Origin of the sequence: Peribacillus sp. RS7, assembly GCF_041956845.1 — a bacterium.
In the GTDB taxonomy this organism is placed as follows: Bacteria; Bacillota; Bacilli; order Bacillales; family DSM-1321; genus Peribacillus.
Window position 1 is genome coordinate 5,073,764 of sequence record NZ_CP168135.1, and the last position, 230,686, is coordinate 5,304,449.

General features: G+C 37.9%; 208 protein-coding genes, 13 pseudogenes and 4 riboswitches (2 of these 225 cut by a window edge). Of the genes and pseudogenes, 54 read left to right on the forward strand and 167 right to left on the reverse strand.

Going from position 1 to position 230,686, the window contains the following annotated elements:
- Positions 1-504: the 3' portion of a DMT family transporter gene (locus ACDZ29_RS25135; RefSeq protein WP_375089036.1), read on the forward strand. It extends 414 nt beyond the left edge of the window; the window shows 504 of its 918 coding nt (coding positions 415-918); the start codon falls outside the window, past its left edge; it ends in the stop codon at positions 502-504.
- 87 nt (positions 505-591) lie between these two features.
- Here ACDZ29_RS25135 and ACDZ29_RS25140 read toward each other — a convergent pair whose 3' ends face one another.
- From ACDZ29_RS25140 to ACDZ29_RS25240, 21 genes and pseudogenes are all read right to left on the reverse strand, one after another.
- Positions 592-717 (reverse strand): hypothetical protein, encoded by a 126-nt coding sequence (locus ACDZ29_RS25140; RefSeq protein ID WP_375089038.1) that lies wholly within the window; start codon positions 715-717, stop codon positions 592-594.
- Between the two features lie 143 nt (positions 718-860).
- Entirely contained in the window at positions 861-1,499 is a 639-nt protein-coding gene (locus ACDZ29_RS25145; protein WP_370015272.1) for an urease accessory protein UreH, read from the reverse strand.
- Positions 1,496-1,971: pseudogene (gene larC, locus ACDZ29_RS25150) on the reverse strand (nickel insertion protein). The gene ACDZ29_RS25145 and the pseudogene larC overlap by 4 nt, the downstream one beginning before the upstream one ends.
- Complete coding sequence (locus ACDZ29_RS25155) at positions 1,968-2,840, reverse strand: LarC family nickel insertion protein (protein ID WP_375089039.1); 873 nt, start codon at positions 2,838-2,840, stop codon at positions 1,968-1,970. Before ACDZ29_RS25155 ends, larC begins: the two are co-directional and overlap by 4 nt.
- Positions 2,821-3,591, reverse strand: a complete 771-nt coding sequence (gene larB, locus ACDZ29_RS25160) for a nickel pincer cofactor biosynthesis protein LarB (protein ID WP_375089040.1) — start codon at positions 3,589-3,591, stop codon at positions 2,821-2,823. Before larB ends, ACDZ29_RS25155 begins: the two co-directional genes overlap by 20 nt.
- Positions 3,588-4,403, reverse strand: a complete 816-nt coding sequence (larE, locus tag ACDZ29_RS25165; protein ID WP_370015276.1) for an ATP-dependent sacrificial sulfur transferase LarE — start codon at positions 4,401-4,403, stop codon at positions 3,588-3,590. Before larE ends, larB begins: the two co-directional genes overlap by 4 nt.
- A gap of 430 nt (positions 4,404-4,833) precedes the next feature.
- Complete coding sequence (locus ACDZ29_RS25170; RefSeq protein ID WP_370015277.1) at positions 4,834-5,697, reverse strand: fumarylacetoacetate hydrolase family protein; 864 nt, start codon at positions 5,695-5,697, stop codon at positions 4,834-4,836.
- Positions 5,698-5,711: 14 nt separating this feature from the next.
- Complete coding sequence (locus ACDZ29_RS25175) at positions 5,712-6,671, reverse strand: C-terminal binding protein (protein ID WP_289325279.1); 960 nt, start codon at positions 6,669-6,671, stop codon at positions 5,712-5,714.
- A 74-nt stretch (positions 6,672-6,745) separates the two neighbouring features.
- On the reverse strand, positions 6,746-7,693 hold the full coding sequence (locus tag ACDZ29_RS25180; protein WP_375089043.1) for a U32 family peptidase: 948 nt from the start codon (positions 7,691-7,693) through the stop codon (positions 6,746-6,748).
- Positions 7,693-8,601, reverse strand: a complete 909-nt coding sequence (locus tag ACDZ29_RS25185; protein WP_375089044.1) for a dihydrodipicolinate synthase family protein — start codon at positions 8,599-8,601, stop codon at positions 7,693-7,695. Before ACDZ29_RS25185 ends, ACDZ29_RS25180 begins: the two co-directional genes overlap by 1 nt.
- 261 nt (positions 8,602-8,862) lie before the next feature.
- Positions 8,863-10,329: an alpha-ketoglutaric semialdehyde dehydrogenase GucD gene (gucD, locus tag ACDZ29_RS25190; RefSeq protein ID WP_375091218.1), complete on the reverse strand. Its 1,467-nt coding sequence runs from the start codon at positions 10,327-10,329 to the stop codon at positions 8,863-8,865.
- Positions 10,330-10,354: 25 nt separating this feature from the next.
- Positions 10,355-11,512, reverse strand: coding sequence for a UxaA family hydrolase (locus tag ACDZ29_RS25195; RefSeq protein WP_289327326.1), 1,158 nt, complete (start codon positions 11,510-11,512; stop codon positions 10,355-10,357).
- Between the two features lie 4 nt (positions 11,513-11,516).
- Entirely contained in the window at positions 11,517-11,816 is a 300-nt protein-coding gene (locus ACDZ29_RS25200; protein WP_375089046.1) for a UxaA family hydrolase, read from the reverse strand.
- Positions 11,817-11,827: 11 nt separating this feature from the next.
- The gene (locus tag ACDZ29_RS25205; protein ID WP_375089047.1) at positions 11,828-12,715 is read right to left on the reverse strand and encodes a fumarylacetoacetate hydrolase family protein; all 888 of its coding nucleotides are present in this window, start codon (positions 12,713-12,715) and stop codon (positions 11,828-11,830) included.
- Between the two features lie 32 nt (positions 12,716-12,747).
- Positions 12,748-13,515: an IclR family transcriptional regulator gene (locus ACDZ29_RS25210; RefSeq protein WP_370015284.1), complete on the reverse strand. Its 768-nt coding sequence runs from the start codon at positions 13,513-13,515 to the stop codon at positions 12,748-12,750.
- A gap of 60 nt (positions 13,516-13,575) precedes the next feature.
- The gene (locus tag ACDZ29_RS25215; RefSeq protein ID WP_375089049.1) at positions 13,576-15,780 is read right to left on the reverse strand and encodes a dihydroxy-acid dehydratase; all 2,205 of its coding nucleotides are present in this window, start codon (positions 15,778-15,780) and stop codon (positions 13,576-13,578) included.
- Between the two features lie 64 nt (positions 15,781-15,844).
- Positions 15,845-17,095 (reverse strand): lactate racemase domain-containing protein, encoded by a 1,251-nt coding sequence (locus ACDZ29_RS25220; protein WP_289325287.1) that lies wholly within the window; start codon positions 17,093-17,095, stop codon positions 15,845-15,847.
- Positions 17,096-17,119: 24 nt separating this feature from the next.
- Positions 17,120-18,160: a TRAP transporter substrate-binding protein gene (locus ACDZ29_RS25225; protein ID WP_375089051.1), complete on the reverse strand. Its 1,041-nt coding sequence runs from the start codon at positions 18,158-18,160 to the stop codon at positions 17,120-17,122.
- A gap of 66 nt (positions 18,161-18,226) precedes the next feature.
- On the reverse strand, positions 18,227-19,504 hold the full coding sequence (locus tag ACDZ29_RS25230; protein WP_289316189.1) for a TRAP transporter large permease: 1,278 nt from the start codon (positions 19,502-19,504) through the stop codon (positions 18,227-18,229).
- Positions 19,501-20,073 carry a TRAP transporter small permease gene (locus ACDZ29_RS25235; RefSeq protein ID WP_289316188.1) on the reverse strand — a complete coding sequence of 191 codons (573 nt, stop codon included), beginning with the start codon at positions 20,071-20,073 and terminating at the stop codon, positions 19,501-19,503. The genes ACDZ29_RS25230 and ACDZ29_RS25235 overlap by 4 nt, the downstream gene beginning before the upstream one ends.
- Before the next feature lie 36 nt (positions 20,074-20,109).
- Positions 20,110-21,138 (reverse strand): TRAP transporter substrate-binding protein, encoded by a 1,029-nt coding sequence (locus tag ACDZ29_RS25240; RefSeq protein ID WP_370015287.1) that lies wholly within the window; start codon positions 21,136-21,138, stop codon positions 20,110-20,112.
- Between the two features lie 1,046 nt (positions 21,139-22,184).
- On the opposite strand from ACDZ29_RS25240, the gene ACDZ29_RS25245 reads away from it, so the two are divergent.
- Positions 22,185-23,921, forward strand: coding sequence for a methyl-accepting chemotaxis protein (locus ACDZ29_RS25245; protein WP_375089053.1), 1,737 nt, complete (start codon positions 22,185-22,187; stop codon positions 23,919-23,921).
- A 75-nt stretch (positions 23,922-23,996) separates the two neighbouring features.
- On the opposite strand, the gene ACDZ29_RS25250 is transcribed toward ACDZ29_RS25245, so the two are convergent.
- The 10 genes and pseudogenes from ACDZ29_RS25250 to ACDZ29_RS25295 all read right to left on the reverse strand — a co-directional run bounded on the left by ACDZ29_RS25250 (position 23,997) and on the right by ACDZ29_RS25295 (position 35,756).
- Positions 23,997-24,956, reverse strand: a complete 960-nt coding sequence (locus ACDZ29_RS25250; RefSeq protein ID WP_375089055.1) for a DUF4822 domain-containing protein — start codon at positions 24,954-24,956, stop codon at positions 23,997-23,999.
- Between the two features lie 82 nt (positions 24,957-25,038).
- Positions 25,039-25,737, reverse strand: coding sequence for an ankyrin repeat domain-containing protein (locus ACDZ29_RS25255; protein WP_375091219.1), 699 nt, complete (start codon positions 25,735-25,737; stop codon positions 25,039-25,041).
- A gap of 548 nt (positions 25,738-26,285) precedes the next feature.
- Positions 26,286-26,972, reverse strand: a complete 687-nt coding sequence (locus tag ACDZ29_RS25260; protein ID WP_289325295.1) for a response regulator transcription factor — start codon at positions 26,970-26,972, stop codon at positions 26,286-26,288.
- The gene (locus ACDZ29_RS25265; RefSeq protein WP_375089057.1) at positions 26,969-28,417 is read right to left on the reverse strand and encodes an ATP-binding protein; all 1,449 of its coding nucleotides are present in this window, start codon (positions 28,415-28,417) and stop codon (positions 26,969-26,971) included. The genes ACDZ29_RS25260 and ACDZ29_RS25265 overlap by 4 nt, the downstream gene beginning before the upstream one ends.
- 778 nt (positions 28,418-29,195) lie before the next feature.
- Positions 29,196-30,332: a D-alanyl-D-alanine carboxypeptidase family protein gene (locus tag ACDZ29_RS25270; RefSeq protein WP_375089058.1), complete on the reverse strand. Its 1,137-nt coding sequence runs from the start codon at positions 30,330-30,332 to the stop codon at positions 29,196-29,198.
- Between the two features lie 202 nt (positions 30,333-30,534).
- Positions 30,535-31,044 carry a hypothetical protein gene (locus ACDZ29_RS25275; RefSeq protein WP_375089059.1) on the reverse strand — a complete coding sequence of 170 codons (510 nt, stop codon included), beginning with the start codon at positions 31,042-31,044 and terminating at the stop codon, positions 30,535-30,537.
- Between the two features lie 210 nt (positions 31,045-31,254).
- Complete coding sequence (locus tag ACDZ29_RS25280) at positions 31,255-31,779, reverse strand: GNAT family N-acetyltransferase (RefSeq protein ID WP_375089060.1); 525 nt, start codon at positions 31,777-31,779, stop codon at positions 31,255-31,257.
- A gap of 304 nt (positions 31,780-32,083) precedes the next feature.
- Positions 32,084-33,070 (reverse strand): NAD(P)-dependent alcohol dehydrogenase, encoded by a 987-nt coding sequence (locus ACDZ29_RS25285; RefSeq protein ID WP_370015294.1) that lies wholly within the window; start codon positions 33,068-33,070, stop codon positions 32,084-32,086.
- A 643-nt stretch (positions 33,071-33,713) separates the two neighbouring features.
- Positions 33,714-33,843, reverse strand: a pseudogene (sat, locus tag ACDZ29_RS25290) (sulfate adenylyltransferase); the annotation flags it as partial.
- A 197-nt stretch (positions 33,844-34,040) separates the two neighbouring features.
- Entirely contained in the window at positions 34,041-35,756 is a 1,716-nt protein-coding gene (locus ACDZ29_RS25295) for an ABC transporter ATP-binding protein (RefSeq protein WP_375089061.1), read from the reverse strand.
- 221 nt (positions 35,757-35,977) lie between these two features.
- On the opposite strand from ACDZ29_RS25295, the gene ACDZ29_RS25300 reads away from it, so the two are divergent.
- Positions 35,978-37,216, forward strand: a complete 1,239-nt coding sequence (locus ACDZ29_RS25300; protein ID WP_375089062.1) for an MFS transporter — start codon at positions 35,978-35,980, stop codon at positions 37,214-37,216.
- Between the two features lie 207 nt (positions 37,217-37,423).
- On the opposite strand, the gene ACDZ29_RS25305 is transcribed toward ACDZ29_RS25300, so the two are convergent.
- The 6 genes from ACDZ29_RS25305 to ACDZ29_RS25330 all read right to left on the reverse strand — a co-directional run bounded on the left by ACDZ29_RS25305 (position 37,424) and on the right by ACDZ29_RS25330 (position 43,364).
- Positions 37,424-38,686: a LysM peptidoglycan-binding domain-containing protein gene (locus tag ACDZ29_RS25305; RefSeq protein WP_375089063.1), complete on the reverse strand. Its 1,263-nt coding sequence runs from the start codon at positions 38,684-38,686 to the stop codon at positions 37,424-37,426.
- Between the two features lie 239 nt (positions 38,687-38,925).
- Positions 38,926-39,675 (reverse strand): (S)-benzoin forming benzil reductase, encoded by a 750-nt coding sequence (locus ACDZ29_RS25310; protein ID WP_375089065.1) that lies wholly within the window; start codon positions 39,673-39,675, stop codon positions 38,926-38,928.
- 373 nt (positions 39,676-40,048) lie between these two features.
- Positions 40,049-41,509: a cardiolipin synthase gene (cls, locus tag ACDZ29_RS25315; protein ID WP_289325305.1), complete on the reverse strand. Its 1,461-nt coding sequence runs from the start codon at positions 41,507-41,509 to the stop codon at positions 40,049-40,051.
- A 233-nt stretch (positions 41,510-41,742) separates the two neighbouring features.
- Positions 41,743-42,006: a metal-sensitive transcriptional regulator gene (locus tag ACDZ29_RS25320; RefSeq protein WP_289325306.1), complete on the reverse strand. Its 264-nt coding sequence runs from the start codon at positions 42,004-42,006 to the stop codon at positions 41,743-41,745.
- 166 nt (positions 42,007-42,172) lie between these two features.
- Positions 42,173-42,616, reverse strand: a complete 444-nt coding sequence (locus tag ACDZ29_RS25325; protein ID WP_289325307.1) for a CoxG family protein — start codon at positions 42,614-42,616, stop codon at positions 42,173-42,175.
- Positions 42,617-42,836: 220 nt separating this feature from the next.
- Positions 42,837-43,364 (reverse strand): DUF4309 domain-containing protein, encoded by a 528-nt coding sequence (locus ACDZ29_RS25330; protein WP_375091220.1) that lies wholly within the window; start codon positions 43,362-43,364, stop codon positions 42,837-42,839.
- A gap of 974 nt (positions 43,365-44,338) precedes the next feature.
- Between ACDZ29_RS25330 and glpT the strand changes: the two genes are divergently transcribed.
- Positions 44,339-45,700, forward strand: coding sequence for a glycerol-3-phosphate transporter (gene glpT, locus ACDZ29_RS25335; protein ID WP_289325308.1), 1,362 nt, complete (start codon positions 44,339-44,341; stop codon positions 45,698-45,700).
- Between the two features lie 283 nt (positions 45,701-45,983).
- Here the strand turns inward: glpT and aspA are convergent, their stop codons facing one another.
- On the reverse strand, positions 45,984-47,414 hold the full coding sequence (gene aspA, locus ACDZ29_RS25340; protein ID WP_370017055.1) for an aspartate ammonia-lyase: 1,431 nt from the start codon (positions 47,412-47,414) through the stop codon (positions 45,984-45,986).
- A gap of 23 nt (positions 47,415-47,437) precedes the next feature.
- A complete protein-coding gene (locus tag ACDZ29_RS25345) occupies positions 47,438-48,424 on the reverse strand; it encodes an asparaginase (RefSeq protein WP_375091221.1) in 987 nt (328 codons plus the stop codon).
- A gap of 230 nt (positions 48,425-48,654) precedes the next feature.
- Between ACDZ29_RS25345 and ACDZ29_RS25350 the strand changes: the two genes are divergently transcribed.
- Positions 48,655-49,053 (forward strand): helix-turn-helix domain-containing protein, encoded by a 399-nt coding sequence (locus tag ACDZ29_RS25350; RefSeq protein WP_289316167.1) that lies wholly within the window; start codon positions 48,655-48,657, stop codon positions 49,051-49,053.
- An 849-nt stretch (positions 49,054-49,902) separates the two neighbouring features.
- On the opposite strand, the gene ACDZ29_RS25355 is transcribed toward ACDZ29_RS25350, so the two are convergent.
- The 7 genes from ACDZ29_RS25355 to ACDZ29_RS25385 all read right to left on the reverse strand — a co-directional run bounded on the left by ACDZ29_RS25355 (position 49,903) and on the right by ACDZ29_RS25385 (position 56,613).
- Positions 49,903-50,070 (reverse strand): hypothetical protein, encoded by a 168-nt coding sequence (locus ACDZ29_RS25355; RefSeq protein WP_162878727.1) that lies wholly within the window; start codon positions 50,068-50,070, stop codon positions 49,903-49,905.
- A gap of 595 nt (positions 50,071-50,665) precedes the next feature.
- Positions 50,666-51,628, reverse strand: a complete 963-nt coding sequence (gene mmuM / locus ACDZ29_RS25360; RefSeq protein WP_375089068.1) for a homocysteine S-methyltransferase — start codon at positions 51,626-51,628, stop codon at positions 50,666-50,668.
- Entirely contained in the window at positions 51,625-53,013 is a 1,389-nt protein-coding gene (mmuP, locus tag ACDZ29_RS25365; protein WP_370015305.1) for an S-methylmethionine permease, read from the reverse strand. The genes mmuM and mmuP overlap by 4 nt, the downstream gene beginning before the upstream one ends.
- A gap of 82 nt (positions 53,014-53,095) precedes the next feature.
- Positions 53,096-53,198: riboswitch (SAM riboswitch) on the reverse strand.
- Positions 53,199-53,426: 228 nt separating this feature from the next.
- A complete protein-coding gene (locus ACDZ29_RS25370) occupies positions 53,427-54,035 on the reverse strand; it encodes a flavin reductase family protein (protein ID WP_375089070.1) in 609 nt (202 codons plus the stop codon).
- Positions 54,036-54,055: 20 nt separating this feature from the next.
- The gene (locus ACDZ29_RS25375; RefSeq protein WP_289325313.1) at positions 54,056-54,664 is read right to left on the reverse strand and encodes an alpha/beta hydrolase; all 609 of its coding nucleotides are present in this window, start codon (positions 54,662-54,664) and stop codon (positions 54,056-54,058) included.
- Entirely contained in the window at positions 54,664-55,611 is a 948-nt protein-coding gene (locus tag ACDZ29_RS25380; protein ID WP_375089071.1) for a ring-cleaving dioxygenase, read from the reverse strand. Before ACDZ29_RS25380 ends, ACDZ29_RS25375 begins: the two co-directional genes overlap by 1 nt.
- A 24-nt stretch (positions 55,612-55,635) precedes the next feature.
- Complete coding sequence (locus tag ACDZ29_RS25385; RefSeq protein ID WP_375089073.1) at positions 55,636-56,613, reverse strand: ring-cleaving dioxygenase; 978 nt, start codon at positions 56,611-56,613, stop codon at positions 55,636-55,638.
- A 243-nt stretch (positions 56,614-56,856) separates the two neighbouring features.
- Here ACDZ29_RS25385 and ACDZ29_RS25390 point away from each other — a divergent pair, with 243 nt between their 5' ends.
- Entirely contained in the window at positions 56,857-57,456 is a 600-nt protein-coding gene (locus ACDZ29_RS25390) for a nitroreductase family protein (RefSeq protein WP_375089074.1), read from the forward strand.
- 180 nt (positions 57,457-57,636) lie between these two features.
- Here the strand turns inward: ACDZ29_RS25390 and ACDZ29_RS25395 are convergent, their stop codons facing one another.
- From ACDZ29_RS25395 to ACDZ29_RS25405, 3 genes are read right to left on the reverse strand one after another with little or no spacing between them, the layout of a single operon-like run.
- The gene (locus ACDZ29_RS25395; protein WP_375089075.1) at positions 57,637-58,689 is read right to left on the reverse strand and encodes an alpha/beta fold hydrolase; all 1,053 of its coding nucleotides are present in this window, start codon (positions 58,687-58,689) and stop codon (positions 57,637-57,639) included.
- On the reverse strand, positions 58,682-59,185 hold the full coding sequence (locus ACDZ29_RS25400) for a hypothetical protein (RefSeq protein ID WP_375089077.1): 504 nt from the start codon (positions 59,183-59,185) through the stop codon (positions 58,682-58,684). Before ACDZ29_RS25400 ends, ACDZ29_RS25395 begins: the two co-directional genes overlap by 8 nt.
- Positions 59,186-59,211: 26 nt before the next feature.
- Positions 59,212-59,973 (reverse strand): SDR family oxidoreductase, encoded by a 762-nt coding sequence (locus ACDZ29_RS25405; RefSeq protein ID WP_370015312.1) that lies wholly within the window; start codon positions 59,971-59,973, stop codon positions 59,212-59,214.
- A gap of 349 nt (positions 59,974-60,322) precedes the next feature.
- Between ACDZ29_RS25405 and ACDZ29_RS25410 the strand changes: the two genes are divergently transcribed.
- Entirely contained in the window at positions 60,323-60,778 is a 456-nt protein-coding gene (locus ACDZ29_RS25410; protein ID WP_289325319.1) for an OsmC family protein, read from the forward strand.
- 45 nt (positions 60,779-60,823) lie between these two features.
- On the opposite strand, the gene ACDZ29_RS25415 is transcribed toward ACDZ29_RS25410, so the two are convergent.
- A complete protein-coding gene (locus ACDZ29_RS25415; protein WP_289325320.1) occupies positions 60,824-61,075 on the reverse strand; it encodes a YkuS family protein in 252 nt (83 codons plus the stop codon).
- Between the two features lie 98 nt (positions 61,076-61,173).
- On the opposite strand from ACDZ29_RS25415, the gene ACDZ29_RS25420 reads away from it, so the two are divergent.
- Entirely contained in the window at positions 61,174-61,308 is a 135-nt protein-coding gene (locus ACDZ29_RS25420; RefSeq protein ID WP_089363323.1) for a YuzL family protein, read from the forward strand.
- Between the two features lie 135 nt (positions 61,309-61,443).
- Here the strand turns inward: ACDZ29_RS25420 and ACDZ29_RS25425 are convergent, their stop codons facing one another.
- Positions 61,444-61,605 carry a hypothetical protein gene (locus ACDZ29_RS25425; protein WP_289316155.1) on the reverse strand — a complete coding sequence of 54 codons (162 nt, stop codon included), beginning with the start codon at positions 61,603-61,605 and terminating at the stop codon, positions 61,444-61,446.
- A 98-nt stretch (positions 61,606-61,703) separates the two neighbouring features.
- On the opposite strand from ACDZ29_RS25425, the gene ACDZ29_RS25430 reads away from it, so the two are divergent.
- Complete coding sequence (locus tag ACDZ29_RS25430) at positions 61,704-61,895, forward strand: hypothetical protein (RefSeq protein WP_289316154.1); 192 nt, start codon at positions 61,704-61,706, stop codon at positions 61,893-61,895.
- Between the two features lie 30 nt (positions 61,896-61,925).
- Here ACDZ29_RS25430 and ACDZ29_RS25435 read toward each other — a convergent pair whose 3' ends face one another.
- The 3 genes from ACDZ29_RS25435 to ACDZ29_RS25445 all read right to left on the reverse strand — a co-directional run bounded on the left by ACDZ29_RS25435 (position 61,926) and on the right by ACDZ29_RS25445 (position 64,585).
- Complete coding sequence (locus tag ACDZ29_RS25435; protein ID WP_289316153.1) at positions 61,926-62,864, reverse strand: magnesium transporter CorA family protein; 939 nt, start codon at positions 62,862-62,864, stop codon at positions 61,926-61,928.
- A 308-nt stretch (positions 62,865-63,172) separates the two neighbouring features.
- Complete coding sequence (locus ACDZ29_RS25440) at positions 63,173-63,445, reverse strand: hypothetical protein (protein WP_375089079.1); 273 nt, start codon at positions 63,443-63,445, stop codon at positions 63,173-63,175.
- 60 nt (positions 63,446-63,505) lie between these two features.
- Entirely contained in the window at positions 63,506-64,585 is a 1,080-nt protein-coding gene (locus ACDZ29_RS25445; RefSeq protein ID WP_375089080.1) for a nitric oxide synthase oxygenase, read from the reverse strand.
- Positions 64,586-64,849: 264 nt separating this feature from the next.
- Here ACDZ29_RS25445 and ACDZ29_RS25450 point away from each other — a divergent pair, with 264 nt between their 5' ends.
- Both ACDZ29_RS25450 and ACDZ29_RS25455 read left to right on the forward strand, forming a co-directional pair.
- Positions 64,850-65,173 (forward strand): helix-turn-helix domain-containing protein, encoded by a 324-nt coding sequence (locus ACDZ29_RS25450; protein ID WP_252281196.1) that lies wholly within the window; start codon positions 64,850-64,852, stop codon positions 65,171-65,173.
- Positions 65,174-65,326: 153 nt separating this feature from the next.
- Positions 65,327-66,244: an NAD(P)/FAD-dependent oxidoreductase gene (locus ACDZ29_RS25455; RefSeq protein WP_375089082.1), complete on the forward strand. Its 918-nt coding sequence runs from the start codon at positions 65,327-65,329 to the stop codon at positions 66,242-66,244.
- A gap of 94 nt (positions 66,245-66,338) precedes the next feature.
- On the opposite strand, the gene ACDZ29_RS25460 is transcribed toward ACDZ29_RS25455, so the two are convergent.
- Positions 66,339-66,485 (reverse strand): lmo0937 family membrane protein, encoded by a 147-nt coding sequence (locus ACDZ29_RS25460; RefSeq protein ID WP_289316149.1) that lies wholly within the window; start codon positions 66,483-66,485, stop codon positions 66,339-66,341.
- A gap of 255 nt (positions 66,486-66,740) precedes the next feature.
- On the opposite strand from ACDZ29_RS25460, the gene ACDZ29_RS25465 reads away from it, so the two are divergent.
- Together ACDZ29_RS25465 and ACDZ29_RS25470 are read left to right on the forward strand one after the other, a co-directional pair.
- The gene (locus ACDZ29_RS25465; protein WP_375089084.1) at positions 66,741-67,061 is read left to right on the forward strand and encodes a YckD family protein; all 321 of its coding nucleotides are present in this window, start codon (positions 66,741-66,743) and stop codon (positions 67,059-67,061) included.
- 171 nt (positions 67,062-67,232) lie between these two features.
- Positions 67,233-69,206: a prolyl oligopeptidase family serine peptidase gene (locus ACDZ29_RS25470; RefSeq protein WP_375089085.1), complete on the forward strand. Its 1,974-nt coding sequence runs from the start codon at positions 67,233-67,235 to the stop codon at positions 69,204-69,206.
- A 42-nt stretch (positions 69,207-69,248) separates the two neighbouring features.
- On the opposite strand, the gene ACDZ29_RS25475 is transcribed toward ACDZ29_RS25470, so the two are convergent.
- The 7 genes and pseudogenes from ACDZ29_RS25475 to ACDZ29_RS25505 all read right to left on the reverse strand — a co-directional run bounded on the left by ACDZ29_RS25475 (position 69,249) and on the right by ACDZ29_RS25505 (position 75,405).
- The gene (locus tag ACDZ29_RS25475; protein ID WP_289316146.1) at positions 69,249-69,680 is read right to left on the reverse strand and encodes a CBS domain-containing protein; all 432 of its coding nucleotides are present in this window, start codon (positions 69,678-69,680) and stop codon (positions 69,249-69,251) included.
- Between the two features lie 80 nt (positions 69,681-69,760).
- Entirely contained in the window at positions 69,761-70,597 is an 837-nt protein-coding gene (locus ACDZ29_RS25480) for an MBL fold metallo-hydrolase (protein WP_375089087.1), read from the reverse strand.
- Positions 70,598-70,930: 333 nt separating this feature from the next.
- The gene (locus tag ACDZ29_RS25485) at positions 70,931-71,911 is read right to left on the reverse strand and encodes an ABC transporter permease (RefSeq protein WP_375089088.1); all 981 of its coding nucleotides are present in this window, start codon (positions 71,909-71,911) and stop codon (positions 70,931-70,933) included.
- Complete coding sequence (locus ACDZ29_RS25490; RefSeq protein ID WP_375089089.1) at positions 71,904-72,818, reverse strand: ABC transporter ATP-binding protein; 915 nt, start codon at positions 72,816-72,818, stop codon at positions 71,904-71,906. The genes ACDZ29_RS25485 and ACDZ29_RS25490 overlap by 8 nt, the downstream gene beginning before the upstream one ends.
- Positions 72,815-73,606 carry an SGNH/GDSL hydrolase family protein gene (locus ACDZ29_RS25495; protein ID WP_289316142.1) on the reverse strand — a complete coding sequence of 264 codons (792 nt, stop codon included), beginning with the start codon at positions 73,604-73,606 and terminating at the stop codon, positions 72,815-72,817. The genes ACDZ29_RS25490 and ACDZ29_RS25495 overlap by 4 nt, the downstream gene beginning before the upstream one ends.
- 242 nt (positions 73,607-73,848) lie before the next feature.
- A pseudogene (locus ACDZ29_RS25500) lies at positions 73,849-74,007 on the reverse strand (bile acid:sodium symporter family protein); the annotation flags it as partial.
- Positions 74,008-74,208: 201 nt separating this feature from the next.
- Complete coding sequence (locus tag ACDZ29_RS25505; protein ID WP_375089091.1) at positions 74,209-75,405, reverse strand: MFS transporter; 1,197 nt, start codon at positions 75,403-75,405, stop codon at positions 74,209-74,211.
- Between the two features lie 1,090 nt (positions 75,406-76,495).
- Here ACDZ29_RS25505 and ACDZ29_RS25510 point away from each other — a divergent pair.
- Positions 76,496-77,410 carry a YitT family protein gene (locus ACDZ29_RS25510; RefSeq protein WP_289325334.1) on the forward strand — a complete coding sequence of 305 codons (915 nt, stop codon included), beginning with the start codon at positions 76,496-76,498 and terminating at the stop codon, positions 77,408-77,410.
- A gap of 85 nt (positions 77,411-77,495) precedes the next feature.
- Here the strand turns inward: ACDZ29_RS25510 and ACDZ29_RS25515 are convergent, their stop codons facing one another.
- The 4 genes from ACDZ29_RS25515 to ACDZ29_RS25530 form a co-directional block, all read right to left on the reverse strand.
- Positions 77,496-77,690, reverse strand: a complete 195-nt coding sequence (locus ACDZ29_RS25515; protein ID WP_034307294.1) for a cold-shock protein — start codon at positions 77,688-77,690, stop codon at positions 77,496-77,498.
- A gap of 857 nt (positions 77,691-78,547) precedes the next feature.
- A complete protein-coding gene (locus ACDZ29_RS25520) occupies positions 78,548-78,754 on the reverse strand; it encodes a cold-inducible protein YdjO-related protein (RefSeq protein WP_061463486.1) in 207 nt (68 codons plus the stop codon).
- 132 nt (positions 78,755-78,886) lie between these two features.
- Complete coding sequence (gene recQ, locus ACDZ29_RS25525; RefSeq protein WP_375089094.1) at positions 78,887-81,010, reverse strand: DNA helicase RecQ; 2,124 nt, start codon at positions 81,008-81,010, stop codon at positions 78,887-78,889.
- Between the two features lie 156 nt (positions 81,011-81,166).
- The gene (locus tag ACDZ29_RS25530) at positions 81,167-82,000 is read right to left on the reverse strand and encodes a LysM peptidoglycan-binding domain-containing protein (protein ID WP_375089096.1); all 834 of its coding nucleotides are present in this window, start codon (positions 81,998-82,000) and stop codon (positions 81,167-81,169) included.
- Between the two features lie 255 nt (positions 82,001-82,255).
- Between ACDZ29_RS25530 and ACDZ29_RS25535 the strand changes: the two genes are divergently transcribed.
- The 3 genes from ACDZ29_RS25535 to cotJC are packed head-to-tail and all read left to right on the forward strand — an operon-like array spanning position 82,256 to position 83,338.
- A complete protein-coding gene (locus ACDZ29_RS25535) occupies positions 82,256-82,489 on the forward strand; it encodes a spore coat associated protein CotJA (protein WP_063234475.1) in 234 nt (77 codons plus the stop codon).
- Positions 82,490-82,756, forward strand: coding sequence for a spore coat protein CotJB (locus ACDZ29_RS25540; RefSeq protein WP_370015325.1), 267 nt, complete (start codon positions 82,490-82,492; stop codon positions 82,754-82,756).
- Positions 82,757-82,768: 12 nt separating this feature from the next.
- Positions 82,769-83,338: a spore coat protein CotJC gene (cotJC, locus tag ACDZ29_RS25545; protein ID WP_375089098.1), complete on the forward strand. Its 570-nt coding sequence runs from the start codon at positions 82,769-82,771 to the stop codon at positions 83,336-83,338.
- A 45-nt stretch (positions 83,339-83,383) separates the two neighbouring features.
- On the opposite strand, the gene ACDZ29_RS25550 is transcribed toward cotJC, so the two are convergent.
- A complete protein-coding gene (locus tag ACDZ29_RS25550; protein WP_289316135.1) occupies positions 83,384-84,256 on the reverse strand; it encodes a S1 RNA-binding domain-containing protein in 873 nt (290 codons plus the stop codon).
- A 379-nt stretch (positions 84,257-84,635) separates the two neighbouring features.
- Here ACDZ29_RS25550 and ACDZ29_RS25555 point away from each other — a divergent pair, with 379 nt between their 5' ends.
- Positions 84,636-85,826 carry an alanine--tRNA ligase-related protein gene (locus ACDZ29_RS25555; RefSeq protein ID WP_375089100.1) on the forward strand — a complete coding sequence of 397 codons (1,191 nt, stop codon included), beginning with the start codon at positions 84,636-84,638 and terminating at the stop codon, positions 85,824-85,826.
- 84 nt (positions 85,827-85,910) lie between these two features.
- Here the strand turns inward: ACDZ29_RS25555 and ACDZ29_RS25560 are convergent, their stop codons facing one another.
- Positions 85,911-86,324, reverse strand: coding sequence for a hypothetical protein (locus ACDZ29_RS25560; protein WP_375089102.1), 414 nt, complete (start codon positions 86,322-86,324; stop codon positions 85,911-85,913).
- 80 nt (positions 86,325-86,404) lie between these two features.
- Complete coding sequence (locus ACDZ29_RS25565) at positions 86,405-86,596, reverse strand: hypothetical protein (RefSeq protein ID WP_289325343.1); 192 nt, start codon at positions 86,594-86,596, stop codon at positions 86,405-86,407.
- Positions 86,597-86,737: 141 nt separating this feature from the next.
- Here ACDZ29_RS25565 and ACDZ29_RS25570 point away from each other — a divergent pair, with 141 nt between their 5' ends.
- The gene (locus tag ACDZ29_RS25570) at positions 86,738-87,259 is read left to right on the forward strand and encodes a GNAT family N-acetyltransferase (RefSeq protein ID WP_375089104.1); all 522 of its coding nucleotides are present in this window, start codon (positions 86,738-86,740) and stop codon (positions 87,257-87,259) included.
- Between the two features lie 36 nt (positions 87,260-87,295).
- Here the strand turns inward: ACDZ29_RS25570 and ACDZ29_RS25575 are convergent, their stop codons facing one another.
- Complete coding sequence (locus tag ACDZ29_RS25575; RefSeq protein WP_375089106.1) at positions 87,296-89,545, reverse strand: HelD family protein; 2,250 nt, start codon at positions 89,543-89,545, stop codon at positions 87,296-87,298.
- 691 nt (positions 89,546-90,236) lie between these two features.
- Here ACDZ29_RS25575 and ACDZ29_RS25580 point away from each other — a divergent pair.
- The 3 genes and pseudogenes from ACDZ29_RS25580 to ACDZ29_RS25590 all read left to right on the forward strand — a co-directional run bounded on the left by ACDZ29_RS25580 (position 90,237) and on the right by ACDZ29_RS25590 (position 92,067).
- Positions 90,237-90,476 carry a hypothetical protein gene (locus tag ACDZ29_RS25580; protein ID WP_289325346.1) on the forward strand — a complete coding sequence of 80 codons (240 nt, stop codon included), beginning with the start codon at positions 90,237-90,239 and terminating at the stop codon, positions 90,474-90,476.
- Positions 90,477-91,214: 738 nt separating this feature from the next.
- Positions 91,215-91,553: pseudogene (locus ACDZ29_RS25585) on the forward strand (toxin C-terminal domain-containing protein); the annotation flags it as partial.
- Positions 91,554-91,560: 7 nt separating this feature from the next.
- Complete coding sequence (locus ACDZ29_RS25590) at positions 91,561-92,067, forward strand: hypothetical protein (RefSeq protein WP_289325347.1); 507 nt, start codon at positions 91,561-91,563, stop codon at positions 92,065-92,067.
- A 415-nt stretch (positions 92,068-92,482) separates the two neighbouring features.
- Here ACDZ29_RS25590 and ACDZ29_RS25595 read toward each other — a convergent pair whose 3' ends face one another.
- Positions 92,483-92,689 carry a hypothetical protein gene (locus tag ACDZ29_RS25595; protein ID WP_375089108.1) on the reverse strand — a complete coding sequence of 69 codons (207 nt, stop codon included), beginning with the start codon at positions 92,687-92,689 and terminating at the stop codon, positions 92,483-92,485.
- A 508-nt stretch (positions 92,690-93,197) separates the two neighbouring features.
- On the opposite strand from ACDZ29_RS25595, the gene ACDZ29_RS25600 reads away from it, so the two are divergent.
- A complete protein-coding gene (locus ACDZ29_RS25600; RefSeq protein ID WP_289316127.1) occupies positions 93,198-94,817 on the forward strand; it encodes an ABC-F family ATP-binding cassette domain-containing protein in 1,620 nt (539 codons plus the stop codon).
- 1,053 nt (positions 94,818-95,870) lie between these two features.
- On the opposite strand, the gene ACDZ29_RS25605 is transcribed toward ACDZ29_RS25600, so the two are convergent.
- On the reverse strand, positions 95,871-96,554 hold the full coding sequence (locus ACDZ29_RS25605; RefSeq protein ID WP_289325349.1) for a C40 family peptidase: 684 nt from the start codon (positions 96,552-96,554) through the stop codon (positions 95,871-95,873).
- Positions 96,555-96,992: 438 nt separating this feature from the next.
- Positions 96,993-98,183 carry a YhgE/Pip domain-containing protein gene (locus ACDZ29_RS25610; RefSeq protein ID WP_375089110.1) on the reverse strand — a complete coding sequence of 397 codons (1,191 nt, stop codon included), beginning with the start codon at positions 98,181-98,183 and terminating at the stop codon, positions 96,993-96,995.
- A gap of 172 nt (positions 98,184-98,355) precedes the next feature.
- Here ACDZ29_RS25610 and ACDZ29_RS25615 point away from each other — a divergent pair, with 172 nt between their 5' ends.
- Both ACDZ29_RS25615 and ACDZ29_RS25620 read left to right on the forward strand, forming a co-directional pair.
- Positions 98,356-98,973: a TetR/AcrR family transcriptional regulator gene (locus ACDZ29_RS25615; protein WP_375089112.1), complete on the forward strand. Its 618-nt coding sequence runs from the start codon at positions 98,356-98,358 to the stop codon at positions 98,971-98,973.
- 194 nt (positions 98,974-99,167) lie between these two features.
- Positions 99,168-99,365 carry a hypothetical protein gene (locus tag ACDZ29_RS25620; RefSeq protein ID WP_289325352.1) on the forward strand — a complete coding sequence of 66 codons (198 nt, stop codon included), beginning with the start codon at positions 99,168-99,170 and terminating at the stop codon, positions 99,363-99,365.
- A 233-nt stretch (positions 99,366-99,598) separates the two neighbouring features.
- On the opposite strand, the gene ACDZ29_RS25625 is transcribed toward ACDZ29_RS25620, so the two are convergent.
- The 6 genes from ACDZ29_RS25625 to ACDZ29_RS25650 all read right to left on the reverse strand — a co-directional run bounded on the left by ACDZ29_RS25625 (position 99,599) and on the right by ACDZ29_RS25650 (position 105,361).
- Positions 99,599-100,153, reverse strand: coding sequence for a GNAT family N-acetyltransferase (locus ACDZ29_RS25625; RefSeq protein WP_375089113.1), 555 nt, complete (start codon positions 100,151-100,153; stop codon positions 99,599-99,601).
- Positions 100,154-100,468: 315 nt separating this feature from the next.
- Complete coding sequence (locus ACDZ29_RS25630) at positions 100,469-101,287, reverse strand: GNAT family N-acetyltransferase (protein ID WP_375089114.1); 819 nt, start codon at positions 101,285-101,287, stop codon at positions 100,469-100,471.
- Positions 101,288-102,235: 948 nt separating this feature from the next.
- On the reverse strand, positions 102,236-102,943 hold the full coding sequence (locus tag ACDZ29_RS25635; protein ID WP_375089115.1) for an SDR family oxidoreductase: 708 nt from the start codon (positions 102,941-102,943) through the stop codon (positions 102,236-102,238).
- Between the two features lie 24 nt (positions 102,944-102,967).
- A complete protein-coding gene (locus ACDZ29_RS25640; protein ID WP_375089116.1) occupies positions 102,968-104,158 on the reverse strand; it encodes an MFS transporter in 1,191 nt (396 codons plus the stop codon).
- A gap of 185 nt (positions 104,159-104,343) precedes the next feature.
- Positions 104,344-104,601 carry a hypothetical protein gene (locus ACDZ29_RS25645; protein WP_375089117.1) on the reverse strand — a complete coding sequence of 86 codons (258 nt, stop codon included), beginning with the start codon at positions 104,599-104,601 and terminating at the stop codon, positions 104,344-104,346.
- Between the two features lie 13 nt (positions 104,602-104,614).
- On the reverse strand, positions 104,615-105,361 hold the full coding sequence (locus tag ACDZ29_RS25650; protein ID WP_370015347.1) for an SDR family oxidoreductase: 747 nt from the start codon (positions 105,359-105,361) through the stop codon (positions 104,615-104,617).
- A 188-nt stretch (positions 105,362-105,549) separates the two neighbouring features.
- Between ACDZ29_RS25650 and ACDZ29_RS25655 the strand changes: the two genes are divergently transcribed.
- Together ACDZ29_RS25655 and ACDZ29_RS25660 are read left to right on the forward strand one after the other, a co-directional pair.
- Positions 105,550-106,095 (forward strand): TetR/AcrR family transcriptional regulator, encoded by a 546-nt coding sequence (locus tag ACDZ29_RS25655; protein ID WP_289325358.1) that lies wholly within the window; start codon positions 105,550-105,552, stop codon positions 106,093-106,095.
- 224 nt (positions 106,096-106,319) lie between these two features.
- Positions 106,320-106,613, forward strand: a pseudogene (locus tag ACDZ29_RS25660) (IS3 family transposase); the annotation flags it as partial.
- A 126-nt stretch (positions 106,614-106,739) separates the two neighbouring features.
- Here ACDZ29_RS25660 and ACDZ29_RS25665 read toward each other — a convergent pair.
- From ACDZ29_RS25665 to ACDZ29_RS25720, 12 genes and pseudogenes are all read right to left on the reverse strand, one after another.
- Positions 106,740-107,855 (reverse strand): annotated as a pseudogene (locus ACDZ29_RS25665) (SPFH domain-containing protein); the annotation flags it as partial.
- Positions 107,856-108,599: 744 nt separating this feature from the next.
- Positions 108,600-108,794: a hypothetical protein gene (locus ACDZ29_RS25670; RefSeq protein WP_375089118.1), complete on the reverse strand. Its 195-nt coding sequence runs from the start codon at positions 108,792-108,794 to the stop codon at positions 108,600-108,602.
- Between the two features lie 456 nt (positions 108,795-109,250).
- On the reverse strand, positions 109,251-109,958 hold the full coding sequence (locus ACDZ29_RS25675; RefSeq protein ID WP_375089119.1) for a hypothetical protein: 708 nt from the start codon (positions 109,956-109,958) through the stop codon (positions 109,251-109,253).
- A 393-nt stretch (positions 109,959-110,351) separates the two neighbouring features.
- Positions 110,352-110,582 carry a hypothetical protein gene (locus ACDZ29_RS25680; RefSeq protein ID WP_375089120.1) on the reverse strand — a complete coding sequence of 77 codons (231 nt, stop codon included), beginning with the start codon at positions 110,580-110,582 and terminating at the stop codon, positions 110,352-110,354.
- Positions 110,583-111,012: 430 nt separating this feature from the next.
- The gene (locus tag ACDZ29_RS25685) at positions 111,013-112,194 is read right to left on the reverse strand and encodes a zinc-ribbon domain-containing protein (protein WP_375089121.1); all 1,182 of its coding nucleotides are present in this window, start codon (positions 112,192-112,194) and stop codon (positions 111,013-111,015) included.
- Between the two features lie 74 nt (positions 112,195-112,268).
- Positions 112,269-112,583: a hypothetical protein gene (locus tag ACDZ29_RS25690; protein WP_375089122.1), complete on the reverse strand. Its 315-nt coding sequence runs from the start codon at positions 112,581-112,583 to the stop codon at positions 112,269-112,271.
- Positions 112,584-112,745: 162 nt separating this feature from the next.
- Positions 112,746-114,701, reverse strand: coding sequence for a hypothetical protein (locus ACDZ29_RS25695; RefSeq protein WP_375089124.1), 1,956 nt, complete (start codon positions 114,699-114,701; stop codon positions 112,746-112,748).
- 2 nt (positions 114,702-114,703) lie between these two features.
- Complete coding sequence (locus ACDZ29_RS25700; protein ID WP_375089125.1) at positions 114,704-115,276, reverse strand: hypothetical protein; 573 nt, start codon at positions 115,274-115,276, stop codon at positions 114,704-114,706.
- Between the two features lie 629 nt (positions 115,277-115,905).
- Complete coding sequence (locus ACDZ29_RS25705) at positions 115,906-116,145, reverse strand: hypothetical protein (protein WP_375089127.1); 240 nt, start codon at positions 116,143-116,145, stop codon at positions 115,906-115,908.
- Positions 116,146-116,454: 309 nt separating this feature from the next.
- Entirely contained in the window at positions 116,455-116,709 is a 255-nt protein-coding gene (locus tag ACDZ29_RS25710) for a hypothetical protein (RefSeq protein ID WP_375089129.1), read from the reverse strand.
- 123 nt (positions 116,710-116,832) lie between these two features.
- Positions 116,833-120,501 carry a Helicase associated domain protein gene (locus ACDZ29_RS25715; RefSeq protein ID WP_375089130.1) on the reverse strand — a complete coding sequence of 1,223 codons (3,669 nt, stop codon included), beginning with the start codon at positions 120,499-120,501 and terminating at the stop codon, positions 116,833-116,835.
- Between the two features lie 554 nt (positions 120,502-121,055).
- Entirely contained in the window at positions 121,056-121,574 is a 519-nt protein-coding gene (locus tag ACDZ29_RS25720; RefSeq protein ID WP_375089131.1) for a hypothetical protein, read from the reverse strand.
- A gap of 361 nt (positions 121,575-121,935) precedes the next feature.
- Here ACDZ29_RS25720 and ACDZ29_RS25725 point away from each other — a divergent pair, with 361 nt between their 5' ends.
- Positions 121,936-122,457: an excalibur calcium-binding domain-containing protein gene (locus ACDZ29_RS25725; protein WP_375089132.1), complete on the forward strand. Its 522-nt coding sequence runs from the start codon at positions 121,936-121,938 to the stop codon at positions 122,455-122,457.
- Positions 122,458-122,512: 55 nt separating this feature from the next.
- A complete protein-coding gene (locus ACDZ29_RS25730) occupies positions 122,513-123,160 on the forward strand; it encodes a class D sortase (protein WP_375089133.1) in 648 nt (215 codons plus the stop codon).
- Positions 123,161-123,241: 81 nt separating this feature from the next.
- On the opposite strand, the gene ACDZ29_RS25735 is transcribed toward ACDZ29_RS25730, so the two are convergent.
- Positions 123,242-123,544: a hypothetical protein gene (locus ACDZ29_RS25735; protein WP_375089135.1), complete on the reverse strand. Its 303-nt coding sequence runs from the start codon at positions 123,542-123,544 to the stop codon at positions 123,242-123,244.
- Positions 123,541-124,659, reverse strand: coding sequence for a hypothetical protein (locus tag ACDZ29_RS25740; RefSeq protein WP_375089137.1), 1,119 nt, complete (start codon positions 124,657-124,659; stop codon positions 123,541-123,543). The genes ACDZ29_RS25735 and ACDZ29_RS25740 overlap by 4 nt, the downstream gene beginning before the upstream one ends.
- Before the next feature lie 146 nt (positions 124,660-124,805).
- Here ACDZ29_RS25740 and ACDZ29_RS25745 point away from each other — a divergent pair, with 146 nt between their 5' ends.
- On the forward strand, positions 124,806-125,036 hold the full coding sequence (locus ACDZ29_RS25745; protein WP_375089139.1) for a hypothetical protein: 231 nt from the start codon (positions 124,806-124,808) through the stop codon (positions 125,034-125,036).
- 581 nt (positions 125,037-125,617) lie between these two features.
- Here ACDZ29_RS25745 and ACDZ29_RS25750 read toward each other — a convergent pair.
- On the reverse strand, positions 125,618-125,977 hold the full coding sequence (locus ACDZ29_RS25750; protein ID WP_375089141.1) for a GIY-YIG nuclease family protein: 360 nt from the start codon (positions 125,975-125,977) through the stop codon (positions 125,618-125,620).
- 269 nt (positions 125,978-126,246) lie between these two features.
- On the opposite strand from ACDZ29_RS25750, the gene ACDZ29_RS25755 reads away from it, so the two are divergent.
- Positions 126,247-126,633, forward strand: a complete 387-nt coding sequence (locus ACDZ29_RS25755; protein ID WP_375089143.1) for a hypothetical protein — start codon at positions 126,247-126,249, stop codon at positions 126,631-126,633.
- 625 nt (positions 126,634-127,258) lie between these two features.
- On the opposite strand, the gene ACDZ29_RS25760 is transcribed toward ACDZ29_RS25755, so the two are convergent.
- Complete coding sequence (locus ACDZ29_RS25760) at positions 127,259-127,414, reverse strand: HNH endonuclease (protein WP_375091222.1); 156 nt, start codon at positions 127,412-127,414, stop codon at positions 127,259-127,261.
- Between the two features lie 486 nt (positions 127,415-127,900).
- Between ACDZ29_RS25760 and ACDZ29_RS25765 the strand changes: the two genes are divergently transcribed.
- Positions 127,901-128,443, forward strand: a complete 543-nt coding sequence (locus tag ACDZ29_RS25765) for an SMI1/KNR4 family protein (RefSeq protein ID WP_375089145.1) — start codon at positions 127,901-127,903, stop codon at positions 128,441-128,443.
- A 158-nt stretch (positions 128,444-128,601) separates the two neighbouring features.
- On the opposite strand, the pseudogene ACDZ29_RS25770 reads toward ACDZ29_RS25765, so the two are convergent.
- Positions 128,602-128,710: pseudogene (locus ACDZ29_RS25770) on the reverse strand (IS1595 family transposase); the annotation flags it as partial.
- Between the two features lie 25 nt (positions 128,711-128,735).
- Here ACDZ29_RS25770 and ACDZ29_RS25775 point away from each other — a divergent pair.
- The gene (locus tag ACDZ29_RS25775) at positions 128,736-129,227 is read left to right on the forward strand and encodes a hypothetical protein (protein WP_375089146.1); all 492 of its coding nucleotides are present in this window, start codon (positions 128,736-128,738) and stop codon (positions 129,225-129,227) included.
- 98 nt (positions 129,228-129,325) lie between these two features.
- Positions 129,326-129,988, forward strand: a complete 663-nt coding sequence (locus tag ACDZ29_RS25780) for a hypothetical protein (RefSeq protein WP_375089148.1) — start codon at positions 129,326-129,328, stop codon at positions 129,986-129,988.
- A gap of 26 nt (positions 129,989-130,014) precedes the next feature.
- On the opposite strand, the pseudogene ACDZ29_RS25785 reads toward ACDZ29_RS25780, so the two are convergent.
- A pseudogene (locus ACDZ29_RS25785) lies at positions 130,015-130,723 on the reverse strand (class II fructose-bisphosphate aldolase); the annotation flags it as partial.
- Between ACDZ29_RS25785 and ACDZ29_RS25790 the strand changes: the two are divergent.
- A pseudogene (locus ACDZ29_RS25790) lies at positions 130,724-130,939 on the forward strand (IS1595 family transposase); the annotation flags it as partial.
- Positions 130,940-131,363: 424 nt separating this feature from the next.
- On the opposite strand, the gene ACDZ29_RS25795 reads toward ACDZ29_RS25790, so the two are convergent.
- The 3 genes from ACDZ29_RS25795 to ACDZ29_RS25805 are packed head-to-tail and all read right to left on the reverse strand — an operon-like array spanning position 131,364 to position 137,289.
- The gene (locus tag ACDZ29_RS25795; RefSeq protein WP_375089150.1) at positions 131,364-133,499 is read right to left on the reverse strand and encodes a DEAD/DEAH box helicase; all 2,136 of its coding nucleotides are present in this window, start codon (positions 133,497-133,499) and stop codon (positions 131,364-131,366) included.
- Between the two features lie 9 nt (positions 133,500-133,508).
- Entirely contained in the window at positions 133,509-134,822 is a 1,314-nt protein-coding gene (locus ACDZ29_RS25800; RefSeq protein ID WP_375089152.1) for an ATP-binding protein, read from the reverse strand.
- Positions 134,812-137,289 carry a TerB N-terminal domain-containing protein gene (locus ACDZ29_RS25805; RefSeq protein ID WP_375089153.1) on the reverse strand — a complete coding sequence of 826 codons (2,478 nt, stop codon included), beginning with the start codon at positions 137,287-137,289 and terminating at the stop codon, positions 134,812-134,814. The genes ACDZ29_RS25800 and ACDZ29_RS25805 overlap by 11 nt, the downstream gene beginning before the upstream one ends.
- A 389-nt stretch (positions 137,290-137,678) precedes the next feature.
- On the opposite strand from ACDZ29_RS25805, the gene ACDZ29_RS25810 reads away from it, so the two are divergent.
- Positions 137,679-138,920, forward strand: a complete 1,242-nt coding sequence (locus ACDZ29_RS25810) for a PIN domain-containing protein (RefSeq protein WP_375089155.1) — start codon at positions 137,679-137,681, stop codon at positions 138,918-138,920.
- A 415-nt stretch (positions 138,921-139,335) separates the two neighbouring features.
- On the opposite strand, the gene ACDZ29_RS25815 is transcribed toward ACDZ29_RS25810, so the two are convergent.
- The 5 genes from ACDZ29_RS25815 to ACDZ29_RS25835 all read right to left on the reverse strand — a co-directional run bounded on the left by ACDZ29_RS25815 (position 139,336) and on the right by ACDZ29_RS25835 (position 147,344).
- Positions 139,336-140,406, reverse strand: coding sequence for a hypothetical protein (locus tag ACDZ29_RS25815; RefSeq protein ID WP_375089156.1), 1,071 nt, complete (start codon positions 140,404-140,406; stop codon positions 139,336-139,338).
- A 414-nt stretch (positions 140,407-140,820) separates the two neighbouring features.
- Complete coding sequence (locus ACDZ29_RS25820; RefSeq protein ID WP_375089157.1) at positions 140,821-141,555, reverse strand: hypothetical protein; 735 nt, start codon at positions 141,553-141,555, stop codon at positions 140,821-140,823.
- Positions 141,556-143,400, reverse strand: a complete 1,845-nt coding sequence (locus ACDZ29_RS25825; RefSeq protein WP_375089159.1) for a hypothetical protein — start codon at positions 143,398-143,400, stop codon at positions 141,556-141,558.
- Positions 143,393-145,975, reverse strand: a complete 2,583-nt coding sequence (locus ACDZ29_RS25830; RefSeq protein ID WP_375089161.1) for a hypothetical protein — start codon at positions 145,973-145,975, stop codon at positions 143,393-143,395. The genes ACDZ29_RS25825 and ACDZ29_RS25830 overlap by 8 nt, the downstream gene beginning before the upstream one ends.
- Complete coding sequence (locus ACDZ29_RS25835) at positions 145,965-147,344, reverse strand: hypothetical protein (RefSeq protein ID WP_375089162.1); 1,380 nt, start codon at positions 147,342-147,344, stop codon at positions 145,965-145,967. Before ACDZ29_RS25835 ends, ACDZ29_RS25830 begins: the two co-directional genes overlap by 11 nt.
- Positions 147,345-147,521: 177 nt before the next feature.
- Between ACDZ29_RS25835 and ACDZ29_RS25840 the strand changes: the two genes are divergently transcribed.
- Positions 147,522-148,112 (forward strand): helix-turn-helix domain-containing protein, encoded by a 591-nt coding sequence (locus ACDZ29_RS25840; protein ID WP_375089163.1) that lies wholly within the window; start codon positions 147,522-147,524, stop codon positions 148,110-148,112.
- A 1,224-nt stretch (positions 148,113-149,336) separates the two neighbouring features.
- Here ACDZ29_RS25840 and ACDZ29_RS25845 read toward each other — a convergent pair.
- Entirely contained in the window at positions 149,337-152,846 is a 3,510-nt protein-coding gene (locus ACDZ29_RS25845; protein WP_375089165.1) for a hypothetical protein, read from the reverse strand.
- Positions 152,847-153,041 (reverse strand): hypothetical protein, encoded by a 195-nt coding sequence (locus tag ACDZ29_RS25850; protein ID WP_375089167.1) that lies wholly within the window; start codon positions 153,039-153,041, stop codon positions 152,847-152,849.
- 427 nt (positions 153,042-153,468) lie between these two features.
- Here ACDZ29_RS25850 and ACDZ29_RS25855 point away from each other — a divergent pair, with 427 nt between their 5' ends.
- A complete protein-coding gene (locus tag ACDZ29_RS25855) occupies positions 153,469-154,296 on the forward strand; it encodes a hypothetical protein (protein WP_375089168.1) in 828 nt (275 codons plus the stop codon).
- Positions 154,297-155,285: 989 nt separating this feature from the next.
- Here ACDZ29_RS25855 and ACDZ29_RS25860 read toward each other — a convergent pair.
- Together ACDZ29_RS25860 and ACDZ29_RS25865 are read right to left on the reverse strand one after the other, a co-directional pair.
- Positions 155,286-155,708, reverse strand: a pseudogene (locus ACDZ29_RS25860) (SPFH domain-containing protein); the annotation flags it as partial.
- Between the two features lie 20 nt (positions 155,709-155,728).
- Positions 155,729-156,247, reverse strand: coding sequence for a hypothetical protein (locus ACDZ29_RS25865; RefSeq protein WP_289316106.1), 519 nt, complete (start codon positions 156,245-156,247; stop codon positions 155,729-155,731).
- Between the two features lie 331 nt (positions 156,248-156,578).
- Here ACDZ29_RS25865 and ACDZ29_RS25870 point away from each other — a divergent pair, with 331 nt between their 5' ends.
- Complete coding sequence (locus tag ACDZ29_RS25870; protein ID WP_289325360.1) at positions 156,579-157,151, forward strand: biotin transporter BioY; 573 nt, start codon at positions 156,579-156,581, stop codon at positions 157,149-157,151.
- Between the two features lie 306 nt (positions 157,152-157,457).
- Here the strand turns inward: ACDZ29_RS25870 and ACDZ29_RS25875 are convergent, their stop codons facing one another.
- Positions 157,458-157,943, reverse strand: coding sequence for a YusW family protein (locus tag ACDZ29_RS25875; protein ID WP_370015353.1), 486 nt, complete (start codon positions 157,941-157,943; stop codon positions 157,458-157,460).
- Between the two features lie 119 nt (positions 157,944-158,062).
- Positions 158,063-158,707 (reverse strand): hemolysin III family protein, encoded by a 645-nt coding sequence (locus tag ACDZ29_RS25880; protein WP_289325362.1) that lies wholly within the window; start codon positions 158,705-158,707, stop codon positions 158,063-158,065.
- 153 nt (positions 158,708-158,860) lie between these two features.
- Between ACDZ29_RS25880 and ACDZ29_RS25885 the strand changes: the two genes are divergently transcribed.
- A complete protein-coding gene (locus ACDZ29_RS25885) occupies positions 158,861-159,448 on the forward strand; it encodes a metalloregulator ArsR/SmtB family transcription factor (RefSeq protein WP_289325363.1) in 588 nt (195 codons plus the stop codon).
- A 63-nt stretch (positions 159,449-159,511) separates the two neighbouring features.
- Here the strand turns inward: ACDZ29_RS25885 and ACDZ29_RS25890 are convergent, their stop codons facing one another.
- The 5 genes and pseudogenes from ACDZ29_RS25890 to ACDZ29_RS25910 form a co-directional block, all read right to left on the reverse strand.
- A complete protein-coding gene (locus ACDZ29_RS25890) occupies positions 159,512-160,111 on the reverse strand; it encodes a cell wall hydrolase (RefSeq protein WP_289325364.1) in 600 nt (199 codons plus the stop codon).
- A gap of 105 nt (positions 160,112-160,216) precedes the next feature.
- The gene (locus ACDZ29_RS25895; protein WP_289327330.1) at positions 160,217-160,792 is read right to left on the reverse strand and encodes a GNAT family N-acetyltransferase; all 576 of its coding nucleotides are present in this window, start codon (positions 160,790-160,792) and stop codon (positions 160,217-160,219) included.
- Positions 160,793-160,832: 40 nt separating this feature from the next.
- Positions 160,833-161,237 carry a secondary thiamine-phosphate synthase enzyme YjbQ gene (locus tag ACDZ29_RS25900; protein WP_289316099.1) on the reverse strand — a complete coding sequence of 135 codons (405 nt, stop codon included), beginning with the start codon at positions 161,235-161,237 and terminating at the stop codon, positions 160,833-160,835.
- A gap of 843 nt (positions 161,238-162,080) precedes the next feature.
- Complete coding sequence (locus ACDZ29_RS25905) at positions 162,081-162,317, reverse strand: hypothetical protein (RefSeq protein ID WP_375089169.1); 237 nt, start codon at positions 162,315-162,317, stop codon at positions 162,081-162,083.
- Positions 162,318-162,367: 50 nt separating this feature from the next.
- A pseudogene (locus ACDZ29_RS25910) lies at positions 162,368-162,799 on the reverse strand (IS1595 family transposase); the annotation flags it as partial.
- Between ACDZ29_RS25910 and ACDZ29_RS25915 the strand changes: the two are divergent.
- Positions 162,780-163,221, forward strand: a pseudogene (locus ACDZ29_RS25915) (IS5/IS1182 family transposase); the annotation flags it as partial. The pseudogenes ACDZ29_RS25910 and ACDZ29_RS25915 overlap by 20 nt on opposite strands.
- A gap of 119 nt (positions 163,222-163,340) precedes the next feature.
- On the opposite strand, the gene ACDZ29_RS25920 reads toward ACDZ29_RS25915, so the two are convergent.
- The 11 genes from ACDZ29_RS25920 to ACDZ29_RS25970 form a co-directional block, all read right to left on the reverse strand.
- Positions 163,341-165,233 carry a fructose-specific PTS transporter subunit EIIC gene (locus tag ACDZ29_RS25920; RefSeq protein WP_375089170.1) on the reverse strand — a complete coding sequence of 631 codons (1,893 nt, stop codon included), beginning with the start codon at positions 165,231-165,233 and terminating at the stop codon, positions 163,341-163,343.
- 4 nt (positions 165,234-165,237) lie between these two features.
- Positions 165,238-166,158, reverse strand: coding sequence for a 1-phosphofructokinase (gene pfkB / locus ACDZ29_RS25925; RefSeq protein ID WP_375089171.1), 921 nt, complete (start codon positions 166,156-166,158; stop codon positions 165,238-165,240).
- Positions 166,158-166,910, reverse strand: a complete 753-nt coding sequence (locus ACDZ29_RS25930) for a DeoR/GlpR family DNA-binding transcription regulator (protein WP_375089173.1) — start codon at positions 166,908-166,910, stop codon at positions 166,158-166,160. The genes pfkB and ACDZ29_RS25930 overlap by 1 nt, the downstream gene beginning before the upstream one ends.
- 232 nt (positions 166,911-167,142) lie before the next feature.
- Positions 167,143-168,426 carry a 2-oxoglutarate dehydrogenase complex dihydrolipoyllysine-residue succinyltransferase gene (gene odhB / locus ACDZ29_RS25935; RefSeq protein ID WP_375089174.1) on the reverse strand — a complete coding sequence of 428 codons (1,284 nt, stop codon included), beginning with the start codon at positions 168,424-168,426 and terminating at the stop codon, positions 167,143-167,145.
- A 1-nt stretch (position 168,427) separates the two neighbouring features.
- Positions 168,428-171,277, reverse strand: coding sequence for a 2-oxoglutarate dehydrogenase E1 component (locus ACDZ29_RS25940; protein ID WP_375089176.1), 2,850 nt, complete (start codon positions 171,275-171,277; stop codon positions 168,428-168,430).
- A gap of 376 nt (positions 171,278-171,653) precedes the next feature.
- Complete coding sequence (locus ACDZ29_RS25945; RefSeq protein ID WP_375089177.1) at positions 171,654-172,424, reverse strand: dioxygenase; 771 nt, start codon at positions 172,422-172,424, stop codon at positions 171,654-171,656.
- Between the two features lie 75 nt (positions 172,425-172,499).
- A complete protein-coding gene (locus ACDZ29_RS25950; RefSeq protein ID WP_375089179.1) occupies positions 172,500-173,267 on the reverse strand; it encodes a polysaccharide deacetylase family protein in 768 nt (255 codons plus the stop codon).
- 102 nt (positions 173,268-173,369) lie between these two features.
- On the reverse strand, positions 173,370-176,819 hold the full coding sequence (gene metH / locus ACDZ29_RS25955) for a methionine synthase (protein ID WP_375089181.1): 3,450 nt from the start codon (positions 176,817-176,819) through the stop codon (positions 173,370-173,372).
- A complete protein-coding gene (locus ACDZ29_RS25960; protein WP_370015366.1) occupies positions 176,812-178,659 on the reverse strand; it encodes a bifunctional homocysteine S-methyltransferase/methylenetetrahydrofolate reductase in 1,848 nt (615 codons plus the stop codon). The genes metH and ACDZ29_RS25960 overlap by 8 nt, the downstream gene beginning before the upstream one ends.
- A gap of 103 nt (positions 178,660-178,762) precedes the next feature.
- Positions 178,763-178,861, reverse strand: a riboswitch (SAM riboswitch).
- 111 nt (positions 178,862-178,972) lie between these two features.
- Entirely contained in the window at positions 178,973-179,623 is a 651-nt protein-coding gene (locus tag ACDZ29_RS25965) for an MOSC domain-containing protein (protein WP_375089182.1), read from the reverse strand.
- A 505-nt stretch (positions 179,624-180,128) separates the two neighbouring features.
- Positions 180,129-180,971 (reverse strand): Ku protein, encoded by an 843-nt coding sequence (locus ACDZ29_RS25970; protein ID WP_289316087.1) that lies wholly within the window; start codon positions 180,969-180,971, stop codon positions 180,129-180,131.
- Between the two features lie 149 nt (positions 180,972-181,120).
- Between ACDZ29_RS25970 and ligD the strand changes: the two genes are divergently transcribed.
- The gene (ligD, locus tag ACDZ29_RS25975) at positions 181,121-182,968 is read left to right on the forward strand and encodes a DNA ligase D (protein WP_375089184.1); all 1,848 of its coding nucleotides are present in this window, start codon (positions 181,121-181,123) and stop codon (positions 182,966-182,968) included.
- Positions 182,969-183,294: 326 nt separating this feature from the next.
- On the opposite strand, the gene dapF is transcribed toward ligD, so the two are convergent.
- The 5 genes from dapF to ACDZ29_RS26000 all read right to left on the reverse strand — a co-directional run bounded on the left by dapF (position 183,295) and on the right by ACDZ29_RS26000 (position 187,922).
- Positions 183,295-184,281 carry a diaminopimelate epimerase gene (gene dapF / locus ACDZ29_RS25980; protein WP_289325376.1) on the reverse strand — a complete coding sequence of 329 codons (987 nt, stop codon included), beginning with the start codon at positions 184,279-184,281 and terminating at the stop codon, positions 183,295-183,297.
- Positions 184,282-184,463: 182 nt separating this feature from the next.
- Positions 184,464-185,765: an NCS2 family permease gene (locus ACDZ29_RS25985; protein WP_289325377.1), complete on the reverse strand. Its 1,302-nt coding sequence runs from the start codon at positions 185,763-185,765 to the stop codon at positions 184,464-184,466.
- Between the two features lie 157 nt (positions 185,766-185,922).
- Positions 185,923-186,495: a carbonic anhydrase gene (locus ACDZ29_RS25990; RefSeq protein ID WP_289316083.1), complete on the reverse strand. Its 573-nt coding sequence runs from the start codon at positions 186,493-186,495 to the stop codon at positions 185,923-185,925.
- A gap of 88 nt (positions 186,496-186,583) precedes the next feature.
- Complete coding sequence (locus tag ACDZ29_RS25995; protein WP_375089187.1) at positions 186,584-187,378, reverse strand: hypothetical protein; 795 nt, start codon at positions 187,376-187,378, stop codon at positions 186,584-186,586.
- Between the two features lie 223 nt (positions 187,379-187,601).
- Complete coding sequence (locus ACDZ29_RS26000) at positions 187,602-187,922, reverse strand: DUF4870 domain-containing protein (RefSeq protein ID WP_101225220.1); 321 nt, start codon at positions 187,920-187,922, stop codon at positions 187,602-187,604.
- Positions 187,923-188,138: 216 nt separating this feature from the next.
- Here ACDZ29_RS26000 and ACDZ29_RS26005 point away from each other — a divergent pair, with 216 nt between their 5' ends.
- From ACDZ29_RS26005 to ACDZ29_RS26020, 4 genes are all read left to right on the forward strand, one after another.
- Positions 188,139-188,918, forward strand: coding sequence for an undecaprenyl-diphosphate phosphatase (locus tag ACDZ29_RS26005; protein ID WP_289318357.1), 780 nt, complete (start codon positions 188,139-188,141; stop codon positions 188,916-188,918).
- A gap of 353 nt (positions 188,919-189,271) precedes the next feature.
- Entirely contained in the window at positions 189,272-189,826 is a 555-nt protein-coding gene (locus ACDZ29_RS26010; protein ID WP_375089189.1) for a GNAT family N-acetyltransferase, read from the forward strand.
- Between the two features lie 221 nt (positions 189,827-190,047).
- Complete coding sequence (locus ACDZ29_RS26015; RefSeq protein WP_375089191.1) at positions 190,048-190,440, forward strand: CidA/LrgA family protein; 393 nt, start codon at positions 190,048-190,050, stop codon at positions 190,438-190,440.
- Entirely contained in the window at positions 190,415-191,098 is a 684-nt protein-coding gene (locus tag ACDZ29_RS26020; protein WP_289325381.1) for an LrgB family protein, read from the forward strand. The genes ACDZ29_RS26015 and ACDZ29_RS26020 overlap by 26 nt, the downstream gene beginning before the upstream one ends.
- Positions 191,099-191,133: 35 nt before the next feature.
- Here the strand turns inward: ACDZ29_RS26020 and ACDZ29_RS26025 are convergent, their stop codons facing one another.
- Together ACDZ29_RS26025 and ACDZ29_RS26030 are read right to left on the reverse strand one after the other, a co-directional pair.
- Positions 191,134-191,283: a DUF2639 domain-containing protein gene (locus tag ACDZ29_RS26025; RefSeq protein ID WP_289316078.1), complete on the reverse strand. Its 150-nt coding sequence runs from the start codon at positions 191,281-191,283 to the stop codon at positions 191,134-191,136.
- A gap of 52 nt (positions 191,284-191,335) precedes the next feature.
- A complete protein-coding gene (locus ACDZ29_RS26030) occupies positions 191,336-192,424 on the reverse strand; it encodes an undecaprenyldiphospho-muramoylpentapeptide beta-N-acetylglucosaminyltransferase (RefSeq protein ID WP_370015374.1) in 1,089 nt (362 codons plus the stop codon).
- Between the two features lie 192 nt (positions 192,425-192,616).
- On the opposite strand from ACDZ29_RS26030, the gene ACDZ29_RS26035 reads away from it, so the two are divergent.
- Positions 192,617-193,729 (forward strand): mechanosensitive ion channel family protein, encoded by a 1,113-nt coding sequence (locus tag ACDZ29_RS26035; protein ID WP_370015376.1) that lies wholly within the window; start codon positions 192,617-192,619, stop codon positions 193,727-193,729.
- Positions 193,730-193,854: 125 nt separating this feature from the next.
- The gene (locus tag ACDZ29_RS26040; RefSeq protein WP_375089194.1) at positions 193,855-195,210 is read left to right on the forward strand and encodes an MATE family efflux transporter; all 1,356 of its coding nucleotides are present in this window, start codon (positions 193,855-193,857) and stop codon (positions 195,208-195,210) included.
- A gap of 65 nt (positions 195,211-195,275) precedes the next feature.
- Here the strand turns inward: ACDZ29_RS26040 and ACDZ29_RS26045 are convergent, their stop codons facing one another.
- Positions 195,276-196,049 carry an SDR family oxidoreductase gene (locus ACDZ29_RS26045; RefSeq protein WP_375089195.1) on the reverse strand — a complete coding sequence of 258 codons (774 nt, stop codon included), beginning with the start codon at positions 196,047-196,049 and terminating at the stop codon, positions 195,276-195,278.
- A gap of 216 nt (positions 196,050-196,265) precedes the next feature.
- Here ACDZ29_RS26045 and ACDZ29_RS26050 point away from each other — a divergent pair, with 216 nt between their 5' ends.
- Positions 196,266-196,676: an Hsp20/alpha crystallin family protein gene (locus ACDZ29_RS26050; RefSeq protein ID WP_375089197.1), complete on the forward strand. Its 411-nt coding sequence runs from the start codon at positions 196,266-196,268 to the stop codon at positions 196,674-196,676.
- 169 nt (positions 196,677-196,845) lie between these two features.
- Here ACDZ29_RS26050 and ACDZ29_RS26055 read toward each other — a convergent pair whose 3' ends face one another.
- The 6 genes from ACDZ29_RS26055 to ACDZ29_RS26080 all read right to left on the reverse strand — a co-directional run bounded on the left by ACDZ29_RS26055 (position 196,846) and on the right by ACDZ29_RS26080 (position 201,979).
- Complete coding sequence (locus tag ACDZ29_RS26055) at positions 196,846-197,577, reverse strand: CAP domain-containing protein (protein ID WP_375089199.1); 732 nt, start codon at positions 197,575-197,577, stop codon at positions 196,846-196,848.
- Between the two features lie 460 nt (positions 197,578-198,037).
- Positions 198,038-198,475, reverse strand: coding sequence for a FixH family protein (locus ACDZ29_RS26060; RefSeq protein WP_289325388.1), 438 nt, complete (start codon positions 198,473-198,475; stop codon positions 198,038-198,040).
- Between the two features lie 19 nt (positions 198,476-198,494).
- Positions 198,495-199,910: a sensor histidine kinase gene (locus ACDZ29_RS26065; RefSeq protein WP_375089201.1), complete on the reverse strand. Its 1,416-nt coding sequence runs from the start codon at positions 199,908-199,910 to the stop codon at positions 198,495-198,497.
- Positions 199,907-200,593, reverse strand: a complete 687-nt coding sequence (locus ACDZ29_RS26070; RefSeq protein ID WP_375089203.1) for a response regulator transcription factor — start codon at positions 200,591-200,593, stop codon at positions 199,907-199,909. The genes ACDZ29_RS26065 and ACDZ29_RS26070 overlap by 4 nt, the downstream gene beginning before the upstream one ends.
- 5 nt (positions 200,594-200,598) lie before the next feature.
- Positions 200,599-201,561, reverse strand: a complete 963-nt coding sequence (locus ACDZ29_RS26075; protein WP_375089205.1) for a YncE family protein — start codon at positions 201,559-201,561, stop codon at positions 200,599-200,601.
- A gap of 118 nt (positions 201,562-201,679) precedes the next feature.
- Positions 201,680-201,979, reverse strand: a complete 300-nt coding sequence (locus tag ACDZ29_RS26080) for a hypothetical protein (RefSeq protein ID WP_289325392.1) — start codon at positions 201,977-201,979, stop codon at positions 201,680-201,682.
- A 75-nt stretch (positions 201,980-202,054) separates the two neighbouring features.
- On the opposite strand from ACDZ29_RS26080, the gene ACDZ29_RS26085 reads away from it, so the two are divergent.
- On the forward strand, positions 202,055-202,297 hold the full coding sequence (locus tag ACDZ29_RS26085) for a DNA alkylation repair protein (RefSeq protein WP_251428523.1): 243 nt from the start codon (positions 202,055-202,057) through the stop codon (positions 202,295-202,297).
- 58 nt (positions 202,298-202,355) lie between these two features.
- On the opposite strand, the pseudogene ACDZ29_RS26090 reads toward ACDZ29_RS26085, so the two are convergent.
- From ACDZ29_RS26090 to ACDZ29_RS26120, 7 genes and pseudogenes are all read right to left on the reverse strand, one after another.
- Positions 202,356-202,502: pseudogene (locus ACDZ29_RS26090) on the reverse strand (hypothetical protein); the annotation flags it as partial.
- 65 nt (positions 202,503-202,567) lie between these two features.
- Entirely contained in the window at positions 202,568-203,494 is a 927-nt protein-coding gene (locus ACDZ29_RS26095) for a CobW family GTP-binding protein (protein WP_375089207.1), read from the reverse strand.
- Positions 203,495-203,617: 123 nt separating this feature from the next.
- Positions 203,618-204,151, reverse strand: a complete 534-nt coding sequence (locus tag ACDZ29_RS26100; RefSeq protein WP_375089208.1) for a cupin domain-containing protein — start codon at positions 204,149-204,151, stop codon at positions 203,618-203,620.
- A gap of 24 nt (positions 204,152-204,175) precedes the next feature.
- Positions 204,176-204,805, reverse strand: coding sequence for a methylthioribulose 1-phosphate dehydratase (locus ACDZ29_RS26105; RefSeq protein ID WP_375089210.1), 630 nt, complete (start codon positions 204,803-204,805; stop codon positions 204,176-204,178).
- The gene (locus tag ACDZ29_RS26110; RefSeq protein WP_375089212.1) at positions 204,802-205,461 is read right to left on the reverse strand and encodes a 2-hydroxy-3-keto-5-methylthiopentenyl-1-phosphate phosphatase; all 660 of its coding nucleotides are present in this window, start codon (positions 205,459-205,461) and stop codon (positions 204,802-204,804) included. The genes ACDZ29_RS26105 and ACDZ29_RS26110 overlap by 4 nt, the downstream gene beginning before the upstream one ends.
- A gap of 6 nt (positions 205,462-205,467) precedes the next feature.
- Complete coding sequence (gene mtnW, locus ACDZ29_RS26115) at positions 205,468-206,700, reverse strand: 2,3-diketo-5-methylthiopentyl-1-phosphate enolase (RefSeq protein WP_289325397.1); 1,233 nt, start codon at positions 206,698-206,700, stop codon at positions 205,468-205,470.
- A gap of 106 nt (positions 206,701-206,806) precedes the next feature.
- Positions 206,807-206,959: riboswitch (SAM riboswitch) on the reverse strand.
- Between the two features lie 124 nt (positions 206,960-207,083).
- Positions 207,084-208,256, reverse strand: coding sequence for a pyridoxal phosphate-dependent aminotransferase (locus ACDZ29_RS26120; RefSeq protein ID WP_370015389.1), 1,173 nt, complete (start codon positions 208,254-208,256; stop codon positions 207,084-207,086).
- A 98-nt stretch (positions 208,257-208,354) separates the two neighbouring features.
- Here ACDZ29_RS26120 and ACDZ29_RS26125 point away from each other — a divergent pair, with 98 nt between their 5' ends.
- Positions 208,355-208,753 carry a nitrilase-related carbon-nitrogen hydrolase gene (locus ACDZ29_RS26125; protein ID WP_375089214.1) on the forward strand — a complete coding sequence of 133 codons (399 nt, stop codon included), beginning with the start codon at positions 208,355-208,357 and terminating at the stop codon, positions 208,751-208,753.
- Here ACDZ29_RS26125 and ACDZ29_RS26130 read toward each other — a convergent pair.
- Positions 208,706-208,948, reverse strand: coding sequence for a hypothetical protein (locus ACDZ29_RS26130; protein ID WP_375089215.1), 243 nt, complete (start codon positions 208,946-208,948; stop codon positions 208,706-208,708). The genes ACDZ29_RS26125 and ACDZ29_RS26130 overlap by 48 nt on opposite strands.
- 231 nt (positions 208,949-209,179) lie before the next feature.
- Positions 209,180-209,333: riboswitch (SAM riboswitch) on the forward strand.
- A gap of 78 nt (positions 209,334-209,411) precedes the next feature.
- On the opposite strand from ACDZ29_RS26130, the gene mtnK reads away from it, so the two are divergent.
- Both mtnK and mtnA read left to right on the forward strand, forming a co-directional pair.
- Positions 209,412-210,614: an S-methyl-5-thioribose kinase gene (gene mtnK / locus ACDZ29_RS26135; RefSeq protein WP_375089216.1), complete on the forward strand. Its 1,203-nt coding sequence runs from the start codon at positions 209,412-209,414 to the stop codon at positions 210,612-210,614.
- Between the two features lie 14 nt (positions 210,615-210,628).
- Positions 210,629-211,675: an S-methyl-5-thioribose-1-phosphate isomerase gene (gene mtnA / locus ACDZ29_RS26140; RefSeq protein ID WP_375089217.1), complete on the forward strand. Its 1,047-nt coding sequence runs from the start codon at positions 210,629-210,631 to the stop codon at positions 211,673-211,675.
- Between the two features lie 174 nt (positions 211,676-211,849).
- Here mtnA and ACDZ29_RS26145 read toward each other — a convergent pair whose 3' ends face one another.
- The 18 genes from ACDZ29_RS26145 to ACDZ29_RS26230 form a co-directional block, all read right to left on the reverse strand.
- Positions 211,850-212,737, reverse strand: a complete 888-nt coding sequence (locus tag ACDZ29_RS26145; protein ID WP_289325402.1) for an LCP family protein — start codon at positions 212,735-212,737, stop codon at positions 211,850-211,852.
- A gap of 117 nt (positions 212,738-212,854) precedes the next feature.
- A complete protein-coding gene (locus ACDZ29_RS26150; protein ID WP_370015395.1) occupies positions 212,855-214,339 on the reverse strand; it encodes a S41 family peptidase in 1,485 nt (494 codons plus the stop codon).
- A gap of 248 nt (positions 214,340-214,587) precedes the next feature.
- Positions 214,588-215,292: a purine-nucleoside phosphorylase gene (deoD, locus tag ACDZ29_RS26155; protein WP_207440173.1), complete on the reverse strand. Its 705-nt coding sequence runs from the start codon at positions 215,290-215,292 to the stop codon at positions 214,588-214,590.
- Positions 215,293-215,533: 241 nt separating this feature from the next.
- Entirely contained in the window at positions 215,534-215,704 is a 171-nt protein-coding gene (locus ACDZ29_RS26160; protein ID WP_064505166.1) for a YozD family protein, read from the reverse strand.
- A gap of 179 nt (positions 215,705-215,883) precedes the next feature.
- Positions 215,884-216,591, reverse strand: coding sequence for a hypothetical protein (locus tag ACDZ29_RS26165; RefSeq protein WP_289325404.1), 708 nt, complete (start codon positions 216,589-216,591; stop codon positions 215,884-215,886).
- A gap of 175 nt (positions 216,592-216,766) precedes the next feature.
- Positions 216,767-218,533, reverse strand: a complete 1,767-nt coding sequence (locus tag ACDZ29_RS26170) for an ATP-binding protein (protein WP_375089220.1) — start codon at positions 218,531-218,533, stop codon at positions 216,767-216,769.
- A 13-nt stretch (positions 218,534-218,546) separates the two neighbouring features.
- Positions 218,547-218,789, reverse strand: a complete 243-nt coding sequence (locus tag ACDZ29_RS26175) for a YozE family protein (RefSeq protein WP_289316053.1) — start codon at positions 218,787-218,789, stop codon at positions 218,547-218,549.
- 525 nt (positions 218,790-219,314) lie between these two features.
- Complete coding sequence (locus ACDZ29_RS26180; protein ID WP_375089222.1) at positions 219,315-219,590, reverse strand: YokU family protein; 276 nt, start codon at positions 219,588-219,590, stop codon at positions 219,315-219,317.
- A gap of 1 nt (position 219,591) precedes the next feature.
- Complete coding sequence (gene ablA, locus ACDZ29_RS26185; RefSeq protein ID WP_375089224.1) at positions 219,592-220,995, reverse strand: lysine 2,3-aminomutase; 1,404 nt, start codon at positions 220,993-220,995, stop codon at positions 219,592-219,594.
- Between the two features lie 120 nt (positions 220,996-221,115).
- The gene (locus ACDZ29_RS26190) at positions 221,116-222,501 is read right to left on the reverse strand and encodes a sigma-54 interaction domain-containing protein (RefSeq protein ID WP_370015422.1); all 1,386 of its coding nucleotides are present in this window, start codon (positions 222,499-222,501) and stop codon (positions 221,116-221,118) included.
- A gap of 82 nt (positions 222,502-222,583) precedes the next feature.
- On the reverse strand, positions 222,584-223,456 hold the full coding sequence (ablB, locus tag ACDZ29_RS26195) for a putative beta-lysine N-acetyltransferase (RefSeq protein WP_375089225.1): 873 nt from the start codon (positions 223,454-223,456) through the stop codon (positions 222,584-222,586).
- 56 nt (positions 223,457-223,512) lie between these two features.
- Complete coding sequence (locus ACDZ29_RS26200) at positions 223,513-224,784, reverse strand: peptidase (RefSeq protein ID WP_370015426.1); 1,272 nt, start codon at positions 224,782-224,784, stop codon at positions 223,513-223,515.
- Positions 224,785-224,793: 9 nt separating this feature from the next.
- A complete protein-coding gene (locus tag ACDZ29_RS26205; RefSeq protein ID WP_289325411.1) occupies positions 224,794-225,459 on the reverse strand; it encodes a 3-oxoacid CoA-transferase subunit B in 666 nt (221 codons plus the stop codon).
- Positions 225,426-226,115, reverse strand: coding sequence for a CoA transferase subunit A (locus ACDZ29_RS26210; protein ID WP_370017058.1), 690 nt, complete (start codon positions 226,113-226,115; stop codon positions 225,426-225,428). Before ACDZ29_RS26210 ends, ACDZ29_RS26205 begins: the two co-directional genes overlap by 34 nt.
- Positions 226,116-226,138: 23 nt before the next feature.
- The gene (locus ACDZ29_RS26215) at positions 226,139-227,503 is read right to left on the reverse strand and encodes an aspartate aminotransferase family protein (protein WP_289325412.1); all 1,365 of its coding nucleotides are present in this window, start codon (positions 227,501-227,503) and stop codon (positions 226,139-226,141) included.
- A 181-nt stretch (positions 227,504-227,684) separates the two neighbouring features.
- Positions 227,685-228,014 carry a hypothetical protein gene (locus ACDZ29_RS26220; RefSeq protein ID WP_289325413.1) on the reverse strand — a complete coding sequence of 110 codons (330 nt, stop codon included), beginning with the start codon at positions 228,012-228,014 and terminating at the stop codon, positions 227,685-227,687.
- A gap of 222 nt (positions 228,015-228,236) precedes the next feature.
- Positions 228,237-229,211 (reverse strand): S66 peptidase family protein, encoded by a 975-nt coding sequence (locus ACDZ29_RS26225; protein ID WP_375089227.1) that lies wholly within the window; start codon positions 229,209-229,211, stop codon positions 228,237-228,239.
- Between the two features lie 363 nt (positions 229,212-229,574).
- Complete coding sequence (locus tag ACDZ29_RS26230) at positions 229,575-229,736, reverse strand: YjcZ family sporulation protein (RefSeq protein ID WP_370015431.1); 162 nt, start codon at positions 229,734-229,736, stop codon at positions 229,575-229,577.
- A gap of 309 nt (positions 229,737-230,045) precedes the next feature.
- Here ACDZ29_RS26230 and ACDZ29_RS26235 point away from each other — a divergent pair, with 309 nt between their 5' ends.
- On the forward strand, positions 230,046-230,686 hold the 5' portion of the coding sequence (locus ACDZ29_RS26235) for a GDSL-type esterase/lipase family protein (RefSeq protein WP_375089229.1). Its footprint extends 448 nt past the window's final position; only the first 641 of its 1,089 coding nucleotides appear in the window; the start codon lies at positions 230,046-230,048; the stop codon falls past the right edge of the window.

Here is a 230,686-nt window from a genome sequence, read left to right on the forward strand (position 1 = left end):
ATGGCAGGAAGTGGAGGAATACATTCTATTAATCTGGGGGACATTGATATTTTGCTTTCAATTCTGTCACAGGCGTTAAGTTTCATTCTTATTAATAAAGCATCCAAAACGATGGATCCACGATTATTAACCGGCTACATGATGCTGATCGGGTCTTTTATCCTTTTTGCCATCAGCTTATGGAAAGAGCCTGATGGCTTATCTTTACTGGCAACTGCACCGCATTCCATCTGGGGAGCTTTCTTTTTCTCCGCTATTTTTGCCACTGCCCTTGGGCACATGGGCTATAATTATGCAATTGGTCAGGTAGGCGCAGCCGAATCATCCATTTTTCTTAACTTAAACACTTTATTCTCTCTGTTAGGGGCAGCATTTTTCCTTAATGAAGCCATAGTGCCTGCACACTTCATTGGACTGATTTTCATTGTTTCAGGTGTATTGCTGGGCTCCGGGGCAATGGAAATTTGGATTCTTCAAAGGAAAAATAAAGGGATATCTGCCTAGCGGCAACCGCATTACCTTGTTTCCGAATCTTTTCCTATGACACTACTATCCTTATTTAAAAAAGGAATTGTAGTGTCATAGTTTTTTTTATACATGTACAATAGCGTATTTACGTATGATACCGGCCAAACAACCAATGTATGAACAAGTCCATTGTAGTGTCCCCATTTGCACAAGCCTTTTGTTAGCTGTGCCATCCAACTTTTGTTGCATCAAATTCTCCTTGAACGGAAACCAACGAGACCATTTCCCCCTTATTTCAACCAAGAGAAACCCCTCGGAAACATATTGTAAACTTAATAAAAAAAGAGACTGTCTATGCGTTACAGACAGCCTGAGATTCCCTTTATGATATATTAATTCGCCCAAAGCGCAAACAATCCTTCTGTCACACCCAATTTGTATATATAATAAAGACCGAATCCAAAACTTATAGCTCCCGCCAGTTTGATGAAGGTTCGGTTTAAACCGATATTCTTTCCATTCAAAGCAAACGGTATGCCCAGTATAGTTGTAAAACACAGCATCCCAATAATCGTCCCTGCGCCAAATATAATTATATAGATGGATCCTTCACCTATACCGGTAACGGTCGACATCGTTAGGATGACCATTGCGGCACTGCCGGCGAGACCATGGACGAACCCAATTAATGCAGAAACCAAAAAAGGACGTAATCCATCATGGTCGTTCGTGATATTAAGGCGGTCCTTAAATAAACTTTTTGCCCCAAGTATAACTAGCATAACACCAACACCGAATTCCAACGTCATGCTTAACGACTCCGGAATTTCCCCTTTCATCCAAATATACAGCATCCCTGTAAGAAACAGGGTACATGTATGGCCTATTCCCCAATACACCCCCGTTAGAGTGGAACGTGATATTTTTTTCGTATTTCCTGCTGTGGTTGCAACTGCAATAACGTGATCCGGCTCTAACGAATGTTTTATCCCCAATAGGAAGCCTAATGTGAGAATCGAAACGAAACTCATTTTTCCACAACCTCCCCGAGACACTTCCATACTTCTTCATACACCCGTTTAAGCGGTATTTTGTTTTGCATGGCAATTTTACGGCAATCTTCATACTCGGGTGCCTGCTGCATGGGCAAACCCTCATGGACCCCTCTCTTTATCGTCACTTTCCCCCATTGTGTATGCACAATGAAAGAAGTCGTTCGAGCCGGTGCACGGTAAGCGGATAGTAGCGTATACCAAGCGTCGTCGTTTCAGCAAATAATATTTTCTTCATTTTCGAAATCATCTGCTGTGAACAGAGAAGTTGCAATAACACCCCTGGTCGATTTTTTTTCATGAAAATTGGCGTATAATATACATCATTTGCTCCTGATTCAAACAGCAAATCCATTACATGTCCAAGCCATTCACCGGAAATATCATCCAGGTTAACTTCCATTTTTACCATTTGTTCATCAAGATGCTCATGATCAGGTGGGCGGTTCATTGAATCTCCCCGATGATAATGCGAAGGACGTTCGGATGATTTTCAAATGTTTTTGTTCCCGCTCCATAGCCAATCGATTCGACAGTCATGGCTGGAAGCGAGCCAAATGTTTCAGCCAAAACCGCAGAGATGGCAGCACCGGTCGGCGTTGTTAATTCAGAACGAATATCGTTTGCGGCAATTGGTACCCCTTTTAATATTTCAAGAGTGGCAGGTGCAGGAACCGGATATATGCCGTGATCAATATGTATATGTCCAGACCCCGTGGGAATGGCTGATGACTGAACTGATTCGATACCTAGCTGATTGATTAAAATTGCTGCGCCGATTATATCTATTATGGAATCTACCGCTCCTACCTCGTGAAAGTGAACTTTTTCGAGAGGAAGCCCGTGTATGTGCCCTTCCGCTTCACCAATCTTCCTAAAAATGGCGAGTGACATGTTCGATACCGATTCATTAAAGTTAGCCTCATTTATTGCCTCCACAATTTGTTTGTACGTACGGCTGCCATGATGATTGTGAAGCACATGGCTATGATTGTGTTCGTGTTCATGGGTATGGGTATGGTTATGTTCATGGCTATGACTGTGTTCATGTCCATTACTTTGGCTGTTTTCATGACTATGTTCGTGACTGTGTTCGTGTTCATGTGGTTGCTCTGATCCACTGGTGAGAATGACATCAAATTTAGTACTCCTAATGCCATTTTTGACGACCTTCCCCCACGACAGAGTATATTCTTCATCTATGTTCAGCTTTTTTAACTCTTCTTCCATTTGTAAAGGATCTGCACCTGCATCAATCAACGCACCAATTACCATATCTCCGCTTATGCCAGAAAAGCAGTCAAAATATAATGTCCTCATCATCATTGATCTCCTTTTTATGTACAAGTTTGTAAATAAGCGCTGCATTGTAGGCCGCACCAAATCCATTATCGATGTTTACCACACTTACACCTGATGCGCATGAATTGAGCATCGATAAAAGGGCCGATAAACCGTTAAAATTCGCACCGTACCCGACACTTGTCGGCACAGCAATAATTGGATTCATGACAAGGCCTCCTAACACACTTGGTAGTGCCCCTTCCATACCCGCGACACAAACTGAAACGGTAGCACTTCGTATCTCGTCAATATGATCAAGGAGGCGGTGCAGCCCAGCAACACCAACATCGTAAATACGCCTGACTGGAATACCTAGAGTTTCGGCCGTCACGGCTGCTTCTTCAGCAACCGGCATATCTGAAGTCCCGGCGCATATTATTGCGATATATGTACCGTCGGATTTCGGCTTTTCTTTAACCCATGCAAGTGTCCGTGCAATCTCGTTATACTCAAAATCACTACATTCTTTTTGTACAAATACCGCTTTTTCCCGAGAAATACGCGTCACAAGCACGGAATCATTCCTTATCCGCAGCGATTGGACAATCGTTAAAATTTGTTCAGCTGTTTTCCCTTCTCCAAATACAATTTCGGGAAATCCTTGTCTCTTTTTACGATGGTGATCGATTTTTACAAATCCTAAATTTTCATAGGATGCAAGTTTTCCCTTTGCTTCCGCTGCAGTCAATGTACCATTTTGAACCTGCTCTAAAATGTCGTCAATCATAACATCTCTTCCTTTTCAAGCGTTATATTCATACTCCCGCTCTTATAGCCAGTGAGATCCAACGATACATACTTATAACCGAATTCCTTCAGCCGTTTCGTAATCGCGACATGATATTGTAGCACTCGCGGCATATCAGCGGGTTCGACTTCAATTCGGGCCGTCTCCCCATGCGTCCGGACTCGTACCTGGTGAATATCCAATGATTTTAAGTAAGCCTCTGACTTATCCACTTTCGTCAATTTTTCCTTTGTAATGATATCGCCATAGGCTATACGTGAGGATAGGCAAGCAAATGACGGTTTATTCCAGGTTGGCAAACCTGCTTCCTTGGACAATACTCTTATTTCTTCTTTGAACAAGTCGGCTTCCTGAAGCGGGCCCCTGATTCCTTTTTCTTTAGCAGCTTTCATACCTGGACGAAATTCGTTAGCATCATCAGCAATAACACCATAAATAATATTATTAAATTCATATTCTTCAAGAATAGGACGCAAGTGTTCAAATAAACTACTTTTACAAAAGTAACAGCGATTTTGGTTATTTGCTGTATATCCAGGAATGGCTAACTCCGAAGTTTGAATGACACGATGGTTGGCGCCAATCCATTTTGATAGCATAAGTGCTTCATTCAACTCGCTCGAAGGATAGGTTTCCGAATCTGCTGTAATGGCTAACACATTATCATAACCCAATGTATCAATAGCGACTTTAAGCAAAAACGTGCTGTCCACGCCTCCTGAAAAAGCGACCACAACCGTCTCCATTTTTTGGAGAATAGCCTGCAGGTTTCTGTACTTTTCTAGTAACATAGCACTTTTCTCCTTTCTGGTTTGAGGATTTCTGAATTTATTTTATGTTCCACCAGAAATAACACCCTGCTGGACCACTAAAAGATTGCCGAGATACTTTTGCAAATTTGCCGGAAAGGATGAAATACACAGCTATTTTTCATTCCCAGCGCTATTAAAGTGACACCCATATAAACGACGGCAAGCTATAGTTTTTTTTACGTTTGCCGAGAATTTTTTTGCAGTTTCTGACAGCCTGGAGTAGTCATCACCTGAAATCAAATTCGCAGGATTGATCAATGAACCACCAAGTCCCTCCGCGTTGGCAGCAGTCTAAAAAAAAGTGAGGTTGTCAAGGTTGACACCGCCAGCTCGCATAAGCGTGATGTGAGGAAGCGGCCCTTTAAGATTTTTTTGTTACAACGTCCATGTCACCATCTTCTTTCTCTTGTCAGGCTATTACGTGATTGGAAAGCGTGCCGATCTTTTCAATACTGACGTTCAACCGATCACCGTTTTTTAACCAGATTTTCGGATTGCGTCCCATTCCAACGCCAGGTGGTGTACCAGTTGCAATCAAATCACCTGGTTTAAGTGTCATGGATTGTGATAAAAATGATATGATTTTCGGAACCGTAAAAATTAGGTTGCTGGTATTTGAATCCTGCATAATTTCACCGTTTAATTCAAGCGAAATCGCTAGATTATGGGGATCGCCCACTTCATCATGTGTAACGACAACAGGCCCAAATGGAGCAAATGTGTCCGCCGTTTTGCCTCTTGACCACTGGCCGTCCTGAAATTGCAAATCTCGGGCGCTAATATCATTCATAATTGTATAGCCAAAAACATAGTCATTCGCCTCTTCTTCTGACACATGTTTCGCTTCTCTTCCAATGACAACCGCAAGCTCTGCTTCAAAGTCGACCTCGGTTGAATTAATTGGGATTTCAATCGCATCGTTATGGCCGGCAATCGCATTCGCATATTTTGAAAAAATGACCGGCGAAGCAGGTCGCTCCATCCCGGTTTCCTTGCAATGATCAATATAGTTAAGCCCGACGCAAATGATTTTTTCCGGCTGTGCAATTGGCGGCAGGACATTTACTTCTGACAGTCTGAATATCGCATCGTCATTTACCCGTTGCTCGATTAACTGTTCAGCACGTGTACGCAACTCGCTGCCTCGTTCTATGAATTTTTTCATACAAGCAGGAAATTCATCTGAACCTAGAGCCGTTAAACTAATAATTCGATCATCTTGAACTAGGCCAATGTGCTGTTCGTCTTGTACGGAAAAAGTGGCTATTTTCATAATTTCCCCCTTTCTTACGTCAAAGCGTATGGTGTTTTTTCCCCTTTTAAGACCTGAACGATATTTCTTGCTGCTTTTTGACGAAGTTCAACCATCGCTTCCTCAGAATACCAGGCGCTGTGCGGTGTAATAATGACATTGTCCATAGTGAGTAGTGGGCTATCGATGCGGACTGGCTCATTTTCTGTCACATCAAGTGCTGCACCTGCAATTACCCCTCTTTCAAGTGCATCAGAAAGTGCTGTTTCATCGATTATCGGTCCACGTGCGGTGTTAATGATGACCGCATTTCTCTTCATTTGTTTAAGGCGCTCCTCGTTAATCAGATGGAACGTATCATCGATTAAGGGTACATGGACCGACAAATAATCGGCTTCACGAATAATTTCATCGAGATCCATTTTTTGAACGCCGACAGCAGCCATCTCTGCCGACGATACAAATGGATCATAAGCAGCAGTTTTAAAGCCCAGCGGTTTCACCTTTTCAATGAAACGGCGCGGAATGCGGCCAAAACCGAGAACTCCAACCGTTTGTTCGTTAAAACGATGAATCGGTACAGCCACTTTAAAGTCCCAGTTACCTCTTTTCACCTCATTGTTTAACAGCGTCACTTTGCGTGACCATGAAAGCAATAGTGCCAATGCATGATTCGAAACTTCTTCCATGCCATAATCCGGAACATTGGCAACCGTAATCCCCTTTTCTTTTGCCGCATCGAGATCAATTGTATTGACCCCGACACCGTAGCGGGATATGATTTTCGCGTTTTCAAGTGATGCAATTACGCGACGAGAAACAGGGGCATATTGATTTAGAATTGCGTCCGCATCCTTTGCCAGCTCAATAACTTCTTCTTCTGTTTTGCATTGTGCTTTAATAAAATCAAAGTCTAATCCGCTTTCTCGAAACACGTCTTCTTCATATTTCAAATGTTCAAATTCATAATCCGTTAATAATATTTTAAAGGCCATTAGACTCCACTCCTATAGATGGTAATAACCCCCTTAAAGGCAGGGGGATTCCTCCCGTTTCAGATGAAAATCAATTATTTCACTGCTGCTTTTTCGACTTTCGCAATACCAAGTCCTTCAGCGCCAAGTTTCGATGTTTTAGCTTCTGGATAATATCGTTCAATCATTTGAATTCCAATTGCGGCACGGCGTACACGTTCCTGGGCGAGTGAGATGTTCGTACTTTCCCATTGTTTCCCTGATGGGTATACGTCAGGGTGATTCCGAAGGCCAAACTTGATGTATACAGGCGCCAATGTACGGATGATTTCCGGTATTTCATAATAGCGAAGAAAGCCGCCGAAGGTATCCGGCACTTCTACGTATAAATCAATTGGAATGTCTATTGATTGTCGGATCGCTGCAAGTTTAGACAGCGTTAATGCAGGTGGCACGTTGTAGGTATCCGCACCGATGTCTTCCATTAATTTAACGGATACTGGATTGGCTGGTCCCATTTGAACCGATACTTTAACAACAAAATCTTCCGGGAGCTGTCCGTGTTTTTTCATCTCCTTCGTTATAAGAAGAAGTCCTTCATCCGCAACTAACGCACCGCGAAGACCAAGCTCCGCTCCTCTTTTCAGGTCTTCCATTGCATAAACAAGCTGGTCGGAGCCTTCATGGCGGATTCCCTGTGATTTTCCTCCCGGCGTAAGCGGTCCCGCACTTACATCCCATGAACCCCTGGGGCCGACAAACAAACTCAGCTCCATACCGCGCTCTGCTGTCAATTCACACATTTCTTTAATTTCATCATCCGTTTGAAGCATGATGCCGCTTCCTTGTGATATTCGGTGAATGGTCAACCCGAGTCGGTCAATTTCTTTCAGTGTTTCTTTTAGAGCAGCTGGTCCTTCTACACTTGGGAGTTCAATGCGGTATTGAGCGCCATCTGGAAATGTTTTCGTTGAGGTCGGAAGTTCTTTAAGATCAGTTGATGGGTAGCCTAATTGTTCGAGCAATTCGCGTGATTCTTTCATTATTGGACGCCTTCCTTCATGTCTAAAATTTTTAAAAGAGCAGCTACTTTATCACTCAAATCAGCAGGGTATACATCACATGGAGAACGGTGTCCAGCCGGCACGTCAAACCAGCGCTGATGAACGGCTTCCTTCATGGCAGTAAAAAATGTTGGACCGTAATTGTACAAATCCATCAGTTTTGAAATCACTTGATGATATTTCTGTGCTTCAGCAAGATCACCTTTTTGATACGATTCATATAAATCAACGGATATTTCCGGCATAAAAACAGCGCTTCCATTGATGCTCCCCGCTGCACCAATCATTTGAGCCGGAAGCAAATGCTCGTCAAACGCAGAGAAGACGCGGAAATCACTGCGAACATTCTTCACTTCCTCCAGCACTTGACGAAGGTGGCCGAAATCACTGACCGTCTCTTTAATCCCAGTAATGTTTGAATGATCTTCGGCTAATTTTTTAATCAATTCGATTGATAAATTTTGTCCTGTTAAGAGCGGAATGTTATAAATGAAAACTTGCAGATTCGTATGATTCGCGACACTGGAAAAATGTCGGTATAGTTGCTCGTCAGATAGCTTCCAGTAATATGGGTTGACTACGAGAACGCCGTTCGCTCCATGTTCTTCAGCATAAGAAGTTAATTCAAGTACCTCTTTTAATGAGGTATGTCCGACGCCAACCATCACAGGCACCCGTCCGTTAATGTGATTTATCATTTCACGTACGTATAATTTTCTTTCTTCCGTTGTAAGTGATGAGAACTCACCTGAACTTCCCATCAACAAAATACCGTCAATATTCTTTGAAATTAATAAGTCGATATAACTTCTGTTCAGTGGTATATCTAAGTTCCCCGTTTCATCAAATAGGGTGACTACCGGTGGAATGATGCCATGAAAGTTCATTGTTTTGCCTCCTTTTATTACTATTCAGCGATGCTCCAGACTTCATGACGCCAAATTTGGTTTGTCCAATCATGTCCGGTTTCTGCTGACTGCTTCAATTTTCCCTCATCAATCTCCAAGACCCGGTTTATCCGGAATTTTCACATAACCAATTCTGTAGTCTGATAATTCCGAATTATTTACGAGGATGTCCGTGCTTTCGTTGTACTATATTGCCCTGGCTTTGTTCTGGAATAATGAAATTCTATGTCGTTATACTTGTTAAGAACCTTTAATGAAAACAGTTTTTATTGCTGTATAAAATTCCTTCGCCGCTTCACCTTGCTCTCGTGAACCCGTGCTCGATGCTTTCATCCCTCCAAATGGTGCTTGTAACTCTACGCCCGCGCTTTCTGCGTTGATACGGACAAGCCCTGCTTCAATTTCATCGATGAATTCCAGAATTGAGCTAATATTTGATGTGAAGATTGAGGCACTCAATCCGTATTTCGTATTATTTGCCAAGTCAATGGCTTCGACAAGATCGGTTGCTTTTATAATCGCGATAACTGGCCCAAAAATTTCTGCTTGTGCAATCTCCATATCGGACGTCACGTCTTCAAAAATCGCTGGTGTTATGAAAAAGCCTCTATCGTAGTCTCCGCCAGTTAATATCTCCCCGCCATGTATGAGTTTCGCGCCCTCCTGCTTGCCTTTTTCAATGTACTCTATCACCGTATTGAACTGGCTTTCACTTGCACATGGGCCCATCCAAATACCCTCTTGAAGACCGTTGCCGACTGTAATTTTCGCTGCTGCATCTACCAGTTTTTGTTTAAATTCATCATAGACGGACGATTCAACAACAACACGACTTGAAGCTGTACATTTTTGGCCTGAAGAACGAAATCCGCCGCTGATGACTGCCTCGACTGCTTGGTCGATGTTCGCATCTTTCGTGACGATAACTGGATTCTTGCCACCCATTTCAAGCTGATATTTTATCCCGCGAGCGGAAGCTGATTTTGCGACACTCTGCCCAACACTTTCAGAACCGGTAAATGTAATCGCATTTAAAAGCGGATGATCGATGAGTCCTTGACCGATGATCGATCCCTTACCGGTAATGAAGTTCACAACGCCCTCAGGGAAGCCGGCTTTTGTAAAGCATTCCATCACTTTCGCTGCTGTAACGGCTCCCTCCGTAGCAGGTTTCCATACGATTGAGTTGCCATATACAAGAGCAGGAGCCATTTTCCAGATAGGAATTGCAACCGGGAAGTTCCATGGCGTGATTATCCCGACAACACCAAGTGGGGTGCGTTTCGTAAACATTAGGGCATCTTTATCGGATGATGGAATAACATCGCCGTCTTTCCGCATCCCTTCCCCAGCATAGTAACGCAGGATGGCAACACCTCGTGCCGTTTCCCCTTTTGCTTCCGGTAACGTTTTACCCATTTCGCGAGTCATTGTTTCGGCAATTTCATCTAGATTTCCTTCCAATATATTGGCCGCTTTGAAAAGGATTTGTCCACGTGCAGACTGCCCTAGCCTCCGCCAATCCCTCTTCGCCTTATGCGCAGAAGCTACAGCTTTGTTCAAGTCATCTTCCGTTGAGCTTTGAACGTAGCCTACCGGTTCTTTGTCCGCTGGATTAATGCTTTCGATTGTATTTTCAGAAGATGCATTCACCCACTCATTATTAATGAAATTTTTATATGTTTTCGTTGCAAATGTAGTTGATATCATAATCCTTAGCTCCTTTTTCGTTTTAGAATGTCGGTCCAATTCTCCAAATACCAAAGTCATGCTGCTTTAATATCTCCGCTTTTGTTAGTTTTCCGTTTGAAACATGTTGAATTTCTTCCATTATGCGCTTGCCCACTTCATCAACGGTTTCTAAACCATCTACAATCGTACCAGCATTTAAATCCATATTTTCATTCATCCTGTCAAACATTGGTGTATTAGTTGAGATTTTTATGACGGGTGAAATAGGAGAACCCGTTGGCGTGCCTCTTCCACTTGTAAAGAGAACAATTTGGGCACCGCCTGCGACCATTCCCGTCAATTGCTCAATGTCGTGGCCAGGCGTATCCATCCATACCAGCCCTTTTTTTGTGGGCACCTGGGCATAATCAATTACTTCTTCCAGTCTGGTTGTGCCTGATTTTGTAGCCGCCCCCAATGATTTTTCTTCGAGTGAGCTAAGACCTCCCTCAATGTTTCCCGGACTCGGATTTCCGGTGCGGATGTCTACGCCCATTTGAATCGAGCGGTCTTCCATCATTTTAATAACGGCATAAGCTTTTTTGGCTACCTGGTCGTTTGCCGCCCGGTTAGCGATCAAATGCTCTGCACCGATGAGTTCAGTCGTTTCCGCTAATATTGCGGTTCCCCCCTGCTGAACGACCAAATCGCTTGTACGCCCAACTGCCGGATTCGCCGATAAGCCGGAGCATGCATCCGACCCACCGCATTCTGTGCCGACAATCAGCTCGCTAAAATCACATAATTCCCGTTGCACCATCGAGGCATCCTGGACCATTTTGACCGCAATTTTAGCTACTTCGGCAATGGTTTGAAGAGTGCCGCCATGATCCTGAATCGATACAGTTTCCACTGGTTTACCGCATTTGGCGATTTCATCTCCAATACGGTGCGCCTGATGTGTTTCACAGCCAAGTCCGAGTACTATGACACCATATACATTGGGATTCATGCCCATCCCCGCATAGGTTCTGGCCGTTTGATCATAATCAGTGCCCACTTGCGCACAGCCATGCTGATGAATGAATGTTACTGTTCCGCTCACCAATTCTGTGACGCGCTGAGCTGTTTGAGTTGCGCATGTTATCGTTGGCAAAATCAGTACATGATTCCGTATACCGACGCGGCCATCCGGACGGCGGTAGCCCCAAAACTGCATTTTATCATTTAGCAATTTTGTCACCCCTTCCTCTTTTACCTTCTAAATTGTGGACATGAACATGTGCACCAGCGGGAATAAAAGCTGAGGCTGCACCAATGACTTCCCCATATTTAATTATGTCTGCTCCTTGTTCGATGGCTTTGACTGCGAACTTATGTCCAAAACGAATCGTTTCAAGAATGGGTACGACAAGTTCTTCAAGGTCTGCCTTCACAACTACTGATGTGTTTGCGGGGATTTCTGATAAAGCGACAGCTACACTATCTTTCGTACTTAAGTAAAGTGTTTTATACTCGCTCATTTTGTCACCCCTTAAATTGTTTGAACGGCTTTACTTTGGATAACCGGGTTGTTTAACACTCCAATCCCTGGTATTTCAATTTCGATTCGGTCATCGCCTTTCAATGTAAATTCATTTGGCGGAACCACGCATGTACCTGTTAGTAAAACGGATCCGTCAAAAACAGTGTTATCTAAGACTAAATAGTCGACAAGCTCTTCCAATTTTCGTTTCAGTTGGTTTACTTTCGCTTCACCTTCAAATACTTTTTCTTCATTTCGATAAATACGGCACATGATTTTAAGCTCATATGGATCCGGAACAGCCTCTTTTAACAAGATGGCAGGTCCAATGGAACAAGAGTTTTTCCATACCTTTGCCTGTGGAAGATAAAGCGGATTTTCACCTTCAATGTCACGGCAGCTCATGTCGTTCCCTGCGATATACCCGAGTACCGTTCCCTCTTTATCGATGACAAGACCAAGCTCCGGCTCCGGAATTTGCCAATTGGAATCAGAACGCAAGTAAACTGGATCATTCGGGCCCACAGTTCTTGCTGCAGTCGATTTAAAGAAAATCTCAGGACGCACTGCATCATAAACTTTGTCATAGAACGTTTGGCGGTCAAGTTTTCCTTGCGTCGCTTCGTAGTTACGTGCTTCCTTGCTTTTTTTATACGTAACGCCGGATGCCCATACTTCCGGTGCGTCGATGGGAGTTGTTAATTGAAGACCTTCCAATGGCTGTGTTTCTCCTTTGTCGGCAATTTGTTTTACAATATCAAACGCTGTTCTGTTTTCGTGGCGTGCCGTTGTAATCAACGACATAAAATCTGTAAATGGAAGGTCCACCACATTGTTTTCATTTGTAACTGCAGCAAGTTGTTTCTTGTTTTCTTTTACATAGCGAATAATTCTCATTTGCTAGTTCCTCCTAAATGGCAGACCTCTATTTAAATTTTTTGATATTCATAACCGAGTTCCTGCGAAATTTTACTGCTGCATTCCTTTAAGAGACGTACGTAATACTCATGTGTTTCTTCGTTTACTTTAGATGCAGGCATCGATACACTCATTGCAGCAATAACCTTTCCTGAATAATCTTTTATCGGTACAGCCAGACAGTAAATTCCCGGTTCGTTTTCTTCATTATCCATTGAATAGCCATCAATTCGCGCTTTTTCAATTTCCGTTAAAAACTGCTCCTTGGTTCTAATTGATCTTTCTGTCGGTCCCGTGTAATCATAACCGTCCAAGAGCAAATCCAGTTCACTATCCGTTTTGGTTGCCACAAGAGATTTGCCAACTGCACTCGTATGGATTGGAACACGCCGGCCAATACGGGAATATAAAACAGTTACTCCAGTGCCCTCCACTTTATCGATATAAACACCTTCCTGCCCGTCTAATATGACAAGGTGAAGTGTTAAATTCGTTGTTGCTGAAAGCCATTCAAGATGTTTTCTAGCTACGTTTCGCAAATCGAGATGGGTCACAACAACGCTTCCCCTCTCCAATAACTTTAATCCGAGCGAGTATTTCCCATTTTCTTCGCCTTGTGAAATATAGTGATGCACCTGTAAGGTTTTTAATAGTGAATGAACCGTACTTTTATGCAGATTCATTCGTTTACTTATCTCTGTGATAGTTAGTTCCCGCTCACGCTCATCAAATAAATCCAATATTTTCAAGGCACGCTCCACCGATTGGATGATAGGCATCGTTCCTCACTCCTTCTATTCTGTCTACCTTTATCTTATCGGATTTATGACGAGCATTCCTCACTTTATTACTACTTTTTTTTCCTGGAGTAAAATATCCTGTTCATAATCCAGTACCGCATCTTCAATGACAGCGATCGGGACCACACCATTAGCTGCATCTGTATGTCCAAACATCCTGTTGCTGGCCGCAACCATTTTTTGTCGAACTTTCATCCGCAGCTTGCGTTCCGCTACCAATGATTGTCTTTCTTCTTTTAAAAGTTCCGCAAATTCATGAACAACCTTCCCCGAACTAAGTTGAGTAGAATCGACAAAATCGATGCGTCGGTCACGAAGCTGAAGGTGAATTACATCACCTGATTTAAGTAAACCAATGCCGCCACCTTCATACGATTCTGGTGTCATATGTCCTATGGCAGCACCATACGTGACACCTGAATAGCGGCCGTCGCTAATGATCGTTGCGATTTTTTTCATAATACGGTTTGCATTGATATGCTGCATTGGTGTAAACATTTCCGGCATGCCAAATGCTACTGGCCCCTGCCCTGAAATAATGATTGCAATTTTCAAAGTGCCCTCTTCAACCATCCTGTCAAATAGCTCCTCATAGGTAGCAGATTTAAAAATAGACCATTCCGACTCCTTGTTGTATTTAAGAGATTCGAGCAATAGATTATGTTCGAAAAGCTTTTGCTCCTTTATTTTTGAAAGCAGATTTGAATCGAGTAGGCTTTTATTTGCATCATCTTCATTTTCGTAATAAAGGACAAATGCCAGCTTATCATCGAATTGGTCAAGCTGTGGTGTCGGCATTCCGCTGATTTTTACAACCGCGCTTTCAAAGAAGTTTCCTTTTAATACATCAACACCGCTGAATCCACGGCGTGGACTGGACAAAATGACCTGATCTTTCTTTACGTTAACCGCTTTTAGGCTACTTGTAATCGAAAGACGTTCTTTCCAAGTTTTTGCTGCGACAGTCGGCGCATCCTGGTCCATTGGTACGCCATTCTCAATAAGTTCATAAAAAAGTGTTTCCATACCCCTGCTTTTCCCGCTGCAACACTGCATGGCAAGTGAATAAATGTCCCTTCCTTCTGTCAAACTGTAGTCAAATAAATCTGGAATTGGATGTAAATGCTGGATGCGATCAATGTCCCATAAACTGAATTTGTATCCTGCATAAAGCATGCCTGCGACAATATGCATCATTAAGTTTGTAGAACCACCCGAAGCGCTGTGAATACGTATTGCATTTTTTATGTTCGTAGCGACAATGTTGGCCACGCCGTAGCGCTCGTCATTTATCATGCCGGCAAAGCTATCAAGTACCGAGGTAATTTGGCGTTGTGTTGGTGGATCGGTTAATAGCTCAACGGCTGGATGAACGAGACCCATGCCTGCCACTAAATGACGTGAACTATTGCCCGTTCCATTAAAGGCACATACACCTCCCTGCCCGTCACATGTTGCGACAGCAAGTCTCATTTCAAAATACTTATGCTGTTCCTTCGTCAATATTCCTCGTTCATATGCCCGTTCAAACACGCCCTGGAATGCAGTATTCGAAGAACATTGCAATATATATGCCATCGTATCTCGTAAATCAACGGCTACATCGGCTGCGCCTTTACTTTCCGCTTTTTTTGCAAGTGTTTCCAGTTCTTCTATCACGTCAGCTGGAATCGAACCTCCTTCTAATACGTGAGCAGGTGCAAATGTTGCGAAAAAGGGTGCTTCACCACGGTTGCGGCGCACACGATCAACATGTGCTAGTGCACTTACCACTCCAAGAGGCTGCTTATCACACCCTTGAATGACGAATGCACCATGATAACTGTGTGCCTCCAGCTGGTTGACAACCATTTGTGCAACCGCATTCCGGCTCTGAAGAGAGTAACTCATTCCTTGATTGTTTTGCGCAGTTCCATCACACATTACCGGTGTCGAGAAATGAAACGGCACGCCGCCGTTTTGCCAGATGCGGATTGCCGCCCGTGCCGACGTTTGATAATCCATTATATGGGCCGGGTGATCGGACGAACCACCGATAATTGCAATACGCGGTGCATTCCTCTCTAGCCGCATATAAATTTCTTCAAGCGTCCAATCAGGCTTGCCCCCTTCATATGTGGTGCCAAGCGTCAGCTTCGAACGGTCCAACAGACCCGCAACCGTAATGGGTTCATTTGCTTTTCCTTGTACATTATCGCGGTAAGGGTTTATTTCGTTATCAATTAGTGGATATAGGTGTGTCATTTCAGCACTCCTTTTCAGATTTCAAATTAATTCTTCCATTCTCTAAAAATATTAAAAAAGGTTTTTAGTCTAGTGCCAATTCTTCTGGTTCTGACAGGATCTCTATATTTTTGTTTTTTAAAGCTTCTTCCAACATGCTTTCAGAAATCCAAATTTCACCGATATCAAGCGTGTTTTTTATTCTTACGACTCTTACCTTATTCAAATCGAAGGCATTGCACGTTTTGATAGCGGCTTTAACAGCCAATTCGTTCGTATCTAAAAACATCGGGAGCTTTACTACATCTGTCACTGTGCTGGTGAGTGCATTGGCATACCCTTTTTCCCATTCGATTTCATTCATGACCGCCTTCGTCGTCATATCAGCCATGCCGATGCCGTTTGCATTACCGTGAGTTTTTTCAGTAAGTCCAAGAACAACGGTCCGTCTAACATCTGGCCCCCCGGTAGCATATGGAGTGGCGAAATTACCCGTTATGTTCGGATCCATTCCATCCCCCGAGATGTCCTTTCCGAGTTCATTTACAATTAGTACGTCCATCGAATCGAAATGTATTTTCGGCATCAATGATTTGGCTTCAAGCAAAAGTCCCGGCTCCGTTTCTTCCAGATCCTCTGCTGGGACTGCGACGATTTTCGCTGGTTTATCATAGGCATTTTCAATAGTCGCTAGCCCAAATATGATAGGGGCTTTTCTCAAGGAAACCTTAGCCATCTCAGGGACATGTTCCGCCATATACTTAAAGCTGTACGCATGTGCAGCTTCGGCCCCCTTTTGCTTGCCCAAACCGATTGTAATCATTTTCATAAGTCCGCTTTCAACCGGTCCACGAAATGCCGTGTGCGGTTTTATCCGATTAATGACTATGATTTTATCCGATTCATATGCTAGTTTATCTATATATACAGGGAGCCCATTTGGCAATTCATCCAATTTAACAACTTCCATCGATGACATGATTGGCGCTCCAACCGCTTCTTCTGTAACACCCAGCTGAAGCAACACATCTATTTGCCCTTCCGCTGTAGCACCCCCATGACTTCCCATTGCTGGTACGATAAAAGGATTTCCGCCAGCATCCAAAACAGCCGCTACCGTTTCCCTTACTAGTATAGGAAGGTCCGCCACCCCTCTGCTTCCTACTGCAATTGCCACCCTGTCATCTTCAGTTATTCTTGATAAGACACCTGCTTCTTTTAATGCCTTCTTCACCTCACCAGCTACATCAGCGATTTGAGGTGTACAAAATTTCTGCCTCACTTTGACCATTTTCGGTAATGGGATTTCACGTAAAAGGTCAGTGATAATATTCATTTTCCATCCTCCAAACAGTCTGGATTATTTACCGCGTACTTTTTCAACTTCGCTCATCATTTCTTTTACTAGATCCTGACCAAATTTCTGAGCATATTCGTCCGTCACTGGTTGGATGACTTTCTTCATTTTTTCCATTTCTTCCGGCTCTACTTCATTGATTTTCATTCCTTCTTCTTTTAGATACTTAAGTGCTTTTTCATTTTCTTTTTGGTTAACTTCCCGTTGATACTTTCCAGCCTCTTGTGCGGCCTCACTCATGATTTTTTGCTCTTGTTCTGATAGGTCATCCCAAAACTTTTTACTTACAAGGAATACAAATGGTGTATAAACATGATTTGTTAAACTTAAGTAGTCTTGCACTTCATTATATTTTTGCGTTTGAATTGTTGCGAGCGGATTTTCTTGACCATCCACAGTGCCTGTTTCCAACGCAGTAAATACTTCAGAGAAAGCCATCGGCGATGGATTAACACCCAACTTGGAAAATGCATCTAAATGCACTTCATTTTGCATCGTACGAAGTTTAAGGCCTTTGAAATCTTCAGCCGTTTTAACAGGGTGTTTGCTGTTGGTTACGTTTCGGAAACCATTTTCCCAATATCCCAGACCTACTAAATCATGTTCCGGAAGTTTATCCAAAAGCTTTTTGCCTACTGCACCATCAAGTACTGTATAAGCCTCTTCTTCATTATTAAAGACAAATGGGAAGTCATATATTCCAAATTCCTTAATCATCCCCACAAGCGGAGAGGTTGAAGGAACTGTTACTTCCTGTAAACCGCCTTGAAGTGCTTCTGTCATTTTCTGATCATCCCCGAGAGTGGCATCAAAAAAGTTTTGGACTTTCATCTTCCCTCCGCTTTTTTCTTCAACCAGTTCTTTGAATTTCTCCATTCCCTGCCCTTGTGGGTGCATTTTACTATTGCCAATTCCTGCTTTGATTGTTCTTTCCTGTATACCGTCAGCTGTAGCGCTTTCATTTTGTCCGCTTCCGCAAGCACTTAATAGTAGTACTGAAGGCAGTAAAACTCCAACCGCCAAACGTTTGAACAAAATATTCATTTTCTTTTTCCTCCTATAAAATAAGATGAATATCAGCATACAGACCCAATTACTTGTTTAATTCCGTTAGGAAGTAAACCATTCTAGAGGAACCATTACTAAGGAAGGAAACAAAATCAACAAGATCAATACAATTACTTCCACGAGCAAGAAAGGCCAAATTCCCTTCATGATATCTTCCATACTGATTTTACTTATGCCACACATGACATTTAATACGGTTCCGACCGGTGGTGTAAGTAAACCAATGGCATTATTCAGGATAAACAGGACACCAAAGTAAACTGGGTCGATTCCTGCAGCGACCACCAATGGCATCAAGACAGGTGTAAGAATAAGGATTGTCGGCGTCATATCCATTGCAGTTCCAACTACGATAACCAGTAAGTTAATCATTATTAATAGAAGGAATGGATGATCCATGAATGGTTCCAGCAATCCAATTACCTGGCCAGGTAAATCGGCTACAGTTATCAGCCAGGATGACACTAGTGCTGCGGCGACCAGAAACATGACCACACTTGTCATTTTTCCTGCATGAACAAAGACATCGTACAAATCTTTCACTTTCATTTCACGATAGATTACAAGACCGACAAATATTGCGTAAACTGCAGCCACCACTGCAGCCTCAGTCGGGGTAAATAGTCCGAATTTCAACCCCCCAATGATAATGACTGGCAGGAATAGAGCCCATATGCCTTGTCGGAGTGAGATAAGTATTTCTTTTGCTGATGCTCGAGGATTAACCGCGACTTTATCTTTTCGTGCAACAATGGCCCAGGTAACCGTAAGTCCAACCGCAAGTAAAATACCTGGTACGATTCCTGCCATAAACAGCTTTGTAATGGACACACCACTCGCGACACCAAAAATGATAAAGCCAATACTTGGTGGAATGATCGGAGCAATGATACCACCTGATGCAATTAACCCACTTGACCGGTTCACATCATAACCAGATTTCACCATCATTGGAATCAATATAGCTCCAAGCGCTGCTGTATCTGCAACAGCAGATCCGGATAAACTTGCAAACAACACACTTGCAATGATCGCTACATAGCCAAGACCTCCTTTGATATGGCCAACCATCTTCATTGCCATCTCAACGATACGCCGTGATAATCCGCCCCGATTCATCGCTTCTCCAGCCAGCATAAAAAACGGTATGGCCATTAGAGGAAAGTTATCCGCACCACTGATAAGGTTTTGCGCGATAATTTGACTATCAAAAATACCAAGGAAGTACATTAGCACTACGCTACTCACAAGTAAGGCAAAGGCAATAGGTATTCCAAGTCCCATGGCTCCCAGTAAAGATCCGACAAATACACCTATCATCCCTGTTTCTCCTCCTTAGCTATCCTAATATCTGAAGCAAATTCATCAGCATGGAGAGAAATTAACTCTTCTGACTCACTTATCATCACTAATTCTTCGTCTTTAATTTTATTGAAGAAAATCCGATACAAGTTGAAAATGATCATACTGCCCATTGAAACACTCACAAGAATACCTGTCCCATATACAAATGCCAGTGGCATGCCAGTGGCTGGTGCTGTACTGTCAATGTTTATCAACGTCATTTTCCAGCTGCCATCCAGGATCAGGAGAAGAACGAAAAGCATCAACAAATCACTAATAACGAGTACCACTTTTTTCATCTTAATTGGGAGCCGTTTGATGACCATGTCGACACCCAAGTGTTCTTTGTTTTTGAAAGCTCCGATGGCGCCTAGGAACGTCAACCAAATAAAGAGATATCTTGACATTTCTTCTGACCAAGTAATCCCTGAATTAAAGAAATAACGAAGAACTACATTACCAAACACGAGTACGACCATTATTGCTAACGCAGCAGCCATAATAATGTTCAACGAATTTTCTAAGATTCTGGAAATTTTATTCACCTATACATCTCCCCCTTCCTATCTAGAGCGCCTGCATTATTCTGCTTTTATTTTTCCAACAAGCTCTTCTGCCCAGTCATTTTCCTCAAAGACTTCATCATAAACAGGTTGAGATGCTTTTAACATTTTTTGTGAAAAATCTTCGTCAGGCTTAGTGAACTTGATACCATTATCCTTAAGAAATGCTTTGTCATCTTCGTAACTTTTTTCCATCAAATCAAACTCATATGCTGCCGACTCTTTTGCTGCTTTTTGAATGATTTTTTGTTGTTCCTTTGTAAGACCGTTAAAGAATTTGCTATTAATAATGTAAATATTGGGGCTGAACATATGCTTGGATTCTAGAACATCACTTTGAACTTCATTCCACCCCGAGGATCTCAGCGTGGCAATGGGATTATCTTGAGCATCCACCACCTTTTGTTCAAGTGCGGTAAAAACTTCTGAAATAGGTAATGGGCTTACGTTTGCCCCTAATGATTCACCTAATTTTATGTAATTAGGGATGTTCGGCATTCTAAGTCGAAGTCCATCAAAATCTTTCATACTCTTGATTGGACGATTGCTCGAAAACATCCTAAATCCATTTGCACTCCATGAAAGAGGTGTCACTCCATGTTTTGGATCAAGCTCTTCCGTCAATTCCTCTCCAATAGGTCCATTCAATACCTTCTTTACATGGTCGTAATCCCTAAATAGGAATGGCCATTCCGGAACACCCATTTTCGGAATGTCCGACTGCATGATTAGCCCGGGAACACCCATTTCGATTGTTCCGTTTCTGACACCGTCATAGAATTCTTTCTCTGCACCTAATGTACTGTTTGCATAAATCTGAACCTTAAGTTCACCATTACTCTCTTTTTCAACCATTTTTTTAAATTTTTCTTTTAAGGCAATGTTCTGAGGATGATTTTCGGCAAAATAATGTGCCACTTTAATCGTTTTCTTTTCAATTCCAGATCCGCTGGTTTTTTCTCCTTCACCACCACCACATCCTGATAAAAGCAATGCCACTGCAAGAGTAAAGCCTGTGGAGAATACAAAAAGCTTTCTTTTTTTCAAGTAAAACCCTCCCCAAAGTTTTTGTAAGCGTTATCATAACGGGCTGAAATTAATTACTTCTCCATACTCTTGTATAAGCCAAAGGCGAAATCGTTTTATAATGTAAAACCCCGTTTTTGTTTTACTCGGAGTAAGGAAAACACTTTACCGCTTATGACGTTTTACATATGCATTTATTACTTTTCTATAAGGCGAAGAATTTGTTCTATAATGCAAAACCCTGTTTTCAAATTCAGGATCTTACGTTGATTATAAGCTTCCATTTTTACTAAAGTCAAACCATTTTTTGAATTTTATAACAATTAAAAAAATACTCCTTTTGTCACATATCAATATGTCAATCATTAAAACTTTTTAACCAACGCCCTTTCCAGTCAGGCAATTGCAGAATCAAAACAGGCAAGATGAAGTTGATTTTTTCTATACTAAGATATTTCTAAGATAGGGAACCAAACAAAACCAAAGGTTCTATTTAAAGTACATTCTTCTACTCCTTTTTACAGAGATTTGAGTCGGAATTTCGTTTTGCCAGCTGAATAATCAGCCTTCCCTTTAAGAATTACTTTACTTTCCATTTGGTTAAGGCGACATTATTTAAACAATCATTACCACGGCTAAAGTTTATTTTTTTAATCCACTCTATCCTATTAGAAAAAGTTAGACCCTTTAAATGAAAATAAGATAAATTTTTTACTTGTTAAAATTTTTTCGGGATATCAAATGATATGATGCTTTCGGCCAATATTTGATTTTCATATTTGATCTTCCGCTTCATTAGAGTGGTATTCGCTTGTTTAATTTCCCCCTTGTTATTAAGTATATTGACCCGCCCTTTTCCTTCAAAAGTTCATTTTAATAGATACATCTTTTTCATCCTTGCCATTGATAAATTTTTTTTTATTGAGACCATTCATTATGAACCTCTCTTACATCCGGTTAAAAAACTCTACCCCAGGCTTTTAACAGGGACTCATTAAAGATATCTATTTATTACCGATATATAGAACATGCTGGTTAATATATAACACGGGAAGGAAAAGACAAAGATGAATAGACTTAGTACGAAAATAGGTTTTGTTCTTTTAGTAGGCATGATCGTTGCATTAATCGGAAGTTTACTTTTAATGTATAAGAGTACAAATGATACGGTAGAGAAAACAATAGCCACGAGCAGCTTAGACTTAGCAAGCAACATTGCTCAAGGCATTAATCCAACGTCTTATGCTGATTTTTTAAGTAATCAATCTGAAACCCCAACCTATTGGGAAATACGCGAACAGTTAAACGATTTTAAACAAAAAACTGGAGCACTATATGTATATACATTGGGGATTAATGAAAAAAGCGAAAAAGTTCATATTCTTATAGATGGAATGAGTAAGGGAGATAAAAAAGCATCGCCAATTTTAACCCCTACAACCGTAACTGCATATCAGGATGTTGAAAGCGTTATGAAGGGAAAGGTTTCTACCACTTCCATTGTTCATGACCCTGATTATGGTGACTATTTATCCGTTTTTGTTCCAATAATGAAAGGCGAAGAGGTCATTGGAATATTAGGGGTAGATATTGATGCCAGCAAAGTCGATGCTACTGCCAGCAAGGTTCTTAATGGGATCCTTCCCCTAACAATAATAATCAATGTAATCTTAATGGCAATCATAGTGGGTGCTCTAATATGGTTCTTGACTAGAAAGTTAAGCCCCCTTCACAAGGTCAGCATGGCTGCAAAGGAAATCTCCAATGGAAATTTATTAACAGCCAATGAGCTGATTGGCCAAACGAGGGTAAACGGAAACGACGAAATCAAGGTTTTAGTGAAATCCTTTGAAGAAATGATTACCAACACAATGATGATCGTCAACTCCATGAAACAATCATCCTTACTGCTTTTGGATTCATCAAGTGATATCGAACACAAAATCAAAGAAATGGATATCTCCACGCAATATATCGTTAAAGGCATTCAACAAGTTGCAGGAGCTACAGAAGTGCAATTGTACAGAAGTGAAGAATCATCTAGGGTCATCGAGGAAATGACCATAGGGATACAAAGAATTGCCGAAGCTTCGTCAGAAGTCAGTGAACAAACAAATCATGTTTCAACTAGAATGTCCATTGGAAATAAAGATATTAATGAACTCTCAAATCAAATTTTACAAGTAAAAGATGTTATGCTGCAAACAAGTTCAGAAATAAAAAAATTGGACGAACAAGCAAATGAGATTGTGAATATTGTACATTTAATTACAGGAATTGCAGAGCAAACAAACCTGCTATCATTAAATGCTGCTATTGAAGCTGCTAGAGCCGGTGAACAGGGTAAAGGTTTTGCGGTGGTATCTAACGAGGTACGGAAATTGGCAGTGGGCACCAAGGAATCTGCTATCAATATACAAGAGTCCCTGCTTAATTTTAAATCCATCATAAATAAATCAGTGAAAATGATGGAAGCTGGAACGAAAGAGGTAGAGGAAGGGACAAAATTTGTCCTGAATACAAAAAAAACTTTTAAACAGACCATAAAATCTTTTGAGCATGTTAGTGAGCAAATTCAAGAAATATCCGCCATTACCGAGCAAATGGCCGCAAGTTCACAGGAAATCAATGCTTCGATAGAAGAATTTGCTGGGTTAACGAAGGAAACAGCCATGGCTTCAAAGCACGTGGCACATTCAACCGATCAACAAGCAAAATCCATGGAGGACATCTCTTCCTCGACCTCATCAATGGTAAAACTCGCTAATGACCTAGAAACATCTGTTGAACAGTTTAACGTGTAAAAAACTTGAACCACTATTCTATTACTATCTAAAAAAAGGGATTTTGCTATTAATGCAAAATCCCTTTTTTATATTTTACCTATTTGATTTTAGTTTCAAATCACCTTCATAAGGGATATGTTCAACTGTTATCGTTATTTCTTTTCCATCTTTATCTTTACCGATTCTTTTATAAGTGAATTTATTTTCATTAAGTTCTGTAAGTTCAAGAACTGCGCCATACTTATTTTTCCCTTGTGAAACATGGGCTCTTATCTTATTTCCATGTACAACATCGTAATAGCCGTAATCACCTCGGCTTTCACCGGTTTTAGCATCAAAAAATTCATACTTATTTGTTTTATCCTCAAATTTTGCTAGACCTAAATAATTCGAATTATAGCTAGATACATCATTTCCCTTTTCATCCAAGGCCACTGTTCCTTGCCATGGGGTGCTAGATAAAATTTTGTCTCCATCAACGTCTGTATCTACTTCCCCTGTGTAAGTTTCCAAAGTTTTATCTGGATCAGTAAATGTAAGTTCTGTTTCATTATAAGGAATATGATCAACAAACACCTCTACGTCGTTACCATTAGCATCTTTACCCATTCTTTTATAGGTAAACATATCCTTATTCAGTTCTGTTATTTCAACAACAGCTTGGTAACCCATTGATTCTGAAATTAACACTCGCATCTTCCCGTTGGTGATAAAGAATGTTCCTTTATCACCACGACTTTTTTTGGTATTTTTATCAAAAAATTCATATCTGGATGCTTCATCGTCATATTTCGCAAGACCAATAAAGTTAGCATTCTCCATTGTTAAGTCATTATTATTCTTATCATAAACTTTTGTACCTTGCCAATTCGTGCTACTAAGGATTTTAGTCAATTCCTGTCCTTCGGTTAACTTATTTTCTTGTTTACTCTCTTTAGCAGTTTGTTCATGTTTCTGTGCACTTGGATTGTCTTGTGCGTTTGTGTTACATCCCGTTATGGTCAATGTTAACCCCAGTAGTATAGAAGATGAAATTTTTGCTTTTTTATTCATTTTTTTGTCTCCTCATTGTATATTGTTGTATTTATTATTTAGTAGTGCAAATATTGACTTTATAGATTCATCTATGATCTGGTTATTTTGCTCCTGCTTTTAGTAAAATTTGTTCAATCTCTTTAAATCCTTTTTTGCGTGCATGTTGTAAAGGGGGCACATTATTTTTATCAGGAATGTTGACATCAGCCCCATGATCAATCAACAATTGCACTGTTTGTTGCTGTCTCCCATCACCATTATTCAAAATGATGGCTTCTAGCAAAGCTGTCCAACCGAGATCATTTACATGATTGATATCCATATCAGTAGTAACAAGTTCTTTAATAATATCCACGTATCCATGTTCCGAAGCTGGGATTAAAGCCGTTCCACCATACCTGTTAGTAATTGTCGGGTCGGCACCTGCTTCAATCGTAAGTTTTAGAATATCTTTAAAACCTTCTGCACCGGCATACAAGAAAGGGTTATTTTCCATGTTATCCTGGATGTTGACGTCGGCACCCGCTTCAATTAGTATTTTTGCAGTCTCTACATCATTGATATAAGTCGCAATCATAGTGGCAGTTCGCCCTTCTGTGTCCTGTGTATTAATATCTGCACCTTGCTCGATCAACCTTCTTACCGTTTCCGTGTCTTTACGTTCTGCAGCTTGGATCAGTTCTTCATTCATACCTTTGCCTGTCTCCTTTTCTTGTTTATTTAGCTCTCTTTCATTATCTAAGACACATCCTTGAAGGATGAAAAAGCATCCAATGAAAATTGATAGCCGTCTCCACATGAAGCACACCATCCTGTAATTATTTGTTACTATTTTTGCGCTTGAACCATAAATCAAAAGGCTTTGATCGCCTTTTGCTATGACATGCGATTTGGGATTAAGCAGCTTTTCTTTTTGGGAAGCAGCAAACTGCGGGCGGCCATCGTATGGCCCTTGCCACATAGGACAAGGTTCGCCCCTGGATTAAAGTCTAACTGTCTCAGAGAAATGGCTTCCCATTTTACGGTACACTTCTTGAATTACTGTCATTCCACGTGTTTTTTCGGGTCATTTGGTTCCATTAATCAATAGAATCGGTAGCAATGAATTAGCCGCTTCCTCCTTTTTCAGTTATACTGATGTGCCAATAAAATGGTTTGTTCTATCCATGAGGATTTTTTCTCCCTTTTAATTTTTAGTCGCTTTGTTATTCCGTCTACATTATGATAGTGCTTATTCTTAAACTCCCTCTAAACAATTTCTTAAAAAAAGATTAACTTATTAATAAAATTTCTTAATGTTTATAAAAAAATCCCGCCACCTTCGTGACGGGTCATAAAACATACTATTTAAACATTAAAGCGATATCCTGCTCCCCAAACAGTTTCCAAAAATTTAGGATGTGCAGGATCTCTTTCAATTTTTTCACGTAGTTTCCTGATATGGACGGTGACAGTCGAAACATCTGCAGCCGATTCCAATCCCCAAATATTTTCATAAAGCTGCTCTTTGCTTAATACTTGATTCGGATGCATGACAAAAAATACTAACGTATCGAATTCCTTTGTTGTAAACGGGATCACCTCTCCGTTTATATGAACTCTGCGTGCTGACTTATCTATAGAAATTCCATGAACATAGATGGAATTGGATTTGGGGTGACTTCCTGATAAACGTTCATAACGCGCTAAATGCGCCTTTACTCTTGCAACTAGTTCACTTGGACTAAAGGGCTTTGTAATATAATCATCTGCCCCTAGACCAAGCCCCCGAATTTTATCGATATCTTCCTTTTTGGCGGAAACAAGCAATATCGGGATATTTTTGACAGCACGTATTTGTTTGCATATCTCAAATCCATTCAACCCTGGAAGCATGATGTCCAAAATGATTAAATGATAATTTCCCTGAAGGGCCTGTTGGAGACCTGCATCACCTGTATATTGAATATCGACACTGAAATCATTAATTTCCAAGTAATCCCTTTGCAATTCTGCAATACTGACTTCGTCTTCAATAAGTAATATCTTTTTCACATTTCCTCACCTTTCTTTATGGAAAAGAAGACACTTGTACCCTTTCCTATTTCACTAGTAGCCCAAATATCTCCTCCATGCTCGCCGATAATTTTTTTTGCGATCGCAAGTCCTAAACCACTTCCACCTGTCCGAGAATTTCTAGATTGCTCAGCACGATAAAAGCGGTTAAAAATATAAGGCAAAGCAGAAGATTCTATTCCATAGCCATTATCTGTTACTTGTACAACTACATCATATAGACCTTCATGCAGAGAAATGGAAATGTGTTTTTCATCTTTATTCATATACTTTATACAATTGCTGATTAGGTTGGCCAATACGCGTTTTAATTTCTCTCTATCCGCTGTCACATATATCGGTTTATTCATCACATGAAGTTCAATATGAATTCCTTGTTGAAGTAAATCCAGTTGAAGTTCTTCTACGTAGTCTTTCAAATATTTATCTAGTCTGACCGTTTCAAAAGTGAATGGTTCTTTTTTTAAATCCAGCTTGGAAAATAAAAACAATTCATCTATCAATGTATCCATATCTCTTGCTTTAAGGTATACAGTTGATAAATACTTGTCCATTTTCTGCGGGGTGTTTGCTACCCCGTCTTTTATCCCCTCAACATATCCCATAATCGAAGTGATCGGTGTCTTCAAATCATGAGAAATATTGGAAAGGAGTTCTTTGCGATTTTCCTCATACTGAAGCTGAAGGTTTACGGACTCTTTTAACTTTTTTCTCATTTCCTCAAACGCTCTATTCAATTGTCCGATTTCATCATTCGAAGACGCTTTTATTTCAAAGTTTAAATCTCCTGATTTTATCCGCTCTGCACCTTCTTTAAGTATTGAGATGGGTTTGATGATGCTTTGTGAAACTAAATAATTTAAAAGTCCTATAATCATTACAAACAATAATAGCAATAGAGCGAATAAAATGGGAAACAATTCCCGAGTCAACTCGGCATAGGAACTTGCCTTTCTCAATACAAAAATACTTCCTTCACTTTTATCCGAAAAATAAAAATCAAACTTCACATATGTGAAAAAAGAGTCTTTCATTTTGATTGTGTCCCGCGTATTGATGTTCGTTTCTTCGAACTTGGGAAGTGATGGAACCAATCCTAGCTTATCTAGTGTTGGGGAAGCATACTCAATGTTTTTATCTTTTCTAACGACAATCTTAATATCCTTATGTTCAATCTTCTTCAGCTGATTTTCGTTTAGAAGCTGCTCAGGGTTATTTTTTGCCAAAAGCTTTAAATCGAGAAACACACTTTCCTCTACTGCAGTCAAAGGTTTTTGGAGATAAGATTTTTTGTATAAATGCTCTATCGATTTCACATCACCTGTTATTGCAAAAATAAGTAAAAATCCGGCTGCTAAAAATAAAGTGATGGAAATAAGGATTACTCCAACGTAGGACAACAGAAACCTCATTTTAATTGACAAATATATTCACCCCGTATCGATCTCACGTTTACTCTTTTTAGATTGTTCATCGTTTATCTAATGTTCTTGTCGGCAATATGCTGTTTCCCACGATAATTTTCCAGAACTAAAAGAACCATATCACACAAATCTTAAAACTTTCTAAAATACATAGAAAAAACCCTTAAGATTTTTACCCTAATCGATTCAAACAGAATGCCCTTAGAATAAAGAAGATCTGTGGTATCCAGCAAAATTTATTTGGTAAAAATTATTTTTTTATACTTCCTATTATAATCATCGTATAGTTCATAAATTATCCAATAGTTCTTAATAACTATAACTCTCCTATAGTTCCGTAAGAAAAGGTTACCGTTCAAGTAAACAAAAAATGCCGGTTTTCAAAGTACATCATGGAATGTATCAAATGGTATCGAAAGTAAAATAAAATTCCAAGAGCAGTTCCTTGGTTCAAAATTCAGAACGTAAGGAAACAAAATATGTACATGCAAAATATCTAACGAACGTCCGATAGCTTATCAAAATTTCAGAGGATTGAAAAAGACCATGTTTAAAATTCTGGTCTTTTTCTGAGATATTAATCAAAATGGATTCTTTTCTTGTGATTTACATATAGAAATAGTTTGATTTTTAAGTGTATAAACTCTATCTCTTTTACATAATTCTTGGTAGTTTACCTAATAATAAATAGCCTCATCAAGTTTTTGATGAGGCTGGCCATTACGTATAGGCATTAAAGTTTTAGCACTAAAATCGATATATCTTCAGGGTAATTCCTTTAGTTTTGAACGGCTCTAGTATTATAATATTCTTCAAGAGTAATTCCGTGGCTCATAATGGTTTGAGCTGTAGATTTGCCTACATATCGAAGGTGCCATGGTTCATATTTATAACCAGTAACTGATTCTTTTCCTTTAGGGTATCGGATAATAAAGCCATAATCATCTGCATGTGCCTGTAGCCATTTTGCTTCTTTAGTACCTCCAAAGCAATCCTGTGCCGCGCATTTACCATTTCCCCCTGTCACATCAATAGCGAGGCCTGTTTCATGTTCACTTGTTCCAGGTATCGCACTGTATGTGGTAGCTTTTGCATAACCATCCCTTTTTACATAATAATCAAATAGAGCAACTTGTGTAGCATGTGATCTGTACGCAGATACACCGAGGAGACTTACTCCCTGCTTCTTGGATTCCGCAAATAATTTGTTAATGGCAGCAGCTGCTTCACTTCGCATTTTTCTCTTTTCTGTCTTTTCTTTAAAAGTAAACGGTATCGACGTATATACTAAGTCTTTTGGTACATAATTTTCTGGTAGCTTATTTTTTTTATTGACTAGAACTGGAATACTTTCAGGCTTTGCAACAACCTGTATGGCGCCAGAAGACGGAGGGGATACCTTTACATATTGGCTACTAACATATCCTGTTTGACCGTTTATGCTAACCTTTAGCCAACCATTCGCATTTTTTCCAGTTACCATTAGCTTTGTGCCCGGTTTAACGGTTGTTATAATTTTATTAGTTGTAGAAGGACCTGTACGGACATTCAGGTTAGCAGTTGCTGTATAGATTACAGTAACTGTACTAGAGCCAGAGTTTGATATTTTTACATATTTACTACTAACATAACCTGTTTGACCGTTTATGCTAACCTTTAGCCAACCATTCATGTCTTTTCCAGATACCGTTAGCTTTGTGCCCGATTTAACGGTTGCTATAATTTTATTGGCTGTAGAAGGACCTGTACGGACATTCAGGTTAGCAGTTGCTGTATAGGTTACAGTTGCTGCATTAGCTACAGTTGGTTCTAACCCCTTAATAATTGCATGGTTAAAACCGATTAAACCTGAACATAAAATAATGAAGGCAAAACCGGTAGCTAGCAATCTCGTTATTTTATTTAGTTTTGTCATTTAGAACACCTCAGCTTTAAGATATATCGTTAAGCAATTAATGTCACTGGGTCATTCTTCCTATTTCCAATTTGAAAGATTATAGGTTAGGTAATATAAATAATTGAAAACAAAAAGAACCTCTATTTAGACATAACTAATATATGCCTTTCTATAATTACAGAACAAACGCAAAGCTCTAAAACCCCTAAATCAAATTGTATTAAAGTCCACCATCTAAACCGTCAATCTTCACTCCTCTACTCCAATCACGATCGATTTTTAATTTATTTTTTGTGGTGGAAAGGGTTAGTTCTCCTTCTTTCTCATAAATTTTAGATGAGTTCTCGTCATAAACTTTAAATTTCATAATATATAAGTAATCTATTGTGCCATCATCATTTTTGCTTTGTTCTTCAAGTTTTACATCTTGCACTTCAATACTTTTTTTAATTTGTTTGGATACCAATTCTGGTATTTGAAATTTACGGTTTGCGATTTCTGCATCATATTGTTCTTCTGTTAAATATACTTTAATACTTTCTGCGATTTCATCAAAAGTTGGGGGATTGGATGGATCTTTAATGGTATAAAGTTCTGTACTATAATCTATAAATAATTTTTCTGCGTCTTTTACATTGACCACATTTTCCACTTTATCTGGTTTCTCTTCTTTTTCCTTACCATTTTCATTGACCACATCTATGTTGCAAGCAACTAAACCAAGAAACAATACAAACAAAAACAATAAAATAAGAATTTTCCTTATGATAGTCGACGTCACCTCATTTCCAGCAAATGTGCCTTCACTCTACCTTCTATACAAATCGTGAATTATCCTTGTTAAACTAATCAGCCCAGATCGATGCATAAAGAAAAAGCTGCCTTATAGACAGCTCCGATCTACAACTAAGGATGCGTTAGTTTAATAGCATTAGGATTTTTACTTTAATAAAGAATATAGATTAGTATCAAATGAAACATCATTTTGGTACATATAATTTTTCAATATCCCTTCTTTAATGAAACCTAAATTTGTCAACAACTTATCGGATGCTTTATTTTCAATAAAAACAATTGCTCCAATACGCGTTAAGTCAAGCTCTTCAAAACCATAAGAAATCACCTTGCTGACAGCTTCTGTTGCATAACCGTTACCCCAATAATTTGGGAAAAGTGCATAGCTCAGTTCTGCTCTCTTATGTTCATGAGACCATTCTTGAAATCCTATTGTTCCAATGATGCCATCCTTCCCTTTCAATTCAATTCCCCATTTAATACCACGTTTTTCATCGAAATTCTTAGAAAAATTTCTAATTATTTGCTTCACTTGATCTGTATTTGTCAACGGAGTTTGCCCATAATATCGTAATACATCTGGATTGGAAAAACATTTTAATATATCTAATGCATCACCTTCGACCAATTCTCTTAAGACCAACCTGTTTGTTTCTAGTATAGGAAACATTTTTCCACTCCCTTTGCTTAAAACTAGATTCCTCTAAAAAATTCATGGCCTATTTCGATCAGAGGCACTCCTCAATAACACCCGTACATACTACCCTGGCTACTGATGTATTAGATTTCCAATTTTAAGAAAGGACAACCAGTATGAACCGGCTAACCTTTTAATAAGAACGCACCTTTAGCTTTTTGAGAGCTCGATTGTAAACTCACTTTTGTTTTTCCGTGGTTTCCAACCTATAAACACATTTCATGATGTATGGATTCCAAATTACTTGCCCTGATGTGATTGGATAGAGCTTCATTTATTAGGATTTGCTGTTAGGTTCCATACTTATTACGACATTTCCCTTCTTGTGTCCTTTCTCGACATATCTATGGGCTTGAACTATTTCTTCAAACGAATAATATCTGTCAATAACCACTTTTAACTTCCCCGCTTCAACAAGTTCTTTGAGGAAGTTCAGAGCTTCGGGGGTTTCAGGTGAATTTTGACTCAATATCAGCTTCTTGCTGGTTGTCAATTTAGTCCATAGCATTCGAACACCAGGTAACGGTACGGTGACATTTAGATAGGTTCCGTCCTTCTTTAGCGATTTCATACAAGCTGAAAACGGACTCTTGTTTACAGCTTCAAAGATAGCATCATAGGTCTCACCATCTCTGGAAAAATCCTCTGATGTGTAATCGATGACCTTATCGGCTCCAAGAGATTTTACCAATTCTAAATTCGTAGTACTGCAAACCCCGGTAACTTTTGCTCCGAAATACTTGGCAATTTGTACTGCATAACTTCCTACACTTCCTGAAGCACCATAGACAAGAACCTTTTGACCACTCTGAATGTTAGCTTTTCTAAGATAAAACAATGCTGTACGTGCCCCAATTGGTATGGCTGCGGCTTCCTCAACAGATAAATTATTGGGTTTAATCGAAACTGGTCCGTCTTCAGGCAGGCACTTATACTCGGCATAAGCACCATACCCCACTTGGGAAGCTGCAAAAACCTGGTCACCTGCTTTAAACAACTTGACATCTTTACCTACTGACTCAACTTCCCCAGATAACTCCAAGCCCAAAATGGATTTCTTGGGACGTCTTAATCCCATTATTATTCGAGCAGGCAGCCAAACAGAGAGGGGAACTGTAAAGCTCCGTGACCGAATATCCCCCATTGTTACCGTTGTCGCTTTCACTTTCACCAGTATTTCATTTTCCTTAGGAGTAGGCTTTTCTACCTCTTTCAGTTGAAGAACGTCAGGGGGACCGTACCTTGTGTACACAATTGCTTTCATTAATCCTCCTCCAATTCGTTAAATTCACTTAATATCTACGAATCTTCAATAACTGTTCTTAAACTATCTTGCTCCGTTAGCATTCCTGTAGAGGATTATATATCGGCTTTGAAAAAAATAGAGCCCCTCAGTATGATGAGAGTACACAAACCAAAACTCATCTTAAGGAGGAAGCTCACGAACAGCATATAAATATGAAGCGTTGAGACATGGGTGAGTAAGATCTCCGAGGGTGTCGTCAGAAAGTAAGCAGAAAATGGAATATTAAGGAGTTTAGGTTAATACCTTTGTTTCCCTCTGCCTTCATACTGCTCAAACGGTCAAACCCCTTTTTTATTCACTCTTTCTTACGATACCCAATGGAATGAAATCCAGCGAATAAGCGAGCATTCGTAAGAAATACTTAATTAACTTAGGGAGTTTTATATTGAAAGAACTAAACACTACATTCTGGCATCAAAACAAGGATTGATGTGAACTGGAATTATTAAATTTAAGTATTGCACTCTTTGTATTAATCCGCATCCCCTCCAATAAGCGATTTTGAATAATCTCTTTAAACGCGTTTACAATAGCTTACTCGGATCCTTGTATCTTCATGCCTCTTATAAGTACTTCAGCCACCTCAAGACGCGTTAACTCAAGTTTTCCTTCGAACATCAGCGGGTATATCATCTTTTTCGTTCACCGACAAGAGATGCAATAATAGTCCATCAACGGATTCCAATGCAGTTTTGCTAGTATTCATGTGCTCGGTATACAGGATTCCTCGTTCAATTTCTCTTTTTTACCGAATCTAAATAAAAGCAAATGTTTATCCCATTCTCAAATACTTCATTAAAAGTTTATTTGTTAGATTCCTTTTGAAACGTCATTTTGAAATTGTCGTTTATCTGGTCATTATTGATTGAACTCCATTCAAATTCTATTAAAAAAGCTATATATCCTCGTGAGGACATATAGCTTTTTATCATTTTTGGAATTGTAATTGATGCAGATTGGCAAAAATGCCCCCCTGCTTAAGTAAATCATCGTGACCGCCCTCTTCAGCAATCCCTTCTTCCGTAACTACAACGATTTTGTCAGCGTTTCGGATAGTTGCCAATCGGTGCGCGATGATTAACGTTGTTCTGTTTTCAGCTAGTTCAGTAAGGGCCTGCTGAATTATTCTTTCCGTTTCAGTATCAAGTGCAGAGGTTGCCTCATCGAGAATTAATATTGGCGGATTTTTCAAAAACATCCTTGCTATTGCAATTCGTTGTTTCTGTCCTCCCGATAATTTCAAACCACGTTCTCCTATTTGTGTCTCATAACTTTCTGGTAGTCCTTCAATGAAAGTCTCTAAATGGGCTTTCCTTGCGGCTTCCAGAATTTGTTCATCCGTTGCATCAAGCATTCCGTACGCAATGTTCTCTTTTACAGTTCCTGTAAAAAGAAACACATCTTGCTGGACAATGCCAATTTGTGACCTCAATGACTTTTTCGTCATCTCTCGAATATCGATCCCATCAATTGAAATTGAACCGGCATTAACATCATAAAATCGTGGGATCAATGAACATATGGTCGTTTTCCCTGCACCTGATGGCCCGACAAAAGCGATGGTTTCACCTGCTTTCATAGTAAGATCAATACCCTTTAACACGGATTTTTTGTCTTCATAATTAAAAGAAACGTCCTTAAAGGAAATATCCCCTAATAGGGTAGATACCGCGATTGCATCCTTTTTATCCTCGACATCAGGCGCTACATCCAGAAGTTCCGTAAAACGCTTAAAGCCGGCCATCCCTTTTGGATAGAGTTCCATCAACGCACTGATTTTGTCGATAGGCTTAAATAGTACGTTAACATACAAGACGAATGCAACCAGTTCACCATATGAGAGCTGCCCATGAAAAGTTAGCCAGGCTCCCATCACCAACACGGCAAGGGTCATAAACCTCGTCATCATGTAAATGCCTGATAAGCTAAAGGACATTACTTTATATCCTAGAAGTTTAGCTTTACGGAATCTGCGATTATTAGTAGAAAATCGTTTCATTTCATATGTTTCATTCGTAAAGGATTGTACAACTCTCACACCAGAGACGCTATCTTCCACACGGGCATTTACATCCGCAACTTCTGTATACATTTCCTTCCAGGCTTTATTCATCTTTAAATTACTTATGACAATTAATAAAACGAGGAATGGTAAAATACAAACCGATATGAGTGCCAGTTTCACATTGATTGTCAACATAATCCAAAATGCGCCTATAAAAGTCATGAATGCAATGAATAAATCTTCGGGACCATGGTGAGCAAGTTCACCAATATCGAACAGATCATTGGTTATGCGGCTCATGATATGACCGGTTTTCGTGTTATCAAAAAAACGAAAAGATTGTTTTTGCACATGTTCAAATAATTCCTCACGCATATCAGTCTCAATATTTATACCCAATTTGTGACCCCAATACCCTACGATGAACTGTAAGAAGGTACTAATGATATAAAGAAGGAACAAACCGGCACTTACCGTAACAATTGCCGACCAATCGTCCCCAGGCAGCAGTGTATCTATAAACCACTGAACGGCTAGCGGAAATGCGAGTTCAAGTACAGCAACGACCACTGCACTGAAGAAGTCAATAATGAATAACCGCTTATGCGGCAGGTAATATGAAGCAAAACGTCGAATCATCAAATTTTTCTCCTTTTATACATATATTAAGGAGTATAATTCCATATTCAATAATCAGCAAGCATTTCAGAACCGTCATGTTCATATTATGGTAAAATCATCTATATAAACCAGCCCAACCCGGCTCAAGCATTCTATTAAATGAAGGAGTGAATCCAGTGTAAATAAAAAAATCCATTCTAAATATCAATGGACTTTATTCTCGCAAAAGGATGGTATTCATGAAAAACACATCTTTTCGGTCCCTGTGGATAGGTCAGGCGTTTGCAAATCTAGGGGATATATTTTATGTAGTCGGGTTGATTTCACTATTATATACCTTAACGGGATCGGCTTTTTATTTGAGTTTGCTCCCTTTCACTACAACGATTTTTCGATTTATCAGCAGTCTGCTTGCCCCCGTTGTCATCGACAGGTTTCCTTTAAAAAGAATCCTTGTACAATCTCAATGGTGGAAAACTATTTTACTCGTTGTCCTAGGAATCTATATAACAAATACCAATCATGGTATTGCTGTTCCGGTTATATTCTTCATTGCCTTGATTTCATTATTGGATGGAGTCGCTGCCCCGGTTAGCGCAGCTTTGGTTCCACAATTAGTTCCAATGGAAGAACGGATGAAAGCGAATGGTTTCTTGAATGTGGTCACCCAGATCATCTTTGTAGCAGGATGGCCACTCGGTTCCGTTTTATTAATAAGTACCAACAGCAGTATCATTATTTGGCTAACGGTCATACTATTTGCCGGTTCAACGTTCTATACAGTAAAAATTGAAGTCTCAGGACAAACAACGGACACTGTTCATCCGTCAAACTGGGATTCGATTAAATCCGGATGGGTTGCGATTCGCCAAATTCCAACTATCCGTACACTAATTTCCATTGATTTTATCACAACTCTAGCTTCAAGCGTGTGGGTAGCTGCCGTTATATATGTGTATGTTGAACATAACCTGCAACTTGGTGAGGAGTGGTGGGGATACATTAACACAAGCTACTTTATCGGCATGATTTTCAGTGGATTGATCGTCATCCGTTTTGCCAAGTTACTAGAAAAATATATAGGATTCTTCATCACTTTCGGCCTATTTCTCAGTTCACTGTTGATCCTGCTTTTTGGAACTACCAATATTCCTGCTTTGGCTTTGCTGCTGGCATGCCTGTACGGTCTTCCGGAACAAATCCGGGAAGTGATTTACACAAAGCTATTCCAAGACCATGCTTCGGAAAAGACTCTTGCGAAAATTTATTCAGTTTGGGGAGCGGTCATCAATCTTACATTTGCCAGTTCTGTCTTACTGCTGGGTTATATAACGGAAACATACAGTGTCAAAACAACGTTCCAATTTTCTTCCATCCTGATATTCCTTGCCTTTCTTTATGCAATTTTTAAAAGGAAGGACTTACATGGGAAGGAGTTGCACTCAATCACTGTCAAGTCATCTAATATGCCTAGCTGATCCTGCATTCCTTTCGATTCACCGTTAAAGAAAAGGAGCCTTTGTTTTACATGGCTCCTTTCTTTTTATTGGTTTTAAGACCAGTAGAACACGATTGGCGCTCTTAAATCTTGCTTGGTGTGATTGGCTTGGCACTGAAAAAAGTCACACAACCAAACAAGCAAAAATATCCTCAACTTCTCTTATCTCCGCATGCACCCAATAATTCTATTTGATAATCAAGATATTCTGTTCGATAAACGCCCAATTCTGTGGGAATTCCAAACCTATCTGCCAATAAGTTGCACCTATCAGTTCATATGCATCAATCACTTCATATTTTGTACTTATCGAACGAATATCTTCAAACCACACAACATGATTCGAATTCTCTCTTCGATAAGTAAAGGTAGGTGAAGCCGCTGAAGTGTCAAAAGTGATTTCCGCCGCAGTTGCAATGGCAAGATTTTGGGCATTTTGAGCTGATAAAGCCTTTGTCTCATGGCTTGGGACTATCCAATCGTATCCATACATAGGAAATGCCGACTGCAATTTATACTCAGGTATTATCGACAATGCATAACGGAGAACCTCGCCCATCCACCAAAGTGGGGAAATTGGTTCAGGTGGGCCAGTCGGATACCCATAATCAATGGTCATCACGGCAACAAGGTCGGCTGCCTCTCCAATCCCCCGATAATCATGACCGCCTACAATTCGATTATCAGGATTATCCGCTGTTTTTGCATGTACATTCACATGCAGGATCAGTTCGTTCAACTCTTCCTTTAATTCTTTTAAAAAAAGCACATAATCAGAACGTCTGGCAGGCGGGATGAATTCGATGTCCATACTGACACCACCATAGCCTTTCTCCCTAACTAAATTCAGCATACTATTGATTAAATTCGCTCTGTATACTGGACTATTAAGGACACCACCCGCCAAGTCAGCATCAAAATCACCATCTTTAAAGTTCCGGATCATCAATAGCGGCGTCACCCCGGTCTGCTCGCATTTCGCGATAAGGGGGAGATCATCACCATCAGCGAATGCATAGCCTTCATTGGTAAAGGTATAAGCTACAATGGCTAAATAGGATAATTTATCACCATTCTCCTCAAGTGTTTCAAATACTACTCCGCCTGAAGCCGGGAAGGCAAACCCCAGCGTAATCAATTGATTTTTGTAAGGAGACGGTATCAAAATTTCCGTGCCGACCTTTAGCGCGTTCCCCACAATTCCTGGATTGGCCTTCGTGATTGCCGCTGCACTCGTTCCAAAACGAATGCCGATTCCAGAGAGGGTATCCCGACTTTTAATTAAATACCTCCGATTCACCACATTTTCATCTGGTATATACAGTGCCAGGCCAGGAACCAAAGCTGTTGATTCCAATCCATTGACTTCAATTATCTTCGATGGGTCAACTTTATTTTTCGTAGCAATTTGCCAAAGACTGTCTCCTTTTTTCACAATAATGATCGTCATTCAAAACCCTCCAAACCCCCTCCAAAAAGTTTATGTTATCCAGGTAATTAGATAGAACGAATTATCATATTTCCTAATGATGATGTCTTGGATTTTTAGTCTTCAGGTGGAAATTTTATAAATGGGGAGGTTTAAGTGAATTGGAATAAAGGATTACTAAAAAAGAGGCTGTCCAAAAAGGACACCCCCCATGCTACAGGACATCCACCGATTTCCTGTTTCAGCCATTCTTCCAAACATCAAAGCAAATTCTTAATATCGTAGAACTTCCCATTCTCCAAATCTTCCACTGCCAGAAGCTTCAAAAGTTTTTCTGCTACAAATTCAGGGCTCCTTAACATGCCCTTCTCTTTATAATCATGAAATTTGTCTCGATCGGAAAAATCCCGTTCGTCTGCTGACCGGATTGTCCCTTGCATCTCCGTGTCCATTACACCTGGTGAAAAAGATATAAGAGACGTAGGGAACGACACTTTACCCTGTTCCAACCCTGCAACCCGGGTGAACATTTCTAGCCCCGCCTTGGTACTGCAGTATGCTGCCCAACCATGATAAGGATTTTTTGCTGCACCTGAAGATATGTTCACCATTACCTTCTTTCGGTTCCAGTCCTTAGTCTGTTTAACGAATTCATCCGCCAATACGATGGGTGCCATGAAATTCACCCGCATGCTGGTTTCCAAATTTACTTTACCAAGGTTTCCTACCGGCTTTATCGGTTCAATGACACCTGCATTATTAATGAAGAAAATGTCACTTGTTTCATCGACAGCAGCAAGGATCTCATTGACCAAGGAAGGTAACTTTTCAGTTTCATTCAAGTCCATCGATATAAAAGTAAGTTTCGTCCCGGATTGGTCAGCCATCTCCTCCATTTCAGGATGAGCTGTACGGGAAACTAAAATGCAATGATCACTTGTCCGCAAACATCCCTTGGCAATCTCTGCACCTAAACCTTTTGAAGCACCTGTGATTATAAAAGTTTTCACGGCATTCCCCCCTTTTTTGAATCATTATCTATTGTACCAAAAGAAGCGGCCCATATAGTAAAGGGCCGCTTCTTTTGGTCGACAAAACGAGGTTTGGAATGGTCTCATTCCCTTTCACGATTTAATCGAGGGAATGAATACCACGCCTTAAAATAAGATTGGTTATACTTCAAGATTTTATGCGACACTCCTGCCGAAAAACTTGCTAGCCGAGACACCAGAGGAGACTTTGGCAGACAGTCAGCTGACAGGGAACGGATTTCTAAAACAGCTGGAATGTTTTTTAAATAAAAAAATGCAGGCAAACCCGCTTTTCTCGAGTTTGTCTACAGTCTGAAGCGGCCCTTATAGTAATGGCCGCTTATTTATTAAGCTATAAAATCGGTGATACCAGCCTAGCAATGGACTCTTTAAAGCGGATCCATTTTGATCGCTTTTCGAACTCTTCAATTGTAAGGTGCCTGCAGACTTCGACATCCTTATAAAAAATCCTTGTCAGTGTTTCGGCTATTCCTTCATCATATATGAAGGCATTGACTTCAAAATTCAATTTAAAACTTCGGACATCAATGTTAGCTGTCCCCACCGAAGAGACCTCTTCGTCCACCACGATCATCTTAGCATGTATAAAGCCGTTATCATAGATGTATATCTTAGCTCCTGCTCTTAATAACTGCCCTGCATTGAACGTTGTTGCCCAATAAACGAAAAGGTGATCAGGTTTATTCGGAATCATGATCTTTACATCTAATCCCGATAAGCTGGCAATTTTGAGTGCATCCAATAAACTTGCATCAGGTATGAAGTAAGGTGTTTGAATGAGAATCGATTTCTTTGCTGAAGAAATTAATTTAATATAGCCATTTTTAATTTGTTCCCATTCAGAATCCGGCCCACTTGTCACAATTTGCAAATCTATATTGCCTTGAGGCTTTAAAGTTGTAGGGAAATAATGAGGCTGATAAGTTATATCATGGTGCTTTGAAGCCTGATTCCAGTCCAGGATAAAACGTGTTTGAATGGCTTTGACAGCCGAACCCTTTATTCGAAGGTGTGTATCACGCCAATAACCGAATTTTGGATTAAGTCCTAAATATTCATCCCCAACATTAAAGCCTCCAACATACCCTACCTTTCCATCTATAATGACTAGCTTTCGATGGTTACGGAAATTCAACCTTAAATTAATAAATTTTAACTTGGATGGAAAAAATGCCTCCACTCGTCCTCCAGCCTGCCTAAATTCCCTGAAGAAACTTTTAGTCATTCCTCTTGAACCCAGCTCGTCATAAAGAAGGCGAACTTTGACACCTTCATTAGCCTTTCTAGTCAAAGCTTCAATGAATCGCTTACCTAGGCCGTCCCTTTGGATGATGTAATATTGTATATGAATATGGTTTTCGGCCTCTTCAATATCTTTAAAAAGCTGGTCAAACTTCCTTTTTCCTTCCGTAAAAATATCGACTTGATTATCTTCCGTAAGAACGGCATCATTGTTCCGGAGGTGCATATAAATCAAATCACGATAATTACTCGAAGAAGCATTTCGAAAGGGAAAATGATCCATAGAAAGATCTTCCATCTGTTTATCAAGGATTTCTTCAATTCCAATCTTCTTCTTGTCCTCCCATTGGAATAAGTGGGCGTGCCTTAAACTCGTTCCAAAAAGGAGGTATAAAATAAAACCGGCTACAGGCAGAAAAAATAACACCAATAACCAAGCCCAGGTCGTGCTCGCTTCCCTTCTTTCAAAAAATATGACAATCGTGGCAAATAATATATTAAGAATGATAACGAGGCCGAGCAAAACCGATGTAACATGCGTAAATTCCATAGCATACCCTCACTCAATTTTTATCCCTTTAAGGATAACATGCAAATTCTTTATATCAAAGGATTTGCTTATTAGAAAAGGAAAACAGAGAATTCACAAAAATAGGCCTCTTTCTGTAGAGGCCCATTTAAAGTAATCCATCCACCCGCACACTAAATTTTCCCAGTATGTCAGGTAGTCTTATAACCATTCTCTTAAAATCCCCAACTCACATTTATAAAAAATGCGAGTTTTTACCGACTTTTCACTAATAAATTCACAGCTTCTTTGACTAGCTCTTCGGGATTCTTTTCTCCGGTTTCATTAGCCTCACGAACGCATTCTACGAGATTGGAACTTACAATAACCCCAATTGTCCTATCGATAGCGGATCTAGTGGCAGATAACTGCGTTACTACATCTCTACAATCTTTGTTTTCCTCCATCATTTTCAATATCCCACGAAGCTGACCTTCAATTCGCTTCACTCTATTTTTCATCTGCTTATCATATTCCATGTGAGGTCGGCCTCCTACCCTGCCTATTACTTATGAATCCTATCCAGACATCCATCACAAAACCCATTCAGTATTAAATGAAGCTTGATAAAAATCTTACAATTTATAATACATACCACTTACGTATTTTTGTCAAGTGCCAATATCCTAGCTCCATATGTAATTTCTATTTTTCTACAAGAAGACTCTGTGCAACAGCCTCAGAAAACTCGATCGTCATTTGGGGAACATAGGTTTTTAACAAAGCATTTACTATAGGGGCTTTAGCTCCTTTTGCCGAGATAGCCAGGCAACCAGTCATTTTAGTCTGTCCATTTCCGCACTGTTCTGCAAGAAAATAACCATGCCCATCAAATTTTTCATTTAATCCCTTAAGTTTAAATGTTACCTTATCGGGTTCGTTCCATTCCAATATATTCACTTCAAGTTTAATTTTCTTTTTCATTAATCCCAAATCGCTTTTAAACTCCCATATAAGTGTCCCATCATTTATCATCACATGATTGATATATCCTGGGACAAGAGGTGCCCAACGATCTATGACACTGACAAATCCCCATACTGTTTTTATTGGAACAGGTAATATGATACTATGCACACCTTCTGACAAAGCAGTTCCCCCTTAAACATTTTACTTACATCTTTTTAATGTATGGCTGAACAATATTGAATAGAACGGTTAGATACGGAAACAAATTTTCACGATATTACCTCTTGGATTTGTTTTATATACGAGTTAAAAGATTTGGATCATTAAAAACCTTCAACCATTCAATTCAAAGAATCGCCCCTCTGAAATAACGGGACGATCCTTTTATGCCTTTTACTCGTTAATCGGACGCAAATTCTACCGTATACATATTCAATTTTGGATCAGGGTTAATCCAGGCGCTCTCAAACACGAAGACCACTTTATAATTTACGTAATCTGTATAAGTGACATAATACATTCCTTCTTGCTCCTCTTCACTTACAGGTTCACCAATCAATCCCTTCACCTTAGATAAATGAATCGTTTGCAATTGCGGATCAAAATCCTCAATTGCGATAATCGTTTTTCTACCTGTTGAGCCGTCATAGAGAAATCGGACATTACGGCTCCAATAATTAGCTGCAACAGTACTTAAATCTTCCGGTGTACCCCATTCTTTTTCCACTTTCTTCAACGAATCACCTACAGAAAATGGTTTACTGTTAATGGATTGTTGGGATTCATAGGCTAATCCCATGATCTGCCTAATCAAGAGATCTGGCGTGGACTGTGATGATATTGAAGCTGAAGAAGCAAAAACAGCCTGCCCACTAAACATGAAAAATGCCAGCATTAGAAATGTAAAGCTTCGGATAAAACGATTCACTTGTTTCAAAGCTATCCTCCCTTTTCTCGTGATAATGACTACTTATACTATTTTAACCGCTTTTCATTAGGGATCCCGAAAATTCAAGGTAATCCAGCAGTTCTATATATGCTCAATAATTGAGAATAATACCATCTTCAATCCTCTTAAACGTGTCATTCTTCACTCATAATAAGGACGTTATATCTTCAACAAAATGAAAGTTTTTTGGAACAAAAATTATTTGCCGTTTGGAAACTGGGCTAAATAATACTGTGCAAATGATTTAGACTGTTACTGAATGAATTGCCTATATCATTCCATTTGGTTTTACCTTTACTATTAATATTCGTTGGGATTTTGGACACATGCCATTCGTACTGAAAAAAATCTTTTCAAAGTGATGAGCATTTCAAAAGATTAAGAGTTGCTGTTTTGTTTCAGGAACGAAACCGGAATGATGGGAATGAAGTAGCCATTATTTGCAGAGGCTACTGAATCTACCGTAAAAACGAGTATAAATGCCTTTCTTCAAGCTATGAATTCCATTTACAATCAGGGGACATTGCATTTCATACAGTTGTGACGTCTTGTCTTAATTTAGTTTTTCCCATAAAACATAACACATCGTTACGATTTAGCTCTATCTCGATTTAATGACCCTTTCAATCGAAAGATTAATACCGATCATGCCATTTCAAGTGGACCACATTTCATTCTAATTGTCCTGATTTTAAAACTACGACTAAAACAATTTTATTTGGTTAACTTGATGCAAATGACGCCAGATACTGTCCAAACCCGCACAAAAAAAACGGTTGACAGCGTTTTCTTATAAAGATAGTATATTTATTACAAGTTAACGATGATGGAGATTTGGAGACTCATGCTTTAATAGACCTTTTAAACAAAAAGGGTGCTATTTAGGTGTGGGTTTTTTTATGTTTCAACATCGATACTTAACTTGGTTCAAAATTATAATAAGGAGGAATTGGATGCTCAAATTATTTAAGCCTGCCCTACCAGTGGAAAGATTACCTGAAGATAAAATAGATTCTGAATATAAGAAACTCAGATTACAAGTTTTCATCGGAATCTTCATTGGTTATGCAGCGTACTATTTAATTCGCAAAAACTTTACCATGGCAATGCCATATTTAAAGGAGGAAGGGTTTACAACTGGAGAGCTGGGTCTTGCATTATCAGCCATTTCGATTTCATATGGGATAAGTAAGTTTGTAATGGGAACTGTGTCAGACCGAAGTAATGCACGGTACTTCTTGCCAGTAGGATTGATTCTTGCTGGAATTGTTAGCTTACTTATGGGCGTCGTTCCATTTTTCACATCATCTGTTGCAATTATGTTTATCATGTTATTCATTAATGGATGGTTTCAAGGAATGGGTTGGCCTCCATCAGGCCGAGTACTTGTTCACTGGTTTAGTGTTAGTGAAAGAGGGGGAAAAACAGCGGTATGGAATGTTGCCCATAACGTGGGTGGTGGCTTAATGGCACCATTGGCGATTGCAGGTGTCTCCATCTTTGCAACATTTATGGGTTCTTCTTATTCAGGTTATGAAGGGATTTTTATACTACCTGCTATAGTTGCTATTATAATCGCAATCATTTCTTTTATCTTAATACGCGATACACCACAATCAGTTGGATTACCTCCAATTGAAGAGTATCGTAATGATTTTCCAAATAAAATGAAAAAAACGTTTGAAACAGAATTGACAACAAAAGAGATATTATTTAAATATGTTTTAAATAACAAATGGGTTTGGGCGATTGCGATTGCAAACATCTTTGTTTATTTCGTCCGTTATGGGGTACTTGATTGGGCTCCGACCTATTTAAGCGAAGAAAAAGGCTTCAACATGGACGAATCCAGTACGGCTTATTTCTTATATGAATGGGCAGGCATTCCGGGAACTTTATTATGCGGTTATATCTCGGATAAAGTTTTTAAAGGGCGTCGTGGACCGGCTGGGGTTGTCTTTATGCTAGGAGTATTAATCGCAGTCCTTGTTTACTGGTTTAACCCTGCAGGTAACCCAATGATTGATATTATTTCACTAATTGCGATTGGATTCTTAATTTATGGGCCTGTAATGTTAATTGGTCTACAAGCACTTGATTTAGTTCCTAAAAAAGCTGCCGGTACTGCAGCAGGACTGACTGGCTTATTTGGATATTTAGGTGGATCAGTAGCGGCTAATGCCATTATGGGATATGTAGTGGACTTTGCAGGTTGGAATGCAGGCTTTACTTTGATAACAATTTCTTGTGTTCTAGCAGTAGTGGTTTTTGCATTTACATGGAATGTTCGTGGACAGGAAGTAGTAAAAGGCTAATAAAGGAAACATTTAGCTCAAGCTTCCCCTTTAGATGTATTTCTAAGGGGGATTAATTTTTTAGGACAATAGCCAAAAATACCACAAAATAAACTTACAAGCCTCATTTATAATCTGAATATTCGGTTTTTTATCTTCGCACGCAGGTGTGCGTATGAATGAGCAAAATTTCATATTAAAATATTATTATACAATAAAAAACTATGCCTATAAACCAATGGTCCAATAGGCATAGTCATACCAACAAAATTATATAGTTTAATGTCTTCTACAAATTTACTGGTTATTCCCGATCGAAAAGAGATGCACCTGCTATACCAGGCTTTGTCATCTCATAAGGATTTAAAATTAAATCCAATTCTTCTTCAGTTAACACATCATACTGTAAACAAAGCTCGCGAACTGATTTTCCTTTTAAAATCGCTTCACGCGCAATACGTGAAACCACTTCGTAACCAAGGTGCGGGTTGACCGCTGTAATCACTCCAACACTTTGTTCGACATAATCTTTTAAATGTTGCTCATTCGCTTCAATGCCTTCTAAACAATAATCTGTAAAGACATTGAAAGCATTGTTCATAATGCTGATAGATTGCAATAAATTGAATACAAGCACTGGCTCCATTACATTCAACTCTAGTTGCCCCGCTTCTGATGCTAAGCATATCGTATTATCGTTCCCGATCACTTGGAAAGCGACTTGATTAATTAATTCTGGCATTACTGGATTTACTTTTCCTGGCATGATGGATGAACCTGGTTGACGAGCTGGAAGAGTGATTTCTCCTAATCCTGCTCTTGGTCCTGAAGCCATCAAACGTAAATCATTAGCAATTTTAGACATATTCATCATACATACTTTCAATGAAGCTGAAACTTCAGTATATGCATCCGTATTTTGGGTTGCATCTACTAAATGTTCTGCTCCGACAAGTGGCAATTCACTGATTTCAGCTAAATACTTAACAACATTTTCAATGTAACGCGGATCTGCATTTAATCCCGTTCCAACTGCAGTTGCTCCCATATTCACTTCATATAAATGTTGACGTGATTGACTGATTCTTTTTATATCCCGCTCTAATACGCGACTATATGCTTCAAATTCTTGCCCGAGACGAATTGGCACTGCATCCTGAAGATGTGTGCGACCCATTTTGATAACATGATCAAATTGTTTTGCTTTATTCTTTAGGACCGTACTCATCTTTGTCATTGTTTGTATTAACTGCTCTAATAGTCGTAGTGTTGATAAATGAATGGCAGTTGGAAATACGTCATTCGTCGATTGTGACATGTTAACGTGGCTGTTTGGACTAACATGAACATACTCACCTTTATTGTGTCCCATAAGTTCTAACGCTCGGTTGGCAACGATTTCATTAATGTTCATATTCATCGAAGTGCCCGCGCCGCCTTGAATTGGGTCAACGATGAAATATTCATGCCACTTTCCATCGATCACTTCATCTGAAGCTTTAACGATAGCGTTTCCAATACCTTCATACAAGCGTTTGGTATCCATATTTGCTAAAGCGGCTGCTTTTTTTATCATAGCAAGTGCACGGATCATTTCTTCATTGACTTTATAACCGGTAATCGGAAAATTTTCTACAGCGCGTAAAGTTTGTATTCCATAATAAACATCTGCTGGAATTTCCTTTTCCCCAAGAAAGTCTTTTTCAATTCGGTATGTTCTCTCATCTATCAACATTTCCTCTTGCCCCTTTGTTTGTTCTAGAATGTAATGTCCTCTGCAATCGGTGTTTCCATCAATTCCTTCACCTTTTTGGGATCCTGTGTCTTTGCTAATATCCACATCAACTTAGGAACGATGGCTTCTGTATTCATATTTCTGGAACGAATGATGACATTCTTATTTACTTTTCGTCCCACTTCGTATATATCCATATCCTCCCCTTCCTCTAAACATTGGGTAGTAATGACAATGGATATTCCACACTCGACCAACTCATTCAACTTCTCTAAAATATTTCTTCCTTGAAACGGAATACCTCCGCTCCCATAACTTTCAATTACAATTCCCCGGTATTGATTTTTCAGAAAATCAAAGAATTCGGGCTTAATCCCCGGATATAGCTTAACCAAAGCAACATCAGTACAAATGGAAGCATCTAACTTGGCTTCCTTATTCTTTGTTGATTGAACTGGCTTAAGATACTCAATTTTATCTTTTGATATGGAAGCAATATAAGGATAATTAATACTTTCAAACGAATCATAGCTTTTCGTTCTCAATTTAATGGCCCTTGTACCCTGGATAACTCTACCATCAAAAACTACATATACGCCTCCAATATCTTCACAAGCAAACCGAATCGCATCAGAGATATTTCTTTTGGCATCCGTCTTTTTAAAGGCAATTGGGATTTGAGAACCTGTAATAATAATTGGTTTCTCTAAATCTTGTAACATATATGAGAGCGCAGCTGAAGTGTAAGCCATCGTATCTGTCCCATGGGTGATCACAAAGCCATCGTAATCATGGTAGTGCTCATGGATGGATTGTGCCATTTCTGTCCAATCTTCCGGCTGCATATTTGTACTATCGATATTCATCAAAGGCTTACTATCAATCTGACATATATCTAATCCCGGAAGGTGACCTAAAATTTCGTCAGCTTTCATCCCTGGAACCAGTCCATTTTCCCCTTCTAACGATGCAATTGTACCACCGGTAGTAATTAACATCAACTTCTTAATTTTTGACTTCAATTTCTCCAATTTACTACCCCCTATAAAGCCTCCCTGTATCCCAATCATTCTAAGCATCTCAGAAAGGATGTATTCATTGTAAATGTTCATGTTACGCGTACATCACATGTAATTATAGTTCTGTTCAAGTGTGAAATCAAGCTAAAGTTATTCATTACGCGTACACTTTATTGTCATATGATGGTATAATGGATTTATATAAAAGGAGAGTAATAAAAATGATATTAAATAGATTAACTACATTAAGGAAGTGCAAAAGGTGGTCTTTGCAATATACGGCTGACAGGCTCGGAATCGCCAAGAGTACCTATGCAGGTTACGAATCGGGCCACCGCCGCCCTTCATTAGAAACGATTAATTTATTAGCCGGCTTATATGATACATCCACCGATTATCTTCTAGGTAGAGTAGATTATCCAGCTTCTCTGCCTAAAGAGGTTTCCACAGAATCACTTCAGGTCTTGGAATTAACCGATTTATCAAATATGAAGCTTTCTGTCGATGGAATTTCTCTTTCTGAAGAAGAAACGATTCAATTTATTGCTTTTATTAGAGCTAAGCGAGAAGTGGAAGTAAATCGAGATAAACTTAATAAAACAAAAGAGCCATTGGGCTAAGTTCTGGTAAGTGGAATCTGATATAACCTTTCATTTAGCAACAAATATACGAAATCAAATTGCTATTTTCCTGAAACATTTATGAGGGACAGAACCGTATGACATAAAGCAGGGTCTTATAGTTATAAAGTGGACTTATTGCACTATCTCCTGATAGTTGGGATTTAACTTACTTGGAAAATTAGGATATGGTAGGCTTGATAGATTCTTTAAGAACATGAACTCCCTTAACTTTTGTTAGGATAAGTTGTCCTCGTTATTGAAGTTCGCACTTTCATGACTAAAATGATCGCTATTTTTTTATGACAAGATAATATGTGTACAAATAGATTATACTACTAACTGGTCTGGGCTCTGCAATAAACCAATGTCCCGAGAAAGTAAGTTGGAGGTTTTTTATCATTTAATAGAAGAAAGTCGTCTTATCATAGATCCTCCATTATTTTTATCCTGATTTCCACTCTTCTTACAAAAAAAATTTAACAGATTTTTTTGTAATTCTTCCGTTTTCCCTCCATTTTTTCGCTTATTTACATTTAATCACTCCGACTTTCCCTCTTTATTATTTGCAATGACAGAAAAAACCATAGCAAAGCTCATGGTTTTTTCCCAATCTCATATATGGAAATTAATGAAATCTTTAAAAGAAAATACGAAGCTGAATGTTGGAATCATCATGAAGTGGAACATACGTTATTATTCATGTGCTGTTTTTCGGAAAGCGAAATTTTATAAGCCTTAAAAGAATAGGAAATTGCTTAAGCAAACAATAAAATTGCAATACCTTGCTAGTACTATCTTATGAGCATATTTAAAAAATGACTAAACTATATACTGCTTCCCAATAAATTAAGGCATCTCGTCTTCTTTTTCCCGATTTTTAAAAGCTTCATGTGTGACAATATCCTCTATCTGTTCATATTGTCGACTGTGTTCTTTCTCTTCGCTTATTCTATTATTAGGTAAATTCCCTGGATGTCCTTTTTCTTTGTGATTAAAATTTTTACCACGACTCATATTCATTCTCTCCTTTCTATTCTTGTTTGTTTAGTTTTCCCAAGCGTAAAAAAAATATGATTTAATTTCCCTTTTTACTGATCGTGAATCATTTTGTTAATAAGGAACTTTCATTCAAGGTTGACTCACATCTCATTGTTTCTTGCTTTAATGAAGGCTGTTTTACATTGTTGCCTTAAGCAGTTTGGCTAAAAAAGTAAAGGTGAATCTAAACCTGCTGCAAACCGGATACATTACTCTCTAAATCCCGAGAGATAGCACCTAATATTTCCAAATCCCTCCTTTCTCGTTCAATATTCGTCTAATTGTACATCATGATCCAAGCAATCAAGCGGCAAGATCTGCAACCACCGTTAAGTAGGCGCAATTCGGTCAAGTGCATACATGAAACGAATCACTTATTTCAGAGGCCCCTAGAAACAATAAGCAATCCTCCCTTTCCTTTCAATAACTCAAATCTGAATGAATAGACAAAAAGAACAGGAACCGCCTGATTAAGACGATTCCTGTTCTTTTTATTTTTTACAAGACGAGAGGGGGGGTTTTCCCACTTCTTACACAGCTTATAAAAACAGTTTGAAATCCAGAAAAAAGGCTATGAGGATACCACCTCAGATGGTCGCCACTTTCTTGAAATCTCTTCAATATGATGAGGTGCCGTTCTGCAGCAACCTCCAATCAAACGTGCCCCTGCATGGTGCCATTCTTCGGATTTCAGGTCGAACTTGTTACAAGATTCTTGACCATGCCATGTTTTGGTATCCGGATTATAAGTTTCACCAGAATTCGGATAAACAATAATTGGTTTTTTCGTGTTTGCACTCAACACATTGATAGCTTCCGTGACAACTGATACTGGTGCACAGTTAATGCCAATCGCTGCAATTTGCTCATTTTCCTCAAACAACCTCGTACACTCCTCCAGCAATGTACCGTCACTTATCGCTTTCTCATCTTTCAAGGAAAAGGATAGCCAAGCATACACTTCTGGATAATCTTTCAATAATGAATCCAATACTTTTGCTTCTTGAAGGGATGGAATCGTTTCAAATGCTAAGAGGTCAGCACCTGCTTCAATCAAAGCTGATATTCTTGGGCGATGAAATTCTGCTAAGGTTTCATCTGAAACACCATAGTTTCCTACATATTCTGAACCATCTGCAAGGTAAGCCCCATAAGGTCCAACTGATGCAGCAACCAATGGCTTAGGTCTATTTGTTTGCGTTTCATCCTTCCAATAATCATCCCTTGCTTTCCTTGCGAGTAACACCGTTTTCCGAATTAACTCCATGGCCTCTTTTTCTTGTATCCCACGCAGGGAGAAACCTTCAACGGTGGCTTGGTAGCTTGCAGTTATCGCACAGTCCGCTCCAGCACGAAAATAAGCAGAGTGAACCTTATAAATCACTTCTGGATTTTCAAGTAATACTCGTGCAGACCACAGGGGATCGTCCAAATCACATCCATACCGCTCAAGCTCTGTAGCTAGAGCTCCGTCCAGAATCATGACTGAATGATCTCGTAAAATAGCGTCAATTGGGTTTATTTTATTCTTCATGATTTTACTCCTCTTTTCTTTGAAGATTGTGTAATATAATAAGTTCCATAGCAAAACAAAATAAATGGAATACCACAATAAAGTGCTATCCGTTGTGTAGGGTCAAAGGCAATTCCTATACAAGAAGCAAGACAAAGCATGAAAGAAACGATTGGTACGAACGGATATAATGGTGTACGATAAGCCAAATCATTTACTGAATTTCCTTCTTTTATAAAACGTCTTCGGAATAGGAACTGTGAAGCGCTAATACTCATCCAAACTACAACCACGGCTAGACCCGAAATGGATACAAGGACGATATACACCGTATCCGGTGCAATAATACTCGAAAACAAGGCTAAGCCACCACCCAACATACTGAAAATGACTGCATTTATCGGAACACCTCTTTTTGTTAATTTTGCAAATATAGGTGATATCGTTTTCTTATCTGCAAGGGACCAAAGCATTCTGGAAGAGGCATATAGACCTGAGTTTGCAGCAGACAAAATGGCAGTTAAAATAACAAAGTTCATGATATCCGCTGCATATGGCACTCCAATTCGTTCAAGAACTGCAACAAAGGGGCTCTCTAATACGCTTGCATCCGAAACAGGCAATAATGCGGATAATACAACGATGGTTCCTACAAAAAAGATGATCAATCTCCATAATGTCATGCGGATTGCCTTTGGTATCGTTTTTTCTGGATTCACAGTTTCTCCAGCTGCAATTCCGATTAATTCAGTTCCAGAAAATGCGAAATTCACCGCAAGCATCGTCATTATAATGGCAAAAGCACCATTCGGAAATAAACCTGCACTTGTAAAATTGGAAAATAGCGGTGCTGATTGTGAGTTAGTCATTGGAATAAAACCTACCATTGTCGCTGCTCCCAAAATAATAAATATCACAATCGCAATTACCTTTATAGACGCAAACCAAAATTCGGATTCAGCGAAAAACTTAACGGTCCAAGCATTTAATGCCAAAACCAATATGGCAAATAGAGCACTCCATATCCAGACATTGATTGATGGAAACCATCGCTGCATCAACAATCCTGCAGCCGTGAATTCCGAACCTAGTGCAACAGTCCAGGTTAGCCAATATAACCAGGCTACTGTAAACCCTGTCCCTGGTCCGATGTATTTGGCTGCGTAGCTATGAAACGCACCTGTCTCGGGCATATGTACTGCCAGTTCACCTAGACATAGCATGACTAGATAAACCACTAATGCTCCAATCAGATACGAAAGGATGGTGCCAAACGGGCCAGCCTGCTGAATCGTATAACCCGAACTTAAGAACAAACCTGTTCCAATCACCCCGCCAAGCGATAGCATGATTAAATGCCGTGTTTTCATTTCCCTTTGAAATTCCTGTTTCCTTTTGTTCTCCATTCATACTCTCCTTTATCCTGCATCCAGAAAAAACGAAAACGCACTCTAAAAAGAGTGCGCTACTGACAAATAAAAACGTACGGTCTTATCTATCAAGGTTTCACCCCCTGGAATTAGCACAGTGTCTTAGCAGACCTGTTGCTGAGGTTTCATAGGGCCAGTCCCTCCACCTCTCTGGATAAGAAATTAATTTTTTATAACTTTATCAATCTATGAAAAAATTGTCAAGTTTTGTTTTGGAATATATAGAATTCCCTTTACATTCAGACGATTTTGTCACCTCCGGCATGATTGCTTGTTTTGGTACAGTCGCTCACCGTATTAGAATTGCAGATAATTCTAACCGGGAATAATTTTGGTATAAAAAAATGACGACATCTTAAAAGATGACGCCATTTTTTCTTTCTTATCACTTAAGGTCGTTCCATTTCAAATAATTCCCCTAGTTTTGTATAAGTATGACCCGCTAATCTTGCTACAGGTTTAAGCCCATTCTGGTCAATTCGGCCATTATGGTAAATATCTTGCTCTATATGATAGCAGACTATTTTCCCTATCAATAAATCACAACCAGGTTTATCTAGGGAACCTCCCAATGGAATCGCATGCTCTAATGTACATTCAAAGCGTACCTTCGCTTCTTGCAATCCTGGTACGGATACCTTATCACTAACAGCCGTCGTGAAATTGGTCAGGCCCAATTCACTTTCATCCGATGGGAGTTCCTTGGCCGTTCGATTTGCATCAGCAACATTGTTTTCATCAGTGATATGAACAACGAATTCCCCTGATTGAATTGCATTTCGGGCAGTGTCCTTTGAAACTCCTTCTTTCCGTTGAACAGAAATGGAAATCATCGGAGGATTTGAACTGACTATGTTAAAAAAGCTGAACGGCGCTATATTGATGGTACCGGTTTCGGATTGTGTCGTAACCAGAGCTATGGGTCTCGGTATAATGCTTCCAGTCAAAAACTTATAATTTTCCCGTTCAGTCAGACTTTCAGGATTTACTGAAATCATCTTCATTCCCTCTTTCATTCTTATATAAAGTTCTTATGAAACCATGAACCTGCTGCCTCGACCTCTGAACGTGTTAACTGATGACCGTAATTTTCCCAGTGAACTTCCACCGAAGCACCAGCTTGCAATAAAAGTTGATTAAGTTCATCCGTTTCTTCTGCCGGGCAAATCGGATCGTTTTTACCTGCAGCAATAAATACAGGTATTTCTGAGAGTGACGGCATAGCAATCCCGCGTCTAGGCACCATTGGATGATGAAGAATCGCTCCTTGTAGTGCCCCTTCGAAATGGAACATCAAACTTGCCGCTATATTTGCACCATTAGAATAACCTAATGCTACCACTCTGTCACGGTCGAAGTCATATTGTCCGGACGCTAGTTCCAAGAAGTCATTAAGCTCATTCGTACGGAAAATCAAATCTTCTTCATCAAAAACCCCTTCAGCTAACCGGCGGAAAAAACGAGGCATTCCATTTTCAAGTACATTTCCCCGTACGCTCAATACGGATGAACCCGGTGAAACCATTTCCGATAATGGCAAGAGATCTGTTTCCGTTCCTCCAGTACCATGTAAAAGCAAAAGTAACGGAGCTTCTGGATTACTTCCTTTTTGAAAAATATGCTTCATCATTTATCCTCCTCTAGTACTCTCGGCACTGCCGGCAGTAACGTTTTCTCCATGATTCCCCTTTTTTCTTCCAGCCATGGCGGCAGCATCAATTTACTACCCATCGTTTCCTTCGTCTCATCATGAGCAAAGCCAGGTGGATCTGTGGCAACTTCAAAGAGTATGCCTCCATCTTCCCGGAAATAAATGGCATCGAAGTATTGACGGTCTGTAAATGGGGTCACGCCATAGCCATTGTTACCGATATGTTCTCTCCATTCTTTATGATCTTCATTATCGCTTGCACGCCATGCCAGATGATGAACAGTTCCTACTCCGATTTTCCCATTTGGCAAAACGGTTTTTTTAACATCTATTAAATTTCCGATGTCCGATGTGGATTTGAAGCGGATGAAATCGTCCTCTTCCCCGATCTTTTGCAGGCCCATCACTTCCTCTAATAGTTCCATCGTTTTGATCGGTTTTGACGTAAATAATACAGCACCGCCGAATCCCTTGACCGCCTTATCAGCTGGTACACCGCCGAATGACCACTCGCTATTTTTACCTTCTTTACGCTCAACCAGTTCAAGTTGTAAACCATGTGGGTCTTGGAATTTCAGATATTCCTCACCGAAACGTGATGACTTTTCAAAGTCTATATTAAATTTACCCAAACGCATTTCCCAGAAGCCCATTGAACCTTCCGGAATGGCATATGTCGTAATCCCCACTTGTCCAGAGCCAATTGTCCCTCGGTATGCCCCAGGCCAAGGAAAGAAAGTGATGATAGTACCCGGTGAACCTGATTCATCTCCGAAATATAAGTGATAGGTGCCTGGATCATCAAAATTAACGGTTTTCTTCACCATACGCATTCCTAATACTCCAGCATAAAAATCCACATTCTCTTGAGGATTGCCTACAATTGCGGTTATATGATGTATTCCTGCATTTTGCTTTCGCATGCCGATTACTTCCTTTCCCTTTGATTAATTTGTTGATTTAGTATTCAGGGGTTTTAAATTCGATTCAATATCTTTTCTTTTCGATTCTAAAAATGGTGGCAGTGCGAGGTTCTCACCTAGGTGCTCCTCTGCTTCATCCACTGCAAAACCAGGTCCATCAGTCGCTAGTTCAAATAATATGCCATTCGGCTCCCTAAAATAGAGTGAACGAAAATAAAAGCGGTCCACATATCCCGAGTTCACGAATTTCGATTCACTAATTTTTTCTATCCATTTTCTCAGTTCTACTTCATTATCCACCCGGAAGGCAACATGGTGTACTCCGCCTCTCCCCAATCGTTCTCGGGGAATGTCATTCCTTTCTTCGACATGGACTTCCGCTCCTGTTCCTCCCTCACCTGTCTCGTAAACGACAATCGGATTTTGCCCCCTAATTGAGGATGGGTATGTGCCTGATTTCCTGAACCCCAATACTTCGGTAAGAACGCTTTGCGTTTGTTCAATATTGGGTACAGTAAGTTTAACTGGTCCTAATCCTAGTATGGAAAACTCTTGCGGAACCGGGCTTCCATCCCATGGTAACCCTCCTTGAACGCCTTTATTATCCTGATCGGAAACAAGAAGAAGCCTTTGCCCTTCAGGATCTTTAAAAGAAAGAACCTTCCTTTGAAAACGGGTTGATATTTCATCATGATCAACCTTGGATTCCACAAACCGTTTTTTCCAATAATCGAGTGCTTCATCATCCCTCACCCGTAAAGAAATTTCTGAAATACTATTGTTTCCTTCATGAGTGCGGGCAGCATTGGGAATTTCAAAAAACGTCAGTTCCGTTCCCGGTGAACCAATTTGGTCTCCATAAAATAAGTGATACACACGAATATCATCTTGATTCACAGTTTTTTTGATTAATCGCATCCCTAATACTTTCGTGTAGAATTCAAAGTTGTTTCCCGCTCTAGCTGTAATCGCCGAAACATGATGTAATCCTTTTAATTCCATCCGTACCACTCCTATCTTTATAAATCTCCCCTTAAGGAGATGAATTATCCGCCAATAATATCTCGAATTCGAGGTATCTAATCTGTTATACACAACACTTTTAATAAAAATATCTTGAATTAAAGATAAACGACATTTATAAATTTGTCAACCATTCCTGATTCAAATATTTCAAACCATTCACTTAATAAAATAATAATATCAGGTCAAAATAAGTCGGTATAATTAATGGAGGTGTGATATATGGCTAAAGATTTTTCAAGTGCAATTGAAGATAGGCGCTCATATTATTCCCTTAGCAAGGAAAGTGTCGTCCCTAATAAAAGGATTAAGGAAGTTATCGATCATGCCGTTCAATATTCCCCTTCCGCTTTCAACTCACAAAGTGCAAGAGTGATTGTTTTAACCGGGAAAAGCCACGACCAATTATGGGATATCACAAAAGAAACATTAAGAAAAGCAGTCGGTGACAAAGATTTTGAAAAAACGGAAGAAAAAATGAAGTCATTAAAAAATGGTTATGGTACGGTTTTATTCTTTGAAGATCAGGCCATTATAGAAAGGCTTCAAGAACAATTCAAAACGTATGCCGAAAACTTCCCGATTTGGTCTAACCAATCATCTGCCATTTTACAATTTGTCGTATGGACTTCCTTGGAAATTGAGGGGTTTGGTGCAAGTCTTCAGCATTATAATCCTTTAATCGATGACGAGGTGAGAAAGACATGGGATATATCACGCGATTGGAAACTCATCGCACAAATGCCTTTTGGAAAACCCACTGCAGAGCCTGGCGATAAAGACGTCTCACCACTTGAAGAACGAGTGAAATATTATCAATAATACATTAGGGCCGGCTCTACATACTGAGCCAGCCCTTACTTTTATTTCACTTTAATAATCTGGGAATGTCGCAAAGAATTTTGAAAATATCAATGACGCAAAGACCATAAATTCTACAACCGGCATGATGTTATTATACTCATTGTCGTTCAAAACGTACATTTCGCACCCCCTAGTAACCTATTGAATTGGGGAAGAACGCCCTGGTAGCCATTCCTTCAAATAAGATGGGAGTTGACCCGAATATTGTTTTGCAGCATGTCCACTTTTCAGTAGACTGAATGTCTTATCCTTGCATGTTAAATGCTCCATTACCGGATAAATCATTTCCTGTGGGACCAATCGATCATACTTACTAGCTATGACCAAAACACTAGCATCAATTTTTGATAGCTTCGCTTTTTTTCCCCTTACCTTGAAACCACCATTAACTAAGCTATTTTTTATCAAAAGTTCTTTGGTTATTTGTTTTGCGGCTGCTCCGGATAATGGTACATGCCCATTAGCCCAAGCATTGAAGCGGCGCCAATTTTGGACGTATTCCTCATCATCCGCTTGATTCAATAAAGATAAATAGGGTGATAAATAGATTGGAGATGTAATTAACCGGATTCCATATTTGACTGCACTGGCTGGGATCGTTTGATAAATGTCGATCGTCTCGTCAAAATTCGCGGTACCTTCCTTTAACGCTTCCTGCCATTTATCAAAAAATTCTGAGGCACTGAAATCTACCGGTGTAACGGAGAGGATCAAATTCTTGATTGGCTCGTCTGCAATAGCAGCATATATTGCGGCTATTGTACCGCCGAGGCAAAATCCCATAACTGTAATTTCTGATGCTCCAGAGTGGCGTAATGCACGCTGCACCCCTTTTTGAATATAATCGATGATATAATCTTCGATCGATATTTCACCATCTTCAAAGCCCGGGCTTCCAAAATCAAGCAAATACACATCAAAACCTTCATTTACAAAAGATTCTATTAAACTATTCCCTGGGGACAAATCAAGAATCAAAGGAGTATTGATTAGTGAATATATAAGAAAAACCGGTACATCATATTTTTTTTGTGCTGACGGATAATACCAAAGCGTTGATTTATTTTTTTTCCACACCGCTATTTTCGGCGTCAGTCCCACTTCAGGCATTGGCTGATTGGGAATATCCATTAAATGTTTCCATTTAGTTATGGATTCGGATTGAATTTTCGGCACTTTCCGCTTAGCCATTTGAATTCCCCTGTCCAATTGAATCGAACTCAGGCAACTGTGCACTTAACAATAAAGAGTTATTTATAAAATCCGATATCCTTTTTTTACTCCCTTCCATTTCATTGGATTCCAATCTTGATTTCTTTTTCATACTGCGCGATGAATTGGCATTCCGTTTATTGCGTAATGAAGAATTACCTTTGACAGTCCCTTCTCTATCCTCAACTAGTGTATAGACCAGCTCTTCTAACCTATCAATCTTTTCTTCGAGCTGGATGATTAATTTCGCTACACTCGCCACATCTTTTTTTGTTGGATAATTCATGATGATGGACATTCTTTCTGATTCTTCCTGCATCCTATTTATTCTTGGAATCTGCATTTGTGCATTATCGCTTATTCTTTCTATTAACTCACGATTATTTAGCAAATCCTTAATTTTATCATTCAGCTGCTGCTCTTTTTGTGTGCCTATCAGTTTAAGTCCTTTTAAAAAATTTGATTTTTCCGCCATATATATCTTCCTTCCTTCTCCTCCGTTTATACTACTGCCGATATTCCCCCGTCAATGATCAAAACATGACCAACCATATAGTCAGAAGCCTTTGAGGCTAAAAATACGGCAGCTCCCTTTAAATCATCATCATTGCCAAACCGGCCTGCCGGAGTTTTACCTAATATGTCATAGTTGGACTTTTCAAGAATATTCTTTGTGATCCTAGTCGGGAAAAATCCAGGTGCTATCGCATTGACTTGGATACCGTACCTAGCGAGCTTTACCCCTAAATCCTTAGTCAATGTAATGACGGCACCCTTACTGGTGTTATAAGCTATGGTATCCAATAGCTCTGGAAACGTCCCGCCAAGACCCGACACAGATGCAATATTTATGATTTTTCCGGAATTTTGCTGCTTCATGATCTTCGCTACAGCCTGCGAAAACAGGAAAGTACCTGTAACATTTACATTCAATACTTTTTCCCACTTATCCTTGGGAAGATCAAATAGCGGCCCTGACCAGGACGTGCCGCTATTATTGACAAGAATATCAATCGTACCGAATTGGGCAACCGTTTCCTGTACCACATGATCAATATCACTCTCTTTCGTGATATCACATTCAAAGGCAACTGCCTTAATCCCCATTGATTGCAAGTGTTCGCATACCTCTTTACATAAAGGAAGATTTCGTGAGGCAATGGCTATATTAGCTCCTGCCTCCCCCAACGCCATGGCGATCTGTTTGCCCAGTCCCCTACCGCCACCGGTAATGATTGCCGTTTTATTAGTCAAATCGAACATTTTACTTAAAGTAGTCAACTTTTCAGCCCTTCCGTAATGAATTATTATTTATATAACTAATCTATATTATTATAGAAAAGCCTATCCAATATGGTGCTTAAAATAGCCTAATGCCTCTGCCTTTTGTTTGACCAATCTTAACTCGACACACTGTAATTTTTTTCGTCGTTTGTGAGAAATTCGACCGATCGGGCACATTATTCGGCATTTTCGGAGATTATTCGAACAGATCGACACCTTTTTCGGCCATTTGGAATCTTAATTCGACGATTCAACACTTTCGAGCAAAATCGAATACATAACCTGTTTAATCGTTTACACTATTAGATATAGTAAGGAGGTTAAAAATATGACGTTACATCACTTTCATTTAACCGCGGAATGGCCTGGCGGCAGAAATGATATCGGCACGATTCAATCAGGAAATCTGCAAACACAGATAAGTATCCCTACGGAAATGGAGGGACCAGGGATTGGCACTAATCCCGATGAAATGCTGCTTGGAGCGGCCTCGACCTGCTATATCATTACCTTTGCTGCCATGTTAGAGCGAGCCCATATAGAAAAGGACAGCTTGACCATGCAATCGGAAGCCTTAGTGGATGTTACAAATGGTGTATTCACCTACAAGAAGATCATACATCGCCCTACACTAGTATTAGCACGGGATACATCAGAAAAAGTGGCTGAAAAAGCGAGGATACTTGCTGAAAAAGCTGAAACTTCTTGTATGATTTCAAGAGCGATCAAAGGTAATGTAGCGGTGGAATTGAACGTGACAATTTCCATATCACAACAACCTTGAACAGAAAAAGTGCCTAACCCTATATTGGGTTAGGCACTTTTTGAACTATTGAATTGCGTTCACTTTATTTTCAACCTGGCGGCACACTTCATCAGCCGTTAAACCATTTGCCTCTATGATAGACGCTTTTAATGAAGTATCGCTTATTCCCATCACATTACTTTCCATTCCTGTTACCACACAACAATCCACGTTTTTTGCGTCAGCTTCTTGTTTAATCTCCACAACATCAAAACCTTTTTCACGAAGTGCTTCCTGAATATTCGTTAATGATTCTTCAACACCGATTTTTGACATCAACACACACCTCCTCTACTTTCTAACCTGTCCTTTTTACCTTCAATATATGTATAGGATGCAAAGGAAATAGGGAAAGTAATATCGAGGTGATAAACATGAATGGTAAACACAAGAAAGATGCTTCACAAACTCGTTTAGGTTCTTCTCAGGTAGAGGGACAAGGTACCACTACGAAAGAAACCGGGTCCTTCACTCAACCATCTTCACTTAAAAAGCAAAAGCGTTCATGATAACCTAAACTATCATGGACTTCCGTGTACATGTTACACAAAAAACGCTTGGTTTAACAGCCAAGCGTTTTCCTCTGATTAATCCAATGTAAATGTAACATACCCAGTTTCCTTACTTTCGACCAGGCTCTTTTCTTATAGATTTTGCTTTCTGATTTCCTGCTGGATCTTAAGATCATTCAGGTGATCCCCATCTTTGGCTTTTGAACTCATTTTTGATCTCCCGGCTTCATCCTGGTTTAAATCACTTGCCTTTAAATTATTATCGGGAGCTGCTTGCTCATTCCATTTTGTCATCATGAACTCCTCCTCAGTCCTTTATCCTTCCCAAACCTAAGAATATTCATGAATATACCCCATCGTTTATTGCAAAGATACTAATGGAGGTGGTTTTATTGGAACCAAACAAACCCGGCAATAAGGATGTACCGGATTTTAAAGAGTTGAACGACCGTATCATCAGGGAACCTTCACAGAGTCCCCGTTTAGTAATTAAAACGAATTTGGATGCAAAGAATGTAAATGATGAGAATCCCTATACCGATCGGATCAACAGTGAGGGATTTGCTGATTTTTTTGAGGAATAAAACAAAACCGGCTTAATAAGCCGGTTAATCTTAAAAATATTTTTTCTTCCAAAAAATGAATGCTGTCGTCCCCGCTAAAGTGATGGCAATTAATAATGTAAAGATGAAAGCATACGGATTATGTTCAAATGGCAGTTCCACATTCATTCCGTAAAAACTTGCCACCATCGTCGGGAGCGTCAATATAATTGTCACTGAGGTTAGAAACTTCATCGCATTATTGACATTATTGGAAATAATCGAAGCGAATGCATCCATCATCCCGCTAAGAATCGAGAGATACACTTCTGCCATTTCAATTGCCTGAGCATTTTCGATGATTACGTCCTCAAGTAATTCTTTATCTTCTTCATACATTTTCAAATAATTAAAACGGAGGATCTTATCAAGTACTACCCGATTGGATTTCAATGATGTCGTAAAATAAACGAGGCTTTTTTCCAAAGCCAAGAAAGTATACAGTTCTTTATTTTTCATGGACTGATGCAATTCACGTTCCGCTTCATTCGTCATTTTGTTAATCTGTTTCAGATAACGTAAATAATAAGATGAAATTTCAAATAATAATTGTAAAGCAAACCTTGTTTTCTTATTGGTGAAAAACCCTTTGATCTTATTGTTTTTGAAATTCGCCAATATGGGTGTTTCTTTCAAAGATACCGTAATAAAACAGTCTTTGGTAAAGATCATCCCTATGGGAATCGTTTCAAAGATGGGTAAGTCGGCTTCGTCCCGGGTCAAATATGGAAAATCAACAATTATTAAAACATTATCATCTTCTTTTTCTATCCGAGGCCTTTCCTCATCGTCCAGCGGGTCTTTCATGAAATTGATCGGTAACTTCAAAGTCGTGCATATATAACTTATTTCAGCTTCAGTGGGCGCGACGATATTCACCCAGGAACCTTTTGTCATTTCCTCGATATTATTTAGGTGACGGTTTTCATCCGTCTTGTAGATTTCAATCATTAGTTGACCTCCTCTTCTATAGAGAAAGCCTTATTTACCTTCTTCGAGCAGATACTCAGGGAGAATAACAGTCTCGACTTCTAGCATCATATCGGCTTCCTCTTGCTTTCTGGGTTCAGGATCATAAGAACTGCTGCTCACTCGTATCCACTTCCTTTCGATTCTTTAATCTTAATCCTTATTCTTTTAAAGCACAATAACGAATTTACCACCTTGAATACCTGGTTTAAAATTCGCAATTATCTGTTTTTTTACCGATAAAATAAAGGGATAAAAAAATCGCTTGGGAATCCCCAAGCGATTTTTGATTATCCATGCTTTGCATTATTATAATAGTGAACACCATACATGGCGCCTTCATCCACCATTTTATTATCTTCATGATCATATGGATCAGGGTGACCTGCCTTTTCAATTACAGGGTCTAGCTCTGAAGCCTTCCTATTCCAAAAGCTTAATGTCTTATCTTTTGCATTGGACCATATGCCCTTCACTTTTACTCTGTTCGTTTTATTTGATAAAAATGAGACTCCGGCAACTCCGACTCCTAGTAATAATGCGTTTCTTCCTAATACCATCATTACCTTCCCCCTTTTTATTGGATTGATATATATATACCCAATGCCAGTTAATGTAAACCTTTATTTATATGGAGGCTTTTGATAAAAGAAATTAGGTTTCATTATTTCATTGTCATACGGCTTATGAAAAACGTGCGTCGTAGCTGGAGACACCGGTGGAATTAACCATGTCCAGTCCCCTGTTACTTTCCGGTCACACGAAGTTTCTTTTTCTTCGAATTTCTTGAACTGTTTAGCAGCAGTATGATGATCAACAATGCTGACTCCATGTTTTTTAAACGAATGTAGGACGGCATCATTCAGTTCGATCAAGGCTCGATCTTTCCATAAAGTCGAATCACGCTTAATATCCAAGCCCATCCTCTCCCCGATTGCTGGAAGCATATTGTAGCGTTCTTCATCAGCAAGGTTTCTGGCACCAATCTCCGTTCCCATGTACCACCCATTAAATGGTGCAGCTGAATAGGTAATACCGCCAATTTCTAGCCTCATACCAGAAATGATTGGAACTGCATACCATTTGATTTGAAGATCTTTGAACCATTTAAGCTCCGGGTGTGTGATTGGCACTTCTTTAACGAGACTTTCAGGAATTTCATGAAAATTAGGTGCTTTCCCTTCCAATTGGACTACAATGGGTAATATATCGAAAGGTCCAAATTTCCCTTCCCATCCCAATGCCATACATTTCTTAGTGAATTCTATTGAACTTGAATCGCCAATTACACCATTTTCCGTCTCATATCCAGCATAACGAATAAGCTGATGATTCCAAATATCCAATTTTCCATCATGATCTTTCTGTTTGAAAATTGTAATCACTGGCCTGATGTTTCCATTATTCGTAGCAAAGTCGATATGCTCAAACAGAGCCGATACAATTTCTTGTTCGCTTTGAATCATCCTTTTATCAATCACCCTCAGAGACTCCCAAAAAAAGCGACCGATGCAGCGATTACTATTACGCCAAGCTAATTTAGCACCATATACTAATTCTTCATATGTATGTTCATATCTGTCTGTTTCATTAATTTCCCTTTTGATTTGTTCAACCCTGTCATTTATTTCCTCTTCCGTTTTCAACAATTCCGGATAGCTTGTCCTGATAAAGGATACGGCCTCTTGCAGTAAATCACTCATCTTTCCCACGGATCCTTCCATTTGCATAACTTTGACTTCCATAATAAAGTAACATATTTTTCATAGTATCTCTAAATGAACACATTTTTTAAAGAGCATATCTTTTTAAAATGTGGCAATTCCGAGGCGGATTTTTTTTGTTGATACTTAAAGTAAGCTTATAAATTTCTTATACCATAACATCTCTAGTAACTAAATAATATTCGGTAAAGTTGTTACCTAAGAGGTAAATGCATTATAATATAATAATAATGGGGTGATATGATGAATAATACGACACTTTGTCCACGCTTTGAAAAAGGAATGCAAATCTTAAGTAAACGCTGGACTGGATTGATTGTCAATCAATTGCTTAATGGCCCTCAACGGTTTTGTAATATTGAATCTGCCTTCCCGATCAGCGGCAGGATTCTTTCTGAACGTTTAAAGGACTTGGAAATTGAAGGAATTGTAAAAAGGGACGTATATCCAGAGACACCGGTCAGGATTGAATATTCTTTAACTGAAAAAGGCAAGGCTCTTGCACCGGTAATGAACGAAATCCAAAAATGGGCACAAGAATGGCTCGAACCAATACAGAATCAATGAAATAGGCATTTGAAGAAAAGGGGGAAAGGTCGCCAGCTGGCGGACTTTCCCTTTTTTATATCTTGCATTTGTTTAAGCGCCTGCGACAAGTGGTATATTTTTTACAGATAGAATAACACTAGGGTTATTCCAAATTGAATGGGCGGTGAATTCATGAAGCAAGCAGATTGCATTATTATTGGTGGCGGTATAGCCGGTATTCAGGCAGCCATCCAGCTCGGAAGATATAAACATGATATTATCGTCATTGATTCTGCTCAAGGCCGCTCTTCCATAGCAAAGGCTTACCATAACATTCTTGGGTGGCCAGACGGGGTAAGCGGCAAACAATTAAGGACTCTGGGCAGACAGCACGCAGAAAAATTCGGTGTCGAATTCTTCGATGATACTGTGACATCACTTGAAAAAAAGCAGGACAAGTTTTTTATCCAAACAAAGAATGACATGGAATATCAAGCAAAAATGATTTTTCTCGGTACTGGCATCACTGATAACATCCCTCCAATCAAAAACATCTATCCAACTCTTGGGACATCCACTTATATATGCCCTGACTGTGATGGGTATGAGATCATGGATAAGCAAACCGTGGTCCTAGGAGGCGGAAATACAGGTGCAGGTATGGCCCTTACTCTACTATATTGGTCAAAAGATATCATTTACGTAAATCACTTGAAATCAAAAATTGATGATAAGTATCGGGAAAAGTTAAAGGAGAACCAGATTCCCGTATTTGAAGAGGAAGTCGTAGAGGTTCATGTAGATGCCAAACAGCAGTTAACCGCAATACAATTAGTTTCTGGTAAAATAATTGAAGCTGAAAAGGCATTCACTGCATTTAAAGGGAACAAACTCAATAATGGCCTCGCCCTACAATTAGGTGTGCAAGTAAACGAAAACAATCATGTCGTGATTCATCCCCGCACTAAAGAAACGAATATTAAAGGAGTCTGGGCTGGCGGCGACCTTGTTGCCCATTCCGAACAAGTCACCATATCGATGGGGGACGGGACCCAAGCAGCTATTTGGATTCATAAGAGACTGATGGGACAGCCACTTCCTTATGATTAACAACCTTTGGAATATTCAAAGGGCGACCTGTTTACCAGGCCGCCTTTTTCATTCATATTAATAAACTTTTTTGTCTAAGCCTTCTTTTATTAATCTACATTCGTTTCCTACCTTTAAAAACATTGACCAGAATGAGAATGACCGCGATGATAAGCAAGATATGTATAAAGCCTGCAGCCACTTTAAAGACTAAACCAAGAACCCATAACAATATTATTGCACCAATAATTGTCCAAAGCATAATAATCTCCTTTCCTTCCCTTCTCATATTCGATCTTTCATAATGAGAAGTTCCTTCAAAATTTTCAGCTTATATTTAAATTACCCATATCTTTCTGTAACAAACCCTTAGTGGGTGAACCCAAAAATATTACATAAAACTGTAAATGCTGTAAATGATAATAAATAATTAAGGAATCTTCCAATTGATAACCCCTTAAGGAAGAACTACAGATCTTTGAAGTTAGGCAAAAAATAAAGAAGGAGTCGTTCATTCATGAAAAAGTTTTTACTCATCTGTTTAACAGCCTGTTCCCTATTCTTAGTTAACCTGGATCACCCGTCTGCACAGGAAAATAAAACAAAACCGGAAAGTGTACAATTCACTGATGCTCAAAAATCGGAAATCGCCAAGATCCAAAAGCAGATACTCGCGGACAAAAAGAAATTGATTGAAAAATATGTGGAGTATGGCGCGCTTTCGAAAGAAGAAGCCGATAAAATGGTTTCACATTTTGAAAAACATTATAAAATGATGGAAGAACATAATTTTCAAATTCCTCCGCACCGTCCACATACACGACACATGCATAAGTGATTCTATGTTCTTTACCTATATAGCATGATAATCCGTCCAATAAAATGGCCGGATTTTTTTTTCATTTCTTTCGTCCTTGATAAATAAACCTTACGCGTTTACCATTTACTAAAGGATTTATATTTCCCTATAGCGAAATACATAACTATGAGAAATGAAAGGGTGAAAAGGATGAACAAAATAGGTATTACAGCAAGAGACTTATTTCACTTGAAATCAGTGACCGACCCAAAGCTATCACCGGATGGCAGCATGGCGGTTTTTGTCCAAACTAGAATTGATGAAAAAACGGAAAAATACATTTCCAATCTATTTATGTTCAGCCTGATTACGAATGAAACAAAGCAATGGACGTTTGGGGATAATCGTGATACATCACCTGCCTGGTCACCGGACGGCAAACATATCGCCTTTATATCAGACAGATCTGGAAAAAAGCAAGTCCATATCATTGGGAGCATTGGTGGGGAAGCTCGCCAGCTGACCCATTTCGTTAACGGAGTAACCAAACCTATTTGGTCTCCTTGTTCCACCAAGCTTTTGCTTTCTACCGGGCTAAAAGAGGGCGAAAACCTTAATACGTTTAAGGAAAATGATTTGTCCAATGAAGTTCATAGGTATGACCGGATTAAGTACAAATGGGATGGTAGAGGTTATTTCGATCAATTATATCAGCAGCTCGTAATAGTGGATGTTTTTAATGACGAATCCATATTGCTAACGGAAAACAATATCGATCACCACCCGAACGCATGGTCCCCTGACGGTCAGCATATTGCATTCATAAGCGGGGATGCAGAAAAAAGTGATGTTGAACTATTTTCTGATATTTTCATCATGGCCCTTGAAACGAACTCTCTTCAGAAGATAACGGATAGTACAGGTTTCTTTAGAGATCCGAAGTGGTCTCCAAATGGCGAATACCTTTCCTTCATTGGCCATAATAAAGATTTTGCCGGTGCCACCTTTTCAAATATTTGGTTGTACTCCATATTGGATCAATCGATTCAGTGTTTAACCGATGGTTGGGATGTTCAAATTGGAGATTCCGCAATTGGGGATTTCCAAATCGGAGCAGTCGACCCAGGCATTTTATGGACAAACGATAGCCAAGGCTTTTACTTTTTAATAAGCGATTACGGAAATACTGGAGTATATTATGGTTCCATTGAAGGAGCTATGTATCCATCCATACTTGATCCGCAGCATATATACGGACTGACTATAGATCCCGAAAGCCATCGTGCCGTCGTGGCGATTAGTACACCTGTTCATCCAGGTGACCTCTTTGCCTATAACCTTACTAATGGGGAAAAAGAACAAATCAGTTTTGTTAATGAGGATTTTTTAAAGGAAAAACATTTGTCCATGGCTGAACCCATTACTTTTCCATCTGTTGATGGACTTACCATCCATGGCTGGATCATGAGACCGACCGATTTTAATGAAAATCAAAAATATCCACTCATTTTAGAAATCCACGGCGGTCCGCATGCGATGTATGCCAATACCTATGTTCACGAATTCCAAACCTTGGCTAATGAAGGGTACACTGTGTTGTTCACTAATCCGCGTGGGAGTGTGGGATATGGTCAAGATTTCGTAAATGCATGCCGAGGCGATTATGGAGGCATGGACTATAAGGACTTAATGGCTGGAGTTGACCATGTTTTAGCAACGTATGATTTTATTGAGCATGAAGATTTGGGGGTATGCGGTGGCAGTTATGGAGGGTTCATGACAAATTGGATTATCGGTCATACCAACCGTTTCAAGGCTGCTGTGACTCAGCGTTGCATTAGTAACTGGCTAAGTTTTTATGGTGTCAGCGACATTGGCTATTATTTTACCGAGTGGGAAATAGGCGGCGATATCGTTAACTCTGCTGAAAAATTGTGGCAGCACTCACCTTTAAAATATGTTGCCAATGTGAATACCCCTTTACTTTTACTTCACGGTGAAAAGGATTTCCGTTGTCCCATTGAACAGAGTGAGCAATTTTTTGTCGCTTTAAAACGGCAAAATAAAGAAGCGGTACTTGTTTCCTTCCCGGATGAAACTCATGAAGTATCCCGAAGCGGATCCCCAAAAATGCGCTTGCAACATGTAGAAGAAATAAAAGGATGGTTCAATAAATATTTTTAAAAGAACGAAACTCCGTTAGCTTTGGCTAACAGAGTTTCGTTTTTAGTGTTGGATTTGATCTCTGTCCTCGGAAATTGAGCTTAGTGCATTTCCCGCCATTGAATTTGTCTGATTGTGTACAGCTAGGTCACCTAATGCCACGACTCCGACCAGCTTGTCATTTTCAATTATAGGGAGCCTTCTGATTTGTTCAGTACTCATTAACTCCTCAGCTTGCTCCACTGACATATCAGGGGTGCCTGTTACAAGATCCGTCGAAATAACATCAGTAATTCTAGTCGAATTCGGCTTTTTTTCGGCAACACAGCGGATAACGATATCCCTGTCTGTTATGACACCAACTAAATGGTTATTCTCCAATACAGGAATGACACCAACATCATCATCCTTCATTTTGACTGCTGCTTCATATATATTATCTTCCACAGTGCAACAGTCCACGTCTGTTGTCATAATATCTCTTAATGTAGTCAAGGATATCCCTCCATTTTTCATAAGTTGCTTGTTTATTTTTGACTTCTCAAGCGAAATTATTCATCAAACACAAACACGATTCATTCCACATATTTCCCGTGATCCGGTTTAGCCAATGAATCGAATTCATTAGCAAGCCTTGATAAACCCATTTCCAGTTCTTCCCCTTCAACAGGATACCCGTGACCCGTTACAGCGACAGCCGGTTTAAGACTATCCAACAACCTTACCGATTCCTTGGCAGCCTCCCAATCTGTTGTCAAATACCGTGGCGGTCCTGCTATTTCTTTCTCCTGTGTAATGACCTTATATAGTGAATCTTGCCTGACATTCACAAAAGCATCTCCAGCAATCAGACTTCGGTCACTTTCCCGGAAAAGTGAAATATGTCCTTTAGAATGGCCCGGGGTGTGAACCCATTTCCAACCGGAAAGCTCGGGAACACTATGATCCTCAGGCAATGGCTGAACTTTTTCATCCAGGTTGATTCCCTCATTCGGAAATATCCAAGAAATCTTGGCAACCATCCCCCCTTCAACAGTGGAATCTGGTTCAGGATAATTTTCCTGTCCCGTTAAATAAGGCATTTCTTTAATGTGGGCATAAACAGGAGCGTTCCAGTACTCCATTAACTCAATCAATGCACCAACATGATCGAAATGTCCATGTGTCAAAATAATGGAAGCAGGTGGATGATCTGGCCCGTAGATATCTTCAGCAGCTTTCTTTATTACCTCTGCTGAACGGGGCATCCCTGCATCTATCAATACCCATTTTTCATCTTTAGGTGAGCCTACAAAAATTACATTAACGATTTGGACGGGCAGACAATATATATCCTCTTTTACAATCTGGACATCTCCACTGGAAACTGAAGTCATTGGCAGGAATTTTTCATTCAAATGATTATCATCCATTTATGACCCTCCTAATTTGAACATACTGTTTTTTAAAGGATACCCTGTAAAAGAAAATAAAAAACAACCTATAATTTATATAGGCTGTTTCAGACTGTAGACAAATTCGAAGAAAAACCGAGTTTGTCTGCAGTTTTTTAAAAAAAGTTGCAGACAGAAATCCGCTCCCTTTCCACCGACTATCTGCCAAGCCTCCTCGGCGAAAGCATCTAGCGGAGTCTCGGCTTGCGATAAAACCGAGTCTTCTTTTAAATACATGGTTCGGGGTGCGACACTTCTGAACCCCCTTTTGTCAACAAACTGAGACAACCTATATATTATATAGGCTGCCTATTAGTATACATCCCTCCGGGTAAATACTGAAAAAGATACAATTAATGCAACCACCCACCAAACGAGCAAAGTAATGACGGAGGATAATAAGGTCATCCCTTCTATCGGTGGAGCCGTTCCGCTAATATAAGCGGTCAATTTCAAATTCACCATGAAGAAATATTTAGCTGATTCCCATGATGACACCATATTGTTCAATATTGCCCCGGAAATCAATGCAGCCAGCATGATGCCCATACCTGCAGGGGTGCTTCGCACTAAAACCGAAAGCATGAAAGAAAGGGTCCCTACAACTACCGCCACCAGCCAGACAAGCCCCAAATCCATCAATAGGAATTTCCATTGTTCAACTAACCTTACTTGACTGACATCCACATCAGCACCCTTCAATTCGAATCCGGTTATTACGGGTGCACCCCATCCTTGATACCCAAAAACGATACCTGATAAAAAATACGACAATATGGCTGTCATCGCCACGATAATTGAAACCGACAATAATAATGTTACATATTTGCTCAATAAGATTTTCCAGCGCTCCACTGGCCGTGTCAGCAGAAGTTTGATCGTACCTTGACTATTTTCGGAAGAAACCAAATCACTTGCCACGATCATGATCAACAGCGGAATAAATAAATCAATTGCATTTTCCAAAAACATGCGTGTAAAAGTAGCTGCACCTGGTTCTGAGGGGTTGATGTCATGATCCAGGTAATATTGCTGCTGTTTCAGACTTACTTCCAGCTGTTCCCGCCACTCATCCAGCATCCTATTTGAGCCCAACCGATTTTGGGTATCGATGATTTGCTGCTGAAGGGAGGCACGCCAATCATCAGTTCCCAACTTCTCCCGCTGCTCTTGCACTTGCTTGTATTGGGCATATGTAAACATCAACACTAAAATTCCGACGATGATACCTATTATGATTAACCGTTTCTTTGCCAGCAACTTCATCATTTCATTTTGAATCAGGTTATTCAATACCTGCACCTCCGACACCGGTAACTTGTAAAAATAACTCTTCCAATCCCGGGAGCTTCCGATTCATTTCATGCACCCTCACCCCTGCTTGGTTAAGTGCAGCATTCCATTCGGGTGTTTTGATTTCGTCATATGCTGTAATGATATACTCCTGATCTAAGGTAATATCGGTGAAACCGCTAAGGATTTCCGCTCCCTTTTGTATAGGCTCCAGCCTCCAAATCATCCGCTCTTGCGTGGATAATAGGCTTTCCACTGTATCCGTTTTAATAATTTCCCCACTTTTAATAATTGCGACCCGGTCACAAAGTTGCTGTATTTCACCTAATAAGTGTGAAGAAACCAGAACACTCATACCTTCTTCTTCAGCCAACTTTCTGATGAATTGTCGCATTTCACGGATTCCAGCAGGATCTAGACCGTTGGTCGGTTCATCCAAAATCAACAATTTAGGGCTATTCAGCATTGCCTGCGCAATTCCTAGTCGCTGCCTCATTCCTAAGGAATAGGTCTTCACTTTATCATGAATTCTCGCTTGCAGACCGACGAGTTCTATTACCTCGATCATTCTTGTTTCATCAACTTCAGGTAACATCCTTGCAAAGTGGAGCAAATTATCCCACCCGCTCAAAAATGGGTATAACTCTGGATTTTCAACGATGCAGCCCATTTGCTTCATTGCCTTCGTAAATTCCTGACGAACATCATACCCGCATATATGGATGGAACCGGAGGATGGCCTAATCAAACCAACCAACATGCGGATCGTCGTCGTCTTACCGGCTCCATTCGGTCCTAAAAAACCGAAAACCTCACCTTCAATCAGCTCAAAATCTATTCCTTTTATAATTTCCCTTTTGCCAATCTTTTTTTTCAAGCCCTTAACGGATAATGTCACTTGTTTCATCGTTCCTCATCCTCCCATTTTATTAAAGGAGCAACCCTATCAGCAATTAACCGATATCCCTTCTTATTTGGGTGAAATTTATCTGAATACAAATACTCATTTACCGACAATTGAAATAAATCAAACGTTGGAACGAAAATAGCATTTTTATAAAGAGCCACGACTTCTGCCGTTTCATTATTCCAGTCCCGCACGATCCGGTTCGTATCAAAGTCCTCATCCAAATCTATAAATGGATTATACAGGCCAAGCAATAAAATGGTAGCTGTATCATTGACATTATTGATATCTTTAAAAATTTCATGTAAATTTACCAAGTAATTCTTTTGTGATTCAGATATAGCTCCACTATCATAATCAAGCAGGGTCTGGCCTTTTTGAAATAAATCGTTGCCTCCGATTGTAACTAAAATAACATCAGCTGCCTGTATTTGGCGCTTCACTTCCGGTTGTTTCACTTGCTGTACCAATTCTTTAGACACTTGTCCATTAATTCCGAGGTTATGAATGAGCGGTTTTTTATCGTATTCACTCTTCAAATCTTCCACAACAAGTCCAACGTAGCCTTTACCTGTTTCATCACCTGTGCCACGTGTCAATGAATCACCTAATGCCACTACGGTAAAATCATCAGGCAGATCTTTTTTAACGGGGGGTTCTTCAATTGCTTCCATATCAGAAGTCCTTTTTCCATAATGGTCAATAATCGCCCATCCAAGGCAAAATAAAAAAAACAATCCGATAAGAGTTGATACAATGGTAGCGGCCAACACTTTTGGTTTGCTCAATAACACTCATCCTTCCATCCATTCTCTATCTTCCATTAAATCATATTATTTCCAAAAACAAAAAACTGATTGCTCTTGATACTAAAAATAGTACTCCCCATCATCCTAATCACCAATCTGCTGCTCCTATTAATAAAAAAGGCAGAAAGGGAGCTAAACCCATTCTGCCTTTTATTGAATTACTGTTTAATCGTTTCCTGTCCCACCATGGAATTCCTTTTGATTTTGTCTGCTCTTTTAGACTAGGAAGTCGCTAGCAATGGCCCGGAAATATTATGCCAAACACTGAAGATGGCACTCGTGACGGCCGCTAGTGGAGAAAAATGAGCTGTCGCTAATGCGGCACCTAAACCGTAGTTTTGCATGCCCACTTCAATTGAAATCGCTTTTTGATCTTCGTATGGATTTGGGCTGCTTCAAAACAGCTTTAAAATCACTAAACGAGAGAGTGAGACCCATCCCAAACATTATTATTCCAGGCAAAATGGATATGTAAGGAGCAATCCATCTAAATGGACGATTAAAAAAGACCCCTACGCCATGGAAGGTGAAGAGGTCTCTTGCTTTCATAAGAAAAATTTTTTAATAGTTATATTTTCAAATCATTTTTCTAATATACCAGGGGTTTTCCCCATTACTTTTATGTTTTTATCTAACCTCATCAGCCATACTGTGAGCAACATCCCGATCAGTGTGAGTGAACCGTAAAATAAATACACCGCATATATCCCTGATTTATCCAAGATTATCCCGCCACTGAAAGTACTGAACCAGTTTCCCAATCCATTTCCAATGGCGGAATAAAGCGTTACTGCCGTAACTGTTATACGGGCCGGGACGACTTCCCGGATATATTGTAAAGCTGCCGGAATGAATAAGCCAAGTGAAAACCCTTGAATGATCGAAGTCACATATACGGTAGTCAAACTTGGTTCGGTATAGTACAAACCCCAGCGGATTAATGAAGCCGTTCCAGCCAATAAGGTAATTGGCAGCAGGCCTATTTTATGAATCCAGGTACCTGCCATTCTCATAAATGGAATTTCTGATAGTACTGCTAAAAGGAACGCAATGCCAATTCCTGTATATGTCCCGCCTCTAGCCTCTACAAACAAACCATAGTATACATTATTTGCAAGATTAGGACCAAAAATCAAGAACGTTATAGCAAGAAAGATAAGGAAACGTTTCATTGTGATCAATTCTTTCATTCCACCGAAAAGTTTTGCCTTTTCTCGAGGAGGCTCTTCGGGCAAACGGAGAGCTAGAAGAGCCGCGATCACTAGACCGAAGAAAAAGGCATAAAATATAACGGAAGGACCAATGAAGGATTCCGATAATTTCCCCATTACAAAAACGGCTACACCGTAACCAAGTGAACCGAATAAACGGATTTTTCCATAATTCGCTTTGATTCTTGTTGTATATTGAAGGGTGATGCTATCTGATACTGGTATTATGGCACTTTGAAAGATAGCCAAAGCTATTGCCACGGATACTATAAGTAAATAGTGATCAAACAGCAAGTAACTTAATCCGAATACACCAGCAAGCAACGATGTCATTGCAAGTATTTTTGCTGGTCTTCCACTCCAATCACAGACAATTCCCCAAAAAGGTTGAAAAACGATCATCACTATCGGTCCAACAGACATGATCGTACCTATTTCAATACCGGACAAACCTGCCTCATTGGCTAAATAAACGCTTAATAGCGGTGTTAAACTTCCCACTGCAAAAAATGAAAATAAGTAAAATACCTTCAAGCTTATAATATTTGCATCCTTTTGTTTTTCCAAATCCTGTTCCCCCATGCAGTCATCTTCTACCTCAAGTTTTCTTATATCTCAACGAACTCCGGATTTTTTTCATGCTTCCCAATTGAAAAGGCATATTTCATAGGTAGCACGTATTAAAGACAGTACCTTTATTAAACCTGCTCTCGACAAAGACATTTCCAAGGTGGCTTTCTATAATTTTAAAGCTGATCACGAGACCTGATACATTACCAGATTTTTTCGTTGTAAAAAATGTTCTCCCAGTCTCTTAAGCTGCTCTGGCGGCATCCCAATTCCTATTTCGGTTAAGGATACTTGCACTTTCCCCCTCTAAGTACAGTAAACTAAAGATATTGAAAAGCGTACTGACTTACCAACAATGGGCTCAATTTCAAACTGTGTTTAATGATAATATATCCATCGAAAACATGAAACCGCAAAAAGACATTTGCAGTACATGTGTTGTTTTATTCGATATGGAAAAAAAACAAACCCTGCAAGAGCAATCGCTAATGCTAACTAAAAATTATTGTAGAAAAGTTTTATGCCGTCAATATTGAATTATCGAGAGTGAATATGTCTACAAAATCAAGTGTCCAAGTAGCCAATCCCATAGAGCGGCAGCTCCCTATATTATAGGCGTTAATACTTCTCGATCGTATAAATAACGTTGTTAGTAAATCCAACGCCGTATACCACGCCATTATCGTCAAAAGTACTGTAATCATGAAGTGGACAGGTATTTGAAGTCGCAATTGAATGTTCCATTTTCCCTTGACCACCTCTACCGTTCCATTCTCCTTTATTGTAATGGAAATTCATAGTACCTAAAAGGTTTTTTATTCCCACCCCCATTCAGCCCCATATCTCAAGTAAATGTAGGTTTCTTTCATAAAATCACTAAAATGAGAAATACTATTCTTTTGTATAGAGTAGAATAGAAATACATGATATTGACAAGCATTCACACCTGCTTCATCTTGCAGGTCATTATCAAAAACAAAAATAATTATTCAAGAATATATTAATTAAGAATGTTAATTTCTTTATTTAATTATACCTATAGGTTTATAATTAAATAGAACTTTTATAGAGAGAAGGAGTGGGGGGCATGATTATGTCAGACCTGGCAGGTGCAAGTACAACAGAAATTATGCAAAAGAAGACCCAGCATAAAAAATTAACACTAAGACAAATATTACAGAGAGGTCTTTTAATTACAATAGGTGCAGTTTTAATGGCTGTCGGCCTCGAGATTTTTTTAGTACCGAATAACGTAATCGACGGAGGCATAACGGGAATATCGATTATGTTATCTTACATCACTGGATGGAAACTCGGTATCTTTCTTTTCGTATTGAATCTTCCTTTCTTTTTTATCGGTTATAAACAAATTGGAAAAACCTTCGCATTATCTACTCTGTATGGGATTTTAGTCCTTTCCATTACCACTACATTGCTTCATCACGTACCAGCTTTCACTCAAGATATCCTCCTAGCGTCCGCTTTCGGCGGAATGATTCTTGGCATTGGTGTTGGAATGGTCATTCGATATGGCGGCTCATTGGATGGTACAGAAATACTTGCTATACTCGCTAGCAAAAAGCTCCCTTTTTCCGTTGGGGAGATCGTCATGTTTTTTAATTTATTCATCCTTGGCAGTGCGGGCTTCGTTTTCTCGTGGGATCGCGCCATGTATTCGATCATAGCTTACTTCGTGGCTTATAAAACGATGGATATCGTCATCGCTGGTTTGGACGAATCCAAATTTGTTTGGATTATCAGTGATGAATTTGATGATATCGGCGACGCCATAATGAATCGCCTTGGTCGCGGCGTAACCTATTTAGCGGGCGAAGGTGCTTATTCCGGTGATGATAAAAAAGTCATCTTTTGTGTAATAAACAGGCTTGAGGAAGCTAAACTTAAAGATATAGTCAAAAGCTTTGATCCTTCTGCATTTCTTGCCGTAGGGGATATCGCGGAAGTTCGAGGCGGTCGCTTCAAGAAAAAAGATATTCACTAATCATCACCTGCTTTTTGCTAAATCAAATTGACAAAAAGATAAAAAAAGCTGAAGGGAGATTCCCTTCAGCTTTTTTTATACAGACTTAATAGTTTCTTGGATTGTTGATTGCTTGAAGCATTCTGGTGCCGGGTTTCATCTCGCTGCTACATAATGGACAAACGTGTTCATCATTACTTGTAAAGTTATCGCGAATCCAACCTTTGCAATCTTCTGATGTACATTCCCACACCTTTGTTTCTTCAGGAATGATTTCTTCCGTATTATTTCTTCTATACATATATCTCACTCCTTAGAATTGAATTGACTCCGTACTGCATAACAGATCACAAGCCATAAAGATAAAAAAAGAATAGATGGCTAATCTAAATTGTGAGTAAATACTCATTCGCAAATCTAAGATTTAATTCTTGTTCTTACACGCAAAATTTTTTTAGTGGTAGGAACTTGAGATTACGACATGAATTTTTAATATCTCATTAACCATTATATCATATATATGCTTTATATATTTGAGTAAAGATTCTAAAGATGTCGGTTTTCCTAATCAAAAAATGAAACACAGTCTCTGACTTACCCTTCAAGATAATCGAGACTGCGCCGTTTAAGAATCCATTCCATATGGTTCTTCTTACTCGTTCGGATGAAAAATTCAAAGCGAATCGAGCATGAGAGTAATTTTAGTGCCAAAACCTAAAACAATGAAAGCCCTGCCTCTCTCCCATCCATACGGTTCCTAGACCGTGCCTGCGAGAATCAGATAAAAGCTTGTAAGTACATGTTTATTAATTAAAACCGTCCGTAATTCCAATTGGGAAAAAGTAAATTCCAAAAGATAAATGGTACATAGAAGTAAGTTAATGAAGAACAGAAATGGATCGAGGAAAATACTTGGTGATTACATGTATTTCTTTTTTCTAGATGTGTTTAACTTGTTTCTACTCCATCATGAAAAATGATGGAAAATTATTTCATTAATAAAAATGTTACTTTAAATTACCCTCCAGTGCCTTCTTTTAATAACACTGAAATTTAATCTTACCACATTTATTTATATATGTAAAGCATTAATCTAAAATGAAATCACTCCGTTATACTTCCCTTCATAAAAAATAAAGAGGCTATGATTCACCTCTTTTATTTAAACGCATTATATTCATTTTCAATTTTTGGAAGTTCCCTGACTTCCTCGACCAATTGACTTCCACACATTGGGCAATCATAGTTTTCCGAGGCAAAATCTTTTCTCATCCAACCATTACAATCTGCTGATCCGCACGCATATACTATCGTATCTTCCATAACGATTTCTGGTTCCTCTGAATTCTTTTTACCAAAATACATGAGCAACCTCCTCTTTTTTATATAAAGACTCTGATTAAAGGTGCGAAATTTCACCTTTTTATCATTCCTAGTATACGCATTAAACCAAATTCTTATTTATTCATTGATGAAATTATCCAAAAACCTTAACACCTACGTGTTTCCCAAACCTGCTTTAACCAAGATCGCTTTAATCATATAGTAGGAAATATTCTCAGGCAGGGCTTCTTTTAGTGGTTTCAGTTTTTCAGAATCCAATTGTTTCGCAGTATCCAAAACAAGGTCAAACTCTTCATCCGTGAAAATCTCTTCCCATTTGATATCCATGTGTTCTTCAGCACACTTTAATAAATGATTTTCAATTGAAATGGAAGACAGCCCTCTGGATGTCGCGATTTCCTTGATTGATTTACCTTCCTGATATAAGCGATAGCTTTCTAAATGTGATGGTTTAGTACTTCTTTTTACCGTTTCCTTAGTAACCAGTGTATTCTTTTCCAGTTCAGGATGTGCCTGTACATAACGGGAAATACCTTTTAGGAACACGGCACCGAAGCGTTCGAATTTCTGGGACCCTACCCCTTTAACTTCTAGGAATTCCTCTTCCGTCCTCGGCAGTTTCACTGCCATATCTTTCAATGATGCATCCGAAAAAATAATGAAAGGAGGTACATTCTCCTTACTAGCCAATTCTTTTCTTAATTGTCTCAACTCTTCGAACAACCCATGATCCACACTGATGCTGTTTACTTTTTTTATTTCTTTACGGAGGACTTTTTTCTGCCCCAACAGCACTTCCCTGCCAGCATTGGTTACTTTAAGGACTGGAAATTGGCCGCCCGTCATTTCGATATACTGTTTTGCTGTCAGGAAATCAATGAAATCACCTACATCCTTTGCAGATTGATTATTGATGATTCCATAGGTAGAAAGCTTTTGAAAACCGAACTCTTCAATTTTCTTATTGCGTGAACCCGTGAGGACTTGGGAAATCATCGTTTTACCGAATCGCTCACCCATTCGCAACATGCATGAAAGGACCATCTGAGCCTGTGTAGTTACATCTACGGAATCCCGTTTATCTGTACAATTTTCGCAATGACCGCAATCTTCAGGGTTTTCATCTCCAAAGTATCGAAGAATGAAGGCTTGCAAACACCCCTCGGTAAAACAATAATCTTTCATTCTGTTCAACTTTTTCAATTCCTGGGATTGCCACTCCTGCGAAGGGTTTGATTGATCAATCAAGAAACGCTGTATCTGCATATCCTGGGGGGAATACAAAAGGATACATTCACTATCCAAACCATCCCTCCCTGCACGGCCGGCTTCCTGATAATAACTCTCCATGTTCTTAGGAGTTTGGTAATGGATGACGTATCTAACATTCGACTTATCGATTCCCATCCCAAAGGCAGATGTCGCTACCATCAAGGGAATGTCATCCCTGATGAATTGGTCCTGCTGTTCCGAACGGTCTTGTTCATTCATCCCGGCATGGTAACGGCCTGTCTTGAATCCGGCTTTATTAAGCTTGGCATACAAAGAATCGACTTCTTTCCTAGTAGCTGCATATATGATACCCGATTCATTTTTGTTTTTCTCTAAATAGCGCATTAAAAACCGTCCGCGATTTTCTTCTTTTACAACGGAAAAGAACAAGTTATCTCTGGAAAATCCCGTTGATACTGTATGCTCCCCTGATATTCCGAGTGACTGACAAATATCATCGGTCACATTTGGAGTGGCTGTTGCCGTTAATGCCAGTACAGTCGGAGATGATGGCATGTTTTTCAATAAGGTTTTGATTTTTAAATAGCTTGGTCTGAAGTCATGACCCCATTGAGATATGCAGTGGGCTTCATCAATGGCTACCATTGAAATGTCCACATTAAATAAATCCTGTTGAAATGCAGGGTTTTCCAAGCGTTCCGGTGCCACATAAACCAATTTATATCTTCCTTGCTTAATATCGTTCATTCTATTGGATGATTCTAACCCAGAAATGGAGCTATTAAGAAATGTGGCATCAATCCCGTTTTGTTCGAGGGCATCTACTTGGTCCTTCATCAAGGAAATAAGTGGGGATATCACGAGTGTTATACCAGGTAACAACAGGGCTGGAATTTGGTAACATATCGATTTACCTCCGCCAGTAGGCATAATTCCCGCGGTGTTTATTCCTCCCAACACCTGTTCGATAATCTGTTCCTGACCTTTTCTGAATGACTCATAACCAAAATATTCTTGTAAATACTCACGTGCTTTTTCCATCAATTCACTACTCCTCCTATTTACCTTGTAAGGATTTATAAGGATCTATTACTTTCATTGTACCTGCTTTTCCCGTGAACCAAAAGGACAAAAAAAGTAGACACATTAAATCTCTGTGTCTACTTTTTTCAATATATAAACATGTTTTGCATGGTTAAATTAATTCAGGATTTGCACTTTAACGTTTTTAACGCCCCAATTCACGGCATCCTGTTCGTTTGGAACAAATATGTCCACTCTATTTCCTTTGATGGCACTGCCTGTATCGGCTGCCGTTGCGTAGCCATAACCTTCAACATAAACCTTTGATCCTAGTGGAATGACTGAAGGGTCCACGGCAATCACTTTTGCATCAGGATTAGCTTTCAAGTCCACTCCTGTGGCTGTTGTTCCGCTGCAGCCTTGACAATCAGCCGTATAGGCGGTTGCACTAACAGTAATCTCTTTTCCAGATTCTGCTTGATCTTGGGATTCATTGTTTGTGTCTGCTGGTTCCGATTGTTCAACTGGTTCTGATTGTTCAACTGGTTTTGATTGTTCAACTGGTTTTGATTGTTCAACTGGTGCCGCTTGTTCAACTGGTGCCGCTTGTTCAGATTTCTGCGCAGGCTCTACACTCGCCGCTTCGACTTTGTTAGCCGCTGGTTTAATGATTAGTTCCTGTTTCGGATGGATAGTATCTGAATTTAAACCGTTCCAAGATTTAATATCATTTACAGCTACATCATATTTGTCTGCAATGTCCGATAATGTGTCACCTGACTTGACTTTATAATGCTTTTCTTGAGAAATATGTATTGTTTCCCCTACATAAATCGCGTCTGAAGACAAATCATTCCAAGACTTAATATCTTCTATTGATACTTTATATGTTTGAGATATCCCCCATAATGTGTCTCCATCTTTCACTTTGACATCTTCTGCTTGTACCGGAATTGTGAATGCACCGGATATTGCAGCCGCTGCCGCTAACGATAAGATTGATTTTTTCATATGTTGTTACCTCCTTGTGAGCTGCTTTATAAGCTACGAGTTCAATCTTAACATAACTTTTTTCTATACAAAGAACAAACAGATAAAGAATAGATGACAAACATCACAGGAAGATAACGGCACTATAACAAGTTATTTTAATATTCTGAAAATATATTATTTCTCGTCTCTTTCCTTTCCCTACCAGTTGAGTCATATTATGTATTGCCTAATCATAATAATTAGAGGCTATATCTTTACAAAGGAGGTATTTTTTTGACGCGCGAAAAGACTTTTACCTTAGTTAAGTCATATAAACCTTTCCATAGTAAATTCGATCCTTGCCCGCCGATTGGGAGGAAGTACTACAGGACACCTCCTAATTTGTATATTAATTTTCAACCGCCGAATTTGGAGCAGTTCACACCTGAGGAAGCTTTGAAATACGGTACACTTTGGAAATTCTTTTATGATTTTTATGATAATCCATATCGGGAAAGGGAGACATAAATGAATAAGAAACTGGATGATGAATATTATCAGTTGCTTGAACAAATACAGGCTGCGGATTTCGTACTTGTCGAGTTGACTCTTTATTTGGATACACATCCTAACGATCAGCAAGCATTACAGCAATTCAATCAATTTCATGAATACTCCAAACAATTGAAATCGGTTTTTGAGCCTAAATATGGTCCGTTATTGGGTTTTGGAAACAGTCCAGACGGTGAAAATAAATGGGAATGGGGCCAAGGCCCTTGGCCATGGCAGGTATAAGGAGAGATATCTATGTGGGTTTATGAAAAGAAGCTGCAATATCCAGTTAAAGTAAGAGACTGTAATCCTCGTTTGGCAAGGTATTTAATAGAACAATATGGGGGTGCTGATGGTGAGTTGGCTGCAGCACTCCGTTACTTAAATCAACGATATACAATTCCAGATAAAGTGATTGGCCTGCTGACGGATATCGGGACGGAAGAATTTGCCCATCTGGAAATGATCGCCACGATGATTTATAAGCTTACAAAAGACGCAACCCCTCAGCAGATGGTTGCAGCCGGGCTAGGTGACCATTATGCCAATCATGATAGTGCCCTTTTTTATCATGACGCGGCAGGAAATCCATTTACTGCCACATATATCCAAGCCAAAGGAGATCCCATTGCAGATTTATATGAAGATATCGCCGCTGAAGAGAAGGCCAGAGCAACCTATCAGTGGTTGATCGACATCTCGGATGATCCTGATATCAATGATTCACTCAGGTTTTTGCGTGAGAGGGAAATTATCCATTCGATGAGGTTCAGGGAAGCTGTGGAGATTTTAAAAGAAGAAAAAGGTAAAAAGAAGTTTTTTTAATGAAACCACATGAAAAAAGCAGCGGATAAAAATCCGCTGCTTTTTTCATTTACGGTCTGAGGAATATGTCCATCCATCTTCCTGGTAAACCTTTTCTTCTTTCATCAGTTTGCCCAGAGCACGTTTGAACGCTCCCTTGCTTAAACCGAAGTTAAACTGGATATCATCAGGTGGCGTTTTGTCGCCATACGGCATGGCACCGCCACGATTCATTAAATATGTGAAGATGACATCAGCATCTTCCCCCATTAAATCTTGTTTAAAGGGAATTAAAGAAACGTTAAGCGTTCCATCTTCTTTACTATCAATGACGCGCCCTTCAACTAATTCACCAAGTCGGGGCTCCTCCTTACGTTCACTTTCGTGAATGAAACAACGATATCCTTCTTGGGAAACAAAGAAAGACCCAACCATAAGCAAACGATAGACATTTCCCTTAACAGTGGTGTTACGGACTCCTTTTAAAGGAGCCTTTACTGCTATCTCCTGGATTACATCTTCCGTTGCAAGTTTACCAAACAGACGGTCATTTCGATCTGTCTTTAGGGATACATATAGACGGTCGCCAACCTCAGGCCATAAACGATCAATATTCGGAAGGTCGTCCAGTGATACAAGAATATCTTTGGAAAGGCCGATGTTCACAAAAACACCAAGTTTCCTTTTCACATTGACAACTTCCGCCCAGCCATACTGATCAATCTGAATTTCGGGGATCTTCATTGTCGCTGTTAGCCTTGCTTGTTTATCATGGTAGATGAATACAGTTACTTCATCTCCAAGTTCAAGTTCCGTTCCTTCATTCATTTCATTATGATGAAGTAAGACATCTTCTGAACCGTCAGTTAAAAACCATCCGAAATCAGCCTTACGTTCCACTTCTAACTCTACAGCCAAACCGGCCTGAATTTTTTGCATGTATTTAAATCCTCCTGTGACTTACCTTTACCTACAATTGTACCCAATTATTTATTTTTCCATCATATTTGAATTTATCATTTTTTTCTTGTTCTGTATACCTATTACGGTTTTTTTTTCACCCTTGCCGTCTTCATCTAAAGCCTGAGGGACCAGAATCTGTCCTTGTTTACCATTACTATGCATGATCCTTTGGATAATTGGCTCGGTTTATATGGTTTAATTAAATAATCTTAGCTCCCAAGGAGATTCCCTTTTCCCTTTCATCAAGTGCGGTCGATACTTATCTACCTGACCGATCTTCTGATCCTGCAATTTCAATCTTAGTTATTTCGATGATATAATTTAGCGATCAACTGAAAGGAAAAAGAAAACATTCATGACAAAAAAATTGTATTATACGTCCACCAAGACTTCCCGATGGGAAACCCAAATCCGGGAGACCTTTGAAGAAAATGGCTTTTACTACATCACTCTTGAAGAAACCGCCTTTTATCCCGAAGGGGGCGGCCAGCCTGCAGATACTGGAAAAATAGAAGGAATCACCGTTCTTGACGTTATAAATAGCAATGATGGAAGGATTCTTCATAAGACTGAAACACGGCCAGGTTCAGAGATGGTTCACTGTGAAATTGATTGGTCCCGCCGTTTCGATCATATGCAACAGCATAGCGGCCAGCATTTACTCTCTGCAGTCTGTCGGGAATTGTTTGACGCTAATACGGTCAGCTTTCATCTTGGAAAGGAATATTTAACGATCGATATTACATCCGGATCTAAATGGACTGAAGTACATACGGCTGCAGTTGAAAAGCAAGTTAATCAATATATCATTGAGAATCGAGAAATACTGATATATTACGTGACAAAAGAGCAATTACAGACACTTCCTGTCGTCAAAATGCCTAAAGTGTCTGAGAATATCCGTATTGTTGAAATAGAAGGAATTGAGTATAACCCTTGCGGTGGAACCCATGTAGAAAGAACCGGGGAGATTGGCTTAATAAAAATTTTCAAAACGGAGAAGCAGAAAGAACATACCCGCCTCTATTTTAAGTGTGGCTTCAGGGCATTGGACGATTTTTCCGAGAGCCTTGGAATTCTTTCAGCCTTATCGACTAAATTCAATACCGGACGTACAGAGATACTTAATAGGGTGGAGAAACTGGAAAATGACTACAAGCAGCTGCTATCGGAAAATGAAAACTTAAAACTTGAAAATGCCAAGTATCTTGCTGTCACCCTGCTTGCTGAAAATGTAGGGGGATTCATCTCTCATATTTTCGAAGATAGCTCAATGAAAGAGCTGCTTTACCTTTCAGGTACGATTGTAAAAATGGAAGAGGTCATCGTATTATTAGCATCACGTAAGGAGCAAAAGGTTATTCTTTCGCACAGTGGGTCCTTCCCCTTACATTGCGGACAATACTTTAAAGCTGAACTCAGTTCTTATAATGGGAAAGGCGGAGGGAACGAACAGACTGCACAAGCAGGTTTTGCATCACAAAATGACCTAATGGCATTTTACCAATACACAGTTGAAAAATTAGGCCAAAATCCTGGTGAATAAAACTTCTGCGAAATAGTCTATGCCAACTCGTGATTTATTTTACAGAAATAAGAAGATAGAGGACAGTTAAAGTCCTCTATCTCCTTATTCTTCTATTTTCAATTTCCGTAACCCTTCTTTTTCAATATGAAGATGATATTTTTCTTCAAGCTCCATGATACGTATAAATGCTTTCTCCTGATTATATTCATGGTTTTCCGATTCCTCGGCAAATTCTTTTCTTGCCATATGATAGGCCAGCTTATCCCTGAACACGCCTTCTTCATACTCATCTATGACTTCATGAAGTTGATCCTCCAGTTCCCTGCTTAAATCATATATTTCATATTCCTTCACATACTGTACTCCTTCCATGCCGAAATCTTTGGCAAAGGAATTAAGATACTGTTCCATCTCACTGAATTCTTTATTATTTTCAGTATCGGAAGCAACCCAATATCCGTACTGAACCATTTTGAATAATGTTTCATATTGTTTCTTGGTAAAATTGATCTTCATTGTCCATTAACTCCTTTTCCGGTTTCCTTACATCAAAAAGAATAAACCGCAATGGAACAAAAGTCCAATGCGGTTCATTCTCAATCCATTATTTCCGTTACAGAAAAATAAGCTGCTTTTTCCGTATCTACAACATAATGGCAATCGCCTTTAACCAAATTATAATAACGGTGCTTTTGAATATTTGAAATCATTTGAGTGGAGTCATCGCCCTCTACCTCATGCTCTAATTCTTTGCCGCCTGGAAAATAAAAACCAACTTTCAATTTCATCTTTCTCATCCTTCCCTTCATCTGGTTGAATCTCTCTTTTATTTCTTATCCTTTCTAATGCAGTTATAAACATAAATAAAATGCTTATTCACTTTTCCCATGATATTCTAGGGAAAACTACAAAAAAAGAAGGTGTTTTTGATGAAAATCAGGAAAGCGAGAGAAGAAGATGTAAATGGAATAGCAAATGTACATATAAACAGCTGGCAAACGACATATAAAGGGATCCTCCCGGATCAATACTTGTCTTCCTTGAATCTGGAAGCCAGAAAGAAAAATTGGCAAAGAAATTTAAAGATGCTGCATAATGCCACCTTTGTTGCGGAAAATGCCAATGGGGAAATCATCGGTTTCGCTGCCGCAGGGCCTGAACAAACGAATGATCCGCATATTCAAGGGGAAGTATATGCTGTCTATTTTTTAAAAGAATATCAACGACAGGGATTTGGCCGAAAAATGATAAAAGCGGTCATACATGAGCTCATTAAAATGGAACATAAGAATTTAATAATCTGGGCATTGAAGGATAATCCTTCATGCGGTTTTTACAAGGCGCTCGGCGGTCAAGTCATTGCTGAAAAAACCGTTAGAATGGCTGGCATCGAGCTCACCGAAGTCGGTTTTGGGTGGAAAGATATTCAGGATATCCTTTTTCATTTGTAAACATAACCTGGAGGATGGTTACATTCCACCCTCCTCTCATGTCTCGATAAGGAAAGCATTTTTCTCATTACCTAAAAAATAAAGCCGGTGCAATGGCCTTGTCATTGTTACATATAGCAGTTTGATATCAAGCTCATTTTCACGGCAATATGCTTCTTCCAGGGATATTGCAAATACGACATCGAATTCCAGACCTTTGGCTTGATATGAAGGAACAATTAACGTCTTATCCTTGGGGATGTTTCCCGCCTCATTTATTAAATGAAAGCCTTGATGGAATCCACTAAGTTTCTCGTTTGCCAGTTTACAATCTTTCATCGTTTTTGCAATGACGGCAAACGTTTTGAAACCTTCCCCTTTAAGCCCTTCAATAAGTTCGATCAGCTTTTCTTCCCAGCCTTCCTTTTCTATGGAAATGAATTTCGGATTCCGGCCATGACGGACTACAGGTTCTACTTCCGGGAAATCGTATGTTAACAACTGTAGAATCCGGTTAGCTTGTTTCATTATTTCAACAGTGGTTCTATAACTTTTTTGTAATTCAGTATACGTCGCCCGCGGGAAAATACGATGGTGAACTTCCTCCCATGTCTGAAGTCCGCGGTATGAATGGATGCCTTGTGCAAGGTCACCTACGAGTGTGAACATGTCAGTATCCACTGCGGTTTTGAGTGCCTGTAACTGCATGAAACTATAATCCTGAGCCTCATCAATGACGACATTTTTTGCTTTGTTTTCTTTGTCGACACCAAAAAGCCGCTCCTGAAGGTATAATAATGCACCTAAGTCCTCCATTTCGTAACATTTATCAGAAAAATGTTTTTGATTATACTCACATAAAGCATTAGCATCTTCAACAGTAAGTTTACCGTTACTGTACGAGGCGAGCCGCTCCGGATCTTGATATAATTCCTGATAGTATTGGAGAAGATCCTTCTTTTTGAATTGCTTAAAATAGCCTTTTACGGAAGAACGGATCGCCTTTTTGATCTGCCCGATCCTTTCTTCTTTTTTATCGAGGCATTTTGTAACAAATTCCTTACGTACGACTGGATCGATATTCTTATAGAGAGCCTTCTCGATTTTGGCCTCATAAAAATCAACAGCACGTTCAAGCATTATTTTCTTTTTCAATTTCACTTCATTTTGTAAAATGGCCTTCAGTTTGTCCAGCCTGCTGTATAACGGTAAATACCAATAATCCTCTTCCAATAACCTTATGAACTTCTTAGCGGAATAGAGGCGATATTTATCACAATAAAAATCTGTATCCGGATGAAACCCCTGGAAAATATCCTTTACATATTCGTCCAAAATATATTTAAATGCAGGGGAGCCCTTTAGACCTGATATCCAGACAGCGGTCTTTATTTCTTCATCATCCTTTTCCAGCAATCGAGTTAATTTATCATCCGCTACAAGCTTCACTTGCTTACCTATCGCTGCCTGAACATATTCGGAAAATGTGTATTGTTTTACTTTTTCAACACCCAATTCTGGTAATGCTTCAGATATGTAATCAATGAACACCCTGCTCGGTGCAAGAATCATTAATTGTCTCGGATCGAACAAGTCTTTATAATGGTAAATGAAATATGAGATTCTATGTAAAGCAATTGTTGTTTTACCACTGCCCGCTGCGCCCTGGACTATGATTGGCTTGTTCAAATCTGCACGAATGATTTTATTTTGTTCTTCCTGGATCGTGGTAATGATATCTGTCAATCGATTACTGGAACTTTTAGAAAGGGATTCCTGCAACAATTCATCCGTTGTTGTTAAATCAATATCCCTTACCTCTTCCAAGACACCTTCTTCTATCATTAGTTGCCTCTTTAAAGTGATGTTCCCGCAAAATGTTTCCCCTTCCGCTTCATATTCAATTTCACCAATCCGCCCCTCATAATAAAGGTTTGCAATTGGTGATCGCCAATCGACGATGATCTGTTCCTGGCTTTCCCTCTGATAAAGGGATGTTTTTCCGAAATAAAGCACTTCGCCACTTTCACCATCATTCCTTTCAAAATCCACTCTTGCAAAGTAAGGCTTTTTACTGGCTTTGCGTAAACTTTCAAGTTCAGATTTGGACATTTCAAAAAAGTTGGCTGTAGTCAGCAACTGAGAATATAAGGCGGATTCAGACCAATCGGCATCACCAAAAGCTTCTTGCATATTCCGCTGAAATTGATCTTTGCTTGTTTCTGATGTTTTGATGACTACATCGATATAACGTTTGGTAAAATCCAGCCTTTGTCGTTCATGTTCGAAATCAGGGTGACTTCCCAAAAAAACCACTCTCCCTTCCTTATTTATTTATCAAACTAAAAAAATGCCGATGCTAAGTCGAAATGGACATTTATACTATCAGAAAACCCAATGGTTGACAAATCTGGATACATAGAATTATATACTTGAAATTAACTTTTCCGATATTTCACATAATTTGAAGAATGCACTATATATTCTAGATTGGACGTTGCTATAAAATGTTGACTTATGAAAGAGCATCCAAAATGCTTTCAGGAGGAAATCTTTAATACATTTCAGAAATCAAAAGAGGAATATTTTATAATTACTTATTTGAAATTACCATTCTGGGAGTAGGAAGTTTATTTTTTTATTTTATCCTGTGGATCAGTTTATCCAAAAGAATGATGTTAATGGACATTATACTATTCTTAATGATATGCAGGGAATTTATTGTATATCAAGAAAATGTCAAACCCATCAAGCATGCTTTGGAACAATTTCTTTTATGGGCGATGCGAAATCATTTTTCTCTCGGAATGATCTTTAACATGAGAATAATCAACACAAAAAAGCACTTCTATTAGGGTAAAGTGCTCGGTTAAACCATTCTGCTCCTACAATTGTCATCAACTCTTAACATAAATAACGCTAATTTAATATTTTATTGGAAACTCACATTATATACTTAAATTAATTACATAACTTTTTTAAGAAAGTGGGAACTGTCATGGAAATAAATGAAAGACCACCAATGCTATCCCCTAAATTAATCCATGAACTTGAAATTTTATCATCCAAAACAAATATGCCTGTTTCTGAATTACTGGAAATATCTGTAGTATCACTGCTAGAAAAAGTGAATAATACCAAAGAACTCAATGTTGGTCTTAATAATAAGGAAATGATTTTAAGAAATAAAATCATCATTAATCAAAATAAAGAAGTTTTGAATAAACAAAGCACTTGACCATAATAGGTTAAGTGCTTTTTGCTTCCTAACTGCCACTGTATTAATGGAATAGATATTCTATCGTGGTTTCCAATGTAATATTTATACCTTAAGATTTCATTGATGCGCCAATAAAGTAGTCGCTAAATTCCCTTCATATTAAAAAAATCATATCGGTTTGAATGTGTAATTTCGCATAAAAACATCGACAAATTTTCAAGTCCCCCTAACGTTGTCCAACCCAGGCCATGCTTTTCGTTTGCATCTGCGGATCAAGTAGATCTCTGTGAATAGAATAATGGTTAGAAAGCATCCTTATCACCAAGTTTAATACTTCTATTTTAAAACAAAAAAACATGTAGGCAAAAGGAGTTCTATCTACATTTTAAACAAATTTGATTGGAACGGGTGTGCGCGACTCCTGCGGGAAAAGCGCGTCCAAGCGAGACCTCACATGCGCAAAGGCGCTGATTAGGCTCCCGGACCGCCCGCGGAAAGCGAGTGCCCTACTTTCCAATCAACGTTCGATTTTTTACAAACCCTCAAAAAAACTGTAGACAAATTTGATTTTCATCAAGTTTGTCTACAGTCTGAAGCAACTATTAAACCGCTTATCAATTGTCATGTATGTACCTTCTATGAAATCATGTATCCCTCTATGATCTTTTATTATGCCAACCATGAATGCACTAATTTGGCAAAAGAGTTTATTGATTTAAATGATCGATGTACAAACAGAATAAAAGCGAAGTTAAGATTTGGCCAGTGGTTGGAGTACTTGTGGCGTTTATTGCAAAACAAGGTATAAAAAAAGCAATAAAAAAATGGGGACCTTCAATAGTTAAGTCAATGCTTAAAAGTTCTGAAGCAGTTGCAAAAGTAGTTGCGAAAGAATTGGGATATTCTAAAACCAATTATCTCTCTAAGAAAGCAGTTGTATATTACAATAAGAAAGGGAAGCCAAAATATATAGTTAGAGACATAGATAGTCATAATGGCGGTTCTTGGAAAGGTGCATCAACAGTAAAAGATCTAGGAAGTAAGAAAACTAGATCTGGAACTTACGATATAGATTTAAATAGAATAGGGGATTAAATAATTTATGGAAAGAATTCAACAATTCAATGTTAATTTTAAGGACGAAGAAACCCCATTTTTTCAGGTAGATACAAATCATAGAATAAGATTTGGAATGGATGAAATAAGCGGGAGTCTTCTTACAACTATCCTTAAAGACATATTCAACACTAATGAAAAGATTGATACGTCTTTTATTATAGGAAATATAACAAATAATAAAAGGCATCATGAAAAAAATGGGATAGGTAAATCAATCAAAATAAACAATTGGGAAGAAGTCATAGTTAAAGATGAAGAAATGGATGCTGAGATAATTTATGCTACAGTTAAGGGTCTAAATAATTCAGATGTGTATAATTATTGTAAGAAAGTCCACCAAGGGCATAGAGAAGCTTATATCGTTTTTTATAATGATAGGTTCCTCATTTATGTGAATAATGATGTTCTCGATATTATTTCTAATGATAGTAATTTGATTCGAGAATTGAAAGTTAAATACGAAAAACATCTTAATGAGTATTACGCGTAACAGGTACATTATAATAATGTGTGATTTTAACCATAGTGAGTCCTCTGTGTATAAGGGGTTCATTATGGTCTTTTTGTGAGGGTAATTATACTTAGTGTACCTCACCTTTTTCCCCTAATCATTATCACCCAATAAAAGTCATCTTTCATTGCACAAAGTCTTGAAAAACGGAGCATATGAGAGTATTCAGGAGTAAATCAAAGGACTCTTGATATCTAAACCTACAGTCCTTCAGTATTCCTCAGTCCTTGTCATTTTTATTTATAATTTTCATCAACATTGAAGCATAAGGGGTAACTAATTTCCTTTAATATCCAAATAGTTACTGACTTTATTCTGATTGTAATTATCGTATGTAAAGTTCTCATTGATCATCTTCATTTCTAGTAACAACCTATTGATTGTCATTAATAATTCACTCTTCTTGCTTGCTTAGGATATAAGTCAACATTTCATCCATCTTATCTGCATGTGCTAATTTGTTATTTCCACCACGATGCTCAACTTGTACAATAGGGTCATCTAATATTTTCTTAATGATAAACTTATTTTTATCCTTCAAATAAGTGAAATAACCTTCCCACTCTTTGAGCTGCGCTTGTTTGGAATATCCTGTTTTCACTTTTTCATTTAATGCTTCACATAGTGCTTTGTTGTTTTTGAAAATTTCTCCTTCACTAAGGTTTCATGTGTTGATAATATTACTCATTTTAATATTCCGTTACTCCTTTCATCCTTTAAATAATATAGTTTGATTACTGACTCCTATTTTTTCTGCAACCTCATTTGTATTGGATATCTAAAACCTTACAAATAAACTCTAAGCCTCTCATTACTCTCACTCCAAATCTGATTGAATCAACTTTCCCTACACTAATAAATAATCTGATTAAATCAGATTGTAAATAATATACATGTAAATATTTAGTATTAACGTTAGAAATTCTACCTTATTACCTTGTTTTTAATAATCCACCTTTAACTTTTTACAAAAATAAGATACAATTTAAATGATGCACAGTTTAAAACATACAAGATCGTAAACTGCTTTTTGTATGAATCAGCGTAAAACTAATGAAACAAAGTGTTGGACACGTTGAAACAAAAGTATTTTGGAGGAATGTAAATAAATGATTACAGTAAATAATGTTGGTTTACGTTATGGCGATCGTAAACTGTTTGAAGATGTTAATATAAAATTCACGCCTGGTAACTGCTACGGTCTGATAGGTGCTAATGGTGCGGGTAAATCCACGTTCCTAAAAATCCTTTCCGGTGAAATTGAAGCACAATCCGGTGATGTCCATATGGGGCCTGGCGAACGCCTTGCCGTTCTAAAACAAGATCACTTCGCTTTTGAAGAAGAAGAGGTCCTTAAAGTTGTCATTATGGGACACGAAAGATTATATGAAGTCATGCAAGAAAAAGATGCCATCTATATGAAGGAAAACTTCACGGACGAAGACGGAATGAAAGCGGCCGAACTTGAAGGTGAATTTGCCGAATTAAATGGTTGGGAAGCTGAACCTGAAGCTTCCATTCTCTTAAAAGGCCTTGGTATTGCAGAAGACCTGCATACAAAGAAAATGGCAGAATTGAACGGTGGCGACAAAGTTAAAGTATTGCTTGCCCAGGCACTATTCGGTAAGCCGGATGTTCTATTACTGGATGAGCCTACCAACCACTTGGACTTAAAAGCGATCAAATGGCTGGAAGAGTTCTTGATCAACTTTGAAAACACAGTTATCGTAGTTTCCCATGACCGTTACTTCCTTAACAAAGTTTGTACACATATTGCGGATCTAGATTTCGGTAAAATCAAAGTTTATATCGGTAACTATGACTTCTGGTATGAATCAAGCCAGCTTGCCCTTAAATTGACTCAAGATGCCAACAAGAAAAAAGAAGAAAAAATCAAAGAGCTTCAAAATTTCATCGCTCGATTCAGTGCCAATGCATCCAAATCAAGCCAGGCGACATCCCGTAAGAAATTATTGGACAAAATCAGCTTGGATGACATACAGCCTTCTTCTCGCCGCTATCCATATGTCGGCTTTTCACCTGAGCGTGAAATCGGGAATGACCTGCTTCGTGTAGATGGAATCTCGAAAACGATCGATGGCATAAAAATATTGGATAATGTCAGCTTCACAATGAATAAGGGTGACAAAATCGCTTTTGTCGGTAAAGATGAGATTGCCAAAACAACAATGTTCAAAATCTTGGCAGGTGAAATTGAACCGGATAGTGGCTCATTCAAATGGGGCGTTACGACCTCTCAGGCATACTTCCCTAAAGATAATGCCGAGTTCTTTGAAGGTGTCGATTTAACTCTTGTCGATTGGCTCCGTCAATATTCTCCTAATGACCAGAGCGAAAGCTTCCTGCGCGGTTTCTTGGGCAGAATGTTATTCTCTGGCGATGAAGTCACGAAAAAGGCAAGTGTTCTTTCAGGGGGCGAAAAAGTCCGCTGTATGCTTTCTAAAATGATGTTAAGCGGTTCGAACGTGCTAATGCTTGATGAACCTACTAACCATCTAGACTTAGAGTCAATTACGGCATTGAATAACGGTTTGATCAGCTTTAAAGGATCGATGATCTTCTCTTCTCATGATCATCAGTTCATCCAAACTATAGCGAACCGAATCATTGAACTTACACCAAAAGGTACAGTTGATAAGCAAATTAGCTATGATGAATACCTTGAAAATAGCCAATTACAAAAACAAGTGGCTGAAATGTACAAATAAGATTTATGAAAGCACATCCTTATTGGATGTGCTTTTTTTTGGTTCCTGATTCTCCCTACCTGCATTTGTTTCATTCCTTCAATGCATTGAAGGTATAAAAAACACTCTGCAATAAATATAATAATATTCCTTGAAAGATGGGCACTGAATAATTTCATGGTTAAAAAGGTATATTGGTAAGGAAGGAGTGAGTTGAATTGGATGGTCATACAGTGAAAAATATTTTTGAGGATACAGGATACCTTTTTTTATATGATAAATTCAGTTATCAATTTTATGTATCCGGATTGTTCGACTTAGTGGATCAAGAAAAAATAATTTCGGATTTTTTAAATACTTATGGCTTCGAGGATAAAAATCCACTCTTTTTTGACGACTTTTCCTTTTACTTTAATTGTTTTCATTATTCCCACCAAAAGCAAAATTTGTTAAATTTCTTGAAAGCCGAGTATGATGATGAACATATTTGTTAAATACAAAAGGCCAGGTAAACTGATCCGGCCTTTTCTTAAAACATACACGATTCAAAAAAGGTAAGAGCATATCAGTGCTCTTACCTTAGACTGTAGACAAACTCGATGAAAATCGATTTTGTCTACAGTTTTTTTATGGGTGTACAATTTAGACGTTGATTTCCGCTCCAGGCACTCGCTTTCCGCGGGCGGTCCGGGAGCCTCCTCGGTGCCTTTGCGCCTGCGGGGTCTCCCCCTGGACGCGCTTTTCCCGCAGGAGTCTCGCACACTCGCTCCAATCAACTTTGTTTTAACTTTTAGATAGAACCCTTTTGCCTAGAATTATTAAATCTTGAGGTGATGAGGATGCTTTCTAAACATGATTCTATTCAGCGAGATCAACTTGAAATGATTACTTTAGATCAACTGGTGCCAGCGAACCAGTTGGTTCGTAAAATTGAGGAGAAGAATGGAAAAAAATAAGAGACTGTCCATTCTAGAAGAGATACTACCATCCATAGGACTTCTTTGTATCGTAACCTATTGGTAGAACTATAAAAGCCAGTCTCTTAATAAAAAGAAGAACTGGCAACTTTCTCTATTACATCCTTTTTGCTCCTAAATATCTTTTCTTCCAATAACTATTATCCATAGAGGAAATGCTAACACCATTTGATGAGGAGCTGTGTATGAATTGATTACCACCTATATAAATACCAGCATGTGAGGCACCAGGTTTATAGGTTTCATAAAAGACCAAATCTCCAACTTGTGGTTTGGACACTTTTGTCCCCTTTTTATAGATTTCCGATACCGTTCTTGGTAAAGTGACATCTGCACCTTTATCGAAAGCGTATTTTAGGAATCCGCTGCAATCAAAACCTTTTGGTGTAGTTCCACCCCATACATACCGTACATTCAAATGTTTTTTTGCTTCATTCACAATCGCAGTAGATTTATTGCTTGTTTTATTAATATTAGCTACGTTGGATGTCTGCTTTTTTACCCCCAAAGCTTTATATGTATTCGGACCTACAATACCATCAGCTTTTAAGCCTTTACTTTTTTGGAACTTTACGACTGCACTTTTAGTAACGGTACCAAAATATGTAGTTGTATTATTACTCTTAAAGTATGCTTTTTTCTTTAGAACCTCTTGTAATTGTTTTACTTCTGTATGAGTCATTCCACTTTTTAATGTACGATCGCCCAATGCAGCATTACTAACCAACGGATTTGATAGTAACAATCCAGAGACTACAAAAGATGCTATAATTTTTTTCATTTTCTCCCCCGATAAAATTTCTTTTTTTATAATTTTATCATCTTTAAGTGACACACATACTTACCTAATTTTACATTATCATTACAAATTTGTGCATAAAGTGTGCATAAAATACAAAATAACTAAAATATCCCTAACGTTCCCGAAAGGTGTTAAGACTATGGACTATGGATCATCCTAAAATAGTTTCTTTTTTTCGAACCACATATACTCTACTTCTTATAGTCCCTAATAGATTTTTCTGGAATTAGGGTGAAAAAATAAACAATAGGTAGTAGATATTATTGTTTAATACTTAAGAGTAAATGAAAAAGGCTGCCTTAAATACAGTTTAAGTACATTTTTTCACATACTCAATAAAAAGAGTCGTTTTCCCTATAAGAGAAACGACTCTTTTGGTAAACATGGCAATAAATTGACCAACGTTGTATCCATGTTTTATATATTTCGAGAATCCGATACTACTTCCTTCACTCCATTGCGTTTTAAAGCAGTACTCAGTATCACAATCGTGCTTACTAATCCAATCCAAACAAGAACAGAAACAGGTGTATTCCAGGTTAAGCCTTCCCCAAAGAAGAAAAATCCTCGAAGCCCTTCTACCATAAATCTCATTGGCAACCAAGAATAAACCCAATCGTGATAAAATGGAGACATCATTTCTGGAGCCATTGCAAGCAATGGTGCACCAAAGAAAAGCATTAAGATAAAAATAGGCATACCTTTAAGCCCCAATAGTGAAAGTACAGCTAATATCATTAGAAAAAAGCTAAAGAATGTAATTGATAAAAATAAAGCCGTATCCATGAAATTCGGGATATTTAAACCAACCATACCATCTGCTATCCAGGTTAAGCCAAATCCAATTACCAGAGCTACAACCGCACCCATTAAAATTTGCCCGACCTTTCTGACAAGGTTTTCTTTTCTAGTGCGGATCGGCATTTTGCTAATGGAAATAAAGATAATCGCAGCACTTGCCAAACTAGCCATCCATAATGGCTGGAATAAAGAAACAGGAGCATTTCCATTCGCACTATTCGTGCCAATTTCATTGACATTTGTGACTTTCTTAGCGATTGGAACTGCAAGGCTTGCTGCCTGTTTTGCAGTCAATGTTGCTCCTTGTTTTTCAAAACCATCAAGTAGTTGTTTTCGGACAGTGTTGTTCATGTTGTCAACTACTCCATTCAAGACCTGTCCTGCCATCGTTGAAGCAGCCGTATTCATTCCCTGATTAATAAATATTTGTACTTCAGGTGCAGAAGGTGCTGGTGTCCGTAATGATGCTTGCTTTGGACTAAAATCTTTGGGAATAACTAAAGCCGCGTAATAATTTTGATTATCTAAACCTTTTTGGACTGCCTCAATACTGTCTACTTCTGCCCATTTTACAGTAGGGTCTCTATCCTTGGTTGATGCTGAAGACTTTTGTATCATTTCAACAATCGTTTGCCCCATGTTCATCTTTGGTTGATTAGGAATTTCCACTCCTTCATCCTCATTTACGATTGCAATCGGCAGATTTTTCGGTTGTGATTGAACCGATGGAAATAATGTCAGTGAAAAAATAAAAATAACTGCAAATGCGATGATAGGTGAAATCAATACCAGTTTGTTTTTAAACATATTTTTCCCCTCCTTGGTTTGGGTTTATAATAAAGAACAACCTGTTGTTTTATTTACTACATTCAAATTATAATTTTGGGACTAGTTCTGTTTCAATAATCAAAAATGTCACATGTGTTGGTTACGGAACACCTTTTATAAATGTGTTGGATAAAATCAAGGAGGAATTAACTTGCTAGATAGTAATACGGATTTACGGATCATCCGGACAAAAGAGTCCATCCGAAATGCACTAGTAGAATTAATCGATGAAAAAGGATTCAAAGCAATTACGGTTAAAGACATAACAACCAGAGCAAAAATTAATAGAGGCACATTTTATGCACACTTTCAAGACAAATTTGATTTAATGACTAAATACGAAGAAGAAATCATGCTTGAAATGTCCAGAATTGCAAAACAGAACATTCCAGGTGTTATTGCCACACTTGGAACCGACTCTCCGACTTTAGCACCGTTTAACCTCTCAGTTTCAATATTTGAGTATATTAATGAAAATAGTGGATTTATGAAAGCTGTGTTAGGTCCAAAAGGAGATTTATCATTTCAAACAAGACTGAAAGAATTTATGTGGAATACACTGTTTGGAAATAATCCAAACGCACTTATTAAGGAGGAAAATTTACTTGTTCCAGGACAATATTTTGCTTCTTACGTTGCATCTGCACATATAGGAGTAATTCAACAATGGTTGGATAGTGGCAGGAAAGAATCCCCTCAAGAAATGGCTCGTATCCTATCAACCATTACAGTTAATGGTCCCTTCTTTGCAGCAGGTTTGAAAAAATAAATCACACAGGGATAAAGGGACAATACCATGAAAAATAGGTACTGTCCCTTTATTATAAATATGCTTATACTCTAACCTGCCCCTTTAGTTCCATAAAAAAAGGCTGTCTAAACAACAGCCTGACTATTTCACCCTAAGTTAGTCTTCTTGTATCTATTTATGGTCCATAAAAAATCATAAATAGCATTAGAAATATGTTTAATACTAACAAAATCTTACCAAAGAGATTTTTTATAGCTAAAACAGAAAATACAATAGAAATTATGAATGAAAAAATCGCTAGTTTTGGTGGAAAATACACAACGTCTAAAATGCTTGACATAGAAAAATACAAAAGAAAAATGCTAATAAATATAAATAACATTGAAAAAATTAATGCTATCGTGATATAAATAAAAGTCCTGAGTTTTTTCAGATGTTGTTTCTCATAACTATAATCAACCATTTTCCCCTCCTGATATTAAGTTTGTTTACTCCTTAAAAATCAACCTTTACCGAATACTATTCTCTTTCTGAACAATAAATACCTTCATCAACTATTCTGCCCCTTTAGTTCATTAAGCAAAAATTCCACCTTATGGTAGCCCCAGATCTAAACTACCGAACCTCGTAGTTGAAGAATTTTCTATTTGGAATTTATGTAATAAACCAGATTATCAGTCCATTCACCAAATTCAAAAATAAATCCTTTTCTTATGCATTCAAACTCCATGCCTACATTCTCTGCTAACTTATAAGAAGGTGTGTTATCAACGTTTATATGAGCTTCAATTCGGTGGAAATTTAAGTCTTTAAAGGCGATATTAAGGGCTTCTTTTACTGCCTCTTTACAATAACCATTTCTCCAATGTTGATTATTAATAGTGTAACCTATCCTACCCCATTGAAAGTCATTTCTCTCTAAGGTGGAAAAATCTATCGTTCCAAGATGTGTACCGTCTTCTTTCCTAAAGACACCAAAAACATATGCTATATCATCCACTGCTAATTCTTGATGTTTTTCCACTAAGTTGGTAAACCATTCCTCTGTACATTCACTCATATCAATCTTCCCTTGATCATACCTGTGTTGAGATGGAAGTCTATTTTTAAATTCGCTAAGCCAATTTTTAAAATCATTTTCCTTTAATGGTCTTATTACTAATCTTCCTGTTTCTGAAACGCAGTCAAATTTGTTCAAATAAAACAACCTTTCTATTTAGGTCTTTTCTTAACTCTTAAAATCTCTCCATTTCAAAACAAATCCAATTATTAACTATTCGCCTTAACAGTATTAATCCCTTTTTGCAACGTATTCAATCTTCAACTAAACTGCCACGTTAGTTCCATAAGAATAAGCTGTTGCTTTGAAATAAAGTTTGATCAAAATTAACTCACAAACCAGTATTTTACGATAAATAAAAAGAATCCATTTTGAAAAAAAGGTTGATCAAAATGGATTCTTCTCCAGCAGATTTAAGTTTGGTTTTTATAAAAATTTTTGATCATTTTCTACCTATAGGACTTTGATATTTAATAATCTTGTTTTAGAGACCATACCAGCACTTTCTAACGTTTGTTTCGAGGGAGTGTTATAATACCAACAACCGCAAATCGGATTTAGATTATTGTCATAACACCGTTCCTTTAAATGATGAATTATCGTTCTGCCTATTCCTTTTTTTCTGTATTGTTCATTTGTAAACATGCCGATATTTCCATATCTATCAAGTAACGTACTTGTTTCCATAATCCCTATTCCAAGCAGAATACTTCCTTTGGTGTAGGTGAATATTTCCCTATTTTCAATACGTTCCTCCACTTTATCAATGAAGTCCTGACATACCTCAGTTATTTTTGCAGCATCGCTAGGCACCGCAGCTCTGAATTCCCCATCTTTAAATAATTTTCCCTTTGGAATTTCCACTTTGTTATCTTGGAAAAAGTAAGCTTGTTTTTCGATCTTATAATCATGATCTAATACCAAACTTAAAAAAAGTTCGTCGCATGTTGGAACCAGTATTGACCGAATTGAATGATCCTTAAGAACATTGTCAAAAATCTCTTGGGATTTTTTGTAGTATGATAAATCTAAATAAAATTGAGTTAGGTACTGATTACTATGTATGGCATAATAACCTGCAACTTCAGAGTTGTAACTGATTGTATAAAATACGGAATTGAGAATGTGCTCCTCTAAAAAGGAATCAATAGGAGAACTTAATGTACTAACATATCTTTGGATTAAATCCCCAATATCACTTTGTTTACATTCTTTAAAATAAAAACTCATGTTTGGACACCTCGTATTTTTGTTGATCTCATTAGTACTCATGCAATATTACTCATAAAATAAAGAGAATCTATCCAATAAATCATCTAAAAGTATTAGTGTGAAATTCTATTTTAGTTTCGTGAAATCCTTCTCTAACCTTAGTTGTACAATCTTACTTTACAATCTGGCCCGTTTGCTTAATAAGAGAAAATCCTACATTATCAAAAATCCACATATAAACGGTTGACCTTTTTCAAAACGGTGCAACTTTATTGCAAACTGTTGAACTTTGTTTTAATTCCACAAAAGCTGCCTTAAAGACAGCTTCGATTTTCAGATAACGCACCCGTAAGTGCAACAAGAAAGTTTTATTTCCAGAACCTATTAGTACATTTATTATCTTTTAAATAAATCATACGTATTTTCCCTTATACTTGCGCATATTAAAAACAATAACATTGAAAGCGAGATGGATACGTATTGTCTAAACAAGGGATGCAAAACAAGGATCAAACGCGAAAGCAAATCGAGAAACAGGATAAAAGAAATGATGTTGAATTAGGTAATGAATTTCAAATTGGAAACACAAGTTCACAGAGCTCCAAAAAAAGTGGACGTCAAGTAAATAAAAAATAACCCCGATCTTTCGGGGTTTTTTTTCTCTATATTGTAAAAACACCATTTTCTGAAACCAAGCTGCCCCTTTAGTTCTGTAAGAAAATGAGCTGACGAGCAACTCCCTTATTGAAGTAAAGCATATTTTAGTTGAACAATATTATACTGTTTCTTTACTTTGTGTTTAAGTGTGGTTCGATGAAAAATAACCATAGAAATTAGTTACTGCTGTAATAGTAAGATTAATAGTTTTCTCTGTTTTTGTGCTTTAACGGAGTTATTGAATTACTTTGAAATGGATTCCTAACCCTCCAACAAAACTAGTGAGAATTTCCAAGGTAACCTCTGTGTAACCCTTATTTATTTTCCCAAATACACAAAGTAATTATAATGTTACCAATCGATTCGTTTTCCATCTCTAAAAAAGCCGCCATTAGGTCCTTCAGGTCCAATCGTTGCTAACCACAGGATAGACTCAGCAGCTTGCTTAGGAGTTCTTGGAGCCGATGGTCCTCCCATATCTGAGCTTACCCATCCCGGATCGACTGCATTTATTTTGATATCAGCATTCAATTCTGCGGCTACCAATCGTGTTAATCCATTTAGGGTAAATTTAGACATCTTATAAGCTCCTACTCCTGGATATGACATTTCGCTCATCGCCCCATATTCTGAGGAAACATTAATAATTCTCCCATAGCCCTGTTTTTCCATGAGGGGAATAAAGGAACGGAGCACATGGTAAACACCAAAGAAATTTGTTGCCATTGTTTTCTCCAGAATGGAAGGGTCCATAGACACTAACTTTTTATTCTCATCCAAATATACACCTGCATTATTAATCAAAACGTCTAACCTTCCATACCGCTCATTTACTGTAATCGCAGCTTGTCTGACGCTTTCTTGATTATCTACATCCAACGTCACAAACGAAACCTCCAGATTTAACTCCTTAAGTTTTTGCGCACCTTCATGACCCATTTCTGGATCCCGACTTGCCAAAATGACCTTAAAACCATTCAAAGCCAATTGTTTGACCAGTTCATACCCAATTCCTCGGTTCCCACCGGTAACAAGTGCAACTTTTATATCCTTTGACATTTTAAAACCTCCATTCTATGACTACTAATCTCGGGCTAGAGCAGATTTAGAAAGTTGTTCTGTAGGACTATACATATAGTTTCTTAGTAATATAGTTACCAAACTTAGGATCAATGATAGGATTCCCACCAATACGACGTATTGTATACCCATTTGTGATATAACTAACCCGCCTACAGCTGCACCCAATGTTGTTCCTACGTTACAGGATGATATAAATAACCCATTGGCGAAATCAGGCGCTTCGGGAGCTGAAGACACAATCAAATATTGATTAATATTTGCCATTATCCCTCCAGCCAATATTCCCCAAATTAAAGTTATTATTGCCATAGGTACGGTAAACTGTCCTGTGAAGAATAAAATGATGTAAACACCACCCAATAACAAAGGAAAAGATACTACAGACTTAATGGCACTATGAGTAAGTAACCTTCCTGCGATAATGTTTCCAATAATACTGGCTCCACCGAAGATGAATAACGTTAAACTTATGGTATTAGGGGACATATTCGTTACTGTTTTCAGATATTCAACAAAATAACTATAAACCCCAAATATAGCTGCGTTTAATAAAATGACAGTCACAATGGAAAGCCATATAATAGGTTTTTTTAATACGGAAAATTGTTTACCATAAGAAAGTCTTTCTTCAACAGGCATGGATGGTACGAAAATCAATGTAGCAATGAATACAATAAAATTAATTATAGCAAAAAATGCCATCGCCATTTCATACGAAACGGCACTTTCAATAAAACTTGCGATCGGTACGCCGGCTACCATACCAGCAGATACTCCTATAAATACTTTAGAAACAGCTTTTGGAGCTTCTTCTTTACTTACTGAGGAAGCAACTACTGTAAATGCCAAAGAACAATAAATTGGATGAAAAAAGGCTGGAATTATACGAGCAATTAATAGAATGGTAAAATTAGATGTAAATATGGATACAATGTTTCCCAAAACGAAAACTCCTAATACAAGTAACATGACCTTCTTACGATTTATCCCGGAAAACAATAACGGCATCGTTGGTCCAGATACAGCAATAGTAAGAGCAAAAAGACTCACCAGCCATCCTGCTTTTGATACACTGATATGAAAGTGATCAGCAATGGAAGGCAATAACCCAATAACCCCCATTTCAGTATTTATAATTCCGAAAACTCCTATGGTCAATATGAAAATCAGCAAGTTATTTCGTTTAGTCATAAAATGATCTCCTATCCTCAATAAAATGCCCCCAAAAAGCAATGGAGGCATTTTATTAAAATTTCTTCTCGAAGAATTCAAAGTTACTTCGACTGAAAGCTTTTGCATCCTCATAAGTGAGGGAAGCCGAAAGGTCACGATAGGCATTGACCTGCTTTTGAAGCTCTGCGACTTTCTGTTCCGCACTAGCGATGGCATCTGAACCACCAATCCAGCGAAACTGTGGTTCCTTCTGATCTGCGATGGTGATTAGAGCCTTTGAAGCGATTGTTACTTAAATTCTCGGTAAAGTATGCTTCCAATCCCCTGTCGAATGGAATCAAATCCGTCTTGTCGTACAAATCAACATGTCCTGCATTTGGAACGATGTACAGCTCTTTTGATATTGCCGCCAATTCGTAAGCATCTTCACTTAGGCATCGTGAGTGAGCGTGCTCGCCCATGATGAACAAAGTATTACCAAGGTTGACTTGTTGGTCCAATTGTAAACTCATTAATGTTCGTATCCTCTGGCTGATCAATCGCGAATGCAACAACATTGGCAATTCGATCAGGTGAAATACCATATTGTTCATACAACGCAGTCATACCTTCTGAAATATTCTTATCAGTAATCGTATCCAACAATTCCGTATTGATAGCTGCTGGATAAATAGTTGCTGTGCGGATATTAGTACCTTCTTGGGCAGATTCCATACGCAAAACTTCCATTAAATCACGAACAGCCCACTTTGTTGCGCCATAAACCGCACCGCCTGGGTAAGCTTTAAGCCCAGCTACTGATGAAGTAGTAATGATATGTCCAGACTTTTGCGATGTAAATGTTGGCAATACTGCGGCGATACCATTCAATACACCTTTAATATTAACGTCAACCATACTGTTCCAGTCGTCAGTTTTTAATTCGGAAAGTGGTGAATTAGGCATTAGTCCAGCGTTCAAGAAGATTACATCGACACCACCAAAAGTGTCTTTAGCTAGTTGAACAAGCTGCTGACTATCATCTGGATTAACCACATCTGTAACGCGATAAGCCACTTGACCACCGTTCGATCTAATTTCTTCAACTAATTTTGCTAAACGCTCTTCACGTCTTGCACCAAGTACAACTTTTGCACCTTTTTCAGCTAACAGCTTAGCTGTGGCTTCCCCAATACCTGAACTTGCACCTGTAATTACAACCACTTTGTTTTCAATTGTCATTTCGTTTTTTCATCCTTTCATGTAAAATAAAAGTTACAATTGATGTTTTTACGACATCTGTCAATAATTTATAATATAACTATAAACAAAACAAGACATCACACTCGTTAATTTAACCGGATTTGTTGTTTAGACAACAAATCAATAAAAATTGTCGATTATCTCAAGGAAGGTATGGTATTGATAACATGGCAAAAGTGGATAGAAGGATAGTTAGAACTCAAGGAGCAATTAAAAAAGCATTTCTTGAATTGATGTCAGAAAAAAATTTCGATAGTATTACCATTCAGGATATTGCTGACAGGGCAAATGTTAACCGTGCAACTGTTTATCTTCATTATTTAGATAAATTTGATCTGTTGGATAAGATCATGGAAGAACATATTACGAACATGAGTGACTTTTGTGAGTCGGAAACTGAACTGGATTGGATTGAATCGACTGTACACTGCATGGAGTATCTTGAAAATAATTATTTATTTTTTTCGACGATGTTGGCCAGTGAAGGAGCTCGGTATTTTCGTAGTCGGTTTGTTCTACATAATATCGAAGAGTTCAAAAAAGACGTGGATATAACAAAGGGCAAAAACCTTGGTCAAAGCGAAGATATAGTTGTCGAATTTGTTGCCAATGCTTACGTTGGTGTAGTGGAATGGTGGCTAAAAAATGGGATGCCTTATCCACCACAGGAAATGGCAGAAAAAGTAGGAAAACTTTTAGAAAGGAACTTATAATTATAGGGTCGTTGTTCATTTCAATACGAATTATAAAGGAATGTACTTAAACTAAAAGAGGCTTTAGTTAACCAACCAGAAGACTATGTAAAGCAATTAATGCATTTGTTAAAAAATTGAATAAATATAGTTAAGTTAAAGAAAATGTTTATCTAAATTTTGAACTGCACCCAGTTTTCCAAGATGCTTAGCCTTTATGCGATTGGAATCGAAAGATCCCCCCTCTTCATTCAAATCAGGGCTGGCATTACCAGATGAAACAATACTCACATGATTTGAAAAGACATAACATTATACAAAGTATGTCCCGCAAAGGAAATTGTTTAGACAATGCAGTCATAGAAAACTTCTTTGGCTTACTAAAATCTGAATTACTTTATTTACAGAAGTTCAACAGCATTGAGCATTTCAAACAAGAACTTTAAGATTATATCCATTACAATCACCGACGAATCAAAATGAAATTAAAAGGCATGAGCCCAGTAGATTACCGGGTTCATGCCCTAAAGGTTGCCTAATTAAATAAAGTATCTAACTTTTTGGGTTCACTTCAGTAAACTGATCCAGCCTTTTCTTATAACATACACGATTCAAAAAAGGTAAGAGCATGTTAGTGCTCTTACCTCCCTTAAATTTTTCCCCTGTTACTCTTCCTTGCTTGCTGCCATATTCATATTCGCTTCAACACTCTCCTGATTGATGGTGGATATTGGAAAATTCCGCTTTCCTGAGAAATTCTCAAGTAAGTCTTTGACATCAATGCCTGAAGATGCCTTTAATGATTCCTGCAATGTCGCCATTAAATTCGTTGCATACCCGGTCACTTTATTAGCCCCGCCATTCGCACCGCTTCCACCCGTGTCCACAACAGTAATTTTGTCGATATTACTAAGCGGGCTTGCCACTTGTTTAGCATACTCCGGCAGCATTTTCAAAATCATGTCCATTACGGCCGCTTGCCCGAACTGTTCAAAAGCTTCAGCGATCTTCTGCTTCGCTTCTGCCTCTGCTACCCCTTTTAACCGGATGATTTCCGCTTCAGTGGTACCTTGTGCCCTTTGTGCGTCCGCTTTAGCAAGACCGTCCATGCGAACACGTTCCGCTTCCGCTTTCGCCATTGCTTCTATTTTATATTTATCGGCATCCGCTTCTGTAATCTGTTTCATCTTGTTAGCTGAGGCTGCTTGCTCTACCGCATAACGGTCGGCATCAGCCTTTTTCTTCACTTCTGAATCATATTGCTTTTCGCGACGAAGGATTTCTTTTTCCTCCAGCTCAATTTGCTTCTGACGTTCAATGATCCTGATTTGCATTTCCTGTTCTGTTACATCCTGTTTGGATCTGGCCGTTTCAAGATCGTAAGCTTGGTCAGCTCGTGCTTTGGCAATATCCTGCTCACGCCGGAATTCCGCAACCTTAAGCTTGTTGATTTTCTCGGCTTCGGCTATTTCGGTTGCCCTTTCTAGTTCGGCACGCTGGGCTTCCTTCGAAGCTTCGGCTCGCTTGATTCGCGTTTCTTTCTCTGCATCGGCGGTTGCTATATCGGCATCCCTTTTCACTTGTGCAATCCTTGGCTTACCAAGCGATTCAAGATATCCGTTCTTATCTCGGACATCTTTAATGGTGAATGATACGATTATGAGTCCCATCTTAGCTAAATCCTGTGAAGCTACCCTTTGTACTTCCTGGGAAAACTTTTCACGATTTTTATAAATTTCCTCGACTGTCATCGAACCAAGGATGGAACGAAGATGTCCTTCGTAGTATCTGTTATATCCTATGGGTGAAATGAAAAAACCTTATAAAATCTAAGGAGTAAAGATTTCTCCCAAATCCGTTTGGGAGAAATCTCTTTCTACTTAATTCTACATACCTTAATCAAAATAATTTAGACATGAAGCGAATTAGTAAATTAACAATGCCTATTTTCACACTATAATTTTGTGTTATTTGATATGCTGTTTATATATCATATAACGGAATTAGGGCAGACCAAATCAATAGGCGATTTGGTCTACTTATTAGTATGATAAATTCAATTTATTGTTCTATTTTATATTTATTCATTCTTGGTGTTGTTCACTTTATCTTTCATCCCACCACTGAGTAAAAAAATATTGACCTCTTTAGTTAAGTAGTTTTGATAATATGAAGAAAAACTACAAGAACATATCAAATAACACTTTAATGCAAATCAATTAACAAACATAAACGCTCAGATTATCGCTCTGAGCGTTTATTTTAGTGCTTCTTTTATTCAATTAATGCAACCCTTTAGCTTAATGATAGCCTTATTGTTATCTTAATTGAAATCACATTTGTGGTTCCATGTTTCCTAACTATGAAACAACCGCTGGAGGAAGTAATAAAAAAATGGACTTCCACGAGCCTCAAATTAAAGTAAACTTTACAGGTAAGGGCGGTTCAGAAGGGGAGGCAAAAGCCCTCGTTTGTAAAAAAGGATTAGATACATAATTATCCTACTACCTCTCCACAATATGTAATTACTTGTTTGTTTTAACTACATAACCGTATAACTGGGAATGTTCCATAGGTTTCCACCCGTCACGCAAAGCCCTTAAACCTTCGTATAAAGCCCCCCCTATAATATTTTCTAACCATGCAGCACATTCCTTTATAGTGTCAAATTCATGTAGATGTGTACCATTTTTATACAGCGAATAATTTTTAGTCTTCATTTTGATTCCTCCTGTTGATTTTGAATAAAAGTAGGCAACTTGTGTATGTATGTCGCTGGTTATTTACTCAAAAAATTTACTTATTTACTATAAAATTAAAGGCTCCCTCGTGTTAAATAATACTGTTAATTTTTGAAAAAAAAGACCTCTTATTAGTTCTCTTTGGACATTTCTTGTTGAACTATTAACCTGCCCGTTAGCTCCATAAGAAAAAAGAGCTGCCAACCTCCCCTTATTGAAGTAAAGCACCCGTTTGCTTCACAATTTGAATTTCCATGAATAGTAAAAGATATTACCCAGTTCAAATGGCTTATATTTTAAACTCATTGGAGATAATTTAACAAAATATTTAACTGATACAAAATAATTTAAGTCTTTAGTTAAAAAAGATAAATATTTAAAAAACAGAAAAATAGCCTAGTGAAGGCTCACCAATGCTAAAATCAACATAATTATTTAACCTTTCAAATAACTATTCTTCCTTTCCTCTTTCCTTTTCTTGTAATCCTGAATAAAAATAACTTTTTCAAATTCTTTTATCATTTTTTCTCTATCTTCTGTTGGTTTTTGACTTCTTAATCTATTCCTTAGTCGTTGCATGCCGCTTCTTATTGCTTCTGGAATAGGTTCTACTAATGGTTCTACCACTGTTGTGACGAGCACAGCTACAATTTCACCAATTACTATTTGAGCAAATGGATTTAATAAAATTTCAGGAAGAGTAATATACTGCATCTTATTATAACCAGCATCAGCTTTGTAAAGTGCCCATTTTTCCAAATCCCTCTCTGCATCTACAATCAATTTAGCACCTTCAAAAATGCGATTTAACTCTTCTTTGCTATCATCACGCACCATTTCTTCAATAAAGCCCATAATAACCTGCAATTTATTGTCCCACAATTCTCCCTTTACATAACGACGAATCTCAGTACAAATTGTATTAAGAGTTTCCTCATGTTCAAGCAAGTTATATTGACCTTCTTTAACCTCAATGAATATTTCTTCTTGTGAAGGTATATATATGGCACCTTCACGGTTCATACTAACCAATCTATCCGACAATTTTAAATTCCATGCGATATAGCCAGAAGAATTTTCTGAAACACCATATACATCAATGATGTCATTTACTTTTTGTAAACTCCAAATTCTATGTGGCATCATATTTCCTCCAATACAAGGTTTTTATCTAAAAATATTACCACGTTTGGAAAACATTATATATACAAAAAAGCATTGAAACAGACGATTAATTTAATTAATTGGTTAAGTATCTATAGATTCGATATTTCTGTATCTGTCTTAATGACTAAAAGTTCCATATATTATAAATATTGATGTTTTTAGTTATATAAATGAGACCTTCTTTCATATAGCTTCGGAACTACAAATTCGGGAAAAGTATTGATTATTTTTTCATTAGATGAGATTGATTTGAAATAACTGCAATGTTATCTCCGTATTAGCACCGATGCTTTTTTATTACTTTTATTTTCTAGCAAATATAATAGCAAATACTTAATCTTTTTTGCTCAAATCAACACGAGCTATTTCTTAGTTGCCCGACAAAACAATTAAAGTTGCCTCTAAACCATTATTTTTCAGTTTATCTAATTGTTCTTTAGATGGAACAATGGGAACTTCCGTTGTTTCTTCGTTAATACCTAAATCGTAATGTAGAATATATTTCCCCTCTGTATTAGGTTCAAGGACACCACTAAAGGAGTGACTGTAACCCAAACCATTATCCACATATGCCTTTGGATTAAAAATATTAAACCCCATTACCTCCTTAGAAACAGTCATTAATTTTTCGTTTGGTTCAAGTTTAACGGTCTAAAAACTTTTAGGTGCTTTTCCAATTGTTCTGCCTCCTTCATTTTTGATTGAAAAAGAGTAATACAACGATGTAGCAACAACTTCTTGCCCCGCTTTCTCACCTTGTTATAAAACCGTTGAACCTGTTCTTTCTTTATCATTAATAATGTCTGCTTGTGCATTTGAAAGTTTTAAAGATGTCTTTCTGTACAAGCACTTAAAACTGTTATAACTAAGATGAAAATGAAAAATACAATAAAGCGTTTCAATTGACCCTCCCTTTTTTTGTATATTTATATTTGGTACTACTTCTCCATTATATCCACCATTTTACATAAACAGGGTAGTGAGCTCCATTGTTAGGAAATCATTATTCTTCCATGTAATAAAATAATTCTTATATTTTTTTATTAGTATAATTATTAAGATAATCAACTAGAAACGGTTTACTGAATTCACTTAAGCTTATATGATATAATTCAATAGTTCCGAAATGTTGATAACTTTGATATAAACCCTCTGCTATTCGTAAAATCTCATCCTCTATTTGTCTATCTAATAGAGTATCTTCAAATTTTATTAAACCTGTATTTTCATAAATAGAAATTATCTCTTTTTCTTGTTTTATATATCGATTTTTTTCACAAGAACATGGAGGAATAGCCTTTCTTCTGTAATAAGGTCTAAAGCTATATTCTTCATTACATTTAGGACATTTCAAATAATATTTTTTATTATCTGATTTAAATACATGATTAGGTAGTATATCCCCATTTTTTTCATAGTCCCAATACTCTACTAATTCTGACCATTTATAGAATAGTGTTCGTTTGTTGAATTCCTTTTTTATCTGCTTTTCAATATCAACTAAATCATTCATTAAATTAATAGGATATTCACGAAGTTTGAATTCTTTATTTTTATCTATGTATTTTAATAATTCGAAAATCACTTCAGAAATATTAGTATAATTATAATTGGGACTATATACACAGTACCAATCTGCAGGATATTCTGTTTTTGTTTGTTGTTCTTTTGAGCTTTCTACTATTCTTAATAAGCTCACTTGATTATTTTTGCAGAGTTTAAACTTTAATTCGTCATTAAGATTATTTGAGTGAAACCTTTCTCCATCATATTCGATTCCTATTCTATATTCAGGGATATAAATATCAATAGACATCCCCTTCAACCAGTCAAATTTTTTTTGACTTTCTATATTATTAAATGCTTTTTTTAGATAATAGTATAAATACTGTTCTGGAATAGACGATTGTATTGACCTTGCTAAATAACTAATATCTGTAACTTCTGACTGTAATTTTTCAAAGCGTTTATTTAATGATTTTTCTTTCCTACACTTTAAGCAATCAATTTTATCTATTAAAATACGTTCTTTGACTTGTAAAGCTTTATATGAACCACATTTTAGACAATTCCATATTACATATTGTGAACTATTATAGGGTATCTTTGAAGGTTTAGTAAACTTCCCATATTCTCCTAATACCCCACCATACTCTCCCAAAATATCAATTCGATTATTATCTATACACCATTTTTCCAATGATTTTACCATCTAATATTTCCTCCCTTCAAAATACATTTTAACAATTATTCTAGGTTAAGTATTTACTTTTACAAACAACACTCTTAAACTAAATGCCCCTTTAGTTCCATAAGAAAAAGAGCTGCCAAAGCAACTCTCTTACTGAAGTAAAGCACCTGAAAGCAACCCGTTAGCCATCCATGCAGCACAAAACCAGTGTTTTTTAGTGTATATAACAGATTTAATCCATCTAAATTGACTGCGTGTACAATAGCAATGTTTTCTTTAAAATAAATTCTTGGTTCCCTAACCCTTGTCCATATATCACCCTGTAATACAGATAATACTGCCTTATCTAGAAGTGCAACTTGTCCTTTATCATTATAAAAGAGAAATTCTACGCGATAAAATTTCTTCAAGAACAGTTTAGCTTCCTGTTTCTTTTTGAAATGAGATTATGTAACGGAACGCTCATGCTCCTTGAATAATAATTTACTCTTAATATGCGAGGTAAAACACAGAAAGAGGAGTGATTACAAAAACAACGTTAATGGGTTATAGATAATCATTAGAAATGCTAGTTAAGTTCCTGGTCTTATTATAAAACCTGAACCCTTTGTAAATTTCAAAGTTAATCCTAATTTAATTTCTAAAACCCTGTAACCCAGAGAAACATACTCGAAAGCCTCATTTTTTTCAAAAGGTAAATTAATGTCGTTTACAATATTTATTTCATACTCATCTTTATCATTTTTACTTCTCTCTAAAAACGAATGAATTTCTTCCTGTGTAGGTTTTCTAAAGCTAATATCTAAATCGCTAATTTGAATAAGATTAAGGGATTTATCAAAGCCAATTAACATTAATTGCCTGGTCTTAACTATATCAGCAATAGTTTCTAAGTAATTATTAAAGATTTCTATATCTTCATCTTTTTCAATATATAGAAACCCAGATTTATTGTTTAACCCATTTACGATAGCATCAATCTTATACCCCTCTTTTTCCACTTCGTTAATAATACCAAGAATGGATTTTATCTTGTTAGTTTCTCTAAACCTAAGAGTCCTAATTTTGAAATTTTTATCCATCTCATTAATTATTAGATTCCTCAGTGTTACGTCAAATTCCTCTTGATACATTCTAAGAACATTCTTATCTAAGAAATACCTAATGGGATATATTAGGTTTAAAACAGTTTTTGGTGATATCGGTTGTATTTGTTTTTCATGATGCATAATGTTAAATAACTTATTTGTTTTTAAACTAGTATTAATTGCCTCATGCAAAATAATTTGATTTTCATTTAATAACAATATTTTTTTAGCATCACTTTTAATTCTCTCAATCTGAATTTGTTTATATTTTGCTAGCAGCTGTTCTAATATTAGACTTAATTCTGAATAAACCATATTATCATTAGTGTTATAACCAAAAGCCTTTTTGAACTTGCGATAATTGTTAATAACTTCTTCATGTATCTCATTATCCTTCATAAGCATACTTATGAATTGGAACAAAAGGTCTTCACCTATCTCTATGTTGTTTATAGAAACATACTGAATATTTGCAGCGGTTACAAACAGGATAAATTCCCTAACTACACCATCCATCATTAACCATTTTGAATTTTCACCATCCAAGAACCTTTCCCATCTACTAAGTTCATTACTTATTTCATCAAAATAATTCCAAATTTTTAATCCTTCGTAATTCATTAAAGCTTGTAAGTTTAAATTTAATTCAGTTACTAGTTGCAAATACCTCTCTTTTTCTGGTTGAGGGAGATTTTCTTTATAGGTAAGATAATATAAATATATACAAATAATCACTTGAATTTTCCGTCTGTTTACAGCACTAGTCGGGTATCTGTTTTCACTAAAAATGAATCTGTTCACCCTATGTATATCGTATTGGTCAACCATAGACTTAGCCAAATATAAATATACATGCTCTAAAGTTTTTAGTTTATACTCATCTTTCGTAATAATGCTTATCGACATTGATAAGATTTTATTTATAATCTGCACTATTAATTCGCTTTTCTCATCTTCAGTTAGTTTTTTATTTTTCAAGATGTAAATATAATACATTTGGATGAATCGGGGAGCATCGTTGTCATGATAATTCCCTTCATAGCTTCCACTATTTAAAATTATTCCCCGTAATATATCCACAAATTGAATAACGCGTATCTTATTCGCATTATCAAGTTCTCTAATAATCCTTAATAGCATAGAAATAATTGGTTCAAGATTAAGGTTATATGTATTTTTCTTATTACAAACTTTGTACAAGTCTATGACTAAGTTTTTTGCTTCTTCTAATAAACCGCTACTTATTAAATTTTCACCAATGTTATTTATGTATTTTTCCCATTCTTTAAGAGTGTTAGATTTATGCGGGTTTAAACTCTCTGCTAATATAATTTCAAACATTTGATTAAAAATGTTTAGATTCTCTTCAATTGTTTTCAACTCTTTATTTTGAATTCCCTCTACTGTATGTAAAAAGAGATTTTCTAACTCTTTTTCCATTTCTATTGCTCCTTCTCAATTTGCATATTTTCCTGCTTAATTGTCGTTCGGACTCGTTCAAGAAGGTGTGTCTTTAATTCCTCATCCACTTTTTCTTCAAAGAGAATAATTTTTACACATTCCAAAACCATTAGTATCACTAGTATTACACTAACAAGAAAAATGAAGACAACAGATGCAAGTGCTTGGAACGCTACGAAAAAATACGAAATAAATAATAATACAATACTCAAAATTATTTTCTCATGGAATTTTAGGAATGGCTTAATAACAAATAAGAATGTTAGAACTTTAAAGCCATATTTCTTCTCTTTATTCATACTTACCACTAACGCTAGGGTTGCTATTGTTAATGTAGTTACACCGGACTGTACTTGCCAGATGGTATTAATTACGCCATCAATTTCTTTTTGCTTTATGGCTAAAAGCCGAATAATAGCTGAATCATAACCATTGTTAAAGTATGCCCCAGATAATACTCCTATGTAAACGATTACCAAATTTATAGCTATAAAATCACAAATGGGAATATACTTTTCAAATTTATTAAACCATAATGTTATTTTTTGTTTCATAATATCACCTGATACCCATATAGTATTAGAAATTTTCAGTAGTTTATCAAGAGTTTATTGTTATTGAAATTTTGCCTTGCAATAGGCACAAAGGATTTATGTTACAAACGAATTGATAACTAACTCTTCCGCTGTTTGCGTCAAACTTCCATAAGTTATTGAAAGTTTTCATATTATTGTTGTTATCCACCCAAATGTTATTTCTTACTTATTCTTTTTATATGTTCCTTCAATATATTCCACCTGGATATCATTAAAGTGAACTTAATATTTTGAGAGAGAGTTTAATCTATCCATTCTATATTCTCCTAATCCATTTATATAAAGAAATAAAATAGCTTCCCTTATCAAGAATCAAGATTTCTATTTAACATTCACTCTAAAAGCAAAAAGGAGCAATAAAATAGCTCCTCGTTCCTTAGTATCCTTTTTATCAGATATACGGGTCTAAAAATTTAAAAAGACATTATTCCTTCAACACTATAAACTGCTTTCCAATATTTTTCTTTCATTAATAGTAATCTCATCAAGTTTTTCTTGAACTACTCTAAGGGGAATAGAGAAAATTCATTTTATATTTAGCTTTTTTATTCAACATAAGACCGCTTAATATAAGAAATTCTAACATACTATTTACTACGTGTTTTAATATATTCTTCGGGACCCAAAGAATCTATCAGAATACATTCATTCTCCGCAATATGTTCTTCTATATCATCGTCATCTAGTATCACACTGACAGAGACTTCTTTATATTTGAATAAAAGTTTATTTAAATTATTCCGACCGTTAATAAAATACATATCTTTTCTTGCAAATAAATCTTTTCCATCATGACGAAATTCTATGACCTTGCTATCTTTAATCAAATTTTTCTCACTCCCTTATTTTCCACTTTACACTAATAATAGCAATAATACACTGGAACTTATACGTTTATCTCTATAATTTGCAAAACAAAAAAACCAACTTTTTGGTGGGCGTATCCGTTAGCGAATCAGATAATATTGAAATCAATATCAGACCTATATAAAAAACAACACTCTTCACGAGGAAAGGTGTTGTTAGTAATGTATATCATTCCGGTAGAAACTCTGAATATATCGCAATAATTTCTGAAATAGAGTCCAACAACTGTTGGTTAAAAACCTTGTTATCCTCTAATGGAGTTAATTGCATCAGCCTTGTTTGGAAATGCTCATATGAATGCCTTGAGGGAGAAGGATTTCCACCATGCCTTGGATAAATAGCCCACACTTCTGTACTGGACGGACTCTTTTCCAATAACGCGGCAATATCTTATTGTATATGAACGGTGATACAAAATCATTTCGATACGCTAATAAATGTTTCATGGTATCTGTTTTATCCGAAGTATTGATTTTTGCACTGTCCCATATGGCACGGGCGGGTCTGTATTTAAAGTCAAACACTAATGACCCAATGTAGTCTTCTCTTACATCATGATAGAAATCTAAACGAACATAAGGTCTGTTATGCTTATCCGCAGCATAAAGAGGTTTATATGGAATGCTCGTATCGTATCAGTATGTTAATTAACGTTTCTCATTCCAAGTAAAACCAATATTTTCTAACTTCTTTATTTTTTCTTTGTCCATTCTTCCTTCATTGTAAGCTTTTCTTTGAGATTGAACCCAGGGACCTAACACGGGATATCTCTTGATAACTTTACAATCCCCATGTTCTTTTTTGTACTCAACTAATTCCTGATACCTTTCATTCCATACATGCTCTACTACATCCCAAACAAATCCTAGTTCGTTTAATTTGTTTACCTTCTCATCCTTCATTCGACCATTTTTATATAACGTTCGTTGTTTTATCGCCCACGCACCAAGTTCCGGATGATGTTTATTAACTAGGCAATCACCATTTTGATTTTTGTATTCCATCAGCATTTGATATTTTTCATCCCAACTATCCATTTTAGGATGCCAACTAAATCCTAGTTCATTTAGTTTACTTATTTTATCAGGTTCAAGTTTGCCACTTTTAAAGTGTTTTCTTTGTACCGAAACCCAGTACGCTAAGTCTTTGTTTTCAAATCCTATAGGGACTAAGCAATCACCCTTTTCTTCTTTGTATAATTTGAGGAAGCAATATTGGTAGGTCCAATCTTCATCTTCTTTACTCCAAAAAAAGCCGATGTTTTCAAGTTTTTCTTTTCTATCATTTTCGAGTTCATCTTTATGATAAAAACCTCTTTGAATAGAAACCCAACGACTAAGTTCTTTATTTTCTTCGTATCCCATTACAATAGGTGTCTCTATCATTATTTGTTGGTATTTCTTTAAGGATTCACAATTATCATTCCAGCGTTCTTCAAAAACGCTCCATACAAAATCAAGTTGATTTAATTGTTCCAATTGGTGTTCAGATAATTTATTTTCTGAATGCTTTTTTCTTTGATTTTTTGCCCATGCAGAAAGACTTTTATATTTAGGGTTATTTCCAGGAATCATCGTATGTCCATTTATTTCATGAAATTCTTTAAGTTGTTTGAACTTTTCATTCCAGCCATTGTTACTAACTCCCCAAACAAACCCAAGTGCTTCTAATTTTTCTATTTTTTCTTGTGGCAAAGTTTCTCTTTTATAAGATTTTCTTTGGTCTGAAACCCATGTAGATAATTGAGGGTTTTCTTTGTATCTGGCTGGAACATTGCAATCTCCATGTACCTTTTTATACTCACTTAATGATATATAATTAGCATTCCAGGTTTCTTCTAAAGGGGACCATGAGAAATTTAATTGGTCTAATTTTTCTTTCTTATCCTCATCTAACATTCCTGAATGAAACGCCTTCCTTTGTTTTTTCACCCAATCATTCAATTCTTTGTCGTAAGTGGGGGGCACTATGCAATTTCCATATTCTAATTGATACGCATATAATTTTTGGTATTTCGAGTTCCATTTTTCTTCTAGCGCATCCCAAGGGAAGCCTAATTTATCTAAAGCCGCTATCTTATCCGCTGATAAGTCGCCTTTTTTTTGAAGGGTTCGTTGTCGAGTCATCCATTGAGCCAATCGCTCATTTTTCGGATAGTTTGAGGGAACTAAGCAATCTCCAAATTCATTTTTATATTCAACCAACTCTTTATAAAACATATCCCATTCATAGTCGTATTTGTTCCATGCGAAATCAATCACCTTTAATCGTTCCATTCTTTCTGGAGACAACGTTCCTTGTGAGTAATGAGTCCGTTGATTCACTACCCAACTGTATAGTCCAGAAACCTCTTTGAAAGTATGAGGAACCATACAGTGTCCGTGTTTTTCTTTAAATTTAACAAGCATGTCATATTTTTCGTTCCAAGACGCTTCATCTGGCTTCCAAGCAAAACCCAATTCTTCTAATTTACTAATTTGTATTTCGCTTAATCTTTTTTCTAAATAGTTTCGTCGTTGATGACTAACCCATTTGCTTAACTGAGGATATGTTTTGCTCCCGCCAGGAACAAGACAATTTCCATGTTTCAATTTGTATGCCAATAATTCTTGAAAATGATAATCCCAAGCATTAGTAATCCGGTTATCTATATCGCTAAATAGTTGTACCGCTTCTTTTGATTCAGAAAAAATGGAAAAGTGCATGTGTTTTTTTGGTAAGTTCAGTTTCTCTCGTTTATTGTTTTCTGTGTTTTGCGCCTTATTTAAATCCTTACTGAAATCATCACTTAAAATACTATTGAAGTTATTTACAAGGTCGAAAATAATAGGTTCTTTCGTATCACCCGATGCAATGGCACGTCCTATTTGTTGATAAAATACAGTAGGCGAAATAGTAGGTCGAAGCAATATGACACCTGTAATATCTTTGATATGCAATCCTTCGTTTAACATATCAATAGCAAATAACAAGTGCGTAGTATTTGGTCTGTTCGATTTAATAAATTCACTTAACTCAGCATCTTTATATGTATCATCACTAATCACACGATTTTTCTTGATTCTTTGTGATACACCTGAATCCTTGAACCATTTTTCTACCAACCATTCCATTTCCGAAAGATGTTCTTTGTTTCGGCAAAAGACAATAAATTTATTGGTTTTAGTTAGATGTTTTTTTAGTATTTGAGGCACACCTACGCTACTTTCCCAGTTTACTTCTATTGTTTTTAATTGAAGTAATAACTCTTCTTTTTCATCATTTTTAATAAAGGAAGAAGAGTTTATCTGCACTTTTCTTTTTTCAATTTCTTCGTGCAATGTATACAGCGAGGAAACATAATATGGTTTTGGCAAATACCCTCTTACAATGGCTTCGGGGAGAGATATATTGCTAGCTACCTTGCCCTCGAAGAGTTCATCTGTCATATCTCTATTTTTATCTAGATATCTAATTGGGGTAGCTGATGTTCCTAATGTTGTGATTTCAGGATAAACCTGTAATAGTCTCTCTACACCTTTTCCCCATTTTTCCGCACCTACTCGATGAAATTCGTCCATTACCAAATATCCAAGTTGCATTTTCTTCAGTTCTTCTTCATTTATATTCATTAACTTTGCGTATGTCATATAGATTGTTTGTTTATTTAACCATAAAGCATTTCTCTGAATTGATTGAAGAATATATTGTGAAGGAGCTAAAACAAGTTTATTAACACCAAAGAAATGTGAAAGCGTTTTTGTGATTAAAAAACTTTTCCCTGTCCCTGTCGATTGTACAGCTGCTACCTTTTTTGATAGATTCCATGTTTCGATTATTTTGTTATAGGTTATTTTGTTATGGGCGTATAATTCAATTTCTGGTGAACGGTTTGAACCGACGGAATAATTTTCAATTAACTTTACTACATAATCCCAATCCTCCATTTTCATGTTGAATTCTTCAAGTTCTAACGCATCTTTAACGAACCCATTAATGGAAATCAAATTATAATTATTGCATTGATACGCTATTTGGGCTTTTTCTTCAAACTTAATCAACTCAATTCTCGAATCATCGAAACTTAATGGCTTTCTATGATTTTTTGTTTGGACAACCAACGATACTTCTGTTGGGTTCTTCGGATGATACAATAGGATATCTGCTCCAAAATCGCTTTTACCGCCTACACGGGCAGTTAACCAACCATTCCCTTTAAATAATTCCTCGATATATAATTCAAAAACATTCCCTTTAATTTTCACATCTAGATTTTCTAACATGTCTTTTATTTGATGAACTTCATTCTTCTTAGTTAGTTCTATTAATACATCCATAATGTTCTTTTGAATTTGCAACAATTTCTTCTTCCCTTTCTTCAATGTTTTTCATTAGATAATGATTATTTATGCCATATTTCATCTTAGCAAACTACTCCTATAAATCATACTTGAGTATAAGAAAGCTCTATGTTATTGGTGTGACGAATGATTCTTCGATTGAAAAAAATTCACTGTGTCACTGAATGATTTTAGTCCTCCTTGCAATTCTAGGTAATATCAAACTATGTGAAATTCCCCCCCTTGATTTATCACTATTTGTGTATTCTTACTAAACTATCTGACCCTATTACCGACCTCGGGACAATTTGATATTGATGTATACGAAATTTTCCGATGACCAAATTAAATAGACAAACAGAACTGTTTACATGATTCCTAGCACTCAAAGACAACAATATCATTATTTACCGCCTCTCATAGGTTTGATAAATAGTACACGATTTTCAATTTTTTTATGAAAATAAGGTTAATATTCCATTTTTTCGTATTCGAATTCATAAACCTAGAGGTGGATAAACCAAACATATCGGTATCCTTTCTATCTTTTTTCATCGAAGGGCTAATCCTCTATAACATTCAACTGGTAACATTACTTTTAATTCCGCACCTTTAAATGTTACAGCTAGAGAATATCGTTCTTCTCCCTTCAACATCAACTCATTTATCGTAGATTTGGGTGTAACTGTTATGATTAATTGTTTCGTGCTCTTTGATGGCAACTCATCTTGCCCCATTGCCATCAAACCTTTTCCATCTACCAAGAGCGATTCAATCTCATAATCTCTTTCAAGTAACTCATTTAACTCGACATTAAATCTCGTATCACAACTATCGTTTGTTTTAAAAATGTAGGGTTTGTTGTTCGTATTTTTGATTTCAGCTTTTATCATAATTTTTTCATGATAAGCGTATTGCTCCTGATTCAATTCTGCTTTTAACACGAGCCCATTTTTATTTACTATTAGGGGTTTATTTATCGCCTCATCCTTATTACCAACGCAACCACTTATAAATAGGGTCGCTATTAAACAAATTCCCAATCCCATTAAGGATTTCTGCTTTTTCACACTTCGTTCCTCACCTTCCATCTATAATTCCTTACTCATCTTTACTTTTCTCAATTATAAGGAGTTTTTATTTTTTTAAACATTAATTCACTAAAATCCACTTTATTTTCCCCCATCCTCAAGTGAGGATTTCAACTTATATTGGTGAAAAAGAATCTTCGTTGTGAAGGAAAAAAGAGAGAATACATAGTTCCATATAACTAGTAATTTACTAGAATTCAGAAATTTCGATATTACATACGAACTTTTGTTTCATTTGCCAGAATATTGTCAAAATCACCTCTTTTCCATATTGATTTTTTGTAGATTACAGTCTAATATTGTAAGGAGCACCATAACATACTAGAGGAGGAAAATACTGATGAAGAAATTGTTTGTATGTTTATTTGGTTTTGCACTCTTATTCACAGCCGCTCAAACTAATGTAAGTGCTGCTGGAGCTGGGGACAAGAATTGCGGAGACTTTTCATCTACTCAAGAGGTAATGAAATTCTGGAAAGATAACGGGTACAGTGCTTCTAATGACCCTCATGACCTTGATAGAGATAGCGATGGTTTGCCATGTGAAGTTTCTAAAAGTGAGTATGATAGTTTCGTAGCATCAACAGACGATTCTAAAGAAGAAGATACTTCAGGCACAAAAGAAGAATCTTCAGATACAAATGAAGATTCAGATGACAACTCAACAACTGTTACAAACGATGACACAAACAAAGATGACGATTCAAGCAAATCTGAAGAGCAAACATCTACAACTTCTGACTCTAAAGAAGGCGAAAAATTACCAGAAACAGCATCTAACGCTGTGACAATGATGGGATTAAGTGCAGTCCTACTTGCTGCTGGTTCTCTTCTAGTGTTCCGTAAGAAACAAACTAACTAATTAATGCAAGAGGACGACATAACCTGTCGTCTTCTTTTCCTTTAAGGTGGTAATCATGAGAAAATATCTAGGTTTTTTATTTATCCTCATTGGTATAAGCATAGGCACCTATTATTTTATCGAATGGAACACCGGTCGTTCTGCTGCTGAAGAATTGAATCCAAAAGAATTGATGAAATATGAACAAATGGAAGCAAAAGCAAAAGACCGTTCTGAACCAAATAATCAGCAGGAAAAAGAGACAACAATGAAAGAACCCGTTCCTCAAACCCCTTCAACCCAAGTCAAACACACAGAGGGAGATAAAATTGCTTACTTAGTGATTCCGAAGTTCAAACAAAAGTATTCAGTCTTTTGGGGAGCAGATGAAAACGTATTGAAAAAAGGTGTGGGGATGTTCGTGAGCGAGTTAACCACAGCTCCTGATGGAGGCGGTCACACCGTATTAAGCGGTCATAGAGATACCATCTTTTATAAATTGGATGAGTTAGAAACAGGAGACATGCTTAATGTGGAGTATGATGAAAAAGTCTATTCTTATTCTATCAATAAAATCTTTATTACGGACCCGGATGACCGGACAGTTATCGTAAAAAAAGATGCAGCAACATTAACGTTAACTACCTGTTACCCCTTCAATTACGTAGGTGACGCACCTGAACGATACATTATCCAGGCAGAATTAATCGACAGTGGCACTTAACAAGACAGCATTCAATTAGATGCTGTCTTGTTTTTTTATGTACGTTTTCACTCGTTGGTCAGCCATATTAAAGATAATCGCTTAAAATGGTGAGATTTTTGTCATCTCTTGGTTAATATTTGACTGGATATTCTCCTTGGCAGTTTTAATATCTAAACTGATAGTCTCCATTTCTGCAAGTTTACTAGAAAATTTCTCGAAATATTGTACCAGATTATCTGAAAATGCCTCCCTTGCCTTTCCTGCGTCCCATGTCGTGATTGATTCGATAAGGTTTTTAAGAAGTAATTGTTCGGCTCGAAGATTTTCAATAAGTGCTGAATATTTTTTATCCATAAATTCAAGTTCTTCCAGTTCCGTCATTAGTGCTTTTAATTCTTTCATTCTAAAGTATCCGCCTTTACAAATGCTTTTGAAGCATCATTAAGATTAATAGATATATTCGAGGTTTCTTCTGAAAACCACCGCCTAAATTGTTGGATGGATAACACTGCTTCTTCTTGAGTATGAGCGCTCTTTTTAATTCCGTCTAATCTATTTATGAAACTAGTAGCTTCCACACAAATGTCATCTACCCTTGTAAGAAAGTACATCAGGTCTTTTATAACATCTTCTAAATGTTCGGGCGTTATCCGGATAGTCGTTCTGTCCGAAGATATATACCTCGGAGACTGCCACAATTCTCGTCCCGTTTGAACATTTGTTAGCGTCGGATTTGATAAGTTACCCAATCCATCAAATGAATAATGATTTAAATCGTGAAATTTATCTTTAGCGATGGATGAATAGAAACGAGAAAATGGTTTATTCTGATACTCTGCATTTTCAAATTCAAAGGAAGAACCGATGTAATAACTCGAACCAATATGCCTATCATAGGGGTTAAATGCCCCTGCTCCAATAGAATCCTTCGGATGTATATAATTGACTATCGATTGGTCATATTCCCCTTTCTTTGCTTTTTTCTGAAGCTCTTCAGGTAAAATCTCCAGTACAGAGGGAGCGCTATACGTGACTGCATCTACGTCATGAATCGCACCAGCATAGGAAGCCAATGCCCCACCTAAGGAATGACCTGTTAAGGAAACCTTTGCATGGGGATATTTTTTCTTTACCGCTTTGACTAAGTCTTCTGCCTCCGTAAATTGATTATCATAATACGGCTTCTTGATTACTTGTTTGTACTCCTTGGGCACCTCTTTTTTTACATCCATTTTCCTGACAATATAGTCAATATCCGTAGCCACATCCTGTAAACCCTCCCCGAGGAGGTCATCGCCCTGGGTACCCCTGAATGCAACCACCACATTATCTTCTTTTTTGTAAACCACAGCATCAAAACCGGTCGTTTTATCGTGCAAGGTAAATTCTTTAAGTGATTTTATATCCCACGTTTCCTTCCCGTCTTTGAAAACAAGGGTAATATTCTTGGCTGGTTTCTCCTTGTAGGAGACCAGACTCAAATGATGGAGTTCTTTATCCCTAACTTCATTTGTCAAGATTGCAACTCCCTTCCTATCGCTATATAATCAAATTATATATAATTTACCAAAAAGAGGCGATATTAATGCGACGAATTAGCGAAATAATTTTTTGTGCACTCTTCCTATGTTTCCTGATTGGTTGTCAAAAGGAGGTCGATGGATTGGATAAAGAGGAAGTTAGTAAGACAGCTTCACATGTCGCATCTGAATATTTATTAAAAGAAGAAAAAAGAGAATTTATCGCGACGGATACGGAGTTCCCTCCAGAAGAAGCCAGTACAAATATCGTGTTTGTAAACGGATATTATAAAGACAACAAAGAAGATAAGATGTACGTAATGATAGATTTTAAAAATGATTATAATATAGAAGGATATGGAGAGCTGGAGTAATCCCCTCTACTGGTTCCCTTTCTCTATGTAAAGTGTAGGTCCAAATACCGGTCATCCAAACAAAAAAAGTAGCCATCATCGATTGATGAGGCTACTTTTTTGTTATTCCACCTAGGAGATTACTTTATGTCTATTCAAGCAATGACCTTTTTAGACATCCCCCGGCATTTTATTTATTATTCAATGGGGTTCCCCTTCGTTATTTTCCTTGCTGGGATTTGATGGAGTGGGTGCCTTCATACCAACTGTGCTTTCCTTCAAAAGTTTTTTTAATCTCTTCGTCTCCCTTAGAGTACAATCAATTCTTTGTCGCTGAGTTTTGAAGTTAACTTCATATAAACAACCGCAGTAGGTGGACCTCCACTACCCCATGGTCCCCCACCATATGAAACTCCTTAGTCGAAACCTTTTTCAATAATTTTTGTTATAGAGGGAGTGTACGGGGAAAAATTCATTTACAAATTCCTCAACCGCTAGTTTATCGATAAAGTCCCCTCTCCCTTAATGAATTATTTAATTATTAGGCACCCCTACGTTATTGATAAAGGGTTTTTATTTATTAAAGAAACCCATCAAAACACCTATCTCTTGTAATTGGAATAGTTGACGAGCCTTTTGTTAATTATTCCAGACGGAAAGAGATATGGAGCTGATTGTATAAATAATCGCTCAGCCTCCCTTAATAATTGTTGGTTAGCATGTGGAATTAGAGCTAACACCATAACCCCTAAATAATCCTTGTCAAAAGCTCGCTGGAGTTCTTCACTATAGTGCCTGCCGCTTAATAGTAGGCTTCTGTGAGAGGCAATTCTTGCCCTCACACTCCGTGTACAACCAATATATACTTTTCCATTCTTCTGATTTATTAAGATATAAACTCCTGCTTTTTTAGGAAAATCCCCATCATGCGAGTATTTTATCAATTTTTCTTTCATTTTCATTTTGTGCATCTCCTTCACTATTTTTGAAAATGTTATCAAAATGAAATTTGTTATACAAATTTCCCCTATAAAAAGGAGAACAAATTTAATAAGGAAAAAACAAATAAAATGCGTGTTATAAGCATTTCCCTCTTCAAGAATAATTTGAGTTAACTGTCTTCAATTAACTGTCATTTTTAATTTAAAGTTATATTATAAAAAAATTCACCTTTTTTACACAAAACGGAATTTCTGGTTTAAAATTTTAAAAATTTATGAGGTGAATAACAGTGGAAAACAACCCCAAAAAAATTTCCGTAAAAATAATTCGTGGGTTTGCCTATATTTACTCTTGGTCTTATAGGAAGAAGAATTACCGTTCTAGCACCGTTTCGCAGCGCTATCAATGGAAATATCGTGGAAGGTACGGTACAAAACGAGTACAAGATTTTATGAGGCAGCTAAATAAAGAAGAACAACAGCAGATAAGTCACCAAGTACAAAAAAAATTAAAAGTCTACGAGGAGATGCAAAAACAAATAGATATTCTTATTGAACAAGAACCTTTTAATAGTAGATACTATGAGATTTTAAAAATAAAAAATAGAACAGTACGAGAAGAGAGATTATTACAATTACGCCGAGAATTAAACCTTCTAATTAAAAATAAAGATTAAAAAACGAAAACAGTAGAAATAAATAATAAAAAAGGGATATATAAATTTAATAAGCCGTTCTCTTTTGAGGCACCCAAATATTTATAAATATAAAAGTAACAAAATTAGCAAAGTAATTCTCATATGAATTATCTCTGTTTTTTATTGATTTACGCTATGTTTAAGTCTAAAAAGTTATTTGCTGCGATAAAATAAAGTACCTAAAATACACTTTTCGTAAGGTGGTGTGGTTCTGATGACAAAAGAAGAAATAATAGATGTTATTATAGATACAGGTGACAAAGGAAATCGGTCATGAGAAGGCATAATTAATTTACGAGGATTGTTCAATATGAAACAATAACGAGACATACTAAACTAGAAAAAAAGACAACACGGGCAAAATCAAAAAAATGTGTGTCAGAAGGAAACGGTAATGGATTAAGAAAATGAACTTAAAAGTGGAGATGGGTCATTAATTTGTGAGTATTTTACGTCCTTCACAAGGGCGTTTTTTTCTTGCTTGACTATTTGAGAAGAGTAAAGTATTTTTTTTGAAGGTGTATTTTTAATCCATCTAGTCATTGATAAAACTCTGATTAAAATAATGGACTAACCCTTACCGTCTAATAATCATTAATTACGATTAAAGCATTATCAAACAGTTTAAGATATCTGCCCGAAGAAGAATTCCATTCTGCATATGATTACTGTCTTCATTTTTGTATGGTTGAATATGACATGCCTCTAATACTTCATAAACCGAGTCACCAGTAATTGCATACTTACCATATACGAACAGCTATTTCTTCCTCAAAGCAAGAGCAGATTCCTTTTTAATCCTTTCAACCGCTGAAATACCGCTTTTATATTAATCATTTATCAATTAAAAATCCTTAGTAATGAAATCTGTTTGCTCTTCATATAACTCCTCAACAATTTCACTGTTCACACTTTGTAATGCCTGGGTATTGTGGGTATCCATTCACCATGTATGTAAATGGTGGTCAAATTAAAAATATAAAAATTCAAGCTCTATAAATTTCTTATTATTAGCTTTGTTAATTAACTCTGTTGATATTTGATGAAATTATGGTTGGGTTTTATTAAATTAGCTGTGTTAAAGGTAAAGGTTGATTAATAAAATAAGGCTATGTTAAAGGTAAGGGTTGATTTTTCGTAAGGTGGTATTACTTGTAAAATGTTACACTTAAACTAACGCAGCAGGATGTTTAATAAGGGGATGTATTTAAGTTAAGCTAATAAATAAATGTAGGAGGTGCTGTCATTGAAAAAGGTTTATTATAATGGACTGGATTTTTGGCAGGAAGGGCCAAAATATAAACCTATTGAATATCCGATAAATGATGAAATAGTTAAAAAAGCTGAAAACTTATTAAACATTAAATTTCCTCATTCTTTTATAGATTTAATGAAGATACAAAATGGAGGAGAATTAAATTATCCTTATTTCATTTTATCTGCTGTAGATACTGCAGGCATTCCTTGCGAGGAACGAGTAAAACTTCCTTCCATAGAACCCATACATTTCGAGAATGATGATATGAGCATTTTGTCGTCCGAAGAACTATTAAAAGAAGTCGACCTCCCTAAAGGGTTTATTGTATTGTGGACCGATTTCCATTATTGGGTTGTGTTAGATTATCGAAATACAAAAGATAATCCTTCTGTTATGTATATTGCAGAAAACTTTTTAGCTTCAACTAATGAAACAACAGAATGGGAATATATCAAAATAACAGATAGCTTCGATGAATTTTTAAAAAAATTATTCCGTTCTTCAACTAACTGGTCCTTTAGTAAAAAATGAGCTTGGAGATACATTTTCCAGCTCATTTTTTTGTGCATTATTAAATCAACCTTAACCTTTAACATAGCCTAAAATAAACAATAAAAAAGCTTGAGATTGGGCATTTATGTTAAAATTAATATGAGATTGTGAAAATTTCTACATAAACTAACCGGGCAGATGTCGAGGAACTGAAACCAGACAGAGCTGTAAATACTTGGTGGAAACGCCATTAAATCGACTTATCCATTTCTTTAATCTGGAGTGGTAATTATTAATATTGTTAAGAAGGAAAGATAATTACCTGTTGTTAGTGAACTTAGGTCAATCGAATGGAGAGATTTTAGTGAAAAAATTGGGGTTATTAATTGGGGTTATTATTATCATCGGTATTGTTTTTTATTTTATACTTGTACAACCTAAACTGGAAGCGATTTTATTAGGGACTGGGTTAGACCAAAAAGTAGCAGTAATTACTTTAGGCAACAATGGATATCAAGATATTGAATTACTTGATATTCGGATAAATGGAACAGATGAACCGGAATTAGCCAAAATACAAGTTAGTGAAACAGGCAAAGGATTTGTCATTTCCGATACATTTGCTGAAGAAGATTATAATTTTAAAGAATATAATAGCGTAAAGATAGAAACTGGAACAGGAACCAAGGATGTTGAATACCATTCTAGATATGGACTTTCAATAAAAAGTGACGTTGAAATTTATTCCGTAACTATAATTTATAAATACTTAGGCAAAGTATTTGAAGAAAATGTATCAATCAATAATTTTATGGAAAAATAATGGACCTTTAATAGTCCTTTTTATGAAATTACAAATAAGGGTCATAGTATGATAGTCATAGTCGATGTAAATTAACGTTACTAATGGAGGTGTTTGGAATGAAGAGAGAGCAATACTTTAATCTTACTGCTATATTGTCTAACCTCTCAAAAGAATTAATATCTGATAACATCGCTAATCGCGGGATATCAGGCGATACGGAAACTATTTTATATGGTTTATTCGACATTATTCCTGAACATAAGTTTTTAGGAGATAATCCATATTACAAAACCGAAGATAAAAAGGCTTATAAACAAGAATGTAACGAGTTGGTTAAGCATTTTTTAGTAACAAGATACAAAAAATGGTTCACAGGTAAATATGAACGAGAGGGAAACCTAATTTTACAATTTTTATTTGAAAATAAATCGCAGAATGAAGAGATATTTATTGTGCCTGATACGATGATTTCACAATATAAATCAAATAAAAAGAATATCAAAAACAATAAAATAATATTAGCTGATATTTTTACCTTTTGGCTTAGCAATTTAATAATAAACGAAAGACCAGAAGAATATCTAGGACCTAAAACTATTGAAGTTAAAGCTACGGCTACGGCTACGGCTACTGCACCTAAAGTAACTAAACGTTCATATAACGCCGTTGATTTAGATTGGGATATCGATAACGATGTAGATTATAACGATTCTGATAGAGATAGATATATCGATGATGATGGCTCTAATCATGCTTATAATGATAGACATGATATCTAACCTTAAGCTACATATATAAAAAGAAATTATGCTTTGAATGATGAACCAAACTCACGAATTTTACCGATTACCGTCTTTTTAATCGCTTCGCGACCTGGAACAATGTACTTTCTTGGGTCATAAGCTTCGCTATCCTGTTGTAGGAACGCACGAACTGCTTTCGTAAATTCAATTTGGTTTTCTGTATTTACGTTAATTTTAGAAGTACCAAGGGCATTCCCGTTATTCACAAATTTGTTCCATTTCATCAAATCCTAATTTCGGTTCACCTTTGTACGGTCCATGTACCGAACCCAAAGCCGGAGCTAACGTATCAATTCCTGTGCGTTTAACCATTTCCAAACATTCGTTAGGATTCGCATAGATGATACCTTCTGAGACTAAATCGTCTTCTTGTCCGCCGACTGTACCCAGTTCAGCTTCTACAGATACTCCCTTTTCATGAGCGTATTCAACCACTTTGCGAGTAGTCGCTACATTCATTTCAAACGGGTCATGGGATGCATCAATCATGACTGAAGTAAAGCCAGCGTCTATGGCTTCTTTACATTTATCAAAGCTAGAACCATGGTCCAAGTGGATAGCAACCGGTACGGTAATTTTCATATCTTTCATCAAGCCTTCAACCATTTTAACGACTGTTTTAAACCCACTCATATGTCGAGCAGCACCTTCAGATACACCTAAGATAACCGGAGACTTCTCTTCTTCAGCAGCCGCAAGAATGGCTTGCGTCAAGTGTTGTCTGCTCTTGCGAAAGAAAGTATAGGTACATTTGAAGGAATAGTAGAAGTAGATGAAACCTACTTCTTAGAGAGTCATAAAGGTCGAAAGACTATCCCAACTCGCAAATCAAGAAAACGTGGTGGTTCAGCGTCAAAAAGAGGTATCTCCAAGGAACAAGTCTGTGTATTGGTCGCAAGAGACCGAAACAAAACAACCCTTTCAAAGCGTGTAAAAGTTATATATTTACATGAATGAAGGGAACCCATAAAATTTAAAAAAACAAAGAGGAATAAAAAGAAGATATATCCTTATGACCAGTAAACACGGGTGCAGGTAGACCGTCAATCAAATGTCTACACTCATATATTAAAAAACTATATATATATACGCCATGTAAAAACACAGGTTTGCAAATTCCTTATAATAGCGCGGTGGCACAGATTCAATCCATCTCCAATAATCCCGATTAAAGCAACCTCATATGGTTACGCGCTACAGTCCCCTATATTGTAAATCAGCATTCTGTTTCAAATACTAGGTCTCCATAATTAAGAAGAACCAGCTCCCTAGTAAATATTTTTACGAAAACTAAAATCTTTTTTCTATCATTAAGGAAACTCTCAATTTTTTATATAGCTTTATAAAAGTTTTATATCAATTTGATTAATTTAAATTCAAGGCTATTTAAATAATCCAAAGTTGCTGAAATGTCTATTTCATGTGCAATATGAATTCTATCCTGCAATTCCTTTGGTAAGTAAATCGAATACTTAGAGACATAATACTCTCCTTCTTTAGTATAAGGTAGCAATTCTTCCGGTTTCCACTCTTTAAGCTGAATATGTTGAAGTACCTTAATCAAATCTTTCGAACCTTCAATCGTAATTCTCCCGATTCCATCCACACTAACTATATCCACGCCAAATGAACTTAACATCCAACAAAGAGTCCGGGTTATGGTTGTTCCCGTAAACGTTTCAAAAATCGTTTCATTTTTCATTTCCCAGATAGGTCTTTGATTTGAATGAACCCCAAATTGTTGATACTTTTTTCGCATATCCCTGAGTGTGTGCGCTGCTTCCTCATTGGTATAAGTGAACGCCTGGTCGCCACACACTATCTCCATCATTTTTTCTCCGATTTTTTTGTGTATCTTCCCTCCGCCTCCCAAATAAAGCGGGGGCTTCCCATTCACTGCCTTAGATACGTATACTTTATTTTTATCTGTGTCGATATCCTTAATCGTCCACAGTTTACCGGCTAGGATTAAATTGTCTCCGATGTTGACAAAAGGTGACTTATCTATGTTACCTATCTTTCTTATGCCTTCTAAGACATCATACTCTTCTGGCGTCATGAAGACTGTGTAAAATTCCTTGCCCCGAAGAATACGTTCTCCTTCAATCCCCACGATGAGTTCGTTTTTTCCTTGAATAATTTCTAAATGGTCTTTCTCCACCATATGATTGATTAACACTTGGACATCTAACGTGTTGAGTGCATGTAAAATATGATTGGTTTCTATACGTTCTAATAAATCACCGTACGTAATACCATTGGTCTCTTGGCAAATAGAAATGATTTGATGAAAGGCAATATCAATTGGAAACGGGTAATCAGATGCAGGTTCTATCCATTTTTCAAGGATTAATTCCATGACAGCTAGAGATTGGAGAAGACTATCTTCCTTCGTCGTATAGAGTTGCAGCATTTGACTGGCATCCGTTTTCCTTCCGGAACGACCTAGTCGCTGTTTCAACGAGGAGACTGTATAGGTGTTATCTAGCTGAATGACTACATCCACATCACCGATATCTATCCCAAGTTCTAATGAACTAGTGGCTACAACACTTTTAGGCAGTTTCGATTCCATGATGGTTTTCTCGACGTATTCCCTCTCTTTTTTATCAATCGATGAGTGGTGGGCAAAATAGGTTTCCCCCATTTTCTCTCGTTCTGCAAATCGATTTAAAAAGACGGTTGTTTCTTCTACGCCCCCTCTACTATTACAAAAAATAATCGCTTTTTGATGTCGCGTTAATTCTCGCATATCTTCAAATAACTCAACTTTAATTTTTCTATCTTCACCAGTCGGAATATGCATAATGTGATAAAGTAGCTGTTTGTCGCTCCCTATCGCTTCAATGATTTCTACGTTATCTGGAGTTTTAAAATCTATCCATCTTTTCACTAAATCAAAGTTATCAATCGTAGCAGATAACCCTATTATTCGTGGCGTTTTTTTGGTGTATTGCTCCACTCTTGATAATAGCGAACGCAGGTGAACACCTCTATCTTGTCCTATAAAAGAGTGTATTTCATCGATAACAATAAATTCTAGACCCTCGAATATACGCTTTACTTGTTCCGTCCGGTTAATGAATAGACTTTCAATCGATTCAGGGGTAATTTGTAGAATCCCAGACGGATTATTCACGAATTTCTTCTTTTGGCTTTGGTTTATGTCACCATGCCAGCGATGAATCGGGATATCCGTATACTCACATAACCGTTCTATTCGTTCAAATTGGTTATTAATGAGCGCTTTAAGCGGTGAAACATACAGCACCTTCAACGAAGTAGCTGCCTCTTTTTCAATCATCGAGATAATGGGTAAAAAGGCTGCTTCAGTTTTACCTGAAGCAGTACCCGATGAAACAACCACATCTTTTTCCGTGTTTAGGATGACAGGAATGGTCTGGTCCTGTATAGGAGTGAAACGGTCCCACTTCATATCCCAAATTTTCCGTTGAATGTTTTTAGATAATAACTCAAAGGAACCCATTTCTCTCGCCTACCCTTCTGTCCGATTAAAACGGGACTGAATAGCAGATGATGGATTTGGCGCTACTTCTATTTCCCCGAAAATATCAGCCCGATTGTAATCAGGGTTTTGATAAATAATATTGAGAGCGCCAAGGAAGGTCCGAATGATATCGCCCACAGTTAAATGTTCAGCTGCTCCTGGTCTTGAATACTCCGAACGGAGAAAGTTTTTAATTTCATCATCACTCACAGTAGCTTCATAACTAAAGTGTTCCGCGTGGATATCCCGAAGGTTCCGAAGCAACACAAATGTATCATCATGCTTCAGAGGCGTTAATTTGATGACTGGTTGTGATAAATCCCGGTACTCTTGGGTTTCATGCGGATTAGACTGTAGCCGTCTTTTCAGCGCTCCATAGCTGAACAAACCACGTCGTTCATCTTCTAAAAACTCAGGCGTACCTCCCAGACTGATATACAACCCTTCCACATTCCCCTGCAAGGTATCATTGTAGATTTTTAAAATGGTCTCATAGTTCTTATCCCTGGTTTGTGGGTGCGTAATTTTATACAGATTAATCGCCTCATCTAAATTGACCACTAACCCGGAATACCCGATTTGTTTAACGAATTGCGACAGCACCTTGATGTAATCATAGTAATTATTATCATTGATGATATCTCTAACACCTAAATCTGCTTTCGCTTCCGTTTTTGTCCCATATTCCCCACGTAACCACCTCATAGCTTTACGTTGAAGTTCACTGTTATCTTCTATGAAGCCTTTGAAGTATAAATTAAGAATACGGGCAAAATCATACCCTCCTGTTAGTTCATCCATTTTTGAAACAACAGCGGTAATTTCTTTTTCTACATCTTTTACGAATTGAGGATTATCAAACTCCACGGAGCCATATTCCTTTTCCTGAACGACTAAAGCCTGCACTTCACCTATCCACTTATCTAGGATGGTAGGAAGAGCCCCTCCATCCGGCACGGTTGCAATGGATAGGTTCTTCATTAACTCGGTATAAATGGCGACAGCTTTCCCCTCGCTCCCGTACAATCTTCTTTCTGGGGTGAAATCTGCCTTAGCTACGACAAACTTCTCCGCAAAAGCAATTTGCTGCGTTAAGGCTTGGATGAAACTTTTCCCGCTTCCGAATGGACCGATAATGAGTTTAATCACTGAAGACCCATTTTTCACGTTGGTTAAATCCGTCACAATTTGTTTCGCTTCTTCTGCACGTCCTACCATGATGTATTGCAATCCTCTACTTGGTACAACACCACCCAATAAAGAATTTAATATAGCAGCGGAATCACGTTTTTTAATCTTCAAGCACGAACCTCTCCTTTGTTAATGCAATAACTTCTTCAAATTCCTCATATATGGCAAGGATTTCACCTTGCTCCTCTAACAAATTATCTCCAAGATATTCATTGGATTTTTCATTTAGTTCAGTTAAGAACATGCCAAGCATTTGCCCTTGCTGTTTAACGAAAAGTTTTGCTTCATTGCAGTTAATATGATTATTTTCAAATCTCGATAAAAATTCCATTTCTATCTTGGATAAGGACTCAACAAACTCATTCATTTCATCCTGACCAGCTTCAACCGCATCAAACATGTTCCCTATTGGGAAAGATGCTGGACTTTCATCGCTTACTACAGCAACCTTTTCCGTTTCAAGTTTTGGGTTGGATTCTTCAGGTACCGATGTTTTTTCTGGTACAGCCGCAGCGTCACTAGGATTGTCTATCTCCGCCGTCACAAGACCCACCACCTGTTCAAACTCTTCAAAGATGGTAATGATGTCACCTTGTTCACTTAACAGATTATCACCTAAGGACTCGTTTGCTTTTTCGTTCAGCTCACTTAAAAACATTCCAACCATTTTCCCTTTTTGTTTAAGAAACTGCTTGGCTACATCCAGTTCGATACGCCCCATATTGAATTGAACTAAAAACGCTCGTTCCGTATCCGATAATGATGCTATAAAATCAGTGACTTCATCCATACCGGCTTCCCCACTTTTTACGAAAGAAGCCATTTCATCTATGGAACTTCCCGCATTTTCATTACCGGAAGGAACAGGTTTTGTTGGTTCTTTCTCTGGTTCGCTTACTTCATCCTTATTATCGAATTTCACAAATTCTTCTTGCAAAGATTTATTTGCTCTGATGGTTTCTTTTATGATGTCATCATTAAATTGAATATCAACCAATTTCTTAGTCTCGGTTTGTTCAATTGAGGAACCTTCCTCTTTTGGTGGTTGTGGAATGACACTCCCATTTGATGTGTTTTCTTTCTCTTGGACAACTTGGAATCGTTTATTGGTGGTCTTTGCTTGTTCTAACCTATTTATCATCCTTTGATTAAAATCATCAGGCAATATCCCATCCTCCACTTTTATTTCTCGTTTTTCTCCATTTAATGACCGGGTGACATTTTCTGAAATTCTAAATAAAGTGGTTATTTCCTTAAACAAATTATTTGTTGGCTTATAACTAATGGTATAGGCATGAACATCACTAGTCTCCCTAGCGATAACTGCACTTGCAAACAGCCTTCTTACATCCCGTTGCTCAACTTTCTCAAACCAAATGTCTTCCAATTCAAACCCTTGTTCAGCATGATATTCTTTCAGCAAAGGAATACTTTCTTTGAACGTTTTGTAGACTTTATTTTTGTTATTAAGAAAAAATGTGGTCTCTCTGTAATTCTGGATAAAGGGCTTCCAGGTTGTAAAGGAGATTTTTTCAAGGACGTCTTTCTTTTCAATTAATTGGTTATACAGAGACGGGGTATATACTTTTTCTTCTACCCATTCTCTTGCCAGTTCCTTCTCATCTAATTCTAACAACATATCAGCTATCCAATTAGGCAAGTAGTTCTCTACTTTAGGAATGCGTTCCTTGTAGTTATCACGCAACTTAACCATCATACTTACATTGAAAGCTGCACTTCGATGAAAGGTATAATTCATAAGTTCATATGTGAATAAAATGAGATAACTTAAGTCCACATCCAAGTAATTTCCTTTTAATGCTTGTTCTCTCCAATAGAAATACCATTTTAGCTGCTTCTCATTTAAGTTACCAAATGTTGTCCAATAAGCTTGTAAAGGAATCTCTTGGCATTCTACTTGTCTTCTTTTTCTATATCTGAATGAATCTATGGCAAATTCAGTTTGAGCGGTTGAATAAGAAATGGTTATTCCCGACCGACTTTTTTCTTTCTTCGGATGAATTACTGCTTCCACGCTTCTTACTATCTCATGAGGCGTTTGTAGATGTTGATATTTTGGTAAAATGACATCGTTGTCCGAATAAAATCCCTTTTCGCCTGATATCTTTGGGAATAATTCATTTGCTTTCTGGTCATTTTTGGTCTTGTCATTTCCCACTATGTGCTCAACGTTCTTAGCGCTTGTTTGTATAACTTCCTTTTTCTTATCATTTTTAATGACGGTGTTTCCACTAGCTTGCTGCTGACTTGTTATCTTGTCATTTTCCTCTATACTTTTTTGAACACTCGATTTGGTGTCTGTTTGTATCACATACCTTTTCCTATCATTTTCAATAACGCTATTTCCACTATCTTGCTGCTGGCTATTTATTCGATTCGTCCATTTATGAATAAAAAACAAGTCAATCCAACCCAAGAAAATAGGAACGTAAGTCCAACAAAACAATAGGTACAATACACCCCTTACGTAGTTCCGATAATAAAAATGATGTATCCCTAAACCACCTAATAAGAGTGCGAGCAAATATCCTACTGTTTTGGATTTATGCTTAGTCATGGTCTATTTCCTCCTCCAGGAGATTTTATTCCTTTTATATACAACTATAATACTATTTTACAGTGAATTTATGTGTTGTACAATTCACATACCTTATGTTCCATAAACATTAACTTATATGCTCTATATACAGTGTTGCGTAAACATAGTTGTGCTTTTAAATACGAGGCATTAGTAAGGAACGTTAATTCAATTGTTGACTGCCCAAGTTTCTTCCTGATTTTCCCTAGTAACTGGACTAAAAAGAGGCTTACAGCAATAAATATTCTGGTCGGTATACCTATCCATATATTGGTAGTTTTCATCTTGGTTTTTTAATCATTTCACGCTATAATAATAGAGGCTTATTCTAGCAAATTAACATTAACTGCAAATTAGAGGAGAAAAAATTGAAAATTTTTTTAGATTCCAATCCAATATATAGAGACCCTTTTCTAACCAAAGGATATAATCAAATACTAAATAAGTTGGCAAGACATGAGGAAGTGAAATTATATATTAGTAAAGTCGTGTATAAAGAAGTTCTTCGTGGTCATAAGGATTTTCTCGAGGAAGAACTGAAAGCAGCAAGTAATGCACTTAAAAGAGTGAGTCCATATTTGGACGCAGGGGAACAAGTATTTATTGTTGACGCTAAACTTGAAGATTTCTTACAAGATTTTAAGAATCGTTATAATAATTTTCAACTCGATAATAAAATGGAAATTATCGATTATGATGCTGATGTTCTTGAGCATATTGTCGAGATGGATATGTTCGAAAAAAATCCTTTTATTAAAAAAATGGAAATTACGAACAAAAATGAAGAAATAGTTCGAGTCAATAAGAAAGAAGTCAGAGATGCTATCATATGGTACTCATATCAGGAGTTTATTGAAAAAAATAAATTTGAAGACTGTTACTTTATTTCAAATAATACAAAAGAGTTCGGAGATACGGGCGCAAATAATAGCCCCAAAAATGTACCCTATCCACTCCATCCTGAACTGGCAAAGAGTAATAATATAATAGCTTATAAACACGTTCAAGATTTCCTTGCCCACAATGACTCAAAGATAAAAGAGTTATTTACGGATATCCACACACAAATATTAACGGAAGATTTATCTGAAAATATAGAAGAAGAACTAGAAGATGGGTTGGCACAAGAACTGGTACTTAAATACTTCACAGACCAAATCTTTTCCGAAACACGCGATTTTCTTTCCGAAAAACAACCTGATGATTTACACTCGGATTATTTTATGGGTGGCTACGTCGACCCGAGCTTGGATGGAGAAATATCCTATATAGAATTAAAAGAATTCGAAATATATGGTGATGAAATTACAGTATCAGTTATTGCGGATGTAGAGGTACCAGTGGATATATACTTATACAATCCTGTTTATGATAGCAAAGATGAGAAATTTCAACTTTACTCCACAGACACAATTAAAGTAGAAGAGAATCTAGTCTTTGTTATACCGATTGACTCAGAAAAAGAAATAGATGATAAGAATTTTTCGTTGAGGTTATATATTGAAGGAATTGACCCTAGTAATTTAAATGTTGATTTCCTTCAATGGGAAAACATAGACCATACTGATATGTTTCCAGATGATTATTACGATGAAGATTATTATTTATAGATTATTAAAGAGTCGAGCGAATGTCGCTCGACTCTTTCTCTTTTAAAAAACACTACCGGTATTATATATGTTTTGAAAGAAAACTTTTGCCCTTCAACTATAAATACATATCTATTTTATATGAGGTTGTCATAAACTTTTTTATTATTCGTTATAATTATTTCTGATAATTAATAACGAATGTTTTAAATGGATATTTATATATGGTTGTGAAATTTATGGGACCTTATAACAAAAAAATTAGTATACAAAGTTTTAAAAAGTTTCTTTTGGTTAAAGGCAGAATTACAATCCTTTCGTAGAAACAGAGTAAACAACAATTAACCTCTCCATATGAAATGGAAAAGTAAATTGATTATAGCAAAAAACTTAAATTTTCACCTCGCCGCATTACATTCCTGATTTCGACCAGTATTTAATCTATATTCCAAAATCTTAAATCACCATATCCATATTCACTAGGATTTTTAACAAATCTATTTACCTCAAATTTACAAATAATACAATGCACTTGGCTTTCAACTATTTCAACAACCTGATATGCACTAAAATGTGGGGTCATTTCATCTCCCATTTCCTCAATAGACACTTCAGCATCATGATAATTTAATAATGACATACTTCCGCATACCGGACATTGTAAAGCCTCCGAAATAAAATTATTTTTTTCTTCCAATTCACTAAAAATTTTAATTTCTTCTTCACCCTTTTTATTAAATAATAGATTTTGGTTGTATTGAACTCTACCAATTTCTTTTAGTAAAGCTACCTTACTGTGGTCAGGCACTTTCTTCTTGTGTTCATTTATCAAATCCAAAAGTATGTTTATTTTAAGTATGTTTTCACTTTTGTATGACCAAAGTGGTTTAAATTGCTTGTAATCATTAATTTCTACAATGTCTAAAACTAGAGGTATGACATGTTTACAAATAAACTCATCTAAAGCATGGTATTTTAATATAAATCGACCTCTGTGCCAAATTCTGTTTCTAAAGTTATTTAAAGCATCCAATACTCCCTTATTATGACTAAAAACTTGATATGCTGGGTTCTTTATTCTACCTGAATTCACTAAGTCGCATAAAGTCTTTAAAGCACCGCTAAATTCTAGAGAATTTAATGAATTATATTCTTCATCTGAAATGTCCTCTTTTGATATAAGTTTATGTAGTAATACAGGTTTGTCAACTGCTCTAACTGCTAACAAAGGATTTTCCTTTTCCAATATATCTTTGATAATCAGTTCAAAAAAATGTTGGAAATGAACTATAGTTTCAATATAAGACTCATAATATGAGTCTGTTAAGGATATATCTTCTATCGTATCAACATAATAATCCAGTTTACTCATCATAGAGTGATAGGAGTTAAAATAAGATTTGAACGCTATCCTAAGAGAATAAAATGCAGTATTTTTAAACTGAGTTTTCCCTCCTGTATATATTTCTGATTTATCTGAACTCGAATAATAGGGTATTAAACTCATTTTAGTAGCCACCTTATATTATGAAATTTTTTCCACTATATAATATTAACATTCTTCTTTTCTCTAATCCCAATAAAATTAATTACAGTTTCCTTTTTTTGGTGCCACACCTTTAATCCAAAGTTATATGCCATATCATTATTTGGTACATTTTATATCAAAGTTATTCCTGCAATATCAAGTATAATTCGATAACATCTGCTACTGTCAGGCACGGATTTAATAGTTCGCATCGATTCAAGCACCCTATTTTCCATTATAATCATTAACTTCAACTATACCTCTTGAAACCCTAACCACTTGAATATAGGAATACCATGATGTCGTTAGTTTCAATTGTATCTATATAAATCTTCCTCTTTTATAACCTAGTTAAAAAAATTGATAAAAGCCATTATCAACTTAAAAATACATTTAGAACTCTCCATATTCATCAAGCGCTGAACTTTTTTTTACCTCTCTTGCCTTTAGTTCAATTACATTACTTTCTTTTTTATCTTTAATGTAATTTTCAAATTCAAAGCCTAACATCGGATTGCTACTAAAAACTGAACGGAGGATACCACTGACCGGCTCAGTTCTTGTTTTCCCTGTATTATAGATATTTTCAACAGGAAAACCTTTTTTCTTACTGTATTCCATAAATTGAAACAGCAGTAGCTGAAGTTCCTGATTTTTAACTTTCAATTTCTCTTTTTCCTTTATTAACAAATCCATATCGACTTCAATTTTTTTTATCTTATTTTTTAATATCTTTTTTTCTTCATTTAGTTTTGACGCTGCATATTCGTTGATTTTCAGCCTTTGTATTAATCGTTTTTTATCTTTTAACTGTCCTATAAATAAATTGTTAACTTCTCTTTCTGTTTTCACAATCATTAGTTCTTTTCCTTCTTTAACACTATCCATACGAGCATCATTTATTTCCTTTAGGATTTGACATCCTTGTCTGTCCTTTTTTCTCCAAAAATCATCTGATAGCTTTTTTCTAAAAATATCTTTAGGTAATTTCCCATCATAAAATAATTTATAAGCAAAGTCACGAACTTGAGAATAAGGGATTTCCCCGACTATCGCTTCATCCTCAGCACATTTTAAAATAATATTTTTTATGATTTGTTCTGGGTAAATATCTCTATTTCTTCCCATTTAAAATTTCCTTTCTTCGATAGTTTTAAGTTCTATTAATTGAGCTATAGATTTATCAATTTCTTTAGATTTTGAAAGCAATTCACTATTAAATCTTAAATTATTTTCTGCTACTGATGGTTCACCATGATTATTTATCGCGTAGTTATGAAGGTTTACTAATTCTGTTACAACGTAAATTAGTGTATCGTTAACTCTTTTTATTTTTTGCATTATTAAATCCTTCTTATTTCGATATTCTTCTATTGATATCCCCCAATATTCGCAGCCACAAGCACAATCGTCCACTGGACAACTTTGATTTTCATCAGTACAATATCCTAATTCAAGCTTTTTTTCCTTGACCTCCCTCTCGAAGGAATCGTTACTTTTAAAAACGAATTTATCTTTCCATTCTGTATCTGTTTCATATTCATTTTTAATTTCCCCGCCTGTAAAACCTGAAGCAATTGTTGAATCATCAATAAGTCTTAGCTTTTGTAACTTTAAATCAGACATTAATTTTAAAATTTCAGTATCTATCCACTTTAATTGATGACTATGATAATGTGTCTGAGTCCTTAAATTAGTGTGTCCTGCCAGCCTTGCCATCTCGACTGGATGATAACCTAATCGCTGCATGTTCATTAAAGCAATATGTCTCGTATCACCCAATCTAAGATGCCTATTTATAAGATACTGATTATCATCTTCTTTTACCAACTGAAGTAGCTCTCTGTTCTTCTTGTAGTTTTCTCTCTTTAGTTTCTTACTATCTTCCATCTGCTTTTCCCAAGGTTTGACTGATAATGAGTACGTACCTTCAACCACTTTTTTATAAAAATTAATTAATAATTTTCTCAAGGTTGAATATGTGAAGTTTTCTTTGTCCCTGGCACCTGCTCCACTACCGTTTACCACGCTATATGCCCAACTAAGAGATTTATATGATAGGAATGTATTTGTCTCACCAAATCTTTCGGTTTTATCAAAATACTCTAAAAACAATAAGTATATGTCTTCAGTTATGGCTATTGTATCTATTATTTGAATGTTATTTTTGCCCTTTTTCTTAACACCTTTTGCATCACTTCTCGGAAGTTTTATGTAGAATTCACCATTTTCATTTTTAAGTCCATCTCTTTTTATATTACAGAATTCAAATGGTCTTAGAGGAATTAGAGTTGTTAATCTCCACCAAAGTAAAATCGGAGAATATAAATGGTACAAGTATGAATCATTTTTTACATTCCCAAAAAAATCATTTATTATATAATTAAATATTAATAAATCTTTCGGTCTTGGAAGAATACGGACATTATCTAACTCTTTAGATGATACAGTATTCTTTACTGCAATAAGTAATTTGGTATAAGCACCATCCTCATCGATATCCTCGTAGTAATTTAGGAAGTTCAACATAAAAACACTTATGTTATATCTTGCTCTAGCATCCATTGATTTAAGATTAACTTCTACACATTCTATTGTATTGAGCGAGGAACTAAAACCCTCTGATAGTTCAATAAACTTCAATAAAATTGAATACGAATCTCTAACCCTTTTGGGTGAAAATCTAGCCAGATTTGCTGCAATCCAATTCTTAATAACATCCTTAAATAAAGGATGGTCTAAATGCTTATAAAATCGAATAGAATTCACTACCAAATTGAAATCAAAATAAGATTTTATATGATTATTTATTATTATCCAGTTATCTGATAAGTAATCACATTTATTATTCTCATTTTCTAATATTAAATCTTGTAAAATATTCTTAGATACCTCGTTTCTATAATCAAAGCTAAAAGAGGAATCTGAGAATTCATTGAAATCCTCAAAGTCCTTTACATTTAAATTAACCAAGGTACATTCCCTCCTTTTTCATTCTATTAATTAAACCATCCGAAACTTTATCCCTAGATTTTGGAGCTATCGCTAATTTTTGATTAATAGCATTTAAACCACCAGGTATTAATTGATTTATAGAACTTCTACCAAACTTATTTATAGCACTGTTTAATAAAGTTCTTTGTAAAAAAAATTTCCCAGCTAATCTAACCTTTTCTGCTTCATATGGTGTTTTTTCATAATTTTCTATAATTTCATCCAAAGTTTGATGAATGTCAATTCCCACCTTACAAATAGCGAGCCTGTTAGGAATAGAAAGAGTACAATAAAAACAATCAACCTTAGGATAAGGACAGTTAGAAATCCCTATTAAGCACTGGAATTCTACATTCTTAGATGGCATCACCCCAGCATCTATTAGGTTTATTTTTTCTTGAATCTCTTCCTTTGGAGTTTGTTTCAATATTTCGATTACTAAATCTCTACTTTTATCCATTGCTACTAATTTTTTCGACAAATTTTCGATAATTTCTGGACTTCCAAAAGTATTTTTCATAACCATAGCACCACTAAAATCATGTAATTTTGTTGCGCCTTCAAATAATATTTGTGACATTGTGTCATAAATATATCCAAAACTACCCAAGTTAAATAACTGTTTAGCTATATAATCTACATATTCTTGAGGTAATTGAACATAAATATTTGTAATTTCTTCATCTGAATGATTTCTCAAAAATTTTGCTATTTCCATTGGATTTCGTCCAGACAACTTACTAATAACATCAGTAGCGAGGGTAGTTAACGTCCAATTTATTTTCCTGTTTTCAAATTTTAATTTATACTCAAAGTTGGAGAAAAAATTATTGTGAGTTACAGGCGAAGGGATATTTCCTGATTTTTCAAACTTAATTAAATTATTTAAGCTCTTGTTAACTTCATCCGCAATATGAATTTGAGTATCATATTCCCTTCGAAGTAATTCACAAATTAAAACTGCAGTTGCAAATGATATTTTTAAGTCATCAGACATAATAAAATATCTTGGCATATTATTTTTACTATGTAGATAGGATTGACTTTCATAATATGCTACTATAATTTCAGCATCCTCTTGAGTAATTTCATAATGTTCAAGCCAATCCAGGTTTTTGTCCTGATACATTCCTTCTAATCTAGGGAAATCTATTACATCTGCATGTCGCCAAGAATTATTTAATTGAATAATGACATAAAGCCACATATTAGCGTATTCTCTATATTCACTCTTTCCGAATAATTTAGCGTCCTTAAGAGCCTTCTTTTTATGCATAATATAGTATTTGGTTTCAGAGCAGTATTTTATTAAACTGACAAATACTTCTGGCTTATAGATTACCTTCATTTTAGGTATATTGTTTATCTTTCTCTCCATTCTGGGACTTCTTAAATTATATATATCAAAAATTTTTAGTGAGCCCCTCCTAATCAGCTCCTCCTGTATATCTTTGATAAATGAATAAAATTTTTCTTTATATTTATATGGAACCGCATCATTTAATAAAGATAAATTAATTTCTTTAGTAGAAAAATTAAATAATTCCTTATCAGCTGAATTAATAATATTTACCAAAAAACCTGTAGCTAACACAAATTGGTGAACAAATCCTTTTAAGTCCCTTACCTCTGTCTCCAATATTTTTCTCTTTACAAAACTGGTCCAATATTTCTCTGTTATTTGTGCTGAACTAGAAAATGAGTATCCATATAGCACCATTAATTGCTTAAAAGTTAATAATGCATCAATTTCAACATCATATTTTATAAAAGTCCCTTCAAGCATTTCTCTAAACTCTACTACCCGGATGTATCTTTCAGCTATCTCAATAGGGATATATTTTTTAGTCCCTGTATAGTCTTTTTCTCCAATTTTTATTTTTACTATAGAGGGTGGAAAAATACTTTTTATATCGTTACTATGCAACCAGTTTACTACTGTTTGATTCTTACAATTTAGATTAAGAGCTACTTCCTCAATTGAGATATAGTGCTTATTAAATTTTTGAATCTCATTAGCTTGTATGCTCTTTAATTTTTCTAAATCAGATTCACTATATAGACTTCTTCTCTCGGTTTTTATATAAGGCTGTATCTCATGTTCTTTTAATATATCATCAATTTTATTATCCTTTATTTTCAATATTCTACTTATTTCATACTTATAAAATAGTTTTGAATCCGAATGATTAGAAATTTTTTTATAATATCTAAGACATTTCTTATAATCCTCACCTTTTAAATAAATACAATCTAATTTATTAGAGAAGTATACTGGTTGTATATCTAAAAAACTAAAAACAGATTTATATACAGTTGAAAATGATTGTTCTTTAATTGGAGTAATCTCCATAACTTTGTCTCGTAATATTGAAAGCGAGAAATGATTTTCTAAAAAAAAACTCACGTCCCTTTCCAAGATTTCTCTTTCGAAATTACACCCAAAAAAATCAACCATCAAATCTTGATACTTTTTTCCTTTTGCCGAACTTTTATTAAAGCCAACTAATACCGCAGCCTCAGAAGGTGTTAGAAAAAAATTTTTATCTTTCATTTTGCATCTCCCATGATGAGACATAGAGACTATCTATATTGGACGATATCTTTAAAGAGCCACCTGGTAGCTGCTCGGCATCAATATATGCTGTTTGTATATGGTTCATTGCTTTCCTTAGAGACTGAACTGCTACTTTTTCTTCTATATAGTCCAAAAGGGAATTTATATCGTTATCACCTCGCGCTACTGCTACCTCGCCAAGTTTCATCCCTATATCCAAACAAAAATTAGTAAAGATACCTCTACCTATATGAGTTGACCATGGCTTAGCAGTAAGGAAATTCAAATCTATTAGTCTGCCTTTATCAGTTAGTTCATTTAAAAAAGTTTCTTTTACTTTAATAAATTTCTCTGCATAATTAGCACCTGTTATTGGTCTTTTTGTATGTCTATTAATTAAAAGGGCATGACTATTTTTCAACTTACCTTCCTTTTCTAAATTTTTTAACCATTTTTCATGTTTAACAAAGGAGTATTTCATTGCTCGATGCCAAAATACCCCTTGATATCTGGGATACTTAACTTGCTCTTCATCTGTTCTCTTTTTTGATGAAAATAATAATTCCCTGTTATCATCAATATCGACAATATATCCGTCGGCTGTTTCCATTAGTGAGTCCCTAGTAAGATTAATAACTTCTCCCCTCCTAAGTCCACCAAAAAATTGCAAATATAACCCCGGTACTATATCCGGTTCTGTAGATTCCGCAGTTTCAATAAACTCTTTTACAAGTTGGTATCTATTTTCACCAAAATCTTTTAAATTTCTTTTTCTTTTTTTTCGTCTAGGAGAAGGATAAACAGTTCCTAAAAAGCTCTGTTTAAAAATATCTACTTCTATCAATATTTTTTTCTTTTCTCTTCTAGATTTACTTTCACTACTTACTGCTTTCTCTTTGTACAAAGGTTCAAATTGCTGTTCTATTAAACCTTCATTTAACAAGTAATAATAAAATTTGATAAGGTACCTTATTTCTTTTTTTGCATACGAAGAGTCTAATTCTTCATACTTGCACCGACGTGCTAAATTAGTAATATATATTGAGCCATGTTCTAATTTTAGCCCTTGTATTCCTTGGTATCTTAAATTAATAAATTCTGCAAATTCAACGTCATTATAATTATGTTCATGGGCTGCGACTAAACAATAATTTAAAAATCTTTTTATTGATTCAGCAGCATTTTTTTGACTTTTCAAACCTTGACTATTATTTCTATATTCCTCAAGAAACTTTGTAATTGGAAGAGGAAGTATTATACCCGATATTGTATTTTTAATTCCCAAACCCACATAAATATCCTTATAATTTTTATCTTGTATAGTTTCAACTAAAGGATATTCAATTACTACAAATCTATAATTCAAATACATCTCCTCAATTCTAGTTCAAAAATATGGATTTCCTCTGCGTTAATTTACTATACAATATAAAAATGATTATTTATAGTAAATTTTACTATCAATTAAAAAAAAAATTATGTATAGTAAATTTAAAGTAAGTTATATACTGAGGGAAAATAATTTAGTTAAAGGGATGTTTAAATGAGTTATCTAGGGAAAAATATAAAGAAGTACCGTAAATTAAAGAAATTAACTATCAATGAACTAGCCACTCTAAGTAAGGCAAGCCCAGCTAGTATTAGTCTTATAGAGAATGACAAGAGGGACGCAACTTTTAAGCTAATATTAAATATAGCTGAAGCCCTTGAAATTGAGGTTGGTCAGCTTGTAACTTCTCCTGAAAGTCTTAAGTTAAAGCATAATGTTCATTCTGCGGTTAATTTTGACGACTCAACCCTACTATTTGGGACTTCGATAAGTAATTTAAATGACGTGATGAATTGGGGGTTAGTCGTTGATTTATCAAATGTTAAGATATTAGAGAAAATTTATTTTTATTCCAATACTTCCTCATTTACTTTTGAGGAATTTTACAATGATAAGTTAAAGGTATATTTAGAAGAGCAGCGACTAAGAATTCTTCTAAAAAGAAATACCCACATAAATCGTTCATTTGAGGATGTTAAAAAAAGAGGTATTGGATGGACTGAATATAAAGAAACAGTTAATGACCTACAAAAAATAATTAATACTCTATTCATTAAGACGAAAACAAATGGTGAAGAGTCATGAAAAACCCAAGTTATTTTTTAAAAAAATTATTTATTAATGTTTTCGCAAGGATAATATGTATTGTACTATTTTTACTTTTGAATTCATCTCCTTAGAGAGGATTTGACAATACTTTTATAGAATTAGCTAATATAAAAGAGAAAATGGAGGTTTTTGAAATGCATGAAAAACCTTATATTTTTTTATAAGAATACATTAATGAAACAGAGTATCTGGGTTTTATTAGAGAAAGTGAACTAAAGTTCTTTGCTTCAATTATAGAAGTCCCAGGAAAAAACACATCTAATCCTTTTATTTTTTCTACATCTGAATATTTTAATGATGGTAAATAGTGCCGAAAATTTCATTGCAACTGAATGGACAAAGTTATTAAATCCAGGAACTGTTAAAGGATAAATGTTTTTTTGGATAATAAAAAAGGACTGATTAAAGTCCTAAACATTTCTCTTTTGGAGTATCCACATGTATAAAAACACCTATAATAGCAACCAATCAGCAAAGAATTGGTTGCTATTATAGGTGTTTTTTATTGCTTTATATTCGAAAACGATTAAACGGCTTAAGCTCTTTAGAGTTCAAGCCGTTTTACAAACTTTTTTCCACTTATCTTACTTGGTAAGAAAAAGAACATTTTACTGACAAGATACATTCTTCACTAATACCTCTTATATATATTACGATGTAACCGAACGCTCATAATTCAGACCTTCGTATAAAATTTCGCTACCTCCAGTACCACTATCTAGACTCAAATCAATTATCCAATTACCCCTTTCCACTTATATATTGATAATAAGCAGAATTTTGAGACATCTGACATAACATACGCATTCTAGTGGTCGGTACAACTATATATGTAAATATATATATATTGCCCTTCATGTTTTTATTCCTAGCTTAAAGCTTATGGCATTCACCACCAGATAACTTGTTCAGTGGCTGCTCTAATGACAGACACCTAAAGTCCAATTGTATGCTTTTCAAAAACTTCAACCACAGGCTTCTCCATTATTTCCACGATATTTTTTCCTAAATACAGAGATTTGTGTACACCCTATTCTTGGAATTTTAGTATTTTACAATTATGACATAAAAATTATCTATATGAACTTGGAAACATTGCGATATATCAGCTTCTCATACTGTTATTTTACTTTTTGCCTCAGTAACGCAACTACTTAGACAATATTCTCAGTCATAATAATATACAATTATCTTTATTTTTTATGATTTTAGAAAATCTAATACATTTTGAGAAATAGGTACCTCAAAGCCTAAATTCATTAAATTTAATAACTGTTTTAACGTATTAATATCATTACCTTTAAGTATGCCATCTAAGTTAGCATCAATAATATCAGTATTTTGGAAGTCAAATCTATTACTAATATAACTATACATCCAAAAAGATTTGAAAAACGTAGTTACGATTTTTAAGAAAATAATTTTCTCTCCTTTAAACAATGTATACAAATACTGGACAATAGTAAGATGTGCCTCTAGTGCATCTCTTTTAGTTGAGACTAACGATATTGCTACATATAACATTAACTTTTCATAATCTGAGTATTCATTAGAATCATTTAGATATTCCTTTTGGTCATGATTTTCTAAAAAGGTCATTGTAAATATTTTTATTAGAGTGTCAAATGTTCCACAGTCTCCATATTTCTTTTTTATAACTTCTAAATTCTTAACAACACTTTGAACAATATCCTGAATATCTTCTTTATCTTTAATCTTTAGTTCAGATAGGGAGAACATTACCGGAATAAAAACATACACAAATGAAAGCTCAATTGCTTTATAAAGTTTATCTGAATTATTTATAACATTATCTATATCACTAGTTTCTAAAACAACTTTTTCCTGTGTCGTTCTGAATTTACTTGCTTCTATGAAAATGGAAAATTCTATTCCCCTATTTATTGCTTCATTTAAATCATTTTTAAGAATCAAATATGGCACTATTTCCTTTGTGTTAAAAATGTCAATTATATTTAGATTATTACTACACTTTATTTCTTGCTCCGTTAAGTTTAACCAATAAAAAGCATCATCGTATTTTTTCACATCACCGGCAAAGAGCCCCATTGCTGTATTAAGATGTATTTCACGTTGATAATTATAAAATTGATGACGTTTTTCGTTATCTATCCAAAAGAAGCCCAATGAGGGTTTTGCATATGGTTCACCATCATGAAAAACTGTTGGGGGTGAGCCAGTACCTAAAAGAATATAGATATAACCTAGTACATGACCATACACCACTACCAAGCTTTTCCAGTCGTCGTTTTTATCTTCTATTTTTCTAAGTGCAAAAATGGCTTTTCTAAAATAATTATAGGATTCAAAAAACATAGTTTCGTTGAAATAATGGATTCCAATTTCACCCAATAACTTAACATTTATTAATTCATTTTGGATTTCTTGTTTACAGTTAATCTCAATTGCTCTTTTAAGGTACCTTATGACCGCCGGTGGGTCAATATTCTCAAAACATTTTGCGACATAAAATGACGTATCCATTACCTCAAAGGGATAATTTGTTGAATTAAGTTTAAGCGCTGATAAAAGATAACTTGTTGCCTCTTCATATTTCTTTTTATAAATATATTGCTTTCCCATAATTGCATGTAACAAAAATAAAGAATCACTGCTATTGTCAAAAGACAATGCATCTTCATACAGACTTAGTGCTACTTCTTCTTTATTTTGATATTCAAATGTAACTATTATTAATGCTCTTACTGCGCAGGCATACAAAATAGGATTTCTTTTCTTTTCCCCAATATCTTTAATTTTATTAAATAATTGGATGCATCTGTCCCATTTTCTTAAATGCTCATCTAATCGGCATTCATTTATCCAAATTTTATCAACTAATAGCCTTGCGCTATCGTAGCTCATCTCGCTTAAGAATAAATTCTTTAGCTGTTCCTCAGACATATTGTCAATAATATTTAATAACCTATTAGTTATTTCAAAATCTCCATCAAGCTTTAGTGGATAAAACCATATTAGCTGTTCAATGTTCTCCTTAAAGTGTTCACTTATAATTGTTTCATTAGTAAGAGAATAAAATCTTTCAAGGTATTTGAGCGATAAATCTAAATTGTATTCTAATAACTCAATAGATAACATTAAATAGATAGCACCTATAAACTGATTATCTTCATCAAAATTATCTAAATCTTTTAACAGATAAGTTACTTCCTTACCAAATTTTAAACAAGTAATTATTTGTTTAGCCCTAATGAGTAACCGTATCTCCACGCCTATCTTATCCGGGAAAGGAGAATCATACCAAATAGAACTAATTCCCCAATAGTCCTTTTCTAGGTCAGATTTGTTTAACTCAGTGAGAGCTAGGTAAAGAGAATAGGCTGCATTATTGAATTCTTCGGCTTTTATTAATTGGGAAAACATATTAACAAATTCTAAAGGAGATAATATCTTAGCTTGCTTTAGAATTTGTGCTATCCGTGAATGTATTTCTTTTATTATATTAGAAGGTAAATTAGATGCACCTATTTTATCAACAAAAGGGGATACTCTATAACCTAAGTTTGTTCTTTGTAACCAATATCCCTCTAAGATATGTAGTTTGTCATAAGGATGAATTACTTGTGGTGTTATTTCAGAAATACTATCAACATACCTATTATCAAAATCATTATTTATTAGCGACAATCTATACAGTAATTCCTTGGTATCTATATCATCAATGTCATTTAATAGTAGGTCCCTAACTTCCCTACTAAGTTCTAAGGAATAAAAACCTTCTTGAATATTATTATATACCTCAGTAGTAATATCCCAATTTTTAGATTCGATATACTCCACACAAGCCACTACCAATGCCGGGTTATATTTTGTAACAGCTCCTATCCAAAAGGCAAGGTTTTGAGCATTTTCTATCTTATCATTTTTTATATGAATTAGTTCAACTATATCTTCACTCGTAAAAAGTGGAACTTGGACAGTAGCTATTTCTTTATTAAAATTTTTAATTAAGCGTTGATTTAAGCTTATTGAACCAGAAGAAATTATTTTTACACCGTGTTTTCTAAACGCTGAGTAGATATGAGCTAAATTATCATATAAGATATCATTATTATTAAAGGAAGGTAAATCATCTAATATAATCACGGTTCCATACCCTAATTTTTCAGCAACTTTATCGAACCATTCTTTATCAGTTGTGTTTTGAATTCTGGTAATCTCAGATAATGTAACTTTAATTGTCATCACTGCTTGTTCACTATTTAGGTTCTTACATTTTATCCAAAATGTTTCCTCATGATTTATTTCTTTAGCTAATAGATGTAAATAATGAGTTTTCCCTGTAAGTACATCTCCATAAATATGTAACCAATTCAAATTGTGTATATATGGGACATGAGTAGAAAGAGAAGAAGTTCTTTCGAGTACAATATAGGAAAGAGGAGGGGCGAAGCTTCCTCCTCTTTGTAGAGAATTCATATTTAATGCAAAATCATAACCAATATTTCCACGAATTTTTTCAAAACCTTTATTAATGATATTTGTCAAATACCCCTTTAAACTACCAATTTTTTGCTTGGTGTCTTGTAAATCTTTTCTAACATCCTTATTCAAATGCTTCATCTCTTCTAAACTTTTACCATCTGTATCAAATTTGATAAAAATATTTGAATCAATCATGGCAATAGGATTTTCACCGTTTTGTTTAATGACTTTTTTATCCACCATTTATTTTCCAACCTTCTTGGAATTATTCACTTGTGAATTAACATAAGCTTGAGGATTATCTCCTTTTTGCTTGATTGTTGTTTTAGTTGTCGTTTTATTAACTTTCTTATTATTTTTAATTAAAACGGTGATTGAAATTGTCGCAGCTGAGATTAGACCAATAATAGATAATATTACTTCTTTAGAAAATTCCATTTAAACAACACCCTTTTTGATTAATGTAACGATTATATCATATTTTGGTTTAACTTCCATTTTTAAAAAATAATACAAATATATGTAAAAAAAATCAAAGGCCCAGAGGAAATAGTAAGACTAAACAAGGCTTCAGAGATAATTGCAACATATATTTTCAAATGTTTTGGATTAATTCTTTTTTTCTAAACAAAACTCCATCTTCGAATTAAATTGAATAATTAGAGAAATTTGTTATTGAATATTCACTCCCTGATTACCTAACTCTTTTACTCAATGATACATTGTTCCACTTTAATCCTTTTTCTACATTCTGGGAGGGAAAGCTTTATATAAAAGTGGAGATTAATTTTTCTCTTAATAATTAGGTTTAAATATTATAAAATATAATAGTGTTAAAAAATTCAAATGCAGGAATAATTTAAAAATGAAAGTTGGTATCAGGATGACAGAATCAATTACCAGTCAAAGATTAGAAGAGTTACTATGTGAAGCATTATATAAAGAAACATTTCTTGTTAATTCATTAAAGGAATCAGTATTTGAAATAGAAGAAATAGAAGATGGAATTGGCTCACAAGTTATTAATGTTACTTTTAAACCGAGTACAATCAATGATTTTACACACTTAAAGCAGAATAAAGGAAAAATAAGAAATGCAATCAATGATATCTTATTAAGTTTTGGGACCAGAATAAGTTTAAGAACTTGTGAAATTCTACTATCTACTACTAAACAAAAAAAGACAATTTCCATTAAAGGTGACTATGACTCTTTGAAGGAGCTTGCAAAAAAAACTGAAACTGTACATGCTATTGAACAAATGTATATCATAGAAGCATGTGACTGTGCCTCGATAAATAAATTTCTTGCTGCAACAACAATGTTGGGGTGTGCAGCGGAACATTTTATATTTAATTTTTCAAAAGCTTACCTTTCGTATATAAAAAATCACGGCACTCCTACGGAAATAATTAATGCTGAAAAAATGGTTAATGCCAATAAAGCATCCGTGAGATTAAATTATTTTATAAACATAGCAGAAAGTAAAAAGTCTTTATTTGAACAGTTAGGAATTGAAAATCCTAAATTACATCTTGATGGATTCTTTGATATTATAAGGCAATTACGAAATGATTCCGGACATCCTACAGGAAATGTAGTTGAAAAGGAAATGGTAGATATTTTATTTACCCGATATGCATTTATATTAGTCAAAGTACATCCATTACTAAAAAAGTTACCATTAGTCTAATTAGATTCGTTTTATTTTACAAAGTGTTGGACAGCTTTTCCCCTGGAGATTCTCTAAAAGGCACGCTTAATATAAGAGGTGATTAATCAAAATTTAATAGGCAAAAAAAATACCAGCCTTTAATACTAAGCTGTTCTCTTTCGAAGTACCCGCAGCTATAAATATCATAAAAGCAACTAATATAGCAGATTAATTCACATATGAATTAGCTCTGCTTTTTTATTGATTTGACTGGGTTTATGAAATTTTATATACCAAAATAACATAAAAAATTGGGCATACCCCTCTCCCAAAATTTCTCTCCAATCCAATAAGCAATTTCACCATTATGTTCGATAATTCTATTGCTCGATATAATTTCCTGGTAATCAACCCTTAATTTAAACTATTGGATATAACTATTGGATATATCCAATAGTTTATAAGGCTGTTTTCGGAGGGATTGAGGTTGATTACCATAGAGCATTAAAAGTATTAAGAAAGAAGCTTAATCTTTCAATAAATAAGTGCATAGCGTTGAATTATTCGGGGGGAGTAAATTTACTAGTAACAAACCATTCCATAACTTTAATGAACTAACCTTCTCCATTAGATTAAGTGGAAAACTTCACAATATCACTGCACTAAACAAATATTTATATATAACCATCATCTTTTGAGATTATATCTTGTCTACTTTATAAATCAACCATTACTGTTAACATAGCCATTATTTATTATAGATGTGCTAATGTTTATCTGTTTTATTTTTGTAGATAATATTGTATACCTATTATATCTCCCTCTTATATTGTTTTTATTTGTTTTTAGGTCCTCGAACTTCGTTCTGCGGATACGCTACCTCGCTACGAGGCTTTGTCCTCCATTAATTAATAATACTCTATTTCTCCCATATATTTTATATATGGGCATAAAAAAAAGCCTTTAAATAAAGGTCTAAGTATGTTTTATTTACTTATATACTTATTTCTCCCATTAAAACCTATACAACCCTCTAAGACTTCCCGTGCTTCCTGCTCACGGTCATCTTTTGATTTACCAAGGAATTGTTCTGCGGCTGTGGCGATATCGGTGATCGAACTGCCAATCTTGATTATCGACACACCATCGGCCATGACAGGAACACCCTGTTCTGTATATACTTCAGGAGTCGAGACCTCTAGTTTGCTTGACAGCAAGCTCAATGGTTCCGCTTGCTGGAACACCGGCAGTACGAAAGCACCTCCGCCGCGGACGATTTTAATTTTATTTCCTGATTCATCGATGTGAACATTTTTGCTGCCTAAGTAGCTTCCGGTCACAATCAATGCTTCATCAGGACCAGCCGTTCGGTATTTCGTAACAAAGACAGCGATAAGTGCGATAAGTAAAAATGCAACAATGGCGACAACAACCCAAATCAAATTAAACATAATTTTCCTCCTACCCTTTTTTAATCCTGATGGGGCAAAACATAGACAACCCCGTTTTTAACTTCAATGATCAAGACCTTTGTATCAGAAACAATTCCTTCATTCTTATAACTCGCCGCAGTTTTCGCAATGCTGCCACTGATGCTTTCAATAAGGACTTCACCAAACCCGTCAACCGGGATTGATGTCAGAACCCTACCAACCCTCCCTCTCAGGTCATTCTCATGGAATGTTAAACTTTCTTCCGCTGATGAGATGGGAATCAAAACAAATACATTCAGTAAAGTGACGATGGTAAATGAAATGAGCAGGGAAATGCCTGCACTCAATCCAGCATTAAGTCCTGAAAGCGATTCAAGCAAAAACCCACTCGCAAAAAACACGGTCAAAAAGCTAAAAATGAGAGTTGGATTAAATATATCCGGTAATTCAAGGCCGGAAAAAATATCATTAAACAAGATAAATAAGAATGTTAGCCCTCCGAATATAATTAATCCATATAAATAGACTGTTTCTAATGGAACCCCAAATAACTCCATCTCTTTCATCCTTTAAATTCGATTTTTCCTAGCCGCTTACTACTTTAAGGACCTAGGATAAGCGTTTTACCAACATTGATAATATATGGTTATAATCCCCTCCATTTACTCTACTTACCATTCATACGAATGACACATTCAAAAAGTTTCATCTTTTTACCAACTTTTGAAACTGTCATCCATTTTTCTTTCTTTTTTTACAAATCTGGTCATATTAAGACCAATATTAAAATAAAATTCATAATATTTATTGACAGTGTTTACTTAACATATTAGAATTCTTTATATGTTAACTCGTTCGATAACTAGGTTTACATTAGGAGGAAACACGATGAAGGAACGTCATGAGAAGTTAAGGATGATGATGGTTACAGCTTTATTTGCAGCACTTATAGGAATACTAGCCCAAATTACAATTCCACTGCCCTTGGTACCGATTACAGGACAGACTTTAGCTGTTGGATTGGCAGCTACTATACTGGGTTCACGTTATGGAACCTCTTCCGTTTTATTATACTTGTTCATAGGAGCTGCCGGAGTACCAGTATTCGCTGAAATGTCTGGAGGACTTGCTAAGATATTCGGTCCGACTGGCGGTTATTTATTATCCTATATCCCGACAGTATATATAACCGGTCTGATATTGGAAAAAACGCGGTTCTCAGTTGCAATGGCTTTCATTGCAAATATTATCGGGATGATACTTACTTTGATTATCGGTACAGTTTGGTTAAAATATATGAGCTCATTATCATGGACAGTGGCATTTGCCAGCGGTTTTGCTCCATTTATAATCGTAGGCGTTTTAAAGGCATTTCTTGCATCTTGGCTTGGCATTACTATCCGTTCAAGGTTAGCATCGGCTAATATGCTGCCAAAGAAAAGTACAACACTTTCCCAATGATGGGTAAATGAAAGAGAGGGTACTGCTTGTGGTACCCTCTCTTTCGTCTATTCACTTTTTCCTCATAATTCAATTTCCCGAACACTTGCACACACAAAAAAAAAGACTCTTAAAAAAGAATCTTTTTTGCAAGTATTTATTGCGGTCCTATCCCCATAAGTCCGAATATGAATAGCAAATGTATATTATCCCCTTTGCTAACCGTAATCATTTTACTATAGTAACAGTAATTTGACAACTATTGAGGACACACATGAATATGCCACCATTTAATTCCTTAATAAAGAATATAGTAACATGATTCAGTTACTTATTATTCACTTTATATTCTTTTTTCGTACCGTCATCGAAAACGACCTCTAAATCGAACTCTTGATAGTCATCCTTCAAATCAAAAGCTTTTGTCACTTCTTGAATGACTTCTTCCTCTGTTGAATCTTTGGTGAATGTCAACTTTTCTAAAATCGGTGTTAATTCTTTCATTGCTTCATCACCATAAACTTCATGTTTGTTTAGCTTGTCCTCGATCGAAGCTTCTGTTTGAGCTCCCATCGTATCATATTCGGCTTCGTATTCGTTATCATTGCCCTTATAATCCACTTCTAATTGAAAATCCTTATAAGTGAAAGGCAGTTTTTCATTATTTTCAGTTCCTGTTTCAGGATTTGTTTCCGCTTGATTTTCATTTTCCTGAACCGGCGGGTTTTTCACTTCATCGTTTTCTTCCCCGCAGCCAGCCAAAACAAGCATCGCGGCAAACGGTACTGATAATAATTTGATTGATTTTTTCATTGATCTTTCCTCCTTCGTAGTTTGTATACCCTATTTATTTCCTAAAAGGGGTCATTTAAAACTTCAAGAAACATTCAGATATCATAAGATCGACCAAATTAAAGAATCGTTAAATTTGATCATAGTGGAAGGATATAAAACAATACAGCAAAAAAGTGAGTGACAGAACCCCCAAGCACGAATACATGCCAAACGGCGTGATGAAACGGAAAAGCGCGCCAAACATAAAAGATAGCTCCAAACGTATAAAGCAAGCCCCCTGCAATCAGTAAATGGATACCAGCTGTGGGCATGGTTGCCGAGAGCGGGCCCCATACGATAACGATCATCCACCCCATCGCAATATAGAGGATCGTCGAAAGGAATAGGAACTTTTTCACATAGAAAGCTTTGAAGACGACGCCAATGATTGCAACTCCCCAAATAATTGCTAGGAGTGTCCAGCCTAGTGAACCTTGAATCACCAGGAGCATGATGGGCGTGTATGTTCCTGCAATGAATATATATATGGCTGAATGATCAAAGATTTCAAATATATCCTTCGTTTTTCCTTCTGGAAAACTATGCACTAAAGTGGATGAAACATATAAAAGAAGCATGGAAACGCCATAAATGACTGAAATGACTACATGCCAAGGCGAACCTTTTTGGACTGAGAAGATTATTAAAAACACAAGAGCGGCGATACTCAACAAAACACCGACACCGTGGGTTATCGCATTGACCACTTCTTCTTTTTTTGTATAAACATGTGTATTAGCCATGTTACAGCTCCTTAAGATAAAAAACTTTTAGCATTAACCTAAATTATACATCAAATCTTCAAAGCAATATAGAAAAGTGAATATAAACTTGATTATCATCCACCAATTAGATTATTATCTAATTAGATAGTGGTCTAACTAGGAGGGATAATAATGCAATTAGAAAAATTGGTCGCTTTCCACAAAACGATTGGTGATGTGACCAGGATCAGGATTATATCCATTCTGGCAAACGGTCCAAAACACGGACAGGCACTTGCAGGAATATTAAAATTGACAGCACCGACCATTTCACACCATTTAACGAAATTGAAGGACATTAATTTAGTGAAGGATCGAAGGGAGAAAAATACGGTATATTATTTTTTGAATGAAGATGTCCTGGATCATTATTCTTCAGCATTACCTAAAATGGTTTCAAATAAGGGGGAATCCAATAAAATGGAAAATCAAAAAATGATTATGGAGCACAAAAAGATCCTTGCAAACTTCTTGACACAAAATGGCCGATTGAAAACCATACCAGCACAGAGAAAAAAGAAACTGATAGTTCTTCATCATATTGCCGGACTTTTGGAAAAAGGGCGAAAATATCCAGAAAAAGAACTGAATGAATTCATCCAGTCATTCCATGATGATTATGCAACGATTAGACGTGAACTGATTATCGGAAGCATCATGTACCGAGAAAACAGTATTTATGAACTGAATCCCCGTGAGATGTGGGATGATATCGTTTAAGGGAAAGTTTATACATAAAAAACCGGCATCCCTTAGTTGGTGAGCCGGTTCTATTCATGTCGTTTATATGGCAAAATGGTGGCCGCCGATGATTTTGATTACGTCCAATTGTTTCATCCATTCGCTGTCCGAAATACTAGGATTCCAAAAATATAAGGCATCATTTGTGTAGCCATGAATCGCCAAAGCTTCATTGACAGCTTTTTTGGCATCTTTTCCGGCTGCTTTGTTTATACTGCCATCACCAACGGGCGAAAATTGATTTTTTTGATATATCACTTCCCGGACCGTATCAGGGAATTCATTGCTATCAAGGCGATTCAAAACTACTCCTGCCACCTCGACCTTCCCTCTGTAGGGCTCCCCTTTGGCTTCTGCATGCACAAGCCTTGCTAATAATTCTTTATCTTTTTCATTCATTACATGTGGAATAATCAATGTTTTACCAGGCTCGGCAACATTATTTACATTATTATTGACTTCTTTTAACTTTTTGATTGGGACACCATACTGCTTCGCAACATCCCATATCGATTCACCTTGTTTAATGACATGTTTGGTTGCTCCATCAGAAGCTAGACTGGTCGTTCCCTTAGGAAAAGCTATCCCAAGTACGATGACACTTAGAGTCATTATCACGGTTATTAATACTGATAATTTCATCCTGTAACCTCCTCGTTAAGCATCTTCCAAGGATAACAGACCATATAGGAGAAAACAGTGCTAAATTTTTTCCAAGGAAATAAAGGAAAAATTTTCACGGGTCAATTAACTTCGAAATTTTAAAGATTCCCATTCTTCACGTAGTATTCCCATTCTGATTGAATCATAATAATGACCATCATAATAACGGCATTTTCTCATCCTGCCTTCAACTTGCATGCCTACCTTTTCTCCAACTGCCATCATACGTTCATTACCTGACCAAGTCGTCAGTCCGACCCGTTCAATCTCCAGATTTTCGAATAAATAGCCTATGAACATCATTATCGCTTCTGTTCCATAACCGCCATTCCAATACTTGGGATCAAAAATCGTAATCCCTATTTCCAGCCAACGTGATGGTTCATGTTCCCAGTAATATACAACAGAACCTATTATTTGATCGTTTTTTTCCATTAATAGTTCGGAATAAACCCCCATCTTTTCATCATAGGTTCGGTGCTTCGTTTCTTTATCGATATACGTATGGAAATCAATGAGTTCAAGGGGAAAATAGGGTGCATCCCACTTTTTCCATTCTGGATTGACTTCTCCATATTTCAGGCTCCATAAACGTTTTAAGTCTGCTTGTTTAACATTCCTCAATATTACTCTGCTTCCTTCAATCCAAACATCTTCCAATCCGCTTCCTCCCATTTTATCGTTGCTATACCTGCCATTTTTACCTATCGACACATAATTTAATAAAATATTGCCTTTCTCTAGGACCATCGAATTCACAAAAATACACTCCCTGCCAGGTACCAAGGATTAAGCTCCCTTTGTGGATGATCACCTGTTGTGAAGAACCAACCGTACTTGATTTTAAATGGGCAGCAGTATTTCCTTCCATATGTAAATCCAATGTATGATTCCATGGGTATTGCTCATCCAATCTTCTAAGCATATCTTTTTTTACATCGGGATCTGCATTTTCATTAATCGTTATCCCTGCAGTCGTGTGTGGACAATAAATAAGGGCTATGCCCTCTTGAATCCCATTCTCCATGATGAATGCTTGTACTTCAGTCGTAACATCAATCATATCATCCCTTTTTGTCGTTTTTAAGGTGTTTTTCTTCAGCATGCATATTCACTCCTTTTGTTAGTTTTTATATGCCTTTACCCATAAACATAAAAATTCATGCTTTAATAAACCAGTCAATATTAAGATTAGCAAAACTTATCGACCGTAAAAAAAAGATAAAGCCACCCTTATTAATTTTTTGTTTTAATATTGGATCTATAAGGAATGAGGGGGTATTTTAAATCACCATTTCCAATTAGCCTCTCCTAAAAATAACATGGACCCATTGAGGAAGTTTTTCACTAAGATTCTAATGTTAAAATAGAAACCTGCAGCCTTAAAATGTATGGGGAGTATGGTTTGAATCCGGATCGATCAATTGAGGTAACATTCATCCCTGCGCAAAAATGCCCATCCAGTGCTTGAAGTTGAAAATCTTTTAGGCTTCAAACCACATTTAATAAATAATCATTTATCTTTTAGATAGACGCAAGGTTTCCTGAAGCGAACCGCTTTTATGTATCCACCCTTTCTGCAACTGGATTGAAGTTTTGGATTGGATATAAGAAAAGCGGATTCGATGTAATTGGACGCGCTTTCAGACTGTAGACAAACTCGTTAATAATTGAGTTTATCTACAATTTTTTTGGTTCTTAAAATTTGACCGTTAATTCCCTCTTCAGGCACTCGCTTTCCGCAAGAGTCTCGTACCTTCCGTTCCAATCAACTTTGTTTTAACAGTTAGATAGAACTCCTTTTGCCTACAGTCTTTTTTGTTTTAGGCTATGTTAATTTTTATTGTGATTGAAAAAACTACCCTTTATGGGAGCAGTTTTTTCATTGAACTAACATCTAATCAAATAAAATGAATTTTATCCTCTTGTGTACGTTGCCTATATTTCATTAGTTCTCATCCAATTCTAACTCCATTATGGTCGTGCCATCCGTGGTTAATCGAAACAGACCGAACATAACTGGATTAGCTTGCACCAATCCTTTACGCATTAAACCTTTAAGCGACTGATTTATACAGGATAGATTTCCCCATTCTTTCGGAAGACGACCAGCAATTTGAATCGGTGTCTGCCATTCAGTGGTTAATGATAGCAACAAGGTTCGTTGTTTTGGGGTCAAATTCATACTTTCTTCCTCCCTGTTTTTTTTAGGTCATCATTACTATATTGTACGTTCTAATGACTGTAAGTTTCGTTAATTGGTAACAAACAGATATCTACAATCATTTTACTTATAAATACATTATCACTACGATGTTTCACTATATCCATTGAATCGTTGCATCCAGCCTTTTAACGGCTGTTATAGTTATTCACATTCTGGATGTGGTACAGTCTTTTAACACGTTCTGTACCATCTGATATAAAGTGGTAATGTTCCAATCTTTCGCTTTTTGCATACGAAGAAAAAGCCCTTCAAGCATCTGTGCAGAGCCTATTGTCTGATATCATTTTAGAGTCGATAGCTTTGTCTAATTGGGTTTTCACAATATGCCCTCTACCAAGAACACGTGAATAAGTAGTTATTTGACGGTATCTGGCAATTAAAACACAAACTTGTTCGTGACTAATACCACGAAATTTTGAAGAACCGCCACGTTTTTTCGGTAAAAATTATGAGCGACGCCTTAAAGATACTGACCTGTTTGAACAGATTTTCTATCGCGTCTGCATGTAATTGTTGATTCCACACATGTGAAAGCCAGTGCGAATAAGCGAAATTTGAAAAAAAAGCGTTCGTAAAGTTAACACGGGCCTATCAAGGACGCCTTCAATAAGAAATAAATCAAGATCGTGAAAACGTGGGAATAAGCCTTTTCCACCAGATAAATTTATCAAGGAAGAAACCAAGGAGATTAAAGAAATTCCACTGATCCTGAGAGTGGCTACTATGTGAAAGATGAACGAACAAAACAGTTTGCCCATTTGTTTCATACGGCAGCAGCATACCGCAATGGATTTGAATTGGGGACAATAGTAACACCGTAACACCCGGAAATACGCATGATAGTCATATCTTAGAGCCTCTATTTATCACTGCTTCAAATAAAATAAAAAATCAAAAAGGTTTCGGAATAAGACCATTCCGAAACCTTTTTGTCTACAAACAGAATGCGGATCCAATGTAATGGGAACCGCATTCTGTTTTTTATATCTGCTTCTTTTTCCAGAACCCCAATATTAATGCGGTAATGAGGGACCCTATTAAAATGGCCAGCAAATAGCGAAAAGGATGGTTGACAAGGGGGATGACAAAAATCCCTCCATGCGGTGCTGGCAGAGTTACACTAAAAGCCATTGACAGGGCTCCTGCTGTCGCTGCCCCTACAACACTGCTGACGATAACGCGTAATGGATCCGCCGCCGCAAAAGGAATGGCTCCCTCTGTAATGAATGAAGCACCCATGAAGTAATTAGTGAACCCTGATTTTCTTTCCATTTCACTGAATTTACTTTTAAAGAATGTAGTTGCAAATGCGATTCCCAAAGGAGGAACCATTCCACCAGCCATTACTGCAGCATGCGGTCCGAAACTTGATGCCTCAATGGCTGCAATCCCGAAGGTGAATGCTGCCTTATTTAGAGGTCCGCCCATATCCACAGCCATCATACCCCCAAGGATCAACCCAAGGAATATTGCGTTCGTGCCTGATAACCCCTGCAGCCAATTGGTCAGGCCCATGTTTATTGCGGTTACTGGTTCATTTACTAGAAATATCATGATCAATCCTGTAATTAACATACCGAATACAGGATATAGTAAAACTGGTTTAATGCCATCGAGTGTGTGCGGTAACTTGGAAAACAACTTTCTTAAAAGTAAGACGACATAACCTGCAAGGAAACCGGCGATTAGTCCGCCAAGAAAACCGGCATTGGCCTGTGCTGCCAATAATCCCCCTACCATACCAGGGGCAAAACCTGGACGGTCGGCTATACTTGAAGCAATGAATCCGGCAAGGACAGGGACAAGCAAGAAGAAGGCACCACTAGTTCCCCCGCCAATATCACTTAATGCTTTGGCAATGGGATTATAATCCGGATTTGCCGGATCGGCTGCCTCGATCCCAAAAAAGAACGAAAGCGCAATCAATATTCCGCCACCGACGACAAATGGAAGCATATTACTTACGCCATTCATCAAGTGCTTGTAAATCCCAAGTCCTCCTTTTGATAAATCACCTTCGTCACTTTTATCATTTCCTGTTGCTTTGTATACAGGTGCATCCTGACTCAAGGCTCTGTTTAACAGTTCCTCCGTCTTCCGGATGCCATGGGCAACTGGGACAATAATGACATGTTTTCCATTAAAACGATCCATCTCCACCTGTTTATCCGCAGCAACGATAATCGCATCCGCCTCATCAATTTCTGCCGCGGTTAAACCATTTTTTATTCCTGTTGAACCATTTGTTTCCACTTTGAAATCGATTCCCATTTCCTTTGCTTTAGCCTTTAACGCATCAGCCGCCATATAAGTATGGGCAATTCCTGTAGGACAAGCTGTAACGGCTAGGATTTTCCCTTTACTGTTACCAATGGAAGCATTATTTGATTGCTGCTCTTCTCTTTCTTCTTCATCGGCTTCCATTTCTTTTTGATTGATTATATCTAAAACTTCTTCACCAGATGAAGCTGAAATCAGTCGGGCTCTGAATTTATCATCCATCAGTAATGAAGAAAGCCGGGAAAGGGTTTCCAAGTGATCCGCATTCGCTCCTTCACTTGCTGCAATCATAAAGAACAGATGAGATGGCTGCCCATCCAGCGATTCATAATCCACACCATTAACCGATTTGCCGAAACAGATGGCTGGTATCTTCACAGCATTTGTTTTAGCGTGTGGGATGGCTATCCCTTCACCAATCCCTGTTGTGCTTTGTTCTTCACGTTTTAAGATGGCAGCTTTGAAACCCTCCACATCGTTTAACCTGTCAGCCTCGGCTAACTTCCCTGACAGTTCATCAATGACTGCTTGCTTTGTAACACTTTCTAGATTAATTATGATTGTATCCAATTTTAATAAATCTGTAATTTTCATAGAGTCAGCCTCCTGTTAGATGATTGATATCAATTTGCGGTAATAACTCTTCAATTTTATCCAATGTACCGAGATCGGATGAAAAGGCTGTAGCACTTCCTGCTGCAAGACTGAAACGGAAGGCAGATAGAATATCCGCTGTCTTTTCATATGTACCGATGAAACCTGCGACCATGGAATCACCGGCACCAACTGAGTTGATGACAGTTCCTTTTGGTACATTTGCGGAATATGACTCTCTGCCGGAGCAAAGCACGGCACCTTGTCCTGCCATTGAAACAATAACGTTTTGTGCTCCTGCTTCAACCAATTTAGCGCCATATTCGATAGCATCATCAACCGTTCTAATTTCGGTAGAAAAAAGCGCACCCAGTTCATGGTGATTAGGCTTTATTAAAAATGGCCGATGTGGAAGGACATTCAGTAATTCCTTCCCACTGGTATCCACTACCACTTTAATGCCGTTATCAGAACAAGACTTTGCCATTGCCTCGTATACATCCGAAGGGACACTTGGAGGGATGCTTCCTGACAAAATGAGAATATCATCATTTTTCAACTGCTCTATCTGACTAAATAATTGTTGATAATTCCCTTTCGAAATGACTGGCCCCTGGCTATTTATTTCGGTCTCAAGCCCTGTTTTCAATTTAATGTTAATTCTTGTATCTCCAGCTATCTCTGTAAAGTCCGTGAAAATCTCTTCCTGCCTTAAAAACCTTTTTACGAATTCACCTGTTTGTCCCCCGATGAACCCTAAAGCTGTCGTACTATTTCCTAGCCTTTTAAGTACTCGGGAAACATTGATCCCTTTCCCACCAGGGAATTTTGCATCATAACTAGTTCGATTCACTTTGCCCATTTGAAAACTCTCCACCTCGACCAGATAATCGATGGATGGGTTGAGTGTCACTGTATAAATCATTATATGGTCACGACCTTTACCTTTGGATTTTTATGGAGTTGAACAACAGCCTCTTCATCATTGCTGTCAGTCAGGATTATGGCATCGCTTACATCCGCAACCTTTGCGAAAGTGGCTTCATTCAATTTTGAACTATCAGCAAGCACGTAGGTTTCGTTGGACAGGCGTAATGCCATCTTTTTCAGTAGTGCTTCTTCCGGATCGGGTGTTGTGAAACCCAGTTCTTGGTGGATGCCGTTCATTCCCAAGAAACATTTATCAAAACGGTATTCATTCAAAAATTGCACAGCATTGCTTCCTATAACAGCATTTGTCGAGAATTTTATCGTTCCGCCCACTAACACTGTTTTGATTTCCAATTCGATAAGTTTTGGAATATGCATTAGACCATTTGTCAGGACCGTTATATTTTTATCCTTTAAAAAAGGAATCATTTCTGCAGTAGTCGTGCCTGCATCAAGATATATACAATCATTTTTCTCTATGAATGAGGACGCCAGCTTTGCTATAAGTTGTTTTTCGGCTTTCGCTTTGTTTTGCTTTTCCATAGTTGTTGGTTCAAGGCCTTTTCTTTGAAGTAAAGAGGCCCCGCCATGCACGCGTTTCAAGAGCTTCATTTCTTCGAGTTGCACTAAATCTCTCCGAATGGTCGACTCCGAGGCTTGTAACTGATCTACAAGCTCCTGCAGCTTTATCGTTCCTTGTTCTTTTAGAATCGATAAGATGATTTGATGTCTTTCAGTTGTCAACAAACCGCCCACCTCACTTTAATATCATCATCATATATGAAAATGAAGGAATAATCAATCACAAACGTTTAAAAATATTCAAATTCATTCAAAAATACCTTCAAAAACATTCATAAATGAATTAAAAACTTTTCATTTCTCCCAATCTTTTGTTCTATGAAAATATGCCTATCAGTTTGACCTCTTCATACAAAAAAACCCCATGTCATTTGACATGGGGTTTTTCTTATCATTATTATCCTTGAAGTAAAAGTTGTTCTGGATCTTCCAGCATATCTTTGATAGCTACTAAGAAACCAACCGCTTCTTTTCCGTCAACGATACGGTGATCATAAGATAATGCAAGGTACATCATTGGTCTGTTTTCGATTTGATCTCCAACAGCGATTGGACGTGTCTTAATTGTATGCATGCCCAAGATACCAACTTGAGGGGCATTCAAGATTGGTGTAGATAATAGGGAACCGAAAGTCCCTCCGTTTGTGATGGTGAAAGTACCACCTGATAAATCCGAAAGTCCTAGTTTGTTGTTCCGCGCTTTAACAGCTAAATCCGAAATGTTCTTTTCGATTTCAGCAAAGCTTTTGCGGTCAGCATCCCTTACCACCGGAACGACTAGACCTTCATCAGTGGATACGGCAACACCGATATCATAAAAGTTCTTTTTCAGGATATGGTCGCCTTTTATTTCTGCATTCAGTAACGGATATTTTTTCAATGCGCCAATGACCGCTTTAGTGAAGAATGACATGAAACCAAGTTTGACATCATTTGTTTTCACGAAAGAATCTTTATGGCGGCTACGCAATTCCATGACTGCTGAAAGATCGACTTCGTTAAAAGTAGTAAGCATGGCTGCTTCGGATTGTACTTGAACTAGACGTTTGGCAATGGTTTGACGACGGCGCGTCATCTTAACCACTTCAATGCGATCATCATTCACTTCAACAGGAGCTGCTGCTTGTTTAGCTGCAGGAGCTTGTTTTGGAGCTGCCGCAGGTACCACAGGTGCATTGCTTGCCGCTTCTACGTCTTGTACACGTACACGACCTAGTGGATCGGCTACAGGCACTTGAGTCAAGTCAATTCCTTTTTCACGAGCCAATTTTCTTGCAGCTGGTGAAGCAATAACTTGTTGAGTGGATGATGCTTCTTTCGTTTCAGCTTTAGGAGCCTCTTTAGCAGGAGATGCTGGTTCTGCTTTAGCTGGTTCTGCTTTAGCTGGTTCTGCTTTAGCTTCTTCAGCCTTAGGAGCTGCCGCTTTTGGAGCTGCTGCAGCTGATCCATTTTCATCAACGATAGCGATAGCCTGTCCAACTTGGACAGTATCGCCTTCTTCTGCTAAATGTTCCGAAAGTGTACCCGTATAATCTGAAATGATTTCCACGTTTACTTTATCCGTTTCAAGTTCAAGGACATATTCTCCTTTTTCAACGTGATCACCGGGTTGTTTTAACCATTGCGCAATAGATCCTTCAGAAATTGATTCTGCTAATTCAGGTACTTTTACTTCAGCCATTTTATTTCTCCCCCTCATTATTGCGTGTAATTGCTTGAGTCATAATCCGTTGTTGTTCATTTTTATGGACAAGTGGATCTCCCTCAGCCGGGCTTGATCTGCGTTTCCTTCCTATATATGTTACTGAAAGATTACCAGGAGCCGCTGCATTTAGGCGAGGTTCAACGAATGTCCAAGCCCCCATGTTCTTAGGTTCTTCTTGAGCCCAGAAGATTTCTTTTAGATTTGTATATTTTTTCAAAGCTTCTTGAACACCAGTGAACGGGAATGGATAAATTTCTTCGACACTGATGATTTGCAACCAATCCGTATTTTTTTCAGTTGCCGCTTTTTCACGAAGTTCAACCGCCAATTTACCTGAAGCAAAAACAATGCGTTCAACCGATTTAGGTTTTTTGCCCAAAGCTTTGGTTTCTACAAATGGTTCAAAAGTGCCTTCACTGAATTCTTCAGCTGTTGAAGCCATCACTTGATTTCGAAGCATACTCTTCGGTGTCATGATGACAAGCGGACGTACTTGCTCTTGATCCAAAATCTTAGCTTGTCTTCTAAGGATATGGAAGTATTGAGCCGCCGAACTTAAGTTAGCAACTGTCCAGTTGTTTTCAGCCGCCAGTTGAAGGAAACGTTCCAGACGTGCACTTGAGTGCTCTGGTCCTTGTCCTTCATAACCGTGTGGAAGCAGCATGACAAGACCTGATTTTTGACCCCACTTCGCACGGCCAGCAGCGATGAATTGGTCAAAGATAACTTGTGCTGTATTAGCGAAGTCACCGAATTGTCCTTCCCATAATACAAGTGTCTCAGGTGCAAATACATTATAACCATATTCATAAGCAAGAACTGCCGTTTCAGTAAGCGGGCTGTTATGAACAGCGAATGAAGCTTTAGCAGTATCAAGTGTGTGAAGTGGTGAATATGTTTTTCCGTTAACACTGTCATGTAACATGATATTACGTTGTGCGAATGTTCCACGTTCTGAATCTTGTCCTGTCAAACGGATTGGAGTACCGTCACTCAATATGGATGCAAATGCAAGTGTCTCAGCATGAGCCCAATCAACTTTTCCGTCTGCACCAAAAGAATCCAAGCGACGTGATAAAATCTTTCCTAATTTTTTATTAGGAGTGAATCCTTCCGGCCACTTAACAAGTTCTTCGTTAATTGAAACCAGTTCTTGTTTCGGAACTGCCGTTTCAATGGCTGGAAGTCCTTTTTCAATAATCCCAGGGGGATTACATTCTTTAGAAGCTTCCGGTTTATTTCCGGAAATTTTCGCATATGCATCTGCAAGCCTTGTATCCACTTGTTCAGCAATTGCTTTAACTTCAGCTTCAGTGAACTCGCCAGATTGAATCAATTTTTTTCCATAAAGCTCTTTAACGGTTGGGTGCTTATGGATTAATGCATACATTTCAGGTTGAGTCACCAATGGCTCATCCATTTCGTTATGGCCGAAACGTCTGTAACCGATCAGGTCGATCAAGAAATCCTTATTGTATTTTTCACGATATAGGTTAGCAAGGTTAACAGCAGCCATACATGCCTCTGGATCATCTGCATTCACATGCACGATCGGCACTTCAAAGCCTTTTGCTAAATCACTAGCATATAAGGTTGAACGTGAATCTTCACTTTCCGTTGTAAAACCGATCATGTTATTGGCGATGATATGGATAGCGCCGCCAACTTGATAACCGCGTAAACGGCTTAAGTTAAACGTTTCCGGTACAATGCCTTCACCTGGGAATGCTGCATCACCATGAATCAAGATTGCAAGAGATTTGGAAATGTCTTGAACCGGGAATCCTTTTTCTGAACGGTCTTCTTGCGCCGCACGAGAATACCCTTCCACGATTGGACCGACTACTTCCAAGTGACTTGGGTTATTGGCAAGTGTAATCCTTGCTTTTTGTATGTTAGCTTTAGTAATCTGTTTATCCAGACCTAAATGGTATTTAACATCGCCAGTCCATCCATTGTTAATGCCTGTTGAACCTTCGGAAGGAACCAAATCTTTATTTGGTGAATGTTGGAATTCAGAGAAAATTACCTCATAAGGCTTTCCTAATACATGTGCAAGCACATTCAAACGTCCTCGGTGAGCCATTGCAATATTCACATTCCCCGTTCCATTTTGAACAGTTTGTGAAATCATTTCATCTAATATCGGAACCAAAGCATCCAGTCCTTCAATAGAGAAACGCTTTTGACCTACATATGTGCGGTGAAGGAATTTCTCGAAACCTTCAACTTCATTCAATCGTTTAAGTAATAGTTCTTTTTTCTCTTTAGCCACTTCCGGGAACATGTTTCCGGATTCGACCATATCAGTAAGCCATTGCTTTTCTTCCAAGTCATTAACATGGTGAAATTCAAAGGCTATCGTTTTTGTATAGAGTTGTTTTAGGTATTGAACGGCTTCGTATCCGTCTTTCACGTCTTCAGGTGATTCTGGACAAATAAAGTCAGCCGGTATTTTCCTTAAATCATCTGCAGTCAATCCATATTTTTCAAAGTGAATTTGTTCCGTGTCTAGAGCTTCTTCTTTTAAAGGATAAATATTTGAAGCAAGATGTCCGTATGCACGGATGTTTTCAGCTAACTTTACTGCAGACATAATTTTCTTCATTGGAAGAACTTCTCCAGTTTGTACAGTTGGTGCACTTTCAGTTGTTTCTGCCGATACATCGAATGAAGGAGGACCTGCTACTTCAAAAAAGTTTTTCAGTTCCGGATCCACTTCTTCCGGGTTGGCTAGAAATAAATCGTATTGCTCCATGACATACCCAAGGTTTGGACCTGAAAAAGCTTTCCATTGGTCGTATACCTTAGAATCATTGATGGTCATTTTGTAAACCCCCAAATTTTTCTCATAATTTTTTTCATTTCGTTTTATCCATCCCCAAATTTCTTTCTTCTAAATTTTCCCCAAATATATGATATATATAAGATATATAATAAATAACTTTGGTTATCGAATAATAAAATTTTAAAGGATAAAACGTTTTCAGATGTTATATTAACATGTTTTTGTCGAAATATCCAAAGGTTAAACCACTTTATGCAACCTTTTTTAAACTATATTTCTGTTTAATTCGTCAAAATACGCTTTTAATTGACTTTTTTGCTCATTTAAGTCCTTTTTTTGCTAAAAAAAGATTTTTGTATTTTTGTATAATGATTATTTTTCAGGTAAATTTAACTAGTTTGAAAACCCTTTCAGCTCAATCAAACTTCCAAGCTGTTAAACTCAGATTGCCATATTGAAAGCTCCTGTGCAGGAGAGCTGCTTTTTTTTTGTCATCTCCTGACCCCATTGCGATGACTAATGGAATGAAATGCTCTTTGGAGGGCACAGCATCTCTGCTATAGGGAGCGATTTTTTCATAATTAAACAAAGATTCCAAATCCCATTTGATGATTTTCTCTTCCACCCAGTTCTCAAAGTTGATTGCCCATCCTTCTGCAACATGCATATCCTTCTGAATATAGGTGAAATTATGTACAATTCCACCGCTCCCGATTATCAGTACATTACTTTCCTTTAATTCCCTCAATGTTCTCCCGATTTCATACTGCTTGTCCAATGGCAGGGCAGGACTAATGGACATGGATACGATCGGGATGTCAGCTTCGGGATACATGATGTGCAAAAGCCCCCATGCCCCATGGTCTAGGGGGCGCCTTTCATCTAGTTCCCCCAATACACCTATCTTGGACAATAGGGTTAAAATTCGATCGGACAGCTCAAGGCATCCGGGAGCAGGATATGTTATCTGAAATATATCTTCAGGATATCCTGCAAAATCATAAATGACTTCATGCTTACCTACTGCAGAAATCATCTGATCTTCACTTTCCCAATGTGCTGACAAAATAACGATGGCAGCAGGTTTTTCCATAGCTTTAATATAATCCTTCAAAAAAGAAGTGTAACTATTCTTTTCCAAAGCTAATAGTGGCGTTCCATGTGATAAAAACAATGATGGCATCATAGAAACGATAAATCCTTTCGCAATGTAATATCTTATCCCTATACCTTAATTTACTATACATAAACAATGTGTTCATCAATTAAATTGTATTTTGGGGGTTGTCTCATCAATAGTATCAAAGGTATACCCTTCTTTTTTAAGGAATTCAATTATATCAGGCAATGCTTTCACTGTATTTTTCATACTATTGATATCATGCAATAAGATATTAACATGCTTTTGATCTTTCGTCCCTTTTTGTACGGAAGAAATGATTTGTTGTTCACTTATTGATGGACTGATGCCATCTTTAGAATCAATGGTCCAATCAAAGTATATATACCCTTTTTCCATTAGTTGTTGAAGGATTCCATTGATGATTGGTTTAGTTGCAGCCTGATGCCGAAGTCGATTATTGGAGCCGCCAGGAAGGCGTACAATTCGGCTTTTTATCCCAAACTCCTTTTGCAGCATGGTTTCAAGCCTATTCAGATCTTGAAAGAAACTCTCTGTCGATCGATAAACGATGGAATAATCATGTGTATAGGAATGAAGGCCAATCGCATGACCGCGGGAAACCATTTCCTGATAACATTCCTTTGCGTATGGTTCTTCGTTACCTTTAACGAAAAATGTGGCCTTAACATGGTAGCGGTCCAAAATATCCAATATCTCCATGGTATTCAAAGATGGTCCATCATCGAAAGTCAAATAAGCGATTTTCTGATTTTCCTTACTTTTTAGGAGCGGTGTCATCTCTTCGGGAACCATTGCATGTACTTGAATGGACTGTACATCCATCACGAACAAAATAATAATGAGAGAAATCGTCATGGAAAGAAATAATTTAAGCAGATTCTTCATAGGTGTTTCATCCCCTTCCTTTTGACCATTAAGATATACCAATTAAGGGGTTTCATGCGCAAAAAGGCAGCGGTAAAAAATACCGCTGCCTTATCCATATGCTTATCGATCTACATTAAAGTAACGAGCTTCAGGATGTGCAAAAACGATCGCTGATACGGAAGCCTCAGGTTCCATCATGCATCCTTCAGTCAATTCAACGCCAATATCTTGAGGTTGTAACAAGCGGAATAGTTTCTCCTGATCTTCCAGATTTGGACAAGCTGGATAACCAAATGAAAATCTTTGCCCGGTGTACTTAGCGGCAAACCGCTCTTTCATAGACATTTCAATCGGATCGCTTATTCCTAAATCATCACGCATTAATTGATGAATTCTTTCCGCAAACCCTTCAGCTGTTTCTAGAGCAAGCGATTGAAGGGCGTGATTTTTCAAGAAATCACCTTCAAGCTTTAGTTTTTCTGCCCATTTCCTGATCCCTTTTCCGGCTGTAACAAGGAAGAAACCAACATAATCCATTTTCCCAGAGGAGACCGGTTTCGCGAAGTCCGCTAAACAAAGATGCGGATTCGTATCTTGCCGAGGAAATTCAAAAGTTTCCAAAACCTCGTTATGATTATCCGGGTTGTAAACCAATAGCTTGTCCCCTTCACTTTGAGCAGGGAAAAATTGATAAATCGCATTCAAGCCGTAGCCCGGTTCCGTTTTTAAGAATTCGATCAATTCATCAACGAGGGCATTCAGCTGCACCGCTTTTTCATTGCCTTCCTTAAGCAATTCGGCAACTTTACCTTTTAGCCCCAAATGATGTCCAATCAGCATTTGTCTATTAATGTACGGCTGGATGACATCCAATGGATAGTTTTTCAGAACGTGACGCATGATATCACGCGGTTCTTTAACAGGTACATCACTCAATGGAGCAGCTGTGGACTGCTTCCGAACAGGTTTTTCCATCGTGGCAGCAATGGCGGCATTGGCTTTCGATTTTTCCCGTTTCTGGACTAACTCTTCTAAGTAGACCACTTTTTTGTCAGTGTCATGTAAAATATTCGTAACAGCCAACCCATCCATCGCGTCTTTGGAATATAAAACCGGACCTCCATATTCAGGTGATATTTTAAAATCGGTGAATTTACGGGATAGAGCAGCCCCTCCCACTAAAATAGGGGTATCTATTCCCGCTTGTCTTAAATCCTGTGCAGTTAACACCATTTGCTGTGCTGATTTAACAAGTAATCCAGATAGTCCAATTATGGTTGGCTCATGTTTTCGAACCTCTTCAATGATTTGTTGCGGTGCGACCTTGATACCCAAATCAATGACTTCATAGCCATTATTAGACAGTATGATATCCACTAGGTTTTTCCCGATATCATGTACATCTCCCTTGACAGTCGCTAAAAGGATCTTTCCTTTCTTGGCGCTATCTTCAGAGTTTTCCATTAGTGGTTCAAGGTGAGATACAGCCGCCTTCATTGCTTCAGCACTCTGAAGCACTTCTGCGACAATAAGTTGGTTGTCATTAAATAACCGACCCACTTCACTCATTCCATCCATCAATGGTCCATTGATGATTTCCAATGGGCGGTCACCGCGTTCAATTGCTTTATTTAAATCATCAATCAATCCTTCTTTCGTACCTTCGATAATATAGTTACCTAATCGTTCGTCCAATGGCAGGATCACACCATTATCCTTCTTCTCCGCTTTTTTCCCACGATAAAACTCGGTAAAGATCGCTAAAGTTTCTGTAGATGTTTCAAACAGGAGTGCCTCAGCCAATTTCACTTCGTCTTCCGGTATCAGAGCGAAACGTTCAAGCTTTTCCGTATTCACGATAGCATAATCGAGACCGGCTTTTGTACAATGGTAGAGGAAAACGGCATTTAGAATTTCCCTTCCACGTGCTGGCAGACCGAATGAAACATTCGATATGCCAAGTATCGTTAAGCATTCCGGAAACTTTTCTTTGATTGCCTTAATTCCCTTCACCGTTTCTAAAGCAGAACCGATATATTGTTCATCACCCGTACCTACAGGAAATACCAGCGGATCAAAAATGATGTCACTTTTGTTTAGTCCATACTTATTTACGAGCAAATCAACAGAACGTGTAGCCACTTCCAATTTGCGCTCAGCATCGACGGCCATCCCAATTTCATCAATGGTTCCTACGACAACGGCAGCACCATATTGATGGACGAATGGCACTATTTTTTCAAAGCGCTCTTCACCATCTTCAAGGTTAATGGAATTAATGATGGATTTTCCTTGTGAATGTTTTAATGCTTGTTCAAGTACGGCTTCATCTGTAGTATCGATGACCAATGGGACTTTCACTTTTTTGACGACCTCTTCTACGAACTCCTTCATATCACCAAGCTCATCCCCATCAGGGTCAGCAAGACAGATATCAATGACATGGGCGCCTTTTTTTACCTGGGCACGTGCAATTTCGGCAGCTGGCTCGTAATGTTTTCCACGAATCAGCTCCTTGAATTTTCGAGATCCGATAACATTCGTTCTCTCACCTACAAATAAAGGACGCATTGAATCATCATAAATGAGTGGCTCTATGCCTGATACGGCATGCCCATGGGCTGATTCGGATATTGTACGGGGCTGAATGCCTTCAAGGACCCTGACAAGTTCTTTAATATGTTCTGGCGTAGTACCACAACAACCCCCAATGATATTGACCCATCCTTTTTCGGCAAATTGCTTCATTTTCTCTGCAAGTGAAGTCGGTGACTCATGATAGTGACCCTCTTCATCGGGGAGCCCGGCATTCGGGTAACAACTGATTGCGCTATTGGCTATATCTGCAAGTGTCCTGATATGGTCTATCATGAATTCCGGCCCTGTTGCACAATTCAGGCCGACTGCCATGGGCTTCATATGTTCAACCGATAAATAGAAAGCTTCTATCGACTGGCCAGCAAGTGTCGTCCCCATCGGTTCGATCGTACCTGATATAATGACAGGTACATCTTTTCCTGATTTAACGAAGGCTGCTTTTATTCCAGAAAAGGCTGCCTTGACATTAAGCATATCCTGACAGGTTTCCACCAATAACAAGTCTACCCCGCCATCCAAAAGACCGAGTGCCTGTTCTTCATAAGAATCGGTTAAAATATCAAAAGTCGTTCCACCTGTTACGGATAGCGTTTTTGTGGTAGGCCCCATCGAGCCAGCTACATATCTTGGCCAATTATCATTTGAATATTTTTCACATGCTTTAACGGCAAGCTCAGCTGAAATTTTATTAAGCTTGTAGGCAATCGTGCTTATTTGGTATTCCTCAAGAACGATGCTAGTCGCTCCGAAGGTATTTGTTTCAATGATATCAGCACCTGCTGCTAAATATTTTTCATGGATGGATTGGATGATTTCCGGTTGTGTCAGTGATAAATACTCGTTGCAACCCTCGAATTGTTCCCCGCCAAAGTCCTCTGCTGTTAAATTCTCCGCTTGAAGCATGGTTCCCATCGCTCCATCGAGCAGGAGAATCTTAGTATCCAACTGATCTTGAATCGCTTTTTTATTCATGTGCTGCCACCTCTGATGTATGTTTACTATCGACTTTTCTAATATATTTCGTAAGTTCCGCCGTCATTTCATAGCGAAGGAACGGAGTGATTAAATATATGCCCTTGAATTTTTCCCGTGCCGCGTCGACTAGCTCGCGCGCGATATTCACCCCTTCAATTCTTGACTTTACAGGGTCATCCCCCGCTAAAGCCATGGCCCTCCTGACATTATCCGGCAATTTGATGCCCGGGATCTCATTATGGATGAATTCGGCATTCCGTGTGCTTGTCAATGGCATGATACCGACGAAAACCGGGGTTTCTAGATGTTTTGTAGCTTCATGAACTTCTTCAATCTGCTCAACTGAATAAATTGGCTGTGTCAAAAAGGATTGGGCACCGCAGGCAATCTTCTTTTCCATTCTCTGTACGGCTTTATCCAAATATTTTACATTGGGATTAAAAGCGGCGGCAATTTTAAAATTAGCCCGCTGGCCCAAACTCTGACCGGAATAGGATAGACCTTCATTAAATTGTTTGACCATGCTTATTAGGTCAAACGACGATAAATCATAAACCGAAGTGGCTCCCGGGAAGTCCCCAATTTTAGAGGGATCTCCGGTGATGATCAATAATTCGTCCAGCCCAACCGTCTGCAGGCCCATTAAATGTGACTGCAGGCCAATTAAATTTCGATCCCGGCATGTTATATGCACCATCGGCTTTACATTCAATTGGTTCTTCAGCAAGTTAGCCAGTGCATCATTCGATATCCTTGGTGAAGCAAGTGAATTATCCGCCAAGGTAATGGAATCGACCCCTGCTTTTTTCAAAACCTCGGCACCAGTCATGAAACTCTCTATTCCCAACTTTTTCGGAGGATCAAGTTCAACAAGAATCGTCCTTTCTGTTTTGGCCTTTTCGTACAGAGGGAGTTCCAATTCTCTATCGTTCACTTCAATTATTTCTATTTCACGGGCTTTCGTATATTTCTCTTTTACTGGAGCCAAACTTCCAATCGCATTCTTTACAGCTTGAATATGCAGGGGAGTCGTTCCACAGCACCCTCCTATGATCCCGGCACCTTGCTCACGAAGGTCTAGGGCACTTGAGCCGAAATATTCCGGCACAGCTTTATAGACAAGCCTTCCATCCACATAATCGGGAAGGCTGGCATTTGGGTAAATGGCAATCGACGCTTGCTTTGGCAAACTCACCTCTTCCAATGCCCGAATCATATGATGTGGACCGAGTCGGCAATTCACCCCAACAACATCAGCACCCAATTGCTCGAGTTTTTGAAAGGCTTCATTTAAATGGATTCCATTTTGAAGATTTCCCAGTTCATGCATCGAAACATTTGCGATGATCGGCAGTCCAGTTTCATTTTTAACGATTTGCAAAACGGTTTCCAGCTCTTCCAGGTCATAAAATGTTTCCAAGAGAATCCCATCCGGGTTTTCCATCAACAGACTGTATAGCTGTTCACGAAAACCTCGCTTTATCTCTTCCATACTTAAATCCGATTTCCTGATACTCCGCTGTGCCCCTATGGTACCGAAGACATATGCCTTTCCTTTTGCCGCTTTTTTAGCAAGGATGACTCCCTGGCGATTGATTCTGCTTACTTCATCTTCAAGTCCATGCCGTTTCAATTTATTGAAATTGGCTCCATATGTATTCGATTGAAGGATATCTGCACCAGCTTGCAAATAGGCACGGTGAATGGACTCTATTTGATCTGGGTTCGTGCAGTTTAATTCCTCATAACATTGATCGATGCCATAAGAGTACAGTAAGGTCCCCATTGCCCCTTCTCCAACCAGCATTCTTTCTTTCAATTCTTTACGAAAATTCATAATTACACCCTCTCTCAAAAACAATCCTGTTTTTGTCGTTTTATATGAGTATGAGAGAAAAGAAAAAAAACCTTCTCAAAGAAGAAGGTCTTTTGAAACATTCTCCTCATCTATCAAGCTCTGCTTGCTGGATTTAGCACCTTTGCCTAAGCTGGTTGCTGAGGTTTCTTCGGGCCAGTCCCTCCACCTCTCTCGATAAGATCCAATTATATAATTTTCACAAGATTTCAAAATTTGATTATATTTAATTTACATTAATAATCTGTCAATTTCAATACCTGATCGTCATTTTTTTCACTTTTGCAAAATTCATTCACTCTTTTGCAGCTTGAACTCTCTTCACTATCCTTTGTTTCCAGTCTTCCGCTAACGAGTCTAGTGTAAGTAACGCGTTTGAGCCTTCCAGCCCATCTCGGTTATGTAGGATCACCTCTGTTGCATAATGAACCGAAATTTTTTCTTGCAAACGATCTATTAGCACAATTTCGTTTTGTTTCTTTATCGTTCCTTCCTGAATGACTTTTGCAAAATAACCAGTGTAACTCGTTTTCAGCACGAATTCCAAAAACTTAGGTTCTTGATTGAAGTAGGAAATGGTCGAGCAAGGGATCCTCCCCTGATTAATTTGAACAATCACTTCGCCTATTTGATATATATCACCGATATACGTTGTTTCTTCCCTCATCCCCGCTACAGTTAAATTTTCACCGAATGCAGGGATATCTAGCTTTTTAGCGAATCTTTCATTCCATAATGAGTAATGCTCAAAGGGGTAAAAACACAAAGCCCGATCAGGACCTCCATGGAACTTTACATTACCTACCCCATCACCCATTATGCCTGATTTAGTTACTATCACGTCATCCACTGCTTGTTTATCCATCGCTGAAAAGATATCGATATTCGAAAAATTTTCCTGTTTGGGCTTTCTGGCATGAAGGGATTCGATTTTTCCATTTTCCATTTTACATCTTCCATTCTTATTTAATTTATATCATCATATATGTATAAATTATACTAAAAATCCATTTTGTTCTGTAGTTTTTTATGGGAATATAGCAGATTAGAAGGGCAAAAGCACCAAGTTGGCGAAATATCATTGATTTCCAGAAAAATTCATAGGTTAGTTTCAGTAATTTTGTTGCTATTTCAGAATTAAATATGGTAGAATATGAACACAATATATAGTCGAAAACTACAACCGTTCGCCTATATGTTGATTTTCACGATTGAATTCCTCATTGTCGCTCTTTAGGGAGCGAATTTTTTTGCCTTCATTCCCATCCATCATTTTCTTTTAATTCCATTCAGTTCCTTACATCGTGATCCACTTACCTATTTGTACTTTCTTCCCTATGTAATCCTCTCCCTGTTAAGTCACTTTCATTACCTTATTAGAAGGCAAAGACCCCTTGCTAAAACAAGCAGAAAGCCGAGCGACATCATACGTCTTCCGCTCAGCTCCCTGTTTATGCTTGTTTCTTTTTTTTCGGTGCCGCTTTCTTTCGGGTAGTCTTTTTCTTTTCCGGTTCATCATGTTTCGTTCGGTCAATGGATGCCTGTAAAGCCTCCATTAAATCGGTTACATTGTTGGAAACTGGCTCTTTTGTTTTGGCTGTAATCGTCGTTTGTCCCGTTTTCTTCGATTCAATCAAATCAAGTAAAGCGGTTCGATAGTCATCCGTATATTTTGTCGGATCGAAAGTAGTCGTTAATTGATCTATCAATAACACAGCCGTATCGATTTCTTTTTTTACAATGGTATCGTTGGCAGGGATATTCGGCACATCCGCTGTGGAACGTACTTCATCCGGATAATGAATCGTTTCCATCACCAAGGTATTATCAACAACTCGGATTACCGCCATTTGTTCTTTTGAGCGAATGATGATTTTCGCTAACCCAACCTTATTCGATTCTTTTAGGGCCTGCCTCAAAAGGGAATAAGCTTTTATCCCACCGTCATTAGGAGACATGTAATAACTCCGGTTGAAATAAATGGGATCTATTTCTTCAATTTTAACGAAATCCACGATTTCCACTGCTTTTTCTTCATTTTGTTTTTTTAGCTGTTCTAGTTCACTGTCTTCCAATACAACAAACTTTCCCTTTGTATATTCAAAAGCGCGGACTATATCGTCCTTTCCCACTTCTTTTTGGCAAACCGGACACATCTTTTCGTATTTAATCGGTGAATGACACTCCTTATGCAACGTCCTTAAAGATATATCCTTATCTTCCGTTGCAGCATGAAGTTTGATCGGAATGTTCACCAAACCGAATGATATGCTCCCCTTCCACATCGTATGCATATTCGTCACCTCATAACTTATTTTTAAAGAGAAGATCAATTTTATTATTCCCCTTTGTTAAAAAAAAACCGAAAAAACAATTGCCAACTCTAACACTTCGTTTTTTTGGCAAAATAATGTTATCAATTATTTGCGGAGGTAATTACAAGATGAAACCGATGCTGCCAACCTATTACCCTGAAGCCCCTAACTCCAAGGATTGGCGTTATGAAATCAAATATGATGGCTTTAGGGCAATTTTAACGATAGACTCCGATACGATAAGCATCTCGAGTCGAAATGAGAAGGAGTTATCACCCTTATTCCCAGAAATCATTGCTTACATCAAAGATCTGGACCTGGAAGATTACCTCCCACTGCAGTTGGACGGTGAATTGGTCTGGCTTACCAATCAAGCAAAAGCGGACTTTTTTCAAATACAGTGGCGTGGACGCCTTGGGAAACAATCCTTAATTTCAGAAAAAGCTCATTTTTCCCCATGCCGGTTTATAGCGTTTGACCTGCTTCGCATCAGCGGAAAAGACATAGTAGCTAAACCTATGGAAGAACGAAGGAGATTCATGTTGAATATGGGTGAAGAACTTGGCTTTCCTATGCCTCCTGACCCCAACGATAAGGCTTTGATCCAATTAATAGAAAGTTTTGACGTTTTGGATGATGCCTTGAAAAAGGTCACCCTATTCGATGGCGAAGGAGTTGTCGCCAAGGAAATTCGGGGAACTTGGCAAGAAGGAAAACGTTCTACATCTTGGATTAAGGTGAAAAATTGGAAGACCGTTTCTTGTTTCATTACAGCATTGCACAAAGAAAATGGTTACGTTTCCATCGCAGTTTTCAAAGAAGGTGCCGTAACGAAAATCGGAAGTGTTAAAAATGGACTGAGCGCTCAAGATAAAGGGATTTTGCATGAACTGATCAAGCAAAATGCATCAGACGAAGACGCACAATTTTTTTATATACATCCATCCATTTGCATCGAAGTTCAATTCTTACACGTTTATGAGGAAAATGAATTGCGTGAACCTCAGTTTTCGCAATGGCTTTTACAAACAACCCCCGATGAATGTACCTGGGAGAAATTCGTCATAGGCCAATACACATTTCCAGATACTGTACAAATAACCTCCAAGGATAAACCACTTTGGATAACCGGTGGAAAACAGGTGGTAAAAGTTGAATACCTTCATTATTTACGGGAGGTTTCAGCTTTCTTCTTACCCTTCTTGAAGGATAAACTGCTTACGACTATCCGCTATCCTCATGGCACTATGGATAAAGAAAGATTTTTCCAGAAAAACAAGCCTGATTATGCGCCGGCCTTTATTAAAACGTTCATGGATGACGATATTGAGTATATGCTGTGTAACGATATTGAAACGCTACTTTGGTTTGGAAATCAACTGGCATTGGAATTCCATGCCCCATTTCAGAAAGCTGGAAAAACAAGACCCGATGAAATCGTCCTGGACTTAGATCCCCCTTCCATCGAATTTTTCTCCTTGGCTATAAAGGCCGCACAGGAAATAAAAAAGGTGATGGATTCTTTAAGGATAAAAGCTTTTGTAAAAACTTCAGGTAACAAAGGACTGCAAATTCACATCCCTCTGCCTGATGACAGATTTACTTATCAGGAGACACGCATATTCACCGATTTTCTCGGTGACTACTTAACAAGTTCCAACCCAAATGATTTTACAACGGAAAGAATGAAAATAAATCGGCATGACCGACTTTACTTGGACTTTGTGCAGCATAGTGAAGGAAAAACCATCATTCAACCTTATTCCCCACGGGGAAATTCTTTCGCGGGTGTGGCTACACCTTTGTTTTGGGAGGAAGTTGACGAAAGTCTCCAGTTAAAGGACTATACGATTGAAACCATACCAAACAGAATCAAAAGGAACGGATGTGCATTTATGGATTACAGGCTTGTCGATAATGGCTCGGCCTTTTTGGAAGTATTATCATTCCTAAAACAAAAAAAGACCAACAACTAGTTGGTCTTTTTTTGAGGGAGTGTAAAATGGAACGTTGATTGGAAAGTAGGGTGCGCCTCTAGGGTCTCCCTTAGACCCGCTTTCCCTGCAGGAATCTCATACCTTCCATTCCAATCAGCTTTGTTTAAAAAACTCAGATAGAAACCCTTTTGTCGGCAAAAAGGGGTTGGGAATGGTCTCATTCCCAACCCTGATACAGTAGGCGGAAAGGGCGCGGATTTCTGAAAATGACTGGAACGTTTTTTAAATAAAAAAAACTGCAGGCACACTCGATTTTCTTCGAGTTTGTCTACAGTCTGTAACCAACTCCTGGTTGGTCCTTTTCTTTATAATGTCGTTTTCAAATAACTTTGAACTTCATCCTGCAGCTTGGCATACAGGCTTGTTTCCGATTCAAAATCCTGTTTTTCAAGCATGACAAATTTTTCAGGCTGATCTAAGTCTATTTCAATTGATACCTTGAATTCATAGGTTGCGTTCCCAATTAAATCAATTGAATACTTTTGGCTTTCTTCATCATGATGCACGACGCATTTAACTTTTCCGCCGTTATTGTAGACAGATATTTCACTTTCCAACGCGTTTAATCCAACAGAGCATGTTACTAGGCTTGAAGCCGACATCGCCGTTCCACAAGCATTCGTGAAGCCCACTCCCCGTTCAAATGTCCGCACGTAAATGCTCCCTGGTTCCAACTCTTTCACAAAGCTGACATTGACGCCATCAGGGAAAAGCTCATTCGGTTGATTGACCTTTGTTGAAAGGTCTTCCTGCAAATCACTTTGTAAAATATCACTATCGACGAGCGTGATTAAATGTGGATTAGGAACCGCCAAAGCCGAAAATAATAGGGTATCATGAAGTTCCGGCAATGGTTCGTTTTGCAACTGTTCTTTCGCTATAACGAGAGGAAGATCCGTCACATTAAAACTTACAGGGGAAATTTCCACCTTGAAAGTCGGAATGCCCTCATAAATGTCTTCCGTTTTCTCCACGAGTAAATTTGCCTTCATGGTTTCAACGATCATTTTATCGAGCCCTAGAACGTCGTTCGCGTAACGTGCAACACAGCGAAGTCCATTGCCACACATCGAGGCTTCCGATCCATCCGCATTAAAGACACGCATCCTTGCATCAGCATGTTCACTTTTCATTACAAACAAGATTCCGTCCGCTCCAAGCTTTTCCCTATTGCATAGGGCCTTCGCGAAATTTTTTCGCTCTTCTTCAGTAAACGTCAAGGTAGTAGTCAATTCATCAATGATTAAGAAATCATTACCTGAACCATGGCTTTTTAAACCTTCAATAATCATCCTGTCACATCCTCTAATATGCTGCTAGTCATTTATCATTTTTTAATATTCTATATCATAGCATTTTCAGGACGGATGTGTCATCGAGTAAATCATAATAAATCCAATTTTCCCGTCTAAAAAAACACAATAAAGAGCGGTTGGAATGAGAAATGACTCATTCCAACCGCTCTTCCCAAATATTAACCGATTATACCGATGATGAAATAGACGATAAACATTCCGGCACTCACATACATAGGTGCTGACACTTCTCTCGCTTTTCCGGTTACAAGCTTCAAGAACGGGTACAGGATGAAACCGAATGCCATTCCATCAGCAATACTGTAAGTGAATGGAATGATCGTGATTATCATGATTGCCGGTATGCTCTCGGTTAAATCGCTGAAATCCAGCTTTTTTATGTTTCCAAGCATCAAAATGCCAATAATAATTAAAATGGGGGCAATGGCGCTATCAGGGATCACTTTAATCACCGGTATAAATAGCAGTGATAGAATGAATAGAAAACCCGTCACCACTGAAGTAAAACCAGTTCTGCCTCCTGATGCGATTCCAGCTGCCGTTTCAACGGTTGCAACCGTAGGACTTGAACCGAATATGCCTGAAATCAGAACGGAAACACTTGTCGCCTGCAGCGACTTTTTATAGGCACCCTGGCGGTTGATACTGTCTACATGCCCGTGTACAAGACCAATATTTTCAAAAACAAGAACCATCGTCATCGCAAATACACTTATCCAGAATTCGATCCGGTCCGCTTCCATGAACGATAATGAAAAGAAGAGACTACCGTAGGAAGCTGTGTCTATGCCTGAAAAATGGATTTCCGATAGTTGAACAGTCCCGAACAAATAGGCAATGAGGCTCCCTGCCAGGATGGTAATCATGAAGTTACCGGGGACATTCTTGATGAATAGCGTAATGGCCAGTAAAAAGGTCAACACTGTCGCACACACCGCAGGATCGCTTAAATCTCCAAGTGCGACGATAGAGGATGAACCTCCCGTGATTATCCCGCCCTTTTCGAGACCAATTAGCATCAAGAATAAGCCAAGACCAACAGATATGGCTTCTTTTATTGAACTTGGAATTGAATCACTGATTATCTTAGAGTATTTTGTGAAAGCGATGACTACAAAAATAACCCCTGAGATAAATACAGCACCAAGCGCCGATTGCCAAGATAGACCCATTCCTTGAACCATGGTATAAGCAAAAAGTGCATTTACGCCCATTCCTGGAACCAGAAGGATTGGGACATTCGCCCAAAGCCCTATCATCATACAGCTTAAGGCAGATAAAAGAATCGTGGCAATCACTGCACCATTAATCGGTATGCCCGCTTCCGATAATATCAGGGAATTCACGATGAGAATATAGACTATCGTAAAATAGCCGACGACTCCAGCAAGGATTTCACGTTTTCCATTCGTTCCATAGTCGGAAAAATGAAAAAACGCTTCCAAGTTTAATTTCTTCATGTTGTATCCTTATTAAATTTATCCCTCGCCCACCCGTTTGTATTAGTGACAAACTACACTTGGTGATTTTATCAAAAAAAAGGATAAAAATAAATAGATAGCTCAAAATTTGAAGAAAACTGCCGAAAATCATTTCGACAGCCTTGATGTTTTTATATTATTTTTGTTCTCCCGCATATCCATCGACTACCAATTCCAGCTTCCCTGTATCAGGCGAAATGATTAGACCATGTACAGGAATATTCTTAGGGATCAAAGGGTGCCCTTTAATCACTTCCACACTGTTCTTACAACTTTCATAAACATCATCAAATCCGCGAAGCCAACTGCGGATATCGATTCCTGCGGCTCCCAGTGTATCGATGGTGCTCTTAGGTATATCACGTTCGATCATCTTGTCTACTACAGAATCGGCATCGACTGATGCCATCCCGCAGTCATGGTGAGGTATGACCAATACTTCATCTGCCTTTAGCTCATAAATAGCAACAAGGATACTCCGCATGACACTTCCGAATGGGTGGGAGACGATTGCCCCGGCAGTTTTCAGGATTTTGACATCGCCATTTTTCACATTCAAGGATTTTGGCAATAGTTCAACGAGCCGAGTGTCCATACAGCTTATGATGACCATACGTTTCTCAGGAAACTTATCCGTTCTATACTTAACATATTCACCTTTTTCTACAAACTGTTCATTATAATCAAGAATCTCATTAAGTAAACTCATATTTACCACCTTTTTATAAGTATTTAATCTATGTATTCCACTATGATTATATCAAATATTTAAAAGATTTGCTAAAGGGTTATCCTAGTCAATTTGAACGATGATTTAGAGTGGCTGCACAGAACCCAAAGACGATGATTTTAGGAATTTCATCAACATTTGATGAAAAAGAAAGGATCGGTGTATTTGTCTTGAATCGCTTCCCCCACTCCAAAGGCATCCATCCTTCTTGGTATGAAACGATTTTTTCCCCGTCTTTTGTGGCAATCTCGAAAGAATTCACACTTCCCGGCGTTTTGATGGGCATCCATTCCGTACCATCTTCCTTATATATCATTCCATTGATATTCACGAATGACCGATTTTCTTGATACGATCCCAGCAGACCTCCCTGATCATCCATGATCGTCATTTTATTGAAAAGCCCCCTTTTGATATGGTACTTAGCCAGCAAACGTCCCTCATGGTCCACCAGTTCATAACGTTTGGCCAGGAGCATCGACAAGAAATTGGGAATCATCCACATGAACCACTTCATATTCAAATCCCGAATCTCGCCCATTAGAGATCCATCAGGGGCAAAGAGAAGCAGCCGCAATGTCGGTGCTGGCATAAAAGTCAATAAAACATGTTCATTTTTTAATAACACGGCATTTGACCCTTTGAGTTCATCAGGTAATTCCTTCATTCTATTTTCATATATACGATGACTGACAAATTGGGCAGTGCTAAAGAAAAGAAAAGGGGACGTTATCAATAAAATATTGCCAGGTATCATCGCAAAAATATGGCAAATGAAAAATACAACGGCCAAAAGAAGAGATATCCAAGAAGCATGAAAATTAGAATTGCTCGTTTTTTGATAATATTCGCGTATATTCATATTCCGCTCTGCTCCTCACTCCTTACAAGAAAGTTTGCCGCCTTAAGGCGACCGTTGATTAGCTGTACCCTTAGCCGCCCGGCATCCACTTCCCTAAAAATTCATAGAAGGAAGTAAATATCATAATACTTTATTCGCTTCTATGTGATCTATTCCCTTTTAAAAATATGGTTCATTCAGATAAAAAAGGACTCCGAATTGAACGGAATCCTTTTACATCGATCTATAATATCCTAAAAATTAATGGGAACCTGTAATCCGTTCCTTCATAAGCCCTAACAGCAGCAATGATGGTGAATACGACTAAAGCTATCCCGATAACCGGCAATAGCAAGAATCCAACCAATACTATAGTGAGTATCCCTGCAACTATTGAATATACGGTGTAGGAAATGAAAAAATTCAGGTATTCCCTTCCGTGATAATCCACAAATTGTGAAGAGTCCTTCTTCAATAACCAAATCACCAAAGGACCGATAAATGCTGTAAAAAAGCTGATCACATAAATAAGGGCAGCAAACACTCTTTCATCTTTATTAGGCATAGTGTCTTCTCCTCCTTTCTCATATGATTAATTACGATTCAAATGAAAAATAGTTTCATTTTTCCTCTCATTATTCGAAAAAAATAAAATTGGACTGCCTTTTATTCATAAAACCCCATCGGCGATATAAAAATCCGAACATGTTCACCCGTCTTGTGCATACAGATTAAATAATGGATTGTCCTATACCTTCTAGATTGGAGTGATGTTTTTTTGCTGAACGAATTTCAAGCCTTCATCCTTGGAATCATTCAAGGCTTGACTGAGTTTTTACCTATTTCAAGTACTGGACATTTATATTTAGGACGGCATATATTCCATCTTGACGAGGCCGGCATTTTTCTTGATACCATGCTCCATATCGGAACCTTGCTGGCGTTATTGGTCGTCTATAAGAGTGACATCATTTCCATTTTGAAAAATCCTTTCTCCAAAATGACCCTGCTTCTTATTGCTGGGACGATCCCCGCAGTGATTGCCGGCATTTTACTAGGGGATTGGTTTGATGGACTTTCAAAAACAGGCGTGACCATTGGCTGGGAATTTTTAGCGACCGGACTGATTTTATGGGTAGCGGACGGGGTAAGAAAAGGTGGCAAATCCTTAAATGAAATTTCCATCAAAGATGCCCTGATCATCGGTACCTTCCAAGCTGCTGCCATCATGCCTGCTCTTTCGCGTTCAGGCCTAACGATAGCCGCTGGGCTCTTCTGCAGGCTGGATAGGGCCACTGCAGCTTATTTTTCCTTTCTGCTTTCAATTCCTGCCATTACGGGAGGCATTGTATTTCAGATGAAACCAATATTTACAGGAGAAGTTGAACGGCTTCCAATCACTGCTCTTTTCGTTGGCACCCTAGCCGCAGCTATCTTTGGTTATATAGCCGTGGTATGGATGATCGATTTCTTAAAAAAGCGTTCACTGAAAATATTCTCCATTTATGTATGGGCCCTCGGAGCAATCATTTTATTCATGCAATTCACAGGTAAATTTTAAAGGATAGCAACAAGTTTCCCTAAAAAAAGCGGGCGAAGAAATCAGTTTTCCATGGAAAAAAGCAACCGTTTGCCTTCCAATTTCACCCTGCATAAAAAAGTTGAAATTTGACGAAAAAAAAAGGCAAAAAACCTATTCCCAAACCGTTTTTTTTTTAGTATTATACCTTCGTAAGGTTCTTTAGATCCGTATAATTTCAGACAATAAAAATAGGGAAGGCAAATGGTGCGCCACCGGTTTCCGGTTCTAGTGGGTTCGATTCCCACCCCGAAATTTTTTGATGAACGACTTAAAAAATTTCGAGGGTGGGCAGCGACTACGCATAAGAACTGCCCTCAAACGGAGGGACGGAAATGTTAAAAAAGAGAGATTTCACAGATTGTTTTTCTCTTTATGAACAAATGACGCATCCAGATGTCTTCCCTTTCGTGCGCCATAAAGTAGATTCATATGAAGAATATGTTTTCATTACTAAGCAAACGATCGAGGCAGAAGATGCTGGGGAACTCATTTCACGAACAATCTTGGATGAATGGGAAAATCCCATCGGTTGCATTTCTTTATACGATATTGAAAATGGTGCAGGTTTCTTAGGCACATGGCTTGGCAAGTCTTATCATGGAAAAGGGTATAATGCCATTGCAAAAGACGCTTTCTTTAAAGAGCTTTTTTTCGAGCTCGGTATGGAAACGGTCTTCATGCGTATTCGCAAAAAAAATATCCGCTCTATAAAAGCCGCAGAAAAGCTTTCTTATGCCGTCAACGCCAACGAAACAAGAAAGTCCCTTTATGATCAGATCAATCATGAAGGAGATATCTTCGATTTGTATGAAATCACTAAAGATTTATACACCTTTCATATCCTTAGACAGCATGATGATGATGAACAGCAGTTACTTGAAGCATAAAATAAAACAAAAAAACAAATCCGCTGATTTTAAGATGGCTTTGCTTTTCTTTTCATATAATGCCCGGAGCTTCCAAAATTGGAAAGCTCTTTTTCCCATTTTAACAGGATGTTTAGGAAAGTTTGCTGCAATTCCCTATTCTTTTCGGGGATATTTTTTTATAATGAATACAATTGACCAATTCAATAATATATTCAATGCTCCATTGAAAGGACTTAATCATGAAAAAAACATTTGCTTTTATCGTGCAGCTTATCATACTTCTCATCATTTGCAAGCTTGGCTACTTTATAGCACATTTACTTCATTTACCTATTCCGGGCAATGTCATCGGCATGATTCTGTTATTCAGTTTACTACAGACGAAGGTTTTAAAAGTCGAGTGGATCGAACTTACTTCAGGATTCTTGGTTAAACACCTAGCCTTTTTCTTCATTCCAATTTCAATCAGTTTAATGACCATGGGGTGGCTTTTCATAGAATTTGGTTTGCCATTGGCACTTACATTGGGAGTCAGCCTTATATTTGGATTCATCGTTTCGGCTTGGACTGTTCAGAAGTTTTCCCATAGAGGAGAGGTTAAGCAGCATGACAGCGCTCATCACAACTTATAGCATCTTGATAACCATCCTTGCCTATTCCATTGGAAGGAAAATATATGCTAAACATCCATCACCTTTTACGACGCCCGTATTTTTCAGTACGGTTACAATCATTCTCGTATTGTTGATCAGCGGTTTGGACTTCGAAGATTATTCACCGGGAAAAGACATCATCACCTATTTCCTGGGACCAGCTACCGTTGCTTTGGCGGTACCACTTTATAAAAACAGAAAGATAATCGTTAAATATGCAATTCCGGCAATTAGCGGCATGATCTTTGGTCTTATGGCCACATTGGTCATTGCCTTCGCCATTGCTAAAGCATTTTCACTACCGCAAGTCATACTCCAAGGATTGGCGGTTAAATCCATTACAGTGCCAATCGCTGTAGAAATCACGGAACTTTATGGTGGAAATTCTAATATTTCAGCCGCCTTCGTCATTTTGACTGGGGTGCTGGGTACGATGATCGCTCCAAAAATGATGGATAAATTAAACATTACGATGCCCTTCGCACGTGGTATTGCCTATGGTACGATCGCTCATGGCCTTGGAACGGCTCAAGCTGCTCAGGAAAGTGAGTTTACCGGGGCAGTCGCAGGTGCGGCAATGGCTATCGCAGGTATCCTTATTTCCTGTTTCTTTCCTTTTATAAATAATTTCCTATAAAAAGAACCGCAACGTCAGTGACGTTGCGGTTCTTTTTATGATTCATCTTTTTTCAGGCCCTCGTATAAACGTCTTAGAATATGGGTTTTATACAGCTCCAGCTTTTTTTTCTCAATTGGATGATAGTTAATCCCTGCGGCTTTTAATTGCTGAATGAACCACCCTTTGGAATACTCATAAGCCATTCTACCCCCTCCTCTGTTCGAAAAAGATATGCTTCAAAGAAGGGATTGATACTTATTTTTTTGCAGCCATCACTTCAAGTAATAAATCATACATTTCCGCTGCCTTTTTGAATGGGCGTTTTTGACGCATTTTCTCCTGATATTCATCCGAATGATTCACCAAGTCCACTAATGTATCATTAAAAATCCGGTCATTTAAATCTTCTTCTTGGATGACTTTACAAAACCCCTGTTTTTCAAAGCTTGAAGCATTCAAGATTTGATCTCCACGCGATGCATTGGCACTTAGCGGTATAAGCAACATAGGCTTTTGCAAACCAAGGAATTCAAATATGGAATTTGAACCTGCCCTTGACACAACGACATCAGCAGCAGCCAATAGATCAAATAATTCTTCATGTACGAATTCAAAGGGAGCATATCCCCTTTGTTTCAATTCGGTTTTAACATTACCCTTACCACAAATGTGAATGATCTGGTAATCCTTTAATAGCGCATCAAGGTTATCTGTAATCAAGTTATTGATTTTTACAGCTCCAAGGCTGCCGCCCATAACGAGTAGGACCGGTTTGTTATTCGTGAATCCGCAAAATGCCTTTCCGGAGGAAGGGTTTCCCGTAAAAATCCCATCGCGCAATACAGCTCCAAGATACATGGCCTTCTCTTTCGGAAGGTTTTTTTCCGTTTCCTGGAAGGTAGTGAAAATCTTCGACGCAAGTGGCATGGCAATTTTATTGGCCAGACCAGGTGTATAATCCGATTCATGTATCGCAATCGGAATTCTCAGCATCCTGCCTGCCAAAACAACTGGAACGGAAACGAATCCACCCTTGGAGAAAATGAAATCCGGCTTGGTTTCTTTTAGAATTTTTCGTGCATCAAAAATTCCTTTTATGACCCGGAATGGATCTTTCATATTTTCAACAGATAGGTAACGTCGGAATTTCCCAACGGAAATCGTTTCATAACGGACCTCGGGAAATTCCTTTTCGATGATATTTTTTTCAATGCCTTTTTTTGAACCAATATAAGTAACATCCCAATCATGCTTTAAAAATTCCGGGATGATTGCAGCATTAACAGATACATGACCGGCAGAACCGCCTCCGGTAAATACTATTTTCTTAGTCAATATTTCCACCTTCCAAACTTAAAAAGTCACTTTGCATCCATATTACCATATATCCTTGCCATTAATAACTTGAAAAAGTATTCAGTGAACCGTAAAATACCAACATGAATGTAATCATCGATTATTTTTCCTTTTTCAGCATGAATATATTATAATCTTAGTATTCTACAATACTACAAGATACATTGGAGGAGTAATACATTGCAAGAAGTTTCTGAATCTCTCCATCAATTTGATGGAATCGAAGCCTGGACCAAATTAGGAATTTCCATAGGCATTTTTCTAATCTTCCTTTTGCTTCGGAAAGTATTTACTACATATATATTCAAATTCTTTCTAAGAATAGCGGAAAAACGTAAAGTTGAATTTGCCGCCAACTTAATGCTCGCTATAGAACAGCCTGTAAGATGGCTTATCGTTTTGATTGGTGTTATCATTTCACTGCACTATTTTCCGATTGACTCACCTTCGGTTGAATTAAGATCGAAAATATACAGATCATTTTTTGTCTTTTTATTCTTTTGGACATTTTCCAATATCAGTTCGATCTTAACTATTTTATTTCCGAAATTAGTAAGTAAATTCGGACTTGAAGTCGATCAAATCGTCATGCCGTTCTTTACAAAAATCATAAAAATAATCATCATTGCATTCGGTGCCTCCATCATTGCGGAAGAATGGGGATTCAATGTCGATGGATTTGTTGCAGGGCTTGGTTTGGGTGGATTGGCTTTCGCTCTTGCCGCTAAAGATACCGTCAGTAATTTCTTTGGAGGTATCGTCATCGTTACCGAAAAACCTTTTACCATAGGAGATTGGATCAAAACTCCAAGTGTGGAGGGGACAATTGAAGACATCACATTCCGAAGCACCAAAGTTCGGACGTTTGCCCAAGCTTTAGTTACGGTTCCAAATGCGACCCTTTCGAATGAACCGATCATTAACTGGTCCAAGATGGGCAAAAGACAGATTGCCTTCCATTTGGGTGTGAATGTAACAACACCAAAAGAAAAATTGGAAAATGTCATTAAAGACATAGAAAAAATGCTGATTGACCATCCAGAAGTACATCCGGAAACGATTCTCGTTAAATTTGATGAGTTTAGTCATTCCGGTTTCAATCTCTACCTTTATTTCTTCACGAATGCGACGGACTTTGGAGGATATTTATCAATCAAAGAAGATGTGAACTTTAAAATCATGGAGATATTGGAACAGGAAGATGTACAAATTGCCATCCCTTCCCAGGCTTTCATTCTTCAAAAAGACTCAAATATGGAAGCCATGAATGATTTTGAATCCATGCGCGACTGACAAAAAGACTTGCCCTAATAAGGCAAGTCTTTTTTGCTTTAAATAAAACTTAAAACCTCACACGCTATGTGATATAATTCTTTCATTGTGTTGAAAATTCCAAATATTGATATTGAGGTACTTTGATGAATCAGACTTATACTAAATCGCAAAAGATCCGCCTGTTATTTTATATATTGATACCTATCCTGATCACTCAAATCGGTCTTTATGCCATGACTTTTTTCGATGTTATGATGTCGGGGCAATACAGTACGCAGGACGTTGCCGGCGTCTCGATCGGCAGTTCGCTTTGGACACCCGTGTACACGGGGCTGAGTGGGATATTGATTGCCCTAACGCCGGTGGTTTCACAGCTGGTTGGATCCAAGCAGTCTAAATCCGTTTCATATTCCGTGATGCAGGCCATTTATTTAGCAGTCGTTTTAGCCTTGGTCATTTTAATCATTGGGGCGTTTTCTTTGAATCCCATATTGAATGCCATGAACCTTGAAGAAAATGTCCACCGGGTGGCGCATGATTATTTGATCGCCCTTTCAGTCGGAATCATTCCATTATTCGTTTATAATACGTTAAGGGCCTTCATAGATGCACTGGGGCAGACGAGGATTTCCATGATCATTACCCTGTGTGCACTCCCGATTAACGTCCTATTTAATTACCTGTTGATATACGGGAAGTTTGGATTCCCCGAACTTGGCGGTGTCGGTTCAGGATACGCAACGGCCATTACTTATTGGTTAATTGCCCTTGTTGCCATCCTTGTAGTCGTCAAAATCAACCCTTTTTCGACATATAAGGTTTTCAGTGAATTTTTCCGGGTTTCTTTGAAAGAATGGCGGGCGCTTTTATTGATTGGGGTGCCTATCGGGCTGGCTATCTTTTTTGAAACAAGCATTTTCTCAGCTGTTACCCTTTTAATGAGTAAGTATGATACCGTGACAATTGCTTCGCATCAGATTGCCATGAATTTCGCGTCACTGCTTTATATGATGCCGCTAAGTATATCCATGGCATTGACGATCGTCATTGGATTTGAAATTGGGGCAGCCCGCTATAAAGATGCCAGAGAGTACAGCTGGATTGGCATTTCGATGGCATTGACGATGTCGCTCGTTTTATCGACCATCCTATTCCTCTTCCGTGAACCTGTCGCCTCTGTATACACTAAAGATCATGAGGTAATGATGCTGACATCACATTTTTTAATATATGCCATCTTCTTTCAGATATCAGATGCCCTGCAGGCACCTATACAGGGTATTTTGCGTGGATATAAAGATGTAAATGTCACGTTTGCGATGTCACTGGTCTCCTATTGGATTCTCGGACTTCCCATTGGCTATTTCTTTGCAAAGTATACGGATATGGGGGCCTTTGGGTATTGGATAGGCTTAATTTCCGGCTTGGCTCTCGGAGCTATAGGATTGGCGTCCCGCTTAAGGTTCATACAGAAAGTAAAATATAAAAAAATGGCGTAATAAAAGAGTGGGGCTGGATTACACGGCCCCACCCTTTTTCATTCTGAAGATCATGCCCTTAACCACTAGGCTTTATAAATTTTCCCTAGAACATCCTTACCGCCTGTAACGGGTATGATACTGCCGGTTATGAAATCTGATTTTTCATCACATAAGAATGTGATGACCCTCGCTATATCCTCCCCTGTACCAGGTCTGCCGACTGGTACCGAATCATCCTTTACTCCTCTTGCGACCCTAATTTCTTCCTCTTTCCAATCACCAACGATATCGCCAGGACAGACCATATTAACGGTGATTCCATGTGTAGCTTCTTCGGCAGCTAAAGTTCTAGTCAAGGAGGTCAAGCCGCTCTTTGCAGCGGAAAAAGCAGAACGATAAATCCAACCCGGTGCAGTTTCACACCTCTCAAACCCTAATGTAATGACCCTTCCCCAGCTTCTACTGCGCATTTGTGGAATAAGCTCCTTCGCAATATAGAAAAAACCATTTAAATTTCCATCCATGATATACTTCCATTCATCATTGGCATATTCAGTCATAGGCTTGCGATCATGCATATATGGCCCTGCGTTATGAATGAAGATATCAACATGGCCAAAGGCCTCCAAGGCCAACTGCAAAATATTCCGGCAATCTTTCTCACTTGACGAATCACCTTGAATCGCAAGTGCCTTAACATGATACTTATCCTGTAATTGATCCACTAATGCTAAAGCTGCCTTTTTACTTTTTCGATAAGTAATGATAATGGACATTCCATTATCCGCGAGTGAAAATGCCATCCTTTTGCCGATTCCAGTTGCTCCACCAGTAATAAAAGCTACTTTTTCATCCACAGGCATACCCTCTTTATCAAATGGATTTTACTTAATTATACATAAGTTTGACCCGATTTCTATAATTTAGTAATTATAAAAACGAACCTATAGGCTTTAGCCTGCATAAAATATAAGAAATAAACCTGTCAGCCCATAAGCAGGAGAGAGGAATTCAAAATGTTTCCCTGGAATTCACTTTTTTCTTTTAAAAATAACCCCAACCAAAAGGACTTCATGAAAAATATGCAGCAAAGTGATGTACAATCATTCATTGAAAAAGTATTTTCACAGGTCATCCCTGAAAATATGCAAGGTATGATGAACCAAAATGATGGCGGCTCACAAAAAGTAAATGCCAAATCTGAACATCCTTTACATGCCGATGTATTTGAAACTCATTTATTTGTCTTTGTAAGAATTCCCATAGAAGATGAATCTTGGCTGAAGAAAATGAAACTTTACCATACCTCTAACCAATCCATCATTGAGGGGATTCCAAAAGAGTCAGATCGCCATGTCATAACACTTCCCGCTCTTGTAAAGAAAAAAGGGGCATCAGCCCAATATAAAGAATCAACATTGGAAATACGTCTTCAGAAAAGTTTCAATACCCAGTATTCAGAAATCGATGTATCCGAGATTTAACGTGCTTCATTGGGACCACACTGATGATAAAGTGCGGTTCCTGCCATTCTATTAGATTTCGGCAACCAATCGATGTCACAATTCATACCATTCCTTTGAATGGAATTAGTTATTTTCGCACAAAAAAAGCGCACCCCATGTTTTTGGGATGCACTCTTCTATCAATCTATTATTTTCCGATGAATTGTTGAGTCCAGTAGTTACCAGATTCCACATAACCTACTCCAATATGAGTAAAGCTAGAATTCATGATGTTTTCACGGTGTCCTTGGCTATCCATCCAAGCTTGTACAACTTCTTCAGGTGTTTGTTGACCTTGTGCGATGTTCTCGCCTGCTGTTGTATAGCTGATTCCGAATTTTTTCATCATATCGAATGGTGAGCCGTAAGTTGGGCTATTGTGGTCAAAGTAGTTATTATCTTTCATGTCTTGAGACTTGGCGCGTGCAACTTTGCTCAACTCAGTGTCGATTTTAAGAGCTGCCAAACCTTGTTTTTCACGTTCTGCATTAGTTAATTTAACAACTTCTTGTTCAAAAGCGCTTAATTCAGAGCTTGTCTCTTTTTCACCAGTTGATTTATCAGGTGTTACTTCAGGTTTTGCTTCAGGTTTTGGTTGGTTTGCTGTTCCAGCTTCTTGAGCTGGTTTTTGAGCTGGTTTTTGAACTGGTTTTTGAACTGGTTTTTGAACTGGTTTTTGTTGTGCCTGTGCTGCCGGTAAAGTGACATTGTATTTAGTTAGATATTGGTTAAGGACTTTTTGCATATCCTCTTTATTCATAGATTGGTAAGTTACTTGTTTCACAGTATCACAGTTGGCTGCTTCTGCTTGGTTAGCTCCTACTCCTGTGAATATAATAGCTGCAGCTGCTGCTGCTGACATAAACATTTTCTTTTTCATTCGTATTTCCTCCTGTGATGTTCTTTTTTTGTTGTGCTTTGCTTCTGGAATTATCATATCATGCACTTTTTGTAATATATGCACCATCAATTTCCAACAAATTCACAGGATGCGAATGACGAATATATTATTATCATAGTTTCAGAGAAAGCAAGCAAAAATGCTTTAACTATCTATGTTTCTGCCAATAGTATAAATACTCATATTTATCCAGATATTCCTTGTCAATGGTAGTTACATAGAACCATTTCCATTGAATACTAATAACTTTTAGTTGACATATCGTTTCAAACCTAATTATTGTGACTTTCTTTACTTTTATGTTACAAATTTTTCGAATTGACTTCGACATTTCGTCCTTTGTCCTTATTCATTAACCTCTGTTGCCTTGAACATTTTTCCAAATAAAAAAACAATCCGGATTTAAACCCGAATTGTTTTGGTTTTGATGGTTCATTCATCATTTCATTTCTCCATCATTCATCTCGTCCATTTCCTTTTTATCACCATTTTGTTCAGGAGGGCTTGGTTTGCCTATGACGAATTCCTTCTTTGGCATGTTGTGCATATCCCTTGCCGTTACATGGGCATATACATAATAGGTTCCTTCTTCTTCAAAAGTCTTTTCCATTTCATAAATGCCGTTTCCTTTATGTTTTACAGAGATCTTGTCATGGTCATCGCTATTTGCAAGCCAAATTTCAAAACTGACATCATCCGCATCTGTCACTTCTTCGTCCCCGTAGGTCACTTTTGCCTGAAACTTCACAGACTCGTTCACTTTGCCCTGAATTGGATCGACAGCTAAATCGACATTTAACATTTTCGGTATTTCCTCTTCCTTGCCACATCCAGCCAATAAAATTAACGCCATGCAAAATAACATGATTTTTTTCATTTTTGAACGTATCCCCTTTTTATGAATTCCATTCTTCTTTTATTATCGGTAGGACGACCCTGACTTTTGTTCCCCTTTTTTCCTTGCTTTCTATTTCGATTTTGCCATTTTGCAATTCCACCAATTTTTTGACGATCGACAGTCCGAGCCCTGACCCTCCATCAAAACGACTGCGTGCTTTGTTCACCCGGTAAAAACGATTCATTACATATGGCAGATCCGCTTCAGGAATCCCGTTACCCGTATCAGTAACCAGCAGTTCGCAATTTTCTTTATGCTGAATTAGGCTAATATCGATTGATCCTCCAGAATCCGTGTACTGAATGGCATTGTCAAGAATGTTATGCAGGATCTGTTCCATCCTGCCTTCATCCCCAATAATAATCGGATCTGGATCCAGCTCGATCTGCAAGTCCAATTGCTTTTCTTTTATTATCGGTTCATATTTAACAAGCACTTCTTCAATGAATTGCGCATAGGCAATCGGAGTTTTATATAACATGAATGGATCACTATCCATTTTTGATAAGTCCATCAAATCTCCTACAAGGCGCTGCAGCCTAAGAGCTTCCCTTGAAATGAGTTGAAGGTATTTCCGTTCCTCTTCATCATTTTTCACAACACCATCCAAAATGGCCTGTGTGTACCCCTTTACGTAACTAAGCGGGGTCCTGAGCTCATGTGCCACATTTTCAAGAAACTCTTTTTTTCTTTCCTCTTCCAAATGGATTGAATTGGCCATATCATTAAAGGCTATTGCCAATTTGCCTATTTCATCATGACTCCTTACCGGAACCTGTATGTCATAATACCCCTCTGAGACACGATGGGCACCTGTCTCGATTTCCTTAATCGGACTGACCAGCTTTTTCAACCATTTCGTAGTGAAAAAAATCGCGACAATCAAGAATAAAAGAATCGCTGCCATCCATTTTGCTGCAAATTCCTTAAGCAAGACAGTAATTGAATCTACTGGAATATATGTATAGATGATACCTTCTAGGCGATCTTCATCAATCAGGGGTATGATGGCCGCCACGATATTTTTTTCAAACCTTTTCTCATACCCCTCTTTTTCAACGGCTTTTCCGGCTAAAAGCATTTGCCTTTCTTCTTCAGAAATAAGTGTGTCATAGTTTATTTCAAAAGGCAGACAGGCACTCAATTCCCTGGGATTGTTGACGACAAAGACCTCGCTGTCATTCTTACTGTTGAACCATTCAACTCTTTGCTTATATTCTTCGCTGATTTCACCACCGGAATAATCCGCTCCAAGCAATGACGCTTCATTAACTAAATCTGTTTTAAGCTTCTCCACATATAGATTTTTATAATAATATTGAGAAAGGGAATAAGCGAAAAGCACGGACAAGATGATGGCAGTGATGATGGTGAGCCATAATTTAAAAGAGAGGGATCTCCATTTATTAATCATTTCTTTTCCTCTATCTTATAACCGATTCCCCAGACGGTTTGAATGTAATCGGCCGCGCTTAATTTCATTCGTAACGTTTTGATATGGGTATCCACGGTACGTAAAGATCCTCCATATTCCCCGCTCCATACATTTTCAAGCAGTTGTTCACGACTGAGAGCCTGACTTTTATGTCGCATGAGGAATAAAAGCAATTCGAATTCTTTCAAAGTTAAATTGATCGGCTTCCCTTCCACCAAAACGGTTCTGGATTGTAAGTTTAAGTTAATGTTACCGAATCGGACATGGTTTTGATTCTCTTCATTCAATGACAGTTTTCCTGTCCTTCGCAATACCGCTTCGACCCTTGCGACCAATTCTCCAGGATTGAACGGTTTGACGATATAATCGTCCCCGCCGAGCTTCAGCCCTTTCACCTTATCCCATTCTTCACCTTTCGCACTGACAAATATCACAGGAATCTCCCAATTTTCACGGATTTTTTCACAAACGGAGAAACCATCCATACCTGGCATCATGATATCCAATAGGATTAAATCTACTTCCTGTGTTTCAACCATACTAATGGCTTCTTTTCCATTCGCAGCTTGAAGGCATTGATAACCTGAATTCAGCAAATACATTTCAATTAGATTCCGCATATCCTCTTCATCATCCACGACTAATATGGTGTAAACATGCATGTCAACTACTCCCTCAACATCAATTGGAATGGACCCTCGCCGACTTTGACCGTTTTTTTAACATCGACCGTTTCAGCATCCATTACATACAATTCATCACTATCATATCCCGCTACGACCACATCTTCGTTAAAGTTCACCATTTCAAAAGGGTTGACGCCGACCACTTTGCTTTTCACTTCCTCATATTGATCATTCAATTTATATAAGGAGCTGGTGCCATGACTAAGGACAAAAATGCCTTCAGCATTTTCCAGGAACTTTATCGGCATGGTGGGAGCCTTCAACTTTTTCTTCAACTCTCCCGTTTTTGCCGAATAAATATATAGATCTTCTTCCACTTGGTCCCCATCCCCGTGTCCCCCGATCCATATTTCATCCTTTTCCTCCCTTAATAATGTGCCTGTGCTGGAACTATGTATGGGAAATTCGAAATCGACCTTTTTCGTTTCAAGATTTATCACTGAACATTTGGTATCACCAAAATTAATTACATACAAACGATTCGCTTGCTCACCTTGAAGAACGGTCAAGGGGCTTTTACCAACTTTGACTATATCCTGCTCCTCCCCTTCATCATTTAAAAAGGAAATGGAGTGATTCGATTGATTGACTGCCACGATGCTTTTTCCATCCTGTAACAGCTGCATATTGACGATCCCTTTCCCAATTTCCCAACTGTTTATCAGTTTTCCTGCCGATAAAGAGAACACTTGGACTTTCTCCATCTCTTTTCCATAAAGCAGGATAGTATCTTTGTCGGCCAGAAGCAGGGCTCCGGTAAATGGTTCTGAAATATCCCACTTGGCAAAAGTATGATAGTTTTCATCTATGAAAGTCAGGGAGGTATCCTTGATATTGACTGTCGCCAAAAAAGATTCACTTCTGTTTATTTTAGTAAATGTATTACCGCCATTACACCCAGTAAGCAGTACGATGGCAAGAAAAAGCCCAATGCCCCACTTCATATTTTAAGCTCCTTATTCATTAAATATCTATTTTTTTAAAATTTTAACAATGATTTGTGAAAAAAGTATGAAGCGGAAAAGAATATTTGCTTAACAAGCATCCGTGTCACAAGCGGAATCATAATCTTTCCAATTCATTCACATAGGCCATGGCAATCGCGTTTTTCTTTTCTTCTGAAAGCGAAGATTCCATCACGCGTTTAATACAGAGGTAAAACTTCTCTAGTACCGGTTTCCGGGCACGTGGATGTGCATTTTCATCCAAAAGCTCACGGCGGATGAGTTCCGATAACACTTCCCTTCCACCTCCATCCGTCACCTTACGATTATTCCATATACTTAAATAAGCCTCCAGTAGTGCTTCTTGCCTGACATTTTCTTTCATATAATCCCTTCCATCCATTACTAATTTATACATATTAATGATCAAGTTTGTAAAGACTACTTGAATAATACGATATCGCTTAAAAAATTCAAAAAAGGAGTGAGTACATTGTCTCAAGTATACCGCTGTCCGAATTGCCGGACAAATAAATCTCGCTTCAATCTCATTCAGCAAGTATCAACCCCAGTTAAAAAGGATCCGCAATCCGGTGAGATTGTTGAACAATATTCGAACGATTCCCTTCAACCATTCCATCTAGCATATAATGGTCCTGAAGTTCGGGTCCAATGTGCTGCTTGCGGATTAATTGAAGACGAAAAGACATTTGCCGCCTTTGGATTGCAACAATAAAAATGGTCAGACCCGGTAAATGGGTCTGACCATTTTTTCAATCTTTTCCCACCGACATTTTAGCCCGGTCTATGGCAATTGGAATGGCTTTTCCATCCTCATATCCTTCATCCAATAATGCATTTGCGATTTCAATGGCCTTTTCCCTGACATCTTTATCTAGATTCTTCATCGAATTCGGATAATCGTTATAGTTCCATGGCACTAATACCGCCCCCTTGATCAGAAAGTTTCCTATTATGTTTCCCTTCTTTAGTGGGCGATAAACGTTTATTGAGCCGCTTTCGCTTCCAAAGCCTTCAACTGACCGATCATCATTTCCCTATCCAGCTTTTCCCCGATAATGACGATATTCAATGGCATTTTCATCATTTCATTCATGTACATCGGCATTCCATAAGAGTATTGGAATAAATGTGGGTATTGTGAATGTGTAAAGGAAATGTATCCTTTCATTCGATAGACCGTTTCCGGAAGGGCCCTAAGCCAATCTTCAAAGTCATTTTGTGCAACGGCCCCTTCAAATGTATGGACGACTGCAGTTAAATGCAAATGATCGCGTACATCAAGCTTTTGATGGCCATTACGCCCTTTTCTTTGCATCCTTTGCAACGATATCAAGGAAATGGCTGCATACTCCGTCAATAAACATACAGCATCCGTGTTCAGCGCCTGTATTGAATAAATCAGCTGTGCGGCCTCCATCTCACTAACTAGATCAGCTTTATTCAATAATATGAAATCCGCATGGTGGATTTGCTCAGCAAGCAACTGTCGAAGCTGCGGAGACAGTTCCTCCCGGTCGCGCCACCTTAATAAATCGACGACCGTTATAATACCTTTATACTCCAGCCTTTTGGCGAAAAGCGGTGACATGATGCCATCCAATACTTCAACTGGATGCGCTGCTCCTGTCGTTTCAATATAAACGGCATCCAGGTCGTTTTCAGTTAGCAATTCATGAAGCTGAACCTCTAGCTTATCCTGAATTGTGCAACAGATGCACCCGTCAAACAACTCTTTCAGTGGCACTTCATCACCGATCAGGCCACTGTCCACCGATACACTGCCGAGTTCATTTAGAAGCACGGCCACTTTTCTACCCGCTTCACTTTCCTGTTTTAAGATATTTCGAAGAAGAGTCGTTTTCCCGCTGCCGAGAAAGCCGCCCAATATGTACACTTCGGTTGTTTTCATTCGTATCTGCTCCTATGATCCGGTTAAATTCGATTCCGTTAAATTTTATCATACTTGTCTTCCTAAAGCACTTGCCTGAACCACATAAAAAAACCAGCCTATAAGCTGGTTTTTCAACAATGATTATGCTTGAACTTCGTCCTTTTCGTAAATCGGCACCCATCCTGCCGCTGTAACGAAAATACGGACAGCGACCGTTTTTCTATCTTCTGCCAGCGTGAAATAATGCCGTTTGGATTCTGGTACACTAATTAGATCTCCTGGATTAAGCCGTACATCAAACCACTGTTTATCGCCGCCTTCAATGGCAAAAATACTCGTTCCGCCTGCTATGAAACGCACTTCATCATCCTCATGGTGGTGTTCCTGCTTAAAGTTTTCAAGCATTTGATCCAAGTTTGGATTTGCATCGGATAATGTAATGATATCGTGCGCTTTATAGCCTCTTCTCTCGGAAATTTCCGCTATCTCCGATTTGAATGTTAAAAGGATTTCCTCCTTGTCAGCATCTGTCAGATCGTATTTTTCCACAAGATGGGCCGGTAATTTCGAAATGTCCCATTGCTCATAGATAACCCCTTGTGTTTCTAAAAAACCTTTTACCTTTTCCCCATTTTCAATAACTTCGTTTGTTTCATGGAATCTGATCGTCGCCATCATTCATTCCTCCTCTATGGATTTTTATCTTATGGAACCTGCAAATGCCTTTTGTTGATTAAGCAATAGTTGATATTGAAATAAAAATTCGCAAGCTTCAAGTATTCTTTTAGCTTCGAATCCGCTTTTACCCCAAACCGTAATACCATGATTGCGGATCAGCACAGCGCCAGAGTCTTCTTCGACATGTGGTTCGAACTTATCGGATAACAGCGGAATGTCAGCGTGATTATAGACGATAGGAATCCTTAGCTCTGAATCTTCATCCCACCTTCCGGTCGCTTTAATGATTTCATGATTACGAAAAGTAACATGACCTTCATCTCCGTACAATTCGGATATCACATTATTTTCAACTGTATGGACATGGAGTACACAGTTCGCATTGGTTTTCCCGTAAATAACGGTATGAAGCAATGTTTCGGCCGATGGTCTTAACTCCGTTTCTTCAACTGGTTTTCCTTTTAAATCAACCAGTAAAAAGTCCAAATCCGATTGCTTCCTTTTATCCTTACCGCTTGCCGTAATATAAAAGAAAGGACTTTCGGGCTTACGGATGGACAAATTCCCGCTAGTTCCCATAAACCAATCCCTTTCGGCCAATTCAGCCTTAATATCTGCCAACTCCCGCCATTCTTTAGAATGAGTGTTCACGCTTTAACCACCTCCTGCTGTTTTAAAATGTCAATTACATCAAAAAATGTTTCAAATCCTTGATGTGGAATTCCTTCCCTATCGCATTTTTCAAGCAATATGTCACGGGCTATGACAAAATCGGCCTGTTTTGCCGCTTCAAAATCCGTTACTGAATCTCCAATAACGAGTTTAAAATCATCCGCACCCGCAATCTCCCTCATAATGGATGGCTTACAGCAACCACAATCATTTTTACATTGGTCATCACAGGCATGGGGCCACTCAATATAAATTTTTTCCTTATTGAAAAATGCATGGTTGCAATACACGGACTCTGATGGCAAGATATCATTTAAAAGAGGTGCTATGAAAAAATCCATGCCTCCGCTTACAATATATAAAGGGATGTTGGCTTGTTTCGTATACTCAACGAATTCATAAAACCCTGGACGGATGCCGGCCGATTCACATACATATTGAATGATGTCATCCTTCAAGCCACTATCAAGTAGCGAAAACATATCCCCAACGCCAGAAGATATACTGATTTTTTGCTGAAGGACACCGTCTTTCAACGCTTCCCATTCCGGAGGCGCAAATTTTTTCATGATGGAAATGATATTATCTGTGTTGGTGATCGTTCCGTCGAAATCACAAAAGATGATCGGTTTCATTTTTTCTTACAAGCCTCCCCATAAAACAAGAGCTTTTTTTAGCGTTTCTTCCTCAGCCGCCGCTTCAGATAGGTCCTTTCCTGCTAGAACGGCTTCCACAGCAGAACGGAAAGCCTTGGCCCCACCCTCTGCCCCGTCAGGGTGTCCGTGAATTCCACCTCCGGCATTAATCACACTATCCAGCCCAAAATCCTTGATTAGGTCCGGAACCATGCCCGGATGAATGCCTGCAGAAGGAACAGGGAAGGCTTTTTTCCACGAAGGTTCATCTTTTGTAAGAGCTTCAGCAATCGCCAATGTCTCCTTTTTTTCAAGGGCGACATTTCCATAAGGGGATGGGAATAAGGATAAATCCGCACCTGATAACCTTACTAATTTACCAAGTAATAATGGATAGCCGATCCCATAAAATGATGAAGATGCCAATGCCCCGCTAAAAGCGGGGTGCGCCATGATCGGTAGCCTGATTCGATCATGCTCACTCAAGGCCTGCAATACATCCAAACCATATGTATGAACGTTGAACAATAAAGCATCCGCCCCTGCTTCAGCAGCTTGCTCTGCCTTATCCAATAATTCAAATGTTTTCCCTGATAGATTGACAGCGTATAAAGTTCGGTGGCCAGTGGTCTCATAGACTTCATTCAATATTCGTTTTCCAGTTTTTATTCTATCGAAAAATGGAGTCTGTTCCTGGTCGAAGAGAATCTCATCATCTTTAACTAGGTCGACACCTCCTAATGCTTGTCGCTTCAGTTGCTCATTATGGAAGGCTAGGTCCCTTCCTAATACACCTTTAAAGATGCTCATCACCAGGGGCCGGTTATATACGTCAATCTTTTCCCTTATGCCTGCAATGCCAAATTGCGGCCCTGGGAAAGCTTTTTGAATCTCACCGACAAAATCCAAGTCGATAAGTTTTATTTCTCCGTCCAATGAAAGTTTGCCGAAGACCGTCGTGAGGATAGCAGGTAAATCATTGGAGAAATTCCCTGCCGGATAGGCAATCTTAATTAGTGAACGGTACACTTTACGATTAAAATATCTGTTTGCCCTCTCTTCTTCAGATAGTGGTGTCACCGATACGACACGACCCTTATGTTTTTCCAGTTGCTTCTGGACCAAATGGGGCAGGTCCGTCCATGTTCCCACAGTCAATCCTAAGGCAATGCTTTCTGCTTTTTTCTCATGATTTCCATTAAAGTCATGAATTAAATAAGTAGCGACTATCTCGCTCATTTGATCACTCCTATATCACGTTAGTTAAACTCTCGAAGTCATTAACCTGAAATGGTCTCAAAATGGCAAAAGCCCCTTCATAAAGAAGAGGCTTTAAAAAGCCATCTTCTTATCTCCCAGCCATTGGCTGCAAGAATTAGCACCGTGCCTTGTGGATTTCAAGAAAATCCGGCGAAGAATTCCGCCCCATTTTACAATGGAATTACGGTCGGTTGCTGGGCTTCATAGGGCTAGTCCCTCCACCTGCTCAAAATAAGAAAACGCTGATATATAGTTACATTCAAGTATCGAAAGATTAAGAATTTATTTTGTATTCTGACACGTAATCCATACTTTGTCAATAAGTTTTTGTCTATTTAACCGAGGATAAATTGAATCCTCCGTTAAAATAATTTTAATGTACGTATCCGTTCCACAGCCTCTTCAAGCCGTTCTTCCGAAGTCAGAAGCCCTACCCTGACGTAACCTTCGCCAAATTCACCAAATCCATTCCCTGCGGCAACAGCTACGTGGGCATGCGTTAATAGATAGTCTGCAAAACTCTCGGACGTAAAACCTTTTGGTACCTTGAGCCAGGCAAAGAATGATGCTTTAGGAGCTTTGACATCCCAGCCGATTGCCCTCAATCCCTCAATGAAAACATTCCTGCGTCCCTCATACATCTTCACTAACTCCTCTACACAGCTCTGCGAGTCCAGTAACGCGCTTGCCGCTGCTTCCTGTATCGCTGGAAAGAGACTAACATAAAGATGGTCTTGCAATAGTTCAAGAGCTTCTATGACACTTTTATTCCCCACTGCAAAACCGACTCTCCACCCTGCCATATTGAATGTTTTCGATAGTGTGTAAATTTCTATCCCTACATCCTTCGCTCCTTCTGCCTGGAGAAAGCTTATCGGTTTTTTTCCGTCGAATCCTATCGCCCCATAAGCGAAATCGTGGACCACGCAAATCGAATGCTCTTTTGCAAAGGAGACGGTTTCATCAAAGAAACTTTCAGTTGCAGAAGCACCTGTGGGATTATTCGGATAGTTCAAGAACATCATTTTAGCTTTATCTAGCACTTCTTTATGTATGTCATTGTATTTCGGAAGAAAATCATTTTCTTCTGTCAAGGGCATCAGTTCGGTCTTTGCCTGTGCTAAAACGACACCGGAAAGATAATCCGGATAGCCGGGGTCTGGAACAAGGATCGTATCACCTGGATTCAATAAACACTGCGGCAGTTCGACAAGACCTGCCTTTCCCCCGAAGAGAATCGCCACTTCACTATTCGGATCCAACTTGACACCATATTCACGTTCATAAAAGACGGCAGCAGCATCTTTTAAATATTGATGTCCCCGAAACGGCGAATATTTATGATTAATCGTTTTTTCAGCGGCAACCTGCAAACTTTTCACGATATGTTCAGGCGTCGGTTGATCAGGATTTCCCTGGCCTAAATTAATGACATCATGACCCTGCGCCGTAATCGCATTGACTTTTGCGACTAGAGAGGCAAAAAATTGCTTGGGCAGTTTTTGAAGTTGTCTGGATTTTTCGAATTGCAACATTTATACACCTTCTCTGAAATTTCTTGAAATTCTAGTCACAAATGATATATGTTTATCATAGTCTTGTAAAGCATTTTTTACATGTGGGGTTTTAAACGATGAAGTGGAAGATTGCCTGCATTCAAATGGATATTGCCTTCGGGCAACCAGATATCAATTTTCAGGTTGCAGAACAATGGATGGAAAAAGCAGCAATGTCAAAACCCGATATCGTTATTTTACCAGAGCTTTGGTCAACAGGATACGACTTGACCAGGTTAAATGAGATTGCTGATGAAGAAGCAGAAAAAACGATTGAATGTTTAAAAGATCAGGCAAAGAAACACCAGTTTCACATAATTGGGGGTTCCGTTGCCAAAAAAGCAAGCAAGGGCATCTATAACAACATGATCATCATCAATAAGCATGGAAATCTCATTAAACAATATGATAAGCTTCACTTATTTCAGTTAATGGATGAACATCATTTCCTGCAGCCAGGTGAAAAAGATGGTTAATTTACTCTTGATGAAAAAATATGTGCTGGATTCATTTGTTATGACATCCGTTTTCCTGAATGGCAGCGAGCCCATACCGTTCAAGGCGCCGAAGTTCCGTGCTTCCGTAACTTTATTGAAGTCCAAGGTGCCTGTCAAGAGTTCGTTTGCTTCTCCGGATTCACCTATGATATTCCCCCATGGATCAATAATCAAGGAATATTATTGACATCCGAACCTGAACGGTTAACGGCTACAACATATGATTGGTTCTCGATGGCACGGCTAATCAATAAGGCTCTCCAGTGATCGAGTCTGGGCTTTGGCCATGAACAAAATACCCGTATTCGAAGATAGTCGGCCGGATTATTATTAATTTCCCCATTGACAAACTATTTAAAAAGTTGATATTATTTTCCCGAAGATTAAAATTTCAGAAAACATATACTCTTATCAAGAGCAGGCTGAGGGATAAAGGCCCTATGAAGCCCAGCAACCGACTGTAATACCATTGTGAAATGGGGCGGATTCACCGCCGGATTATAAAATCCACAGAGCACGGTGCTAATTCCACCAGAATTCATTTTCTGGAAGATAAGAGGTCCGAAGCCAAAACTTCTGCCTCTTTCTATATGAAAGAGGCTTTTTTATTCTTATTTTGAATCTGGAGGGGAAAAGAATGACTCAAAACCATTCAAATTTTAAGAGATTGACAAACGAAACAGCTATAACCCTTGCAAAAAAACTTGGGTTGGTCAATGCGGATGCAAGTTTAAACTGTAAAGAAATCGGCGATGGAAATTTAAATTATGTTTTTCATATTACAGACACAGTCACAAACAAAGGAATAATAATCAAACAAGCGGTCCCTTATGCCAAGGTACTTGGTGAAAGCTGGCCACTGACATTGAAAAGGGCAGCCATTGAAGCGAATGCACTGATTCATTTCAGAAGCTATTGCCCCGAATTCGTACCGCAAGTCTATTATTCGGATGAACAGCTTGCCATTACAGTCATGGAAGATTTATCGCACTTGAAAATCGTTAGAAAAGGCTTGATCGATGGCGATCAATATCCATTGCTTTCACAGCATATTGGTGAATATGTAGCGAAGACGGCATTTTATACATCAGATTATCATTTAGAACCATCCGCGAAAAAGGAAGTGGCCCGACATTTCACGAATCCGGAACTCTGCAAAATCACTGAGGTCTTTATTTTCACGGATCCATTTTTTGAGGAACTCCCGGGAGATTTCGAGCTGGAATTGACTGATGCCGCCAAAAATATTTGGAATGATCAAGAAGTGATACTTGAGGTCGCTAAGCTGAAACAAAGCTTTGAAACCGAGCAGGAAGCCTTGCTTCATGGAGATTTACATACTGGAAGTATTTTTGCAAGTGAAACTGAAACAAAGGTTATTGATCCGGAATTCGCTTTTTATGGGCCCATTGGTTTTGACCTTGGTCAATACACCGCCAACCTTCTCTTTCAGGCAATTACACGAAATGGCGCTGGAAAGGAAGAGATTTTCTCACACCTTCATGAATTTTGGAATGCCTTTGAAGAAACTTATTCCGAATTATGGGAAGGCCAAAATAAAAGCCCATTCCGCCATGTGAAAGGTTATCTGCCTTATTTACTGACAAAATTCAAAAAAGATGCATTCGGTTTTGCCGGCTGTGAACTGATTCGGCGAACCATTGGCCTTTCCCATGTTGCCGATTTAAACGTCATTGAAAATAAAGATACAAGGATCGCTGCCAAAACGGCAACATTGGAAATTGGTGCATTTTTAATTAAAAAACGGGAAGAATTGGATGTTCCAGCTGTCATTGAAGCGTTGAAGCAACGTACACTGCCATCTTATTCAACCCTTTAAAAGGAGACCTGCACATGACTACACTAGCACCCTTACCATATTCGGTACAATGGGATGATACCCATATTACATTATTAAATCAACAAGCCCTTCCTTCCATAACTGAATTTATTGAACTTCATTCTGTTGATGATGTATATGACAGCATATTGACATTAAAAGTTCGTGGTGCCCCAGCAATTGGACTGACGGCAGCATTTGGTGTTGCACTTGGTGCCAAACAGGAAACAACCGCTGAATTAGGGGAATTCAAGAAAAATGTAACGAGGCATATTGAAAAACTCGCTTCTTCACGGCCAACTGCAGTCAACCTTTTTTGGGCGTTAAGGAGGATGGAGAATACGTTGAAAGCAGCGCAAAGCATTTCAACTGCCAAGGAAGCACTTGTATCGGAGGCCCAAGCCATCTTTGCTGAAGATGAAGAAATGTGCAGGAAAATCGGGGAACATGGTTTATCCTTATTCGATAAAGGAGATTCCATCCTAACGCATTGCAACGCTGGAGGGATTGCCACAGCCCGTTATGGAACAGCCCTGGCTCCCTTCCACCTGGCTAAAGAAAGGGACTTTCCGCTAAAAGTGTACGCTTGTGAAACCAGGCCTGTCCTGCAAGGGGCGCGTTTGACGGCTTGGGAATTGATGCAAGCAGGGGTTGACGTCACCTTAATTTCTGATAATATGGCCGCCCATACGATTCACCAGAAACGAATAAATGGAATTATAGTCGGGGCCGACAGGATTGCGGCTAATGGAGATACAGCCAATAAAATCGGGACATTGGGATTGGCCATATTAGCAAAGCACTTTGGTATCCCTTTTTATGTGGCGGCTCCATCAAGCACCTTCGACCTCTCTATCCAATCCGGCACATCCATCCCGATCGAAGAACGGCATGAAGCGGAAATCACTTTCATTCAAGGTGTAAGGATTGCCCCGGAAAACGTGAAGACTTTCAATCCAGCCTTTGATGTTACACCGAATCATCTAATTACAGGCATCATTACAGAAAACGGCATCATAACACCGGATTTCATCAAAAACATTCCTGATTTCGTTAAATGATCCAAGTTTTATTGGTGATAAAAAACGAGAAGGATTTCGTATCCGTCTCGTTTTTTAATGAAGATCAATTATGATTATTCTTTCGAGGTCTATTATGCAATAATCTAAGTGATTCGAATCTATTCACTAATTAAATCCCGTGTTTTCGATAACAAATGATATTAGACATTCTTATTATTTTGAAAAGAACTCCTGAAGTGCTTTCTTATTTTTAGTGTAGTCCATTTCCAAAACGGCTCCAGACTGGGGATATATTTCATCTCTAAAACTTCCTTCCACTGGAATCCTTAAGGTTTCAACGGTTTCCGGTGTATGGAAGACGGCTTTTGGACCCATTTCCATTATCGTTTTCAGCCCAATATCTGTATCCAAATACGAGAGCCCTTGTTCTATTATACTAGGAAGCGCTGCCATCCCTTCGAAGGTTGAGATTTGATTTATAAACGCTGTTTTTAATTGAACCATTACTTCTTGTTGACGTTCAACCCTTCCAAAATCACTTTCATCATCATGTCTAAAACGGACATATTTCAATATTTCCTCACCATGTAAAACATTTTTGCCAGTGCTTGCTTGAATGCTCATATCATCAATAATTTCTTGATCCACATCCACCGCTACTCCTTCAGGGGCAAGCAAGTCGACCATCTTCACAAATCCCTGAAAGTCAATTACTGCCACATGATCGACCTTGACATCAAAGTTTTCCTGTATCGTTTTCTTGAGCAGTTCCCTTCCACCATAATAATAAGCGGCATTTATTTTGTTATATCCTGGTTTATACCCAGGGATTTTTACATAACTATCACGCATGATTGAAGCCAGCTTCAGTTTCTCCTGCTCAGGAAAGTATTTTGCCAGTATAATCGCATCTGATCGAGATTTTTCCTCCCCCCTGGTATCAACACCAATAAACAGAAATGTTTTCACGCTTTCCTCGTTCTCTTCTTCGGTTAGTTTTTTTTCCGTACCTGCATTTCCATTTTGTTTGGGTAAAGGGGCATAGGTGCAGCCTGCCAGAATCAAGATCAATAGATATATGAACAGTACCTTTTCTTTCATTACCTCACCTCATCGGAAATTTACCCATATTTTCTGCCTAATATTGGAATCGTATGCATTAAACGACAAAAAAGCCTGCCAACGATAATCGTTGGCAGGCTTTTCGGGCAAAATCATTTATTTGATTTCTTTCTTTAATACTTCTACCGCTTTTTTAACTTGAGTGTCGTTTTTAAGGATTTTCTCCCGGATGACCTGCATCAATTTAACGGTAGTATCGTCTTTTATAGTGCCGGTTTCTTTAATTTTTTGTTCCCTTTGGAATGCTGTTACCGCATTTTTTGTTGCTTCATCAAAGAATCCATCTATCTTCCCTGGATCATGTCCTGCTTCCTTCAACATCTCTTCAGCAGCTTTCACTTCACTTGAAGAATCCGATGCTTTCAATTCCTTATCAGGCGAAATGTAAGGAAGGTTGGCATAATCAGGGAGCTTCACATTAATATCAGGCTTGATCCCTTTTTTATGAATCCAATTGCCTTCAGGCGTCAACCATTTAGCTGCCGTGTATTTGAAGTTGGATCCATCTTCAAAGTCTTGGGCAGTCTGAACGGTCCCTTTGCCAAATGATTTGACACCAATCAAAGGAATATCTGCTGATTCACTGACAGCCGCTGCAACAATTTCAGAAGCGCTGGCACTTCCATCATCAATCAACACGACTACCGGGATCTTCAGCTCTCCATCATTCTTCGATTTATAGACATCTTTTTTCCCGCTTCGTTCCTCAACTTGAAGGACCACTTCCCCATTAGGTATGAACAGGCTTGCCATTTCTATTGCTTGGTCAAGCAGTCCCCCTGGGTTTCCACGCAAATCCAATACCAGACCCTTCATATCCTTCTTCGACATTTCTTCAAGCGCCGTTTTCAGCTCTTGGACTGTATGTTCGGAAAAACTGGTCACTTGGATTTTTGCAACTCCATCATCAAGCATTTCCGCATACACTGTTTCAATCGGAATTGTGTCACGTTTAATGGTGAGTTCAATCGGTTCCGATTCACCAGCTCTTGAGATGGATAAATTCACTTTCGTTCCCTTTTCGCCCCTGATTTTCAGGACAGCTTCAGAAGAGCTCAGTCCTTCAACGCTTTTACCGTCGACACTTAAAATGATGTCATTCGGTTTTACACCCGCTTTTTCGGCTGGGGACCCTTTTATCGGTGAGACGACCATGATTTTTCCATCCTGTTCCTGAATCTCCGCACCGATTCCTTCAAAAGATGAAGAGATGCTCTCATGGAAACTCGATGCTTCCTTCTTATCCATATAGGCTGAGTAGGGGTCATCCAATGATTTGATCATTCCATTAATTGCCCCGTCAACCAGCTTGTCTTGATCAATCTCTTCATAATAGTTATCTTTTATCGTATCGTATGTAGAATACAGCTTTTCAAATTCCGAATGTTTATCCGGTGCTATTGACTCTACTTTTTCATTTCCAAAGGTCAAGGCTATTGTAGTAATCCCTGCAGTTAGAAATATGACTAGGAAAATCCCCATAATGAACGTAAACTTCTTTATTTTAATGAATTTCCCTGCCTCTTTTGGCTGTTGTTGATTTTCTTCTTCCACTGAAGCCTCACCACTTTCATTCTTCATGACGATATAAACGGTTTCTTTCTATTTTATCAGTTTTCATGCCAATCGAAAAATAATAGTTATCAAAAATAACAACTTACTGATCATATGTATTTTTTTAACCCTTCGCAAACGTAAAATCTTGGGTACCCCTTAAGGCGAGACATTACAAAAATGCGGATACCAAGGAATAAATGAGCCTGTATCCCACCCTTCATTATACAGCATCATTTATTCCTGGTCACCCGCCTGTCATTAACATCCAATTATCAGTCTTGGATAGCTGCTTCCAATGCCACTTCAACCATTTCGTTAAAAGTTGACTGGCGCTCATCCGACGTCGTTTCCTCACCGGTTAAAATGTGATCGGAAATGGTTAATACTGATAAAGCTTGGCGTCCAAATTTAGCAGCAAGCGTGTATAGGGCCGCTGATTCCATTTCTATCGCAAGGATTTGGTATTTTGCCCATTTTTCCAATTCACTATTATCGTTATAAAACTGATCGGCCGTAAATACATTCCCGACCTTCAATTGCAAGCCCTTAGCCGTGCCCGCGTCATAAGCTTTTCTTAGTAATTCGAAATCCGCGGTTGGAGCAAAGTCCACCCCGCCGAAAGTCATGCGGTTCATTTGCGAGTCGGTGGAAGCACTCATTGCAAGGATTACATCCCTGACCTTTACGTCTTTTTGGATGGCTCCTGCAGTTCCAACGCGAATCAGCTTCTGAACATTATAGCTATTCATCAATTCATTTACGTAGATGGAAATGGATGGAACACCCATGCCTGTGCCTTGGACGGAAATTCTTTTCCCTTTATATGTCCCTGTGTATCCAAACATATTCCGAACTTCATTGTAAAGTTTTGCATCCTCTAAAAATGTTTCAGCAATATATTTTGCACGCAATGGGTCTCCAGGTAGTAAGACCGTTTCTGCAATTTCATTTTCTTTTGCACCAATATGTACGCTCATACAACTATTTCCTCCTTAACTTGTGGTTGGAATGATATACAAAAACTACTATACCATATCAACCACAAGTTAGGAAAATTGAACCTTATCCAATAACCAACCTGATAAGGAAACTGGAAATCGTGAAAAGACTTTTGGCACCCCTCCTCAGAACCGCAAACAAAACGGCGGAGGCCCGCCGTCTTTTTTTAATTGTTTTTAAAATTAAGGGAAAGGAAGCTGCTAACCGTCTTATGACTGGTTACTCATCGACTTCTTCATCAATTATGCATTTTTCAAGAAGATATTCGAATGTGATGTCAGCAAGATCTTCAACTTCAGCTTCTGTTGGAAGATAGCCCCGTCTTATCAATTCTTGAAAAAAGAATTCCGCTATCTCTTCTGTATCAATAAAAACCTCAATTTCTCGCAAATCATCGCCCCCTTATTTAAAGGTCTATGAATGTGTAGAGACAAATATGCCAGTAAGGCATCCCTTAATGGAAAATCATATGAAGGGCCTATATTTACCATGTTCAATTGGTGGCCAATTTGAATGGTAGCTTTTTTAGGTAATTTGGAAATTGCCCTTTAAAAGTTTGGGATACCTTTTCACTTCGTTTGCTTCTTTTTATGATCTGGATAAATTTCCTCTGCAGCTTTTTCAATTTTTGCAAGGGCGATCTTCATGATATGACGATATTCATCATCGCCAAAATGTTCGTAGAGCTTACAATAATCATTATATAAATCCAACAGTCCATCAATCATTTCCTTTTTTTCATTTTTTGTCATTGTCATTTCTCGCTCACCTTTACCAGGGTTGTATTGTTTAGCAATGATAGCAAGCTCATTATTCTTTTTAGGAAGGAGCAGGCCCAACTTTTTAATGATCCCATCTGCACGTTTAGCATCGGCTATCAGAGTCAGTTCTTCTTCATGCGCTTCAAGCCATTCACCATCCGAGATTCTTGATAACTCATAGATTACATCCTCCCAGGCATTTTCCTTATAGCGCCAAATTTCCGTTCGATAGCCGATAATCTTGAAATAATCCTGTTCATATCCATCCACCTGGACCAAGTCACCTAATAAATATTTATATTCAATGTCGATTTGTTCTTTTGGATAAAGGATTTCTCCTTCGTATTCATTTATCGATTGCAATGTTTTTTCAATATAAAGACCTTCACTATAGTTCACTTCATACACATAAGCACCATCGAGAAATTTAACATCGGTTATATTCCCGACTGTCCCATACATTGTTATTACGACTGTATCGCCTAATTTAAATTTCGGCTGTTTTTTTTTGCCCATAAGAGACATCCCCCAATATGGTCCTTATCGTTTGATTAGTAAATTATATGCATAAACAAACATGGAGGTTAATGGAAATGAGAGGGCATTTTACTCATTTAGATAAGGAACTTGCCCATTTATTAAAGGGCAACGAAAAACCTTGTTCCTCATTTATCTACAACCAAAAACCGTCTCATTTAATGAGACGGTTCGCAGTAGGGATAATGAGCGTCACTTTCGTTCCTTCGTCATGTACACTCTCAATTTGAAATTTTCCTTTTAATTCCTCCATTATCTGAATGCAGGTCGCTACACCTAGGCCGTTTCCATCTTGTTTAGTGGTATAAAAGGGCATGCCGATATTTTTTAAATTCTCGGGACTGATGCCTTTTCCATCATCTCTGATCATCAATTTTACATATTGGGAAACGGCAGTCAGATCCAGTTCAATCTGCCCTCTTGCTTCGATGGCTTCACAAGAATTATTCAGGACATTCAAGAGAACCTGCCTTAACCGGTTCCTGTCTGAAAAAACAATGACGGATTGTGTCACTCCATTCATTATTCTTACGTGAGAACTCGGATTTGAAGAAGTATATGTATCTATCATTTCATCAAGGAAATCCTTTAAATCCATTTTCTCCCATTCCAGTTGATGGGGTTTTGCCAAATCAAGAAGTTGAGTCACGAATACATTCACCCGATCCACTTCATGAAGCATGACATCACTATATTTTTCTATTAGTGTTTTATCATGATCCTGACTCTTCAATAGTTGGAAAAAGCCCTTTATTGTCGTCAGCGGGTTCCTGATTTCATGCGCGACCCCGGCTGCAAGCTGGCCAACATATTTCAATTTTTCCGTACGGACGATTTCCTTCTCACGATCTTCTATCGTTTCCATCATTCTTAGAAAGGCAAGATTCAATTTTTCCATTTCCTCGAAGCTTCTTTTATTGGAAAAGACGAATTCCTTTCCTTCAATGAAATCCTCCGTTGCTTCGACAAGATCTTGAACTGGCCGCACAAGAGTCTTAGTAAGTAAATAGACAGCCAGAATGATAGAAACAAATACGATGCTGTAGATGGTCAGATACCGTGATAAAAGGTCATTCAAAGGCTGAAACACCTGATTCTTATCTGCACCCACAACAACAAACCATGTATTCTCCGTTTCGGCTATCGTATGGATAGGCTGGATAGAATATATTTTTTCCCCATTCTCTGCACTGTACAATTCATCCGATAACGAAGCCTCCATCAGCTTTTCTTTCGTTAAACCAATTTCCTCCAAGGCTGAATCCTGCATGACGCCATGTGGGTCTTTTTTCGAAATCATGATACCTTCTTGATTAAGAATGAAAAAGTTCACTGGATATTTATCACTAATGTCATTAGCCTTTTTCTCCATCATCTCCCAGAGCCCTTCCAATCTGAAAGCTGGAGATACGACACCGATTATTTTTCCTGTATTATCATATACCGGCGCACTTAGAGATATTATGGGTTCTGAGTAAGCTCGGGTTTTGTATACGTCAGAAAGGAATTCATGACCTTCCATGGCCTCTTTAAACCATATTCTCTTTGCGAGGTTATCCCCGATCATTTTATTGGAGGTATCCGCAATGACCTTTCCTTCCATATTCAAATGCAAAACACCGTAATAACTTCCTTTTGCATCGATAAACTTTTTTAGTTCAACTGACTTCTCTTCCTTTGAAGAGCCGGGATTTATGATTATCGAATTTGCACTCATTAACTTCACATCACTGATGCGTTCGTTCAAATAGCTATATGTTTCATTTACAATATTCAGTGAACCTGCATTCAAGGCATTTTTAGCTTCCTTTTCCAGCAGGGAGCGCTGTGATCCATAGGATATGATCCCCAATATCAGAACAGGAACACTTGCTATAAGTAAAGAATAAAGCAAAATTCGGGTTTGAAGGCTTTTAAGCATCCTTCCGATCCCCCTATTCCTGATCTCCCAATAGGAGTCCTTCTTCTATTTGGACATATTGTTCCCACGCTTGATCGAATACTGACATACTTTCGAGATAATCTGCATTCAATTCCAAATAACTGCTCAGTTCATTATAATCAGTCGATTGTTTTGGGAAGCCATGATCCTGATAGGCATGATTGGCAAATTTAGTGATTGCATCAATTTCCTTTGGTTGTCGAAATTTCATTAAATATAAATAAAATGGTCTCATGGTGTCGAGCCCCCCTAAAAATAACTATGATTCCTGCTTTAATATATCGGAAACTTTCTCTTCCGTCCACTTTTTTAAAATAATTTGGTTTTTTCTTCCTCATTTTATTGAAATCCACCATTTTTCAGCACGAACCGCATTTGATAATAGAATACGGAACTTCAATAAAATATCGTTCTCATTCCCAAATTGATTCAATCCTTTTAAAGGCGGGAAATATTTTTTCACACTTACGTTCTTTATTCTTTAAGTGATCGATCAATGAATCGAATCGCTACAAGTTTAACCTAGAGCTTCAATCAAATGCTTGCAAGTACCCTTTACTTATATACACACGAGCATGGTCAGTCATGCCGTATGAAGGGTGGCGGAATTACTCTAACATTCAAATACCCGATGGCCTATAATTCTTGTGAATGGGAAAAACCCCCTACATCTAAGATAGAATAGTGATTTACACTGTTCTGCCTAAAATGAGGGGATTCATTCATTCATTAATAAATGGAAACGTCATGTACCATTCCGCTAAAAGTCAAAGTAGTTGCGTTTCAACAGCTTTTTCATGTTCATTAGCTCACTGTACTTCGTTTGTTTTTCAAGCTGTTTCGAATCAATTAAAAATAGTTGATTTTCAATTTCCTTCACTATTTCATCACTTTGAAAAAGAGCATCGCAATTCTCACAATGAGATGAAGGGGTTTCCGTAATTTCCACCGCCCTCGTACCATCCGGCAGTTCCCAATACACCGTCCCCTTTACCGATGTAAGCTTCCCTTTCTCACACCATGGACACGTCTCCATGCTATTCATCTCCCTTTGGAGTGCTCTTTTTTTGCTGTGCCTGGTATTTCTTTTCTTTCAACAAATCTCTTTTTTCACGTTGGTTTTTCAATGTAGCATGCTCTGGGTTTGTCACGTAATTTTCCCGTCGATTCATTCGCTTCAGCCCTTCAGGCACTAAATTGAATTGCTTATCGTTCATCAAACCGGATACACCTATATCTGACCTTTTTTCTTCCATATCGGGATATACCCCTTTGAAATAATCATCTGCAAGGCCAGGTGTATAATGCTCAGGTTCAGGATATGTGGTTATGACTCCTTCAAAATTGCGCAGCACCGTTTTTGTTGGGGATTGTGAAAGGATATAATTCGGTTGCAGTGTTATTTTCCCTCCCCCACCTGGAGCATCGACGACGAAGGTAGGAACAGCATACCCGGATGTATGGCCTCTGAGTCCCTCGATGATTTCAATCCCTTTTGATATGGGAGCCCTGAAATGACCGATGCCTTCTGACAAATCACACTGATAAATATAGTAAGGTCGCACACGAATCTTAACAAGGTCATGCATTAGCTTTTTCATGATTGCGACACTGTCATTTATCCCCGCTAAAATAACTGCCTGGTTGCCCACCGGTACACCTGCATCGGCAAGCATCTCACAAGCTTTCTTTGACTCTTCGGTGATTTCTATCGAGGTATTGAAATGAGTATTCAGCCAAACCGGATGATATTTTTTTAAGATGGTACATAAATTTTCAGTGATTCTTTGAGGAAAAACAACCGGAGCCCGCGTACCTATCCTGATTATTTCAACGTGAGGGATTTCCCTTAAGTTTTTGAGGATATATTCAAGGATCGTGTCATTAATCAATAATCCGTCCCCGCCTGAAATAAGGACGTCCCTAACCGCCGGTGTGTCACGTATATAACCGATGGCAGCGTCCAATTGTTTTTTTGGCACGCCCATGCCAATTTGCCCTGAAAAGCGTCTTCTCGTACAATAACGGCAGTACATCGAGCACTGATTCGTCACCAAAAAAAGGACGCGATCCGGATATCTATGGGTCAGACCAGGTACAGGGGAGTCCTCATCCTCATGAAGGGGGTCTTCCATGTCATATTTGGTTTTATGCATTTCTTCCGAGATGGGGACCGATTGCATTCTGATTGGACACCTTGGGTCATCTTGATTCATTAGCGAAGCATAGTATGGGGTGATATTCAAAGGGATGGTTTTAGTGGAGATCCTTACGCCTTCCTCTTCATCCGGAGTCAGGTTTACCACTTTTTTCAAATCATCAACGGTTCGGATCGTATTCGTAAGCTGCCACAGCCAGTTGTTCCATTGTTCTTCGGTTACATCTTTCCATAGCTCTATATCTTTCCAATTGCGATCTGGCTTATATAAGTCAAATAACATGGTTATACCTCCTGAGTTATGATAGTAGTATTAAATGCAAGAAGGGTGCCAAAATGACCCAAAAATTCCATTGACCATAAAAAAATCCGGACTGCTGGCTGCTTCCGGATTTTTTAATGGTCAAATATGTTTTTTTATTTTATATTGCAAGGTCTGCCTTGGAATCTGCAATAGCTTCGATGCCTGAAAAACATTTCCGTTTGTCTGATGAAGGGCCTCGGTAATCAATTTTGTTTCCATCTCAATCATGGCCTCACGAAGTGGAAGTATTTTTACTGATGAGGAATGGGTATGTTTTTTTAAAAACTGTGGCAAGTCTTCAAGGTTCAAAATATCCTTCTCTGTATGGTTCATCATGAATTCTATCGTATGTTTAAGCTCCCTTACGTTTCCAGGCCAATGATATTCCCGAAAGAAAACCTTTGTCTTCTCTTCAATGCCTTTTATGGAAAGTCCTAATTTACTGTTAAATATTGATATGAAATGCTCAGTCAGAAGCTCTATATCATCAGTACGCTCCCTTAACGAAGGCAGCTCGTAGCTCAATACGTTTAATCGGTAAAATAGATCTGGCCTTAGCCTGTTTTCCGATACGGCCTTTTTAGGATCTATATTCATCGCTGCCATGATCCTGACATCCACCTGTACGCTCTTTGTGCCGCCTATCCTCCTGATGAACCCATCTTCAAGCACACGCAGAAGCTTTGCCTGCAAGTCAATCGGCATTGATTGCAATTCATCCAAAAACAAGGTTCCGCCGTTTGCTAATTCAAATAATCCCTGGCGTTCCACAGCGCCAGTGTAACTTCCTTTAGCCGTACCGAATAGAAGCGATTCCAATAAATTTTCTGGTAAGGCAGCACAATTTTGTGCGATGAATGGTTCTTTACTGCGGCTGGAATCCTTATGGATGCTTTGAACAAAAAGCTCTTTTCCTACACCGCTTTCCCCATAAACCAATACCGATGAGGATGATCGGGCAGCCTTTTTCCCTTGTGATATCAAACCTTTAAACCCAGTATCACTGGTCAGGATTTCAGTGAACGAATACAATCCGCCTTTCTGGGACGTTTTCTTTTCAGGACTTTTGATTGTCTTGAGCGAGCTTTCAAGGTCAGCTAACCTTTCAGATAATTGCTTCAAACTTGAATAATCCTTAGCAATTTCTATTGCACCAATCATGAACCCATCTACATATATGGGGAGCGTCGTATTTAGCGTCTCAATGATTCGCCCATGTGCATTTACATATGATTGGCTATAGTTGTAGATCGGTTTTTCAGATTTAATCACTCGGAGTAATGTCGATGATTTGTGATTTAAAGAAGGGAAGGCTTCAAGCAACGGTTTCCCAAGCACTTCACTTCTTTTCATTCCATCATGATTGGCCGCCACTCCGTTATAAAATATGGTCTGTCCTTTTGGATCTATTACATGAATGCCTTCATCAATTGTCTCTAATATAGCTTCCAGTACTTCACTTGTATTAAAAAATTCACTTGGCAAGATATCCCTCCTCAATTACCCTCTTGCTAGAGTATATGAGGAAATGCCAAAAACTTGTCATGTACCGCCTGAAAATGAGCAATCATGTAAAATTTTTCACCCAAAGATTCATGTCTTCCAGTTTATCGAAGATGTAACAATTATTGGCCAAACGTCCACGGTACGAGTAACCCTGCTGGTGCAATGCAGCATTCATACCGAATGAAAGCGACCGGGCAATGGAATAAATACAATAAATGCCATTCAAAATAAGGTAGTCTTCAAGTGAGGAAATCAAGTGTTTCATCAAACCGTACTGCCGATGTTCCGGCAATGTCGCACAATCAGTGATTTCCGCATTATGGTAAAAGGCATCAATTTCTGCGGAAGCAGCACTGATGATCTTGCCTTCATGAACAAAAATATAAAAGACCGTTCCCTTTTCCATGCATTTTTTCACATATAACGGATCATTCATCGGAGTGGGATACACTTCGAAAACCTTCCCGTACAATTGTGCCAGCTGCACTGCATCGGTAACTTCCGCTTTACGTGCTTGATAGGCAGTCGGCGGATCATCCAGTCCGGATTTAATCGGGAGACTCTGAACATCGGTGAGGATTTGATCTTCCTTTTCCCATTCCTCACTGTTGCGCCTTTCGTTCTTGTTATATTTAACAAGGAAGAAACAATCGCTTCCCAAAAAGAATTTATCGATGCTTCCTTCATATAAAAAGCCCTGAGCAATTAATGCCAGAACGTTTTCCTTGCGTGACTTGAAGATGATTTTCTCTGCTGATACGCCGTTAGCCACCTTCAGGGATTCCTCTACGCATTCCTGAAAATGACCTAGGTAATCGTCAACCCTTAATCGCTTATTAAAATAGTCGATCGTAATATGTATTGAGCACCTTGGCTTTTGAATTCTTTTTTCAATGATGCCAGCCTCCATTTGTCCCGCTCCTTTCACGTCCATCGAAAATGGTAATATAAGGCCTGACCCTTTCTAGAATCAGACCTTGGGAAAAATAATTATTGCTCTTCCACCCCGCACCAATCAATCATGGTCAATGCGATGATTTCTGCAACCTCCATCATTTTATCCACTTCTATATATTCGTTTGAATCATGGGCCATCTTCGTTTCCCCTGGTCCAAATACAACTACGGGAGTCGAGCCGACTGATGAAAGGTACCCTCCATCCGTCGCCCAAGGGGACGCTTCGACAAGCGGTTCTTCCCCCACCACTTTTTCATAGTACCTGCCAATGGTTTTCATTAGCGAATGATCGATTTCGAGATTGCCAGGCAGCCATCTGGCCCCAAACCATTCTAATTCAATAGGTTTTTCTTTGAACCATGAATCACTCCGGTTTAAAGCATCTATTCGCTGTATCAGCGATTTTTGTGCCTCTTCCATGGTCTCTGTCGGTGCGATGCCGAATCTGCCTTCAAGAACGGCTGTATCCGGCACGGAAGAAGGCCAGTTTCCGCTTTGAATGCTTCCTATGTTGATTGGAATGGGAATGGGTACATTTTTATAGAGTGAATGACGGAGTGACTCATTCCGTTCTTGTTCAAGCATCTTGATTTCTTTCATTACACCAACCGCTTTATCAATTGCACTTACTCCTTCATACCTTGTGCCTCCATGTGCAGACTTGCCCTTTATTTTCAGTCGAAACCACATCGAACCTTGCTGTATAGGGAATAGTTTCATATTGGTAGGCTCCGGAATGATTGCCCCATCCGCTTCGTACCCTCTGATGACTGCCGCAAGTGTTCCGGCACCGCCGCTTTCCTCTTCAATCACACTCTGGAAAATCACGTCCCCCTTCAATTGGATTCCAGATTCGACTATCGCTTCGATGGCCAGCAATAAAGAAACATTGCCGCCTTTCATATCTGTCGTTCCCCTCCCGAACACTTTCCCGTCTTTTAATTTGCCGCTATAGGGTTCATCGTGCCATGCTGCATGATCGCCTTCAGGAACAACATCAATATGTCCGTTTAAAATAAGGGATTTCCCATTGCCGGTTCCTCTTTTAATAGCCACAAGGTTCGGATTTCCTTTAAAATCCTTGCGATCGCAATAAAAATGGGGGTGTTTTCTTAATTGTTCATCCCCAATTTCCCATAGATCTATTTCCAGACCAAGTTGTCTGCACTTCTCGACCACTATGGCTTGTGCACTTCCTTCTTGCCCCCTTTTGCTCGGTTCCTGGACCAGTTTTTGCAAAAGCTGAACCCCATTTGTCCGATGATCATTCAACCATGTTCTTATTCTTTCCTCATACATATCCATTCTCCTCTCTCATTCTTTTAAAATATGGATGTTTTCAGAGACGGTAAACAAGGCTTCGGTTCGATCCCTGATTTCCTCAATACTGGATGTATCAAATACATCTGTTAAAAGGAGTCCCTCGGAAGTTACAGAAAACACGCCTAGCTCAGTGATGATCATATGTACGCATTTCTTGGCAGTTAACGGCAACGTACATTTTTTGACTAATTTAGACATGCCCGCTTTATCGGTATGTTCCATTAATACGATGACCTTTTTTGCCTTTGCAGCCAGTTCCATGGCACCACCCATGCCTGGCACCCTCTTTCCCGGGACAATCCAATTAGCGAGATCCCCCACTTCACTCACTTGAAGGGCTCCTAGAATCGTGATATCCACCCTCCCGCGCCGTATCATCCCAAATGCAACCGTACTGTCGCAGTAGGAAGCCCCGGGTCTTATGGTGATCGGTAGTCCCCCGGCATTGCAAAGATGTGCATCTTCCTTTCCCTTTTCAGGAGAACTGCCAATCCCCACAAGGCCATTTTCAGCATGAAACATAACTTTATGGTCATTCAAAAGATGATTCGGTACAAGCGATGGAATGCCAATTCCCAAATTGACCAGCATCCCATCGCTTATTTCTGCTGCTGCCCGTTTCGCTATTCGATTTCTATCTTCGGTTCCCAAACCCATTTCCAATCGACTCCTTTTGATGGAATGATATAATCCACAAAGGCACCCGGCACAATGATGCTCTCTGGATCCAAAGAGCCAAGCGGAACGATTTGCATGGCTTCGACGATCGTGATTTGTCCGGCCGCAGCTACGAGTGGGTTCGTGTTCCTGGCGCTTTTATCAAAGATGAGGTTTCCATAAGGATCTGCCATTTCTGCGTAAACAATGGCGATATCTGCTGTTAATGCAGGTTCCACCAGATAATTTTTCTTACCTAGCTTTACGGTTTGCTTGCCTTCCCGGACGATATCGGTTTCAATTCCTATATCAGTCAATACCCCACCTAATCCCATCCCTCCAGCCCGGATGCGTTCGACAAGTGTACCTTGAGGAGAGAACTCCACTTCGAGTTCCCCATTGTTCATTAATAGTCCTGCATTTGGATTGGAACCGATATGGGAAACGATGATTTTTTTTGCACGGCGTTGGGTGACCAGTTTTCCGATTCCAATATCGGGGAAACCTGTATCGTTCCCAATCAAGGTTAAATCCTTTATACCTGACTCCAAAATCAGATTGATCAATCCCGGAGGTGTCCCAATACCACCGAATCCCCCATACAGGATGGACTGATTATCTTTAAAGAGATGGAGGACATCCTCCAAACGACAAATCTTCTGGAATGTATTTTCCAACACTATGACTCACTTCCTTGGTGTGATGGCCGTTTACCAAAGGATTCATTAAATTGCCGAAAAGTTATATCGACCCTCATTAACAATTCTGCACACTCCTCTTCCGAAATCGTTAACGGCGGGGAGATGATGATGGCTGCCCCGGTTACACCGTCAAGGCCTGCTGCTGCGGGATAAAGGAGTATTCCATTCCTCATTCCCAACTCAATGATTTCATTGGTCACATCGGCCTCCTTCGGAAATGGGGCCTTTGTGGCCTTATCCTGGACAAATTCGACGCCTATCAATAAACCTCTGCCACGTATATCACCGATAAAGGAATACTTCCCTGCTAACTTCTTCAGGCCCCTAATCAGGTCCTTCCCTCTATCGGCTGATTTTTCAACAAGATCATTCCTTACGACATATTCTAAAACGGCTAAAGATACCGCACACGATAATGGATTGGCACTAAGCGTATGTCCTCCGATAATTGACTTCGAGCCTTTCATTATTGGCTCCATCACGTTTTTGGTCATTACTGTGGCGGCTATCGGGGTGTACCCCCCACTCATGCCTTTACCAAATGTTACGATATCAGGTTCCACATCCCAATATTCTGAGGCAAGCATCTTACCGGTACGTCCAAATCCAGTCATGACTTCATCGGCAATGAATAAAATATCATTCTCTTCACAGATTTTCTTCAGTTTTCGAAAATAACCATCAGGAGGGACAATCGCCCCTCCAGCTGCCCCGATAACAGGTTCTGCGATGAAAGCCGCTATATTTTCACTGCCAATACGCCGGATGGATGCTTCCAATTCCGAAGCACAGGCCATTCCGCACGTATGGGGATCAAGTTGAAGTGGACACCGGTAACAATATGGAGGAGATACAGAAGGATATGATTCAAGCAAAGGGGTAAATCGCTCTCGACGAATCGGATGCCCAGACATTGAAAGAGCCCCCATCGTGATGCCATGGTAGCTCATCCACCTCGATATGATTTTCTGTTTCTTGGGCTTCCCTTTTTCCTGCCAATGCTGAATGGCTATCTTCAAGGCAGTTTCAGTTGCTTCGGAGCCGCTGTTTACAAAAAAGCTGTAGGTCAGTTCCCCTTTGGTCAATTCAGCAATTTTTCCGGCAAGTTTCTCTGCAGCATCATTGGTAAATTGGGAACGATATACAAATGAAACCAGTTTAGCCTGTTTTACCATCGCCTCCATGATTTCCTGGACCCCATGGCCAATATTGGCAGTAACAGCACCTGAGGAAGCGTCCAAGTAATCCTTACCTTCTTTGTCGTATAAAAACACTCCTTGACCATGACTGATAGTCGGGTAGGCTCCTCCCAGGACCGGCTTGATCAATGAAGACTGCTCCATAAGCCCACACTCTCCTTCTCTTTAAAAACAAATGCAATATAGTAAAGTGTATGTCCAGATGAACGCAATCTTGCTAAGGAAATTGACCTAAGCAAATAAACGGATGAATTTTTGGGTTTCCTGATGAATCGGACAAAAAAGGCGACAAAAAAAGTGTATCCGCGAGAGATACACTTTTTTCTTACAATGCGCTAATTAGTTCTTTTTCACGAATGGACTCCAAAAAACTTTCATCCTTTAAAACAGCCAGCACATTTTTATAAAAAGCAGTTTTATCGATAACTGAAGTATGTACATATTCATACTCTTTTAAAGAAGGATGACGCAAAACATTTTTCATGCAGGAATGACAAACTTTTTTAGTTCCTAACTTATAGTAGTTCAAGTTGCTTGCATCACCATTAGAAGTGTCTCCGTTACAAACGAAACATGTATGGCTAACACGGCCTTTTTTATTATACTCGGCCAAAGCCCCTTCTAAACGAATGGATGCGGGAATTGTTAATAACACATAATCACCTTTTCTATTTTAAATCTCTTAGTATTATATCAGAAAAATATAGAATTTGAACTATTAGACTCATATTCCCTAATAATGCTTGTAAAACAGGACAATTTTCAGGTGCTGATTAGAGGAAAGGCTCCAAAAACACACCAAAATGTAAAATACATTTATCCAAATCCCGACAGATTAAAATACCGTCCACTTTTTGAACGGCGTCTTCAAACTGTGTCATGAATTTATCTGGATCGTCGCTTTTCCGTTCTTTACCTTCATTATTGCTTTTGAACCAACCGGCACCGTTACAAATGGATGAACATGACCAAAATTGGCATTAGCGATCACGGGGATGCCATTTATCTCCTTTTTGCCAGCGATGATTTCATGCAAAGCATATTCAGTCATCCCCGAATCCTTTTGGAAACGGCCTATGATGATTCCTTTAATCCCAGTTGCCTCTGGCTGATGTAACAAGGATTGTAAATCCCGGTCAAAACTGAATGGATGACTTTCTTCGTCATCTTCAATGAAAAGGATACTGTCCTTTAAAGACGGCATAAACTCTGTACCTTGTAATAGATTCAGTGTGCAAAGATTTCCCCCAATGATCGTCCCAGCCGCTTCCCCTTCCTGAATGACCATATAACCAGCATTCGGGTGAAAAGTTCGGTCATCCTGTTCTAAATGCCAAGAGTCATCACTCCACGTTTCACTTGGTTCAAGATAAAAGCCTTCACTTTCAATTACAGCCTTTTTAAAATATTCCATCGTATATTCCAGACCAGCCTTCATTCCGAACGTCGAGAAATGAGGACCTGAGTATGTAGTTAGGCCTGTTTTTTTATGAATGGCCAATAAAATTGCTGTTATATCACTATACCCCATCAACACTTTTGGATTTTCCTTAATCAAATCGTAGTCGATATATCGTAACAATTGGTTAGCGTTATACCCCCCGATGGCTGTAAAGATTCCCTTAACATTCGGATCCCTGAAAGCCTCATGTAAATCTTCGACCCGGTCTTCAATCGAATTCGAAAAAAAGTCATCATGGAACAAAGCCGTTTTACCATATGTCACTTTAAAACCAAGCTCAATCAATCTTTCTTCTGCCAATCTGCGTTGTTCCCCTTTGACAATCGCCAAGCTTCTTGAAGGAGCAATAACGCGAATTTCATCCCCTGCTTGTAAACGGGAAGGTTTCATATCTTTATCCCCCTAAATTAATACATCTTTCGTTATTTTAGCAGAAATGTTGAACAAAGAAAAATCAAGACTCTTAAGGACTGCCACTCACCCCATTCTCTTATCGACCTTACTTACATCAAAACCGGGTCATGATTTCCTTATAGATCCTTTGGCCTCGTTCTCCCCATCAATGGCATCCTCTCTTCATTCCCGTTGTGCCAGGAATTGTTGTGTAATGTATCGCCTGTCCCATGATTACACTGTATTTATCCATGTCTAATCAGTAATTTACTATGGATTCTAAAAAGGCCCCCGTCAAACCACCAAATCCTTACATAAAGAAAAGACCAGCTTTATAAACTGGTCTCTTTAGTTATTCAATTAGCAACAGAATGAAGCACCGATGATAATCAACAGAATGAACAAGACAACGATTAATGCGAAGCCTGATCCAAATCCGCAGCAACCGCCGCCGCCACCATATCCACCGCCGCCACCATAACCGTAACCTGGTCCTGCAACATTTCCACCATATCCGTACATTAAGTTTCACTCCTTTTAGAATTCTGATTTCTCTTTACACCTTACCATATGTCAATACGCCCGCCTCGGTCTGTGTATTTGCCTATTTTTTTGGATTTAAGAAAAAACTTATCGAAAAACACCTTCATCACCATTAAACATTCAATAGGTGAAACATCAAGAGTAGCCATAAAAAGTGTCAAAAAAACGTTTCGTATTTATTGTGTTACTTTAAAATTGGGATATAATAAGAAAAAAAACAATTCTTAGCCTCTTTACGCTATCTCATGCCAATATAGATACATAAAAGGTTAATACGGGGGAACATAATTGAAAAAGAACGCAAAATCCTTCATCCCTTTCGCTGCAATCGCCACGATCCTTCTAATCAGCTATATCCTTCAAAAAGCTCCTAAAACATATGGATCGGATGATTCGATAAATGTTTATCAAAAATTCCAAACAGGCCAGCCCATTCAGTATCTCGTTATTGGTGACAGTATCGGAAGAGGGTCGGGAGCCGAAAACCCTAAACTAACATGGTTCAAACAGTTAGAAAATAAGTTGATCGAAACCAATGATGTTCCTTTACACGGAGATTACGTGGTCCAAAGCGGATCCACTGCTTTTGAAGGTCTATTTAAGCTTTCCCAAAGAAAGAAGCATGACCATAAAGATTTGATTTTCTTCGTTTTCGGTGAAAATGACCGTAAATATATGAATGTCGATGATTTTACCATGACATATGAAGCTTTAATCAGAAAGGCAAAAGGGCTCCACCCTAATGCTGAATTGTTCACAATAACAGAGAGTTCCTTGAAATATGAGGAATTTGCGTCAGCCATCGTCCTTTTATCCAAACATTATGGTGCAACTAATGTGGATATGCGTCCAATATTCAAGCATTCTGGATATACGGAAAAACAGCTGACCAGAGATTTGATTCATCCAAATGGGCTAGGTTATAAATT

What these genes read in the sequence shown, in the direction of transcription:
- ACDZ29_RS25945 (WP_375089177.1), bottom strand. Translation starts at nt 172,424, where the DNA reads ATGATGCCATCATTGTTTTTATCACATGGAACGCCACTATTAGCTTTG.
- ACDZ29_RS25700 (WP_375089125.1), bottom strand. Translation starts at nt 115,276, where the DNA reads ATGAAACAAAAAATAACATTATGGTTTAATAAATTTGAAAAGTATATT.
- ACDZ29_RS25900 (WP_289316099.1), bottom strand. Translation starts at nt 161,237, where the DNA reads ATGCTGAAGAAAAACACCTTAAAAACGACAAAAAGGGATGATATGATT.
- ACDZ29_RS26180 (WP_375089222.1), bottom strand. Translation starts at nt 219,590, where the DNA reads ATGGAGACGTGTCCATGGTGTGAGAAAGGGAAGCTTACATCGGTAAAG.
- ACDZ29_RS25205 (WP_375089047.1), bottom strand. Translation starts at nt 12,715, where the DNA reads ATGAGAATTATTCGCTATGTAAAAGAAAACAAGAAACAACTTGCTGCA.
- ACDZ29_RS25985 (WP_289325377.1), bottom strand. Translation starts at nt 185,765, where the DNA reads ATGAAGAAATTAAACTTGGAAGCGTTTTTTCATTTTTCCGACTATGGA.
- ACDZ29_RS25645 (WP_375089117.1), bottom strand. Translation starts at nt 104,601, where the DNA reads ATGGGCGAGCACGCTCACTCACGATGCCTAAGTGAAGATGCTTACGAA.
- ACDZ29_RS26010 (WP_375089189.1), top strand. Translation starts at nt 189,272, where the DNA reads ATGTTAAAAAAGAGAGATTTCACAGATTGTTTTTCTCTTTATGAACAA.
- ACDZ29_RS25145 (WP_370015272.1), bottom strand. Translation starts at nt 1,499, where the DNA reads ATGAGTTTCGTTTCGATTCTCACATTAGGCTTCCTATTGGGGATAAAA.
- ACDZ29_RS25880 (WP_289325362.1), bottom strand. Translation starts at nt 158,707, where the DNA reads ATGGCTAATACACATGTTTATACAAAAAAAGAAGAAGTGGTCAATGCG.
- ACDZ29_RS25245 (WP_375089053.1), top strand. Translation starts at nt 22,185, where the DNA reads ATGAATAGACTTAGTACGAAAATAGGTTTTGTTCTTTTAGTAGGCATG.
- ACDZ29_RS25355 (WP_162878727.1), bottom strand. Translation starts at nt 50,070, where the DNA reads ATGAGTCGTGGTAAAAATTTTAATCACAAAGAAAAAGGACATCCAGGG.
- ACDZ29_RS26050 (WP_375089197.1), top strand. Translation starts at nt 196,266, where the DNA reads ATGAAAAATATGCAGCAAAGTGATGTACAATCATTCATTGAAAAAGTA.
- ACDZ29_RS25715 (WP_375089130.1), bottom strand. Translation starts at nt 120,501, where the DNA reads ATGGATGTATTAATAGAACTAACTAAGAAGAATGAAGTTCATCAAATA.
- ACDZ29_RS25400 (WP_375089077.1), bottom strand. Translation starts at nt 59,185, where the DNA reads ATGGCGGAAAAATCAAATTTTTTAAAAGGACTTAAACTGATAGGCACA.
- metH (WP_375089181.1), bottom strand. Translation starts at nt 176,819, where the DNA reads ATGAATAAAAAAGCGATTCAAGATCAGTTGGATACTAAGATTCTCCTG.
- ACDZ29_RS25175 (WP_289325279.1), bottom strand. Translation starts at nt 6,671, where the DNA reads ATGGCCTTTAAAATATTATTAACGGATTATGAATTTGAACATTTGAAA.
- ACDZ29_RS26120 (WP_370015389.1), bottom strand. Translation starts at nt 208,256, where the DNA reads ATGTTGCAATTCGAAAAATCCAGACAACTTCAAAAACTGCCCAAGCAA.
- ACDZ29_RS25830 (WP_375089161.1), bottom strand. Translation starts at nt 145,975, where the DNA reads ATGAAAGATAAAAATTTTTTTCTAACACCTTCTGAGGCTGCGGTATTA.
- ACDZ29_RS26175 (WP_289316053.1), bottom strand. Translation starts at nt 218,789, where the DNA reads ATGAGACCATTTTATTTATATTTAATGAAATTTCGACAACCAAAGGAA.
- ACDZ29_RS25680 (WP_375089120.1), bottom strand. Translation starts at nt 110,582, where the DNA reads ATGGGGTTTAATATTTTTAATCCAAAGGCATATGTGGATAATGGTTTG.
- aspA (WP_370017055.1), bottom strand. Translation starts at nt 47,414, where the DNA reads ATGTTGATAGATGAGAGAACATACCGAATTGAAAAAGACTTTCTTGGG.
- ACDZ29_RS25270 (WP_375089058.1), bottom strand. Translation starts at nt 30,332, where the DNA reads ATGACAAAACTAAATAAAATAACGAGATTGCTAGCTACCGGTTTTGCC.
- ACDZ29_RS25455 (WP_375089082.1), top strand. Translation starts at nt 65,327, where the DNA reads ATGAAGCAAGCAGATTGCATTATTATTGGTGGCGGTATAGCCGGTATT.
- ACDZ29_RS25295 (WP_375089061.1), bottom strand. Translation starts at nt 35,756, where the DNA reads ATGATTCGACGTTTTGCTTCATATTACCTGCCGCATAAGCGGTTATTC.
- ACDZ29_RS25565 (WP_289325343.1), bottom strand. Translation starts at nt 86,596, where the DNA reads ATGAAATTGAAAGTTGGTTTTTATTTTCCAGGCGGCAAAGAATTAGAG.
- ACDZ29_RS26100 (WP_375089208.1), bottom strand. Translation starts at nt 204,151, where the DNA reads ATGGCGACGATCAGATTCCATGAAACAAACGAAGTTATTGAAAATGGG.
- ACDZ29_RS25560 (WP_375089102.1), bottom strand. Translation starts at nt 86,324, where the DNA reads ATGAAGATCAATTTTACCAAGAAACAATATGAAACATTATTCAAAATG.
- ACDZ29_RS26230 (WP_370015431.1), bottom strand. Translation starts at nt 229,736, where the DNA reads ATGTACGGATATGGTGGAAATGTTGCAGGACCAGGTTACGGTTATGGT.
- ACDZ29_RS25695 (WP_375089124.1), bottom strand. Translation starts at nt 114,701, where the DNA reads ATGGAAAAAGAGTTAGAAAATCTCTTTTTACATACAGTAGAGGGAATT.
- ACDZ29_RS25435 (WP_289316153.1), bottom strand. Translation starts at nt 62,864, where the DNA reads ATGATTGAAATCTACAAGACGGATGAAAACCGTCACCTAAATAATATC.
- ACDZ29_RS25530 (WP_375089096.1), bottom strand. Translation starts at nt 82,000, where the DNA reads ATGAAAAAATCAATCTTATCGTTAGCGGCAGCGGCTGCAATATCCGGT.
- ACDZ29_RS26225 (WP_375089227.1), bottom strand. Translation starts at nt 229,211, where the DNA reads ATGAAACCTTCCCGTTTACAAGCAGGGGATGAAATTCGCGTTATTGCT.
- ACDZ29_RS25890 (WP_289325364.1), bottom strand. Translation starts at nt 160,111, where the DNA reads ATGAAATTATCAGTATTAATAACCGTGATAATGACTCTAAGTGTCATC.
- ACDZ29_RS25515 (WP_034307294.1), bottom strand. Translation starts at nt 77,690, where the DNA reads ATGTATAGAAGAAATAATACGGAAGAAATCATTCCTGAAGAAACAAAG.
- ACDZ29_RS26055 (WP_375089199.1), bottom strand. Translation starts at nt 197,577, where the DNA reads ATGAAAAAGAAAATGTTTATGTCAGCAGCAGCAGCTGCAGCTATTATA.
- ACDZ29_RS25140 (WP_375089038.1), bottom strand. Translation starts at nt 717, where the DNA reads ATGCAACAAAAGTTGGATGGCACAGCTAACAAAAGGCTTGTGCAAATG.
- ACDZ29_RS25520 (WP_061463486.1), bottom strand. Translation starts at nt 78,754, where the DNA reads ATGTATTTTGGTAAAAAGAATTCAGAGGAACCAGAAATCGTTATGGAA.
- ACDZ29_RS25650 (WP_370015347.1), bottom strand. Translation starts at nt 105,361, where the DNA reads ATGACAATTGAAAACAAAGTGGTTGTAATTACAGGTGCAAGTTCAGGT.
- ACDZ29_RS25155 (WP_375089039.1), bottom strand. Translation starts at nt 2,840, where the DNA reads ATGAGGACATTATATTTTGACTGCTTTTCTGGCATAAGCGGAGATATG.
- ACDZ29_RS25840 (WP_375089163.1), top strand. Translation starts at nt 147,522, where the DNA reads ATGAGTTATCTAGGGAAAAATATAAAGAAGTACCGTAAATTAAAGAAA.
- ACDZ29_RS25370 (WP_375089070.1), bottom strand. Translation starts at nt 54,035, where the DNA reads ATGATTTCAGTAAATCCTGAAAGTCTGACTGAACGGGAAAATTATAAG.
- glpT (WP_289325308.1), top strand. Translation starts at nt 44,339, where the DNA reads ATGCTCAAATTATTTAAGCCTGCCCTACCAGTGGAAAGATTACCTGAA.
- ACDZ29_RS26205 (WP_289325411.1), bottom strand. Translation starts at nt 225,459, where the DNA reads ATGGGTTTGGGAACCGAAGATAGAAATCGAATAGCGAAACGGGCAGCA.
- ACDZ29_RS25970 (WP_289316087.1), bottom strand. Translation starts at nt 180,971, where the DNA reads ATGCATACGATGTGGAAGGGGAGCATATCATTCGGTTTGGTGAACATT.
- ACDZ29_RS25820 (WP_375089157.1), bottom strand. Translation starts at nt 141,555, where the DNA reads ATGGGAAGAAATAGAGATATTTACCCAGAACAAATCATAAAAAATATT.
- ACDZ29_RS25730 (WP_375089133.1), top strand. Translation starts at nt 122,513, where the DNA reads ATGAGAAAATATCTAGGTTTTTTATTTATCCTCATTGGTATAAGCATA.
- cls (WP_289325305.1), bottom strand. Translation starts at nt 41,509, where the DNA reads ATGGAATTTACGCATGTTACATCGGTTTTGCTCGGCCTCGTTATCATT.
- ACDZ29_RS25180 (WP_375089043.1), bottom strand. Translation starts at nt 7,693, where the DNA reads ATGAAAGAATCACGCGAATTGCTCGAACAATTAGGCTACCCATCAACT.
- mtnW (WP_289325397.1), bottom strand. Translation starts at nt 206,700, where the DNA reads ATGAGCGAGATAGTCGCTACTTATTTAATTCATGACTTTAATGGAAAT.
- mmuP (WP_370015305.1), bottom strand. Translation starts at nt 53,013, where the DNA reads ATGGAGAACAAAAGGAAACAGGAATTTCAAAGGGAAATGAAAACACGG.
- deoD (WP_207440173.1), bottom strand. Translation starts at nt 215,292, where the DNA reads ATGAGCGTACATATTGGTGCAAAAGAAAATGAAATTGCAGAAACGGTC.
- ACDZ29_RS26165 (WP_289325404.1), bottom strand. Translation starts at nt 216,591, where the DNA reads ATGGGCAAAAAAAAACAGCCGAAATTTAAATTAGGCGATACAGTCGTA.
- ACDZ29_RS26040 (WP_375089194.1), top strand. Translation starts at nt 193,855, where the DNA reads ATGAATCAGACTTATACTAAATCGCAAAAGATCCGCCTGTTATTTTAT.
- ACDZ29_RS25225 (WP_375089051.1), bottom strand. Translation starts at nt 18,160, where the DNA reads ATGAATATTTTGTTCAAACGTTTGGCGGTTGGAGTTTTACTGCCTTCA.
- ACDZ29_RS25875 (WP_370015353.1), bottom strand. Translation starts at nt 157,943, where the DNA reads ATGAAAAAATCAATCAAATTATTATCAGTACCGTTTGCCGCGATGCTT.
- mmuM (WP_375089068.1), bottom strand. Translation starts at nt 51,628, where the DNA reads ATGAAGAATAAAATAAACCCAATTGACGCTATTTTACGAGATCATTCA.
- ACDZ29_RS25995 (WP_375089187.1), bottom strand. Translation starts at nt 187,378, where the DNA reads ATGAATATACGCGAATATTATCAAAAAACGAGCAATTCTAATTTTCAT.
- ACDZ29_RS26065 (WP_375089201.1), bottom strand. Translation starts at nt 199,910, where the DNA reads ATGATTAATAAATGGAGATCCCTCTCTTTTAAATTATGGCTCACCATC.
- pfkB (WP_375089171.1), bottom strand. Translation starts at nt 166,158, where the DNA reads ATGATTTATACAGTGACACTCAACCCATCCATCGATTATCTGGTCGAG.
- ACDZ29_RS25425 (WP_289316155.1), bottom strand. Translation starts at nt 61,605, where the DNA reads ATGACAAAATGGAATGAGCAAGCAGCTCCCGATAATAATTTAAAGGCA.
- ACDZ29_RS25600 (WP_289316127.1), top strand. Translation starts at nt 93,198, where the DNA reads ATGATTACAGTAAATAATGTTGGTTTACGTTATGGCGATCGTAAACTG.
- ACDZ29_RS25685 (WP_375089121.1), bottom strand. Translation starts at nt 112,194, where the DNA reads ATGGTAAAATCATTGGAAAAATGGTGTATAGATAATAATCGAATTGAT.
- ACDZ29_RS25465 (WP_375089084.1), top strand. Translation starts at nt 66,741, where the DNA reads ATGAAAAAGTTTTTACTCATCTGTTTAACAGCCTGTTCCCTATTCTTA.
- ACDZ29_RS25220 (WP_289325287.1), bottom strand. Translation starts at nt 17,095, where the DNA reads ATGAATATTATCACTGACCTTTTACGTGAAATCCCATTACCGAAAATG.
- ACDZ29_RS25940 (WP_375089176.1), bottom strand. Translation starts at nt 171,277, where the DNA reads ATGACCATCAATGATTCTAAGGTATACGACCAATGGAAAGCTTTTTCA.
- ACDZ29_RS25375 (WP_289325313.1), bottom strand. Translation starts at nt 54,664, where the DNA reads ATGAAGCATATTTTTCAAAAAGGAAGTAATCCAGAAGCTCCGTTACTT.
- larB (WP_375089040.1), bottom strand. Translation starts at nt 3,591, where the DNA reads ATGATTGACGACATTTTAGAGCAGGTTCAAAATGGTACATTGACTGCA.
- ACDZ29_RS25300 (WP_375089062.1), top strand. Translation starts at nt 35,978, where the DNA reads ATGAAAAACACATCTTTTCGGTCCCTGTGGATAGGTCAGGCGTTTGCA.
- ACDZ29_RS25725 (WP_375089132.1), top strand. Translation starts at nt 121,936, where the DNA reads ATGAAGAAATTGTTTGTATGTTTATTTGGTTTTGCACTCTTATTCACA.
- ACDZ29_RS25965 (WP_375089182.1), bottom strand. Translation starts at nt 179,623, where the DNA reads ATGGAAAATGGAAAAATCGAATCCCTTCATGCCAGAAAGCCCAAACAG.
- ACDZ29_RS25850 (WP_375089167.1), bottom strand. Translation starts at nt 153,041, where the DNA reads ATGGAATTTTCTAAAGAAGTAATATTATCTATTATTGGTCTAATCTCA.
- ACDZ29_RS25675 (WP_375089119.1), bottom strand. Translation starts at nt 109,958, where the DNA reads ATGCCACATAGAATTTGGAGTTTACAAAAAGTAAATGACATCATTGAT.
- ACDZ29_RS25630 (WP_375089114.1), bottom strand. Translation starts at nt 101,287, where the DNA reads ATGAGTACTAATGAGATCAACAAAAATACGAGGTGTCCAAACATGAGT.
- ACDZ29_RS25395 (WP_375089075.1), bottom strand. Translation starts at nt 58,689, where the DNA reads ATGGCTAAGCGGAAAGTGCCGAAAATTCAATCCGAATCCATAACTAAA.
- ACDZ29_RS25215 (WP_375089049.1), bottom strand. Translation starts at nt 15,780, where the DNA reads ATGACACACCTATATCCACTAATTGATAACGAAATAAACCCTTACCGC.
- ACDZ29_RS25250 (WP_375089055.1), bottom strand. Translation starts at nt 24,956, where the DNA reads ATGAATAAAAAAGCAAAAATTTCATCTTCTATACTACTGGGGTTAACA.
- ACDZ29_RS25815 (WP_375089156.1), bottom strand. Translation starts at nt 140,406, where the DNA reads ATGAGTTTAATACCCTATTATTCGAGTTCAGATAAATCAGAAATATAT.
- ACDZ29_RS25420 (WP_089363323.1), top strand. Translation starts at nt 61,174, where the DNA reads ATGAATGGTAAACACAAGAAAGATGCTTCACAAACTCGTTTAGGTTCT.
- ACDZ29_RS26080 (WP_289325392.1), bottom strand. Translation starts at nt 201,979, where the DNA reads ATGTATAAATTAGTAATGGATGGAAGGGATTATATGAAAGAAAATGTC.
- ACDZ29_RS25460 (WP_289316149.1), bottom strand. Translation starts at nt 66,485, where the DNA reads ATGCTTTGGACAATTATTGGTGCAATAATATTGTTATGGGTTCTTGGT.
- ACDZ29_RS25670 (WP_375089118.1), bottom strand. Translation starts at nt 108,794, where the DNA reads ATGAAGACTAAAAATTATTCGCTGTATAAAAATGGTACACATCTACAT.
- ACDZ29_RS25540 (WP_370015325.1), top strand. Translation starts at nt 82,490, where the DNA reads ATGAATAAGAAACTGGATGATGAATATTATCAGTTGCTTGAACAAATA.
- ACDZ29_RS25410 (WP_289325319.1), top strand. Translation starts at nt 60,323, where the DNA reads ATGACGTTACATCACTTTCATTTAACCGCGGAATGGCCTGGCGGCAGA.
- ACDZ29_RS25795 (WP_375089150.1), bottom strand. Translation starts at nt 133,499, where the DNA reads ATGGGTTCCTTTGAGTTATTATCTAAAAACATTCAACGGAAAATTTGG.
- ACDZ29_RS25780 (WP_375089148.1), top strand. Translation starts at nt 129,326, where the DNA reads ATGAAGAGAGAGCAATACTTTAATCTTACTGCTATATTGTCTAACCTC.
- ACDZ29_RS25580 (WP_289325346.1), top strand. Translation starts at nt 90,237, where the DNA reads ATGGAAATAAATGAAAGACCACCAATGCTATCCCCTAAATTAATCCAT.
- ACDZ29_RS25750 (WP_375089141.1), bottom strand. Translation starts at nt 125,977, where the DNA reads ATGAAAATGAAAGAAAAATTGATAAAATACTCGCATGATGGGGATTTT.
- ACDZ29_RS25195 (WP_289327326.1), bottom strand. Translation starts at nt 11,512, where the DNA reads ATGCAGTTTTGGGGCTACCGCCGTCCGGATGGCCGCGTCGGTATACGG.
- ACDZ29_RS25960 (WP_370015366.1), bottom strand. Translation starts at nt 178,659, where the DNA reads ATGAATTTTCGTAAAGAATTGAAAGAAAGAATGCTGGTTGGAGAAGGG.
- ACDZ29_RS25490 (WP_375089089.1), bottom strand. Translation starts at nt 72,818, where the DNA reads ATGAAACAAGTGACATTATCCGTTAAGGGCTTGAAAAAAAAGATTGGC.
- ACDZ29_RS25885 (WP_289325363.1), top strand. Translation starts at nt 158,861, where the DNA reads ATGCAATTAGAAAAATTGGTCGCTTTCCACAAAACGATTGGTGATGTG.
- ACDZ29_RS26070 (WP_375089203.1), bottom strand. Translation starts at nt 200,593, where the DNA reads ATGCATGTTTACACCATATTAGTCGTGGATGATGAAGAGGATATGCGG.
- ACDZ29_RS25550 (WP_289316135.1), bottom strand. Translation starts at nt 84,256, where the DNA reads ATGCAAAAAATTCAGGCCGGTTTGGCTGTAGAGTTAGAAGTGGAACGT.
- ACDZ29_RS25350 (WP_289316167.1), top strand. Translation starts at nt 48,655, where the DNA reads ATGATATTAAATAGATTAACTACATTAAGGAAGTGCAAAAGGTGGTCT.
- ACDZ29_RS25855 (WP_375089168.1), top strand. Translation starts at nt 153,469, where the DNA reads ATGAAAGTTGGTATCAGGATGACAGAATCAATTACCAGTCAAAGATTA.
- ACDZ29_RS26150 (WP_370015395.1), bottom strand. Translation starts at nt 214,339, where the DNA reads ATGAAGAATGAAAGTGGTGAGGCTTCAGTGGAAGAAGAAAATCAACAA.
- ACDZ29_RS25280 (WP_375089060.1), bottom strand. Translation starts at nt 31,779, where the DNA reads ATGTTTCCTATACTAGAAACAAACAGGTTGGTCTTAAGAGAATTGGTC.
- ACDZ29_RS26075 (WP_375089205.1), bottom strand. Translation starts at nt 201,561, where the DNA reads ATGAAGTGGGGCATTGGGCTTTTTCTTGCCATCGTACTGCTTACTGGG.
- ACDZ29_RS26060 (WP_289325388.1), bottom strand. Translation starts at nt 198,475, where the DNA reads ATGAAAAAAATCATGTTATTTTGCATGGCGTTAATTTTATTGGCTGGA.
- ablB (WP_375089225.1), bottom strand. Translation starts at nt 223,456, where the DNA reads ATGGACGTGAAAGGAGCGGGACAAATGGAGGCTGGCATCATTGAAAAA.
- ACDZ29_RS25610 (WP_375089110.1), bottom strand. Translation starts at nt 98,183, where the DNA reads ATGTTTAAAAACAAACTGGTATTGATTTCACCTATCATCGCATTTGCA.
- ACDZ29_RS25620 (WP_289325352.1), top strand. Translation starts at nt 99,168, where the DNA reads ATGTTTAATACTAACAAAATCTTACCAAAGAGATTTTTTATAGCTAAA.
- ACDZ29_RS26110 (WP_375089212.1), bottom strand. Translation starts at nt 205,461, where the DNA reads ATGAAACCGATCATCTTTTGTGATTTCGACGGAACGATCACCAACACA.
- mtnK (WP_375089216.1), top strand. Translation starts at nt 209,412, where the DNA reads ATGACTCAAAACCATTCAAATTTTAAGAGATTGACAAACGAAACAGCT.
- ACDZ29_RS25635 (WP_375089115.1), bottom strand. Translation starts at nt 102,943, where the DNA reads ATGTCAAAGGATATAAAAGTTGCACTTGTTACCGGTGGGAACCGAGGA.
- ACDZ29_RS25320 (WP_289325306.1), bottom strand. Translation starts at nt 42,006, where the DNA reads ATGGAATATGATAAGCAGATGAAAAATAGAGTGAAGCGAATTGAAGGT.
- ligD (WP_375089184.1), top strand. Translation starts at nt 181,121, where the DNA reads ATGAAACCGATGCTGCCAACCTATTACCCTGAAGCCCCTAACTCCAAG.
- ACDZ29_RS25480 (WP_375089087.1), bottom strand. Translation starts at nt 70,597, where the DNA reads ATGGATGATAATCATTTGAATGAAAAATTCCTGCCAATGACTTCAGTT.
- ACDZ29_RS25950 (WP_375089179.1), bottom strand. Translation starts at nt 173,267, where the DNA reads ATGAAGAATCTGCTTAAATTATTTCTTTCCATGACGATTTCTCTCATT.
- ACDZ29_RS26020 (WP_289325381.1), top strand. Translation starts at nt 190,415, where the DNA reads ATGACAGCGCTCATCACAACTTATAGCATCTTGATAACCATCCTTGCC.
- ACDZ29_RS25170 (WP_370015277.1), bottom strand. Translation starts at nt 5,697, where the DNA reads ATGAAAATAGCCACTTTTTCCGTACAAGACGAACAGCACATTGGCCTA.
- ACDZ29_RS25920 (WP_375089170.1), bottom strand. Translation starts at nt 165,233, where the DNA reads ATGAAAATTACAGATTTATTAAAATTGGATACAATCATAATTAATCTA.
- ACDZ29_RS26200 (WP_370015426.1), bottom strand. Translation starts at nt 224,784, where the DNA reads ATGGATATGTATGAGGAAAGAATAAGAACATGGTTGAATGATCATCGG.
- ACDZ29_RS25255 (WP_375091219.1), bottom strand. Translation starts at nt 25,737, where the DNA reads ATGTGGAGACGGCTATCAATTTTCATTGGATGCTTTTTCATCCTTCAA.
- ACDZ29_RS25555 (WP_375089100.1), top strand. Translation starts at nt 84,636, where the DNA reads ATGACAAAAAAATTGTATTATACGTCCACCAAGACTTCCCGATGGGAA.
- ACDZ29_RS25870 (WP_289325360.1), top strand. Translation starts at nt 156,579, where the DNA reads ATGAAGGAACGTCATGAGAAGTTAAGGATGATGATGGTTACAGCTTTA.
- ACDZ29_RS26170 (WP_375089220.1), bottom strand. Translation starts at nt 218,533, where the DNA reads ATGCTTAAAAGCCTTCAAACCCGAATTTTGCTTTATTCTTTACTTATA.
- ACDZ29_RS26095 (WP_375089207.1), bottom strand. Translation starts at nt 203,494, where the DNA reads ATGAAAACAACCGAAGTGTACATATTGGGCGGCTTTCTCGGCAGCGGG.
- ACDZ29_RS26145 (WP_289325402.1), bottom strand. Translation starts at nt 212,737, where the DNA reads ATGAAAGAAAAGGTACTGTTCATATATCTATTGATCTTGATTCTGGCA.
- ACDZ29_RS25450 (WP_252281196.1), top strand. Translation starts at nt 64,850, where the DNA reads ATGAATAATACGACACTTTGTCCACGCTTTGAAAAAGGAATGCAAATC.
- ACDZ29_RS25905 (WP_375089169.1), bottom strand. Translation starts at nt 162,317, where the DNA reads ATGAATTTGACCCCAAAACAACGAACCTTGTTGCTATCATTAACCACT.
- ACDZ29_RS25210 (WP_370015284.1), bottom strand. Translation starts at nt 13,515, where the DNA reads ATGCCTATCATCCAATCGGTGGAGCGTGCCTTGAAAATATTGGATTTA.
- ACDZ29_RS25405 (WP_370015312.1), bottom strand. Translation starts at nt 59,973, where the DNA reads ATGTTCGATTTGACTAATAAAACGGCAATCATTACCGGTGGCGGTAGG.
- ACDZ29_RS25285 (WP_370015294.1), bottom strand. Translation starts at nt 33,070, where the DNA reads ATGAAAGCAATTGTGTACACAAGGTACGGTCCCCCTGACGTTCTTCAA.
- ACDZ29_RS25640 (WP_375089116.1), bottom strand. Translation starts at nt 104,158, where the DNA reads ATGACTAAACGAAATAACTTGCTGATTTTCATATTGACCATAGGAGTT.
- ACDZ29_RS25805 (WP_375089153.1), bottom strand. Translation starts at nt 137,289, where the DNA reads ATGACTAAGCATAAATCCAAAACAGTAGGATATTTGCTCGCACTCTTA.
- ACDZ29_RS26015 (WP_375089191.1), top strand. Translation starts at nt 190,048, where the DNA reads ATGAAAAAAACATTTGCTTTTATCGTGCAGCTTATCATACTTCTCATC.
- ACDZ29_RS25305 (WP_375089063.1), bottom strand. Translation starts at nt 38,686, where the DNA reads ATGACGATCATTATTGTGAAAAAAGGAGACAGTCTTTGGCAAATTGCT.
- mtnA (WP_375089217.1), top strand. Translation starts at nt 210,629, where the DNA reads ATGACTACACTAGCACCCTTACCATATTCGGTACAATGGGATGATACC.
- ACDZ29_RS25655 (WP_289325358.1), top strand. Translation starts at nt 105,550, where the DNA reads ATGGCAAAAGTGGATAGAAGGATAGTTAGAACTCAAGGAGCAATTAAA.
- odhB (WP_375089174.1), bottom strand. Translation starts at nt 168,426, where the DNA reads ATGGCTGAAGTAAAAGTACCTGAATTAGCAGAATCAATTTCTGAAGGA.
- ACDZ29_RS25385 (WP_375089073.1), bottom strand. Translation starts at nt 56,613, where the DNA reads ATGGAATTAAAAGGATTACATCATGTTTCGGCGATTACAGCTAGAGCG.
- ACDZ29_RS25440 (WP_375089079.1), bottom strand. Translation starts at nt 63,445, where the DNA reads ATGATGGTATTAGGAAGAAACGCATTATTACTAGGAGTCGGAGTTGCC.
- ablA (WP_375089224.1), bottom strand. Translation starts at nt 220,995, where the DNA reads ATGTTATTTGACTTATATAAGCCAGATCGCAATTGGAAAGATATAGAG.
- ACDZ29_RS26000 (WP_101225220.1), bottom strand. Translation starts at nt 187,922, where the DNA reads ATGCCTAATAAAGATGAAAGAGTGTTTGCTGCCCTTATTTATGTGATC.
- ACDZ29_RS25990 (WP_289316083.1), bottom strand. Translation starts at nt 186,495, where the DNA reads ATGAGTTTACTTAATGAGATTCTTGATTATAATGAACAGTTTGTAGAA.
- larE (WP_370015276.1), bottom strand. Translation starts at nt 4,403, where the DNA reads ATGTTACTAGAAAAGTACAGAAACCTGCAGGCTATTCTCCAAAAAATG.
- ACDZ29_RS25380 (WP_375089071.1), bottom strand. Translation starts at nt 55,611, where the DNA reads ATGCGAAAGCAAAATGCAGGAATACATCATATAACCGCAATTGTAGGC.
- ACDZ29_RS25605 (WP_289325349.1), bottom strand. Translation starts at nt 96,554, where the DNA reads ATGAAAAAAATTATAGCATCTTTTGTAGTCTCTGGATTGTTACTATCA.
- ACDZ29_RS25230 (WP_289316189.1), bottom strand. Translation starts at nt 19,504, where the DNA reads ATGATAGGTGTATTTGTCGGATCTTTACTGGGAGCCATGGGACTTGGA.
- ACDZ29_RS25185 (WP_375089044.1), bottom strand. Translation starts at nt 8,601, where the DNA reads ATGAACTTTCATGGCATCATTCCACCGGTAGTCACCCTATTTGATGAA.
- ACDZ29_RS25415 (WP_289325320.1), bottom strand. Translation starts at nt 61,075, where the DNA reads ATGTCAAAAATCGGTGTTGAAGAATCATTAACGAATATTCAGGAAGCA.
- ACDZ29_RS25470 (WP_375089085.1), top strand. Translation starts at nt 67,233, where the DNA reads ATGAACAAAATAGGTATTACAGCAAGAGACTTATTTCACTTGAAATCA.
- ACDZ29_RS25570 (WP_375089104.1), top strand. Translation starts at nt 86,738, where the DNA reads ATGAAAATCAGGAAAGCGAGAGAAGAAGATGTAAATGGAATAGCAAAT.
- ACDZ29_RS25845 (WP_375089165.1), bottom strand. Translation starts at nt 152,846, where the DNA reads ATGGTGGATAAAAAAGTCATTAAACAAAACGGTGAAAATCCTATTGCC.
- ACDZ29_RS25510 (WP_289325334.1), top strand. Translation starts at nt 76,496, where the DNA reads ATGATTATGTCAGACCTGGCAGGTGCAAGTACAACAGAAATTATGCAA.
- ACDZ29_RS25865 (WP_289316106.1), bottom strand. Translation starts at nt 156,247, where the DNA reads ATGGAGTTATTTGGGGTTCCATTAGAAACAGTCTATTTATATGGATTA.
- ACDZ29_RS26025 (WP_289316078.1), bottom strand. Translation starts at nt 191,283, where the DNA reads ATGGCTTATGAGTATTCCAAAGGGTGGTTCATTCAGCAATTAAAAGCC.
- cotJC (WP_375089098.1), top strand. Translation starts at nt 82,769, where the DNA reads ATGTGGGTTTATGAAAAGAAGCTGCAATATCCAGTTAAAGTAAGAGAC.
- ACDZ29_RS25590 (WP_289325347.1), top strand. Translation starts at nt 91,561, where the DNA reads ATGGAAAGAATTCAACAATTCAATGTTAATTTTAAGGACGAAGAAACC.
- ACDZ29_RS25445 (WP_375089080.1), bottom strand. Translation starts at nt 64,585, where the DNA reads ATGAGTGATTTACTGCAAGAGGCCGTATCCTTTATCAGGACAAGCTAT.
- dapF (WP_289325376.1), bottom strand. Translation starts at nt 184,281, where the DNA reads ATGATTATTGAAGGTTTAAAAAGCCATGGTTCAGGTAATGATTTCTTA.
- ACDZ29_RS26125 (WP_375089214.1), top strand. Translation starts at nt 208,355, where the DNA reads ATGAAGTGGAAGATTGCCTGCATTCAAATGGATATTGCCTTCGGGCAA.
- ACDZ29_RS25390 (WP_375089074.1), top strand. Translation starts at nt 56,857, where the DNA reads ATGGCTAAAGATTTTTCAAGTGCAATTGAAGATAGGCGCTCATATTAT.
- ACDZ29_RS25735 (WP_375089135.1), bottom strand. Translation starts at nt 123,544, where the DNA reads ATGAAAGAATTAAAAGCACTAATGACGGAACTGGAAGAACTTGAATTT.
- ACDZ29_RS26215 (WP_289325412.1), bottom strand. Translation starts at nt 227,503, where the DNA reads ATGGAGCAGTCTTCATTGATCAAGCCGGTCCTGGGAGGAGCCTACCCG.
- ACDZ29_RS25200 (WP_375089046.1), bottom strand. Translation starts at nt 11,816, where the DNA reads ATGAGCGAGTATAAAACACTTTACTTAAGTACGAAAGATAGTGTAGCT.